At 42.8% G+C, this 230,686-nt stretch carries 194 protein-coding genes, 4 tRNA genes, 1 other RNA gene, 6 pseudogenes, 2 riboswitches and 1 other annotated feature (1 of these 208 only partly in view); of the genes and pseudogenes, 169 read left to right on the top strand and 36 right to left on the bottom strand.

Annotated elements, in window-relative coordinates; translation table 11 throughout:
- Positions 1-175: 175 nt before the first annotated feature.
- Positions 176-1,081, bottom strand: a complete 906-nt coding sequence (locus STRCR_RS09120) for a LysR family transcriptional regulator (protein WP_004225516.1) — start codon at positions 1,079-1,081, stop codon at positions 176-178.
- Between the two features lie 190 nt (positions 1,082-1,271).
- Between STRCR_RS09120 and rfbA the strand changes: the two genes are divergently transcribed.
- From rfbA to STRCR_RS09090, 6 genes are all read left to right on the top strand, one after another.
- The gene (rfbA, locus tag STRCR_RS09115) at positions 1,272-2,141 is read left to right on the top strand and encodes a glucose-1-phosphate thymidylyltransferase RfbA (protein WP_004229242.1); all 870 of its coding nucleotides are present in this window, start codon (positions 1,272-1,274) and stop codon (positions 2,139-2,141) included.
- The gene (locus tag STRCR_RS09110; RefSeq protein ID WP_004227768.1) at positions 2,141-2,734 is read left to right on the top strand and encodes a dTDP-4-dehydrorhamnose 3,5-epimerase family protein; all 594 of its coding nucleotides are present in this window, start codon (positions 2,141-2,143) and stop codon (positions 2,732-2,734) included. Before rfbA ends, STRCR_RS09110 begins: the two co-directional genes overlap by 1 nt.
- A 336-nt stretch (positions 2,735-3,070) precedes the next feature.
- Positions 3,071-4,117, top strand: a complete 1,047-nt coding sequence (gene rfbB / locus STRCR_RS09105; protein ID WP_040804621.1) for a dTDP-glucose 4,6-dehydratase — start codon at positions 3,071-3,073, stop codon at positions 4,115-4,117.
- A 112-nt stretch (positions 4,118-4,229) separates the two neighbouring features.
- Complete coding sequence (locus STRCR_RS09100; protein WP_004227605.1) at positions 4,230-4,700, top strand: hypothetical protein; 471 nt, start codon at positions 4,230-4,232, stop codon at positions 4,698-4,700.
- A gap of 131 nt (positions 4,701-4,831) precedes the next feature.
- Positions 4,832-5,626: a dihydroorotate dehydrogenase electron transfer subunit gene (locus STRCR_RS09095; protein ID WP_004226157.1), complete on the top strand. Its 795-nt coding sequence runs from the start codon at positions 4,832-4,834 to the stop codon at positions 5,624-5,626.
- A gap of 9 nt (positions 5,627-5,635) precedes the next feature.
- Positions 5,636-6,577, top strand: a complete 942-nt coding sequence (locus STRCR_RS09090; protein WP_004229818.1) for a dihydroorotate dehydrogenase — start codon at positions 5,636-5,638, stop codon at positions 6,575-6,577.
- Between the two features lie 256 nt (positions 6,578-6,833).
- On the opposite strand, the gene STRCR_RS09085 is transcribed toward STRCR_RS09090, so the two are convergent.
- On the bottom strand, positions 6,834-7,373 hold the full coding sequence (locus STRCR_RS09085; protein ID WP_004226166.1) for a PadR family transcriptional regulator: 540 nt from the start codon (positions 7,371-7,373) through the stop codon (positions 6,834-6,836).
- A 181-nt stretch (positions 7,374-7,554) separates the two neighbouring features.
- On the opposite strand from STRCR_RS09085, the gene STRCR_RS09080 reads away from it, so the two are divergent.
- The 8 genes and pseudogenes from STRCR_RS09080 to STRCR_RS09045 all read left to right on the top strand — a co-directional run.
- Positions 7,555-8,916 carry an MATE family efflux transporter gene (locus tag STRCR_RS09080; protein ID WP_004227939.1) on the top strand — a complete coding sequence of 454 codons (1,362 nt, stop codon included), beginning with the start codon at positions 7,555-7,557 and terminating at the stop codon, positions 8,914-8,916.
- Positions 8,917-9,412: 496 nt separating this feature from the next.
- Positions 9,413-10,111 carry an orotidine-5'-phosphate decarboxylase gene (pyrF, locus tag STRCR_RS09075; protein WP_004227934.1) on the top strand — a complete coding sequence of 233 codons (699 nt, stop codon included), beginning with the start codon at positions 9,413-9,415 and terminating at the stop codon, positions 10,109-10,111.
- A 45-nt stretch (positions 10,112-10,156) separates the two neighbouring features.
- The gene (gene pyrE / locus STRCR_RS09070; RefSeq protein WP_004228975.1) at positions 10,157-10,786 is read left to right on the top strand and encodes an orotate phosphoribosyltransferase; all 630 of its coding nucleotides are present in this window, start codon (positions 10,157-10,159) and stop codon (positions 10,784-10,786) included.
- Positions 10,787-10,827: 41 nt separating this feature from the next.
- A complete protein-coding gene (locus STRCR_RS09065) occupies positions 10,828-11,175 on the top strand; it encodes an MmcQ/YjbR family DNA-binding protein (RefSeq protein ID WP_004225595.1) in 348 nt (115 codons plus the stop codon).
- A 10-nt stretch (positions 11,176-11,185) separates the two neighbouring features.
- The gene (locus tag STRCR_RS09060) at positions 11,186-11,686 is read left to right on the top strand and encodes a YbhB/YbcL family Raf kinase inhibitor-like protein (protein WP_004226726.1); all 501 of its coding nucleotides are present in this window, start codon (positions 11,186-11,188) and stop codon (positions 11,684-11,686) included.
- Between the two features lie 26 nt (positions 11,687-11,712).
- A complete protein-coding gene (locus STRCR_RS09055; protein ID WP_040804618.1) occupies positions 11,713-12,366 on the top strand; it encodes a uracil-DNA glycosylase in 654 nt (217 codons plus the stop codon).
- 17 nt (positions 12,367-12,383) lie between these two features.
- Positions 12,384-13,652: a dihydroorotase gene (locus STRCR_RS09050; protein WP_004225912.1), complete on the top strand. Its 1,269-nt coding sequence runs from the start codon at positions 12,384-12,386 to the stop codon at positions 13,650-13,652.
- A 137-nt stretch (positions 13,653-13,789) separates the two neighbouring features.
- A pseudogene (locus STRCR_RS09045) lies at positions 13,790-15,730 on the top strand (5'-nucleotidase C-terminal domain-containing protein); the annotation flags it as partial.
- A gap of 654 nt (positions 15,731-16,384) precedes the next feature.
- Here STRCR_RS09045 and plsY read toward each other — a convergent pair.
- Positions 16,385-17,026, bottom strand: a complete 642-nt coding sequence (plsY, locus tag STRCR_RS09040) for a glycerol-3-phosphate 1-O-acyltransferase PlsY (protein ID WP_004225444.1) — start codon at positions 17,024-17,026, stop codon at positions 16,385-16,387.
- A gap of 151 nt (positions 17,027-17,177) precedes the next feature.
- On the opposite strand from plsY, the gene parE reads away from it, so the two are divergent.
- The 11 genes from parE (at position 17,178) to STRCR_RS08980 (ending at position 27,620) form a co-directional block, all read left to right on the top strand.
- Positions 17,178-19,121 (top strand): DNA topoisomerase IV subunit B, encoded by a 1,944-nt coding sequence (gene parE, locus STRCR_RS09035; RefSeq protein ID WP_004226938.1) that lies wholly within the window; start codon positions 17,178-17,180, stop codon positions 19,119-19,121.
- A gap of 25 nt (positions 19,122-19,146) precedes the next feature.
- Positions 19,147-19,752: a protein adenylyltransferase Fic gene (fic, locus tag STRCR_RS09030; protein ID WP_004226915.1), complete on the top strand. Its 606-nt coding sequence runs from the start codon at positions 19,147-19,149 to the stop codon at positions 19,750-19,752.
- A 30-nt stretch (positions 19,753-19,782) separates the two neighbouring features.
- A complete protein-coding gene (locus tag STRCR_RS09025; RefSeq protein ID WP_004229597.1) occupies positions 19,783-20,046 on the top strand; it encodes a hypothetical protein in 264 nt (87 codons plus the stop codon).
- A gap of 65 nt (positions 20,047-20,111) precedes the next feature.
- On the top strand, positions 20,112-20,654 hold the full coding sequence (locus STRCR_RS11395; protein ID WP_004225882.1) for a hypothetical protein: 543 nt from the start codon (positions 20,112-20,114) through the stop codon (positions 20,652-20,654).
- A gap of 578 nt (positions 20,655-21,232) precedes the next feature.
- Positions 21,233-23,692, top strand: coding sequence for a DNA topoisomerase IV subunit A (gene parC, locus STRCR_RS09010; protein WP_081478756.1), 2,460 nt, complete (start codon positions 21,233-21,235; stop codon positions 23,690-23,692).
- Between the two features lie 419 nt (positions 23,693-24,111).
- Complete coding sequence (locus STRCR_RS09005) at positions 24,112-25,134, top strand: branched-chain amino acid aminotransferase (protein ID WP_004227632.1); 1,023 nt, start codon at positions 24,112-24,114, stop codon at positions 25,132-25,134.
- 172 nt (positions 25,135-25,306) lie between these two features.
- Positions 25,307-25,537 carry a DUF2969 domain-containing protein gene (locus tag STRCR_RS09000; RefSeq protein ID WP_004229151.1) on the top strand — a complete coding sequence of 77 codons (231 nt, stop codon included), beginning with the start codon at positions 25,307-25,309 and terminating at the stop codon, positions 25,535-25,537.
- Positions 25,538-25,588: 51 nt separating this feature from the next.
- A tRNA-Tyr gene (locus STRCR_RS08995) sits at positions 25,589-25,669 on the top strand.
- 160 nt (positions 25,670-25,829) lie between these two features.
- Positions 25,830-25,901: transfer RNA gene (locus tag STRCR_RS08990), tRNA-Gln, on the top strand.
- Between the two features lie 115 nt (positions 25,902-26,016).
- Positions 26,017-27,213 (top strand): 30S ribosomal protein S1, encoded by a 1,197-nt coding sequence (gene rpsA / locus STRCR_RS08985; RefSeq protein ID WP_004225457.1) that lies wholly within the window; start codon positions 26,017-26,019, stop codon positions 27,211-27,213.
- 335 nt (positions 27,214-27,548) lie between these two features.
- A tRNA-Arg gene (locus STRCR_RS08980) sits at positions 27,549-27,620 on the top strand.
- Between the two features lie 213 nt (positions 27,621-27,833).
- On the opposite strand, the gene STRCR_RS08975 is transcribed toward STRCR_RS08980, so the two are convergent.
- Positions 27,834-28,436 carry a TVP38/TMEM64 family protein gene (locus STRCR_RS08975; protein WP_004230129.1) on the bottom strand — a complete coding sequence of 201 codons (603 nt, stop codon included), beginning with the start codon at positions 28,434-28,436 and terminating at the stop codon, positions 27,834-27,836.
- 75 nt (positions 28,437-28,511) lie between these two features.
- Between STRCR_RS08975 and ssrA the strand changes: the two genes are divergently transcribed.
- Positions 28,512-28,860, top strand: a transfer-messenger RNA (tmRNA) gene (gene ssrA / locus STRCR_RS11815).
- Between the two features lie 39 nt (positions 28,861-28,899).
- Complete coding sequence (locus tag STRCR_RS08970) at positions 28,900-29,538, top strand: DUF3862 domain-containing protein (protein ID WP_004225854.1); 639 nt, start codon at positions 28,900-28,902, stop codon at positions 29,536-29,538.
- 40 nt (positions 29,539-29,578) lie between these two features.
- On the opposite strand, the gene STRCR_RS08965 is transcribed toward STRCR_RS08970, so the two are convergent.
- From STRCR_RS08965 to STRCR_RS08955, 3 genes are read right to left on the bottom strand one after another with little or no spacing between them, the layout of a single operon-like run.
- Positions 29,579-30,364, bottom strand: coding sequence for a hypothetical protein (locus STRCR_RS08965; RefSeq protein ID WP_004228393.1), 786 nt, complete (start codon positions 30,362-30,364; stop codon positions 29,579-29,581).
- Positions 30,365-30,373: 9 nt separating this feature from the next.
- A complete protein-coding gene (locus tag STRCR_RS08960) occupies positions 30,374-31,072 on the bottom strand; it encodes an ABC transporter ATP-binding protein (RefSeq protein WP_004229739.1) in 699 nt (232 codons plus the stop codon).
- Between the two features lie 15 nt (positions 31,073-31,087).
- Positions 31,088-31,462 (bottom strand): GntR family transcriptional regulator, encoded by a 375-nt coding sequence (locus STRCR_RS08955; protein ID WP_004225702.1) that lies wholly within the window; start codon positions 31,460-31,462, stop codon positions 31,088-31,090.
- 180 nt (positions 31,463-31,642) lie between these two features.
- Here STRCR_RS08955 and STRCR_RS08950 point away from each other — a divergent pair, with 180 nt between their 5' ends.
- From STRCR_RS08950 to STRCR_RS08890, 13 genes are all read left to right on the top strand, one after another.
- Positions 31,643-34,747, top strand: a complete 3,105-nt coding sequence (locus tag STRCR_RS08950; RefSeq protein WP_004226363.1) for a DNA polymerase III subunit alpha — start codon at positions 31,643-31,645, stop codon at positions 34,745-34,747.
- An 81-nt stretch (positions 34,748-34,828) separates the two neighbouring features.
- A complete protein-coding gene (pfkA, locus tag STRCR_RS08945) occupies positions 34,829-35,842 on the top strand; it encodes a 6-phosphofructokinase (protein WP_004226611.1) in 1,014 nt (337 codons plus the stop codon).
- 74 nt (positions 35,843-35,916) lie between these two features.
- Positions 35,917-37,419, top strand: coding sequence for a pyruvate kinase (gene pyk, locus STRCR_RS08940; protein WP_004227309.1), 1,503 nt, complete (start codon positions 35,917-35,919; stop codon positions 37,417-37,419).
- A 479-nt stretch (positions 37,420-37,898) separates the two neighbouring features.
- Positions 37,899-38,459, top strand: a complete 561-nt coding sequence (gene lepB, locus STRCR_RS08935) for a signal peptidase I (protein WP_004228944.1) — start codon at positions 37,899-37,901, stop codon at positions 38,457-38,459.
- A gap of 321 nt (positions 38,460-38,780) precedes the next feature.
- Positions 38,781-40,592: a glutamine--fructose-6-phosphate transaminase (isomerizing) gene (gene glmS, locus STRCR_RS08930; RefSeq protein ID WP_004227967.1), complete on the top strand. Its 1,812-nt coding sequence runs from the start codon at positions 38,781-38,783 to the stop codon at positions 40,590-40,592.
- Positions 40,593-41,064: 472 nt separating this feature from the next.
- Positions 41,065-42,843 (top strand): PTS mannitol transporter subunit IIBC, encoded by a 1,779-nt coding sequence (locus tag STRCR_RS08925; RefSeq protein ID WP_004226380.1) that lies wholly within the window; start codon positions 41,065-41,067, stop codon positions 42,841-42,843.
- 43 nt (positions 42,844-42,886) lie between these two features.
- Positions 42,887-44,839 carry a BglG family transcription antiterminator gene (locus STRCR_RS08920; protein ID WP_004225226.1) on the top strand — a complete coding sequence of 651 codons (1,953 nt, stop codon included), beginning with the start codon at positions 42,887-42,889 and terminating at the stop codon, positions 44,837-44,839.
- 2 nt (positions 44,840-44,841) lie between these two features.
- Positions 44,842-45,279: a PTS mannitol transporter subunit IIA gene (locus tag STRCR_RS08915; protein WP_004225935.1), complete on the top strand. Its 438-nt coding sequence runs from the start codon at positions 44,842-44,844 to the stop codon at positions 45,277-45,279.
- Positions 45,280-45,300: 21 nt separating this feature from the next.
- Complete coding sequence (locus tag STRCR_RS08910; protein ID WP_040804616.1) at positions 45,301-46,446, top strand: mannitol-1-phosphate 5-dehydrogenase; 1,146 nt, start codon at positions 45,301-45,303, stop codon at positions 46,444-46,446.
- A gap of 710 nt (positions 46,447-47,156) precedes the next feature.
- Positions 47,157-48,539, top strand: a complete 1,383-nt coding sequence (locus STRCR_RS08905; protein ID WP_040805038.1) for an McrB family protein — start codon at positions 47,157-47,159, stop codon at positions 48,537-48,539.
- The gene (locus STRCR_RS08900) at positions 48,523-49,833 is read left to right on the top strand and encodes a 5-methylcytosine restriction system specificity protein McrC (protein WP_004227141.1); all 1,311 of its coding nucleotides are present in this window, start codon (positions 48,523-48,525) and stop codon (positions 49,831-49,833) included. The genes STRCR_RS08905 and STRCR_RS08900 overlap by 17 nt, the downstream gene beginning before the upstream one ends.
- A 794-nt stretch (positions 49,834-50,627) precedes the next feature.
- On the top strand, positions 50,628-50,828 hold the full coding sequence (locus STRCR_RS08895) for a hypothetical protein (RefSeq protein WP_004226016.1): 201 nt from the start codon (positions 50,628-50,630) through the stop codon (positions 50,826-50,828).
- 664 nt (positions 50,829-51,492) lie between these two features.
- Positions 51,493-51,825, top strand: coding sequence for a zinc ribbon domain-containing protein YjdM (locus tag STRCR_RS08890; RefSeq protein WP_004229989.1), 333 nt, complete (start codon positions 51,493-51,495; stop codon positions 51,823-51,825).
- Between the two features lie 81 nt (positions 51,826-51,906).
- Here STRCR_RS08890 and STRCR_RS08885 read toward each other — a convergent pair whose 3' ends face one another.
- Positions 51,907-52,932, bottom strand: a complete 1,026-nt coding sequence (locus STRCR_RS08885) for a S66 family peptidase (RefSeq protein ID WP_004230090.1) — start codon at positions 52,930-52,932, stop codon at positions 51,907-51,909.
- Between the two features lie 230 nt (positions 52,933-53,162).
- Between STRCR_RS08885 and STRCR_RS08880 the strand changes: the two genes are divergently transcribed.
- From STRCR_RS08880 to STRCR_RS08870, 3 genes are read left to right on the top strand one after another with little or no spacing between them, the layout of a single operon-like run.
- Positions 53,163-53,804, top strand: coding sequence for an amino acid ABC transporter permease (locus STRCR_RS08880; protein WP_004228788.1), 642 nt, complete (start codon positions 53,163-53,165; stop codon positions 53,802-53,804).
- Between the two features lie 9 nt (positions 53,805-53,813).
- On the top strand, positions 53,814-54,446 hold the full coding sequence (locus STRCR_RS08875; protein WP_004228737.1) for an amino acid ABC transporter ATP-binding protein: 633 nt from the start codon (positions 53,814-53,816) through the stop codon (positions 54,444-54,446).
- Positions 54,447-54,460: 14 nt separating this feature from the next.
- The gene (locus STRCR_RS08870; protein WP_040804614.1) at positions 54,461-55,312 is read left to right on the top strand and encodes an amino acid ABC transporter substrate-binding protein; all 852 of its coding nucleotides are present in this window, start codon (positions 54,461-54,463) and stop codon (positions 55,310-55,312) included.
- A 633-nt stretch (positions 55,313-55,945) separates the two neighbouring features.
- On the opposite strand, the gene STRCR_RS08865 is transcribed toward STRCR_RS08870, so the two are convergent.
- The 4 genes and pseudogenes from STRCR_RS08865 to STRCR_RS11810 all read right to left on the bottom strand — a co-directional run.
- A complete protein-coding gene (locus STRCR_RS08865; protein WP_004229890.1) occupies positions 55,946-57,142 on the bottom strand; it encodes a cation diffusion facilitator family transporter in 1,197 nt (398 codons plus the stop codon).
- Between the two features lie 110 nt (positions 57,143-57,252).
- Complete coding sequence (locus STRCR_RS08860; protein ID WP_004228102.1) at positions 57,253-58,596, bottom strand: alanine/glycine:cation symporter family protein; 1,344 nt, start codon at positions 58,594-58,596, stop codon at positions 57,253-57,255.
- Between the two features lie 128 nt (positions 58,597-58,724).
- Complete coding sequence (locus tag STRCR_RS08855) at positions 58,725-60,086, bottom strand: alanine/glycine:cation symporter family protein (RefSeq protein WP_004226403.1); 1,362 nt, start codon at positions 60,084-60,086, stop codon at positions 58,725-58,727.
- A 129-nt stretch (positions 60,087-60,215) separates the two neighbouring features.
- Positions 60,216-60,337, bottom strand: a riboswitch (glycine riboswitch).
- A 281-nt stretch (positions 60,338-60,618) separates the two neighbouring features.
- Positions 60,619-60,795, bottom strand: a pseudogene (locus STRCR_RS11810) (sugar ABC transporter ATP-binding protein); the annotation flags it as partial.
- Between the two features lie 151 nt (positions 60,796-60,946).
- Between STRCR_RS11810 and STRCR_RS08845 the strand changes: the two are divergent.
- The 12 genes from STRCR_RS08845 (at position 60,947) to STRCR_RS08795 (ending at position 72,824) form a co-directional block, all read left to right on the top strand.
- Positions 60,947-61,387 carry a DUF7679 family protein gene (locus tag STRCR_RS08845; RefSeq protein ID WP_004229725.1) on the top strand — a complete coding sequence of 147 codons (441 nt, stop codon included), beginning with the start codon at positions 60,947-60,949 and terminating at the stop codon, positions 61,385-61,387.
- Between the two features lie 327 nt (positions 61,388-61,714).
- A complete protein-coding gene (pcrA, locus tag STRCR_RS08840) occupies positions 61,715-64,009 on the top strand; it encodes a DNA helicase PcrA (RefSeq protein ID WP_004229651.1) in 2,295 nt (764 codons plus the stop codon).
- A 526-nt stretch (positions 64,010-64,535) separates the two neighbouring features.
- Positions 64,536-64,655, top strand: a complete 120-nt coding sequence (locus tag STRCR_RS12575; protein ID WP_100208004.1) for a DNA alkylation repair protein — start codon at positions 64,536-64,538, stop codon at positions 64,653-64,655.
- Positions 64,656-64,828: 173 nt separating this feature from the next.
- Positions 64,829-66,109, top strand: a complete 1,281-nt coding sequence (locus STRCR_RS08835) for an O-acetylhomoserine aminocarboxypropyltransferase/cysteine synthase family protein (protein ID WP_004225586.1) — start codon at positions 64,829-64,831, stop codon at positions 66,107-66,109.
- A 15-nt stretch (positions 66,110-66,124) separates the two neighbouring features.
- Positions 66,125-66,862, top strand: coding sequence for a cyclase family protein (locus tag STRCR_RS08830; RefSeq protein WP_004229079.1), 738 nt, complete (start codon positions 66,125-66,127; stop codon positions 66,860-66,862).
- Between the two features lie 171 nt (positions 66,863-67,033).
- Positions 67,034-67,552 (top strand): adenine phosphoribosyltransferase, encoded by a 519-nt coding sequence (locus STRCR_RS08825; protein WP_004227881.1) that lies wholly within the window; start codon positions 67,034-67,036, stop codon positions 67,550-67,552.
- Between the two features lie 105 nt (positions 67,553-67,657).
- The gene (gene metA / locus STRCR_RS08820; RefSeq protein ID WP_004227062.1) at positions 67,658-68,602 is read left to right on the top strand and encodes a homoserine O-acetyltransferase MetA; all 945 of its coding nucleotides are present in this window, start codon (positions 67,658-67,660) and stop codon (positions 68,600-68,602) included.
- 9 nt (positions 68,603-68,611) lie between these two features.
- A complete protein-coding gene (locus STRCR_RS08815; RefSeq protein WP_004226070.1) occupies positions 68,612-69,304 on the top strand; it encodes a DnaD domain-containing protein in 693 nt (230 codons plus the stop codon).
- 115 nt (positions 69,305-69,419) lie between these two features.
- Complete coding sequence (locus STRCR_RS08810) at positions 69,420-70,097, top strand: tRNA (adenine(22)-N(1))-methyltransferase (protein ID WP_040805036.1); 678 nt, start codon at positions 69,420-69,422, stop codon at positions 70,095-70,097.
- Positions 70,094-70,882 carry a Nif3-like dinuclear metal center hexameric protein gene (locus STRCR_RS08805; protein WP_004228802.1) on the top strand — a complete coding sequence of 263 codons (789 nt, stop codon included), beginning with the start codon at positions 70,094-70,096 and terminating at the stop codon, positions 70,880-70,882. The genes STRCR_RS08810 and STRCR_RS08805 overlap by 4 nt, the downstream gene beginning before the upstream one ends.
- Before the next feature lie 9 nt (positions 70,883-70,891).
- A complete protein-coding gene (locus STRCR_RS08800) occupies positions 70,892-71,716 on the top strand; it encodes a ZIP family metal transporter (protein ID WP_004227904.1) in 825 nt (274 codons plus the stop codon).
- Between the two features lie 7 nt (positions 71,717-71,723).
- Entirely contained in the window at positions 71,724-72,824 is a 1,101-nt protein-coding gene (locus STRCR_RS08795) for an NAD(P)/FAD-dependent oxidoreductase (RefSeq protein ID WP_004227304.1), read from the top strand.
- A 300-nt stretch (positions 72,825-73,124) separates the two neighbouring features.
- Here STRCR_RS08795 and STRCR_RS08790 read toward each other — a convergent pair whose 3' ends face one another.
- Positions 73,125-73,316 carry a hypothetical protein gene (locus tag STRCR_RS08790; RefSeq protein ID WP_004228235.1) on the bottom strand — a complete coding sequence of 64 codons (192 nt, stop codon included), beginning with the start codon at positions 73,314-73,316 and terminating at the stop codon, positions 73,125-73,127.
- 152 nt (positions 73,317-73,468) lie between these two features.
- Between STRCR_RS08790 and STRCR_RS08785 the strand changes: the two genes are divergently transcribed.
- On the top strand, positions 73,469-74,332 hold the full coding sequence (locus tag STRCR_RS08785; RefSeq protein ID WP_004226747.1) for an IS982-like element ISScr1 family transposase: 864 nt from the start codon (positions 73,469-73,471) through the stop codon (positions 74,330-74,332).
- Positions 74,333-74,356: 24 nt separating this feature from the next.
- Here STRCR_RS08785 and STRCR_RS08780 read toward each other — a convergent pair whose 3' ends face one another.
- Together STRCR_RS08780 and STRCR_RS08775 are read right to left on the bottom strand one after the other, a co-directional pair.
- Positions 74,357-75,169 (bottom strand): sugar phosphate isomerase/epimerase, encoded by an 813-nt coding sequence (locus STRCR_RS08780; RefSeq protein ID WP_004229832.1) that lies wholly within the window; start codon positions 75,167-75,169, stop codon positions 74,357-74,359.
- Between the two features lie 68 nt (positions 75,170-75,237).
- Complete coding sequence (locus tag STRCR_RS08775; RefSeq protein WP_004228308.1) at positions 75,238-76,254, bottom strand: lactonase family protein; 1,017 nt, start codon at positions 76,252-76,254, stop codon at positions 75,238-75,240.
- A 139-nt stretch (positions 76,255-76,393) separates the two neighbouring features.
- Between STRCR_RS08775 and STRCR_RS08770 the strand changes: the two genes are divergently transcribed.
- The 6 genes from STRCR_RS08770 to budA all read left to right on the top strand — a co-directional run bounded on the left by STRCR_RS08770 (position 76,394) and on the right by budA (position 85,323).
- Complete coding sequence (locus STRCR_RS08770) at positions 76,394-76,876, top strand: NUDIX hydrolase (RefSeq protein ID WP_004227076.1); 483 nt, start codon at positions 76,394-76,396, stop codon at positions 76,874-76,876.
- Positions 76,877-76,884: 8 nt separating this feature from the next.
- Entirely contained in the window at positions 76,885-78,054 is a 1,170-nt protein-coding gene (locus STRCR_RS08765; protein ID WP_004225463.1) for an AI-2E family transporter, read from the top strand.
- The gene (locus STRCR_RS08760) at positions 78,044-79,270 is read left to right on the top strand and encodes a tetratricopeptide repeat protein (protein ID WP_040804609.1); all 1,227 of its coding nucleotides are present in this window, start codon (positions 78,044-78,046) and stop codon (positions 79,268-79,270) included. The genes STRCR_RS08765 and STRCR_RS08760 overlap by 11 nt, the downstream gene beginning before the upstream one ends.
- A gap of 174 nt (positions 79,271-79,444) precedes the next feature.
- Positions 79,445-82,444, top strand: coding sequence for an LD-carboxypeptidase LdcB/DacB (gene ldcB, locus STRCR_RS08755; RefSeq protein WP_004227612.1), 3,000 nt, complete (start codon positions 79,445-79,447; stop codon positions 82,442-82,444).
- A 411-nt stretch (positions 82,445-82,855) separates the two neighbouring features.
- On the top strand, positions 82,856-84,529 hold the full coding sequence (alsS, locus tag STRCR_RS08750; protein WP_040805033.1) for an acetolactate synthase AlsS: 1,674 nt from the start codon (positions 82,856-82,858) through the stop codon (positions 84,527-84,529).
- 74 nt (positions 84,530-84,603) lie between these two features.
- Positions 84,604-85,323, top strand: coding sequence for an acetolactate decarboxylase (gene budA, locus STRCR_RS08745; protein ID WP_004228964.1), 720 nt, complete (start codon positions 84,604-84,606; stop codon positions 85,321-85,323).
- A 44-nt stretch (positions 85,324-85,367) separates the two neighbouring features.
- Here the strand turns inward: budA and STRCR_RS08740 are convergent, their stop codons facing one another.
- On the bottom strand, positions 85,368-85,820 hold the full coding sequence (locus STRCR_RS08740) for a GtrA family protein (RefSeq protein WP_004226596.1): 453 nt from the start codon (positions 85,818-85,820) through the stop codon (positions 85,368-85,370).
- 79 nt (positions 85,821-85,899) lie between these two features.
- Between STRCR_RS08740 and STRCR_RS08735 the strand changes: the two genes are divergently transcribed.
- From STRCR_RS08735 to STRCR_RS08630, 22 genes and pseudogenes are all read left to right on the top strand, one after another.
- The gene (locus tag STRCR_RS08735) at positions 85,900-86,295 is read left to right on the top strand and encodes a hypothetical protein (protein ID WP_040804606.1); all 396 of its coding nucleotides are present in this window, start codon (positions 85,900-85,902) and stop codon (positions 86,293-86,295) included.
- A gap of 77 nt (positions 86,296-86,372) precedes the next feature.
- A riboswitch (PreQ1 riboswitch) is annotated at positions 86,373-86,468 on the top strand.
- A gap of 2 nt (positions 86,469-86,470) precedes the next feature.
- Complete coding sequence (locus tag STRCR_RS08730; protein WP_004229695.1) at positions 86,471-86,971, top strand: QueT transporter family protein; 501 nt, start codon at positions 86,471-86,473, stop codon at positions 86,969-86,971.
- A 67-nt stretch (positions 86,972-87,038) separates the two neighbouring features.
- On the top strand, positions 87,039-88,997 hold the full coding sequence (gene ligA / locus STRCR_RS08725; RefSeq protein WP_040804604.1) for an NAD-dependent DNA ligase LigA: 1,959 nt from the start codon (positions 87,039-87,041) through the stop codon (positions 88,995-88,997).
- Positions 88,998-89,006: 9 nt separating this feature from the next.
- The gene (locus tag STRCR_RS08720; RefSeq protein ID WP_004228599.1) at positions 89,007-90,020 is read left to right on the top strand and encodes a diacylglycerol kinase family lipid kinase; all 1,014 of its coding nucleotides are present in this window, start codon (positions 89,007-89,009) and stop codon (positions 90,018-90,020) included.
- Positions 90,021-90,256: 236 nt separating this feature from the next.
- Positions 90,257-90,454 (top strand): F0F1 ATP synthase subunit C, encoded by a 198-nt coding sequence (locus STRCR_RS08715; protein ID WP_004229660.1) that lies wholly within the window; start codon positions 90,257-90,259, stop codon positions 90,452-90,454.
- Between the two features lie 37 nt (positions 90,455-90,491).
- Positions 90,492-91,196, top strand: coding sequence for a F0F1 ATP synthase subunit A (atpB, locus tag STRCR_RS08710; protein ID WP_004226239.1), 705 nt, complete (start codon positions 90,492-90,494; stop codon positions 91,194-91,196).
- A 20-nt stretch (positions 91,197-91,216) separates the two neighbouring features.
- On the top strand, positions 91,217-91,714 hold the full coding sequence (gene atpF, locus STRCR_RS08705; protein WP_004227416.1) for a F0F1 ATP synthase subunit B: 498 nt from the start codon (positions 91,217-91,219) through the stop codon (positions 91,712-91,714).
- Entirely contained in the window at positions 91,714-92,250 is a 537-nt protein-coding gene (locus STRCR_RS08700) for a F0F1 ATP synthase subunit delta (protein WP_004226793.1), read from the top strand. The genes atpF and STRCR_RS08700 overlap by 1 nt, the downstream gene beginning before the upstream one ends.
- Positions 92,251-92,265: 15 nt before the next feature.
- Positions 92,266-93,771, top strand: coding sequence for a F0F1 ATP synthase subunit alpha (gene atpA, locus STRCR_RS08695; RefSeq protein ID WP_004227609.1), 1,506 nt, complete (start codon positions 92,266-92,268; stop codon positions 93,769-93,771).
- Positions 93,772-93,782: 11 nt separating this feature from the next.
- A complete protein-coding gene (locus STRCR_RS08690; RefSeq protein ID WP_004229837.1) occupies positions 93,783-94,661 on the top strand; it encodes a F0F1 ATP synthase subunit gamma in 879 nt (292 codons plus the stop codon).
- 192 nt (positions 94,662-94,853) lie between these two features.
- Complete coding sequence (atpD, locus tag STRCR_RS08685) at positions 94,854-96,260, top strand: F0F1 ATP synthase subunit beta (RefSeq protein WP_004229327.1); 1,407 nt, start codon at positions 94,854-94,856, stop codon at positions 96,258-96,260.
- Between the two features lie 12 nt (positions 96,261-96,272).
- The gene (locus STRCR_RS08680; RefSeq protein ID WP_004225669.1) at positions 96,273-96,692 is read left to right on the top strand and encodes a F0F1 ATP synthase subunit epsilon; all 420 of its coding nucleotides are present in this window, start codon (positions 96,273-96,275) and stop codon (positions 96,690-96,692) included.
- A gap of 963 nt (positions 96,693-97,655) precedes the next feature.
- Complete coding sequence (locus STRCR_RS08675) at positions 97,656-97,892, top strand: DUF1146 family protein (RefSeq protein ID WP_004227798.1); 237 nt, start codon at positions 97,656-97,658, stop codon at positions 97,890-97,892.
- A gap of 60 nt (positions 97,893-97,952) precedes the next feature.
- On the top strand, positions 97,953-99,221 hold the full coding sequence (murA, locus tag STRCR_RS08670; RefSeq protein WP_004229029.1) for a UDP-N-acetylglucosamine 1-carboxyvinyltransferase: 1,269 nt from the start codon (positions 97,953-97,955) through the stop codon (positions 99,219-99,221).
- The gene (locus STRCR_RS08665; RefSeq protein WP_004226291.1) at positions 99,221-99,412 is read left to right on the top strand and encodes a DNA-directed RNA polymerase subunit beta; all 192 of its coding nucleotides are present in this window, start codon (positions 99,221-99,223) and stop codon (positions 99,410-99,412) included. The genes murA and STRCR_RS08665 overlap by 1 nt, the downstream gene beginning before the upstream one ends.
- 54 nt (positions 99,413-99,466) lie before the next feature.
- The gene (locus STRCR_RS08660; protein WP_040804600.1) at positions 99,467-100,336 is read left to right on the top strand and encodes a DNA/RNA non-specific endonuclease; all 870 of its coding nucleotides are present in this window, start codon (positions 99,467-99,469) and stop codon (positions 100,334-100,336) included.
- Between the two features lie 316 nt (positions 100,337-100,652).
- Entirely contained in the window at positions 100,653-101,696 is a 1,044-nt protein-coding gene (gene pheS / locus STRCR_RS08655) for a phenylalanine--tRNA ligase subunit alpha (RefSeq protein ID WP_040805026.1), read from the top strand.
- A 20-nt stretch (positions 101,697-101,716) separates the two neighbouring features.
- Positions 101,717-102,238: a GNAT family N-acetyltransferase gene (locus STRCR_RS08650; protein ID WP_004227752.1), complete on the top strand. Its 522-nt coding sequence runs from the start codon at positions 101,717-101,719 to the stop codon at positions 102,236-102,238.
- A gap of 56 nt (positions 102,239-102,294) precedes the next feature.
- The gene (pheT, locus tag STRCR_RS08645) at positions 102,295-104,700 is read left to right on the top strand and encodes a phenylalanine--tRNA ligase subunit beta (protein WP_004228638.1); all 2,406 of its coding nucleotides are present in this window, start codon (positions 102,295-102,297) and stop codon (positions 104,698-104,700) included.
- A 359-nt stretch (positions 104,701-105,059) separates the two neighbouring features.
- Complete coding sequence (locus STRCR_RS08640; RefSeq protein WP_004230137.1) at positions 105,060-108,341, top strand: GbpC/Spa domain-containing protein; 3,282 nt, start codon at positions 105,060-105,062, stop codon at positions 108,339-108,341.
- Positions 108,342-108,697: 356 nt separating this feature from the next.
- Positions 108,698-113,851: a GbpC/Spa domain-containing protein gene (locus STRCR_RS08635; RefSeq protein WP_004225845.1), complete on the top strand. Its 5,154-nt coding sequence runs from the start codon at positions 108,698-108,700 to the stop codon at positions 113,849-113,851.
- A 319-nt stretch (positions 113,852-114,170) separates the two neighbouring features.
- Positions 114,171-116,966, top strand: a pseudogene (locus tag STRCR_RS08630) (cation-translocating P-type ATPase).
- 212 nt (positions 116,967-117,178) lie between these two features.
- Here the strand turns inward: STRCR_RS08630 and STRCR_RS11390 are convergent.
- Positions 117,179-119,599 carry a KxYKxGKxW signal peptide domain-containing protein gene (locus tag STRCR_RS11390; protein WP_004226453.1) on the bottom strand — a complete coding sequence of 807 codons (2,421 nt, stop codon included), beginning with the start codon at positions 119,597-119,599 and terminating at the stop codon, positions 117,179-117,181.
- A gap of 810 nt (positions 119,600-120,409) precedes the next feature.
- Here STRCR_RS11390 and hisC point away from each other — a divergent pair.
- The 12 genes from hisC to hisE all read left to right on the top strand — a co-directional run bounded on the left by hisC (position 120,410) and on the right by hisE (position 129,117).
- Entirely contained in the window at positions 120,410-121,456 is a 1,047-nt protein-coding gene (hisC, locus tag STRCR_RS08620; RefSeq protein WP_004228861.1) for a histidinol-phosphate transaminase, read from the top strand.
- Positions 121,453-122,427 carry an ATP phosphoribosyltransferase regulatory subunit gene (locus tag STRCR_RS08615; protein ID WP_004229863.1) on the top strand — a complete coding sequence of 325 codons (975 nt, stop codon included), beginning with the start codon at positions 121,453-121,455 and terminating at the stop codon, positions 122,425-122,427. The genes hisC and STRCR_RS08615 overlap by 4 nt, the downstream gene beginning before the upstream one ends.
- Complete coding sequence (gene hisG / locus STRCR_RS08610) at positions 122,424-123,071, top strand: ATP phosphoribosyltransferase (RefSeq protein WP_004228183.1); 648 nt, start codon at positions 122,424-122,426, stop codon at positions 123,069-123,071. The genes STRCR_RS08615 and hisG overlap by 4 nt, the downstream gene beginning before the upstream one ends.
- On the top strand, positions 123,068-124,351 hold the full coding sequence (gene hisD, locus STRCR_RS08605; protein WP_004226396.1) for a histidinol dehydrogenase: 1,284 nt from the start codon (positions 123,068-123,070) through the stop codon (positions 124,349-124,351). Before hisG ends, hisD begins: the two co-directional genes overlap by 4 nt.
- Entirely contained in the window at positions 124,338-124,982 is a 645-nt protein-coding gene (gene serB / locus STRCR_RS08600; protein WP_004226382.1) for a phosphoserine phosphatase SerB, read from the top strand. Before hisD ends, serB begins: the two co-directional genes overlap by 14 nt.
- Positions 124,982-125,611 carry an RpiB/LacA/LacB family sugar-phosphate isomerase gene (locus STRCR_RS12035; RefSeq protein WP_004225236.1) on the top strand — a complete coding sequence of 210 codons (630 nt, stop codon included), beginning with the start codon at positions 124,982-124,984 and terminating at the stop codon, positions 125,609-125,611. Before serB ends, STRCR_RS12035 begins: the two co-directional genes overlap by 1 nt.
- 9 nt (positions 125,612-125,620) lie before the next feature.
- On the top strand, positions 125,621-126,205 hold the full coding sequence (hisB, locus tag STRCR_RS12030) for an imidazoleglycerol-phosphate dehydratase HisB (RefSeq protein WP_004228733.1): 585 nt from the start codon (positions 125,621-125,623) through the stop codon (positions 126,203-126,205).
- Between the two features lies 1 nt (position 126,206).
- Positions 126,207-126,815 (top strand): imidazole glycerol phosphate synthase subunit HisH, encoded by a 609-nt coding sequence (gene hisH / locus STRCR_RS08585; RefSeq protein WP_004227536.1) that lies wholly within the window; start codon positions 126,207-126,209, stop codon positions 126,813-126,815.
- Between the two features lie 167 nt (positions 126,816-126,982).
- Positions 126,983-127,702 carry a 1-(5-phosphoribosyl)-5-[(5-phosphoribosylamino)methylideneamino]imidazole-4-carboxamide isomerase gene (gene hisA / locus STRCR_RS08580; protein ID WP_004229820.1) on the top strand — a complete coding sequence of 240 codons (720 nt, stop codon included), beginning with the start codon at positions 126,983-126,985 and terminating at the stop codon, positions 127,700-127,702.
- A gap of 1 nt (position 127,703) precedes the next feature.
- Complete coding sequence (gene hisF, locus STRCR_RS08575; protein ID WP_004228826.1) at positions 127,704-128,462, top strand: imidazole glycerol phosphate synthase subunit HisF; 759 nt, start codon at positions 127,704-127,706, stop codon at positions 128,460-128,462.
- Positions 128,459-128,788 carry a phosphoribosyl-AMP cyclohydrolase gene (gene hisI, locus STRCR_RS08570; protein ID WP_004227281.1) on the top strand — a complete coding sequence of 110 codons (330 nt, stop codon included), beginning with the start codon at positions 128,459-128,461 and terminating at the stop codon, positions 128,786-128,788. The genes hisF and hisI overlap by 4 nt, the downstream gene beginning before the upstream one ends.
- A 14-nt stretch (positions 128,789-128,802) precedes the next feature.
- Positions 128,803-129,117: a phosphoribosyl-ATP diphosphatase gene (gene hisE, locus STRCR_RS08565; RefSeq protein WP_004226557.1), complete on the top strand. Its 315-nt coding sequence runs from the start codon at positions 128,803-128,805 to the stop codon at positions 129,115-129,117.
- 357 nt (positions 129,118-129,474) lie between these two features.
- Here hisE and STRCR_RS08560 read toward each other — a convergent pair whose 3' ends face one another.
- Positions 129,475-131,637 carry an LTA synthase family protein gene (locus STRCR_RS08560; protein ID WP_004228792.1) on the bottom strand — a complete coding sequence of 721 codons (2,163 nt, stop codon included), beginning with the start codon at positions 131,635-131,637 and terminating at the stop codon, positions 129,475-129,477.
- 116 nt (positions 131,638-131,753) lie between these two features.
- On the opposite strand from STRCR_RS08560, the gene STRCR_RS08555 reads away from it, so the two are divergent.
- From STRCR_RS08555 to STRCR_RS08525, 7 genes are all read left to right on the top strand, one after another.
- Positions 131,754-132,914, top strand: a complete 1,161-nt coding sequence (locus tag STRCR_RS08555) for a class I SAM-dependent rRNA methyltransferase (protein WP_004228355.1) — start codon at positions 131,754-131,756, stop codon at positions 132,912-132,914.
- A 7-nt stretch (positions 132,915-132,921) separates the two neighbouring features.
- The gene (gene aroD / locus STRCR_RS08550; RefSeq protein ID WP_004229706.1) at positions 132,922-133,599 is read left to right on the top strand and encodes a type I 3-dehydroquinate dehydratase; all 678 of its coding nucleotides are present in this window, start codon (positions 132,922-132,924) and stop codon (positions 133,597-133,599) included.
- Complete coding sequence (locus tag STRCR_RS08545; RefSeq protein WP_004226081.1) at positions 133,589-134,455, top strand: shikimate dehydrogenase; 867 nt, start codon at positions 133,589-133,591, stop codon at positions 134,453-134,455. The genes aroD and STRCR_RS08545 overlap by 11 nt, the downstream gene beginning before the upstream one ends.
- Positions 134,456-134,493: 38 nt before the next feature.
- Complete coding sequence (gene aroB, locus STRCR_RS08540) at positions 134,494-135,561, top strand: 3-dehydroquinate synthase (protein ID WP_003048890.1); 1,068 nt, start codon at positions 134,494-134,496, stop codon at positions 135,559-135,561.
- Positions 135,562-136,728 (top strand): chorismate synthase, encoded by a 1,167-nt coding sequence (gene aroC / locus STRCR_RS08535; protein WP_004227744.1) that lies wholly within the window; start codon positions 135,562-135,564, stop codon positions 136,726-136,728.
- A gap of 98 nt (positions 136,729-136,826) precedes the next feature.
- Positions 136,827-137,960: a prephenate dehydrogenase gene (locus tag STRCR_RS08530; protein WP_420805019.1), complete on the top strand. Its 1,134-nt coding sequence runs from the start codon at positions 136,827-136,829 to the stop codon at positions 137,958-137,960.
- A 12-nt stretch (positions 137,961-137,972) separates the two neighbouring features.
- On the top strand, positions 137,973-138,314 hold the full coding sequence (locus tag STRCR_RS08525; protein ID WP_004225626.1) for a YlbF/YmcA family competence regulator: 342 nt from the start codon (positions 137,973-137,975) through the stop codon (positions 138,312-138,314).
- Between the two features lie 69 nt (positions 138,315-138,383).
- Here STRCR_RS08525 and STRCR_RS08520 read toward each other — a convergent pair whose 3' ends face one another.
- Complete coding sequence (locus STRCR_RS08520) at positions 138,384-139,466, bottom strand: DEAD/DEAH box helicase (RefSeq protein WP_004227014.1); 1,083 nt, start codon at positions 139,464-139,466, stop codon at positions 138,384-138,386.
- Positions 139,467-139,603: 137 nt separating this feature from the next.
- Between STRCR_RS08520 and udk the strand changes: the two genes are divergently transcribed.
- The 14 genes from udk (at position 139,604) to STRCR_RS08450 (ending at position 152,880) form a co-directional block, all read left to right on the top strand.
- Positions 139,604-140,230 carry a uridine kinase gene (gene udk / locus STRCR_RS08515; RefSeq protein ID WP_004227307.1) on the top strand — a complete coding sequence of 209 codons (627 nt, stop codon included), beginning with the start codon at positions 139,604-139,606 and terminating at the stop codon, positions 140,228-140,230.
- 22 nt (positions 140,231-140,252) lie between these two features.
- A complete protein-coding gene (locus tag STRCR_RS12345) occupies positions 140,253-141,017 on the top strand; it encodes a hypothetical protein (protein ID WP_004227788.1) in 765 nt (254 codons plus the stop codon).
- Between the two features lie 753 nt (positions 141,018-141,770).
- A complete protein-coding gene (locus STRCR_RS08500) occupies positions 141,771-143,324 on the top strand; it encodes a 2-isopropylmalate synthase (protein ID WP_004225302.1) in 1,554 nt (517 codons plus the stop codon).
- Between the two features lie 50 nt (positions 143,325-143,374).
- A complete protein-coding gene (leuB, locus tag STRCR_RS08495) occupies positions 143,375-144,412 on the top strand; it encodes a 3-isopropylmalate dehydrogenase (RefSeq protein WP_004226348.1) in 1,038 nt (345 codons plus the stop codon).
- 1 nt (position 144,413) lies between these two features.
- The gene (locus STRCR_RS08490) at positions 144,414-144,704 is read left to right on the top strand and encodes a DUF1294 domain-containing protein (protein WP_004228928.1); all 291 of its coding nucleotides are present in this window, start codon (positions 144,414-144,416) and stop codon (positions 144,702-144,704) included.
- A complete protein-coding gene (gene leuC / locus STRCR_RS08485) occupies positions 144,682-146,070 on the top strand; it encodes a 3-isopropylmalate dehydratase large subunit (protein WP_004229905.1) in 1,389 nt (462 codons plus the stop codon). Before STRCR_RS08490 ends, leuC begins: the two co-directional genes overlap by 23 nt.
- A gap of 15 nt (positions 146,071-146,085) precedes the next feature.
- Positions 146,086-146,679 carry a 3-isopropylmalate dehydratase small subunit gene (leuD, locus tag STRCR_RS08480; protein ID WP_004229909.1) on the top strand — a complete coding sequence of 198 codons (594 nt, stop codon included), beginning with the start codon at positions 146,086-146,088 and terminating at the stop codon, positions 146,677-146,679.
- A gap of 106 nt (positions 146,680-146,785) precedes the next feature.
- The gene (locus STRCR_RS08475; RefSeq protein ID WP_004225794.1) at positions 146,786-147,571 is read left to right on the top strand and encodes an L-threonylcarbamoyladenylate synthase; all 786 of its coding nucleotides are present in this window, start codon (positions 146,786-146,788) and stop codon (positions 147,569-147,571) included.
- Positions 147,572-148,163: 592 nt separating this feature from the next.
- Positions 148,164-148,967, top strand: coding sequence for an alpha/beta fold hydrolase (locus STRCR_RS08470; protein WP_004226978.1), 804 nt, complete (start codon positions 148,164-148,166; stop codon positions 148,965-148,967).
- Between the two features lie 32 nt (positions 148,968-148,999).
- Positions 149,000-149,128: a methyltransferase domain-containing protein gene (locus tag STRCR_RS12570; RefSeq protein WP_420805018.1), complete on the top strand. Its 129-nt coding sequence runs from the start codon at positions 149,000-149,002 to the stop codon at positions 149,126-149,128.
- 347 nt (positions 149,129-149,475) lie between these two features.
- The gene (locus tag STRCR_RS08465; RefSeq protein WP_004229413.1) at positions 149,476-150,150 is read left to right on the top strand and encodes an MIP/aquaporin family protein; all 675 of its coding nucleotides are present in this window, start codon (positions 149,476-149,478) and stop codon (positions 150,148-150,150) included.
- 186 nt (positions 150,151-150,336) lie between these two features.
- Positions 150,337-150,834, top strand: a complete 498-nt coding sequence (locus tag STRCR_RS08460; RefSeq protein ID WP_004229512.1) for a GAF domain-containing protein — start codon at positions 150,337-150,339, stop codon at positions 150,832-150,834.
- Complete coding sequence (gene dnaX / locus STRCR_RS08455; protein ID WP_004227976.1) at positions 150,834-152,525, top strand: DNA polymerase III subunit gamma/tau; 1,692 nt, start codon at positions 150,834-150,836, stop codon at positions 152,523-152,525. Before STRCR_RS08460 ends, dnaX begins: the two co-directional genes overlap by 1 nt.
- A 133-nt stretch (positions 152,526-152,658) precedes the next feature.
- Positions 152,659-152,880 carry a DUF3272 family protein gene (locus STRCR_RS08450; RefSeq protein WP_268739569.1) on the top strand — a complete coding sequence of 74 codons (222 nt, stop codon included), beginning with the start codon at positions 152,659-152,661 and terminating at the stop codon, positions 152,878-152,880.
- Here the strand turns inward: STRCR_RS08450 and birA are convergent.
- Entirely contained in the window at positions 152,855-153,796 is a 942-nt protein-coding gene (gene birA / locus STRCR_RS08445) for a bifunctional biotin--[acetyl-CoA-carboxylase] ligase/biotin operon repressor BirA (protein WP_004225979.1), read from the bottom strand. The genes STRCR_RS08450 and birA overlap by 26 nt on opposite strands.
- A 337-nt stretch (positions 153,797-154,133) precedes the next feature.
- On the opposite strand from birA, the gene STRCR_RS08440 reads away from it, so the two are divergent.
- From STRCR_RS08440 to STRCR_RS08425, 4 genes are all read left to right on the top strand, one after another.
- Positions 154,134-157,133: a type I restriction endonuclease subunit R gene (locus tag STRCR_RS08440; protein ID WP_004228930.1), complete on the top strand. Its 3,000-nt coding sequence runs from the start codon at positions 154,134-154,136 to the stop codon at positions 157,131-157,133.
- Between the two features lie 173 nt (positions 157,134-157,306).
- Positions 157,307-158,203 (top strand): Abi family protein, encoded by an 897-nt coding sequence (locus STRCR_RS08435; RefSeq protein ID WP_004229872.1) that lies wholly within the window; start codon positions 157,307-157,309, stop codon positions 158,201-158,203.
- A 405-nt stretch (positions 158,204-158,608) separates the two neighbouring features.
- Positions 158,609-159,025, top strand: a complete 417-nt coding sequence (locus STRCR_RS08430; protein ID WP_004225411.1) for a hypothetical protein — start codon at positions 158,609-158,611, stop codon at positions 159,023-159,025.
- Between the two features lie 19 nt (positions 159,026-159,044).
- Positions 159,045-159,554 (top strand): hypothetical protein, encoded by a 510-nt coding sequence (locus tag STRCR_RS08425; protein WP_040804599.1) that lies wholly within the window; start codon positions 159,045-159,047, stop codon positions 159,552-159,554.
- 79 nt (positions 159,555-159,633) lie between these two features.
- On the opposite strand, the gene STRCR_RS08420 is transcribed toward STRCR_RS08425, so the two are convergent.
- Complete coding sequence (locus STRCR_RS08420) at positions 159,634-160,200, bottom strand: hypothetical protein (protein WP_004228954.1); 567 nt, start codon at positions 160,198-160,200, stop codon at positions 159,634-159,636.
- On the bottom strand, positions 160,187-161,431 hold the full coding sequence (locus STRCR_RS08415; RefSeq protein WP_004229138.1) for a hypothetical protein: 1,245 nt from the start codon (positions 161,429-161,431) through the stop codon (positions 160,187-160,189). The genes STRCR_RS08420 and STRCR_RS08415 overlap by 14 nt, the downstream gene beginning before the upstream one ends.
- Positions 161,432-161,945: 514 nt before the next feature.
- On the opposite strand from STRCR_RS08415, the gene STRCR_RS08410 reads away from it, so the two are divergent.
- The 6 genes from STRCR_RS08410 to STRCR_RS08385 all read left to right on the top strand — a co-directional run bounded on the left by STRCR_RS08410 (position 161,946) and on the right by STRCR_RS08385 (position 168,819).
- On the top strand, positions 161,946-162,914 hold the full coding sequence (locus tag STRCR_RS08410; protein ID WP_004226000.1) for a hypothetical protein: 969 nt from the start codon (positions 161,946-161,948) through the stop codon (positions 162,912-162,914).
- Positions 162,907-164,196 carry a hypothetical protein gene (locus STRCR_RS11385; protein ID WP_004225803.1) on the top strand — a complete coding sequence of 430 codons (1,290 nt, stop codon included), beginning with the start codon at positions 162,907-162,909 and terminating at the stop codon, positions 164,194-164,196. The genes STRCR_RS08410 and STRCR_RS11385 overlap by 8 nt, the downstream gene beginning before the upstream one ends.
- Entirely contained in the window at positions 164,186-165,436 is a 1,251-nt protein-coding gene (locus STRCR_RS08400) for a restriction endonuclease subunit S (RefSeq protein ID WP_234944263.1), read from the top strand. Before STRCR_RS11385 ends, STRCR_RS08400 begins: the two co-directional genes overlap by 11 nt.
- A gap of 9 nt (positions 165,437-165,445) precedes the next feature.
- The gene (locus tag STRCR_RS08395; protein ID WP_004229673.1) at positions 165,446-167,260 is read left to right on the top strand and encodes a P-loop NTPase fold protein; all 1,815 of its coding nucleotides are present in this window, start codon (positions 165,446-165,448) and stop codon (positions 167,258-167,260) included.
- A 226-nt stretch (positions 167,261-167,486) separates the two neighbouring features.
- Positions 167,487-167,789 (top strand): helix-turn-helix domain-containing protein, encoded by a 303-nt coding sequence (locus STRCR_RS08390; protein ID WP_004225714.1) that lies wholly within the window; start codon positions 167,487-167,489, stop codon positions 167,787-167,789.
- 55 nt (positions 167,790-167,844) lie between these two features.
- Positions 167,845-168,819, top strand: coding sequence for a Fic family protein (locus STRCR_RS08385; RefSeq protein WP_004226805.1), 975 nt, complete (start codon positions 167,845-167,847; stop codon positions 168,817-168,819).
- 139 nt (positions 168,820-168,958) lie between these two features.
- On the opposite strand, the gene STRCR_RS08380 is transcribed toward STRCR_RS08385, so the two are convergent.
- Positions 168,959-169,300 (bottom strand): type II toxin-antitoxin system PemK/MazF family toxin, encoded by a 342-nt coding sequence (locus STRCR_RS08380; protein ID WP_004226889.1) that lies wholly within the window; start codon positions 169,298-169,300, stop codon positions 168,959-168,961.
- Complete coding sequence (mazE, locus tag STRCR_RS08375; RefSeq protein WP_004225402.1) at positions 169,290-169,505, bottom strand: type II toxin-antitoxin system PemI/MazE family antitoxin; 216 nt, start codon at positions 169,503-169,505, stop codon at positions 169,290-169,292. The genes STRCR_RS08380 and mazE overlap by 11 nt, the downstream gene beginning before the upstream one ends.
- 117 nt (positions 169,506-169,622) lie before the next feature.
- Here mazE and STRCR_RS08370 point away from each other — a divergent pair.
- From STRCR_RS08370 to STRCR_RS08340, 8 genes and pseudogenes are all read left to right on the top strand, one after another.
- A pseudogene (locus tag STRCR_RS08370) lies at positions 169,623-171,217 on the top strand (type I restriction-modification system subunit M).
- A 523-nt stretch (positions 171,218-171,740) separates the two neighbouring features.
- Positions 171,741-173,108 (top strand): FAD-dependent oxidoreductase, encoded by a 1,368-nt coding sequence (locus STRCR_RS08365; RefSeq protein WP_004229111.1) that lies wholly within the window; start codon positions 171,741-171,743, stop codon positions 173,106-173,108.
- A 707-nt stretch (positions 173,109-173,815) separates the two neighbouring features.
- Entirely contained in the window at positions 173,816-175,003 is a 1,188-nt protein-coding gene (gene metK / locus STRCR_RS08360; protein WP_004227152.1) for a methionine adenosyltransferase, read from the top strand.
- A 367-nt stretch (positions 175,004-175,370) separates the two neighbouring features.
- The gene (locus STRCR_RS08355; protein WP_004225790.1) at positions 175,371-176,630 is read left to right on the top strand and encodes a UDP-N-acetylglucosamine 1-carboxyvinyltransferase; all 1,260 of its coding nucleotides are present in this window, start codon (positions 175,371-175,373) and stop codon (positions 176,628-176,630) included.
- A gap of 455 nt (positions 176,631-177,085) precedes the next feature.
- Complete coding sequence (locus STRCR_RS08350; protein ID WP_004226414.1) at positions 177,086-177,721, top strand: SDR family oxidoreductase; 636 nt, start codon at positions 177,086-177,088, stop codon at positions 177,719-177,721.
- Positions 177,722-177,824: 103 nt separating this feature from the next.
- Positions 177,825-178,052, top strand: a pseudogene (locus tag STRCR_RS12465) (peptide-methionine (R)-S-oxide reductase); the annotation flags it as partial.
- Positions 178,053-178,148: 96 nt separating this feature from the next.
- Positions 178,149-178,775: a nitroreductase family protein gene (locus STRCR_RS08345; RefSeq protein ID WP_004225264.1), complete on the top strand. Its 627-nt coding sequence runs from the start codon at positions 178,149-178,151 to the stop codon at positions 178,773-178,775.
- Between the two features lie 189 nt (positions 178,776-178,964).
- A complete protein-coding gene (locus STRCR_RS08340) occupies positions 178,965-180,005 on the top strand; it encodes an LLM class flavin-dependent oxidoreductase (RefSeq protein ID WP_004229252.1) in 1,041 nt (346 codons plus the stop codon).
- A gap of 68 nt (positions 180,006-180,073) precedes the next feature.
- On the opposite strand, the gene STRCR_RS08335 is transcribed toward STRCR_RS08340, so the two are convergent.
- Positions 180,074-181,990, bottom strand: a complete 1,917-nt coding sequence (locus STRCR_RS08335; RefSeq protein WP_004228126.1) for a BglG family transcription antiterminator — start codon at positions 181,988-181,990, stop codon at positions 180,074-180,076.
- 219 nt (positions 181,991-182,209) lie between these two features.
- On the opposite strand from STRCR_RS08335, the gene STRCR_RS08330 reads away from it, so the two are divergent.
- The 4 genes from STRCR_RS08330 to STRCR_RS08315 all read left to right on the top strand — a co-directional run bounded on the left by STRCR_RS08330 (position 182,210) and on the right by STRCR_RS08315 (position 185,277).
- Positions 182,210-182,677, top strand: coding sequence for a PTS sugar transporter subunit IIA (locus STRCR_RS08330; protein ID WP_004225791.1), 468 nt, complete (start codon positions 182,210-182,212; stop codon positions 182,675-182,677).
- 256 nt (positions 182,678-182,933) lie between these two features.
- Positions 182,934-183,251, top strand: a complete 318-nt coding sequence (locus tag STRCR_RS08325) for a PTS fructose transporter subunit IIB (RefSeq protein ID WP_004229762.1) — start codon at positions 182,934-182,936, stop codon at positions 183,249-183,251.
- A gap of 12 nt (positions 183,252-183,263) precedes the next feature.
- The gene (locus STRCR_RS08320) at positions 183,264-184,355 is read left to right on the top strand and encodes a PTS fructose transporter subunit IIC (RefSeq protein ID WP_004228918.1); all 1,092 of its coding nucleotides are present in this window, start codon (positions 183,264-183,266) and stop codon (positions 184,353-184,355) included.
- A 28-nt stretch (positions 184,356-184,383) separates the two neighbouring features.
- Positions 184,384-185,277 (top strand): ketose-bisphosphate aldolase, encoded by an 894-nt coding sequence (locus STRCR_RS08315; protein WP_004227110.1) that lies wholly within the window; start codon positions 184,384-184,386, stop codon positions 185,275-185,277.
- Positions 185,278-185,425: 148 nt separating this feature from the next.
- On the opposite strand, the gene STRCR_RS08310 is transcribed toward STRCR_RS08315, so the two are convergent.
- The 4 genes from STRCR_RS08310 to STRCR_RS11380 all read right to left on the bottom strand — a co-directional run bounded on the left by STRCR_RS08310 (position 185,426) and on the right by STRCR_RS11380 (position 188,893).
- Positions 185,426-185,824 (bottom strand): hypothetical protein, encoded by a 399-nt coding sequence (locus STRCR_RS08310; RefSeq protein ID WP_004227719.1) that lies wholly within the window; start codon positions 185,822-185,824, stop codon positions 185,426-185,428.
- A 104-nt stretch (positions 185,825-185,928) separates the two neighbouring features.
- Complete coding sequence (locus STRCR_RS08305) at positions 185,929-186,306, bottom strand: hypothetical protein (RefSeq protein WP_004225775.1); 378 nt, start codon at positions 186,304-186,306, stop codon at positions 185,929-185,931.
- Positions 186,307-186,511: 205 nt separating this feature from the next.
- Complete coding sequence (fabF, locus tag STRCR_RS08300; RefSeq protein WP_004230038.1) at positions 186,512-187,747, bottom strand: beta-ketoacyl-ACP synthase II; 1,236 nt, start codon at positions 187,745-187,747, stop codon at positions 186,512-186,514.
- Positions 187,748-188,155: 408 nt separating this feature from the next.
- Positions 188,156-188,893 carry a DUF4064 domain-containing protein gene (locus STRCR_RS11380; protein WP_004227921.1) on the bottom strand — a complete coding sequence of 246 codons (738 nt, stop codon included), beginning with the start codon at positions 188,891-188,893 and terminating at the stop codon, positions 188,156-188,158.
- A 568-nt stretch (positions 188,894-189,461) separates the two neighbouring features.
- Between STRCR_RS11380 and STRCR_RS08290 the strand changes: the two genes are divergently transcribed.
- The 5 genes from STRCR_RS08290 to STRCR_RS08270 all read left to right on the top strand — a co-directional run bounded on the left by STRCR_RS08290 (position 189,462) and on the right by STRCR_RS08270 (position 194,729).
- Positions 189,462-189,893 carry a VOC family protein gene (locus tag STRCR_RS08290; RefSeq protein WP_004226461.1) on the top strand — a complete coding sequence of 144 codons (432 nt, stop codon included), beginning with the start codon at positions 189,462-189,464 and terminating at the stop codon, positions 189,891-189,893.
- Between the two features lie 87 nt (positions 189,894-189,980).
- The gene (locus STRCR_RS08285) at positions 189,981-190,349 is read left to right on the top strand and encodes a VOC family protein (RefSeq protein WP_004225134.1); all 369 of its coding nucleotides are present in this window, start codon (positions 189,981-189,983) and stop codon (positions 190,347-190,349) included.
- Positions 190,350-190,363: 14 nt separating this feature from the next.
- Entirely contained in the window at positions 190,364-190,831 is a 468-nt protein-coding gene (locus STRCR_RS08280) for a GNAT family N-acetyltransferase (protein ID WP_004229170.1), read from the top strand.
- A gap of 1,244 nt (positions 190,832-192,075) precedes the next feature.
- Positions 192,076-193,404, top strand: coding sequence for a sensor histidine kinase (locus STRCR_RS08275; RefSeq protein ID WP_004227300.1), 1,329 nt, complete (start codon positions 192,076-192,078; stop codon positions 193,402-193,404).
- Positions 193,401-194,729 carry a GHKL domain-containing protein gene (locus tag STRCR_RS08270; RefSeq protein ID WP_004226284.1) on the top strand — a complete coding sequence of 443 codons (1,329 nt, stop codon included), beginning with the start codon at positions 193,401-193,403 and terminating at the stop codon, positions 194,727-194,729. The genes STRCR_RS08275 and STRCR_RS08270 overlap by 4 nt, the downstream gene beginning before the upstream one ends.
- 712 nt (positions 194,730-195,441) lie before the next feature.
- On the opposite strand, the gene STRCR_RS08265 is transcribed toward STRCR_RS08270, so the two are convergent.
- Positions 195,442-196,065 carry a Pr6Pr family membrane protein gene (locus STRCR_RS08265; protein WP_003048821.1) on the bottom strand — a complete coding sequence of 208 codons (624 nt, stop codon included), beginning with the start codon at positions 196,063-196,065 and terminating at the stop codon, positions 195,442-195,444.
- Between the two features lie 134 nt (positions 196,066-196,199).
- Here STRCR_RS08265 and STRCR_RS08260 point away from each other — a divergent pair, with 134 nt between their 5' ends.
- From STRCR_RS08260 to STRCR_RS08240, 5 genes are all read left to right on the top strand, one after another.
- Entirely contained in the window at positions 196,200-197,351 is a 1,152-nt protein-coding gene (locus STRCR_RS08260; protein WP_004229315.1) for an Mbeg1-like protein, read from the top strand.
- Between the two features lie 77 nt (positions 197,352-197,428).
- Positions 197,429-197,821: a stress response transcriptional regulator NmlR gene (gene nmlR / locus STRCR_RS08255; RefSeq protein ID WP_004225982.1), complete on the top strand. Its 393-nt coding sequence runs from the start codon at positions 197,429-197,431 to the stop codon at positions 197,819-197,821.
- Positions 197,822-197,904: 83 nt separating this feature from the next.
- Positions 197,905-197,977, top strand: a tRNA-Thr gene (locus STRCR_RS08250).
- Positions 197,978-198,283: 306 nt separating this feature from the next.
- Complete coding sequence (locus STRCR_RS08245; RefSeq protein ID WP_004228828.1) at positions 198,284-198,847, top strand: hypothetical protein; 564 nt, start codon at positions 198,284-198,286, stop codon at positions 198,845-198,847.
- 47 nt (positions 198,848-198,894) lie between these two features.
- Positions 198,895-199,398: a hypothetical protein gene (locus tag STRCR_RS08240; protein WP_157769178.1), complete on the top strand. Its 504-nt coding sequence runs from the start codon at positions 198,895-198,897 to the stop codon at positions 199,396-199,398.
- Between the two features lie 208 nt (positions 199,399-199,606).
- Here STRCR_RS08240 and STRCR_RS08235 read toward each other — a convergent pair whose 3' ends face one another.
- Positions 199,607-200,494 carry a fumarylacetoacetate hydrolase family protein gene (locus tag STRCR_RS08235; RefSeq protein ID WP_004229055.1) on the bottom strand — a complete coding sequence of 296 codons (888 nt, stop codon included), beginning with the start codon at positions 200,492-200,494 and terminating at the stop codon, positions 199,607-199,609.
- A gap of 377 nt (positions 200,495-200,871) precedes the next feature.
- Here STRCR_RS08235 and STRCR_RS08230 point away from each other — a divergent pair, with 377 nt between their 5' ends.
- Together STRCR_RS08230 and STRCR_RS08225 are read left to right on the top strand one after the other, a co-directional pair.
- Positions 200,872-201,171, top strand: a complete 300-nt coding sequence (locus STRCR_RS08230; protein ID WP_004225320.1) for a rhodanese-like domain-containing protein — start codon at positions 200,872-200,874, stop codon at positions 201,169-201,171.
- Between the two features lie 588 nt (positions 201,172-201,759).
- Complete coding sequence (locus tag STRCR_RS08225) at positions 201,760-202,188, top strand: Rrf2 family transcriptional regulator (protein WP_004226179.1); 429 nt, start codon at positions 201,760-201,762, stop codon at positions 202,186-202,188.
- Positions 202,189-202,952: 764 nt separating this feature from the next.
- Here STRCR_RS08225 and STRCR_RS08220 read toward each other — a convergent pair.
- Positions 202,953-207,305 carry a GH32 C-terminal domain-containing protein gene (locus STRCR_RS08220; protein ID WP_004227500.1) on the bottom strand — a complete coding sequence of 1,451 codons (4,353 nt, stop codon included), beginning with the start codon at positions 207,303-207,305 and terminating at the stop codon, positions 202,953-202,955.
- A 213-nt stretch (positions 207,306-207,518) separates the two neighbouring features.
- On the opposite strand from STRCR_RS08220, the gene uvrC reads away from it, so the two are divergent.
- The 6 genes from uvrC (at position 207,519) to gorA (ending at position 212,505) form a co-directional block, all read left to right on the top strand.
- Complete coding sequence (gene uvrC / locus STRCR_RS08215; RefSeq protein ID WP_004229763.1) at positions 207,519-209,309, top strand: excinuclease ABC subunit UvrC; 1,791 nt, start codon at positions 207,519-207,521, stop codon at positions 209,307-209,309.
- A 15-nt stretch (positions 209,310-209,324) separates the two neighbouring features.
- Complete coding sequence (locus STRCR_RS08210) at positions 209,325-209,696, top strand: ACT domain-containing protein (RefSeq protein WP_040805009.1); 372 nt, start codon at positions 209,325-209,327, stop codon at positions 209,694-209,696.
- Positions 209,697-209,825: 129 nt separating this feature from the next.
- The gene (locus STRCR_RS08205) at positions 209,826-210,350 is read left to right on the top strand and encodes a DUF2975 domain-containing protein (protein WP_004228633.1); all 525 of its coding nucleotides are present in this window, start codon (positions 209,826-209,828) and stop codon (positions 210,348-210,350) included.
- 4 nt (positions 210,351-210,354) lie between these two features.
- A complete protein-coding gene (locus STRCR_RS08200; RefSeq protein WP_004230118.1) occupies positions 210,355-210,561 on the top strand; it encodes a helix-turn-helix domain-containing protein in 207 nt (68 codons plus the stop codon).
- Between the two features lie 10 nt (positions 210,562-210,571).
- Positions 210,572-210,781, top strand: coding sequence for a hypothetical protein (locus STRCR_RS08195; protein ID WP_003048819.1), 210 nt, complete (start codon positions 210,572-210,574; stop codon positions 210,779-210,781).
- Between the two features lie 371 nt (positions 210,782-211,152).
- Positions 211,153-212,505 (top strand): glutathione-disulfide reductase, encoded by a 1,353-nt coding sequence (gene gorA / locus STRCR_RS08185; RefSeq protein ID WP_004225338.1) that lies wholly within the window; start codon positions 211,153-211,155, stop codon positions 212,503-212,505.
- A gap of 78 nt (positions 212,506-212,583) precedes the next feature.
- Here gorA and STRCR_RS08180 read toward each other — a convergent pair whose 3' ends face one another.
- Both STRCR_RS08180 and STRCR_RS08175 read right to left on the bottom strand, forming a co-directional pair.
- Positions 212,584-213,831: a bifunctional folylpolyglutamate synthase/dihydrofolate synthase gene (locus STRCR_RS08180; RefSeq protein WP_004226480.1), complete on the bottom strand. Its 1,248-nt coding sequence runs from the start codon at positions 213,829-213,831 to the stop codon at positions 212,584-212,586.
- A complete protein-coding gene (locus STRCR_RS08175; protein WP_004228213.1) occupies positions 213,831-214,343 on the bottom strand; it encodes a DUF6556 family protein in 513 nt (170 codons plus the stop codon). Before STRCR_RS08175 ends, STRCR_RS08180 begins: the two co-directional genes overlap by 1 nt.
- A 181-nt stretch (positions 214,344-214,524) precedes the next feature.
- Here STRCR_RS08175 and STRCR_RS08170 point away from each other — a divergent pair, with 181 nt between their 5' ends.
- The 11 genes and pseudogenes from STRCR_RS08170 to STRCR_RS08120 all read left to right on the top strand — a co-directional run bounded on the left by STRCR_RS08170 (position 214,525) and on the right by STRCR_RS08120 (position 227,153).
- Positions 214,525-215,670: a cysteine desulfurase family protein gene (locus tag STRCR_RS08170; RefSeq protein WP_004229348.1), complete on the top strand. Its 1,146-nt coding sequence runs from the start codon at positions 214,525-214,527 to the stop codon at positions 215,668-215,670.
- A gap of 57 nt (positions 215,671-215,727) precedes the next feature.
- A complete protein-coding gene (gene thiI, locus STRCR_RS08165) occupies positions 215,728-216,942 on the top strand; it encodes a tRNA uracil 4-sulfurtransferase ThiI (protein WP_040804597.1) in 1,215 nt (404 codons plus the stop codon).
- 8 nt (positions 216,943-216,950) lie between these two features.
- Positions 216,951-217,562 (top strand): hypothetical protein, encoded by a 612-nt coding sequence (locus tag STRCR_RS08160; protein ID WP_004229722.1) that lies wholly within the window; start codon positions 216,951-216,953, stop codon positions 217,560-217,562.
- Complete coding sequence (locus STRCR_RS08155) at positions 217,563-218,090, top strand: GNAT family N-acetyltransferase (protein ID WP_004227564.1); 528 nt, start codon at positions 217,563-217,565, stop codon at positions 218,088-218,090.
- A 723-nt stretch (positions 218,091-218,813) separates the two neighbouring features.
- Positions 218,814-219,995: a CapA family protein gene (locus STRCR_RS08150; protein ID WP_004228745.1), complete on the top strand. Its 1,182-nt coding sequence runs from the start codon at positions 218,814-218,816 to the stop codon at positions 219,993-219,995.
- A gap of 30 nt (positions 219,996-220,025) precedes the next feature.
- A pseudogene (locus STRCR_RS08145) lies at positions 220,026-220,555 on the top strand (GNAT family N-acetyltransferase).
- 24 nt (positions 220,556-220,579) lie between these two features.
- Complete coding sequence (locus STRCR_RS08140) at positions 220,580-221,167, top strand: TMEM175 family protein (RefSeq protein WP_002264144.1); 588 nt, start codon at positions 220,580-220,582, stop codon at positions 221,165-221,167.
- 63 nt (positions 221,168-221,230) lie between these two features.
- Positions 221,231-221,306: a sequence feature (ribosomal protein L21 leader region), on the top strand.
- 40 nt (positions 221,307-221,346) lie between these two features.
- Positions 221,347-221,661 carry a 50S ribosomal protein L21 gene (gene rplU, locus STRCR_RS08135; protein ID WP_004225697.1) on the top strand — a complete coding sequence of 105 codons (315 nt, stop codon included), beginning with the start codon at positions 221,347-221,349 and terminating at the stop codon, positions 221,659-221,661.
- Positions 221,662-221,670: 9 nt separating this feature from the next.
- Positions 221,671-222,003: a ribosomal-processing cysteine protease Prp gene (locus STRCR_RS08130; RefSeq protein ID WP_004228332.1), complete on the top strand. Its 333-nt coding sequence runs from the start codon at positions 221,671-221,673 to the stop codon at positions 222,001-222,003.
- Between the two features lie 23 nt (positions 222,004-222,026).
- Positions 222,027-222,320, top strand: coding sequence for a 50S ribosomal protein L27 (gene rpmA / locus STRCR_RS08125; RefSeq protein ID WP_004229856.1), 294 nt, complete (start codon positions 222,027-222,029; stop codon positions 222,318-222,320).
- A 447-nt stretch (positions 222,321-222,767) separates the two neighbouring features.
- The gene (locus tag STRCR_RS08120; RefSeq protein ID WP_004226184.1) at positions 222,768-227,153 is read left to right on the top strand and encodes a glycoside hydrolase family 70 protein; all 4,386 of its coding nucleotides are present in this window, start codon (positions 222,768-222,770) and stop codon (positions 227,151-227,153) included.
- A gap of 89 nt (positions 227,154-227,242) precedes the next feature.
- On the opposite strand, the gene STRCR_RS08115 is transcribed toward STRCR_RS08120, so the two are convergent.
- Positions 227,243-228,205 (bottom strand): hypothetical protein, encoded by a 963-nt coding sequence (locus STRCR_RS08115; RefSeq protein WP_004228707.1) that lies wholly within the window; start codon positions 228,203-228,205, stop codon positions 227,243-227,245.
- Positions 228,206-228,605: 400 nt separating this feature from the next.
- Entirely contained in the window at positions 228,606-230,057 is a 1,452-nt protein-coding gene (locus STRCR_RS08110; protein WP_004229649.1) for a KxYKxGKxW signal peptide domain-containing protein, read from the bottom strand.
- A gap of 275 nt (positions 230,058-230,332) precedes the next feature.
- Here STRCR_RS08110 and STRCR_RS08105 point away from each other — a divergent pair, with 275 nt between their 5' ends.
- On the top strand, positions 230,333-230,686 hold the 5' portion of the coding sequence (locus tag STRCR_RS08105) for a YoaK family protein (RefSeq protein WP_040804593.1). It continues 336 nt past the right edge of the window; 354 of the gene's 690 nt are visible here — the first part of the coding sequence; the start codon lies at positions 230,333-230,335; the stop codon falls past the right edge of the window.

Raw genomic sequence — 230,686 nt, 5'->3', positions numbered from 1 at the left:
TGGTGTTAAAGCACCTAATGAACTGTGCAGGGGTAAGGATTCTTGGCCGAGCACAAGTCTTACTTCCAACCACTGCGTCAATCTGCTAAATCTAGAACACTACTAACGAGTCTGGTCTTTTGTCCCAGACTCGACTTTTTAAATTTTTCTTTGTGGTGCGCAACGACTCCGTATCTTAATCAAATTTCACTTCCTCGAGCAGATAGTCAATAAAACGTTCGCCCATTTTGGATAGGTTGGCCTTTTCATGTTTGAGGTAAACAATATCAATTTGATCATCAACTTCCAGTGGGATAGAGACAATATCATCACCGTTGAGGTTACTGTTAAGAATACCAGTCGCAATAGTATAGCCATCCAGACCAATCAGAAGATTAAAGAGAGTAGCTCGGTCAGAAACGACAATGGATTTTTTATGAGGAATCTGCGACATAATCTCTTCTGAGAAGTAGAAGGAGTTGTGCAACCCTTGTTCGTAGCTGAGGTAGGGGAAATCTTCAAGGTCACTGAGGCTGACCGATTTTTTGCCGGCTAAGGGATTGGACTTGCTGACAAAAATGTGAGGTTGAGCAACAAAGAGGTTGGTATAAGTCAGGTGATTGTCATCAAACATCTTGGTCAGAACATCGCGGTTGTAGCTGTTGAGAAAGAGTACTCCAATTTCCGAGCGAAAGTTCTTGACATCATCAATGATTTCATAAGTCCGAGTCTCTCGCAGAAAGAGTTCATACTGGCTCATATCTGCCCCTTTGAGCAGGGAGACGAAAGCATTGACGACAAAGGCATAGTGCTGGGCTGAGACACTAAAGAGTTCGCGATTATGATCCTTGCTCTTATAGCGTTCCTCCATGAGATTAGTTTGTTCCACAACCTGACGAGCGTAGGAGAGAAACTCCATACCGTCCTGAGTCAGGGTAATCCCTTTAGGATTGCGGTTAAAAATCTTAATGTTCATCTCCCTCTCCAAATCCCTCACAGCGTTTGAGAGGCTGGGTTGGGTGATGTAGAGCTGTTTAGCAGCTTCATTCATACTGCCGGTTTCGACGATTTTGATAATATAATGTAATTGTTGAATTCGCATAGACCTATTCTAACATAAAATAGCTATAGTTTCAGGCTATAGCTATGATATAGAATTTGTGGCCGATAGACACCAGATTCACTTAAGCCTAAGTCTAGGAATTGCCTTGTCCGGTCCCTTATTTTTACTGACATTTGAAAGGGCTTATGGTATAATTTTAACAGACAAATTGTGAAAGGAAGCTTTTCCGATGAAAGGTATTATTCTTGCAGGTGGGTCTGGGACTCGCCTCTATCCATTGACCCGTGCGGCTTCAAAACAGCTCATGCCTGTTTATGATAAACCCATGATTTATTACCCTCTCTCTACCTTGATGTTGGCGGGAATTAAGGACATCTTAATTATTTCGACACCGCAAGATTTGCCTCGTTTCAAGGAATTGCTCCAAGATGGTTCTGAATTTGGTATTAACTTATCCTATGCCGAACAGCCTAGTCCAGATGGTTTGGCACAAGCCTTTATCATCGGTGAAGAATTTATCGGTGATGACAATGTAGCCTTGATTTTGGGGGACAATATTTACTATGGCCCAGGTCTCAGTCGGATGTTGCAAAAGGCTGCCAGCAAGGAAAAGGGTGCAACCGTCTTCGGTTATCAAGTCAAAGATCCAGAACGCTTTGGGGTTGTTGAATTTGACGAGGATATGAATGCCGTTTCCATCGAAGAAAAGCCTGAGCATCCTAAGTCTCATTATGCTGTGACAGGTCTTTATTTCTATGATAATGATGTCATCGAGATCGCCAAAAATATTAAGCCAAGTCCTCGGGGGGAATTGGAAATTACCGATGTCAACAAAGCCTATCTCGATCGTGGCGACTTATCTGTTGAGGTTATGGAACGCGGTTTTGCTTGGTTGGATACTGGGACTCACGAAAGTTTGCTAGAGGCTGCCCAGTATATCGAAACCGTCCAACGGATGCAAAACCTACAGGTAGCTAACTTGGAAGAAATTGCCTATCGTATGGGTTATATCACCAGGGAGCAGGTACGTGAACTCGCACAACCTCTCAAGAAAAATGAATACGGACAATACTTGCTCCGTTTGATTGGAGAAGCTTAATGACAGAAGGATTTTTTGAAAAGAAACTGGCTGCTCGTAAGATTGATGCCATTCCTGGCATGATTGAATTTGATATCCCTGTTCATGGAGATAATCGCGGTTGGTTCAAGGAAAATTTTCAAAAAGAAAAGATGGTGCCGCTCGGTTTTCCAGAAAGTTTTTTTACGGAAGGAAAACTCCAAAACAATGTCTCTTTCTCTCGTAAGCATGTTCTGCGGGGGCTTCATGCCGAACCTTGGGATAAGTATATTTCAATAGCTGATGAAGGTAAAGTTTTGGGCTCTTGGGTTGATTTGCGGGAAGGCGATAGCTTCGGACATGTCTATCAAACAGTTATTGACGCCTCCAAAGGCATCTTTGTCCCCCGTGGCGTTGCCAATGGCTTTCAAGTCCTGTCTGACAAGGTTGCTTACAGCTACCTCGTCAACGATTATTGGGCATTAGAACTCAAACCTAAATACGCTTTTGTTAACTACGCTGATCCAAGCTTAGGTATTAAATGGGAAAACCTTGAAGAGGCAGAAGTCTCAGAGGCAGACAAAAATCATCCACTGCTCAAAGATGTTAAGCCATTGAAAGCAGAAGATTTGTAAGGAAGAGGCCTTATAATTTTCTCATGTGGCAAATGGTGCCCCTCTTGAGATCAAAGGGAAATCACACCGAGCAAGCAAGTTACATACTTCTCGCTAAGGGACATAGGGCGAACAAAGTGAGCCACTAATCGACAGTTTCTGTCGTGGTGAAAATATGGGCAATCCTGAAACCTTGGATTCAGAATTGAGTCAATGAAATCCAGTCTTTAGACTGACTTAAAAGTCCTTGGCAGCAGAGTTGGCAAGGCAGACTTTCATAGGCACTTTTAGACTGAGTTCATGACGACTCCACTCCTAAGGAAACTGTCAAAAAAGAAAAAGCAAAAAGGAAAAATCATGTCTGAATACAAAAATATTATCGTAACCGGTGGCGCTGGTTTCATCGGTTCAAACTTCGTTCACTACGTTTACAACAATCATCCAGATGTTCATGTGACTGTCCTTGACAAACTCACTTACGCTGGTAACCGCGCTAATCTTGAAGAAATTCTTGGCGATCGTGTTGAGTTGGTTGTTGGAGATATTGCTGACGCGGAATTGGTTGACAAATTAGCAGCCAAAGCGGATGCTATTGTTCACTATGCGGCTGAAAGCCATAATGATAATTCACTTAAAGATCCATCACCATTTATTTACACTAATTTTGTTGGGACCTATACGCTTTTAGAAGCTGTCCGCAAGTACGACATTCGCTTCCACCACGTTTCAACAGACGAAGTTTACGGCGATCTTCCACTTCGTGAAGACTTACCAGGTCACGGTGAAGGTCCAGGGGAAAAATTCACACCGGATACTAAGTACAATCCTTCATCCCCTTATTCATCAACCAAGGCTGCCTCTGACTTGATTGTCAAGGCCTGGGTGCGGTCTTTCGGTGTCAAGGCCACTATTTCCAACTGCTCAAACAACTATGGTCCTTACCAGCACATCGAAAAATTCATTCCACGCCAAATTACCAATATCCTATCTGGTATCAAGCCAAAACTTTATGGAGAAGGTAAAAATGTTCGTGACTGGATCCACACCAACGACCACTCAAGCGGAGTTTGGGCAATTTTGACCAAGGGCCGTATCGGTGAAACCTACCTGATTGGTGCTGACGGTGAAAAGAATAACAAGGAAGTACTTGAACTGATCCTTGAGAAAATGGGACAGCCAAAAGATGCCTATGATCACGTTACAGACCGTGCAGGTCATGATCTGCGTTATGCTATTGACGCAACTAAGCTTCGTCAAGAATTGGGCTGGACACCTGAGTTCACCAATTTTGAGGCAGGCCTAGAGGATACCATTAAGTGGTACACTGAGCATAAAGATTGGTGGAAGTCTGAAAAAGAAGCGGTCGAGGCCAATTACGCTAAGACACAAAAAGTTTTGAAATAAGGGAAACGGGCTCGCAAGCCTGTTTTTTAATAGCCTCACTGAGGACCTGAGGCTTAATTTTACTAGCATTTTATGGTAGAATAGAAAAAAATAAGAAGTAAGGGAAGTAATTATGGAGCAAATCCTGCAAGATTATCAACAACTATTGCATAAACTAGCCGTCACTCGGCATTACCTACATTTGTTTGAAACCGAATTGAGTATGATTCAGCATGAACCATCACTGTTGGAATTCTCGGTTGAAACAGTTTTGATTAAGCCAGAAATCGACAAGATTTTGGAAGCCTGCCGGCCACTTAAGCGTCAAGAGGAAAAGGTTCAGGCCCTGTCTTGGTATGACGAGCCATCTTTTCGCTTAATGAATAGTTCGTTGGATGTCGTGGGAGACTGGCTGTCACAGCTGGCCTTCTTAGAAGAAGTAGCTGTTGCTCAACCATTTTTCTATAACCTTTTAGATCAGGACCGAGCTAAGTCTTTTGGTATTTTAGTTGACCTCTTTGGCAGTTTGCAGGTTGCTAGTGCAGCTCTCAAGGAAGAGTATGAACGCCCTTATGAAGTTTTGACAGATCACTCTAAAAAGTAAAATTTATGACCTTTAAAACAGTCCAGAGAGGCTAAAAAGGGAACCGATAAAGGCTGGAAACTGTGGTTTTCTGTCCCTATTTGCGCGACCTTGCCCTCTGGGTGAGGTCTTTTTGTTAGAAAGGACAGCTTATGCAAGCACAAAAAAAGCCAGCTATTCTCAAGGAAAACCTCAGAGTAGTCAGTCAGACTGAGATTGCTCCTAGGATTTTTAAGATGGTCCTAACTGGTCAGATGGTCCAAGAGATGAAGGAAGGCCAATTTCTTCATCTGCGCGTGCCCGATCCCAGCAAGCTTTTACGGCGACCAATTTCTATCTGCGATATTGACCGAGAAACTCAGCAAGTCAGTATAATTTATCGGGTTCAGGGCATGGGGACAGAACTCTTGTCCCAGTTAAAATCTGATGATTTTGTAGACACTATGGGGCCTCAGGGAAATGGTTTTGACCTATCAGTGGTTAATCAGGGTGATAAAGTCCTCCTTATTGGCGGTGGTATCGGTGTTCCGCCGCTTTATGCGACTGCTAAGGCTCTGGCACAAAAAGGGGTAGAAGTGACAGCTGTTTTAGGCTTTGCCCATAAAGCGGCAGTGATTTTAGAAGAAGAAATGCAGCGAGTCGCCAAGGTAGTGATTACTACGGATGATGGCTCTTATGGGATTCAGGGCTACGTCTCAACGGTCGTTGATAAAATGACCGACGATTTTGCAGCTATCTATTCCTGTGGGGCACCGGGGATGCTCAAATATGTTGATAAGAAATTTGCTAATCACCCTCATGCTTACATGTCTTTGGAAGAAAGGATGACTTGCGGAATGGGAGCTTGCTATGCCTGTGTCGTTCATCTCAAAGACAGATCCGAAGCTGCCAATAAACGAGTTTGTGAGGATGGGCCTGTCTTTAAAACAGGTAGTGTCGTACTCTAGGAGGTTACTATGACTGAAAATCGTTTAGCTGTTTCTTTGCCAGGTTTAAAATTGAAAAATCCTATTATCCCGGCTTCTGGCTGCTTTGGCTTTGGTCAGGAATACGCCAAGTATTACGATCTTGACAAGTTGGGCTCCATTATGATTAAGGCAACGACGAAGGAAGCACGCTTTGGCAACCCAACTCCGCGTGTTGCTGAAACACCGTCTGGCATGCTCAATGCCATTGGACTTCAAAATCCCGGTGTTGATACTGTTTTAGCAGAGAAACTTTCTTGGCTGCAGGAGCATTATCCTGATTTACCCATTATCGCTAATGTTGCTGGTTTTTCTAATGAGGAATATGCCTATGTTGCTGGAAGGATTTCACAGGCGCCAAATGTTAAAGCAATTGAGCTTAATATCTCTTGTCCCAATGTCGACCACGGGAATGCCGGCCTTCTGATTGGTCAGGTTCCTGAATTGGCTTATGCCGCTACCAAGGCAGCTGTTGAGACTTCCCAAGTTCCTGTTTATGTTAAATTAACACCTAGTGTCGCTGATATTACGCAAGTAGCCAAAGCGGTAGAAGATGCTGGTGCCACCGGTTTTACCATGATTAACACCCTAGTGGGCATGCGCTTTGACTTACAAAGCCGAAAACCTATCATTGCCAACGGAACAGGCGGCATGAGCGGTCCAGCAGTCTTCCCCGTTGCCTTAAAATTGATTCGTCAGGTTGCCCAGAACTCCAGTCTTCCTATTATTGGCATGGGCGGGGTTGACAGTGCTGAAGCAGCTATTGAAATGATGATAGCCGGAGCCTCAGCAATCGGTGTTGGTACAGCTAATTTTACCGACCCCTTTGCCTGCCCTAATATTATTGCTGACCTACCCAAGGTTATGGATAAGTATGGCATTGAGAGTTTAGAAGAGCTGAGAAAAGAAGTTCGGAAAAGCTTACAATGCTAATATTATTAATTTAAACCAAAACTGGTTTCATTGAACCATCTGAGTGGAGAATTGTTACAGTTTTGTCACTCAGATGGATATTTTTAATGGATAAAAGCCAGTTTTCTCTAAAAGAAAAAAGTCAAAACCACCCGTTTTGGACTGACTTCCAAAAGTTAGGTTTTAAAAACCTAGCGACTGGAGGTACAGGTTATTTATGGGTGGTTTTGACTTTTTTAAATACTGTTTCAAAGCTAATTAGGAATTAGAAAAGTATTCACATTTCATTACCAAATTTTTTAATTGATAGAGTTGCCAACCATTTCTCAATAGCTTCTATAAGTATAAGTTGCTGTTGCAAAACAGCAATTCCTGTTTCTGGTATCTCATGTAACTTGCTTTTCTCTTTAAGATTTTCTTCAAGGTAGGCTTTAAGAGCTGCTACATTCGTGGAGATGGCTTCAATACAGTGTTTTTGATTTGTTGGAGATAAACTATCTAAATTAACTATAACAGCGTTGAAATCTAAGAAAATTCTTATGGGATTGGACGCAATACTAAACATAAGGTTTTCAAATTCTTTCTCTCCCGCTTCTGTTAAAGAATAAACTGTTTTTGGAGGCATTTTTCCTTCTCGTGACGTTGTTGCTTTTATTAATCCCTTTTTCTCCAATTGCAGTGTTTTTTTATAAATAGAAGGTGTACTAATTTTTACCCATTTAGATATATTGCGGTATTCTACTAATTTTTGAATATCATAGGCCCCCCTAGATTCTTGCTTTAGCATTCCTAGTACAATCAAATCAATTGTTGACATAAAAGAACCTCACTAACTTCAAATAGTAATACACTTCATAATATTTGAATTTGCAAATAATGTCAAGGGATATGAAATCATAAAAGTTGTATTATTTGTTGACACATAGTATAAATTATAGTATTATTTATTCAGTTATACTATAAAGTATACTACTATAAAATATATTCAGGAGGTTGAGATGGAACAATCAAACAAAAAGTTGGCACTATTAAGTTCTACGCCAATACCGAAAGCACTTATGGCATTAGGAATACCTATTATGATCGGGATGCTTATCAATGCTTTCTACAATTTGGTAGATGCTTATTTTGTCAGTGGTCTAGGAGATACTTCAATGGGGGCCATCTCGATTGTTTTTCCACTTGGTCAAGTCATTGTTGGCTTGGGTCTAATGTTTGGTAATGGAGCGGCTTCATATTTATCAAGATTACTAGGAAAAAATGATAGAAAAACTGCTAATGAAGTAGCTAGTACAGCTCTATATAGCAGCCTTTTCTTAGGAGCTATTATTATTATTTTAATTACCTTATTTTTACGACCAATATTAGGAATGCTTGGAGCAACAACCTCGATTATGCCTTATGCTATGTCATACGCTAGAATTTTTGTTGTTTCTTGTATTTTTAATGTTTTTAATGTCAGTATGAATAATATCGCAGCTAGTGAAGGTGCTGCCAAGACAGCTATGAGTGCTCTGCTGTTAGGAGCTGTCCTTAATATTATTTTGGCTCCGATTTTTATTTATACACTTGGCATGAAAGTTGCAGGTGCAGCCATTGCGACAACAATCGCTCAATGTGCTTCTACTTTGCTTTATTTGAGATATATTTTGCAAAAGAAAAGTAGTTTTGGATTTAAGTTAACCGATTTTAGATGGTCGAAACAACTGTATTCAGAGATTTTAAAAATCGGAATTCCAACATTAGTCTTTCAAGTTTTAACAAGCCTTTCTATTGCTTTAATCAACCGTTCGGCAAAGCAATATGGGGATGCTGTTATTGCGGCTATGGGGGCTGTCACAAGAGTGACTACCATGGGGACTCTTGTAGTTTTTGGATTCTTAAAAGGTTTTCAACCCATTGCAGGCTTTAGTTATGGGGCGAAAAATTTTAATCGATTAAGAGAAGCTATTAAAACGTCTATTTACTGGTCTACAATTTTTTGTGTAGTTACAGGGTTACTCATGGCCTTGTTGTCTAAACAGATTATTGTACAGTTTGCTAATGGAAATACAGATATGATCTTAGCAGGGGAGAAATCGTTTGTAGCTAATGGTTTTTCATTTTTCCTTTTTGGATTTTATACAGTTTATTCATCACTATTTTTGGCCTTAGGGAAGGGCACTGCGGGCTTTATTCTAGGGGCATGTCGACAAGGTATTTGTTTTATTCCTGTGATTTTTATTCTACCTTCATTGTGGGGTATAAATGGTGTCTTATATGCACAACCAATTGCTGATGTCTTGACTGCCTTGGTCACGGTTATCATGGCAAGACAACTGCATAAAGCTCTTTCTTTATCTGAAGCAGATATCCAATGATAAGTATAATGGAAAGGTAATGCTAAAGTAAATTTGAATCAATCCTGTTATTGTTTATTCTGTTTGTCTCAAATGATTTATCTTTGACTAACCTTTTGAAAATATTTAAACGTTACAATAGAGTTAAGCCTATACCTATTAAAGTTCACAAATGGAATTACCCCTTACAGCATTTGATTGACAGTTGAGCACCTGTAAGTTACAATAGAACCAATAATAAACCTTTAAGTTCAGTCCAGAGAGGCTAGCAAGGGAACCATGATATAGGGGTGGGGATTGCCCTGATTTTTGTCATACCTTGCCTCTTTGGCAAGGTTTTTTCTATGACTCGGCCCTTAGTGAGATAAATTGAACTTAGGTCTTGCCTTGATTCAGTTTGAACGAAAGTGAAAATGAGTTAGTTAAGACAAGATGGTTGGCGCTTATCAAAAACAGAAATTTGCTGCCAAACAAGTCTTCTATTTATCTGCCAATAGAAAGGATATTTAAAACAGTTATGAGAGAATCACGCCCTATCGTCGCTCTAGATTTTCCTTCCTTTGAAGCGGTCAAAGAATTTTTAGACCGTTTCCCTCAGGAAGAAAAGCTCTATGTCAAGATTGGTATGGAACTTTACTACGGGGCAGGCCCTGAGATTGTTTCTTATGTCAAATCACTGGGACATTCCGTCTTTTTGGATTTGAAATTGCATGATATTCCCAATACGGTCAAGTCTGCCATGGCAGTTTTAGCTAAGCTTGGTGTGGATATGACTAATGTCCATGCAGCTGGTGGTGTTGAAATGATGAAAGCTGCCAGAGAAGGTTTAGGAAAGGGTCCTAAATTGATTGCTGTGACTCAGCTGACGTCTACATCTGAGGAGCAGATGAGAGACTTCCAAAATATTCAGACCAGTCTGGAAGAGTCGGTCTTGCATTATGCCCAGAAGACGCAAGAAGCTGGTTTAGACGGCGTGGTCTGCTCAGCTCATGAAGTGGCTAAAATTAAGGCAGTAACCTCTGAAGACTTTATCTGCTTGACCCCGGGCATCAGGCCCGCTGGTTCAAGTGTCGGTGATCAAAAGCGGGTGATGACCCCAGCTGATGCCTACAGAATTGGTTCTGACTACATCGTGGTTGGACGGCCTATTACTCAAGCTGAGGAGCCTGTCGCAGCCTATCAAGCTATTAAAGCTGAGTGGAATGCTCAAGCCTAAAACTGACAAGCTAACCTAATCCCCAATTTAGAACGGAGAAACTTTATGACATTAGCATCACAAATTGCATCAGATTTACTAGATATCAAGGCGGTTTACCTCAAGCCTGAGGAGCCATTCACTTGGGCTTCAGGCATTAAATCCCCAATCTATACAGACAACCGTATCACTCTCTCCTATCCTGAAACCCGCACTTTGATTGAAAATGGCTTTGTTGAAAAAATCAAGGAAGCTTTTCCAGAGGTTGAAGTGATCGCCGGAACAGCGACAGCTGGGATTCCTCACGGAGCTATTATTGCGGACAAGATGAATCTGCCTTTTGCTTATATCCGCAGCAAACCCAAAGACCATGGTGCGGGAAACCAAATCGAAGGTCGGGTTGCCAAGGGTGAAAAGATGGTCATTATTGAGGATCTGATTTCAACTGGTGGCTCTGTATTAGAAGCTGTCGCAGCTGCTGAGCGCGAAGGAGCCGATGTTCTTGGTGTAGCAGCCATTTTCACCTATGAGTTGCTCAAGGCTGATAAAAACTTTGCTGATGCAGGAGTTAAATTGGTAACCCTGTCCAACTATTCTGAACTCATCAAGGTAGCCAAGGTTCAAAGCTATATCAATGCCGATGGTCTACAACTGCTGAAAAAATTCAAAGAGAATCAAGAAACCTGGCAGGATTGATTCTGTCGCTGTAAGAAAGAGAAAAGTAATAGGAGGTTTCAATGGCTTTTGGCAATTTCACCAAGCGGGAACTGCTGGATTGGCTGGTCGATCTGACTGGAGCCGAAGAGGCTTATCCCTTTACACGTGAGAAAAGTAAGGATACACCGGTCATTCGGCATCGCCGCAATCAAAAAATGTTGGCGCTGGTGACACAAAAAGACGGAAAACTGCTGCTCAACCTCAAACTCCAACCCGAACAGGTAGAGATGATGATGGATACCAAGGGCGTTATCCCAGCTTATCACATGAATAAAAAGCACTGGCTCAGCGTTTTAGTCAATGAAACTGAGCTGAGCGAACCTGAACTTGAGGCTATGGTACTGGAAAGCAGCCGTTTAACACGTTAGGAGGTTAATGATGAAAATTACAGTTCCTTTTGAAAATAAAATTATCCCAGATCGTTATAGCAAGCACACTAATGAACTTGAATTGGGAAATGCTGTCGTATCCTTCCCTTTTTCCATAGAAGATGTACCCGCAGGGACTAAGACCTTTGCTTGGTCTTTTGTCGATTATGATTCCATTCCAGTCTGCGGTTTTGCCTATATTCATTGGACAGTTGCTAATGTTCCTGCTGCTAAGACTGTGATTGAGGCAGATTTTTCCCGAACAGACAGCCAGCACCTTCATGGCAAAAACAGTCTTGTCAGCAAATTTTTATCAACAGATTTTTCGGCTATTGAAGATAATTACATCGGGCCTTACCCGCCAGATAAAGATCACCTTTATACGCTAAAAGTTTATGCTCTGGATACTGAGCTTGCACTTGAGCGTGGGTTCTACCTTAACGAGCTTATGCATGTCGTTGAAGGTCATATCTTGGCCGAAGCTGAGATTGATTTGGTCGGTAAAGTCTGATTTTGAGCTAAGAAAGGATGCTACCTATGGAACATTCAAGCTGGCATGAGCTGATTAAAGCTCAGTTACCCGAACATTATTTTGGAAAAATCAATGCCTTTATGGATCAGGTTTACGCTCAAGGTGTCGTCTATCCGCCGCGGGAAAAAGTTTTTAATGCCATTCAAACGACACCTTTGGAAAAGGTTAAAGTGGTTATTATTGGTCAGGATCCCTACCATGGTCCCAAGCAGGCTCAGGGTCTATCGTTTTCAGTTCCTGAGGACATCCCAGCCCCACCGTCTCTGCAGAATATTCTCAAAGAGTTAGCACAGGATGTTGGTTTGCGTGACCATCACGATTTGACGCCTTGGGCTAAGCAGGGTGTACTCTTGCTCAATGCTTGCTTGACAGTACCAGCTGGTCAAGCTAACGGTCACCAAGGCCGGATTTGGGAACCCTTTACAGATGCGATTATCAAGGTTGTCAACGAACAGAACAATCCAGTTGTCTTTATCCTCTGGGGTGGTTTTGCCCGCAAGAAGAAGGCTTTGATTAGCAATCCCATTCATCATATTATCGAGTCTCCTCATCCTAGCCCGCTGTCGGCTAATCGTGGTTTCTTTGGCTCGCAGCCGTTTTCTAGAGCTAATGAGTTTTTGAAGGCAGATGGAATTGAACCGGTAGACTGGCTTCGATGAAAGGGAGGACGTAAAGCATGTTATTAGTTAAAAATGGCCGAGTGATGGATCCCAAAACGCAATTCGATAAGATTTGTGATATCTTGGTGGATGGTGATAAAATTGTCAAAATAGCTGAAGCTATTGATGTAGCAGATGCACAGGTTATTGATGCGACTGGTCTAGTGGTGGCCCCAGGGCTAGTTGATATTCACGTCCATTTCCGCGAACCCGGTCAAACTCACAAAGAAGATATTCATACTGGAGCTCTAGCTGCAGCAGCAGGAGGGGTAACGACGGTGGTTATGATGGCCAATACCAATCCAACCATTTCGGATCTTCCTACCCTCAAGGAAGTTTTGACCAGTGCGGCTAAGGAGAACATCCATATCTACACCAACGCTACGATTACCAAAAGTTTTGACGGGCAGAATCTGACGGACTTTAAAGCTCTTTTAGAGGCAGGAGCTGTTTCCTTCTCGGATGATGGGATTCCTCTGAAAAGTAGCAAGGTGGTCAAAGAAGCCCTAGAATTGGCCAAGGAGAATAACACTTTCATTGCCCTGCATGAAGAAGATCCAGAACTCAATGGTATTCTTGGTTTCAACGAAACTATCGCCCGTGAGAAGTTTGGTTTCTGCGGAGCAACAGGTGTGGCTGAATATAGCATGATTGCGCGTGATGTTATGATTGCTCATGCAACAAAAGCGCCTCTTCATATCCAGCACTTATCAAAAGCTGAATCTGTCCAAGTTGTTAAATTTGCCCAAGAACTGGGGGCTCCTGTAACAGCAGAAGCAGCTCCCCAGCACTTCTCTAAGACAGAAGACCTCCTTTTAGTCAAGGGAGCCAATGCCAAGATGAACCCGCCTTTGCGGACGGAAAGCGATCGCCTAGCTGTGATTGACGGACTCAAATCGGGAGTGATTTCAGTCATTGCGACTGATCATGCCCCTCATCATAAGGACGAAAAAAACGTTGAAGATATAACCAAGGCGCCCTCAGGCATGACTGGGCTGGAAACCTCGCTTTCGCTGGGATTAACGAACTTAGTAGAGACTGGTGATTTGAGTCTTATGGACCTTTTGGCCAAGATGACCAGCAATCCAGCAGCTATGTATGATTTTAATGCTGGCTATCTGGCTGAAAATGGTCCAGCCGACATTCTGATATTTGCGGATAAGGAAGATCGTCTGATTTCGGATCAGTTCGCTTCCAAGGCCTCAAATTCGCCCTTCATCGGAGAGACTCTCAAAGGTGTGGTTAAGTATACTATCTGCGATGGTCAAATTATTTATCAAGCATAATCGTGAAAAGACTAGGAGTTATCAGCATCATCTAGTCTTTTTCTAACTTAAAAAGTTATTTTTTCTGAACAGTCTCATTTAAATTTATCACTATTTATTGTATAATGAGTAGTAATAAATTTATTTTGGAGTTCTTCATGCGCAAGCAAACAATCTTAATCCCAACCTTATCTGCCCTCTTATTCTCGACAGCAATTTTATCCAATAAAGTATATGCTGACGAGGCAAATGCTGCTAAGCAGGCAGATGCTCAGGCGGACTCTATCCAGTTAGCAAATTCGGGGCAAGCAACAGGCATTGAAGAACCTGCAGCCGGACCGGAGGCAACCTCTGAAAAGACGATTGCGGCCAAGTCGAATGAAAAAAATCTAACGACTGAGCTCCTAGCTTCTGAGGCGAACACTCAAAATAAACAAGAACAAGAAACTCCAATCACCCCCAAAGCTAGCGCTACAGAAATAGCTGTTGAAACTGCGTCAAAGTCTGATTCGGACATCACGATTATTCATACCAATGATGTCCACGGACGACTGGTCGAAGATGATAAGAATGGTGTTATTGGCGATGCCAAGCTAGCCAATATTGTAAAAAAATCTCGCCAGCAGGGTGAAACACTTGTTTTTGATGCAGGAGATGCCTTCCAAGGCTTACCAATTTCTAACAGCAGTCAGGGAGAGGCTATGGCTGATGTCATGAACACTATCGGCTATGATGCCATGACTGTGGGTAATCATGAGTTTGATTTTGGCCTCTACCAATTGAAACGTCTCAAGGAGAAGTTGCAGTTTCCTATCATCAGTTCCAATATCTATGTTAATGGCGCTCGACTCTTTGCACCGTCAACGATTATTGATAAAACTCCAAATCAAGATGGCGATGAATTCGTTGTTATTGGAGTTACGACGCCTGAGACAGCTACCAAAACTCATCCCAATAACATTAAAGGGGTAACTTTTGCTGATCCAATCACGGAAGTTAATAATGTTATTGCTCAAACTGAGGCTCAGGCCCGGGCAGAAGGAAAACAGTACCACAATTATGTGATTTTAAGTCACCTTGGCGTTGATGCAACAACCAAGAAAGAATGGCGAGGCGATAGCTTAGCTCACGCCTTAGCTAACAATAAATTGTTAAAAGGTAAAAATGTCATCTTAATTGATGGGCACTCTCACACGGTCTTGCACTTAAATGATGGGAATGTTACTTACAATCAAACTGGCAGTTATCTCAACAACGTTGGACATATTACGCTGAATTCTGAGCGTGTCCTGTCTGCAGGGGTCATCACAGCTGAGCAAGCGATGACTGTTACACCCGATCCAGCTGTTGCCGGTCTGCTTGAAAGAATTCAGGCTAAATACTTGGCAGAAAGTTCAAAGGTTGTTAGAGCAAACAGCCCTGTTGAGTTAAATGGCGACCGTATGAATGTTCGAGTGCGGCAAACTAATCTTGGCGATGCTGTTGCTGACTCGCTTCTAGCCTACGGTCAAACAGGTTTTAAGCATAAGTCTAACTTAGCAGCTACTAACGGAGGAGGACTGCGGGAGACCATTAAGCAAGATCAGCCAATTACCAAAGGGGATATCACAGCTGTCTTGCCTTTTGGCAACAGTGTAGCTCAAATTAAAGTGACTGGTCAGAATATCCTTGATATGTTCAAGACTTCGCTTGGTTCAATTACTCAGCTCGATTCGTCAGGTCAGCCAATCTTAGATGAAGCCGATAATCCTCTTTTAGAGCCCAGTGGCGGATTCTTACAAGTAGCAGGTGCTCGTGTCTATTACGATACTAACTTAGCAGCTGATCAACGCATCCTAGGTATCCAAATCTGGGATCCAGAGAGCGACAGCTATCTGGCATTGGACTTGTCAAAAACCTATTATTTAGCTACTAATGATTTCTTAGCAGCTGGCGGAGATGATTACAGCATGCTGGGCGGCCCTCGCGAAGAAGGACCATCTATGGATCAAGTCTTTACGGATTATCTCAAATCAGATGTAGATTTGTCACAGTATAAGGAAGTTACTCCCAATGATCGAGTAATTTCCATTTCTGCAACTCATTACTATGACAAGGATTGGATTAAGCGGCACATTAGACAGCCTCACCGTATTCCAAAGCTATCCCCTCTGAAACCTAAGCCTGCCCCCGCACCAAATCGCGGTTCAAACGGGAAGCCTGATCCAAGCAATCAACTTTCCATTCCAAAAAAGGACGAAACAGCAGATTTAGCAGGATTGCCTGATAAAAATAAGACCGATAAAGACCTTGTTCAGTCTAAAGCTGATTCTATTTCCGATACCATCAAAGAAATGGACAAACAGCTAGAGATCAACAAGACTCTTGATGACTTAAAAAAGGCTAAGGATGACCCAAAGTCGCAATCAGATAACGCTGCTATAGAGGGCAATAAACCAGCTTCTGGTAAGGTTGATCTGCCAGATGTTAGTTCTCCGGCTGCTGGCAATGCTGGTGGTTCCGGTTCAAATTCTGGTGGACAATCAGGAACTGGCCCAGCCGATTCCAACCTAGAGGCCAGTTCACGTCCTAGTGGAACAAGGACTGATGTTGCTACGAATAATCGCTTTAACGAAATTTTGGTCAGTGTTGTTGGTGTGACCATCATTGCAGCTGGCGCCGTTGCAGACCACTTGCGAGTCCGTAGACGTAAATAAGTAGAATAAATAAAAAGGACATCCTTGCTGGATGCCCTTTTTGCGCTAATACTAGACTTATTTTTTAGGGTGTTGGTGGGTCAGATTTAATCCGAAGGGAACTAAACTTTCTTCCTTATTTCTAATGCGCACCATATTATCCTTGTGTCGTGTAATAATGATCAAGGCCAAACAAGAGACGACCAGAGTAAAGAGCCAGTCGTAGCTCGGCAGGATGAAGTGGATAGCAGGAAAAGTGAAGAGAGTCACCAGTCCGAGTAAAGAAACGGCGATACTCGAAAAAGAAATCATACTGGTTAAGAAGAGGATTGTGAAGAAGATGGCCAGTAGGAAGAGACAGTAAAGGGGGCTGAAGCCCAAGAGAACACCGGCACTGGTGGCGACTGCCTTGCCTCCCTTGAAGCTGGCAAAGATAGGAAAAGTATGCCCTATAACGGCGAAGAAACCAATGATGAGGGGAGAAATAGTAGCTGCCCCGCACCAGATAGGCAGAAGGACAGCCAAGGTACCCTTGAGCATATCAATCAAAAAGGTAACTGTTCCAGCTGTTTTTCCCAATACACGGAAGGTATTGGTCGTCCCAGTATTTCCGCTGCCATATTCGCGAATATTTTTGTGGTAGAAAATCTTACCAATCCAAAGCCCCGAGGGAATAGAGCCCATGAGGTAGGCAATGACGATAAAAATAATAGATTCCATGCTATCATTATATCAAAAATTAAGACCTGATGACAGCTTTCTTGGAAGAAAGCCTACCAAAAAGCGTAATTAGAGCCTTGCGGCTAAATTTTTTTGCAAATTCCCTCAAAAACTTGTAATATAAGAGGGATGAATAATTGGGAGGTCAACGTTGACTAAAAAAGAAATTTCAATTACTAATTATAATGATGATGCCATTCAGGTACTAGAAGGGTTGGATGCAGTCCGCAAACGTCCTGGGATGTATATCGGCTCGACCGATGGAACGGGCCTCCACCACCTAGTTTGGGAGATTGTCGATAATGCTGTCGATGAAGCCCTGTCTGGTTTTGGGGATCGCATTGAAGTGATCCTTCATCAAGACGGTTCGGTCAGCGTGACCGATAGTGGTCGGGGGATGCCGACTGGCATGCATGCTACAGGCAAGCCTACAGTCGAGGTCATTTTTACCGTGCTCCATGCCGGGGGTAAATTCGGCCAAGGCGGGTACAAGACTTCTGGCGGTCTGCACGGGGTCGGATCTTCTGTTGTCAATGCCCTGTCCAGCTGGCTGGAAGTTGAGATTACCCGTGACGGAGCTGTTTACAAGCAACGCTTTGAAAATGGGGGCAAACCCGTTACTACCTTAGAAAAAATCGGAACGGCACCGAAGTCCAAGTCAGGCACCAAGGTCACCTTTAAGCCTGATGATACCATTTTTTCAACAACTGATTTCAAATTTAATACCATTTCTGAGCGGCTCAAGGAATCAGCCTTCCTACTCAAGGAAGTGACTCTGGTCCTCAAGGACGAACGCACAGATGAAGCAGCTGAATTTCATTATGAAAATGGCGTACAGGATTTTGTTTCCTATCTCAATGAAGATAAGGAAACCCTGACCCCCGTTATCTATTTTGAAGGAGAAGACCAAGGCTTCCAAGTTCAGGTCGCCATGCAGTACAACGATGGCTTTTCAGATAATATTTTATCTTTTGTTAATAATGTCCGCACCAAGGACGGAGGAACTCATGAGACAGGACTAAAAACAGCCATCACAAAGGCCATGAATGATTATGCCAGAAAGACAGGCCTGCTCAAGGATAAGGACAAAAATCTGGAAGGTTCAGATTACCGCGAAGGCCTCTCTGCCGTCTTATCTATTCTGGTTCCTGAGGAACATCTGCAGTTTGAAGGGCAAACCAAGGACAAGCTGGGCAGTCCTCTGGCTCGCCCTGTTGTTGATAGCTTGGTTTCAGATCAGTTAACCTTCTTCCTTATGGAAAATGGTGAGCTGGCCTCCAGTTTGGTTCGTAAGGCAATCAAAGCGCGTGACGCCCGTGAAGCAGCTCGCAAGGCCCGAGATGAAAGCCGTAATGGTAAGAAAAATAAAAAGGATAAGGGGCTTCTTTCAGGAAAACTGACCCCTGCTCAATCTAGAAATTCTAAGAAAAATGAACTCTACCTAGTCGAAGGAGATTCAGCCGGCGGATCAGCTAAGCAGGGACGTGACCGCAAGTTCCAAGCTATTCTACCACTGAGGGGGAAGGTGCTTAATACAGAAAAAGCCAAGATGCCCGATATCCTCAAGAATGAGGAGATCAATACCATGATTTACACGATTGGTGCTGGCGTTGGACCGGACTTCAATCTTAATGACATCAACTATGATAAGATTATCATCATGACTGATGCGGATACCGATGGTGCCCATATCCAAACCTTGCTTTTGACCTTTTTCTACCGTTACATGCGTCCTCTAGTCGAAGCAGGGCATGTCTATATTGCTCTGCCGCCCCTCTATAAAATGTCCAAGGGCAAGGGTAAGAAGGAGCAGGTAGCATACGCCTGGACGGATGGTGAGCTGGAGGAGCTCCGTCAGAAATTTGGTAAAGGCTCAGTTCTTCAGCGCTACAAGGGGCTGGGCGAGATGAATGCTGACCAGCTCTGGGAAACAACCATGGATCCTGACAATCGCACCCTGATTCGTGTAACTATCGAAGACCTAGCCCGTGCCGAACGCCGTGTCTCCGTCCTCATGGGAGACAAACCTGCCCCACGCCGCCAATGGATTGAGGATAATGTCAAGTTTACCTTGGAAGAAAGTACGGTGTTTTAACTCTTGATGTCTCGGAGGAAATTCTATGGTTTTAGAGAATAAATTAGGCCTGACAGATTCTCTTGAGCTTTCAAAAGCTGAGGAAAAAATCAGTAAAGAGAAGGCAAAACGCCTATTTGAAGAAGAATTATTGGCTGATAAGAAGGCGGGAACTTACAAAACCTTAGCCTTTATTCATAAATTTTTATTTGAAGATCTTTATGGTTTTGCAGGGAAATTACGTGCTGTTGACTTGGCTAAAGGCGGTTTTCGATTTGCCCCCTTGTTACATTTGAAGGGATCGCTTGAAACGATTGAGAAAATGCCACAAGATAGTTTTGATCATATTGTTGAAAAATACGTTGAGATGAACATCGCCCACCCTTTCCGAGAAGGAAATGGGCGGAGCATGCGTCTTTGGCTGGACCATTTGTTGAAACATGAACTTGGTTATGTTATCGATTGGTCAAAAGTGGATAAAGAAGATTATTTATTGGGAATGGAGCGAAGCCCAATCCGAGATATTGAAATCAAGTATGTCTTAAAACAAGCTCTGGCTGGTGACATCAATAACCGTGAATTGTACATGAAAGGTGTTGACCACAGTTATGATTACGAAGGCTATCGCCTTTATCGAACAGAGGAATTGTGAGTTTTTCTAGGATAATTTATAGGAGGCAGAATGAAGCACGAATGGATTATAGAACTTACAAAGGCTATAGACTCAACTGATTGGATTTCAAATGTAATTCAAATTTTGTTAGGGGTAATTTCTATTATTGCCCCAATGATTTTTGCTTATTGGGTTTCAAAAAAAGATACTAAAGAAATCGATGAGCGTCAGAAAAGACTTGAGGACAATATAAAATTATTATCAGAATATCAAGGGAAGAACAGACGGTGTTTTAATCTAACACTTTTCATTAGTAAAAAAGTTCTTCAATGAAAAGGTAGAAGTCATCGTAGGTGTTTTTGCTCGAAATTATTTCATTTATGATAGAAAGTGAAAATATGAATGATAATATAACAAGTGGTTTAATAGGGGCGGTAGTCGTAGGTTTCTTAACGTTAATTGTTGCCTACACTGACTATAGACGCTCTTTGGATGGTGATTCTAAATGGCGTTCAAAATTGTTTGACGCTGCTTCTGCTCCGGAGATTACACTTAAAGAAGTTCAGACTCTAAGAACAGCCTTGCGTTATGATCCAATTAAAGGTATGCAAAAAAACACTTTTGACTGGATATCCAATATCATGATTTATTATTGTGATTATCTTGGATTGAAATATTTCAAGAGAAAAGCTTCCTTGTCATATCAGGAACAAGAAATTGTGAGAGTTTTTATTAGGTGTTTACTGAAAAATCATTGGGAATTTAATGCTTCGATGATATCCTCATTAAGGATATTCAAAAATCATAATAATCGGTCTAAACAACGGGATTTTATTCGTGAAACTTATGAGAAGGTGGATAGAATATGTAAGACCGTGGAAAGTAATGATGAAAAGGATCTAATTGAAAAACTTAATGAACAAATGATGGGAAAAAATTAATATGAAATTAGAGGTTACTATCTTAAAAGAGAATGATAAAGGAAGTGGAACAAACAATTTTTCAGTAGATAAAAAAATATGTACAACCTAATGAGAAAAGTGAGGAAAATAACGCCATGACAATAGGAACAAAATTAATAAATGGCTGTATTGTGATTCTTGCTATGAGTATGGTTGCAGTTAACCTTTATAGTGATATCGATCAAAAATTTAATATATCGTTCCAAACTAATGTTTTAGCAGTTTTGTTAGTGATATTCCTTGTCATAATCGGATTATTTTGGAATAAAGATAAGTAGCTAATAGTAGTCTTTGAGACCCAGTTCTCAAAGATTTATAATGGAAGTGTACTGACACCTTTTCGCTTGCATTTTCGAAGACTAAGAAAAATAATATTTAATAAGCCACTCCGGCTAGGAGAAGAAACCAAAGAAACAAAGAAAGGAATGTTCAGCTAGTAGAAGCAACTGAACACGCCCTAAAGACTGTGTCAAAGAGATAAATCGTCTAGAAAATCTTGATTTTCTGCCGATTTCCTATTTTGACTTTGTCTTTTTTACGGGCTTTGTATCTTAATTATGTCAAACATTCAAAACATGTCCCTTGAGGACATCATGGGAGAGCGCTTTGGGCGCTACTCTAAATACATTATTCAAGAGCGGGCTCTGCCTGATATTCGCGATGGTTTGAAGCCAGTACAGCGCCGTATCCTTTATTCTATGAACAAGGATGGCAATACCCATGACAAGGGTTACCGTAAGTCTGCCAAGTCGGTCGGTAATATCATGGGGAACTTTCACCCGCACGGGGATTCATCCATTTATGATGCCATGGTGCGCATGTCTCAAGACTGGAAGAACCGTGAGATCTTGGTAGAAATGCACGGGAACAATGGTTCCATGGATGGTGACCCGCCGGCCGCTATGCGGTATACGGAGGCTCGCCTGTCAGAGATTGCCGGCTACCTCCTTCAAGACATCGACAAGGATACCGTGCCTTGGGCATGGAACTTTGACGATACAGAGAAAGAACCGACAGTCCTGCCGGCTGCCTTTCCTAACCTTTTGGTCAATGGAGCAACCGGTATTTCGGCTGGTTATGCGACGGATATTCCCCCCCACAATCTAGCTGAGGTCATTGATGCAGTTATCTATATGATTGACCATCCTAAGGCTACGGTTGATAAACTCATGGAATTCATGCCTGGACCAGATCTGCCGACTGGGGCCATTATCCAAGGAGCTGACGAAATTCGTAAAGCTTATGAAACTGGTAAAGGGCGTGTGGTTGTGCGTTCGCGTACAGAGATTGAACCTCTCAAGGGTGGCAAAGAGCAAATTATTGTTACCGAGATTCCTTATGATGTCAACAAGGCCCTGCTGGTTAAGAAGATTGACGATGTTCGTATCAACAATAAAGTACCTGGCATCGCCGAAGTGCGGGACGAATCTGACCGCGATGGTTTACGTATTGCCATTGAGCTTAAGAAGGATGCGGATAGTCAAGCGATTCTTAACTACCTGCTCAAATATACCGACCTGCAAATTAATTATAACTTTAACATGGTGGCTATTGACAATTTCACGCCAAGACAAGTTGGGATTATTCCAATTCTGACTAGTTATATTGCCCACCGGCGAGATATTATCGTAGCCCGCTCTAAATTCGATAAGCAGAAGGCTGAAAAGCGTCTCCATATTGTAGAAGGACTGATTAGGGTTCTCTCTATTCTGGATGAAGTGATTGCCTTGATTCGGGCTTCGGAAAATAAGGCGGATGCTAAGGAAAACCTTAAGGTCTCTTATGACTTTACCGAGGAGCAAGCTGAAGCTATTGTAACCTTGCAACTCTATCGTCTGACCAATACTGACATCGTCACTTTGGAAGAGGAAGATGCAGCTCTGCGGGAGCAAATTGCCACCCTTAAGGCGATCATCGGTGACGAACGGACCATGTATAATCTCATGAAACGTGAACTCCGTGAGGTTAAAAAGAAATTTGGCAACCCTCGTCGTTCAGAACTGCAGGCCCAAGCACAAGCGATTGAAATTGATACAGCCAGCCTAATTGTCGAAGAAGATACCTATGTCAGCTTAACTCGCAGCGGCTATGTCAAACGAACCAGCCCGCGTTCCTACAATGCGTCTACACCTGAAGAACTAGGCAAGCGGGATGACGATCGAGTCGTTATCATTGCGCCGGCCAAGACAACCCAGCACCTGCTGATTTTTACCAATCTTGGCAATGTCATTTACCGACCGATTCATGAACTGACTGATATTCGCTGGAAAGATATCGGTGAGCACCTCTCACAAACGGTAACAAATTTTACGACCGATGAAGAGGTACTCTACGCCGAAATCATTGATGACTTCATCCCTGAGACCTACTTTGCAGTGACTAAGCAAGGGCAAATCAAGCGAGTGGATCGGACTGAGTTCCAGCCATGGCGGAGCTATAAAACCAAATCAGTTAAATATGCCAAACTCAAAGGTGAAGAAGATCAGGTTGTTACCATTGCCCCAATCAAGCTGGATCAGGTCATGATAATCACTGAAAAAGGCTATGCCCTGCACTTCTCTATTGAAGAAGTCCCTGTTGTTGGTGCTAAAGCAGCAGGAGTCAAGGCTATCAACCTTAAAGATGGTGATACCGTTAAGGCAGCATTTATTGCCAATACTAAATCCTTCTTTATTCTGACTCAACGCGGCAGTCTCAAGCGGATGGCTCTGGATGACATTCCGCTAGCCAAGCGGGCAGGGCGTGGTCTGCAAGTTCTCAGAGAACTCAAGTCCAAACCTCACCGTATCTTCCTAGCGGGGCCAGTCCTGTCAGATGCCAATACCCAAGACCTTGACCTCTTCAGCACAGAAGTCCAAGAATCTAATGACCAACAGATTTTGGAAGTTATGTCTAAGACCGGTAAGATTGAACAAGTTAACTTGGTTGACCTAGGTCTATCTGAGCGTACTAGCAACGGCAGTTTCATTTCAGATACCATCTCAGATGAAGGAGTCTATAGAGCAGAAGTGAAATAGACATTCTATGAAGTTAGATAAGCCCATTATCTAGCTTTTTTTTTATTGGGCTCATTGCCAACTATAATAAGTAACTGATACTAAGCAGAAAAGATTAGTGATTATGATTGCTTGATACAAACTATAGATAAATCGCCAAATTTACAAAAAACTTTTGAAAATCTTATGAGGTTATTATCGTTAGGCTAGCCCCCCAAAAAAGCATTGGAAGAGTTAGTTCATCACTATCAGATTTTCCAAAGCAGTAGGCACAGAATCAGGAGAGTTTGTCAGTAACCAATAACAAAAAGGAATTGCTTGAAAATGAGTAGCTCTTCCTATTAACCAAATTTTCTGAATTTTTCCACAAAAGCCTTGAAAAAGCAACTAAAAAGGACTACAATAGAATCACATTACCTGTTAGAAAGAGGGATTGATTTATGACAGTTGATTTAGATTGGGAAAACTTGGGTTTCGAGTATCACAAACTTCCTTATCGCTACCTTTCTTATTACAAGGATGGTAAATGGGATGAAGGTAAACTGACGGAAGATGCCACGCTGCATATTTCTGAAAGCTCTCCGGCTTTGCATTATGGTCAACAAGCTTTTGAAGGATTGAAGGCTTATCGCACCAAAGATGGTTCCGTTCAACTTTTTCGTCCTGACCAAAATGCGGCCCGCCTGCAACGAACAGCTGACCGTCTCTTGATGCCACAAGTACCGACTGATAAGTTTATTGATGCTTGTAAGCAAGTTGTTAAGGCTAATGAAGACTATGTACCGCCTTACGGCACAGGAGCCACCCTTTATCTGCGTCCTCTTTTGATTGGGGTCGGCGATGTTATCGGGGTACACCCAGCTGATGAATATATTTTTACAGTATTTGCTATGCCGGTTGGTAACTATTTCAAAGGTGGCTTACAGCCAACTAACTTCTTGATTCAAGACGACTATGACCGAGCTGCTCCTCATGGTACAGGCGCTGCTAAGGTTGGTGGTAATTATGCAGCCAGTCTTATGCCTGGTGACATTGCTCACAATACAGGCTTTTCAGATGTTATCTATCTGGACCCCGCTACCCACACGAAGATTGAAGAAGTGGGGTCAGCAAACTTCTTCGGTATCAGCAAGGATGATGAATTTGTAACGCCGCTCAGTCCATCTATCCTGCCATCTATCACTAAATACTCCTTGCTTTATTTGGCAGAACATAATCTTGGTCTCAAGCCCGTTCAAGGTGATGTCTTTATTGATGATTTGGATCGCTTCAAAGAAGCCGGTGCTTGCGGTACCGCGGCAGTTATCTCCCCAATCGGTGGTGTTCAACACGGTGATAATTTCCATGTCTTTTACAGCGAAACAGAAGTAGGACCTATCACTCGTAAGCTTTACGACCTCTTGACTGGTATTCAATTTGGTGATGTCGAAGGCCCAGAAGGCTGGATTTATAAGGTCGATTAAAAGCTTATATACCTAATCAACTTCCTGAAAGTTTTAGTCTTGCAGGGAGTTTTCTTTTGGCTAAGATGCAATGAAAAACTACTAGTTAAAAATAAATAGCATTTCACCTTGCATGCCATCACGATTTTTTGTAAAATGAAAAGGAAATTTAATCAAAATAAGGAAGTAAACCATGGCAAAAAAAGATAAAAAAATTGAAATCCAGTTAGCGGATGCTCAAGTCCTTGTTTCAGGCAAGTGGTTGGCCGGCTACGAATTGACCATTGGGAAACGTACCGTCGGTCAAATCGTAGAAGTAGATGGTCAGTTTACGACTGTTGAAAAAGAAGGACTCAAAGATTCCTATAAAACCTTAGATCAGGCAATAGAATCAATCATCGAAAGTTACAACCTAAATCACTAAAAACTGTTGACATTAAGGGTTCCTTTATGTTAGAATGAACCCTAGTTGCACGGAAGGGTAGCGAAGAGGCTAAACGCGGCGGACTGTAAATCCGCTCCTTCGGGTTCGGGGGTTCGAATCCCTCCCCTTCCATCCATATTCAGGATACAAAGACAGTTTAAAAATCCGTATGAAATTAGAAAACTGACGAAGCGTTAGATATAACGCTAGGAAATTTATCTTTTTCACTAGGATTTTAAGTCGTGTTCAGCTTAGTTCTCTAGCTTGTCCTGAGTATTAAGTTATTTGCTTTTGGGGTATAGCCAAGCGGTAAGGCAAGGGACTTTGACTCCCTCATGCGTTGGTTCGAATCCAGCTACCCCAGTCTGAGGTTACGAGGTTAGTCCTTAAACCGCCAAGATGTCCTTGCGGGTTGCCTTAAGAAAATATAGTGTTGTCAAGGACTGGTTAGATCAGTTCTTGCTGGAGGTTTTTTTAGAATGAATGAATTTGAAGATTTGCTAAACAGTGTTAGCGAAGTTAACCCTGGTGACGTTGTCACTGCTGAAGTTTTGACAGTTGATAATGGTCAAGCAAACGTAATTATAGAAGGTACTGGTATCGAAGGTGTTTTAACTCTTCGTGAATTGACTAACGACCGTGAAGCTGACATTAACGACTTTGTTAAATCTGGTGATAAAATTGAAGTTCTTGTCCTTCGTCAAGTTGTTGGCAAAGACACAGATACCGTTACCTATCTTGTCTCTAAAAAACGCTTGGAAGCACGTAAAGCTTGGGATAAACTTGTCGGTCGTGAAGGTGAAGTCGTAACGGTTAAAGGAACTCGTGCTGTTAAAGGTGGACTGTCAGTAGAATTTGAAGGACTTCGTGGATTTATCCCGGCTTCAATGCTTGATACTCGTTTTGTTCGTAATACTGAACAATTTGTTGGTCAAGATATTGAAGCTAAAATCAAAGAAGTTGATCCAGCTGAAAATCGCTTCATTCTTTCACGTCGTGAAGTTGTGGAAGAAAAGAATGCAGCGGCTCGTCAAGAAATCTTCTCTAAGCTTGAAGTTGGTTCAGTTGTAAAAGGTAAAGTAGCTCGTTTAACTAGCTTTGGTGCTTTTGTCGACCTTGGCGGTGTTGATGGACTTGTTCACGTGACTGAGTTGTCTCATGAACGTAATGTATCACCTAAGTCAGTTGTTTCTGTTGGTGATGAAATTGATGTTAAAGTTCTTGCTATTGATGAAGAAGCAGGGCGTATCTCACTTTCATTGAAAGCTACAACCCCTGGACCATGGGATGGTGTTGAACAAAAATTAGCTGCTGGGGATGTTATCGACGGTAAAGTAAAACGTTTGACTGATTTCGGTGCTTTTGTTGAAGTTCTCCCTGGTATTGATGGACTTGTTCACATTTCACAAATTTCTCACAAACGTGTTGAAAATCCAAAAGATGTCCTTTCAGTAGGTCAAGAAGTTCAAGTGAAAGTTTTGTCAGTTGATGCTGATGCCGAGCGTGTATCATTGTCAATCAAAGCTCTTCAGGAACGTCCTGCTGATGCTGAAGGCCAAGGAGAAAAACGTCAATCACGTCCACGTCGTCAAAAACGTGAAAAACGCGATTACGAATTGCCAGAAACTCAAACAGGTTTCTCAATGGCAGATCTCTTTGGAGATATCGAATTGTAAGAAAAAACAGCCTACGGGCTGTTTTTTTGTGGCTACAAACGATGATAGATATTATCCAAAATCTTGTTTTGAACAGACAGCGATTTTTACATCAGAAATAGTCGAATCTTTTTCATATTTCAAAGAGCCTGATAGACTCACCGAATTCTTAGAGTGAGTCCTGTTCCACAAGTAGTGGAAATTGTTAGTAGGAAAGAATTAGCTAGGAAAACATCTCGGGCTAATTGCCCAGATTGTACGGCTGCCTAGAACTTACTTTGAGAATTAACACTATCTAAAATCTTATTATTTCCTATAGCAAAATCTCATCGAACATGATATAATACTATCTGTTGCCACTCTTAGTGTAATGGATATCACGTAAGATTCCGGTTCTTGAGATGGGGGTTCGATTCCCTCAGAGTGGAGAGAAAGAGGCTGAGACAAAAGTTCTCAGCCTTATTTATTTGGTCGATTTTATTTGCTAGACGCAGTGGTTGGGAGAAAGACTTGTTGGCTCTGCCAACAAGTCTTTCTCCTGCACAGTTCATTGGTGATTGGTGCTAAAGCACCTGATGAGCTGCGCTAAGAGTTTGTTCCAAAACAGGAAAACTGGCCGAATTTTTGTCCAGTCTCTGTGACTATTTCTTAGTAAAGCCAAAAAGGTAATAGGCCCATTTACCGCCAAGCTCCCAAATCAGGTTGTAGCCGATAACGGAAATGGGCTTGGTCCAGATCATGATCATGGTGAATTTTTTCAAGGACATATTGGTCAGGCCAGTGACCATGACCATGAGGTCAGCTGGAGAGACAGGGGAAATCATACAGAAGATAAAAAAGCGTTCGTATCCGGGACTTTCCAGCTTAGCTTCGTACTTCTTAAAAGTCTCCTCTTTAACGAAAAGAAGAATAAATTTACGGCCAAAACTTTGAACCAAATCAAAGAGGATAATACTACCGATGATAATACCGATAGAATTGTAAAGAAGGCCCTGCCAGAAACCAAAGACAGCAAAACCAACAATAGTTGTGACCCCACCGGGAATGATGGGTAAAACCACTTGAATAATTTGAATAAGTGTAAAAATCAAGGGGGAGAGTATCTTGTATTGAGCAACCCAGGTTTTAAAACGCTCAAAATCACTCAGTGTTCCATCTTTAAAGAGCCAGATAACTAGAATAGCACTGACAATTAAGACTAACCAGCCCAGCCATTTAATGGCTTTCTTGAAAAATTCATACATGGCTTGATTATACCCTAATTCACTTATTTTTGCTATTTTTAACTGGATTTGTTATAATGTCCCAAGTAATGTTTAGGGGTCGTTACGGATTCGACAGGCATTATGAGGCTTGTTTTGCAACCCATCGGCAGATGTCAAAATGCCAGTTAAATATAACTGCAAAAAATACAAATTCTTACGCAGTAGCTGCCTAAACACCAGCCTGTGTGACTAATAGCAGATTGCTTGTGTTTGCCTATTAGTCTTAAAATCAGCAAGCTACATTAGGTTGCAGTCAGGTCAGCCTAAAAGAGATTTACTGACTCGCAAGATTTGGGCTTGAGTTATGTGTCGAGGTCTTGTTAAACCAATACATAACCTATGGTTGTAGACGAATAAGTTAGCAGGTGTTTGGACGTGGGTTCGACTCCCACCGGCTCCATAGGAAATTTCTATTTTCGGATAAAGGGAAGGATTTTTTACGATGAAAAAAGTCATCACAGGTCTCATGAGTCTTCTGGCGATTATGGTTTTAGTGGCTTGCCACAAGTCAAGTAATGATGATAAACCAACATCGTCGTCCTTATCTCTGTCATCTTCTACGTTGCAGAGCTCTGATAATCATGATAGTGTTCGGAAGAACTTTGATAAGGTAAGCTTGGGCAAAGCTGATAATGACTTTACCGGAGGCACGAATTTAGCTCAGTTGAAACAGTATTTCGGTGAGCCTAAGGCTCATAAGCAAGAAAAACCTTCATCAGGGAATATCACTCTAGATGTCTATACTTGGAATATTGGCAGTATTACTGTTGAAGTCAAGCTCTTTAACGATAGTACGCTGGTTCGTTCGATTAAAGGCTATTCTTACCATCGTTCTGCCAACTTTTCAGCTAAAGATTATCAAAATCTGAAGACTGGCTATGCCTATTCGGATATGGTAGCGAAATATGGGGCCCCCGACAGCCTATCAGAAGCAGCGTCTTCAGATAAGACTGAGTTGCAGGCAGTCTGGTCCAGTAATCTCAAGCTCGCTAAAGGGCAAAAAGATGGTCAAATGATTCTGAACTTTACTAATGGTAAATTGACCGACAAGGAACAAACTGGTCTAGGTACAGCTAAATAAGTTATAAAAAAGGCCTCTGCGAGGCCTTTTTACTGTGGAGTTATTGGATATCCACTTTATTTTTAATAATGTAATGGCTGGTTAGATACCAAACAAGAGCGAGAGCAGCATCAATGATACTACCAACAATCAGCCGCGTATTGTAATCTGTAAGAATATCTTTACTACCAGTTGCGAGTTGAAGAAAACTACTGATAAACGTCAAGACACCCTCAATGACAAAGTAGCAAACAAAGGCCATCAAAACTCGATGGTTGCGGAAGAGCTGACCAATAGTGATAGACGCATATATCAAGAGGATATTAGAGGTCCAATTGATGATAGCGCTGACTAAGGAGAGTAGAACACCACTTCTGATAGTTGCAACGGTGACATTTGGAGAGATTGATTTAAAAAATCTATAAAAAGCCGAAGTATCCTGATGATTAACAAAACTGTAGATCAGCCCTAGGGAAAGAGCAATCACTATACAATTCCCAATGGTTAGAGTTATGGCAACCAAGAGTTTTGAAGAAATCAGCTGACTTTCCTTAACTGGTAAGGTCAAACTGAGATATCCCTCCCGACCAAAGAGATTACTGTAGAAGCGTCTAATAATTAAAATCAGGGTTGCAATTAATTGACCGACAATCAAGCTGATGAAGGCTAAGATAACCAAAATAAAGATTAGAGCCAGAAAACCGCCACTTTCAAAAAGAGCGTAGTGGTGGCTAATATAGGAAGCATAGAAGCTCAAGACCAAACTGGCAAGCAAAATCAAGCCATTTAGGGCTAGGTACCAGTGACCGATAGCCTTAAATTCATATTTAACTAATTTACCAAACATGGGAACCTCCTAACTCTGAAACATTTCTCTAAAGAGAGCGTCGATAGATTTTCCGTGTTCAAAGCGAATGTCATCACTATTGCCTTCCAGAAGAACCTTACCGTCTTTTAGGAAGATCACATCATCCAGTATTTGTTCAACATCGGTAATCAAGTGGGTGGAAATGATTACTGATGCCTCCTCTGAATAATTGTTGATAATAGTACGCAGAATATAGTCGCGCGCTGCAGGGTCAACACCGCCGATTGGTTCATCCAGCACATAAAGTTTAGCCTGACGACTCATGACCAAGATGAGTTGAACCTTTTCTTTAGTCCCCTTAGATAAGTTTTTGATTCTTTCTTTGGCATCAATGTGTAAATCGTTGAGCAGAGCCTGAGCCTTATCAGTATCAAAGTCTTGATAGAAGTCTTGAAAAAGATTCAAAGCTTGATTTACGGTCATAGTTTCATTGAGGTAGCTGGTGTCTGGCAGATAAGAAACAATTCTTTTACTGCTGATGGATGGATGAAAACCATCTACGACAATTTCACCGCTGGACTGTTTTAAAAGGCCATTGATGAGTTTAATTAGAGTTGTTTTACCAGATCCATTAGGACCAAGCAGACCAACGATTTTCCCACTGGAAATTGTTAAACTCACGTCGTCTAAGGCTGCTTGCTTGCCATAAGATTTTGAAACATGATGGACTTGTAATAATTTCTCCATGCTTACGCTCTCTTTCTAATTTACTGAGTTCTGTTTAAGATAACTATCGATTTCCGCCAAAATTTCTCGATCAGAAAAACCGATATTTTCCATATTTAACATGAAATTAGCAATCTCATCCTGAGCTAATTCTGCGCGCTTTTCTTCAATTAAATCGGCGTCTTCAGTTACAAAACGTCCCGCAGTTCGCCGTGAGAAGACTATTCCTTCTCGCTCTAATTCGGTAAAAGCTCGTTGCATGGTGTTGGGATTGACCCCAGCTTCTTGGGCATAGTCACGAACAGTTGGCAATTGCTCGCCCTGTTTCATTTCCTGGCTAACGATTTTGATTTTAATATTTTTTGCAATTTGCAAATAGATTGGTGATTTTTCGTCAAAGGTCCAAGCCATAGTATCCCCCTTCTAAATTTAATAATTGTCATAGGTAAATGATACAGTATTTCTGTTAAAAATTCAAGCTGAAAGCTCTTTTAACAGCCTATAATTAGCCGTTTTTAGGGCTTTAAGTAGGATAAATGATGCATTTCATAGTATAATAGTAGCAAGTTAAAACGAAAGAAAGGACTACAGATGTTTGCCCCTTTAGATACTAAGACAGTATATAGTTTTATGGATAGTCTGATTGATCTCAAATCTTATGTGCAAAAGGCTAAAGACTTGGGTTATAGTCACCTTGGTATTGCGGACCAAGACAACCTCTATGCAGCCTATCACTTTGCTGTAGAGGCAAAAAAAGAGGGCTTACAGCCTGTTCTGGGAATTGAGCTAACCTTCCATCGGGATGACGAAAGCCTCAGTTTACTCCTTTTTGCTCTCAATACTCAAGGTTATAAAAATCTTCTCAAGCTTTCTACGCTAAAAATGAGTGATGGCCTAACCTTGGAAGATTTACCAAGTTATCAGCAAGGACTGGCTATTCTAGTTCCTTATTTTGCCGATCTTGAGGACCTGCAACTGCCATTTGATTACTATATTGGGGTTTCTTTGGACAGTCCTCAGCAGGCTTATTCCAAGCCCATTTTACCCTTGCAGACGGTTCGCTATTTTTCCGAAGAAGAACGAGAAAGCTTGCAGGTTCTCCATGCTATTTCAGACAATCTCCCTCTGAAGGAGGTTCAGCCGCCCAAGGCTCACCAGCAGCTTTATTCCCGCATCGAGATGGAGCAGCTTTTTCAAGAACGTTTTCCAGAGTCTTTGGAAAATTTAGAGAAAATTTTAAATTCGGTTTCTTATCAGTTTGATCATGAGCTAAAATTACCCCGTTTTAATCGCGATAAAGAGGCTGTAGTCGAGTTGCGAGAGCGAGCAGAAGCAGGACTAAAAGAGAAAGGGCTATTTGGTACGGCTTATCAAGAGCGTCTGGATAAGGAATTAGGGATTATCCATAAGATGGGCTTTGATGATTATTTTCTGATTGTTTGGGATCTTTTGCGTTTTGGCCGTTCTCGTCACTACTATATGGGAATGGGCCGAGGTTCCGCTGCAGGAAGCTTGGTAGCCTTTGCTCTTGATATTACAGGCATTGATCCTATTAAAAACAATCTGCTCTTTGAACGTTTTCTTAATGAAGAACGTTATTCCATGCCGGATATTGATATCGACCTTCCTGATGTTTATCGGACGGAATTTCTCCGCTATGTCAGAGATCGCTATGGTAGCCGTCATTCAGCTCAGATCGTAACCTTTTCAACCTTTGGTGCTAAACAGGCTATTCGGGATGTTTTCAAGCGTTTCGGAGCAGCTGAATATGAATTGACCAACATCACTCGTAAGATTAGTTTCCGCGATGATCTGAATTCTGCTTACGAAAATAATCTGTCTTTCCGGCAGATTATTAACAGCAAGCTGGAGTATCAAAAAGCTTTCACCATCGCTAAGAGAATTGAGGGGCTGCCTCGTCAGACCTCCATTCATGCAGCTGGAATTGTCATGAGTGATGATGACTTGACCGACCATATTCCGCTCAAGGCCGGCGAAGACATGATGATTACCCAGTACGATGCGGGAGCAGTTGAAGCTAATGGCCTTTTGAAAATGGACTTCCTAGGTCTGCGCAATCTGACCTTCGTTCAACGAATGGCCGAAAAGTTAGCAGAAGAACAAGGGATGCAGTTGGATATCAAGAGCATTGATTTAGAAGATCCTGATACCCTAGCCCTTTTTGCTGCTGGCAAGACCAAGGGAATCTTTCAGTTTGAACAAGCTGGAGCTATCAATCTCTTGAAGCGAATTAAACCAGCTAAATTTGAAGAGATCGTTGCTACGACCAGCCTTAATCGACCAGGAGCCAGTGATTACACCGAGAACTTTATCAACCGTAAATACGGTAAAGAAGCGGTTGATCTGATAGATCCCTTGGTCGCTCCTATTTTAGAAGGGACTTACGGTATTATGCTCTATCAGGAGCAGGTCATGCAGATTGCTCAAGTGTTTGCTGGCTTCACATTGGGAAAGGCTGACCTTTTACGGCGAGCCATGTCCAAGAAAAACCAAGCAGAAATGCAGAAGATGGAAGCAGACTTCCTGCAAGGGGCTAAGGATTTGGGACGCAATCCGTCCACTGCCAAGGAGCTCTTTGAACGGATGGCTAAGTTTGCTGGCTATGGTTTTAATCGCAGCCACGCCTTTGCTTATTCGGCCCTAGCTTTTCAATTAGCCTATTTCAAAGCGCATTATCCTTCCATTTTTTACGATGTCATGCTCAACTATTCCAGCGCTGACTACATCACAGATGCTCTGCAAACCGATTTCACAGTTGGTAACCTGTCCATCAATACGGTTCCTTACAGAGATAAGATTTCAGATGGCATCATCTACATGGGCTTAAAGAATCTCAAGGGCTTTCCTAGAGAGCTAGCCTATTGGATTATTGAGCAGCGTCCCTTTAATTCGATCGAAGATTTCTTGACCCGCTTGCCAGAAAACTATCAGAAAGTAGACTACATTACCCCCCTAATTCAGATCGGTCTCTTTGACCAATTCGAGCCCAACCGTCGTAAAGTAGAGGAAAATCTAGAATCCCTCTTCACCTTTGTTCATGAGTTGGGGAGTCTTTTTGCGGAATCTTCTTATAATTGGGTTCAGGTTGAAGATTATACAGCCAGTCAAAAGTACAATTTAGAAGTCGCTCTTTTAGGCGTTGGTATTAGTCCCCATCCGCTAGTCTCCTTAGCGAAAAAGTTGAAGGGAAGCTACAGACCGTTTGAAGAGTTGATTGCTAATAGTCAAGTCAAGGTTTTGGGACAAATTGAATCAGTGCGCGTAATTCGCACAAAATCCAAAGGGGAGCAGATGGCCTTTGTCAGCTTAACAGATACCAAGCAAAAACTGGACGTGACTGTTTTCCCTGAGGCTTATAGACAGTGGAAGGCCTATCTCAAAGAAGGAGAAATCTATTATATGACTGGACGGGTTCAAGAGCGGGACGACCATTTACAGTTGGTTCTCCAGTCTTTGGAACCGGTGAGCCAAGAAAAGTTTTGGATTCAGTTGGCTGATCATGCCTACGACCAAGAAATAGCCCGGATTTTACAAGCCTACCCAGGATCTGTTCCAGTCGTCCTCCACTATCAGGATACGAACCAAACCATGCAGAGTCAGCAGCTCTTTGTAGCTAGGTCGGAAAAACTTCAAAAAGAGCTGACAAACTTTGTCATGAAAACGATTTATCACTAAAAAAATTCCGAAAAAAGAGCATTTTAAAAACGAATGTGCTATAATTAAAGGGTTAAAAATAATAAAGGAGTAACAGGTATAATGAAACGTATTGCTGTTTTAACCAGTGGTGGTGACGCCCCTGGAATGAACGCAGCCATTCGTGCGGTCGTTCGTAAAGCAATTGCCGAAGATATGGAAGTTTTCGGAATTAACCGTGGTTATGCTGGTATGGTTGAAGGAGACATCTTCCAATTTGATAGTCAGGCTGTCTCAAATGTCATCAACCGTGGCGGTACCTTCCTTCAGTCAGCTCGCTACCCAGAATTTGCCACTCTTGAAGGGCAACTGAAAGGTATTGAGCAACTTAAGAAACACGGCATTGAAGGTGTTGTTGTTGTCGGTGGTGATGGTTCTTATCATGGTGCCATGCGTTTAACAGAACACGGCTTCCCAGCAGTTGGTCTTCCAGGTACTATCGATAATGATATTGTCGGTACTGATTACACAATTGGTTTTGACACAGCGGTCACAACAGCGACAGAAGCTTTAGATAAACTTCGCGATACTGCCTATAGCCATGGGCGAACATTTGTCGTAGAAGTAATGGGGCGTAATGCTGGTGATATTGCCCTTTGGTCTGGTATTGCAGCAGGTGCTGATCAAATTATTGTTCCAGAAGAAGACTACGATATCAAGGATGTTGTTGCCAAGGTTAAATCCGGCTACGAAAAAGGTAAAAAACGCCACATTATCGTTCTAGCCGAAGGTGTTATGAGTGCTCAAGAGTTTGCTGCTAAGATGAAAGAAGCAGGAGATACTAGTGATCTTCGTGCAACGAGTCTTGGACATGTCGTTCGCGGTGGCGCTCCAACAGCACGTGACCGTGTCCTTGCTTCTTGGATGGGCGCTCATGCTGTTGAATTGCTTAAAGAGGGTCGCGGCGGACTTGCCGTTGGTATCCACAATGAGGAATTGGTAGAAAGTCCAATCCTTGGAACAGCAGAAGAAGGGGCTTTATTTAGCTTGGCTGAAGATGGTAAAATCATCGTCAACAATCCGCACAAAGCTCGTCTTGATTTCGCTGATTTGGCCCGCGACTTGACGACCTACTAATCAGGCCAACATTTATTAAATCTAGTTAATCCTATCCCAAAAGGGATGTAAAATAGAGGGAGTTCATATTTATCATGAATAAACGCGTAAAAATCGTTGCAACACTTGGTCCTGCGGTAGAGATCCGTGGTGGTAAGAAATTTGGTGATGATGGCTATTGGGGTGAAAGCCTTGACCATGAAGCATCAGCAAAAAACATCGCTGGTTTAATCGAAGAAGGTGCTAATGTTTTCCGCTTCAACTTCTCACATGGTGACCACGCAGAACAAGGGGAACGTATGGAAGTTGTCCGTAAGGCAGAAGAAATCGCTGGTCAAAAAGTTGGTTTCTTGTTGGATACAAAAGGACCTGAAATCCGTACAGAATTGTTTGCAGATGACGCTAAAGAATACTCTTATAAAACTGGTGACAAGATTCGTGTCGCAACGAAACAAGGGATTCAATCTACAAAAGATGTGATTGCCTTGAATGTTGCCGGCGCACTTGATATCTTTGATGATGTTGAAGTTGGTAAACAAATCCTTGTTGACGATGGTAAACTTGGTCTCCGTGTTGTCGGTAAAGATGCTGCGACTCGTGAGTTTGAAGTTGAAGTTGAAAATGATGGTATCATTGCTAAACAAAAAGGCGTGAATATCCCTTACACTAAGATTCCTTTCCCAGCTTTGGCTGAACGTGATAACGCTGATATTCGCTTTGGTTTGGAACAAGGCCTTAACTTCATCGCCATTTCATTTGTTCGTACAGCTAAAGATGTTAATGAAGTTCGAGCTATTTGTGAAGAAACAGGTAACGGACACGTTAAGCTGTTAGCTAAAATCGAAAATCAGCAAGGAATTGATAATATCGATGAAATTATTGATGCTGCTGACGGTATCATGATTGCGCGTGGTGATATGGGTATCGAAGTTCCATTTGAAATGGTTCCAGTTTACCAAAAAATGATTATTACTAAAGTTAACGCTGCTGGTAAAATTGCTATCACAGCCACAAACATGCTTGAAACAATGACCGATAAGCCACGTGCAACTCGTTCAGAAGTATCTGACGTCTTCAATGCCGTTATCGATGGTACTGATGGTACAATGTTGTCCGGTGAGTCTGCAAATGGTAAGTACCCACGCGAATCAGTTCGTACCATGGCTACTGTTGATAAGAACGCTCAAACGCTTCTCAGTGAATACGGCCGGTTAGATTCTTCTAAATTTGAACGTTCAACTAAAACAGAAGTGGTGGCCTCAGCTGTTAAAGATGCTACTAACTCTATGAACATCAAGCTGGTTGTAACTATTACAGAATCTGGAAATACGGCTCGTCTGATTTCTAAGTATCGTCCGGAAGCTGATATTTTGGCTGTTACTTTTGATGAGATTACTCAAAAATCACTTATGCTTAACTGGGGTGTCATCCCAGTTGTAACTGATAAACCTGCATCTACTGATGACATGTTTGAAGTTGCTGAACGTGAAGCAGTGAAATCTGGCTTGGTTGAATCAGGTGATGACATCGTTATTGTTGCTGGTGTTCCTGTTGGTTCAGGTGGTACCAACACGATGCGTGTTCGCACTGTAAAATAAGCTGATTAAAAAGCTCTATGAAGCTATCACAGAAATGTGGTGGCTTTTTCTTGTTGGCGTCTGTTTGGACAAGGGACAAGATCCAGATTTGCTGCCTTATTTTTCTGAAAAACGGATAACATTTCCAACTTAGAAAAGATGTATGCCCTACTTTGAAAGAAAAGAGTGATGTCCTAAGGCAGAAACCTCTGTATAAGCCATTGGCGGTCAGATCTATATAGTGGTAATTCCAAGATATCCTGCCCGAGTCAGTGTCTTATCAGTCTTGAGATATTACCTCTATTGATAAATTTGGGAATACAATTCCTACGCAGTGATGCTAGCCATTAAGAAAAAGGTATACAGCTAATATCTATTTAAACTCTAAGTGAAGGTATCCTGTCATGTTTCTGTTGCTTTCTGATAGGGATTTGTTAAGTCGCTGACCTTTTCTAATCACTAAAGAAATGTTATAATGTAGGTCACTGGAAGGAGTTTCTATGGTTAGACGTGATCTTATAAGAAACATTATTATTTTTTTAGTCTTCATATTAGCACTTATCTTGCTGCGTATCTTTTTGTTTTCAACGGTTAAGATAACAGCCGATACGGAAAATCATTATCTTAAAAAGGGTGATTTAGTAACAGTCGTTCATAAGCGCACCCCTGTAGATAAAGATTTCGTCGTCTATAAGGTTCATGGTAAGGAATATATTGGTCGGATTGTTGCCGAATCTAGTCAAACAGTAACTTCCATGGATGATGTTCTCTATGTTGACAATAAGGTAAAAAATGAAACCTACCTCAAAAAAGAAAAAGGCGCCTTCCTCAAGAAGGCTCAACCAGGCCAATACTTTACAGAAGATTTTACAGCTCAGACGATTGGTAAGAGTGACAAGATCACTAAGGTTCCAAAAAATTCCTATATGATTCTAAATGACGAGCGTCAGAATAAAAATGATAGCCGTCGCTTTGGTTTCATCCATAAAAAGCAGATTAAGGGAGTCATTTCCTTCAGACTTTGGCCTCTAAATAAATTCGGTTTTGTAACTGTGGAGTAGCTTAGCTACTCTTTTTTTGTTATCACAGATAGATCGTTTCGAGCAATCCTTCCCTAGCCAGCAAGGAAATGCCATTCTTAAATATTATCTTGCTTGGGAAGAGAAGGTGAATCCCCATTAGCAAGAAACTGAGCTAGAGGCTGTGACTTTTTAGGCAGTAAGTTGAGAGGCTTAGGACTAATTGAACTATACCAATTTTTCTCTTGACAAAGTAAAAACATTTAAATATACTGTATTTATCGTGATTGGTTTTGAAAATAGACTATACCAATTTAAGCGAAATAGAAAAAGGAGAGGTAGTTTAGCTACCGATTAAAAAGTATGTGTGGAATTGTCGGTGTTGTCGGAAATCCAGAGGCAACTGATATTTTAATTCAAGGTTTGGAAAAATTGGAATACCGTGGCTATGATTCAGCTGGTATCTATGTAACGGATGGTCAATCAAGTCATCTAATTAAGGCTGTTGGTCGGATTGCTGAATTGGCAGCTAAAGTTGGTGATATAAAAGGGACTGCTGGTATTGGTCATACGCGCTGGGCAACCCATGGACCGGCTAGTGAAGTCAATGCTCACCCCCATCAATCACAAACAGGACGTTTCACCTTGGTGCATAACGGTGTGATTGAAAACTATCTTGATATTAAAAATACCTATCTTGCTGACCATGATTTCAAGGGGCAGACAGATACAGAAATTGCGGTGCATCTGATTGGTAAATTTGTCGAAGAAGATGGCCTCGATGTTCTATCTGCCTTCAAGAAAGCTCTCTCTATTATTGAAGGATCTTATGCCTTCGCCTTCATGGATGCTAATGATAGTGAAACAATTTATGTAGCTAAGAATAAATCACCGCTTTTGATCGGCTTAGGTGATGGCTACAATATGGTCTGTTCCGATGCCATGGCCATGATTCGTGAAACCAATCAGTTCATGGAAATCCATGATAAGGAATTGGTTGTGGTTAAAGCTGACACTGTTCAGGTGCAGGACTATGATGGTAATGTACAAGAACGCTCTAGCTACACTGCAGAGCTAGACTTATCCGATATTGGGAAGGGTACCTATCCATTCTATATGCTCAAAGAGATTGATGAGCAGCCAACCGTTATGCGCAAGCTTATCAATACCTACGCTGATAGCCAAGGTAAAATGACGGTTGATCCTGCCATTGTTAAATCGGTTCAGGAGGCTGATCGTATTTATATCTTGGCAGCCGGAACCTCTTATAACGCCGGTTTTGCTGCCAAGTCAATGTTCGAACAGTTGACGGACACTCCTGTAGAACTTGGCGTTGCTTCTGAATGGGGCTATAATATGCCCCTCCTGAGCAAGAAACCTATGTTCGTTCTCCTCAGTCAATCTGGTGAAACGGCTGACAGCCGTCAGGTCTTGGTTAAGGCCAATACCATGGGAATTCCAAGCTTGACCGTAACGAATGTTCCTGGATCTACCTTGTCGCGTGAAGCAACTTATACCATGCTCCTTCATGCTGGTCCAGAAATTGCTGTTGCTTCTACTAAAGCCTACACTGCTCAAATTGCAGCTCTTGCCTTCTTGGCTAAGGCTGTCGGTGAAGCCAATGGTAAGCAAGAAGCTCTTGACTTTGATTTAGTCCATGAATTATCCATCGTAGCTCAATCCATCGAATCAACCTTATCTGAAAAAGATGTCATCGCTAAGAAGGTTGAAAAGCTCTTGCCAACTAGCCGCAATGCTTTCTACATCGGCCGCGGTACCGATTATTTCGTGGCCATGGAAGCTTCCCTCAAACTCAAAGAAATCTCTTATATTCAATGTGAAGGCTTTGCTGCTGGTGAGCTTAAACACGGGACAATTTCCTTGATTGAAGAAGGAGTACCAGTTCTGGCCCTTATCTCTTCCAGTCCAACAGTAGCTGCCCATACTCGTGGTAATATTCAAGAAGTGGCAGCTCGTGGTGCCAGCGTCTTGACCGTTGTCGAAGAAGACCTAGCAACAGATACTGATGATATTATTGTCAACAAGGTCCATCCTTACCTAGCTCCAATCTCTATGGTCATTCCAACCCAGCTGATTGCCTACTTTGCCTCCCTGCAACGTGGCTTGGACGTTGATAAACCGCGTAACTTGGCCAAGGCTGTTACGGTGGAATAGTAAGAGACAAAGGGCGATAATAAAAAGACCGGGTGGCTAGGAACAGGCCTAAGTGACGGTTTCCAGCACCCCTCCTATTTGACTGCCTAGGCTTTCTGATTATATTGAGCAGCGAAGAGAGCATAAAGCTTTTGTTACTGATGCTTAAAGGAAAAAGCTCATGTGACAGCTTCGACAGTTGGCTCGTCTATACTTATTTTAAAAATCAAGCTTAAGAAGTTTTTCTTAGGCTTTTTGAATGACCTGAGTTGATGTCTGCTATAAATCAAGCAACTTTGTCAAAAATTTGCCCTTGTGGCAAAGATTTTTTGCCAAAGTTTGAGTGTTCTGGCAAAAAGAAAAGTTCTATAATAAAATCGTAGAAAATTGAAGGGAAACGCATAAGTTCTGAGGGATGAAGGTTTCATCTCACTGAGGTTTGAATGTAGTTTCCAGTTTTCAATCATCCCATTTTAAAAAGGAGGATATCTTAATGTCTAACGGGAATTCATTGAAAGTCAGAATCCAGAAACTGGGGACTGCACTTTCAAATATGGTTATGCCAAATATTGGGGCCTTCATTGCCTGGGGGGTAGCAGCTTCGCTCTTCATTGCGACTGGTTACCTACCTAATAAGGATCTCGATGCCAACGTTGTCGGCCCTATGCTAAAATACGTCCTGCCACTTTTGATTGGTTATACAGGTGGTTATAATGTCCATAAGCAGCGCGGTGGCGTTATCGGGGCTATTGCTTCTTTCGGTGCCATTGCCGGTTCAACCGTTACGATGTTCATCGGTGCCATGATTATGGGGCCTTTGTCCGCCTGGGTATTAAAGAAATTTGATGAAAAGGTTCAGCCAAAAATCAAAACTGGTTTTGAAATGCTGGTGAATAACTTCTCACTGGGTTTAATTGGTTTCGCCTTCATGGTTCTGTCTTTCTTCATCATTGGCCCAATCGTAGCGCAATTGACCGAATGGGTTGGTATTGGTGTAGAAGCTATTGTCAAGGTTCACCTCCTGCCGATTGCTAACTTGATTATTGAACCAGCTAAGATTCTTTTCCTTAATAATGCTCTTAACCACGGTATCTTTACCCCGCTTGGTACAGAACAGGTGGCCAAGGTTGGTAAGTCGGTTCTCTTCTTGCTGGAAGCGAACCCTGGACCAGGTCTTGGTGTGCTGATTGCCTATGCTGTTTTCGGTAAAGGCTCAGCGAAATCCTCTTCTTGGGGAGCTATGATTATCCACTTCTTCGGTGGTATCCATGAAATTTACTTCCCTTACGTCATGATGAAACCAGCTATGTTCTTAGCTGTTATTGCCGGTGGTTTGGCCGGAACCTTTACCTTCCAAACACTGGGGGCTGGATTGACAGCGCCTGCTTCGCCTGGTTCCATTATCGCTATTATGGGTATGGCGCCTAAAGGCTGGGGACCTCACTTGGTCGTTCTAGCCGGTATCTTTGCAGCAGCCATAGTATCTTTCCTAGTGGCTTCCGTTATCTTAAAATCTGATAAGTCTGATGATGATTCCCTAGAAGCTGCTCAAGCTGCTACCCAAGCGGCTAAGGCAGAATCTAAAGGGGCGGCTGCTCAGCCAATGGCTAATTCAGGCGACATTACTGCAGACAATATCCAACAAATTATCTTTGCCTGTGACGCTGGTATGGGAAGTTCAGCTATGGGAGCTTCAATCCTGCGTGATAAGGTGAAGAAATCCGGCTTAGATATTCCGGTAACCAACATGGCCATCTCTAACCTGACAGATAAAGATCATACCTTGATTGTGACTCAAGAAGAGTTGGCAGATCGGGCGGCTGAACGAACTCCTAGCAGTGTCCATGTTACTGTTGATAATTTCTTGGCAACACCTAAATATGATGACATTGTTGGCCTTCTAGCTGGCGAAGCGACAGCTAATCAAACGGCAGCAGCTCCTCAAACAGAAGCAGAAGGACACGTTACTGATGACTTAGATTTGAACTACATTGACGAAGTTGTTTTTGCCCACGGTAAGGCGGAAGGTTCAGCCACGATGGGACAAGCTACTCTGGAACTCATCTTTAAAAATCATGGTATTGGTATCCCAGTTTCTAAGGCAAGTAATGAAAATCTTGGGAACTTTAACGCTAAGAATATCCTAGTGGTGACGACCATTGCCAATCAATCGGCTGCTCAGACTCATGCACCGCATGCGCAATACTTAGTTGTAGACAGTCTAGTAACGACACCGGAATATGATAAGATGGTTGCTCGGATGCATAAATAAGTCAAGATTTTTAAAGGCTAGTTAAAAGTAGTACAATGGGCTTATGATATTTACAAAACGTGAAGAAAAGCTAGTTAAGGCTTTCCTCGATGCAGGAAGGCTTTCCATAGGTGATATTCAAAAGGTTTTGAATGTGTCTCAAAGGACAGCCTATCGGACTATTTCAGACTTAACGAATAGCCTAGAGGCAGTGGGAATCCAGTTGAAGAAGGAGCAAAAAAAGTTTGCCCTATCAGGGGATCTTTCCAAATTAAGCTCTCTCTATAGCCAAGAAGATTATAGCCGCAGTGAACGCCTTAATCTGATTTGCTTGGCTCTGTTGCGAGCTGATAAACCTTTGACCAACGCCTATTTCCAAGAAGAACTTATGGTCAGCAATGTCACTGTTATTCAAGATATCACTGATGTTGAAAATCGTCTCGCCGAATTCGATGTTCAGATGGAACGAAAGCAAGGCTACTTTTTGAAGCTAACAGTAGAGCAGCACCGCTATCTATTGGCTGTGCTCCTGACCCATCTGATCAGATCAGCCGATTTCAAAGCAGGCCAATTTGGGCAGTGGGCTAATAATTTAGAGGAACCGCTCAAAAGGGCTAAACAGGCTTTCCGTGAGGCTCAAGCCTTTATGCCGGAAATGGATCCTAAGTTACTGCAGTTTTTCACGATCCTTCTGGCTCTTTCCAAGTATTTTGGGCAACCTCAGGCTGTAACGCATGTCAGCAAGCAGTCTTTGGAACTAGCCCAGAAACTTTTTGCCACATATTCGAAATTGACAGCTCAGGCTTATGCTATTAATGACATCGTTTATTGGGCAGGCCGGTTTGATGAACTTTATATCAAACGTCAAGAAAATCCTCTCTATGTAGAAAATTTTGATAGTCAATATTTTTATAATGTGACTAATCTGATTGATAAGGTCTCCTCTTTTACCAAGATTAACTTTGTTAAGGATAAGACCCTCTTTCACTTTCTCTTCCATCACCTGCGCTTGAGTTTGGCTATTCCTCAACTTTTTCCTGATCAGTCAGTCTCGTCAACAGCACATCTGGTGGCTTATCAAAATGAGTTTCTCCACCGAATCATTCGGCTGGTGGTGAAAGATCTTTTCCCTGCCTATCTGCAAAATGAGGCTGAATATGAGTTGATAACACTCCACTTTGCTTCTAGCATTAGACGGAGCCCAGATATCTATCCGATTCAGGTTTTGCTGCTGACCAATCAGCGGCCTTTGGCAGTCGAACTTCTGGTTACCAGAATAAAGTCGATTGCTCCTTTCGTTCAGTCGGTTCAAGTCAAGCGCCTTGAGGAATTTGATGAATCCTATTTGGAAACTTACGACTATGTTCTAGCAACCAGTCCCAATGAGTACGAGGGAGTCGATGTTATTTCGACCTATCCTAGTACAGCAGAGATCTTGCGCCTGCAAGATCGTTTGCAGGCTGTTCAATTAGATCGCAATCAGCAAAGGGAACGCAATATTGAGCTGGTTGGCAAAACTGACTTGCAGCTTTATTTAGAGGCTAATAGGGATCTCTTGGATCGTTTTCAGCTCAGAGCATTGAACAATACGCCTTCTTTTGAGGAAACAGTAGCGGAAATTATCCAAGATTTGCCTTTCGTTTCGGATCGAGACTATTTGACCGCAAAACTGCTTAAGCGTTTTGCCTTGAGTCCTTTTGCCATTCCCGAAACTGGTTTGGCCTTACTGCATACACAATCCCATGCGGTGGAAAAAAGTCAGTTCATGGTTTATCAATTGAGACAAGGCGTTGCGGCCCTGTCCATGAACCATGAGAAGGAAGAGGTCAGCCGGATTTTAGTCATGCTGACAAAGGAAAAGAGTCAAGATGAAGTTAAAAAGCTGATGTCGGCTATCGGCCAGTCCATCATTGAAAACCATCTCTACACAGAAATTTATAAAACTGGCAATCAGGAGATTATCTACCAACTATTAAATAAAATTTTTACAGAAACAATCAAAGATTTGGAGACTTAACTATGGAATTTGAAAAAACACTGATTAAACTTAATCAGCAATTTGCCAATAAGGAAGAAGCTATCCGTTACTGCGGTCAGCTTTTGACCGACGGCGGCTATGTTAATCCTGACTATATCGATGCTATGGTGCGTCGTGATCAGGAATTATCGGTCTATATGGGAAATTTCATCGCCATTCCGCACGGAACAGAGGATGCCAAAAAGGAAGTTCTCAAGTCTGGTATCACAGTCGTTCAAGTGCCCAAAGGTGTTAATTTTGGCACAGAAGATGATAAGCAGGTGGCCACAGTCTTATTTGGAATTGCTGGTATTGGTGATGAGCACTTAGAGATGATCCAAAAAATTTCCATCTTCTGCGCGGATGTTGACAATGTCGTCAAATTAGCCGATGCTCAGTCTGAGGAAGAAGTTATTCGCTTATTAAACAGTGTTGCCTAGGTAAAAGAAAAGAGGTTTATGATGAAAAAAGCAGTACATTTTGGTGCTGGCAATATTGGCCGCGGCTTTATTGGTGAAATTTTGTTTGAAAATAATTTTGATATCACCTTTGTTGATGTTAATGAAGCCATTATCAATGCTCTCAATGAGCGCCACAGTTATGAGATTGAAATTGCTGAGGATGGACAGCGCCATATCGCTGTTTCAGGCGTCAGCGGCATTAATAATGCTCAAGATCCAGAAGCTGTTGTGGCAGCTATTACACAGGCAGATATTATTACCACTGCGATTGGTCCTAATATCCTGCCCCTTATCGCTGAACTGGTAGCCAAGGGGATCGAAGCTCGCCAAGCTGCTGGTCAGCAGCAGGCTATTGATGTCTTGGCTTGTGAAAATATGATTGGCGGATCCGAGTTCCTCTGGTCCGAAGTGCAGAAGTACCTGTCTGAATCAGGCTTAGCCTATGCTAAGGAATATGTCGGCTTTCCTAATGCTGCTGTCGACCGTATTGTTCCGGCGCAAAGCCATGAGGATCCTCTCTTTGTTGTGGTTGAACCTTTCAAGGAGTGGGTTGTTGAAACAGGCCGCATGAAAAATAAGGCGTTGAAACTGGACGGTGTGCATTATGAAGAAGAATTGACACCTTTCATTGAGCGCAAGCTCTTCTCCGTCAACTCTGGTCATGCCACATCTGCCTATACAGGTGCCTTCTATGGTGCCAAAACGATCCTCGAAGCGCTTAAAAACGAAACTGTTAAAGCTAATGTCGAAGCAGTTTTGGGAGAAATCCGCAGTCTCTTGATAGCTAAATGGGGCTTTGATGAAGCAGCCTTGGTTGATTATCATAAGGTCATCATCTCTCGTTTTGAAAATCCTTATATTGTCGATGATGTGACCCGTGTTGCCCGCACACCAATTCGCAAACTAGGCTTTGATGAACGCTTTATCCGCCCTATTCGTGAATTGAAAGAGCGCGGACTTTCCTATGATAATCTTTTAAAAACCGTTGCCTTTGTCTTCAAATACAATGATCCTGAAGACCCGCAATCTGTTGAATTACAAGACCTCTTGGCTAGCAAACTGCTGACAGAGGTTATCGCCCAAGTCACAGACCTTAAAGACCAGGATCTCATTAAAGAGATTGAAGCCACAGTTACTTCGATCTAGAGACAGATAGCAGTCATGTCAAAAGCAAGCTAAATTGGTAGCTTGCTTTTTTGTGGCGTTTTTTATAGCTCTGAAGATTAATTATTAAATTTTCTGAAATTGGTGTATAATTAAAGAAGAGCTGCTAAAATGAGTTATATTAACTTACCAGTAAGATAGAAACTTTCAATGCAGCAGCAAAATTTGCTAGAAGAAAGCCAGAGGGAATATTTGATATGTCCAATAGTTATATGGAATTTAAACAGTTACTTAAGAGATTTGTAGAACAGGCAAACAAAAAGATGAAAAGCGGAAAGGGAACCAATACAAAATTAGGAAATCATGGATTTGAAAATAATAATTACAAGAATTATCAACAAAGTGAAGAAATAACGATTGATAATGTTTTGTATAAAATTCAGATGTCTAGCTCAGGTCATTGGGGTCCTGAGAGTGGAAATGGAAGCCAAAAACTACCTTACTTTGGTTATAAGCTTGATTCGGAAAAAAATATTTGGATAAATGTACGTGCAGAGTTTCAAGACTACAAAGTAAAATCATTGAAAATTGTAAAATGGAATTCACAAGGTTTAAGTGAAGATAAAGATACAGGATATTCTTATGTTGTCGGTGAGTTAGATTTATATTCAGATTTAAAAGCAAATGAAAAATTAAAAGCATTTTATAATCAATTTGTGGGGTTTAAGAAAGATAATAATGTAGGAGAGAATATGATGGAAGAAAATAGAAAGTATTTTTTTGTCGGTACAAAATTTGGAGAAGTTGACAACCTTGAACGTTATAAGCAAGAAGGAAAATGGGAGTTGGGTTGGTATGATAATGAAGAAAACTCGCAGTATCAAAAGATGTTTAAATTGTTCAATACAATAAAACCTGGAGATATTTTATTAGCCAAGACTTCATATACCAAAAAACACGAGTTACCTTTTGAAAAAAAGAATGACAAGGCAGTTTCGGTAATGAAAATTCATGGTATGGCTACTGTTAAAAAAATTTTAGGAGATGGTCATACAGTAATCGTTGATTGGAAGGAAAATTATTCAGAGCGAGAATGGTATTTTTTCACAGGGCAAGAGACTATTTGGGTACCATCTAACATTAAAAATCGAGAAAAGGAAACATCGCAATTAATTGATTTTGCAATAAGTGAAGTAATAAAGGAACAAGATTACGATTATTTCTTAAATCATTCATATTGGAATAAATATAAAATTAAAGCAGAAGAGAATCCTAAATTGCAAAATTATAAAGACATATTAGAAATTTCCAAAAACCTCATCCTCCGCGGTGCACCGGGGACTGGGAAAACCTACCTTGCCAAGCAGATTGCTAAGGAACTGACTGGGGGAAATGATGACCAAATCGGTTTTGTTCAATTTCACCCATCCTATGATTATACGGATTTTGTGGAAGGGCTGCGTCCTGTCTCAAGTGCTGATGGTCAGATTGGTTTTGAATTGCAGGATGGCATTTTTAAAAAGTTTTGTACGAAAGCTAAAGAAGACTCAGATAAAACCTTCGTCTTCATCATTGATGAAATCAACCGTGGAGAGATTTCCAAGATTTTTGGAGAGTTATTCTTCTCCATTGATCCGAGTTACCGCGGGGAGAAGGGTGCAGTTTCAACACAATATGCTAATTTACATGAAACGGATGAGAAATTTTATATTCCTGAGAATGTCTATATCATTGGTACCATGAATGATATTGACCGGTCGGTAGATACTTTTGATTTTGCTATGCGCCGTCGTTTTAGGTTTGTTGAAATTAAGGCAGCGGATACCATGGGAATGTGGGAGAATAGTGACGAATTTGATAACGATAAAATTGAAAAAGCTAGAATTTGTTTGACAAACTTAAATAAGGCTATTTCTGACATTGAGGGTCTTAACAGTCATTACCATATTGGGCCAAGCTACTTCCTTAAACTGCCTAGTGTGAATTACGATTATGACGTTCTTTGGTTCGATTATTTGCAGCCGCTTTTAGAGGACTATCTGCGTGGTTCCTATGATGAGGTAGAAAAGCTGAAAGAACTAGAAAATGCTTACAACTTAATAGAAAAGGAAGAGTCAGATGAGACTGACGGATAATGATTCAGTAGCTAGGTCTGAATTTGAAGCTTCTTATCCTCAGCTGTCAGAAAAATTGCTGGATAGAACGTTGGAAAGTCTTTCCAAAGAGGACAATCTCTTTATTTTCCCGCATGATTTGCTGGATTCTCTCGATTTGGAAAAAGATGGCAAGGTGCTGGAGACAGTCAATGACCAGATTAAAACGCAGAACATCATCGGTTTTCTAGGCTGTGGGGAGGAGCGCTTGAGCATTCATTCTCGTTTTGCCAATGGAGATGATGATTACTTTCTGCATTACATGCTGCAAAAGGTACTGCAGCTCAATCTGACTAGTCTTGATATCGGCCTGTCTCGAGAAGAAAGCTGGTACCATCTTTTAATCTATCTTTTTCCCAAATATCTTGAGGCAGCCTTGCGTAAGGGGCTTTATAAGGAATACCAGCGCTTTTTCTACAATGACAGTCATGTCAAAGGGACAATAGAAGTTGCCCGACATATTAAGCAGAACACACCTTTTACAGGAAAAATAGCTTATTCAACTAGGGAATTTTCCTTTGATAATGTCCTCATGCAGCTGGTTAGCCACACTATTGCCTTTATTCAGCATACTGTTCCCAATGGCAGAGCGCTTTTGTCTAGCTCATCTTCAGTTAAGGAAAATATAGCTGAAATTGTACGGGTAACACCTAGTTATCGATTGTCAGATAGGACTAAGATTATCAGAGAAAATCAAAATAAACCTATCCGTCATACTTACTATCATGAGTATCGGACTTTGCAGCGGCTTTGCCTGATAATTTTGAGTCAAGAAAAGCATGGGCTGGATCAATCCAATCAAAAAATCCACGGTCTTCTCTTTGATGTTGCCTGGCTTTGGGAAGAATATCTAGCGACCTTGCTGCCTGAATTTGAACATCCTCAAAATAAGAACAGGACAGGCGGCTATTCCTTATTTCAAAATGGAAATGGAAGAATTTATCCAGACTTTCTCTCCTTATCAGGTTCACCAGTTGTTGCGGATGCTAAATATAAGCCTATGGATAATATCAATGGACGAGATTATTTGCAGGTAGTAGCCTATATGTATCGCTTTGACGCCAAAGTAGGATTTTATCTCTTTCCAGATAAGAAAAAATCAGAACCGACCGAATATCAACTCTTACAGGGCAGAAAAGAAAAACGAGAATATTCAGTAAATGTCGAAAAACTCGGCCTCGCCATTCCCCAAGGCTGCACTAGCTATCAGGATTTCATTAGCGCCATGAAGGAAGCAGAAGAGGCCTTTCGAAGTCATTTATATTGTAATCGGTAAGAAATTTTAGAATAGTCATACATTAACCTTGATGAGATTAGAGGATAGAGTAAAATCTGTTCTCTTTTTTGCTGTCCTTTAATTTTAATCCTATGTATGGGACTTTTACTCAAAAAGCTCCATAATTTTTAACAAAGGGAGTTAGCCACTAATAATCATCCCAGAGTTTGGCTAGGTTGCTAAACTATATTTTGCTGGATATCTTTTGACTGAGAGACCGATGCAAACCACTTATTGACGGGTAGTTAAATTAGTTTGGGACTTAATAGAATTGTAATTTAGCTCAATTTAAAAAATGCTATAATCAACGTGACTGCTAACTGATAAAAAAAGACATGGAGTAAGGATCAAAGATAAAAATGCTGGTAAGGCCTTTGACACTAGTAAAACAGATTAAGTTCGTCTGAAAGAATCCGTGCCAAACTGGGTGTGACCCTGAGCCAGATATGAGTTGCTGCTGGATTTGCCGTCTGTTTTTTTGTTTATATGGTTTGCTCTGTTGAAGGTGGCTTCTATTTTGCAAAAAAGAATTTAAGCGGGAAATGGGAAAGAGCCTCACCACTGTTCCTATCAAAATTGGGTAGATTTAAACTAGAGCACAAGCTTAATGGTTGACTATCTCTGGAATGATAGCGATGGCTATTACGAGCAGGAGTTGTAATTTAACAAGTACAAAGACGGGCAATACTATCTAGGGCTAAAGAGAAAGTCCTTAAGTAGGATAGAAAAATATTGTCGCAGTCTGATAGCAAAGGTCAGCAAATAGATATCCATTAAAGAGAAAGGTAGCAAGCATGGAAGAAAATAATGAATTTGAATCAGCTTTTTCGACAGGCAAGGAAAATAATTCTCCGATCTTTTCAGGCCGAGATACAAAGCCAGTGCCTGAAAAGAAAGACGCCAAAAGCTTTAAAAAAGGGCTCATACTAGCCTTTGGTGGAGTTATTGGGTTCACATTTTTAATCGTGTTAGTTGTTTTTATAATGAATAGATAGTTTTGGTCTGACTGCACAATTTCAGTATGGCCTAACTAAAGGAGCAAGAGTCTATACTTGGACTTATCAGGAACTTCAGAGTTTGAAAGGGAGTAGTTCTTATAGACAGAGGACTTCAATAAAAGGAACGGATATTGATAAGACTGTTAATCAATAGGGAAAAGAAGGTATCACATTCCCATAATAGCCTGAGCTTGAGTTACTACCCTAATCCAGACAATTTGGCTAAAACTATCTACCTGAGCTTTAATCATTAAGTAACTGGGGAAACTCCGAAAGGAAGCTGAGGGCTCTTTCTAGAAAACCAAGTATATAACCTTAAAGCTGGGATAGTAAAACGCTCAAGGAGAAGAGAGTTATCACTCTGTCATTATGAAATTGGAATATCCATACGAAAATAACTTTCCCCAGCCCGATGGTCTTGGACTAGAGTAGACGATAACCTATACAAACGGCTATGACAGCAAAGACTATTATCAAGTAACTATAAACTCTGCACAAAACAATGGCAGACAGTAGACGTTAAAGAAAAGAACTATTCTAAAGAGCAGCAGCCCCTTACCTGAGGATTTCTGGCAGTTACCCATAGTTCAAAACGAGCTTGCCCAGCTATCAGAATTAGGGTAAAATAGCTTAGTAAGTATTTTTAGAAAAGGAAAAATCTATGTCTTTACCAAATTGCCCCAAATGTAACTCGGAGTATGTTTACGAGGACGGTATCCTCTTGGTCTGTCCAGAATGTGCTTATGAGTGGGATCCGAACGCTGTTGAAGAAGAGGAAGGGCTTGTTGTTCTCGACAGCAACGGTACGCGTCTATCTGATGGCGACAGCATTACGATCGTTAAAAATCTCAAGGTCAAGGGAGCTCCAAAGGATCTCAAGCAAGGCACTCGTGTAAAAAATATCCGGCTGGTCGAAGGCGATCACAATATCGACTGTAAGATTGATGGTTTTGGAGCCATGAAGCTCAAGTCAGAGTTTGTTAAAAAAATATAAATACTCTCAAAGTTCAAGGCAAAGGCCTTGGGCTTTTTAACTGAAAAGACGAGAGCGAATTTATGTCGCTCTCGTCTTCTACTATGATTGAAAGCTGATGACAGATGCGGCCGCATCTACTTTGGCTGGGACACCCAAAGGAATGATAGCCCTAGGGGTAGCGTGCCCGACATTGACATTGTAGAGAATAGAAATATCCGTATCAATCACTTCTAGCAGGATTTGTTTATAGTCATCATAGTAGGTCTCATCCATGGGCTTACCGACAATCACACCGCTTAGGACCTCAAAAATACCAGTAGCTTTTAATGTTTCCAGCATGGTACGATAAAGGGCAGGTTCAGGTTTTTCTTCACTAGATTCCAGCAGGAGAATTTTTTCCTGCCAATCACTCAGATTAGGAAAGAGCTGATAATGCTGACAGAGGGCACTGCTGTCTTCATAACGCGATGAATCAAAAATTTGATAGAGGGATTCCAAACATCCGCCTAGGATGGCTCCTTCAAATTGGGGATTTCCCTTCAATAACTCAAAACCTTCATTTTTATGCATAATTCGACTGGTTCCTAAGGCTTTGGGACTAAAATCTGTCCGCTCCTCATACCAAGTAGCACTGGGTCTGATTTCTGAGATACGACCTGTCTCGATCAGCTCTTTAAAGTAATGAAAGGAGTAGGGCAGCATCTCGTGGTCCAATTCGCAGATATCTGGCAAAAAAGCCTGACCGTAGAAAGTTTTGAGTCCCAGCTTATGCAACATCAAGTGATTCATGGTGGTGTCGGAAAAGCCTAAAAAGATTTTCTGCTGGAGCACTTGCTGCAGTTCGTTATGGTCAAATAAATAAGGCAGGAGACGGTGGGTATCATCACCGCCAATAGCGCATAAAATCATATCAATGGCGGGGTCTTTAAAAGCAGTGAGCAGATCTTGAGCTCTAGCTTGAGGATTCTCCCGTAGATAGTCAATACCTTTGAGAGCATGGTCTAAAAACACGACCTCCAGCCCCAGCTGCTCCAAGCGTTTGACTCCTAAGTCCGCTTCAAACTTAATAAAGTCCTCTCCGAGGATACCGCTGGACAGACTGACAATCCCAATTCTTTTTAACATAAAGGGCGCCTCCTTTTTTTGAAAATTACCAGCATTATAGCATACTAAACCTTGCTAGGAAAGGATGAAAATGGCTGTGGATGTGTTTTGCCGATAAGTGATTTTGGAAATTCCAAAGAGAAGCAGATAAATGTATTTTTTTCACTTTTAGATGAATAAAAATAAATTAAGCTTTCAAACTGTCTGAAAATTTGGTATAATAAGGCATATCTTCACGTTAGGAGCCAGCTATGTCGTATGTATTAGAAATTCTTCCTGCACTCTTGAATGGAGCCCTCGTCACCTTACAGGTTTTCTGTATCGTTATCGTCTTATCCATTCCCTTAGGGATAGTCCTTGCCTTCTTGATGCAGATAAAGTTCAAGCCCTTAAACTGGCTTCTAACACTCTATGTCTGGGTTATGCGCGGGACTCCGCTTCTCTTGCAGCTCATCTTTTTCTATTATGTTCTGCCAAGTGTTGGCATTGTCTTTGATCGGCTGCCGGCCGCTATTCTGGCTTTCACCCTCAACTATGCGGCCTATTTTGCGGAAATTTTCCGCGGCGGTATTGCTGCCATCCCTAAAGGGCAGTACGAAGCAGCCAAGGTCTTGAAATTCACCCAGTTACAAACCATTCGCTATATTATCTTGCCGCAAGTGGTTAAAATTGTTCTGCCGAGCGTCTTTAATGAAGTCATCAATTTGGTTAAGGATTCCTCACTGGTCTATGTACTGGGAGTCGGCGATCTTCTCTTGGAGAGCCGAACAGCTTCCAATCGTGACGCCAGTCTGGCCCCTATGTTTGTTGCTGGTGCCATCTATCTGCTCTTAGTAGGCGTGGTGACTCTAGCTTCTAAACGTATTGAAAAGAAATTTAATTTTTATAAGTAGGAGGGGTCTATGTTATTAGAATTAAAAAATATTTCCAAGCAGTTCGGCCACAAGCAGATTTTTAAAGCGTTTAATCTTAATGTTGAGGAAGGAAAGATTCTAGCCATTGTCGGTCCTTCCGGCGGCGGAAAAACGACCCTTCTGAGGATGCTGGCCGGCCTAGAAACAATCGATTCTGGTCAAGTCATTTATCAGGGCGCAGAGGTTCCCTTGAATCACTTAGAATCCGAAAACATTTTGGGGTTTGTATTCCAAGATTTTCAGCTTTTTCCTCATTTGACAGTACTGGAAAACCTGACCCTCTCTCCAACCAAAACGATGGGGGTTACTAAGGAAGAGGCATTGAAAAAAGCCAAGGATTTACTGGCCAAATTAGGCCTTGAAGAGCACGGACAGGCCTATCCTTTTTCTCTTTCCGGCGGTCAGAAACAGCGGGTCGCTTTTGCGCGTGCTATGATGATTGATCCCAAAATCATTGGCTATGATGAGCCAACTTCGGCCTTAGATCCCGCTTTGCGCCAGGAGGTTGAAAAGTTGATTTTGCAAAACCGTGAAATGGGCATTACCCAGATTGTTATTACGCATGATATGGATTTTGCCAAAAATGTTGCGGACGATATTTTGACGATTAACCCTAAATAGATAAAGGATAGACGATGAAAAAACTAATAAGAAGTCTCTCCATGGGATTGATGCTCCTTCTGGCAGCCTTGGTCTTAGTAGCCTGCAGCTCTCGGTCTAACTTCGCGACCGAGACGGATCAGTGGTCAACCTACAGTAAGGAAAAAACGATTAAAATTGGTTTTGATGCTACCTTTGTACCCATGGGCTTTGAAGAAAAAAATGGTAAGTACACCGGTTTCGATGTGGACTTAGCCAATGCTGTGTTTAAAAAGTATGGTATCAAGGTAGAGTGGCAGGCTATCGACTGGGACATGAAAGAAACCGAGCTCAAGAATGGGACCATCGATCTGATTTGGAACGGTTATTCTGTGACCGATGAGCGCAAGAAAGAACTTACCTTCACCGATCCTTACATGGTTAACCAGCAGGTGGTCGTGACCAAGAAGTCCTCCAATATTTCCAGCATCGATATGATGTCTGGAAAGAGATTAGGAGCCCAAGCTGGCTCCTCAGGCTATGATGCCTTTGAAAGTCAGCCTAACCTGCTCAAGAATAAGGTCAAGGATAAGAAGGCAATCCAATATTCGACCTTTACTCAGGCTCTGATTGACCTGAAGGCGGGCCGAATTGACGGCCTCTTGATCGACCGTGTTTATGCCAATTATTACCTCGAACAAGAAGGAGAGCTGGACAGCTACAATATTATACCAGCTGGCTATGAAGCTGAGAGCTTTGCTGTCGGCGCCCGTAAGTCTGATAAGACCTTGGTGAAAAAAATCAACCAAGCCTTCAAAGAACTTTACCAAGACGGCCAATTCCAGAAGATTTCCAAGAACTGGTTTGGTGAAGATGTGGCAACCAAGCAAGTTAAGAATACAAATTAGAGAGTGGGACAGACAGCCATGATGGCTTAGCCTTCGCCCACAAAATATTGTAATCTCCGGAGGTTACGGATAAAAAAGATTTTCATTTTAGAAATTCTTTATCATCAACTCCGATTTCACAAAACATAAAATATCAAACGAACAATGATGAATTTCAGATGATTAAAATTCTATCGTTGTTCGTTTTTTGACAGGACAGCTGACTTTTATTTCATGTTTCTTTCGTACCAATAGACAGAGCCTAACAGAAAAGAGAGTGGCTAGAAATCGTCATAAAATGGTGATTTCTAGCCACTCTCTCACATTTTAAGGTTCAGGCCTTTGCCACTTTCCTATTCTTAGGCGGCAGGCCTTGGCAGTTTATCTCCAGACTGCTTAAGAAGGTGCCTGAAAATGGGATTGCACTACAAGATGATAACCAACCAGCAGTGGTTCATTGGTGCTAAAGTACCTAATGAACTGTGCAGGGGAAAGACTTCTTGGCAGAGCCAACAAGCCTTTATCCCAACCACTGCACCTAGCAAATATAATTGACTAAATAAACAAGGCTGAGAACTTTTGTCTCAGCCTCTAACCACTGTGCCAAACTGCTTATCCAAAGCTGATAGGAGGAAGAACTTTTGTCCTATCCTCTTATGCTCTCTGTTCTGGGGTGATTTGGTGAAATACTAGTTTCCAAGTTTCATGGCGTCGCCAGATGCTGACATGCTGCTGATTTTCCAGACGATAGGTAATCAGCTTAGTCTTCTGACTGATAGAGGTCATTTTGAAGTACTGAAAATTGCTGGAGTAGTAGGGGGCCAGCTCAAGAAAACGATGCTGAGTCAAGACCTGACCATGCTCATTGACTAGCATAAAATCCTCGGCAATATAAGTCTCATAGTCAGGGATCTTGGCTAAAACTAGCTTTTCAAATTTGTAGAGCTTATTGTAAACATTATCGGAAATTTCATCCTCAGGAATGGGAGCCGGCTCGACGTGGATGTCCACATCGTAGACTTGAAAGTCATCGTGGAGCAGCTGCTCCACTTGTTCGGTAATGGCATGGCTTTCATAGACAGACAGGTCGGGATTCATTTCTAGAACGAGATCGAGGAAGATATTAGAACCATAGGTTCGGCCACGCTGAGACTTGACGGCTGTAATCTTGGGAATTTGTAGGATGGCCTTTTCATACTCAGCCAGTTGTTTATCGTCAAATCCGTCTGATAAGCTAAAGGTTGCCTGAATAAAAATGTCGTAAGCCGTCTTGAGAATGAAGCAGCAGATAATGACGGCAGCAATCCGATCAATGATGGCTAAGTTCATAGAACTAGCAACGATAGCAACCGAAGTTCCCAGCGAAGTCACCGCATCTGACAGATTATCCTTGGAGGCCGCCAGAAGCGCTGATGACTTAACCTTCTTAGAGAGATGGCGGTTGTAGAAGTAGACACCGTACATGACCAAAGCTGAAATCAGACCGACCGAGGCACCCAGAGGGTCAATGGCCGTTTGACTATTACTGAGGAGCTTTTTAATGGTTTCCATGAGGACCTGAAAACCAACCAGAAACATGATAAAAGAGGTCAAGAGACTGGCAAGATCCTCAATCTTCCAGTGGCCAAAGCGGTGGTCCTCATCGGCCGGTCGACTAGCCAAATAGAGGCCAACTAAAAGGATAAGATTACTCATGATATCCGATAGATTATTAAACCCATCGGCTGTCAGCGATGAGGAATGGAGTATGTAGCCAGAGAGGAGTTTGCCTAGAGCGAGGACCAGATAGGCAAAAATAGAGACAATGGGCCCCCGTCTAGCAAATTTAATCGATTCTTCCGCAGTCACCATAGGTCCTCCTAAATAATTATAATGGCTTTATTATAGCAGAATTGCTGGCGTCAAGCCAATCAAGTTACTGTCAAAAAATCCCCTAGATTTGCCTAAGGGATATCTTTTTATTATTTGCTCAAATCTAGCTCAGATTTAGCAAAATATTTTTTGGTTTCCGCAAGGATGATTGGAGAAAGTCCCAGCAGGGCTACCAGATTGGGGAAGGCCATCAGGCCATTGACAATATCAGCGATGGCCCAGATGGTTTCCAGCTTGATAAAGCCCCCGATAGCTACCATAGCCACGAAAAATGCCCGATAAACTGGAATGGACTTAGCTCCAAAGAGAAATTCAAAACAGCGTTCTCCATAGTAAGACCAACCTAAGATAGTTGTAAAGGCGAAGAGGACAAGACTGACAGTCAAAGCTAAAATTCCCCAATTGCCAAAGACAGACGCAAAGGCTGATTGGGTCAGGATGGCTCCGTCTAAGTTTGAGGACCAGCCGCCTGTAACAATGATAGCCATCCCCGTCAGAGTACAGATGATGATAGTATCAATAAAGGTTCCTGTCATAGAAATCAGCCCCTGCTCAACGGGTTCTTCAGTTTTGGCAGCAGCAGCGGCGATAGGAGCAGAACCAAGCCCAGACTCATTGGAGAAGACCCCACGAGCAACCCCTTTTTGCAGGGCGACCATGACCGTTGCTCCCATAAAACCGCCAGCAGCAGCGTGGCCAGTAAAGGAAGAAGAGAAGACTAGTCCGATACTGGGCAGAAGTTTGTCATAGTTAACTGCCAGAATAGTGAGGCCGGCTAGAACATAGATAACAGCCATAAATGGGACTACCAAGGTGGAGACACGTGAGATGGATTGAATACCACCGAAGATAATAATAGCAACGAGAATAGCTAGGACAATACTGACGTAACGGGGGTCCCAGCCAATACTGTTTTTGATGGAATCGGTGATAGAGTTAACTTGGGTGAAGGTCCCCGATCCTAAGAGGGCTGTCATGGTTCCAAAGATAGCAAAGAGAATCGCCAGCCATTTCCAATTTCTACCCAGACCATTGACGATGTAGTACATAGGCCCGCCAGCAATTTCACCATTTTCATCTTTTTCGCGGAATCTAATAGCCAAGAGTCCTTCGGAGTACTTGGTTGCCATCCCGAAGAAGGCCGCCATCCACATCCAAAAGAGAGCTCCGGGGCCACCTGCCTTGATAGATGTAGCCACTCCAACAATGTTTCCTGTTCCGACCGTAGCGGCCAGAGCCGTACATAGGGCAGCGAAGCTGGAGACGTCTCCATGACCTTCGCTATCAGCGAAAATCAAGCGAAGAGCCTTGGGAAGTTTAACAATCTGCAGCAATCCCAAACGAATACTGAGATAGATCCCAGTCCCAACTAAAAGGATAAGAAGGGGCGGGCCCCAGATGAAGGTGTCAATCTTATTGAAAAAATCTAGCATAGTATTTCCTATCTTTTTCTTTTGTATGGCAGGAAAAAGGGGCTAGTTGTCTAGCCCCGCCTGACACATTTTAAAAATATATACCTTCGTATTATATAAAAATGTGACTGGAATTTCAAATTATACTTTTAACTGTCAAAGGACTTGCCAGCCTTGCGCTTGAAGTATGCTCGCGTTTCCTCAATGATAATGGGTGACAAGACCAAAAGGGCAATCAAGTTTGGCAGAGCCATGAGGCCATTAACGATATCTGCAATTTTCCAAATGACCTGCAGCTGCAGATAGCCGCCAAGTGCTACCATGAGGACAAAGATGCAGCGGTAAATGGTGATACCCTTAGTCCCAAAGACAAATTCAACACAGCGTTCTCCGTAGTAAGACCAACCCAAGATCGTTGTAAAGGCGAAAAGAGCCAAAGACAAGGTCAGTACCAAACTACCAATATGGCCAAAGACAGACGCAAAGGCCGATTGAGTAACGGCAGCTCCTTCTAAGTCCTTGACCGACCATTGACCAGTAATCAAGATGGAAAGTCCCGTCAGGGTACAGATGATGATCGTGTCGATAAAGGTTCCTGTCATAGAAATCAACCCCTGCTCAACAGGTTCTTCAGTTTTGGCAGCAGCAGCAGCGATGGGAGCAGATCCCAGCCCAGATTCATTAGAGAAGACTCCACGAGCAACCCCTAGACGAATGGCCTGCATGACTGTTGCTCCTGTGAATCCGCCGACAGCAGCTGTCGGTGTGAAGGCTGATTTAAAGACGGCCGCAAGAGTCGGGATTAGGTTGTGAAAGTTGATAGCGATGATGGCTACAGTTGCCAGAATATAGAGGGCGGCCATAAAAGGGACCACTTTTTCTGAGACCTTGGAGATGGACTGAATACCGCCAAAAACGATAATCGCTACCAAGATTGCAATGACAACGCTAACCACTTTAGGAGACCAAGCAAAAGTATTTTGCAGGGAGCCCGTAATAGAATTAACCTGAGAGAAAGTCCCAATACCAAGTAGAGCAACTAAAATTCCCGCCAAGGCAAAGAAGTAAGCGAGGGGCTTAGCTATGACTTTTAGGCGACCGGTAATCCCATTGGTAATGTAGTACATAGGTCCGCCGGACACTTGGCCATTATCATCCTGGGTCCGATACTTGATAGCCAGAAGGCCTTCGGCATACTTTGTGGCCATCCCAAAGAAGGCTGCCATCCACATCCAAAAGAGGGCCCCTGGTCCGCCAGTCCCAATAGCTGTGGCGACCCCAACGATATTTCCCGTTCCAACGGTAGCGGCTAGGGCAGTTGCCAAAGCTGCGAAACTGGAGATATCTCCTTCACCTTGGTCTTCCGCAAAGATGAGTTTGAAAGCCTTAGGTAAGCGGAGCACTTGCAAGAGTCCCAAGCGAACGGTTAAATAAATCCCCGTCCCAACTAAGAGTACTAGCAGGGGCGGCCCCCAAACAACATCATCAATTTTCGTAAAAAAGTCCAGCATGACTATTCCTCCAAAGTTCTAAGATTATCAAGCACCTACACAGGATTAGTCCAAGCAAAAAAGTCCAGACTAATCTGATTCTGGACTTGGAGGTACTAACAGCACGCCCAAAAAAGCCTTGACCTTTTGGGCTGAATTTCTGTCCTTTTGCCTGAGAGTTTGAGTAAAGCGAATTTACCTTGCCCCTTCGGCGTTTTCTAGCTATTGGGCTACCTGTCCCTTCAGTAGAAAATCTCTCCAGAAGTCCGTCCATCATCAGTCCCATTCTATGACTAGAAACCTGAGAGCATTACTCCTTCGGCGAAAGGTCTAACCTTTTCTCTCCTGATGATTTCAATCGGTTATTTGATAAATATGTTACTAGTTTAGCTAAATATCCGAATGCTGTCAAGACGAATTTAAGAAATTACCCATTAAAGACGAATAATCTTGGAGAGAATTGCCACAAAGGGCTCTAAGTTTATTCGTATTGTTATAAGATATGGAAAAACTCCAAGAGCTAGGAACTCTTGGAGTTTGTAATGATAATCCGTTAAGCGTCAATGCGTTTAGTCGTTGCCTTATCAAAGAAATGTCCTTTAGCGACATTGAAGGCCACATTGAAGTGTTCACCTGGGGCTAAGTAATCGCGGGCATTGACCCGAGAGGCAAATTCTTGATTACCGACCTTACAGTAGAGCACGGAGTCGCTACCCAATAATTCGGAGATTTCGATGCTAGGTTTTGGTTCCCTTTAGCTTGAAGAAGCGGGAAAGTGTGCGTGATGTCAGAGAATCAAGAGATGAAAATTCTTGAGCTAACTAGGAACGCTTATTTGGGAGCTTATGCTATAATAACTCTAACTGTAAGGGGGAGAGGTTATGGCCAAGCGTAAGAAAATTTTCTATGTCCAAGTGGAATTTTTAAATGGTAAGCGCTGGCACTATCAGCTGCCCCGCGACCTGCAAAAGCCTATGCGGATGCATTTCCATGAGCATCCTGATGATTGGAAAAACCTGCTTTTCGGAGCTTTGATAAATGTCCCGACGGACGTTTACAAAGAGTCCAATAATTACCAACCCCTCATACACTTGGCTCGGGTTCGTAAGCTTTACTATCGTTACGAGGAGCAGTACTGGCGAACTAGAGGCCAATTTTTAACCAGAGAGAATTGGCAGACAGCCGGTTTGAAACATTTTAGGGAGAGCGTTCGCTTTCTGCGACATGATTTCAGATGGCGAAACAAGCTGATTATCACTTTAGATTATTGCCGTTGGCGCTATCGCTACCGAAATTTTTTGAAAAAAGCAGGAAATATCTGATTTCTTTAGTCTGATTTAAGCAAAACCAGCTATACTATAACCATCCTAAATAAACTTTTCTTTTTCATAATCTCCGAGGAAGTGCCTAGCCGTTTGGTTAGGTTCTTTCTATTTCTATTTATATTTTTTTTAAATAGGGTGCCTTTCCTAGGGACTACATCACCTGCGTTCAGATTTCTAATTTTTTGCGAAAACTAAATTCTCAGGCTAATTTTCAGATTTTACAGCTGCATAGAACTTAAGCATTTTCTGCGAAGTACTTAACAGCTTAGTATCTTTTTCATATTTGTGTTATAATTTTAGGGCGAAATTGAAAGGGAGAAAAGCATGAATCCTTTACTGAATGGAATGAATGACAAACAAGCAGAAGCGGTCAAAACAACGCAAGGACCGCTTTTGATTATGGCTGGAGCAGGCTCTGGTAAGACCAGAGTTTTGACTCACCGAATTGCTTATTTAATTGACGAAAAGATGGTTAATCCGTGGAATATTCTGGCTATCACTTTTACCAATAAGGCAGCTAGAGAAATGCGGGAGCGGGCCATGCTGCTCAATCCAGCTACCGAAGAGACCTTGATTGCGACCTTCCACTCCATGTGCGTACGGATTTTACGGCGGGACGCTGATCATATTGGCTATGACCGTAATTTCACCATCGTTGACCCTGGCGAACAGCGTACCCTTATGAAGCGAATCATCAAGAATCTCAATCTGGATTCGAAAAAATGGAATGAGCGAGCTATTTTGGGAACGATTTCTAATGCTAAGAATGACTTGATTGATGAAATTGCTTATGAGAGTCAAGCTGGTGATATGTATACGCAGATTGTTGCCAAGTGCTACAAAGCTTATCAGGAAGAATTGCGCCGCAGCGAGGCCATGGACTTTGATGATTTGATTATGCTGACGCTTCGCCTCTTCGACAGTCACCCCGATGTTTTGGCTTATTATCAGCAGCGTTATCAGTATATCCATGTCGATGAGTATCAAGATACCAATCATGCCCAGTATCAGCTGGTTAAGCTCTTGGCATCTCGCTTTAAAAATATCTGCGTAGTCGGGGATGCTGACCAATCCATCTACGGCTGGCGCGGTGCTGATATGCAGAATATCCTAGATTTTGAAAAGGATTATCCTGAGGCCGCAGTTGTTCTCTTGGAAGAAAATTATCGCTCCACCAAGAAAATCCTTCAAGCTGCCAATGATGTGATCAATCATAATCGTAATCGGCGTCCTAAAAAACTTTGGACACAGAATGCGGACGGTGAAGAAATCACGTATTACCGTGCCAATGATGAAAGGGATGAGGCCGTTTTTGTCGCCTCAACGATTGACCGAGAAGTGCGCGACAATGGACGTGATTTCAAGGACTTCGCTGTCCTCTACCGTACCAATGCTCAGTCACGGACTATTGAAGAAGCCCTGCTCAAATCCAACATTCCCTACACTATGGTTGGCGGTACCAAGTTCTACAGCCGCAAGGAAATCCGTGATGTCATTTCTTATCTCAATGTTATTGCCAATACCCATGACAATATCAGCTATGAGCGAATTATTAACGAGCCCAAGCGAGGTGTGGGACCTGGCACATTGGAGAAAATACGGACCTTTGCCCTTGGACAGAATCTCAGTCTATTGGAAGCCTCTGAGCAAATCATGCTCTCGCCTATAAAGGGGAAGGCAGCACAGGCCGTTTGGGATTTAGCTAACATGCTATTGACGCTGCGATCAGACTTAGATAAATACAGTCTTACCGAGTTAGTAGAAGAAGTACTAGACAATACTGGTTATTTGGAAGCCTTGCAGCTGCAAAACACCTTAGAAAGTCAGGCTCGGATTGAAAATATTGAAGAATTCTTGACCGTTACTAAAAACTTTGATGACAATAAGGAGGATGCTCCTGAAGATGAAACTGGTCTGGATAGGCTCAGCCGTTTCCTTAACGACTTGGCTCTGATTGCAGATACTGATGATGGTGATGCCGAATCAGCTGAGGTGACCCTCATGACCCTGCATGCGGCCAAGGGATTAGAGTTTCCTGTCGTCTTTCTCATCGGTATGGAAGAAAATGTTTTTCCTTTGAGTCGGGCAGCCGAAGATCAAGATGAGTTAGAAGAGGAACGCCGTCTGGCCTATGTTGGGATTACCCGAGCGGAAGAAGTCCTCTACCTAACCAATGCCAATAGTCGCACCCTCTTTGGGAAATCCAGCTACAATCGGCCAACACGTTTTATCAAGGAAATTTCCGATGATCTGCTGAATTACCAGGGTCTGGCTCGGCCTGTCAATACGTCCTTTGTGGCTAGTTATAGTGACAGCAGCGAAACGAAGTTTGGTCAAGGTATGAGTTTAGCTCAGGCTCTGCAAGCCAGAAAATCCCAAGCAGCTCCTAAATCCTTTGCACCCGCCCGCCCCGCAGGGGCTCAAGCTCAGTCAGCAGGTTCTGATAAGCCGGCTGTCGATTGGCAAATCGGTGACATCGCTCACCACCGTAAATGGGGGGATGGTACAGTACTAGAAGTCTCCGGATCCGGCAAGACACAGGAACTCAAAATCAATTTCCCAGAAGTCGGTCTAAAAAAAGTTTTGGCCAGTGTGGCGCCGATTGAAAAAGGAAACTAAAAATGCCCCTTCGCTAACCGCTTTATTTGAAAGAGCAGCCAATCGAGATAAGGCAGGCAGCATGGAGGTCTACCTGCGCCCTCATTTCCCTTCTATGGGATTCAGACTTCTCAAAGACAGACCTTGTATCAGGATTTTCTAAAAAAATGAGAAAAAGCCAAAACAGATTGACTAGAAACTTTTAGAGGCTTGCTGGCAGGCGAACCAGTGTGACTACCAATATTACCTGAGAGCCTTTCAAAAAGTGCTGATCCTTGAGGATATTCCGAGAATAGAGCGTTTTGCAAGGAGCAAGCAGCGGTCGAATATGATTGATTTTCTGGACAGGATTAGCGGTGAAATTGGCCTCATTGATAAATGTGTTAATGATGTGATGCCGGCCTGAGCAAATGATGATAATGATTTTTGGATGAAACGGCTGGCTTATTGACCATCAGCTGGGAAGAAAGACAGCTACCGATACAGTACTGCTTGAGCAAATTTTAGCAGCCAACCTTGGAAACGATGAGTTTTTCATCAATAAGGAATCAGTTGGGTTCTGCGAGATTGCTCAAAAATAGGTCCTGACTGGGTACAATATTTTCTCAAAGAATATGGGCACCTCATGTCCTCCTTGTTTATCAAGGAAAGCAGCAAGCATTTATAACCTCAGTGAGCCAAGTCTAAATGTGGATAGATTTTAGACGAATCAGTCTGATATTTTTACCATAAACGCATGAGATATAGCTTTCGGCTATATCTTTTTTATTTAGATAACTATTAGTCAAGAAAAAGTTTTAGGTGTAAAATAAGCCTAATGATATCTATGGAGGAATGATTATGACAACAGACTATTCATTTGAAACCCTACAGCTGCACGCCGGTCAAACAGTCGATCCAACGACTAAATCACGTGCCCTGCCGATTTACCAAACCACATCCTATGTTTTTAATGATTCGCAGGATGCTGAGGATTCTTTTGCTCTGCGGACAGAAGGAAATATCTATACGCGGATTACCAATCCAACGACTGCCGTTTTTGAAGAGCGGATGGCAGCGTTAGAAGGCGGTGTCGGTGCTTTGGCGACGGCTTCTGGCATGGCAGCCATTACTTATACGGCTCTTGCTTTAGCGCATGCTGGGGACCACATTGTATCAGCAACGACAGTATACGGCGGTACCTTTAACTTACTCAAAGAAACCCTGCCGCGCTATGGGATTACAACCAGTTTTGTGGACGTGGCTGATTTTGCCGCTATCGAAGCCGCTGTTAAGGACAACACCAAGTTTATTTTAGCTGAGACGCTGGGAAATCCCTTGGGGAATGTTGCTGATCTTGAAAAACTCGCAGAGATTGCCCATCGTCATAGTATTCCTTTGGTTGTTGACAATACCTTTGCCACCCCTTATCTCATCAATGTTTTCTCATACGGTGTTGATATTGCCGTGCATTCGGCCACTAAATTTATCGGCGGTCACGGTACCTCTATCGGTGGTGTAATTGTGGACTCGGGCCAATTTGACTGGGAAAAATCCGGGAAATTCCCGCAGTTTGTCGATGAAGACCCGTCTTACCATAATCTCAGCTATACCCGTGATATCGGGGCAGCAGCCTTTATTACAGCGGTTCGCACACAATTGCTGCGCGATACCGGTGCCTGCCTCTCGCCCTTCAATGCCTTTCTTCTGACACAAGGACTGGAGACTTTGTCTCTGCGGGTTGAACGCCATGTTGAAAATGCCAAGAAAATCGCAGAATATCTGGAAAATCATCCTAAAGTGACTAAGGTCAACTATGCCAGTCTGCCATCAAGTCCTTACTACGAATTGGCACAAAAATATCTGCCTAAGGGTGCCAGCTCCATCTTTACCTTCAATGTCGCAGGAGGAGCAGAAGCTGCTCGTAAGGTGATTGACAGCTTAGCCATTTTTTCAGATCTTGCCAATGTCGCTGATGCTAAGTCTCTTGTGGTGCATCCGGCCACCACAACTCACGGTCAGATGAGTCCGGAGGATCTCCTTGCCTGCGGTATTGAACCTAACCAAATCCGTATTTCTATCGGTTTGGAAAATGTCAATGATTTGATTAGTGATTTGGATCAAGCTTTAAAACAGATATAATTTGGGAGGTTTTTTATGGTAAGTCTGAAAGAAGCCTTTGCCATCTTTAAACAGGCAAAATTAGTTGATTTAACCCATCAAATTTCAGAGACCAGTCCCCATTTTCCTGCCTTACCAGCTCTTGAAAAAAAGGACATTTTTACCCTTGAAGATGGTTTTCATGTCCAACAATTCAAAGTGGTCGGTCAATACGGCACACATATTGATGCCCCTGTTCATTTTGTGGAAGGCGGTAAATGGCTGGATGAACTCCCCCTAGAAGACCTTTTCTTGCCTCTTTATGTTTTGGACTTATCCAAAGAGGTTGCTGAAAATCCCAATTATGAAGTGCGGGTAGAGGATATTTTAGATTTTGAAAAGAAACATGGCAGGATAGAAGCAGCTGCCTTTGTCGCTTTTCGGAGTGACTGGTCTAAAAGATGGCCCAACCAAGACGCTATCAGGAATCTCAACACTCAAGGTGTGCAAGAAACGCCGGGCTGGAGTCGGGAAGCTCTGGAGTTCCTCATCAAAGAGAGAAAGGTTAAGGCTCTCGGACATGAAACCTTAGATACCGATAGTGGTCAGACGGCTGCTAAAAATGGAGCTCTCCTTAATGAATATTATCTTCTGGAACAAGGCATTTACCAGCTGGAAGTCATGGCTAATTTGGATCAAGTTCCAGCAACTGGCAGCTTTATTGCTATTAGTTATCCCCATTGGGAAAAAGCCACCGGTTCCCCTGTTAGAGCCTTTGCCTATGTTGAACAATGAGAAATTTGGTAGTCAATTTGGCTACCAAATTTTTCGTCCTTATTTCAGGCTGAGGTCTTCTTGATGAGGACTGAGCCCTATGCTTCAAAATAATTTTTAAATCTTTTATGCCAATTTATGCTATAATGAAATGTAAAACATTTTTGGCTGAGAGCCGATAGAAAGAGCGTTATGGATTTAACAAAGTATATTGCATCAATTAAAGATTACCCTCAAAAAGGCATTACCTTCCGTGATATTTCTCCTTTAATGGCTGATGGCAATGCCTACAGCTATGCTGTTCGTGAGATTGTCCAGTACGCTACAGACAAAAAGATTGATATGATTGTTGGACCTGAAGCGCGCGGTTTCATCGTTGGTTGTCCAGTTGCCTATGAATTGGGAATCGGCTTTGCACCAGTGCGTAAGCCTGGTAAATTGCCCCGCGAGGTTATCTCTGCTGACTATCAAAAAGAATATGGGATGGATACCTTGACCATGCATGCTGATTCTATTAAACCAGGTCAACGGGTCCTAATCGTGGATGACTTGCTGGCGACAGGCGGAACAGTTAAGGCCACCATTGAGATGGTAGAACGTCTTGGGGGGATTGTTGCTGGCTGTGCCTTCCTGATTGAGCTGGATGGCCTTAATGGCCGTCAGGCTATCGAGGGTTACGATACTAAAATTTTGATGAACTTCCCCGGCTGAGAGTTATAGACAGGACTTATAGCCTAACCTAACAAGGTTCTATTTGAAAAGCCTATCCCCATGTTTTATAATAGAAGTAGTCTATTATAGAATGGGGATATTTTCATGCCAATTACGCTCAATAAGAAATTGCCAGCCGTTGATATTTTAAAAAATGAGAATATCTTCGTTATGGATGATGCCCGGGCGAGAGGACAGGATATCCGGCCTATCAAGGTTTTGATTCTCAATCTCATGCCAACCAAGGAAGCGACGGAAACTCAGCTCTTACGCTATCTGTCCAATACGCCCCTGCAAGTCAAGCTGGACTTCCTTTATATGACCAGTCACCAACCTAAAAATACCAAGCCTGAACATCTGGAGACCTTCTACAAAACCTTTGCGGATATTAAGGCTGACTATTTTGATGGCCTGATTATCACAGGGGCACCGGTTGAAACCCTGCCTTTTGAGGCAGTAGACTATTGGCAGGAGCTCTGCCAAATTTTTGACTGGGCTAGGCGCCATGTCTACTCGACCTTGCACCTCTGTTGGGGAGCTCAAGCCGGCCTTTATTATAGGTATGGGGTTGATAAGGCTTTGATGGATCATAAGCTATCTGGTATCTACTCTCAGGATGTGGTTGAGCATTTTTCTCCCCTTATGCGGGGTTTTGATGATAGTTTCCTATCTCCCCATTCTAGGCATACCCAAGTGACGGAAGCAGATGTACGTGCCAAGACCAATCTGCAAATTCTAGCCAAAGGGGAGGAAGTTGGCCTGTCCATTTTAGCCAGCCGCGATTTGCGGGAGGTTTATAGCTTTGGGCATCTGGAGTATGACCGCGATACTCTTAAGCGAGAGTATCAGAGAGATATGAGGGCCCATAAGGGGCCTAGTCTGCCGGTCAATTATTTTCCCCAAGGCCAACCAAGCCAGCAACCGCCCCTCCGCTGGAGTTTAGCAGCTTCAACCTTCTTCACCAACTGGCTCAATTATGCTGTCTACCAAGAAACGCCTTACCGCTTGGAGGATTTGGAAAAAACAGGCAGCCTCTACGGTTATTTATAAAGAGGAACTATGACATTTTTAGAGAATTATCAAAACGGCAATCTGGTTCTGCCCAGCAGCCTACTCTTTCATTTTAAAGACATTTTTTCAAGCGCCGATGATTATTTGGTCTGGCAGTTCTTCTATCTGCAAAATACGACCAAGGTGGACGAAATGCCTTCCAGCCGAGTCGCAGATGCCTTGGGCAAAACGGTGGCAGAAATTAATCAAGCCATCTCCAATCTGACCAATCAAGAACTCTTGGTCATGAAGACTATTGAATTGGATGGTGAGACTGATATTATCTTTGATGCCAGTCCAGTTCTCAAGCGCTTGGATGACTTGCTTGGCAGTTTAGCTCAAGGCAGTCCAGCCCAACTAGATCCTCTTGATAATGCCAATGACTTGCAGGCCCTTATCAATGATTTTGAAAAGTCAGGCTGGATGCTGACGCCCTTTGAATTGGAGGACCTGCAAAAATATATCCGAGAAGACGGTCTCAGTCCGGACTTAATCCGTGAGGCCCTCAAAGAGAGCATTTTCAATAGCAAACGCAATTGGAAATACCTGACAGCTATTCTGCGACGCTGGACCCGTGATGGAATTACGACGGTTTGGCAAATTGAGGAGCGCCGTCAAGAGCGGGATCAAGCAAATCCTACTAAGGTTCAGGTATCGGATGATTTCCTCAATGCCATGAATCTTTGGAATGAGCAGGATTGACGGAATAAGGCGATAATGATCGTTAAAGAGGCTGAGACATAAATGGTCTTGGCCTTTTGCCGTTCTGACCGAAGATAAGGAGGCAAGAAGGCGTTTTTCTGCTATAATAATGATTATGGAAACAAATATTTCACAGCGTCTGCTGGATGTGGCAGATTTTATTCCCGGAGGGGCTAAATTGTTGGATGTGGGTAGCGATCACGCCTATCTCCCTATCTATCTTTTACAGGAAGGGCTGATCAACTCGGCCATTGCCAGCGAGGTTGCACAGGGGCCTTGCAGGTCGGCTCTGGCTAATGTAGCGGCAGCTGGCTTAAACCAGCAAATAGAGGTCCGTCTAGCTGACGGCCTAGATGCCTTTGATCCTGCTGATGGCGTGACGACTATTGCTATCTGTGGCATGGGGGGGCGACTGATTGCGGATATTTTGACAGCTGGTCAGGAAAAGTTAACAGATTTAGATCGTCTGGTTCTCCAGCCTAATAATCGCGAGGATGATGTCCGAGCCTGGCTGTCAGACCATAATTTTCACATTATTGCCGAAAAGGTCATGGCCGAAAAGGAAAAATTCTACGAAATCATTGTGGCCCAACCCGGACAGGAAGGGCTCAGTCCATTCGAGCAGCGCTTTGGTCCGCGGCACCTAGAAGAAAGATCAGCAGGCTTTCTAGCCAAATGGCGCAGAGAATTGGGAAAATTAGAGTTGGCCCTGAACAGGATTCCAGAAGCGAATCAAGGAGATCGACAGGCCATCAAACAAAGAATAGAAGCTATCAAGGAGGCGATTAAGTGAAGGCTACAGAATTTATTGACAAATATGAAAGCTACTGTCCGCAAGAACTTTCAATGGAGGGGGATATATCAGGTCTCCAAGTAGGAAACCTAGATAAGGATATTAAGCGGGTCATGGTGACCTTGGATGTCCGAGAAAATACAGTGGCAGAAGCTATCGAAAAAAAGATTGACTTGATTATTACCAAGCACGCTCCCATTTTTCGCCCTCTCAAGGATCTGACTAGCAGTCCACGCAATGACATCCTTTTAGACCTAGTCAAGCACGATATTGCTGTCTATGTCAGCCATACCAATATTGATATCGTTCCCGATGGTCTCAATGACTGGTTCTGTGACCTCTTGGATATCCAAGAAAGAGAGTACTTGACCCCTACAGCCGATGGTTATGGTATTGGCCGAGTGGGAAATATCCACCCACAACGCTTGGAAGACTTAGCCTTTAAAGTCAAATCTGTCTTTGACTTGGACAGTGTACGGCTGGTTCGTTATGATGGCGCCAATCCGACTGTCAGTCGGATAGCCATCTGCGGTGGCAGCGGTCAGAGTTTTTACCAAGATGCCCTAGCTAAGGGGGCTCAGGTATTTATCACGGGCGACATTTATTACCACACTGCCCAGGATATGATCACAGATGGCCTTTTGGCCATAGACCCTGGTCACCACATTGAAGTACTCTTTATTGAAAAATTACTGGTGAAGCTGACAGCTTGGAAAGAAGCGGCAGGTTGGGACCTAGACATTCTACCAAGTCAGTCTTCCACCAATCCTTTTAGTCATCTTTAGGAGGCAGGTATGGATTGGATTTTATCACAAAATGTTGTTTTATTAGCCCTCCTAGCAGGTCTCTTTACTTGGGGTTGTACTATTGTTGGAGCAGCTATTGTTTTCTTTTTTAAGGCCATCAGTCGACGGCTTTTAGACACCATGATGGGGTTTGCGGCGGGCGTTATGATTGCTGCTTCGTTTTGGTCTCTCCTAGAGCCCTCCATTAGCTACGCTGAGGCTGACTATGGTAGTTGGTCTTGGATTCCAGCAGCGGTTGGCTTTTTGGTGGGGGGACTAGCCCTTCGCTTGATTGATGCCCTAGTTCCCCACCTTCACTTGGATAAGGCTGATGTCAGTCAGGCCGAAGGTCTTCAACCCCCTAAGAAATTGTCCAAGACAGCCCTGCTTTTCTTGGCTATTACTATCCACAATTTTCCAGAAGGTTTGGCTGTCGGGGTCACTTTTGGGGCATTAGCTGGTGGTCATCCTAGTCAAGCGGCCCTCTTAGGCGCTATTGGATTGGCAATTGGAATTGGCCTGCAGAATGTCCCTGAAGGAGCAGCCTTATCCATTCCGATTCGGGCCGATGGTAAGTCACGCCTGCGAGCTTTTTATCTAGGTTCTATGTCAGCAATTGTAGAGCCTATCGGAGCGGTTCTAGGAGCAGGTCTAGTCATGCTGATGATGCCCATTCTTCCCTATGCTCTTTCCTTTGCCGCCGGTGCTATGATTTTTGTCGTGGTTGAAGAATTGATCCCAGAATCTCAGACTAATGGCAATACCGATATTGCGACTTTAGGTTTGATGCTTGGTTTTGTGATCATGATGGTCATGGATGTGGCCTTAGGATAGGAGGACTATGAAAGTTGCAGTAGTCGGGGCAGGTATTGTTGGAGCAACGGCTGCCTATTATCTCTCAAAAGAAAAAGACTGTCAGCTGACGGTCTTTGATTATGGTCAAGGACAGGCAACTAAGGCAGCGGCTGGCATTATCAGTCCTTGGTTTTCCAAGCGGCGCAATAAGGCTTGGTATAAAATGGCTCGTCTGGGAGCTGATTTCTATATAAACTTGATAGCCGACTTGCAGACTGATGGTTGGGATACTAGTTTCTATAAGCAGACGGGTGTCTGCCTGCTCAAGCGTGATGAGACTAAGTTGACAGAGCTAAAAGCGTTGGCCAGCAATCGGCGAGAAGAATCCCCGCTGATTGGCCAACTTGCCATCTTAAGTCAAAAAGAGGTGAGCGCGAGGTTTCCAAATTTGCAAGGTTTTGACCAGCTGCTCTACGCCTCTGGCGGCGCTCGGGTAGAAGGAGCGAGTCTGACTGAGACTCTTTTGGCAGCCAGCGGCTGCCAGGTCATTCAGGACAAGGTCAGTTTGAAAACCTTGGCAGACGGGACCTATCAGCTCGCAGGTCAGACCTTTGATCAGGTTTTGTTAGCAACAGGGGCTTGGTTGCCGGAAATCCTTGAACCGCTCGGTTATGAAGTAGATATACGTCCCCAAAAGGGCCAGTTGCGGGATTATTTCTTTACGGATTTTAGGACTGACAACCTGCCTGTTGTCATGCCAGAAGGAGAGCTGGATATTATTCCCTTTAAAGCAGGACAAGTTTCGGTAGGAGCCAGCCACGAAAATGATCAAGGCTATGATTTGATACCAGATGCTCAGATTTTACAGGAGCTAGAAAGTCAAGCTAGGGTCTATTTACCTATCCTTTCTCGAGCTAAACGTCATCAAGAACGGGTGGGAACCCGAGCCTATACCAGTGACTTTGCTCCTTTATATGGGCAAGTTCCTGAACTGACGGGGGTCTTTGCAGCCTCAGGCCTAGGATCATCAGGCTTAACCACAGGCCCTCTGATTGCCAAAGAGTTAGTCAATCTCTTGGTAGGGAAGTCTGGTCAGTTGGATAAGGAAGATTATCCCATCGAGCGCTATATATGCAAGAAAAGTTGAGTGTGAACTTCAACTTTTTTGTTTCCAAAGTATTGCCGTTTAATCTCAGTAAAATATCCCGCCGGACAGACTAATGAGCTAATGAGCAGTTACATTTGGGAAAAGATATGAGGGCTGAGTTTCAAACACCCGTTTGACAGATGATTTGAACTAAAGCTATAATCCCATAAAGCCAGCTGGTGAAAGATATTAGCTTTTACTAAAGTCTCATAAATAAAAAACACAACCGAAATCTTTTGACACTTTAGTGATGGAAGAGTTAGTTGTGTTTTTTGCTGAGAGCTAACATTTTCTCAATTATTATTTACCAAAAAGGCCCTTAACCTTGTCTAGGACGCCATCAGCACCCTTGACGCCTGCCAAGAGATCCTTGGCTTGATTAAAATAGTCACCCAAATCATCTTTGTGCTGTTCTATAAAAGCTTGAGCAGCTGAGAAATCCTTCTTCTCAATCAGTTCCTTAACTTGGTTAAATAGTTCGCTTGGATTCATTGTTTCTCTCCTTTATTTTATGGTCGTAAGACCGAGATTATTCTTTTATTAAAGCATAACCCTTACCCGTGGTGCTAGTTAATTTCAAAATACAATAAAAAGCCCAAAAGGACTATACTGTAAGTGCCTAAACAAACAGGAGGTTAGTCCAAATGAGCCACTTACAGTATACTGCTAAATCTCATCACTTACAATGGAATTTGAAGCAATTATCAAAAATATGCCATCAGCTCTATAGGGATTATTGTCCTTACTCTTTCAAACATCGTCATAATATCAGTTTATCTAAGGTTTCAGATCAATCGCTATTGGTTTTGCTTATTTTACAAGCTGAGCTAGGTATTAAATCACAACGACACTTCTATCGTCTCTGTCACTTATTTCCTTGCGGCCAACTTCTTGAAAGAAGTCGTTTTAACCGACGAGCAAGACAGTTGGTTTGGTTAGTTCAAGTCATTAGACAAGCCATGAATACTCAAATTTCTCCTGATACTATCGCTATTATAGATAGCTTTCCCTTACCACTTTGTCAACCTGTCCGTAACTGTAGAACACGTATTTTTAATGATTTGGCAGACATTGGTTACAATGCTTCTAAACATCTTTGGTTCTATGGATTCAAAGTACATATGCTGGTCACTTTATCAGGCTATATTCTGAATTACGTTGTGACCCCTGCCTCAGTACACGATATTAGGACGGTTGATGACTTACTAGAAAATTGCCGACAACCTTATATTTTAGCAGACCTAGGCTATCTTAGCAGGGAACTTAAAGACCATCTAGTTCAAAAAGGCTATCATCTATGGACTCCTTTGCGTCAAAACATGGCAGGAGCTAAACAACATAATCATTGGAAATTGATGGCTATGAGACGAACCATTGAGACACGCTTCTCCGAGCTTTGCGCTCTTTTTGACGTAGAACACACACTGACTAGAGGTTTAGCAGGACTGCAGTTAAGACTTGAGCAAATTATACTTACTCACAACCTGAGATACTTTGAGATTAACTAGCACCACGAGTAACCCTTTTAAATATCAAACTAGATTGCTTAAAAACGCATGGCTGGCTAATTGTTCTTGCGGATCATTGATATTCTTGACGACAATTTCATAGATGGCACTGGCTTGTGGATTAAGTCGCTCTAAAACGCCTGACCAATCGGTAATGCCTTGTCCTAAAGGAAGACTATCATGGCTCTTCCCCATGGTGTCTACTAAGTGGTAGTGATGACTATTGGCTTTTAACTTTTCCAGAGAGTCTAATAAAGCTTGGTTATCTCCTCTGGCCTTAATCAAGGCATGAGAAGTATCGAAAGCTAAGCGATACCCTCTTGCTAAAATCTCTTGGTCATAGCTAGGGTCTCCAAAGAAAAAAATCGGTGAAATACCATTTTCAAAGAGAATGTGTTGCCCACCCAGCTGACTAAACTGGTCCAAGCGCTCAAATGATGTTTGTTTGGCATTTTCAAGACTGCCATAATAATCTAGTACTTGAGGATTTTTAAGCTCATAAGAACCATGGATCAAAACTTGACAATCATGGTCGAAGGCCAGCTCCAGTAAATCATTAGTTGACTTTTCTAGAAAGTAGTAGGTCTCAGGCAAGAGAATCTGCGGGATAATCATTTCTAGAAATTCCCCCTGATACTTCATGGGCTGATGCAGCACAATCCGTCTAGTCGCCTGATTCTGAACCTGCAAAATAGCCTCTTCTAACCGTTTGAGTCCTTCCTTAGAAAAATCCTCCTGGCTGGTGTAAAATTCAAAAACCTCCGGCTTATAACGAAGACGGCTGGCTAATTGTTGAGGGTCAGCAGATGCCTTGAGCCCTAAGACAGGTTTGAACATGAGAATATCTCCTGTAAATGATCTAGCTTTATAATCACATTGATGTACCTTATCAGCCCTCAATCGTTTTAGGACCTAGGCCGATTAACCAGACAAACGGCTTCAGGAACATAGAAATCATGGTTGACCTCTGTCAGTTTCCCAGTTTCTGGATGGCGTTGGAAGACAGTGATATTGTCCGAATCTTGATGGGCAACTAAAAGATACTTTTCGTCAGCAGTCAGACAGATATCTCGTGGTGTTTTCCCATGACTGGGTACAATATCAATCAAGTGAATATAACCGTCCAGAATAAATTGGTAGCAGGCGATGGAATTGTGGCCGCGGTTGGATACGTAGAGGAACCAACCATCACTGGTTACTTCAACAGCAGCAGGAGCATTGAAACCAGAGTAGTCATCTGGCAGGGTGGTGATGGATTGATAAGTCTCGAAATTTCCACACCCCTGATAAATCAAATTATGAACCGTTGAATCGAGTTCACAGACCACAAAGGCGTGTTTAAAAATAGGGTGGAAGGCTAGGTGACGGGGGCCACTGCCAGCGGGGAAGTGGTAATTATCAATAGGCTGTACCCTGCCAGACTCACTCAAGGCGTAGCTGGTTAAATCATCAGTTCCCAAATCACAGGTCAATAAGTAGCGATCGGGGCTGATATCAGCAAAATGAATTCTAGCATGATCTTGATGGGCATGAGGACCAGTACCCTGATGGATAATCCGATTGACCAATTTTAAATGGCCATCATCCTGACGCTTGTAAATCAGAGCCTGCCCTGTGTGGTAATTAGCTGAGAAAACCAAATCTCGCTTGCCATCTAAACCTAGATAACAAGGAGCCGCTCCGTCTTCAACCACCTGATTAAGAGGCTGAAAATCAGGAGAGTAACTTGCGACCCCTCCTTGATTCTTATCACTAGCGATACTATAGAGACAGTCATCAGCACTGAAAGCCAGATAGGTTGGATTTTGCTGGCTGGCTACTAACTGGAGATTGGACAGTTGCCCAGTCTCATTGTCAAAATCAGCCTTATAAATTCCCTGAGACTGACGCTTAGTATAGGTGCCAAAATAGATTTCTTCCATATTAACCTCTCTGTCTAAAGGCTGGACATTTTATCCGTTACCAGCCGAATCGTAAGCCGTAAAGCCTTTTCTATGAAGAAATTATAGCATTTTTTTGTTAAAATAAATATACTGATTATAAGTAATGAAAGAAGACCCTATGACCAAACTAGCCACCATCTGCTATATTGATAATGGGAAAGAGCTGCTTCTTATGCTCCGCAATAAAAAGCCTAATGATGTTCATGAAGGCAAGTGGATTTCTGTCGGAGGTAAGCTTGAAGCAGGTGAGACACCTGAGGAATGTGCCCAAAGGGAAATTTTCGAAGAAACCCATCTGACCGTTAAGAAAATGGATTTTAAAGGCCTGATTACCTTTCCTGAATTCACACCGGGACATGACTGGTACACCTATGTTTTTAAGGTAACGGATTTTGAAGGCGATTTGATTTCTGATGAAGAGTCACGCGAAGGCACACTGGAATGGGTTCCCTATGACCAAGTTCTGTCCAAGCCAACTTGGGAAGGGGACTATGAAATTTTTAAGTGGATCTTGCAGGATACCCCTTTTTTCTCAGCTAAGTTTACCTACGACCAATCGGGAAACTTGGTTGAAAAAACCGTTCAATTTTATGATAACTAAGGAATAACATGGATAAGAAAAACGAAAAATTTTACGAGAGTTGGTTTTATAAATGGGTCCTTGATAATCGCTTCGTCAGCAGTCTGGTTGTAATCATCCTGACTTTTCTGGCTCTTTATCTCTTGACCCAAGTCAGTTTTATTTTTACAGCTCTGGCTAGCTTTGTTACCGTAGTGATGTTACCGATTGTTATTTCGGTTTTGATTTATTATCTGCTTAAACCTCCGGTTCAATTTGTCGAACGCCATCTGCATGTCAGGCGAACATGGGCCATTAGTCTGGTTTATGTGCTGATTGTCGGTCTCTTGGTTTGGGGCGGTTCCAGTCTATTTCCTATGTTGCAGGATCAAATCCTGTCTTTCATCAATAATTTGCCTCATTACATCAAGTCTGTTGAACATCAGATCAACCAAATCCTAGCCGATCGCCGTTTTGAAATGATCCGCCCTCAACTGGAAGATTGGGTGAACAATTATAGCAGCAAGGCCGTTGACTATGCTGAGAACTTTTCTAAAAATATTGTCAGCTGGGCTGGCGACTTTGCCTCGGCTGTAACTAGGGTAGCTATTGCTATCGTAATGATGCCCTTTATTGTTTTCTACCTGCTGCGCGATAGTGACAAGCTCAAGGAAAATATTCTTAAAACCATCCCAGTCAACTGGCGCAAACCCATTTCCCGGATTCTCAGTGATGTCAACTCTCAATGGCAGGGCTATGTGCAAGGCCAAGTAACCGTAGCTATTATTGTCGGGATTATGTTCTCCATTCTCTTTTCAATCATCGGTCTGCGTTACGCTGTAGCGCTGGGCATTTCAGCGGGCTTTCTCAATATGATTCCCTACTTAGGTTCCTTCTTAGCCTTGATTCCTGCTATGATTTTAGGGCTTGTTGAAGGGCCTTGGATGCTGATTAAGGTCCTGATTGCCTTTGCCATTGAGCAAACCATTGAGGGACGTTTCGTTTCACCTCTGGTCTTGGGAACAAAACTCAGCATTCACCCGATTATGATTCTTTTCATCCTTTTGGCCTCTGGTTCTGTCTTTGGTATCTGGGGGGTGCTTTTAGGAATCCCAGTCTACTCGGCCCTGAAAGTTGTTGTCAAGGAAATCTTTGACTGGTATCGCGACTTCAGCGGCCTTTACAATGAAGAAAGTGAGCAAGACGACCGTGTTAAATAGTGAAAAAATGATTGCCTCTCTGGATCAGGGAGATTTGGAGCACGCTAACAAATATTTCCAGAGAGCCTTGGTCCAAGACGATGCCGAGACGCTTTTATCCTTGGCCCAATATCTCGAAAGTATCGGTTTTTTACCGCAGGCTAAGGAAATCTATCTGCAAGAGTTGGCTGCCTATCCCGAAGTAGCCATCAATCTAGCCCAGATTGCTGCAGAAGATGGCGATATTGAAGAAGCCTTTGGCTATCTGGATACTATAGATCCAGAGGATCCTAATTACCTGTCTGCCCTCATGGTTATGGCAGATCTCTATGATATGGAAGGATTGACCGATGTGGCGCGTGAGAAGATGCTGGAGGCTTCACAAATCAGCGATGAGCCCTTGGTTACCTTTGGTTTAGCTGAGCTGGATTATCAGCTGGGAAATTTTGACCAAGCGATTAAAGCATACGCCCAATTGGATAACCGCGAGATTCTGGAAATGACAGGCGTATCAACCTATCAGCGTATCGGCCGTGCCTATGCCAGCTTAGGAAAATTTGAAGCAGCCGTGGAATTTTTGGAAAAAGCAGTTCAAATCGAATATGAGGATGCGACTGTTTTTGAACTGGCTACTATCCTCTATGATCAAGAGGAGTATCAGAAGGCCAACCTTTACTTCAAACAGCTGGACACCATGAACCCTGATTTCGAGGGTTACGAATACATCTACGCCCTCTCCCTGAACGAAGAGCATAAGATAGAAGAAGCCCTTAAATTAGTCCAGCAAGGGCTGTCCAAAAATGAGTTTGATAGCCAGCTCTTGCTTCTGGCCTCCCAGCTGTCCTATGAAAACCACGACAGCAAGGCAGCAGAAAACTATCTCTTATCAGCTAAGGATTTGGCAGAGGACCTAGAGGATGTTCTGATGCGACTGTCGAATCTTTATCTGGAAGAGGAGCGCTATCAGGAAGTCCTTGCCCTTGAGCAAGAAGATATTGACAGCGTTCTGACCAAGTGGAACATAGCTAAGGCCTATCAAGCCCTCGATCAGGAAGAAGAAGCGTTGGAGCATTTTCAAGCCATCGCTGATGATCTTAAGGACAATCCGGAATTTCTGCAGGACTATGCCTACATTTTACGGGAATTCGGCTATCGCGATCAGGCCCGCCAAATGGCCCAGCGCTACCTAGAATTGGTCCCCGATGATATGAATATGGCCGAATTTCTGGAGGAATAAGTAAAAATTGGTAATTGGAGGCTTGGCCTTCTTTTTTTATAGAACAATATTTCAAAAATATGACAAAAGTTACAATTATATATTGAAATCGTTTTCTTTTATTGTTATAATAATCCTAGATATTGATCTACAATGTTATTGACGAGATATCTTAGTAAGAAAGGAGATTAATTCATGAAAAGAGCTCCTATTTGGAATGAAAGACAACGTTTTTCCATTCGTAAATATTCCTTTGGTGCGGCCTCAGTCCTAATCGGTGCTAGTTTATTCTTCGGCGGTCAAGTACTGGCTGATGAACAAGCAGTGCCAGCGGGTCAGCCTCAAGACCAAACAGTTCAAACCGTTGCTGACCAGCCCGTTCAAAATGGGAATAGCTTAACTTCTCAGACAGAAGACAGTAACACTGCAGTCCTTTCAGACAAGGCATCTGTGTCTCAACAAGTTAGTCAGGATTCAGCTCAGGCCACGGCAGAAACGTCTGCTCCCACAGACGCTGTGACAAGTACTGCAGCAGCAACGCCAGCTAGGGTGGACACTGCCACCCAGACGGATGTTATGCCCGCTCAGGTTGAGGCACAATCAGCAGTTCAAACGGTTAGTGTCACCTCACAGCAGAACGAAAGTCTGGCACCGACTCAAGCCAAGCTAGCTGTGACGAGAGCGTCTGTGGCGACAACGGTTCAAGCGGTTGGCAAAGATATCCCAAGTTCAGGCTATTATACCTATCCAGAGCGTACAGAAGTCAAGAATAGTCCCTCTGCCAGTGCGCCCCTCGCCTTTTACGCCAATGCCGGTGACCGTGTTTACTATGACCAAGTGCTCACTCAAGATGGCTATCAATGGCTGAGCTACAAGTCTTACAGCGGCATTCGCCGTTATGCCAATATTGCTAAGCTAGAGGTTAAGGAAGTTCCGGCACCCTCAGTCCCTAAAACTCAGTCCGGAACCGGTGGCAAAGATATCCCAAGTTCAGGCTATTATACCTATCCAGAGCGTACAGAAGTCAAGAATAGTCCGTCTGCCAGTGCCCCCCTCGCCTTTTACGCCAATGCTGGTGACCGTGTTTACTATGACCAAGTGCTCACTCAAGATGGCTATCAATGGCTGAGCTACAAGTCTTACAGCGGCATTCGCCGTTATGCCAATATTGCAAAGCTAGAAGTTAAGGAAGTTCCAGCACCTAAGACAGACGATCAGTCAGCAGGAGACAGCGAAACTACTTTTCCAACCCTGCAGCGTTACACCTTCGATCGGGAAGTCGCGGTTAAAAACGAAGCTAGGGCAGCCGCTAAGACAGAGTTCACCTTTACCAAAGGAGAAGGGGTTAACTATGATAAGGAACTCAAGGCCGATGGCTACAAGTGGATTTCCTATGTCTCCTACAGCGGTATCCGCCGCTATGTCATGCTGGACAAACTGTCTAATTCTCAGCCATCAGAATCCAAACTGACCGGGCAAATCAGTGTTGAGAACCAAACTAACCAAGGCTTTGATGTCAGGATTTCCAATGTTTCAGACAGCAAGGGTATCCTAGCCGTCAAGGTACCTATCTGGACGGACCGAAATGACCAAGATGATATCATCTGGTATGACGGCGTTAAGCAGGGAGATGGCACTTACAAGGTAGCGGTCAAACTGTCTGACCATAAGAATGAAACCGGCACCTACAATATCCACCTGTATTATGTTGAAACTGACGGAGCTATGAAAGGGGTTGCCGCTCAACAGGTTAAGGTGGCTGAACCTCAAGTTACCAGAACTGGAACCCTCTCCTTTAGTAACAAGGATAACGGCGATTTCGATGTCATCGTTTCGACTGTCACCGACAGCCAAGGACTTAAGGCGGTTAAGGTGCCCGTCTGGACAGATAGGAACGACCAAGACGATATCATCTGGTATGATGGCGTTAAACAAGCTGATGGGACCTACAAGGTCACCGTCAGAGTATCTGACCATAAGAATGAAACAGGCCTCTATAATGTCCATCTCTATTACCTAGAAAATGATGGCAAGCTGGTTGGTATAACAGGTCAGCAGCATCGCTCAGAAGCTAAGAAGATGGATAAACGGGTGACCGGAACTCTTGCTATTCAAAATCAGACTTCCGATGGTTTTGATGTCCTGATTACCAATGTGTCGAACAGCAACGGTATTGTAGCGGTCAAGGTTCCTGTTTGGACCAGCAATCGTGACCAAGATGATATTATCTGGTATGATGCTAATAAACAAGCTGATGGTGATTATAAAGTAACAGTTAAAATCAGTGACCACAAAGGCCAACGCGGTGTCTATAATATCCATCTGTACTATGTTGAAAATGATAATAAGCTGGTTGGGGTAGCTGCTACCCAGACAACGGTTCCTGAACCAACACCAGGAGAAAAGAAGAGCCCTTCTTATAATGGTTCTTACTATTATGTTGCAGGTAAGCATGGACCAATCCTGATTGTCAATAAAAAATATGCTCTGTCCAGTTCATACAATCCGGGTGAAAACGCCGTTGCCAAAGATGCTTTTGTTCGGTTGCGTAATGACATGATTAATCAGGGATACAATGTTGGTTATGCCTATAGTGGATTTAGAACGTATGACTATCAAAAGAATTTTTATCAATCTTACGTCAATCAAGACGGTCAAGCAGCAGCTGATCGTTATTCCGCAAGGCCGGGCTATAGTGAGCACCAAACTGGTCTAACTTTTGATTTAACCGATAGATCTGGTAACTTGCTCGAAGATCAAGCAGCAGCTCAGTGGTTAAGAGACAATGCCCATCGTTACGGCTTTATCGTTCGCTATCAACTTGGTAAGGAAAGCATTACGGGCTTTATGCAAGAGCCTTGGCATATCCGCTATATTGGTCAAGAAGCCCAAGATATCCACGAGTCTGGTTTGAGTTTAGAAGAATACCTAGGTGTTGAAGGCGGTGACTACGGCAGTCCAGCTAATTCGCCATTACAAAGTCACGCCCAAGCAAATGCTATTCCTTCTAGTGGCCGCTATACCTTTACCAGAGAATCTTATGTGAGGTCTGCTCCTAGCCAATCAAGTCCAGCTCTGGCAACCTATACTGTAGGTCAAAGTGTCAATTATGATAGTGTCAGAAATGCAGAGGGCAAAACATGGATTTCTTACATAGCCTACAGTGGCAACCGCCGTTATATCGCAATTGATTAGTTTAACGGTCTCAATAGGAAATATAAGAGAGTGGGACAGAAGTCGATTTTTTACATAAATTGACTTCGTTGTCCCACCTCCGCACAAGTTGATTAGGATGGCCGCTAACACTTGCGGAGTAGTTAAACAGTCCAGTGGACTGTTTAAGGGGGGCTTGAAAATGGAACTGCACCCCAAGATAAGGACCTCCCAACCACTGCGCTAAACTGTTATTACTGCAAAAATAGGAGGATGGAATACTTTTTTTCCAGCCTCTTTTAATGCTCATTATTTCACAAACTTTCTAACTAGAAAATGTTAAAAAACGTGCTATAATTGATATACATTATGTAAAAAGTTAAGGGAAACTTTGTGAAATTTTTTAAATATCACAGGGGCTTCCTTTTTATTGTTAGAAAGTTAGGTAAGGATATGACAGAAGAACAGAACTACGGAGCTGACCTAGTAGTAGATAGTCTCATCAACCACGATGTCAAGTATGTCTTTGGTATTCCTGGTGCCAAAATTGACCGAGTTTTTGATACCCTTGAGGATAAGGGGCCTGAGTTGATTGTAGCCCGCCATGAACAAAATGCGGTCTTTATGGCGCAAGGGGTTGGACGGATTACAGGTGAGCCGGGAGTCGTTATTGCAACCTCAGGTCCGGGGGTGTCCAATATGGCTACAGGGCTAGTAACAGCTACCGATGAAGGGGATCCTGTTCTGGCTATCGGTGGTCAAGTTAAACGGGCTGACCTGCTCAAACGTGCCCATCAGTCCATGAACAATGTGGCCATGATGGCGCCGATTACCAAGTATGCCGCAGAAGTTCAGGAGCCTGATACGATTTCTGAAACTCTAGCTAATGCCTACCGCTATGCTAAGCTAGGAAAGCCGGGAGCAAGCTTCATTTCTATTCCGCAGGATGTGACTGACAGTCAGGTTTCGGTCAAGGCGATCAAACCCCTGACTGATCCTAAGATGGGGTCGGCCTCAGTTGATGACATTAACTACTTGGCCCAAGCCATTCGCAATGCTGCTCTGCCTGTTCTCCTTTTGGGAAACGGCGCTTCAACCAGACGTGTAACGGCAGCTTTACGCCGTCTTCTCCAAGCTGTTAAGCTGCCTGTCGTGGAAACCTTCCAAGGGGCTGGTATTGTTTCTCGTGATTTAGAAGAAGAGACCTTCTTCGGCCGGGTTGGCCTTTTCCGCAATCAACCAGGGGATATGCTGCTTAAACGCTCTGACTTGGTTATCGCAATTGGTTATGACCCCATTGAATACGAAGCTCGCAACTGGAATGCTGAAATCTCTGCCCGCATTGTCGTGATTGATACTGATACGGCAGAAATTGATACTTATTTTCAGCCTGAGCGGGAATTGATCGGTAATATTGCAGAAACCATTGATCTGCTGTTACCAGCTATTTCTGGTTATAGCTTGCCGGAAGGTTCAGTTGAGTACTTGCAAAATCTCAAAAAAGAAGTCGTGCAAGACCTCAAGTTTGATACGAAGTCTGAAGCCGGCCTCATCCATCCTCTGGATGTCATCGAGGTTTTGCAAGATAATGTTGCTGATGATATGACTGTTACTGTTGATGTTGGCAGTCACTATATCTGGATGGCCCGTTATTTTAAGTCTTATGAAGCCCGCCATCTACTTTTCTCAAACGGAATGCAGACCCTAGGTGTTTCTTTGCCTTGGGCAATCTCAGCAGCCCTCTTGCGACCAAATACCAAGGTGGTCTCTATCTCTGGTGATGGCGGTTTCCTCTTTTCAGCTCAGGAATTGGAAACAGCTGTCCGTCTCAAACTGCCAATTGTTCATCTTATTTGGAATGATGGTAAATATGACATGGTTAAATTCCAAGAAGAGAAGAAGTATGGCCGTTCCTCAGGGGTTGACTTTGGCTCGGTTGATTTTGTAAAATATGCAGAGAGTTTCGGAGCTAAGGGCTACCGCGTAGATAGTAAGGAAAACTTCCAAGCTACCCTCAAACAAGCCCTAGTTGATGCTGATCAGGGACCTGTTTTGATTGATATCCCAATTGACTATAAGGACAATACCGCCTTGGCTGAAACTATTTTGCCGGAAGAGTTTTATTAATATTTGTAGTTAGATTGACGCTTGTAAGCAGTTATAATGACGGGTTCTTAAAAAGAAAGAAGGATATAAACGACATGGCAGATGTCATTAAATTATTTCAGTATAATACCTTGAATGCCCTCTTCGCAGGTCTCTACGATGGTTCCATGACCATCGGAGAATTGCTTAAGCATGGCGACTTGGGTATTGGTACACTTGATTCCATTGATGGAGAACTGGTTATTCTCGATGGCAAGGCTTATCAAACCACTAGCAAAAATGGCAACCTTAAAGTTGTTGAAGTGAAGCCAGATACCAAGGTTCCCTATGCTGCGGTGGTTCCCCACCATGCAGAGGTGGTCTTTAAACAGCGCTATGAAACAACGGATAAGGAGCTGGAAGATCGGATTGAATCCTATTACGATGGAGCAAACCTTTTTCGTTCCATTAAAATTAAGGGGCATTTCAAACACATGCATGTTCGTATGATTCCAAGAGCTCAAAGTGGGGAAAAATTTGCGGAAGTTGCTACCCGTCAGCCTGAGTACACGGCTGAGGATCTTTCAGGAACCATTGTTGGGTTTTGGACACCTGAAATGTTCCATGGGGTCAGTGTAGCTGGCTATCACCTCCACTTTATTTCTGATGACTTAGTTTTTGGCGGTCATGTTATGGATTATGTCATGACTGATGGGACAGTAGAGATTGGTCCAGTCGATCAATTGGATCAACGCTTCCCAGTTCAGGATCGCAATTATCTCTTCGCTAAATTTAATTTGGACGAATTGAAGGAAGATATCAATAAATCTGAATAACAGAAAAAATCTGGCCTGATAAAGCCAGATTTTTTAGGTATTATTTAGTCTACTTTTTTATTATCAAAGATGAAAAGTTTGCTCAAAATATAATTGATTAGGATGATTAAGATCTGACTGATGGCTCCGACAATTCCGTTAACCATAGCAAGATTATCATTGACAAACTGGCCGACTAGATGTGGAAAGCTATTGACGAAGATGAAGGTCATACCAAAATCAAGTCCCAGAGTGAGCAGCCGGGCAGTGACAAATTTGATAAAGCGGCCGAACCAACCAGATCGGTCCTGATTGAAAACCCAAATATCATTAGTCACAAAGGCGAAGATAATAGCGATAGCATTGGCCGCAACCGTCGTTGTCAGGGGCATGTGCAAGAGAGCAAAGAGGCCAATCCGGCTAATCATATAGACGATGGTGGTCAATCCGCCGAAAAAAAGATACTTCATGGCTTCATTATTCCAAGCCCAGATAATGAGAGATTTAATTTTTTTCATATCATTACTTTAGCATAAAAGCGATGGATATGCTAGAATGGGCAGTAGAATTTAAAATTAAAATAAAAGGAAAATTCTTATGAAACGTTGGCAGACTCCTTTGGTTATAGTATGGCTGATTGCATTAATCATTATCTTTCCAGGGAACTGGGTGCTTTCGTTATATGGCCTAGCTTGGGAAACGAAGGTTATGCATATCGGTTTGATTTTGCTGATTTCCAGTCCAAGTTTGGCCTTGCTATTGCTCGGTAAACTAACTTGGTGGAGAAGCTTTCTTCTTGCCGCAGTTCCAACTTTGATTGCCTTTATTCTGGTGACGACTTTGGGGATTTCTCCTTTTTCCAACTATCGTGATCAAGGAGACTATCTCATTAGTGAAGAAGGACACTTTAAGCGAACTCACGATGACTATCACCTTAAGCGGAAGCATTTTATTATGGAAAAAAAGGTCGTCAAGAAGGTTAATCTGGATTAGGGTAACTAAGGTTCCTCTAACAGAAATATAATGTTGAAGGTTAAGCGAGTCGAGCTGCCTTCTTTTTTTATTCGACTTGTGCTATACTAGAAAAGCTGGTTTTCAGCCCTTGGTGCTTAACTCTTTTCACCAAGCATATTTGAAGCGGTGATCCCGCTAAAGGAGAATCAATAAGATGAAATTTTCAGTCCGTGATTTGGTGCAAATCGCCTTAGTGGCCGCCCTCTATTTTATTTTTACGGCCATGCCCCCCTTTAATGCTATCAGCTACGGCGCTTATCAGTTCCGCTTATCTGAAATGCTCAATTTTTTAGCATTTTACAAATCAAAATATATTATCGCCCTAACTCTAGGCTGTGCTATTTCCAATTTTTATAGCTTTGGTCCTATTGATGTTCTTGTCGGCAGTGCACAAACCCTGCTGGTTGTCAGCCTAGGTGTCTATCTTTTCAGGAAATTTGTGGATCAAACTGTTTTGGGTTACAATCTGGCCTTTTTCTACTTCAATCTGCTCTTTTCATCTAGCATGTTCATCATTGCTGCAGAATTGAATATTGTCAGCCATGTCCCATTTTTCTTGACTTGGTTGACAACAGCAGTAGGGGAGTTTGCTTCCCTGTTAGTTGGCGGCTACCTCATCAGCCTACTGGCCAAACGTATTGATTTAACAAAATGACAAAAAGCCTTCTCAGAGGGCTTTTTGTCTTAATTCCCTTCTTATTTCATGATATAATAAAGATACTATGGAAAATCGTATGAAAGAGCTGGTTGCCCAGCTGAATCGTTATGCTCGTGAATATTACACTGAAGATAGGCCGTCTGTTTCAGATGCTCAGTACGATAAACTTTATCGAGAATTAGTTGACTTAGAGCAGGCTCACCCGGAGCTCGTTCAGCCTGATAGCCCCACCCACCGAGTTGGCGGTTTGGTGCTAGAAGGCTTTGAGAAATACACTCATGAGTATCCGCTCTTTTCCCTGCAGGATGCTTTTTCGCGCGAAGAGCTGGACGATTTCGACCGTCGAGTTAAGTCGGAGTTCCCTTCGGCTTCCTACTTGGCTGAGTTGAAGATTGACGGTCTGTCCATCTCTCTTACCTATATTGATGGCCAGCTGCAAATCGGGGCTACCAGAGGGGACGGAACGGTTGGAGAAAATATTACTGAAAATCTCAAGCGAATTCCGGACATCCCCTTAAGCCTGTCTGGTGGTGAAACCATTACGGTGCGTGGTGAAGCCTATCTGCCAAGAGCTTCCTTTGAAGCCATCAATGCCAAAAGACGAGAAGAAGGTCAGGATGAATTTGCCAATCCGAGAAATGCAGCCGCCGGCACCTTGCGTCAGTTAGATACCTCGGTTGTTGCTGAAAGAAAACTAGCTACCTTCATCTACCAAGAAGCTGGTGAAACCAGTTTTCCCACTCAGGAAGCCGTCTTAGAAGGCTTTGCCAAATTGGGCTTTGTCGTCAATCCCCGTCGGATTGTTACCAGCTCCATGGATGAGATATGGGACTTCATTCAAGCCGTTCAAGCAGACCGTGAACACTTAGCCTATGATATCGACGGTATTGTTATCAAGGTTAATAGTCTGGCTATGCAGGAAGAATTGGGCTTTACGGTCAAGGCTCCTCGCTGGGCTATTGCCTACAAGTTTCCTGCCGAAGAAAAAGAGGCTAAAATCCTCTCGGTTGACTGGACTGTCGGTCGAACAGGCGTTGTTACGCCAACGGCTAATCTGACTCCCGTTCAATTAGCGGGTACAACAGTCAGTCGGGCTACCCTCCACAATGTTGATTATATTGCCGATAAGGACATTCGTCTGGATGATACGGTTCTGGTCTACAAGGCTGGTGATATCATTCCAGCTGTTCTCAATGTTGTCATGGAGAAGCGGCAGGATCAAGTGCCCATGGCGATTCCGCAAATCTGTCCATCTTGCCAGAGCCAGCTCGTGCATTATGAAGATGAGGTGGCTCTACGCTGTGTGAATCCTCGCTGTCCGGCCCAGCTCAAGGAAAAATTGATTCACTTCGCCAGCCGCGATGCCATGAATATCACGGGCTTAGGGCCTTCAATGATTGAGAAGGTGTATCAGGCCGATTTGGTTCAGGATGTGGCTGACCTCTATCAGCTGACAGCTGAGAACTTGCTGACTTTGGATGGGGTGAAAGAGAAGTCAGCTGATAAGCTCTTCCAAGCCATTTCAGCTTCTAAGGAAAATTCGGCCGAGAAGTTGCTCTTTGGCTTGGGGATTCGCCATGTTGGTGCTAAGGCCAGCAAACTGCTTTTAGAAAAATTCGGCTCTTTAAACGCTCTCATGGTGGCTGAATTTGATGCTATTGCTGAGATTGATGGACTGGGAGGCGTCATTGCTCAGTCGCTCCAAGATTATTTTGCGACCGCCGGAGCCAAACAGCTGATGGCTGAATTAGAGGCAGCAGGACTTAATTTTGACTATCTAGGTAAGCGAGTTGCCGAGGATGCAACCTTGTCAGGAAAGACCGTCGTTCTGACTGGTAAGTTGGTCAGTCTCAAACGCAGTCAAGCTAAAGAAAAATTAGAAAACCTAGGCGCCAAGGTCACTGGCTCAGTATCTAAGAATACGGATATTGTAGTAGCAGGAACAGATGCTGGCTCTAAGCTGACCAAGGCTCAGGAATTAGGCATTACCATTCGCGATGAAGAATGGTTGGCTAATCTATAGGAGGAGAAAATGCGACGAAAACGTGCTCGCCTGATTTATAATCCAACATCAGGCCAGGAAATCATGAAAAAAAACGTAGCCGAGGTCCTTAATATTTTAGAAGGCTTTGGTTATGAAACCTCAGCTTTTCAGACAACCCCCGAACCTGACTCGGCTAAGAACGAAGCAACTCGGGCAGCTAAAGCCGGCTTTTCTTTGGTTATTGCAGCTGGGGGAGATGGGACCATCAATGAGGTGGTCAATGGCTTAGCGCCACTGGCTAAGCGGCCCAAAGTAGCCTTAATTCCAACAGGGACAACTAATGATCTGGCTCGGGCTCTCAAAATTCCTCGCGGTAATCCTGTTGAAGCAGCCAAGATTATCGGTAAAAACCAACTGATTCATTTGGATGTTGGCCGAGCTCATGGCGATACCTATTTTGTCAATATCGCAGCCGCAGGAACCTTGACTGAATTGACCTACAGTGTACCAAGCCAGCTCAAGACCATGATTGGCTATCTAGCTTATCTGGTTAAAGGAGTCGAGCTTCTGCCTCGGGTTAAAACAGCTCGGGTGAAGATTACTCATGACCAAGGTGTCTATGATGGTGAAGCTTCAATGATCTTTGCAGCCATTACTAATTCAGTTGGTGGCTTTGAAACCATTGCTCCCGATGCAAAATTAGATGATGGACAATTTACCTTGATTATTGTTAAAACAGCCAATCTAATTGATATTGCCCGTCTAGTGCGAAAACTGCTTCAGGGCGGCAAACATATCGGCGATAAGCGGATTGAATATATCAAGACCAGTAAAATCGTCATTGAACCTCAGACTGATGACCGGATGATGATTAATCTGGATGGTGAATACGGCGGTGATGCCCCAATTACCTTGGAAAATCTCAAGAATCATCTGGATTTCTTCGCAGATACCGACGAGATTTCTGACGATGCCTTCGATTTAGATACTGAGGAATTAGCCCTTGAAGCCATCGCCCAAAAATTCTCTCACGAAGTTGATGAGCTTGGGGATGATGATTAATAAAAAAGCAGGCGTAGACCTGTTTTTTTTTCTATTGACAGAGGTGTCTACATAGCCCTTTTTTAGAAGGCTGCCAAAGTCTTGGAATTCCCAATAACCCCCAAAAGATGGCCACAAAATTTCAGGCTTAAACAAAAGAGTCATGAGTAAGCCTTTACAAATTCGTGAAATCATTGACTTTCCCACTAAATAGGACTAAAATAACTAGGTAAAAAATTTTAAAGGAGAATTCTATCATGAATTTAACGATCTTAGGTCTCGGACTTGCTGTTATGGGAGTGTCTATTGGTGAGGGTATCTTGGTTGCCAATATTGCTAAGGCAGCCGCTCGCCAGCCAGAAATGTTCAGTAAACTGCAAACCTTGATGTTTACTGGTGTTGCTTTTATCGAAGGTACCTTCTTCGTTCTCTTTGCGCTTAGCTACATTGTGTAAACCTAGCCAAATTTTAGAGAAGAAGGAGGGATAAGGATTGGAATCTACAACTAATCCAAGTGTATCTTTTTTAGGTATCACATTTGATCTGACCATTTTAGGTATGTCTCTCTTGACGGTTTTGGTGATTTTTTTCATGGTTTTCTGGGCCACTCGCAAGATGTCCCTTAAACCTAAGGGAAAGCAAAATATCCTTGAGTTTTTGTATGAATTCGTCAATGATACGATTTCGCAGAATCTAGGTGGTTATACTAAAAATTATAGTTTGCTCCTCTTTGTCATCTTTACTTTTGTTTTCACAGCTAATAATATTGGCTTGATTACAGCTATTAGGACAGGGAAACTTAACTTTTGGACATCACCAACTTCTAATTTTGGTGTTACCATTACTCTTTCTTTGTTGATTGCGCTTGTCTGCCATGTTGAAGGGGTGCGTAAAAAGGGCGTTACAGGCTACCTCAAGGGGTTCCTTGCTCCTTACCCAGCTATGTTGCCCATGAATATTTTGGAACAGTTTACAAACATTGCGTCTCTGGCTCTGCGACTTTTTGGAAATATCTTTTCTGGTGAAGTTGTGACTGGTCTAATTTTGAAGTTAGCTATGGTCTCCATTTTTACAGGACCTCTGGCCTTTGTACTCAATTTGTTCTGGGTTGCCTTTTCAGCCTTTATTGGCTTCATTCAAGCCTATGTCTTTATCATCCTTAGTTCCAACTATATCGGTGGTAAAGTTAATGATTAATAGAGAAAGTGAGGAGAAATATGTCTATACTGATTAATAGTACAACCCTTGGTAATATCATTATTACAACCGGCTCTGTTCTTCTCCTGCTTGTCTTGATTCGTAAGTTTGCTTGGAAGCAGCTTACTGGAATCTTTAAAGCACGTGAGGAAAAGATTGCTAAGGATATTGATGATGCTGAGAATGCCCGTCAACAAGCCGAAAGCTATGTCCAAAAACGCCGAGCTGAACTGAATGCTGCGAAAGATGATGCCGCTAAAATCATTGATGATGCTAAAGAAACGGGTCAAGCTCAGGGAAGTAAAATTGTCGCAGATGCGCGTGCAGATGCTGAGCGCCTGAAGGAAAAAGCTAACCAAGATATCGCTCAAAATAAGGCAGAAGCCCTTTCAAGTGTGAAGGGAGATGTGGCTGATTTGACTGTCTTGTTGGCTGAAAAAGTCATGGCCAAAAATTTGGACAGGTCAGCTCAATCTGATTTGATTGACCAATATCTTGACCAGCTAGGAGATGCCTAATGGATCGTAAAACACAAGCTCTTGTTGAGCAATATGCCGACAGCCTGAGTCAAGTGGCCCTTGAGAAAGGTCTTGTGTCTGAGATTCAAGAAGAACTCTCAACCTATTTGACAGTTTTCAAAGAGACCCAGCTCTCTGCCTATCTGTCAAGTCTTGCACTTGCTCGCGAGGACAAAGTTAGTTTAGTGAGAAATCTTGAAGAGTTTTCGTCACATTATTTGAAAAATTTCTTTGAAGTCATCTTGCTTAACGAACGTGAACGTCTGATTGAGCCAATCTTTCAAGCTGTTTCGGACAAACTGGTTCAAGCAACCCGTGAATTTCCTGTGACGGTGACAACTACTGTCCCTCTGACACAAGAGCAGAAGGAACGGATTCTCAAGCTCAGTCACCAAAAATTCGAAATTAATGCCCAAGACATTATTGAAGATTTTGATGACTCAATCATCGGTGGCTTTGTCCTCAAGGCCAATAATAAAATAATTGATACTAGTATTCGCAGTCAATTACAACAACTAAAAAACAATCTTAAATAGAAAGTGGTGTGACTTTTGGCCATTAATGCTCAAGAAATTAGTGCTTTAATTAAAAAGCAAATTGAAAACTTCCAGCCAAATTTTGACGTCACTGAAACTGGTGTAGTAACTTACGTTGGTGATGGGATTGCCCGAGCTCGCGGCTTGGATAATGCCATGGCCGGTGAGCTGCTCGAATTCCAAAATGGTGCTTATGGTATGGCTCAAAACCTTGAGTCCAATGATGTTGGTATCATCATCCTAGGAGATTTCTCAGAGATCACTGAAGGAGATACCGTTAAACGTACCGGTAAAATCATGGAAGTCCCAGTTGGTCCGGAACTGATTGGCCGGGTGGTCAACCCGCTTGGTCAACCTGTTGATGGACTTGGTGATATTAACACAAATGCAACCCGTCCGGTTGAAACACCTGCACCGGGTGTTATGCAGCGTAAGAGTGTTTCAGAACCTCTGCAAACAGGGCTCAAAGCCATTGATGCCTTGGTACCAATTGGTCGTGGACAACGGGAATTGGTTATCGGCGACCGTCAAACGGGTAAAACCTCAGTTGCCATTGATGCTATCTTGAACCAAAAAGATCAAGATATGATTTGTATCTATGTCGCCATCGGTCAAAAGGAATCGACGGTTCGTAACCAAGTAGAAACCCTGCGTAAGTACGGTGCTCTTGACTATACTATCGTTGTGACAGCTTCGGCTTCACAGCCCTCACCTTTGGTTTACATCGCACCCTATGCCGGTGTTGCCATGGCGGAAGAGTTCATGTATAATGGCAAGCATGTTTTGATCGTTTACGATGATTTATCAAAACAAGCTGTCGCCTATCGTGAACTTTCCCTTCTGCTCCGTCGTCCACCAGGACGTGAAGCCTATCCGGGAGATGTATTCTATCTTCACAGCCGTTTGTTGGAACGGTCAGCCAAGGTTTCTGATGAATTGGGTGGCGGTTCAATTACAGCTTTACCATTTATTGAAACGCAAGCAGGTGATATTTCAGCCTACATTGCAACCAATGTCATTTCTATTACCGATGGACAAATCTTCTTACAAGAAAACCTCTTTAATTCAGGTATTCGCCCAGCTATCGATGCAGGGTCATCTGTATCACGGGTTGGGGGTTCTGCCCAAATTAAGGCCATGAAGAAGGTTGCCGGTACCCTGCGTTTGGATTTAGCTTCTTATCGTGAGTTGGAAGCCTTCACCCAATTCGGTTCTGATTTGGATGAAGCAACTCAAGCCAAATTGAATCGTGGCCGCCGGACAGTAGAAGTCCTCAAACAACCAGTTCATCAGCCGCTTCCAGTTGAAAAACAAGTATTGATTCTTTATGCTTTAACCCATGGTTTCTTGGACAGTGTTCCAGTTAACGATATCTTGACCTTTGAACAAGCGATGTATGAGTACTTTGAGGTACATCATGCTGATATCTTTGAAACGATTCGGACCACTAAAGACCTTCCTGAAGAAGCCGTCTTGGATGCTGCCATTCAAGACTTTAAAGATCAGTCTTCATTTGAATAAGGGGGCGACTTATGGCAGGTTCTCTGAGTGAAATCAAAACAAGAATTGTTTCAACCGAAAAAACAAGTAAAATTACGAGTGCCATGCAAATGGTATCTGCCGCTAAATTGACGAAGTCTGAACAAGCTGCTAAGGACTTTCAAGTCTATGCAGCCAAGATTCGTCAAATCACAACAGACTTGCTGCACGCTGAGTTGACCAACGGTTCCGACAATCCCATGTTGGCCGCTCGTCCCGTTAAACGGACCGGCTATATTGTCATTACTTCCGACAAGGGTCTGGTCGGTGGCTATAATGCTAAAATCCTCAAGGCGGTCATGGACCTGATTGAGGAGTATCACAGTGAAAAAAATGATTACGCCATTATCTCTATCGGAGGTACTGGTTCGGACTTCTTTAAAGCTCGTGGGATTGATCTAGCCTTTGAACTGCGCGGTCTGGAAGATCAACCAGCTTTTGATCAAGTCTCGCAAATCATTTCACAGTCTGTTGAAATGTATAAAGAAGAGCTCTTTGATGAGCTTTATGTCTGCTACAACCACCATATCAATAGCTTGACCAGTCAGGTGCGGGTTGAACAGATGTTGCCCATCGTTGACCTTGATGCTAACGAATCCGAAAAGGAGGCTTCCAATGCTTTTGAATTGGAACCTGATCGGGAAGCCATCTTGGAACAACTCTTACCTCAATATACGGAGAGTTTGATTTATGGAGCTATTGTCGATGCCAAAACAGCTGAACATGCGGCTGGTATGACAGCTATGCAGACAGCGACAGACAACTCGAAGAATGTCATTAATGACTTGACCATTCAATATAACCGGGCTCGCCAAGCAGCGATTACGCAAGAAATTACTGAAATTGTTGCCGGCGCCAACGCCTTGGAGTAATTAATCGGTCAAGAAGCAATCGTTCTTATAGAACGAGGCTTCAACTGCTGAGCTAAGACTCTGTAGTCTTAGTCCTATGATTGGAATAGAGAGTTATTCTGTAAGAGAAAAGGGACTTAGGTTCCCCACCCTTTAGGAAAATCTTCAGCAGATGAAATAGTTCTTTATATCATAAATTGAAAGGAATTTAGCATGAGCTCAGGCAAAATTGCTCAGGTTGTTGGACCCGTTGTTGACGTTAAGTTTGCAACAGGCGATAAGCTTCCTGAGATTAATAATGCATTGGTCGTTTATAAAAATAACGATAAAAAAGAAAAAATCGTGCTCGAAGTTGCCCTTGAATTGGGTGACGGTCTTGTGCGTACCATTGCTATGGAATCGACTGATGGGCTTACACGTGGACTAGAAGTTCTCGATACTGGTCGTGCCATTAGTGTACCAGTTGGTAAAGAAACACTAGGACGTGTCTTCAACGTGCTTGGTGAGACCATTGATTTGGATGAGCCATTTGCAGAAGATGCAGAGCGTGAGCCTATTCACAAAAAAGCTCCTAGCTTTGATGAATTATCAACCTCATCAGAAATCTTGGAAACAGGTATTAAGGTTATTGACCTTTTGGCTCCTTACCTCAAGGGTGGTAAGGTTGGCCTCTTTGGTGGTGCCGGTGTTGGTAAAACCGTCCTGATTCAAGAGCTGATCCACAATATTGCCCAAGAACACGGGGGAATTTCCGTCTTTACAGGTGTCGGTGAACGGACTCGTGAAGGAAATGACCTTTATTGGGAAATGAAAGAATCCGGTGTTATTGAAAAGACCGCCATGGTCTTTGGTCAGATGAATGAACCGCCTGGTGCGCGTATGCGGGTGGCACTGACAGGTTTGACCTTGGCTGAATACTTCCGTGATGTAGAAGGCCAAGATGTTTTGCTCTTTATTGACAATATCTTCCGCTTTACCCAAGCCGGTTCGGAAGTGTCGGCCCTGCTCGGTCGGATGCCATCAGCCGTTGGTTACCAACCAACACTGGCTACCGAAATGGGGCAATTGCAAGAACGGATTACATCAACTAAGAAGGGTTCTGTAACCTCAATTCAAGCTATCTATGTACCAGCCGATGACTATACTGACCCAGCGCCAGCGACAGCTTTCGCTCATTTGGATTCAACCACCAACTTGGAACGTAAGCTAACTCAAATGGGGATTTACCCTGCGGTAGATCCTTTGGCTTCAAGCTCTCGTGCTTTGGCGCCAGAAATTGTCGGTGAAGAACACTACCAAGTAGCAACAGAAGTGCAACGTGTTCTGCAACGTTATAATGAATTGCAGGATATCATCGCCATCTTGGGTATGGATGAATTGTCAGATGATGAAAAAGTCTTGGTTGGCCGTGCCCGCCGTATTCAATTCTTCCTGTCACAAAACTTTAACGTGGCGGAACAATTTACGGGACAGCCAGGTTCCTATGTACCAGTTGCTGAAACAGTTCGCGGCTTCAAGGAAATCCTTGACGGGAAATATGACGATCTACCAGAAGATGCTTTCCGCAGTGTTGGTCCAATCGAGGATGTTGTTGAAAAAGCTAAGAAAATGGGCTTTTAATGAGGTGATGCTATGACTGATCATATGACAGTACAGATTGTAACACCTGATGGGGTTCGTTATGATCACCATGCTACCTATATTTCAGTGACCACAACCGATGGTGAGATGGGGATTTTAGCTAATCACGTCAACACCATTGCCCCTTTGACAGTCCATGAGATGAAAATCCGTCGTATTGACGATGATAATCACGTCGATTGGGTCGCTGTCAATGGTGGTATCCTTGAAATTAAGGATAATACGGTGACGATTGTAGCGGATTCGGCCGAGCGGTCGCGTGATATTGATATTTCACGGGCTGAGCGGGCTAAACAAAGAGCTGAGCGTAAGTTGCACGAAGCGGAAGCCAGTCATCAAATTGATGATGTTCGCCGTGCTCAAGTCGCTCTGCGCCGTGCCCTCAATCGCATCAGCGTTGGAAATAAATGAGAGTGGGACTCAATCAGTAAACCGTGATAAAATCACGATTTTGATTTTCCTTGCTCTCTTATTTACAGAAAAAGCCAATCAGCAGTGGTTCATCGGTGCTAAAGCATCTAATGAACTGTGCAGGGGTAAGACTTCTTTCTTGGCCTAGCAACAAGTCTTACTCCCAACTGCGTCAATCTAGTAAATCCAGAACAATGCTAACGAGTTTGGACTTTTTATACGTAATCTTCAAAGATTACATGTGGGTGAGAGCGAAGCCGTCATGTCTGTTTGTCCCAGACTCATCCCGAGCCTTAAAACTGAAAAGCGAGGCCGCTTCTATGACTTTTAGGTTTAAGAAATTGTATTTACAAGTTTAAATTCTTAGCGTCAGCTGGAAAAAGTCTGGGAAAAAGTATTCCAGCCTTCTATTTTTGCAGTAATAATAGTTTGACGCAGTGGTTGATTGGAAGGTCTTGATCTGGGACGCTGTCTTATTTTTAGGCACCCCCTTAAACAGTCCACTGGACTGTTTAACTGCTCCGCAAGTGTTAGCGGCCATCCTAATCAACTGTGCGGAGGTGGGACAATGAAGTCAATTTATATAAAAAATCGACTTCTGTCCCACTCTCAAAACAGACAGTTGCCGCCGTGGTAAAAAGACGATTGCCCCTATTTAAGTCAATCGTCGAAGGAATTTTCAAGACCCTAGGCTTGGCTTGAAAATGATCAATGGCACTCCGTTAGGAGGTCGCTTGCGCCCCTGCCACATAAGGTGAATTGTCAAAAAATGTGAATACAAGTTCTAAGAAAGCTCCCATTTGGGCGCTTTTTTTAATCTTTTCTACTAGTTTCCTACGTATTAGATGCTGAAAATGACTGTTAGCAATGCAGCCAAGACAGCAGTATACCAAGGAAGAGTAAAAGTGAGACTGACTGGTTTTCTTCTTGGTTTATCGTGTGTATTCATGATAAAATAAGGTCATGGAAATTTTACAATCACTTATTACTATCATCTGCCATCTCTTTTTTATTCTCATGAGTTTTCAGCTCTTAACCCGTCTGGTTAATTGGGAAAAAATTTTACGCCTTAATCCCGATAATTTCAGACAGATTAATCTTTTAGTCATGTTTCTGGCTATTGGCCTAGGTTTTTTGGTTAGCTCTTTCTTTTTATCTGTTATATCCCTTGCCATGACAATTTTCACTACAGTTCACTAGAAGGGTTTTTTCCTAATCTTATGATATAATAAGGAAAACACTTGTGAAATTGGAGAAAAAATGGATAGAATTATTGTTAAGGGTGGTCAAACACGCTTACAAGGTGAAGTGACGATTGAAGGAGCTAAGAATGCGGTCCTTCCTCTCTTAGCGGCGACAATTTTGCCCGCTCAAGGCCAGACTGTACTGAGCAACGTTCCGATTTTATCGGATGTCTTTACCATGAATAATGTGGTTCGGGGTCTGAATGTTGAAGTTGATTTTGATCAAGAACAAAATCAGGTTACCGTAGATGCTACTGGGCAGCTTTTGGATGAGGCACCTTATGAATATGTCAGTCAAATGCGGGCTTCTATAGTTGTTCTAGGACCTATTTTGGCTCGTAATGGGCATGCCAAGGTTTCTATGCCGGGTGGCTGTACTATCGGCAGCCGTCCTATTGACCTTCATCTCAAAGGTTTGGAGGCCATGGGAGCCAAGATTAGCCAAGTGGGTGGGGATATCACTGCAACAGCTGATTGTCTGAAGGGAACGAATATCTATATGGATTTTCCTTCAGTAGGAGCAACGCAAAACCTCATGATGGCAGCTACTTTGGCTCAAGGGACAACCATTATTGAAAATGCAGCTCGGGAGCCAGAAATTGTTGATCTAGCTATCCTTCTCAATAAAATGGGAGCCAATGTCCGCGGAGCTGGGACAGAAACCTTGACCATCAAGGGTGTGGATCAGCTGCACGGTGCGGAACACGATGTCGTTCAAGACAGAATAGAAGCCGGCACCTTTATGGTAGCTGCAGCTATGACCTCTGGTGATGTTCTGGTTAAGTCAGCTGTTTGGGAACACAATCGCCCCTTAATTTCCAAGCTTTTGGAAATGGGAGTAGAAGTCACAGAGGAAGACGAGGGTATCCGTGTCAAATCAGATGTCAGCAAGTTGAAACCAGTGACTGTGAAGACACTGCCCCATCCAGGATTCCCCACGGATATGCAGGCTCAATTCACAGCCCTGATGGCCGTTGTAAGAGGTGAATCGACCATGATTGAAACTGTCTTTGAGAACCGTTTCCAGCATTTAGAAGAAATGCGTCGGATGGGATTAAACTCAGAAATCATGCGAGATACGGCCATTATCCACGGCGGTCAAGACTTACAAGGGGCTCAGGTTATGTCAACAGATCTGCGAGCTAGCGCAGCCTTGATTTTGATCGGGATGGTAGCCCAAGGGACGACAACAGTTGGGAAATTAACCCATTTGGATCGTGGCTACTATAAATTCCACGAGAAGTTGGCAGCGTTAGGAGCAGATATTGAGAGGGTGAATGACTAATGGCGAAATCAGGTTGGGCCTATATTAGACATCAGTTAGCTTTAATTCTACTGGTTACTTTTCTTTGCCTAGTCTTTTTTGCGGTTGGCTTGATGCTTGGTTATGCTGTCCTCGGCCAAGGTCACAATCCCTTGACTATCCTATCACCGGATAAGTGGCAATCCTTGATTGATAAATTTACTGGAAAATAAGTTAAAATCCCGATAAGCAAGCAGGCTAATCGGGATTTTTCGAGAGAGATTATTATAGTGAAAAAATCAAAATCAACGATGAAACGGGAGCAAAAAGCCCTGCTTTCGCTGGTCAGTTTAGTTGTCTTTTTAATACTGGGTTTGCTGGCAACTACTGATCAATTATCCGATCAAAATCCAATCAAGCAAGTAGCTCAGCAGCTAACGGGAGAGCAGCAGAAAAGGTCTAAGTTTAGTGATGAGGCTCCGAGTCGAGACTTAGCCGATAGTGTGCTGACTCAAGAAGTTAGAAACCAACTCCCGGCTGAAATTAGCTGGAATGGCTCAGGAGCTTATATTCTCAATGGGAATAAAACCAATTTGGATGCTCAGGTGGCTAGTACTCCCTATGTCAACAATCAGACAAAAGTCGTCCAAGGTCAGACGGTCCCAAGTCTCGCCAATGCCCTCCTGACCAAATCTACCCGTCAGTATCGTAACCGTCAGGAAACAGGTAACGGCTCAACAGACTGGACACCAGCAGGCTGGCATCAGCGAACGGGTCTTTCTGGTGCCTATGATCATGCCATAGATCGTGGCCATTTGATTGCTTATTCCTTAGCGGGCAGTCTACGAGGTTTCGATGCTTCAACAAGCAATCCGGCCAATGTCGCAGTCCAGACAGCCTGGGCTAATGAAGCCAGCAGTGAGGATTCGACGGGACAGAATTACTATGAAACCCAGATCCGCAAGGCCCTGGATAAGCGCAAGCGGGTTCGCTACCGAGTGACCTTAATTTATCAAGGCGACAACTTAATTGCCTCAGGCAGCCATCTGGAAGCCAAGTCATCCGATGGCAGTCTGGAATTTAATGTCTTTATTCCTAACGTGCAACGGGATTTGATACTGGATTACTACACAGGACAGGTGAAGCTTGAGTCCTGAGAAATTCTAGGAAAAGAGCTTAAGAATCTTGCCAGCCGAACAAAATTTTGTTAGAATAAAAACAATTGAATAGAGAGTCTGTGAGACTAGTAGCTAGGTCATACTTGAAAAGGGAATGTGAATCATCGACTGGAAGTTCACTCGAGGAAAGCCTTGTGAATTCACTCATATTAAGGACTTAACAAATTAAGGTCTAGTTAGCTAGATGAAAACGGATGGTACCGCGTGTCAACGCTCCGAATTTATGGAGTTTTGGCAAGCGGTTTTTCTTGTTCCTGCAGCTCTGACCTTAGTGATGATGAAAGGAAATCTCAAGATGGATTTACAGAAACAGTTAGAAGAGCTAAAAGTCTCAACCAAGGCTAAGCTCAAAGAAATGAATGGCAATCATAGTAAAGAATTGCAAGACCTGAGGGTTGCTGTTTTAGGTAAGAAGGGATCATTGACAGAACTGCTCAAGGGGCTCAAAGACCTATCAAGTGAGATGCGCCCAGTTATTGGTAAACAAGTTAACGAGGTGCGTGATGTTCTGACACAGGCTTTTGAAGAGCAGGCTAAAATTGTTGAAGCTGCTAAGATTCGAGCCCAATTAGAATCAGAAACACTGGATGTGACACTGCCAGGCCGCAAGGTTAATCTTGGAAACCGGCATATCTTGACGCAAACATCCGAAGAAATTGAAGATATTTTTCTTGGTATGGGCTTTCAAGTCGTTGATGGATTTGAAGTTGAGAGTGACTATTACAACTTTGAACGAATGAATCTGCCTAAGAATCACCCAGCTCGGGATATGCAGGATACCTTCTATATCACTGAAGACATCTTGCTCAGAACTCATACCAGCCCTGTCCAAGCTCGCACTCTGGATCAACATGATTTCTCTGAGGGACCGCTCAAGATGATTTCACCGGGACGTGTATTTCGTCGCGATACTGATGATGCTACCCATTCTCACCAGTTCCATCAAATTGAAGGTCTGGTTGTCGGCGAAAATATTTCCATGGGGGATCTCAAGGGCACCCTGCAAATGATCAGCCAGAAAATGTTCGGAGCAGACCGCAAGATTCGCCTGCGTCCATCCTATTTTCCATTCACCGAGCCATCTGTTGAGGTTGATGTCTCTTGCTTCAAGTGCGGCGGTCAAGGCTGTAACGTCTGCAAGAAGACCGGTTGGATTGAGATCCTTGGTGCCGGAATGGTTCACCCAAGTGTCTTAGAGATGTCTGGCGTCGACTCTGAAAAATATTCAGGCTTTGCCTTTGGTCTTGGTCAAGAACGGATTGCCATGCTGCGTTACGGTATCAATGATATTCGCGGCTTTTATCAAGGTGATGTTCGCTTCTCAGCCCAATTCAAATAAAGATGCTTAGGGAGGTTCCTATGACCCTCAAACTTAGAGAAATTAAGCAGGCTGACTTACCGGCTCTGCAAACTTTGGCAATTGAAACTTTTCGCCAGACCTTTGCCCATGACAATAGTCCCCAGCAGTTGTCAGAGTATTTTGCCCAAGTTTATTCGCTGGAGACCTTAAAACAAGAACTGGCCAATCCAGAATCCCTGCATATTTTGGCAGAAGTGGATGGTCAGCCCGCCGGCTTTCTCAAGACTAATTGGGGAGCTGCCCAGACAGAAAATGAATTGGATGCGGCCTATGAAATTCAAAGGCTCTATGTCCTGCAGGAATTTCAAGGGCAAGGTATTGGCAAGAGGCTCTTTGAGTACGCCCTTGAGCAAGCTCAGCAGTCTGGTTTTGAGTGGGCCTGGTTAGGGGTCTGGGAAAAGAATGTCAAGGCACAAAAGTTTTATGCCAAGTACGGCTTTGAGCGCTTTAGCCAACATGCCTTCTCCGTTTCTGAGGATAAGGTTGATGTGGATTGGCTTTTAAAGAAGAAACTGAAATAATAGGAGGGAAGCACAAAATGGGTCATTAGGATTGACCTATAAATGCTAACGAAATTATGCTTGTATCATATAAATGGTTAAAAGAGCTGGTTGACGTGGATGTCACAACAGCCGAGCTCGCTGAAAAAATGTCAACGACAGGGATTGAGGTTGAAGGTGTGGAAAGGCCAGCTGAAGGTCTGTCTAAACTCGTTGTGGGAGATGTTTTATCTTGTGAAGATGTTCCAGATACCCATCTCCATCTCTGTCAAGTTGATACTGGCGACGAAGAGCCGCGTCAGATTGTTTGCGGTGCTCCAAACATCGCTGCTGGTCAAAAAGTTATCGTCGCTTTGCCAGGTGCCCGCATAGCTGATAATTACAAGATTAAAAAAGGAAAAATCCGCGGCATGGAATCGCTGGGAATGATTTGTTCCCTACAAGAACTGGGCCTGTCTGAATCCATTGTTCCCAAAGAATTTTCCGATGGGATTCAAATACTACCTAAAGCGGCAGTGCCTGGGGAAAGTGTCTTCCCCTACTTGGATTTAGATGATGAGATTATTGAATTGGCCATCACCCCTAACCGAGCGGATGCTCTGTCTATGCGTGGGGTTGCTTACGAAGTTGCAGCCATCTATGGTAAGTCCGTACATTTTTCTGAAAAAGATGTGCACGAAGTTGCTCAAAAGGCAGCTGAGAAGATTGCTGTTGCCATTGAGTCTAATAAAGCTCTGACTTATAAAGCTCGGGTAGTTGAAAATGTAACCGTTGCATCAAGTCCCCAATGGCTGCAGAACCTGCTCATGAATGCTGGTATTCGTCCGATTAATAATGTGGTCGATGTGACCAATTATGTCCTTCTCTATTTTGGACAACCAATGCATGCTTTTGACTATGACAAATTTGCTGACAAGACCATTGTTGCCCGCGATGCCCGCCCCGGTGAAAAATTGGTTACCCTTGATGGTGAAGAACGCGAATTGACTGCTGATGATTTGGTTATCAGCGTAGCAGATCAGGCGGTAGCCTTAGCTGGTGTTATGGGCGGTCAGTCAACTGAAATTGATTCTGCTAGTCAGACCGTTGTCCTCGAAGCTGCTGTCTTTGATGGTCAATCCATCCGTAAGACCAGCTCTCGTCTCAACCTGCGTTCTGAAAGTTCTTCCCGCTTTGAAAAAGGTATTAACTATGACACAGTTGGTCAAGCTCTCGATTATGCAGCGGCCATGCTGGACGAATTGGCCGGTGGTCAAACCCTAGCTGGTCAAGTGGAAGCAGGCAGCTTGCCAACAGAACCCGTCCAAGTTTCAACCAGTTTGGATTATGTCAATGTTCGCTTGGGAACCCAACTGACCATGGCTGACATCCAAGATATCTTTGCCAAACTGGATTTCCCAGTAGCCGGCAATGAAGAACGCTTCACCGTTACTGTCCCTCGTCGCCGTTGGGATATTGCTATTCAGGCTGATTTGGTTGAAGAAATCGCTCGGATCTACGGTTACGATAAATTACCAACTACCCTGCCTGAAGCTGCAGGAACAGCGGGAGAATTAACCAGCACTCAAAAACTTCGGCGCAGGGTGCGGACTATTGCCGAAGGTGCAGGTCTCTCTGAAATCATTTCCTACGCTTTAACAACACCGGAAAAAGCCGTTCAATTCACACAAAATCCTACCAATGTGACCGAACTCATGTGGCCGATGTCCATTGAACGTTCAGCTTTACGGCAAAACATTGTAGCTGGTATGTTGGATACCATTGCCTACAATGTTGCCCGTAAGAATAAGGATATAGCTATCTATGAAATTGGAAAGGTCTTTGAACAGAAGGGCAATCCAAAAGCAGACCTCCCGACCGAGTTGGATACCTTTGCCCTAGCAGTGACGGGTCTGGTGGCAGAAAAGGATTTCCAGACAGAGGCTCAGCCAGTCGATTTCTTCTATGTCAAGGGAATCTTAGAAACTCTCTTTGCTAAATTGGATTTATCGGTTGAGTTTGTAGCAGAATCAGGCTTAGCTGCCATGCACCCTGGCCGAACTGCCAGCCTCATCTTAGATGGTCAGCCCCTTGGTTTTGTTGGCCAAATCCACCCAGAAGTAGCGAAAGACTACGGTATTCCTGAAACCTATGTGGCAGAAATCAATTTGACAGCTGTCCAGAATAAATTACAACCGGCTTCTGCCTTTGTGGAAATTCCCAAATTCCCAAGTGTTTCCCGTGATATAGCACTTTTGGTCGATCAAGCTGTCAGCCACCAAGCCATCCTCGATGCTATTCAAGGAGCTGGCGTCAAACGGCTGATTAAGATCAAACTCTTTGATGTCTATGCTGGCCACAACATTGCGCATGGTAAGAAGTCTATGGCCTACAGCCTGACCTTCCAAAATCCAAGCGATAACTTGACTGACGAAGAAGTGGCTAAGTATATGGAAAAAATTACTAAGGCCCTGACTGAAAAAGTTTCAGCAGAAGTGCGTTAAGAGAACCTAAAAAAAATCTAGCTAAGATAGTTTTGTTATCAAGGCTAGATTTTTTCTATTTCTAAATTTTCAAATGCTAATGAGAAAATTCTGAATAAGGACACAAGAAAAACATGAAAGTTTTCAGAAAACAGACAAAAATCCAGCAACCCTGGTTTTTATAAAAAGAAATTTTTAAGCTAGGAAAATAACTCAAAGCCCTATTCTACTGGGTTTTGAGTAACATAAAGTTTTCCGAAAAATAATTTGAATAGCAGAATAGTTTGGCTCATTGTAATTTTTTTGTTATAATACTAATTAGTATTTAAAGGTTCTAATCTATTAAATACAGGGAAAGAATTTCTGGGAGGAAAGATTACATGGAAAAACATTCTCAACGCTATTCCATCCGCAAGTATAGCTTTGGAGCAGCGTCTGTTTTGCTGGGAACCGCAGCCTTTGCCCTTTCGGCAACGACTGCCCTGGCAGACGAAAATTCGACTGTCCCAGCCGCTGATAACGCTGGTTCTTCTGCGGAAGTAGCAGCGAATCAAGCTGGTCCGCAAACTAAGGTGATTAATCAGACGACTGTTGGTGATACCACTACAACGACTAAAGAAGTAACATCACCTGAATTGGAAACGGCTAAGGAAAATGCACAAAAGGCTAATGTCCCTGCTGAGGAAACTGAGGCGAAGGTCCAACCTTCTGTTGAAGCTGCTGATGCTGATAACAAGGCGCAAGCAGAGGCAATCAACAAGTCGGTAACTGACTATCAAACTCAACAAGCTGCTTATGAAAAAGCCAAAGCTGAGTATGATAGCAAATCAGCTGAAAAAGCGGCAGCCGATAAGTTAAATGCCCAAGCTAAAGGTGCCTACGATGCGGCTATGATTCAGTACAATCAAGATAAGGCTGCTTACGATGCTGCCCTTGCTCAGTACAATATTGACAAAGCAACGTACGCTCAACAAAAGATTCAATACGAAGTGAGTCTGGCAGAAAAAGAAGCGGCTGATAAGGCCAATGCTGCTGCCAAGCTCAAGTATGACCAAGAAATGCAAGCTTACAATGCTGCTAAGGCCGACTATGATTCAGCGCTTGCTCAATATAATGCGGACAAGAAAAAATATGATTCCGCCAAGGCTACTTATGACAGTAAACTAGCTGAAAAAGCAGCAGCTGATAAGGCTAATGCAGCTGCCAAGGCTAAGTATGACCAAGAAAAAGCGGTTTATGATCAAGCTAAGGCCAAGTACGATCAAGACTTGGCTAAGTACCAGCAAGATAAGGCTAAGTACGATTCCGCCAAGTCGACCTACGACAGTAAACTAGCTGAAAAAGCAGCAGCTGATAAGGCTAATGCAGCTGCCAAGGCTAAGTATGACCAAGAAAAAGCGGTTTATGATCAAGCTAAGGCCAAGTACGATCAAGACTTGGCTAAGTACCAGCAAGATAAGGCTAAGTACGATTCCGCCAAGTCGACCTACGACAGCAAGTTAGCTGAGAAAGCAGCAGCGGAAAAGATCAATGCTGAAAATGAAGCAAAATACAATCAGGCTAAGGAAGCTTATAATCAAGCCAGGGCCCAATATGAGCATCAATTGGCTGAATACCAAACCAAATATGAACATTGGAAAAACTCTAAGGATGCTTACGATAAATTCCTAGCTGACCACAATCTGACAGAAACTCAAGCCGCTCAAGAATTGATTTTTGAGCGTGAAAAAGATGCGGTTCACACCATTGAAGGTATCAATACTTACCTGACACCTGAAGCACAAAAACGCATTGGAACAAGCGCTGTTAATCAATACCGTTCAAATGAAATTAAAGAAGGCGATGTTGTTACTAATAGTCCTTATGGTAATAAGGACAACGAATGGCTGCAAGTCAAAGAAGGTGATAAGTTTACTGTCACTTACGATGGCCTGTCTCAATCCAAGATGATTATCGAAGGTGTTCCGCAGGACATTAATAAGGTTATCTATCACTATAGTATTGATGAATTGCCATCATTTAACAAGGCAGGTATTGCTAAAGTAAGCAACGACCCAACTGTTACCTTGACTGTTGGTGCTTCAACTGATGATCCTGATAAAGCCGTTAAGGTTACCGTTGATATTGAGTTCTATGACAAGAATGGTCAAAAATATGATTTGACCAAGCGTAAAGCTATTGTGGCCCTCAATTCACTTAACCACTGGACTGGTGCAGCCTATGTATCTGGGGAAGATAATCCGCGTGCCTTGACAGTTGAAGCTCGGGATACCGAAGGCAATACCGTCCGCGGTACTTGGAATCCTTATGCCGATGGCAGTCACCCAGATATCAAGAATGGTGAAGTCCAAACGAAGTCCGGCTATGCTGACTTCGGTGGCAAGACTGTCATTATTTCTGCCAATAACCCACTCAAAATTGTGACTCAAAGCTATTCTGTTGCTCCAAACAGCCTCGAAACTCTCTTAAATGAGGCCGTCACTGATGAAAGTTCTGTTAAAGCATCCGGCGGCGCTAATGCCCACTCAATCGGAAGTCAAAACTATTCCTATGAGGATGAAGGTGTTCAAAAAGATGACGTTATCGGTAGTTACTATGTAGATGCTGAAACTGGTCTGATTACCTTCGTACCTAAGAAAAAATTCCAAAATGTTGAACACCAAGAGTTTGTTAATATTGGGGATAACCAATATATTGCTATTCCAAACTCAAGTGTTACTTATGATCCTAATACCCATGAAGTAACCTCTCAAGCTGATAATCAATACATTGAGCATGGTGCGGTCTTTAATGGGGAATCGACTTCCACACTTCCAGGCTGGGATAATGAAGACTCACCTTACCTCTATTACGGTGGTGCTGGTATGCGGATGACAAATGGTCACCTTGTCTTTACGGCTAAAGGTGCCAATGCCGTGGGTGCGCCAACGATCTACTGGTTTGCCATTAACTCCACTGTTGGTTATCCTAAGAATCCAGGAGAAGAGCCACCAAAACCTAAGGCGCCGACTCCGCCAACTCCACCAAAGAAGGTTATCGTCGAAGTTCCAGGTGAACCACATGAGCCAACCCCACCAACCTCACCGGTAGCTCCAGAACCACCTAAGATGACAATAATTGAAGTCCCAGGTGAACCACATGAGCCAACTGCCCCAACGCCGCCAGTAGCTCCAGAACCACCTAAGATGACAACAATTGAGGTCCCAGGTGAGCCACATAAGCCAACCCCACCGACTGCCCCAGTACCGCCAACAAAACCTAAGACCATAACAGTGGTTGTTCCTAAGAAGCCAAACGAGCCAAAAGCTCCGACCCTTCCTAATCCTCCTCAGCCACCTAAGACGATTTCTGTTGAGGTTCCAAATGAGCCAACCCCGCCAACAAAACCTTCAGTGAAATGGCATAAGAACATCATTGTTGAAAGCGTGAAGACTCCTAAACCAGGAGTTCCAACCCCTCCAACAGTTCCAAACACCCCACCAAAATCTGTACAACCGGTCAAGTCAGAAAATCCAAAACCTGCTCAGCCGCAACCGGCTGCAGAAAAAGCTCTGCCTCAGACTGGTGATAGCAACAGCTATGGTGTGACCGTCTTCGGTGCCGGTATTATTGCCTTCTCCATCATAACGATGCTTGGTGCGATGAAGCGCAAAGAAAACTAAACCATCAGTTCCAACCTAATTTGTCAATTATTTATCTAGATCGAACTCAGCCCACCCTTCCTGAGTTCATATCATGATAAATTTGAGGGAAGATCTTCGGATCTTCTCTTTTTTTATTGGATAGGCACCAAGCAATAAATCAAACTTCATCACGGATAGCATTTGATAATATTTCTGAATATTAAAGTAGAAAAGTTATTTTCTTATAAGCGCTTTCATTTCTTTTCAATACAGTATTTTTTAAGTCAAATTAATTTGTAGTAACAAATTACTGTGTTATAATCTAAATTGCGTGTTTAAATTTTCTAAAACTTTAAGTGCGAGAGAGATGAATAATTTTGGAGGAAAATTTTCAAATGGAAAAAAATGCACAACGTTTTTCTATCAGAAAATACAGTTTTGGTGCGGCGTCTGTCTTACTTGGGACAGCTGTCTTTGTCCTTAGTGCCCCTACTGTATTGGCTGATGAAACGGCAGGTAATTCTGGATCTGGTACAAGCCAGCCGACTAGCAGTACGGCCGACATGGGAGTAAGTTCGGCGGCTGCTGATCAGGAAACGACTAGCGTAGTTTCTGTAGAAAAGGAAGATGATACGACAACTGTGACGAGTCAAGTGACCTCATCTGCCTTAGAGGATGCCAAAACCAAGGCTGAACAAGCGGGTGTTCAGGTGGAAGAGACTGAGCCCCAAGTTCAACCGTCTGCTGAAGCAGCTGCAGCTGACAATCAAGCGCAGGTTCAAGAAGTGAAGACAGCTACTGAAGCCCAAAAAGCTGCAGATGCTGACTATGCTCAAAAACAGGCTGAGTATGAAGCAGCTGTAAAAGCAAACGAAGCAGCGATAGCAACAAATACTCAAATCCAAGCAGATAACGCCGCCGCGCAATCCGCCTATGAGCAAGCGAAAGCTCAGTATGATAGCGATCTTGCTCAATATGAAATGGCTAAGGCATCGTATGACACTGCTAAAGCAACTTACGAAGCAGCAGTTGCTGAAAAAGCCAAAGCTGATGCTCGCAATGCTGACGCTAAAGCAGCTTATGAATCAGCTCTTCAAGTTTACAACGACGAACAAACTAAATATGAAGCTGCGAAATCATTTTATGAATCTACCAAAGCAGCACATGATCAGGCTGTAGCAACCAACCAACAAATTCAATCGGATAATGCAGCCGCTCAAGCCGCCTATGAGCAAGCGCAAACTGCTTACCAAGCCGCTCAAGCCAAGTACGAGCAAGACAAGGCGGCTTACGATAAGGCGGTAGCCGCTAAGACAGCCGCGGAAGCGCAAAACACGCAAACGCAGGCAGATAACGCTGCAGCGCAATCCGCTTACGAACAAGCACAAACTGCTTACCAAACAGCACAAGCCAAGTACGAGCAAGACAAGGCTGCCTATGATCAGGCGGTAGCGGATAAAGCCGCCGCGGAAGTACAAAACCGCCAAATCCAAACGGATAACGCTGCAGCTCAGACTGCTTATGAGCAAGCGCAAGCTGCTTACCAAGCAGCTCAAGCTCGGTACGAGCAAGATAAGGCTGCCTATGATCAGGCGGTGGCGGATAAAGCCGCCGCGGAAGCACAAAACCGCCAAGTTCAATCAGACAACGCCGCCGCGCAATCTGCCTACGAACAAGCACAGGCTGCTTACCAAGCAGCTCAAGCCAAGTACGAACAAGACAAGGCTGCTTATAATAAGGCCGTGGCGGACAAGGCCGCCGCAGAAGCGCACAATCACCAAATCCAAACGGATAATGCAGCGGCTCAAAGAGCTTACGAACAAGCGCAGGCCGCCTACCAAGCAGCTCAAGCCAAGTACGAACAAGACAAGGCTGCCTATGATAAGGCGGTAGCTGCTAAGGCAGCTGCGGAAGTGCACAACCGCCAAATCCAAACGGATAACGCTGCCGCACAGGCTGCTTATGAACAAGCGCAAACAGCTTATCAAGCCGCGCAGGCTCAGTATGAACAAGACAAGGCGGCTTATGATAAAGCGGTAGCGGATAAGACCGCCGCGGAAGTGCACAACCGCCAAGTTCAATCAGACAACGCCGCCGCGCAATCCGCCTATGAGCAAGCGCAAACAGCTTATCAAGCCGCGCAGGCTCAATATGAACAAGACAAAGCGGCTTATGATAAGGCTGTAGCAGACAAGGCAGCCGCGGAAGTGCACAACCGCCAAGTCCAAACGGACAACGCCGCCGCGCAATCCGCCTATGAACAAGCGCAAACAGCTTATCAAGCCGCGCAGGCTCAATATGAACAAGACAAAGCGGCTTACGATAAGGCAGTAGCTGCTAAGGCAGCTGCAGAATCGCACAACCGCCAAATCCAAGCTGATAATACCGCAGCGCAAACTGCCTACGAACAAGCGCAAACAGCTTATCAAGCCGCGCAGGCTCAGTATGAACAAGACAAAGCGGCTTATGATAAGGCTGTAGCAGACAAGGCAGCCGCAGAAGCACAAAACCAACAGATTCAATCCGATAACGCCGCCGCGCAATCCGCCTATGAAAAGGCTGTTTCTGCCTATGAGGCTACTAAAGCGCAGTATCAAAAAGATCTTGCGGCTTATAATCAAGCGCTTGCTGCTAAAGCCGCTGCAGAAGCAACGAATGCTCAAATCACAGCAGAAAATCAGGCAGCAAGGGATGCCTATAATACAGCTAAAGCGGAGTATGATGTTAAAAAGGCCGAGTATGATCAGGCTAAAGCTAAGTATGATGCTGATAAGGCTGAATTTGATGCTAAAACAGCTGAAAAAGCGGCAGCGGACAAGGCTAATGTTGAAGCTGAAGCCAAATATAATACTGACAAGGCTCAGTTTGAAAAGGACACTATTGATTATAATACCAAGCTTTTAGAGTATGAGACTGCTTTGAAACAGTATGAGAATGCTAAAGAAGCTTACGATAAGTTTTTAGCTGATACTGGCCTAACTCAAGTTCAAGCGACTCAAGAGCTGACCTTCTTACGTGAGCCTAGTGCCACTCATAAAATTGATGGTATTAGTGCCTATGTGACTCGGGATGCCCAACAGCGCTTGGCTAATGATGGTGGAGTTAAACAGTACGAATCTAACAAACTTCAAGCAGGTGACGTTGTTAGTACAAGTCCTTATGCCAATAACGAAGCTGAATGGTTAAACATTAAAGTTGGGGATAAGTTCTCTGTCACCTACGATGGTCTCTCTAAGTCTAAGATGATTGTTGATGGTGTCGAGCGTGACATCAGTCGCGTCATCTATCGCTATGAAATTCTCAACCTGCCATCATACGATGGCAAAGGAATTGCTAAAGTGGATGCTGATCCGACCATTACTCTAACAGTCGGAGCGTCAACCGATAAGCCAGGAGAGTCGATTAAGGTTGCAGTAGATATTGAGTTCTACGATAACAATGGTCAGATGTATGATCTCTCTCAGCGCAAGGCTATCGTTGCATTGAACTCTCTCAACCACTGGAAGGGAGCTGCTTATGCCAATGGCTCTGATAAACCGCGTGAACTCGTTGTAGAAGCCAAGGATGTTGATGGCAATACGGTTCGCGGCACCTGGAATCCTTATGCGGATGGCAGTTCACCAAATCTTAATAATGGTGCCCCAGTTATCAAGTCAGGTTATGCTGATTTTGGCGGCAAGACGGTTAATATTTCAGAGTCTAATCCACTTAAGATTATTGCCCAGAAAGCTGGCTGGAATGGACAAGGCTGGGCTGTCGAAAAAGAAACGACTGTATTTGGAAATTCTGTCTATGCTTCAGGTGGCGGAAATGGCCATTCAACAGGTCTTGAGGAATACAAATTTGGGGATCAGGATGACATTCTTGGGACCTACGTGGTTGATCAGGCGACAGGATTGATTAGCTTTACCCCTAAGAAGAAATTCCAAACGATCGAGCATCAAGAGTTTGTTAATATTGGAAATAAAGAATTTATCGCTATTCCAAACTCAAGTGTTACCTATAATCCTGCCACTAAGGAAGTAACATCAGAAAAAGATAACCAGTATATTGAAAATGGTGCTGTCTTTAATGGTGAAACGACACCTACCTTACGTGGTTGGGACGATGCAGATTCGCCTTACCTCTACTATGGTGGTGCAGGAGTTAAGATGACTGATGGTCATCTGGTCTTTACAGCAGCAGGCGCCAATGCAGAAGCTCAACCGACCGTTTACTGGTTCGCGATTAACTCAAATGTCGGTTTCCCTAAGGATCCAGGAGAAGAGCCAAAGGCACCAGAAAAACCAACGCCCCCAGCTCCGCCAACGCCAAAAATAGTTGATGTACCGACGCCACCGACAGAGCCAACAGCGCCAACGCCGCCGGCGGAACCAAGGGATAAACCAACTGTTACAGTTCCCGATGTGCCGACGCCTCCAGTAGAGCCGACCCCACCAACACCAGTGATTCCAACACCGAAGTTGGATCTTCCACCAGTGCCAGACGAGCCGACTCCACCGACTCCACCGAGTGCACCAGACGTGAAGCCAATGGTAGATGTGCCATCAGTGCCAGACGAGCCCACGCCGCCGACGCCCCCGGCAGCACCAGACGTGAAGCCAATGGTAGATGTGCCATCAGTGCCAGACGAACCAACCCCGCCGACCCCGCCAACAGCACCAGACGTGAAGCCGATGGTAGATGTGCCATCAGTACCGGATGAGCCCACACCACCGACGCCCCCGGCAGCACCAGACGTGAAGCCGATGGTAGATGTGCCATCAGTGCCAGACGAACCAACTGCACCGACTCCACCAAGCGCGCCAGACGTGAAGCCAGAGGTAGACGTTCCGTCTGTCCCAGATGAACCCACGCCACCGACGCCACCAGCAGCACCAGACGTGAAGCCGATGGTAGATGTGCCATCAGTGCCAGACGAACCAACTGCACCGACGCCACCAAGCGCACCAGACGTGAAGCCAGAGGTAGACGTTCCGTCTGTCCCAGATAATCCCATGCCACCGACGCCCCCAACGGCGCCAGATGTGAAGCCGATGGTAGACGTTCCGTCTGTGCCAGACGAGCCGACGCCACCGACGCCGCCGAGCGCACCAGAAATGAAGCCGATGGTAGATGTGCCATCAGTGCCAGACGAGCCGACGCCGCCGACCCCGCCAACGCCACCAAAATACGACATTGTAGAAGTACCGGCTGATCCAGGTTCAGAGCCCACCCCTCCAACCCCACCAGCAGAACCAAACTACAAACCAACTGTAGACATTCCAGAAATACCAGAGTCTCCGGAACGCAAACAAATTTCTGTGAAATGGCACAAAAATTTGATAGTTGAAACATTCAAGGATCCTAAACCAGAAAAACCGGCGCCTAAGGAACCTGTCATTCCTGTAAAAGCGGCTGATCCGGCCCCAGCATCTGTGACATCTGAAAAGACGCTGCCACAGACTGGTGATAGCAATAGCTATGGACTGGCTGTCTTTGGTATAGGTATGACAGCCTTTGCGGCTGCAACCCTGCTTGGTTCATTGAAAAAGCGTGAGGAAGATTAAGCCTGAACAAATTTTAGATAAGATTTTCCAATAGACTTGTTCGGTAACCCAAAATGGTATGCTAGTGTCATGAAAACTGGATACGAAAAGTCCTGAAATTTTACTCAGAACATTTAAAATGGTTAAACTGAGCTGAATGGTGGCCTTATCAATTATAAAATGCCTTAGTTTTTGAACAAGTCTAATAAAAAACGATAAAAGAGAGGGTTGAAGTCCTCTCTTTTACAATAGATGAAAGCATTAATTTCTTTTCAGGTTTTTCTTCCATTTTTTCCAAATAGTGCTAAAATGTAGGTGTAATTAGAAAGAAGGCGGTTACATGAGTGACCAATCGTATAACTATCAAAGTCTCTCGACGGAAGAGCTTTACCAAAGCTTAGCGACCCGGCAAACAGGACTTTATAATGAAGAGGTCAGCCAAAGGCAAAGCCAATACGGCAAAAACCTTTTGGCCAGCGGCAAGCAGGAATCCAAGCTGCTTAAGTTTCTCAAGAATTTCACCAGTCTAATGGCCATCCTCCTCTGGGTGGGCGGTCTGGTGGCCATTCTCTCAGGAACCTTTGAGCTGGGAATTGCTATTTGGTTAGTCAATGTTATCAATGGTGTCTTTAGTTTCATCCAAGAAAATCGAGCTCAAAAAGCAACTGAAGCTCTGAAAAATATGCTGCCTTCCTATGCTCGAGTTGTCCGTGATGGGATTGAGCAAAAGATTCTGGCTGAGGATCTGGTGCCAGGTGACATTCTCCTAATTGAAGAAGGGGATAAGATTTCGGCCGATGCTCGAATCATCCTCTCAACTGATCTGCAGGTCAACCAGTCAGCCCTGACAGGGGAATCCAATCCCGTCCGCAAGAATGCCAAGGTTGTTACCGATAGTGATGTCACAGCTCTAGAAGCTGACAATCTAGTTTTTGCAGGAACGACAGTTGCCAATGGTTCGGCCCGAGTTGCGGTCACCAAGATTGCCATGCAGACGGAATTTGGTAAAATTGCTGACTTGACCCAGACAGTGGCTGATGAAAAGAGCCCTCTGTAAAAGGAAGTGGATCGTCTGACCAAACAGATTTCCCTCATTGCCATGAGTGTTGGTATTTTCTTCTTTATCGCCTCTGTCTTCTTTGTCAAAGAGCCTATGGCTAAAGCCTTTATCTTCTCTTTGGGCATGATTGTCGCCTTCATTCCGGAAGGCCTCTTGCCCACTATTACCTTATCCTTAGCTATGGCCGTACAAAGAATGGCTAAGCAGAATGCCCTGGTCAAGAAGCTCTCATCTGTTGAAACACTGGGAGAAACCTCGGTCATCTGTTCAGATAAGACGGGGACTTTAACCAAAAATGAAATGACTGTCCACAACCTCTGGACCCTTAAGAAAGAGTATAAATTAACAGGTCTGGGCTATGCGCCCGTTGGTCAGGTTCTCCTTCATGGTCAAGAGGTTAGAGCAGCACAAGACACCGACCTCAATTGGCTCCTGCGAGGCGCAACTCTCTGCAGTAATGCTAAAATCAGCAACCCCAATGCTGATAATCCTAACTATACGGTTCTGGGGGATCCAACGGAAGCCTGCTTGGAAGTGGCTGCTCAAAAGGCTGGGATTGATTTATCGGACAATGAATCCGAAAATTATCGGATTAAGGAACTCCCTTTTGATTCAGATCGCAAGCGGATGACCACCTTTAACCATCTTGCAGAGGCTATTGATGGCAAGGCGACAGCCTCCTTTACCAAGGGGGCGCCAAAAGAAATCTTAGAACTCAGTCCCTATGTGCGTGAAAATGGTCAGATTAGAGTGTTGGGCCAGCGGGAAAAATCAACCATCCTGAGAGCCAACGATGCCTATGCGCAAAAAGGTCTGAGGGTCTTGGCCCTAGCCTGTCGGCTTTATGATGACGAATCAAGCATTGCAGCTGCCACCATCGACACTACTGAAAAAGATATGATTTTCATGGGGCTCTTGGTCATGCAAGACCCTCCTCGTGAAGGCGTCAAAGAAGCTGTTGCCAAATGTCATGCGGCCGATATTCGGATTATCATGATGACAGGTGACTACGACCTGACCGCTGTCAGCATTGCTAAGAGCATCGGTATCGTTAAAACTGAACAACCGCGGGTTATCAGCGGTCGGATTTTAGCGGATATGTCCGATGCTGATCTGCAAGAAGCGCTCAAGGACGAAGTGATCTTTGCTCGGATTGCTCCGGAACAAAAATTCCGCATTGTCACTAACTTGCAAGCGCTGGGCCATGTTGTCGCCGTCACAGGAGACGGGGTCAATGATGCCCCTGCACTCAAAAAGGCTGATATCGGTGTAGCTATGGGGATTACCGGTACCGATGTGGCCAAGGAATCGGCGGATATGATTCTGACGGATGACCACTTCACCTCCATCGTTAGAGCCATTGAAGAAGGTCGAGCCATTTATAGTAACTTGCGCAAATTCCTCAGCTATATCTTTAATAGTAACACTTCTGAAGCGGTGCCATCGGCGGTCTTTCTCTTTTCTAAAGGTCTTGTCCCTCTGCCTTTGAGCGTTATGCAAATTCTAGCTATAGACCTAGGGAGTGATATGATGCCTGCCTTGGGATTGGGCGTTGAACAGCCGGAAGAAGGTATTATGAACCAGCCGCCCCGAGCCAAGACTGATCGCCTCATCAATCCTAAGATGCTAGTAAAATCCTTTCTCTGGTATGGTGGTATGGAGGCCCTAGTAGCGATGCTTGCCTTCTTTGCGGTTTTTGCCCTGCACGGTCAAAGTTTAACGGACCTGCCTGCAAGCGGAGAGCTCTACCGGGAAGCAACCACTATGACTCTGGGCGCTATCATCTTTTGCCAAATTGGTCAGGTGATGAACTGTCGGACCCAGAGTCAGTCCATTTTTAAGCGAGGTTTCTTTACTAACCGTACCATCAACTTGGGTCTGGCCCTCGAAATCCTCCTCTTTAGCCTTTTGGCTTATATTCCTTTCCTCAATGGTCTCTTTAACACTGCGCCAATCTCCAGCTTAGAATGGGGTATCCTCATACTCTGTCCAATTCCAATCTTCCTGATTGAAGAAATCAGAAAAGCTTGGCTGCGTCAAAGATACAGCACTCATTCTCAAAGAAAATCAAAATGAAACTAGGAGTAGGAGAAAAGCCGCAGGTAGTCTGTGGAAAATAAGTCAAGCCTAGTTTGTATCCTAAAGTGGAGCATGGCGAAGCCAACAGTGTAGCATTTTGAGTTTCAAAGGTGTTCATAAAGGCTTGTCCATAAAAAACGGCCCCGACTCCATCTGGAATCGGGGCTTCTTTAGTATCTATCTAAAGCGGAAGAAGGAACTAATCAGAATTAGTCTATGCGACTGGGATTGCCATCGGCATCGAAGTGATAGAGGGTACCATCAATAGTATAGTCTCCATTTTTAGCCTGCACGCCGTCTTTATCAAAATAGCGCTGGGTATTATCAATGGTTTGCCAGCCAGTCAGTGCTTGACCAGTTTCCCTGTCAAAGTAATACCAGTTGCCCCCTATTTCTTTATATTGGCTGGTGATAGGGTTACCGTCTTCATTAAAGTAGTAGGTCTTACCATCAATAGTCTGGCTGCTGTTGGTAATGGCAAAACCGTCCTGACCGAAGTAGTAGGTCTTACCATCGACTGTCACCAGTTTCTCTCTAATGGCATAACCCTCTTGGTCAAAATAGAGGTAACCGGTCTTAATATCGCCAAGGTGGGGCCGCAGTGGATGATAGTTAATGGAACCCCAATAAAGTTTGTTGCGCGCCAGCGTATGGTCATCATTGATTAAGATAGGATCAACATTAGCTGAAACATCGTCTAATTTAAGACCAGGGGTCAGCAATTCTCCCCGATAATCATAGGCCTTACCATCTTTGCCAATTTTAACGAGGAAATTATTATAATAAAGTCTTGAAAAATGGTATTCCTCGCCGTTGATATACTGAACGCCGCTGACCTTTTGGCCAGTTTTATCATCAATAAAGACGTGACCGTAACCATTGCTGGACATTTCAAAATGACCGGTGATGCTAGGGTGTTCTTCATTTTGCTTACCAGATGATGGATTGCCATCGGCATCGAAGTGATAGAGGGTACCATCAATAGTGTAATCGCCATTTTTGGCCTGTACGCCGTCTTTATCAAAATAGCGCTGGGTATTATCAATGATCTGCCAGCCGGTTAACATGTGACCTTCTTTGTTAAAATAGTACCAATTGCCCCCTATTTCTTTATATTGGCTGGTGATGGGATTACCGTCTTCATTAAAGTAGTAGGTCTTACCATCAATAGTCTGGCTGCTGTTGGTAATGGCAAAACCGTCTTGACTGAAGTAGTAGGTCTTACCGTCAACGGTTATTAACTTGTCTCTAACGGCATACCCCTCTTGGTCAAAATAGAGGTAGCCTGTTTTAATATCGCCAAGGTGGGGCCGCAGTGGATGATAGTTAATAGAACCCCAATAAAGTTTGTTGCGCGCCAGCGTATGGTCATCATTGATTAAGATAGGATCAACATAGCCTGAAACATCATCTAATGTAAGACCAGGGGTCAGCAATTCTCCTCGATAATCATAGGCTTTGCCATCTTTGCCAATTTTAACAAGGAAATTATTATAATAGATTTTTGAAAAATGATATTCCTCACCGTTGATATACTGAATACCGCTGACCTTCTGGCCAGTTTTATCATCAATAAAGACGTGACCGTAGCCATTGTCAGACCTTTCAAAATGGCCAGTGATGCTAGGGTGTTCTTCATTTTGGTTACCCGATGGATTGCCGTTATCGTCAAAATGATAGAGCAGGCCGTCGATTGTCTTATCAATGTTCTTAGCTTGGACACCATTATCGTCAAAGTAACGTTTGGTACCATCGATGGTTTGCCAAGATTTTAACGGCTGACCGTTATCTTTATCAAGATAGTACCAATTTCCATCGACTTCGGCATAAGCTCCCTTGACCTGAGAACCATCTGGCCTAAAGAAGTAGGTATTCCCTTGAAAAGTTCTCAATCCTGTCAGAAGTTGGCCAGTTTCATCAGCACAGTACCAAGTTGATCCATGGTCAGGTGTGAAGAATTGGTTTTCAACCAGTTGTCCATTATCTTGGAAATAATAGAGAAGACCATCAATCGTTTGGAAGCCGATTAGGTTTTGACCGTTGCTGTCACTGTAAAATTTACCGCTATCCCCTTTGTACCAGCCAGCGGCAGCAGGTGCTGTGATGGCCGTGTTCTCAGTATCCATTCGAGCGTTTTGGTCGAATGGAGAGTTCTCATTAACTGTTTCAGAACTGTTCTGATCTTTCTGATGTTTAGACAAGTCAGCGTCAGAATTGGCTTCTGAAATTTCTGAACTGTTAGAGTCTGAAACAGCTGCCGCCCCGGTATTAGCATCAACTGTAGAGCTTTCAGCGCTCTTGTCGGTAACTTCTTGTTGCTCTCCCTCGGCAGAAGCAGACTGAGCACCTTCTGGAACAGTATTTTCAATACCTCCTTGCACCTGAGACTTAGCCTCAGGTGCTGCTGTCGTTTCAGCAGTTTTACCATCAGTGATGGAACTAGTTTCAGTCGCTTCAGCAAGATTTTCGTCTCTCGCTTGATTGCTTGGAACAGAATTGCTTACAGGAGCTGTCGCTTGATCTGCACTGACTCTCACAGCTCCCAGACCAGTCAGCATCACTACCATCGTTGCGATGGCTACCCAGTGTTTTTTGACCTTGTGCATTTTTACACGTCGTTTGATTTCCATAGTTAGCCTCCTTCTAATGGCTGAAGAGAAAAGCTCTAACAGCATGTCTTATGTCCAACCAAGCTATCAGCAGCTTGGTTTATAAACATTAAAGCTTTCTCAAAATTATTATATCACTAGATGGAAACGTTTACAATAACAGTTAATAAGTTTTAGGCAGGACTGGTCCGTCTTCAAATTTGGGGACTGATGATAAAGAAAATTTTAACAAAAATAGTAGGAACTCATGTTTGAATAGGTGCTGGGAGGCATAGCCTCCTTTAGGCGAGGCTATACCATACAGTAACCTAACGTTTTTCTGCAATATAAGTTGCCATACTATCTGCAATGTACGCATTTTGTACTATTGAATCTTCCCGATTGTCCTTATTTTTATGGGACCCACCCTCGATCATCAGGTCACTGGTGTTGCTATTTTATCAAGGGGTGAAGAGTGGCGGCAATAAATACTCAGTAAATTGTCAGAAAACTATTTTTGCTGTTGAAATTGTCAGAATTTTTTGCTATACTAACCTATAATACGAAAAACGATGAGAGAACAAGCGCTAAATCAACTGACAGAGAGTGCCGTTGCTGAGAAAGGCATCTGGATTTGGCCACACAGTCTTGAGCGCAGGTGCGAACGCTAACAGTAGTGCCTGACGGGTGGTTCCGTTAAAAGCCAGAAGTCTTTGACTTCACGAGGGAAGACAGGTGACTGTTTTTCGAATTAAGGTGGAACCACGTTGCGACGTCCTTGCAAAATTTTTTTTGCGAGGGCTTTTTATTAATCCAAAATTGAATGAGTCCCATTAACATAAGGAGGTTTTTATGATCAGAGGTCTGAGAGAGATTGAACCCTATGTGGCTGGCAGTCAGCCTCAAGGCAAACGAATCATTAAGCTGAATACCAATGAAAATGCCTACCCACCTAGTCCTAAGGTGGCGGATGCTTTGAAGGCATTTGACAGCGCCGATTTGCGCAAATATTCCACACTCACTCAAGAAGAACTGCGTCAGTCCTTGTCTGCTCATTTAGGAGTGGCAGCTGATCAAATTATCCTCGGTAACGGTTCCGATGATATCCTTTCCATGGCTTTTTTGGCTTTCTTTAACAATGATGAACCAATTTTATTTCCAGATTTAACATACGGTTTTTATAAGGTTTGGGCCAACTTATATGATATTGCCTATCGTGAGGTGCCGCTGACCAGTCAATTTGAAATAGCCCCATCAGATTACCAGACATTAAACGGCGGTCTTGTTGTCGCTAATCCAAATGCCCCCACAGGTATTTATAAGCCTTTGGATGAACTGGAAAAGATCATTCAGGCAAATCAGGATGTCGTTGTTATTATTGACGAGGCCTACATTAACTTCGGTGGTAAGACCGCCCTGCCTCTGCTGGAAAAATACAAAAACGTTTTTATCACGCGCACCTTTTCTAAAGATGCTTCTCTGGCAGGTTTGCGCGTGGGCTATGGTGTTGGCAGCCCAGAGTTGATTAAAGTCATTGAAGCTGTCAAAAACTCTCTCAACCCTTATGCCGTTGACAGCATAGCAGAAAAATTAGCTTTGGCAGCTGTCGATGACTGGGATTACTACAGCAATAACTGTCAAAAAATTATGGAGATCCGTGACTGGTTTACCAAAGAACTCGCGGCCATAGGTTTTGAGGTCTTACCGAGCTCGGCCAACTTTGTCTTGGTCAAACCGACTCTAGCAGCTCAGGAACTCTTTCAGTATTTACAGACTAAGAATATCTATGTCCGTTATTTCCCTAGAGTAGAAAGAATTAAGGATTATCTACGTATCTCGATTGGCCGACAGGAAGAAATGGAGAAAGTCATAATGATCATTCAAGAGGTAGTTTCATGAAAAAAACAACATTACCAGTAGGCATGCATGACAAATTATTCAAGAAGGCTGCGACTATGTATCGCTTAGAACGTGATATTAGTGATTTATTGATAGAGCGACAGTTCAGGCGCATTGAAACGCCGACCTTGGAGCACACAGAAGTGTTTGGCGATGAGCTGAAAAAGACTCATTATCATCTCTTCGATAAGTCGGGAGATTTACTTAGCCTGCGGCCGGATATTACCAGCCAAATTGGCCGAGTTATAGCCTCGACTCAAGTAGAGACACCGATTAAATTTTCTTATTCCGGAAAGGTCTTTCACTATAATGAAGAGCTGCGCGGCCTGCTCAATGAGCACACTCAGGCTGGTGTGGAAATTGTTGGCTATCCGGCCGATAAGGCGCTCAAAGAAGCGGTCTTATCAGCTAAGTCAGCTTTGGACGTAGCTGGGGTTAAGGTCTATCAGTTCGAGTTTTCCCATGCAGCTATCTTGCAAACCATCTATGATGAGTTGGACTTGGATGACATCAGTCAGCATCAATTGGAAGGAGCCATTATTGATAAAAATATCACAGCTCTCCATACCTTTACTGAAAAACATCCTAGTAAATTTGACACCTTTATTGAGGCTCTGCCTTTCTTATTTGGTGAAAGTCATGATGTGCTGACTCAAGCTCGGGCTTTGGTTAAAGACAGAAGAATTTTAAAAGCTCTTGATAATTTAGAAGACCTGCTGGGAGACATCTATCGCTTTTTGCCTCAGACAACAATTGACCTTGCACAGGTTCCTTCCCTGCCTTACTATACCGGTATGATGTTCAAGGTTTTTGGTGAAAATGTTCCAGATGCCTTTGTATCAGGTGGCCGTTATGACAAATTATTTGAACGTTTTGGAGCAACAGAGCTGACAGCTGTTGGCTGGGCAGTCGATTTAGACAGTATCTATCAGGCCATCCATGATAACTTGGAAAGGGGTACTCTACGATGACAGAACAATTAACAATAGCGCTTACGAAGGGGCGAATTGAAAAAGGTACGGTTAACCTTTTGGAACAGGCAGGCTTTGACATGACATTTATGGCTGATAAGGGGCGCAGTCTCATTTTTGAAAGTCCTGATAAAGGTTTTCGCTTCCTATTAGTCAAGGCACCGGATGTCACTACTTACGTTCACCATGGTGTTGCTGATATTGGAGTAGTGGGCAAGGATGTACTTATGGAGCATCCGACAGGCTATCTGGAAATGTTGGATTTGAATATTGGCCTCTGTAAATTTGCTGTGGCTTCCATTCCTAGCTTTAATCCAAGAGACCATAAGCGTAAGCGTATTGCAACGAAGTATCCTACAGTTGCCACTAATTTTTATAATCAAAAAGGAGAGGATGTTGAAATCATCTCCATTCAAGGAAGTGTTGAAATTGCTCCTGTCATCGGTTTAGCTGATGCCATTGTTGATATTGTCGAAACGGGCAACACCTTAAAGGCCAATGGCTTAGAAGTATTTGAAGATATCTGTCGTATCTCAGCCAGAATGATTGTCAACAAGGCTGCCCTTAAAAATAATCCCCAAATACTGCCTTTCATTAAAAAAATTGAAGCGATTGTTGGAGACGAGGAGGTACCTTTTCAATGAAACGTCTAACAGGAACTAACGAAGCCATATCTAAGATTCTCTATCAAGAACAGTTGGAGCTGAGTCAGCAAAACCTCGATGTTGAGGAAACTGTCCGCGCTATTATTGAGGATGTGAAAAATCGCGGTGATGAAGCATTGCGTGAGTATTCTGCAACCTTTGATAAGATTGAACTCACCGACTTCGAAGTCAAGCAGGAGCTGATTGAGCAGGCTTTTGCAGAGGTTGATAAGGATGTTCTGACAGCTCTTGAAAATGCCAAGTCTAATATTGAATCTTACCACCGCCAGCAGCTGGAGACGGGCTTTGAAGACCAGCCATCAAGCGGTGTCCTTCGCGGCCAGATTATCCGTCCGATTGAGCGTGTGGGCGTCTATGTACCGGGAGGGACAGCAGCCTATCCGTCCTCAGTCCTCATGAATGTCATTCCGGCTAAAATCGCTGGTGTCAAGGAAATCATTATGATCACGCCGCCGCAAGAGCACTTTGTTCCAGCAATCCTAGTAGCGGCTAAATTGGCCGGAGTTGATAAAATTTATCAAATCGGCGGTGCCCAAGGCGTTGCTGCCCTGGCTTACGGCACTCAAACCATTCCAAAAGTGGATAAGGTTACAGGTCCTGGTAATATCTTTGTGGCAACGGCTAAGAAACAGGTTTACGGTATTGTCGGAATTGATATGATTGCTGGTCCTTCAGAAATTGGTGTTATCGCTGACAGTACAGCTAACCCAGCTTACGTAGCGGCAGACTTGCTCTCACAGGCCGAACACGATGTTCGAGCGCGGGCGATTTTGGTAACGGATTCTGAAGAACTGGCTGATGCGGTTGAAGCAGAAATTGAAGCGCAGCTGAAGCGGTTACCCCGCGAGGCCATTGCCCGTCCGTCTATCGAAAATAATGGACGCATTATCATCGCAGCCAATACTGCGGATATGTTTGACCTTATGAACAAGGTGGCGCCTGAGCACTTGGAAATTGCTATGGAGAATGCCTATGACTACCTAGATCAGGTCGAAAATGCTGGTTCTGTCTTTTTAGGACACTATACGAGCGAACCGATTGGTGATTATTATGCTGGTGCTAATCATATCCTACCGACCACAGCAACCAGCCGCTTCTCATCTGCTCTGGGAGTGCATGACTTCGTCAAACGCATCCAGTATACCCAGTACAGTAAGGCAGCGGTCAACAGCGCAGAAAAAGATATTACAACTTTGGCCTATGCTGAAGGCCTGCAAGCCCATGCCAGAGCCATCGAGGTGAGAAATGACCAAAATTAAAGGACTGTTAGTCATGGACGTGGATTCAACCCTCGTTCAGGAAGAAGTGATTGATTTGCTGGGAGAAGAAGCAGGTGTTGGCGCCCAAGTTGCGGAGATCACCGAGCGCGCTATGAGAGGAGAACTTGATTTCAAGCAGGCGTTGCAAGAGCGGGTGACTGCACTAAAAGGTTTGCCAGAGACCATTTTTGACCAAGTCTATCAGCGTATTCACTTTAATAAGGGAGCTAGGGAATTGGTAGCTGAACTTCATGCGCGTGGCTATAAGGTCGGTTTGGTATCCGGTGGCTTCCATGAAACAGTTGATCGTTTAGCTACAGAAGTTGGTATTGACTATGTCAAAGCTAACCATTTGGAGGTGGCAGACGGTATCCTGACGGGTCGAACCTATGGCGAGATTGTCACCAAAGATATTAAGTTCCAAAAACTCTGCGACTGGGCGGCTGAAAATAATCTTGAACTCAGCCAAACTATTGCCATGGGAGATGGTGCCAATGACCTCCCCATGATACAGGCAGCGGGTATAGGTATCGCTTTTTGTGCCAAACCAATTGTACGCGAGCAAGCACCTTACCAAATCAATGAAGCTGATTTGTACAAGGTGATTGAGATACTGGATGAGGTACAGTAATGAAAATAGCTATTATTCAAGGCTCTACACAAGTTGATAAAAATAAGACTCTGGTTAGAATTACCAAAAAGGTTGTGGTACCCTTGGGGCACGAAGTCATCAATTTTGGTGTTTTTGAAGAGGAAGAGAATTATTCATACACAGAGGTTGCCTTACTGATTTCTCTGTTGCTGTCAAGCCGAGCAGTGGATTTTGTGATAACGGGGTGCTCGTCTGGACAGGGGATGGCTCTGGCTTGTAATACCTTACCAAACGTACTCTGTGGCTTTGTTCAGAACCCGCAAGATGCTTTCCTATTTGGCCGCATCAATGATGGCAATGCCGTTTCCTTTTCCTTAGGACTTGGTTATGGCTGGCTGGGAGAATTAAACTTAGAATACTGCATGGAAAAATTATTTGATGGGGGCTTTGGCATCGGGTATCCACCAGAAGTTGCTGAGCGCAAAATTACAGAAACCAAGCGGGTCAAGCTCTTTAATGAACGCGCTAAGAAAAGCATGGGAGAGTTACTGGAGTCTTTAGATGAGGTATTTTTGGCCAAGGTTCTTTCTAAACAAGACCTTATTGATTATATTTTTGAAAATGGTCAAGACCAATCCTTGAATCAAACACTTAAACAGTTACATTAGGAGAATAACATGAGACAAGCAAGCATCGAACGCAATACCTTTGAAACAAAAATCAAACTCAGTTTGAATTTGGATGCGCAGGAGCCCGTTGACATTGATACGGGTGTAGGATTTTTCGACCACATGCTGACGCTTTTTGCCCGTCATGGACGGATGTCCTTGGTGGTCAAGGCGGATGGCGACCTCCATGTGGACAGTCATCACACAGTTGAAGATGTGGGGATCGTCCTTGGTCAAGCCCTTAAAGAAGCACTGGGTGATAAGGCTGGTATCAATCGTTATGGGACCAGCTTTGTGCCTATGGATGAAACACTAGGCATGGCCAGTCTTGACTTGTCAGGACGCAGCTACTTGGTTTTTGATTGTAGTTTTGATAATCCAAGACTGGGAAATTTTGATACCGAATTGGTCGAGGAATTCTTTCAAGCTTTAGCTTTTAATGTTCAGATGAACCTACACCTTAAGATTTTACACGGAAAGAATACTCACCACAAGGCAGAAAGTCTTTTCAAAGCAACAGGACGGGCGCTGCGTGAGGCCATTACGCTCAATCCTGAAATTAAGGGTGTCAACTCAACTAAAGGACTCTTGTGATATGAAAATTATTGTTATTGATTACGATGCCGGTAATACAGCTAATGTCTTGCGGGCCCTGTCTAAAATTGGTGTCGAAGCTGAGCTATCGGCCAATCCGGTCAAGATTTTAGCAGCAGACGGCCTGATTTTACCGGGAGTTGGAGCCTACCCTGCAGCAATGACAGAGCTGGAAAAACGGGGCTTAGTCACTGCTATCAAGGAAACTGTTGCCAAGGGCACCCCGTTATTGGGCATTTGTCTGGGTATGCAATTACTGACCGAAACAGGCGTGGAGCATACCGAGACAGCTGGTTTAGGCTTTATTCCAGGAATCTGTCGAGCGATTCCTGCTCAGGCGGGATTCCCAGTTCCTCATATAGGCTGGAATGATTTACAGGTTCGGCAAGAGTCACCACTGACAGTCGGTTTACAAGACCAAGCGGTCTATTTTGTACACAGCTATTTCACTGATGTGCCTAAAGAGTACGTTGATGTGACAGCTGATTATAGTATTGCAATACCAGCTATGATTCACAAAGATAATATCTACGGCGCTCAATTCCATCCTGAAAAATCGGGTGCTGTAGGACTTGGTATTCTCAAACGATTTGCAGAATTGTGTGAGTAGCGACCAACTAAAGAAGGAAAGGAAGGTTCAGTGAGAAAGCAAGTCAGTTTTTTTGAACTGAACCCGAGCTAAAAGCGTCGGAAAAAAGATAAACTGCTTTATGTGCAAGCACATAGCGTTGGTTTCTTATTTTTCTCTAGCTTTCTTAATGCTCTTGGTATTTTATAATGCAAATATTACCTGCTATTGATATTAAAGATGGACAAGCCGTTCGCCTGTTTAAGGGGGACTTTAACCAGAAAACAGTGGTCAACCCCGATGTGTTGGGGCAGGCACGGATTTTTGCAGATGCGGGCATCCAGTTTGTCCATGTGGTGGACCTAGATGGCGCTCTGGACGGTCGTGCCACTAACCGCGATTTGATTGCGGCGCTTAAGGTTGCGACAGGCCTAGGCGTTGAGGTCGGCGGCGGCATTCGCACGCTGGAGCAGATTGCGGACTACCTTGCAGTGGGGATTGATCGTGTTATCATCGGTTCTATGGCAGTCAAAAATCCTGACTTCGTCAAAGCTGCGCTGGAGCAATTTGGAGCGGATAGGATTGTGGTTGGCATTGATGCTAAAAATGGCTATGTGGCGACCGAAGGCTGGCTCGAGACCAGCACCGTGGACTACATCAGCTTGGCTAAGGAAATGGAAAAAATGGGTGTCAAGCTCTTTGTTTACACGGATGTTGACCGCGATGGCACGCTGACGGGTCCTAATTTTGGCCATTATCGGCAATTAGTAACCCAACTGACGACCGCTCAGGTCATTGCTTCCGGCGGCATCGCTGAGCTATCGGATTTGACTAAACTAAAAGAGCTGGGGGTGGCAGGCATTATTGTTGGCAAGGCCTACTATAGCGGCAATATCAGCTTGGAGGAACTCAAAGAATTGGAGGAGTGAGATGCTGAAAAAACGGATTATTCCTTGTTTGGATGTCAAGGACGGACGTGTTGTTAAAGGGATTAATTTTGTCAATCTGACGGATGTCGGCGATCCTGTTGACTCGGCGCGTGCTTACTATGAGGCAGGCTGTGATGAACTGGTCTTTCTGGACATTACGGCGACCCATGAGGAGCGCGATACAACCGTTGACATGGTGCGCCGTGTCGCCGATCAGGTCTTTATCCCCTTTACAGTCGGCGGCGGTATCCGCACCAGCGATGACATGAACAAAATGCTCAAAGCAGGTGCGGACAAGGTTGCTGTCAATTCATCTGCTCTGGCTAATCCCCAGCTCATCAGGGAATGTGCTGAAAAATTTGGCAGTCAGTGTGTCGTGGCAGCCGTTGACGCCCGTAAAGAAGCCGACGGGACCTGGCATGTTTATGTGGCCGGTGGTCGCAAAGATACCGGCAGGGATTTGATTGACTGGGTCAAAGAAGCGGTTAGTTTGGGGGCGGGTGAAATTCTCCTCACCTCGATGGATAAGGATGGCACAAAATCTGGTTTTGATTTAGACATGCTCAATGCTGCGGCTAGCGTCGTCGATGTCCCTATTATCGCCTCAGGCGGTGCAGGCAGCAGTGACCACATAATAGAAGTCTTCCAAAAGACCTCAGCAACTGGCGCTTTAGCGGCTTCGATTTTCCATTATGGAGAAGTAGCTATCGTCGACACAAAAAAAGCCATGGCAAACGCGGGAATTGAGGTGCGCTTATGACGGATATCAAACTTGATTTTGCTAAGCAAGATGGGCTGATCCCTGTCATTGTTACAGATTATCAGACAAAGGAAGTGCTCATGCTGGCTTATATGAATGAAGAATCCTATCAATTGACCTTGAAAACCAATCAAATGCATTATTGGAGCCGCTCGAGACAGGAACTATGGCACAAGGGGGCAACTTCTGGGCACTACCAGTATGTCAAATCCATTGCAACCGATTGTGACCGCGATACCCTGCTCATCGCAGTTGAGCAAGTCGGTGCTGCCTGTCACACCGGAGCTTATTCTTGTTTTTTTAATGAAATTTATTCTGAAGATTAGAGAGGAACTATAATATGCTAGAAACACTGTACAAAGAAGCACTAGATCGTAAGCAAAACCCTAAAGAAGGCTCTTACACCAATTATCTTTTTGATAAGGGGTTGGACAAGATTCTCAAAAAAGTCGGTGAAGAAGCGACAGAAGTTGTTATTGCTGCCAAAAATGCAGATAAGGACGAAATCGCCAACGAAACAGCAGATGTCCTCTACCATTTAGCTGTTATGCTGGTCGAAAGCGGTGTTACCCCAGAGGATATCGAAACTGTTCTCAAATCCCGCCAAGGCAAACAAAGCAGAATCCATGACCGCAGAGAAGTAACAGACTATTAAAAGAGAGTAGGCTTGTTCAGTAATCAAAACTGGTATGCTAAACTCATTAAAACCGTATACGAAAGGCCCTAAAACTTGACTCAGAATATTTAAAATAGTTAAACTGAGTTGATTTGTGACATTATCAATTATGAATGCCTTAGTTTTCGAACAAGTCTAGTAGTCAATGGGATTTCCAAGAATTAGATACTTGTCTTTAGTTCTGCAATATTTTTAATGAATTATTGTGCTTGCCTTTTCTGTGTGTGAGGTTAACAGATTATTCAATCAAATAGAACGTAATCTATCTATATGTAAACTTAAGATAAAAAAGTAGTCGAGTTTCCAAACTCGACTACTTTTACTTTATGCTTTAACTTATTTAGAATCTGAAGAGCTGGAGCCGCTAGAACTGTCAGTTCCATGAATTTCTGCATAGGACTTAGCCTCATAGAGATCTTCTGATGTTTCGTTACCGCGTTGATGGAAGAGACTGGTTGACTTGTCCCCCTTCTTCTCATTAATCTTTTTGAGCTGGGTCATTGATTTTGTGTAGGAATAGTCACTGGCATCTGCTGGTTTTAGACCAGGAATATCAGCAAAGCGTAGCAGATCCCCAGTTTGTACCTTATCACTGTAGGATAGCTGATCGGCAGCAGCGTCACGATATTTTTCGAGCTCAGCTTTGGTCTGCTCGTTTGGTTCAGTGATTTCTTGTCCATTTTGTGTGTAGTAGGTCTTGCCCCCATAGCTGGTGTAGGTTGGGGTAAGGTAATAACCTGATGTCCGCAGGGGAACGAAATTATCATTCTTAGGTGACAGTAGGTCTTGTCCCATTTGAACGTAATCTTTAGTATCGATTCCTAGCAGATGGAGCAGGGTCGGAAGAGAGTCAATCTCACCGCCGTAGGTATCGCTGATAAAGCCATCGGTATAACCCGGAATGTTGATAATATAAGGAACCTTTTGCATCATGGCATTGTCATAATCAGACCAGGTTTCAGAATCCTTACCCAGCAGCGGAGCTAAACTGGTATTGCGATCGTTGGAAATACCATAGTGATCCCCATAGAGGAGAATGATAGACTTATCATAAAGGCCGCTAGCCTTGAGATAATCAAAGAAAGACTTGATGGCTGAATCCAAATAGTTAGCCGTTGAAAAATAGCCGTTGACCGTGTCATCCCCAGTATCAGCTAATGGGAAACCTAATTCATTCTTATCACCGTTGAGACTGGTGTAAGGATAGTGGTTTGATACAGTGATGAACTTGGTGTAGAAGGGTTGCTGCATTTGTTCCAGATATTTGATGGAGTCCTTAAAAAGATACTTATCATTGAGTCCATACTGGAAGGAGTTAGAATTATCCTGCTTTTCAAAATAGGTAGAATCGAAGAAGTAATTGTATCCCCATTGTTTATAGGTGTTATTACGATTCCAAAAACTTCCAGTATTACCGTGGAAGACAGCGCTGGAGTAACCGCCTTTTTGAGCTAGGATTGAAGGAGTAGCATAGGCAGTATTATCACCGCCATAGTTAACCATATAAGAACCGTTATTAAGACCATAGAGAGAGGTTTCCATCATGGTCTCAGCATCAGAAGTTTTACCGTTTTTAACTTGATTAAAGAAATTGGAGAAGGAAATCGAAGATTTGGAGTGGTAGAGAGAATTAAGGAATGGCGTAACTTCATATTCTTTATCGTCTGCCTTGAGCTTGTAGTCAATCAAAAATTGTTGGAAGCTTTCCAAGTGAATAACAATGACATTGCGTCCCTTGGCAATGCCGAAGTATTTGCTATCAGGGGCAGCATAATTTTTCTTGGCATAGTCTTGCACCTCTTTAAGGTCACCAGCTGTTGCAGCGCTTCTTTCCTTTTGTGCTTGGTAGGTTTGGTTGGCGCTGTAAGTCATAAAGGCTGGCAGGCCAATACCACGCACGACATAGTAGTTGGAGAAACCACGGGTCAGAAGCTGAGGCCGGATGGTTTCAGCAGCGAAGAGATTGGCTGAGAAGAAAAGGACCGACAGAGCAGTGACAGCAAAACTGGCCCGCTTATTGAAAAATCGTTTATCCGATTTGATTTTCTTAAAAGCTATCAAGAGAGCAAAGAAAACCACATCAACCAAGTAGAAGAGATCGGTTACTTCAAAGAGATTGGCAGCAGAGTCCCCCAAACCAGCAGCGGCCTTAGAACTGGCCAGCAAGGTATTCACGGTAATAAAATCGGTGAACTCTCTAAAATAGACAGAGTTCCCAATAATAAGGATATTTAAAACCAAATAGAGCAGGATTTCCAAGCTATAGAAAACCTTACTATTCTTGAAATAGAGGGGAAGTCCTAAGACCAAGAGCCCCAAGGGTAGTGGATTAAAAATCGCTACAATAGTCTGGGCAGTATCCTCCAGTTCCAGATTAAAATCAACACTATAGGCCCAGAGTGATTTTATCCAATAAAAAAAGAGAAGGACTAACACAAAACCGAGTCGTGTATTAATAATATTGCCCAAATTTTTTAAGGGACTTAAATACTTTTTCATTCCATATCCTCATTAATTTTAATTTCAAAAAAATCCAGTTTACATTATACCACAATTTAATTTTTAGGCAGGAAACGAGGTAGAAAGTTTCCTGAAATTTTGATACAATACTTAGTATGAATAAGCTTATTGTGGATGCCTTGGTTGAAAAGAAAATTAATCGTGGAATTCAGCTCCTTCAAGAACAGGATTTTAATGATTTTTCTATGACCGACCAAGTCCTTGGTCTTTATAATGCCAAGCAAAAATTTCTGGGAACGGCCTACCTTTCCAAACAAAATAAGGGAATTGGCTGGTTGGTCTCGCGAAAGAGCGTCCAATTAGATAAGACTTTCTTTGTCGACCTTTTTGAAAAAGCCCGAGCAAAACGGCAGATTTATGAAAATGATGACCTGACTACAGCTTACCGCCTCTTCAATCAGGACGGCGATAACTTTGGTGGAATCAGCATTGATCGCTATGGGGATTATGCCCTCTTCTCTTGGTATAACGCTTACCTTTATAGCTTAAAAGATAGTGTTGTGGCGGCCTTTCAAGAAGTCTATCCAGAGCTTGTTGGTGCTTACGAAAAGATTCGCTTTCAGGGGTTGGATTACCAGTCTGCCCACCTTTACGGTCAGGAGGCTCCTGATCGTTTGACTATTTTAGAAAATGGCGTTAGCTACAGCGTTTTTCTCAACGATGGTTTAATGACAGGGATTTTTCTGGACCAACGTGAAGTCAGAGCCAGTCTCACCAACGGTTTGGCCTTGGGGAAGACGGTTCTCAATACCTTTTCCTACACAGCTGCTTTTTCGGTAGCTGCTGCCATGGGAGGCGCAGTAGAAACAACCTCGGTTGACTTGGCCAAGCGGTCTCGCGAACTGTCGCAGGCGCATTTCCTAGCCAATGGTCTAGCTATGGATCAGCACAAGTTGGTTGTCATGGATATCTTTGACTATTATCGTTATGCCAAACGTAAGGGCTTGACTTATGATCTCATCGTCATCGATCCCCCCAGTTTTTCTCGCCATAAAAAACAGACTTTTTCGGTGGCAAAGGACTATCACAAGTTGATTTCCCAAGCTTTAGAAATTATCAAACCCGGCGGAATTCTTATCGCTTCTACCAATGCTTCCAACCTGTCGGTTGGACAATTCAAAAAGCAGTTGGAAAAAGGTTTTGCAGGTCACAAACACCATTATCTCAATTTAAAGCAGTTGCCCGCTGATTTTGCGGTCAATCAAGCTGATCAAACAAGTAATTATTTAAAAGTATACACAATAAAGGTAGAGTAGTAAAAATATGAAAATAGTAGTTCCCGTAATGCCTCGTTCCCTAGACGAGGTCAATCAGCTTGATGCTGCCAAATACGACCACGCCGATATCATCGAATGGCGGGCCGATTTCTTGCCTAAGGATGATATTATCAAGGTAGCCCCAGCCATTTTTGAAAAATTTCCCGGTCGAGAAATCATCTTTACCTTGCGAACTCAAGCAGAGGGCGGCCAGATTTCTTTGCCTGATGAAGAGTATGTCAGCTTGATTAAGGAAGTATCGTCCCTTTATCATCCTGACTATATCGACTTTGAATATTATTCTCATCAGGACATCTTCTCACAAATGTTGGAATTTCCAAATCTGATTTTGTCCTATCATAATTTCGAAGAAACACCAGATAATCTGATGAGTATTCTGTCTGAGCTGACGACCCTGACCCCTCGAGTGGTCAAGGTTGCTGTCATGCCCCAGACTGAGCAAGATGTCTTGGATTTGATGAATTTCACCAGAGGTTTCAAGGTGCTCAATCCTGAACAGGATTATGTCACCATGGCTATGGGCAAGCTCGGTCAGGTTTCTCGCCTCGCTAGCGATTTGATGGGATCATCTTGGACCTTTGCTAGTGTTGACGAAGCGAGTGCACCAGGCCAAATCGGCTTGGCTGATATGTTTAAAGTAAGGGAGATTCTTGATGCAGATTGATGGATATACGCGGATGGCTGCAGTCGTCGCGCGGCCGATTAAGCATTCTATTTCGCCTTTTATTCATAACTATGCCTTCGATATTACGGGCGTTAATGGTGTCTATGTAGCTTGGGACATTCCAGAAGAAGACTTGCAGGAGTCTGTCCAAAATGTCCGCCGTTATGACATGTTTGGGATTAACATTTCTATGCCCTATAAGCAGGTGGTAATCCCTTTTTTGGATGAATTAGATCAGGCGGCCCAGCTGATTGGCGCTGTCAATACAGTTGTCAACCGTCAGGGACACTTGGTTGGCTACAATACCGATGGCTACGGTTTTTTCAAGGCATTAGAAAAAGACGATGGTCTTACTATCAAAGATAAGACCATGACCATCCTTGGCGGCGGTGGAGCTGCAACCTCTATCATTGTGCAGGCAGCTCTCAATGGCGCAAAGAGAATCAACATCTTTAACCAGACTCAATTTTTGGAAGAAACTAAGGCCAAGGCTGAAAAATATGCAGCAGCAACAGATGTCCAGTTGGACGTCTTCCCAGTTGAAGACCAAACCTTGATTCAGGAAAAAATCTTGGAAAGTGACCTTCTGGTCAATGCTACTAGCGTTGGCATGGATGGTAAATCTATGGTCCTTGCTGACGACACTGATTTGCCAGCCGGTCTAAGAGTGGCTGATACCATCTACCAACCCTTTGAGACTCCCTTTCTAAAATACGCCAGAAGCAAGGGCCTCAAGGCCAGTAATGGTCTAGGTATGTTGCTCTATCAAGCCGCTAAAGCTTTTGAACTGTGGACTGAACAAGTCATGCCAACAGATGAAATTTGGCGGGAACTAGAAAAGCGCTACGATGTTTAAAAATAGATCCTAATAAGCATAGATTAAAGGGAGGCAGTATGAAGTTACGTGTCGATTTGAGTCACAGTCCCTACGACTTAGTTGTTGAAAAGGGATGCCTGAGTCAGGTAGGAGACTGGGTGGCTGGCCTCTGGGGCAAGCAAAAGATTACCATTATTACTGATAACCATGTCGGTGGCCTCTATGCTGAAAAGGTCAAATTAAGGCTGGAAGCAGCGGGTTTTGAGGCCCATGTTTTTGACTTTCTTGAAGGTGAAGCCAGTAAGACCTTGACTACAGCCAATAAAGCCTATGAATTTCTGATTAAAGCCGGTATGACCCGAAGTGACGGAATTATTGCTTTAGGTGGCGGTGTTGTTGGCGATCTGGCAGGTTTCGTGGCTTCAACCTATATGCGGGGCATTCACTTCCTGCAGATTCCTACCAGCCTGACAGCTCAAGTTGATTCGTCTATCGGAGGTAAAACGGGTGTCAATACTCCTTGGGCTAAAAATATTGTCGGCACCTTTGCCCAGCCCGATGGGGTTTTGATTGATCCTGATACCTTAAAAACTTTAGGCAAGCGTGAATTAATTGAAGGCATGGGTGAGGTCGTTAAATACGGTTTGATTGATGACTTAGAACTCTGGCAGGAATTGCAGACCATGTCTGGTTCAAAAGAGTCTATTCTAGAACACGCTGAATCCATTATTTACCATTCCTGCAATGTCAAACGTAAGATTGTTGTGGAAGATGAATTTGAAGGCGGTGTTCGCATGTACCTAAACTTCGGTCACACGATCGGCCATGCTATTGAGCAAACAGCTGGCTATGGCAAGGTTATGCACGGTGAAGCTGTGGCTATCGGTATGGTACAGATTGCTAAGGTGGCTGAAAAGAAAGGTCTTATGCTTCAGGGAATTTCGCAAGAAATTGCCAATATGTGTACTAAATTTGGCTTGCCAACAGATTTTGAACCTTGGGATGTGGACAAACTCTACCAAGCTCTCAGTCACGATAAAAAGGCTCGCGGTAAGGATATTAAAATCGTACTGGTTCCTGAAATTGGTCAAGCCAGCATCACTCAAATTCCCCTGACAGAAATGAAAGATTATTTGGTGAAGTAGATGAGATATTTAACAGCTGGTGAGTCGCACGGCCCCCGTCTGACTGCCATTATTGAAGGGGTTCCTGCTGGCCTTCCGCTGACAGCTGAGGACATCAACGGTGACTTGAAACGCCGTCAGGGCGGTTATGGCCGCGGTGGCCGTATGAAAATTGAAAGCGACTACATTGTCTTTACTTCTGGTGTCCGTCACGGTAAGACAACTGGTGCCCCCATTACGATGGATGTGGTTAATCGGGACCACCAGAAATGGTTGGATATCATGTCCGCAGAGGATATTGAGGAACGTCTAAAGAGCAAGCGCAAGATCACCCATCCCAGGCCTGGTCATGCTGACCTAGTCGGTGGCATGAAATACCGCTTTGAAGATTTACGCAATTCCTTGGAACGCTCATCTGCTCGTGAAACCACTATGCGAGTAGCTATCGGAGCCGTGGCCAAGCGGATTCTTGCCGAGCTTGATATCGAAATTGCCAACCATGTTGTTGTCTTCGGCGGCAAGGAAATTGATGTGCCAGATGGTCTTTCCGTTGCTCAAATTAAGGACTTAGCCGCTAAGTCAGATGTTTCCATTGTTAACCAAGAGCGGGAGCAGGAAATTAAAGACTACGTTGACCAAGTTAAAAAAGATGGCGACACTATCGGTGGTGTTGTGGAAACGGTTGTCGGCGGTGTACCGGCAGGTCTGGGCTCTTATGTTCAGTGGGACAGAAAGCTGGACGCTAAGTTGGCACAAGCTGTCGTCTCTATCAATGCTTTTAAAGGGGTTGAATTTGGTCTCGGTTTTAAAGATGGTTATCTGCCTGGCAGTCAGGTCATGGATGAAATTCTCTGGAACCCAGAAGACGGCTACACTCGTAAAACTAATAATCTAGGTGGCTTTGAAGGTGGCATGACCAATGGACAGCCTCTGGTTATCCGCGGGGTTATGAAACCTATTCCGACTCTCTATAAACCGCTCATGTCCGTTGATATTGAAACGCATGAGCCATATAAGGCCACCGTTGAGCGATCCGATCCGACAGCCCTGCCAGCAGCAGGTGTGGTTATGGAAGCCGTTGTTGCTACGGTCCTAGCTAATGAAATTCTTGAAACCTTCACCTCTGACAATCTTGAAGAATTAAAAGAAGCCGTCGATCGCCATCGAGACTATATCAAGAATTTTTGAATAAATAAAAAAGTTTGGGATAAAAGTAAGCTTCTTATTTCCCAAACTTTAGCATCAGAGAGTAAGCTCATTGATTGGTATTGAGCCTACCGATTGGGATTCAGTCCCCTAGAAGCTTAGGAGCGCTTATGAAAACAAAAACGATCTATATTGCAGGTCTAGGACTCATTGGTGGCTCCTTGGCCTTGGGCATCAAGCGAGATCACCCAAACTATGAGGTGATAGGTTACAATCGCTCTGATAAATCTCGCAATATCGCCTTGGAACGGGGGCTCGTTGATCAGGCAACTGCCAATTTTGCAGAGTTTGCTCCCAGAGCAGATGTCATTATTCTAGCGGTTCCTATCAAACAGACTATTGATTTTATCAAGGCCTTGGCGGATATGCCATTAAAAGATAATGTCCTTATTACTGATGCTGGTTCAACCAAGGCTGAGATTGTGATAGCGGCGGAAAAATATCTGGATCCGTCCAAGGTCCAATTTGTTGGTTCCCATCCTATGGCTGGTTCTCATAAGTCAGGAGCCATTGCTGCGGATGTCAATCTCTTTGAAAATGCCTACTATATTTTTACCCCGACCAATTTAACTAGAGAAACGACTATTCCTGAAATGAAGGATCTCCTGACAGGTCTCCATGCTCGCTTTGTTCAAATTGAAGCCGCTGAGCACGACCGAGTGACGGGGCAGGTTTCCCATTTTCCTCATGTCTTAGCTGCCAGCCTCATGGAACAGGCGGGTGATTACGCTAAGGACCACGAACTAACCAATCATTTTGCGGCTGGTGGTTTTCGAGATATGACACGGATTGCTGAGAGTGAGCCTGGCATGTGGACTTCAATTCTTTTGAGCAATCAGGAAGCTGTCTTGGGTCGAATTGCTGATTTTAAGACTCATTTGGACAATGTGGCCCAACTGATTTCAGCTGGGGATGCTGATGGAATTTGGAATTTCTTTAATCAAGCTCGCCTGACCAGAAAAGCTATGGAAATTCATAAAAAGGGCGGTGTTGACAGTGGCTTTGATCTCTATGTCACTATTCCCGACGAAGAAGACAGTATTCTCAAGGTCCTAGAAGTCCTGCGGGGTATCTCCGTCATGAATATTCGTATTAACGAGGAGAACAGAGAAGATATCAATGGGATTCTCCAAATTACCTTTAAAAACCAGAAAGACCAAGCTAAGGCTATGGCTCTGCTTGGCAAACATGAAGACTATAATGTAACCCTCTAAAAGGAGACAGAAATGACAACTAATATTTATGATTTAGCAAATGAATTGGAGCGTGGCATCCGCGCCTTGCCAGAATACCATACCTTGGCTGAGCAAAAGGCTAAGATTGATGGGGATGAGGAAGCTAAGCAACTGTTCACTGAATTCACCAGCTTCCAAGAAGGCATCTATAACGCCATGCAATCAGGTCAAATGCCCAGTCAAGATGATCAAAAGAAGATGCAGGAGATGGGGCAAAAAATTGAGGCCAATCCGATCCTTAAGGCTTACATTGAAGCCCAGCAAGCCCTGTCCGTCTATCTCAACGATATCGAGAAGATCGTTTTTAAGCCCTTGGCTGATTTAAATAAGTGATGAATGAAGGTCGAAGGCCTCACAGTAGTACAAGAAAAGCCACTCTGCTAGGAGTGGTTTTTCATATCTCTATTTCTCATAAAACGCTTGATTCTTGAGCACAATTTCTCGCACGTGAGCGAATTTTTTGAGTTTTTTCAAATCTGCAGGATGGCTGATCAAGGTGACAACAGCTCCATTCTTGCCCATGCGGCCGGTTCGACCAGCTCGGTGAGTATAGGCTTCCTTATCACGAGGGACTTCGTAATTGACGACCGTTTCCAGATTTTCAATATCAATCCCTCTAGCAACAAGATCAGTCGCCAGCAACAAGGCTAACTCATGATTTTTAAATTTTTCTAGGATAACTTTACGGAATTTGACATTAACATCACTAGCTAGAGAAACAGCAGACGCGCCATTGTATTGCAAGCGTTCCTCAGCAGCTCCCAAGTCGGAAAGGCTGTTAAAAAAGACCAGACCGCGAAAATCAGGAATATTTGAAAGCTTGCGTAATAGTTCTAGCCTATGGCGCTTGTCGACTTGAAGGTAGTAGTGGCTGATATTGTCCAGTTTTTGGCCGCTCAGGTCAATTTCCAGTGTCCCCTCAGCTAATTGGCTGCGGTCAATCTTAGCTGTAGCACTCATGTAAATCAGCTGATGATCCCGCGGAACATGGTGGCAGATCTTGCTGACAAACTGGTACTGAGAATCACCCAATAATTCATCAAACTCATCCAAGACGATGGTATCGACATTCATCATCTTGACTTTTTTGAGTTTAATCAGCTCAAAGACACGACCGGGGGTTCCGATTAAAATCTGCGGACCTTTTTTCAAGCGTTCAATCTGCCGTTTTTGGCTGGAACCTGAAAGCAGGACTTGGGCTGTATAGCCAAGTGGTTCTGCCCAATCCTTGGTCACCTCAAAAATTTGACCAGCTAATTCGGTATTGGGAGCTAGGATTAAAATTTGCTGGGCCTTTTTACTGGTCAATTTGCTCAGGAGCGGTAAGAGATAGGCCAGTGTTTTTCCGGTCCCGGTTGGACTGATACCTAAAACAGTCTGGCCAGATAAGATTGGCTCGAAGGCTTGCTCTTGGATTGGTGTCAGCTCCTGAATGCCGGCCGATTTTAAGCGTTCTGCTAACAGTGATGGTAATTGCATAGACATAGTTGTTTCCTTAATTCTAGTTTGGGGCTTCTTAAGCAAGATCTCAGAGCCCTTGCCCCTTTAATAGTGACTTTAATTATATCATCTTTTAGGGTATAATAGGGGATGATTTTAGATTAGATATGAGTAAGGTTCTTATGCAGAAAAAAACGATTATTATTGGCGTAACAGGTGGTTCTGGTGGTGGTAAAACCAGTGTATCTCGGGAAATTCTCAATCATTTTCCTAATTCAAAGATTGCGATGATTGAACATGATTCCTACTATAAGGATCAATCCCATCTGACCTTTGAGGAGCGAATATCAACCAATTATGACCACCCTCTGGCTTTCGATACGGATCTCATGATTGAGCATATCAAGGAGCTGCAGGCTGGCCGTCCCGTTGATATCCCCATCTATGATTATACCCAGCATACCAGAAGCAGTGAAACTTATCGGCAGGAGCCTCAAGATGTCTTTATTGTTGAAGGCATTTTGGTGTTGGAAGACGAGCGCCTGAGGGACTTGATGGATATCAAACTTTTTGTTGATACCGATGATGATATTCGGATTATTCGACGGATCAAAAGGGATATGCTGGAGCGGGGCCGCAGTCTAGATAGTATTATCGAGCAATACACCAGCGTGGTTAAACCTATGTATCATCAGTTCATTGAGCCAACCAAACGCTATGCTGATATCGTTATCCCAGAAGGCGTTTCCAATACCGTAGCTATTGATCTCATCAATACTAAGATCGCTTCTATTTTAGATGATAAATAGGTTTGTAAGTGGAGAAAGTATCATGAAGAAAATCTTTCTGAGTATGACTCTTGGTTTGGCTGTAATCAGTTTGACAGCCTGTGTTCCTTTTTCATTTAATGAATTTCAACATAAGGAGAGTCCTGCGTCATCATCTAGCAACGATCAAAAAATTGAAGTTATTAACGAGAGTGACTTTAAGAAATTGGCTCAAGTAGAAGAAAAGGCTGTTCAAGATAATGAGCCTGCCGACCCTAAGCAAAAGTCCCATCAGCTGGCCTCAGCTTCAAATGGATTTTCAAAGACCGATGGTTCAGGTAAGGCGCTAATCGATTGGCGGTATTATGATATTCCTAATACTTGGATTCTTGATTCTTCTAGAACTAAGGATGGCCGACGTGATGTCACTTATGAAGCCAGTTCTGAGAATCCTCAGATCTATGCCTTGCTCTATACCCTGAATGCCTACGATAAGTCTCCATTTGATGGTGGAAAGCATTATGCCGATAACGATTTAGATACTATTCTCGAGCAGGACCAGCAGAAATTTACTTATAAGACGACAGTGACTATCAGGGATAAAATCTGGCATGTTGGCTTGACCAACAGTAAGAAGGATAAGTCTGCCCAACTCACATTTTATTATATGGAAAATACAGGTAGTTTTTCGGATTCGATTCTGGTTGGCTCGCTTGTTTTTCCCTTAAATTCTGATGCTAGTGATTTTGATGAGAAGCTAAACACTAATATTGGTTATCTCAAGAATATACTGGAGCAGGTTACGCACAAGGTTGAGGCCCAACAGTAACTAATAAGAGGCTGGAAAAAAAGTATTCCAGCCTTCTATTTTTGCAGTAATAGCAGTTTGACGCAGTGGCTGGGAGTAAGACTCGTTGGCTAAGGCAAGAAGTCTTCCCCCCTGCAGAGTTCAGTAGGTGCTTTAGTATCAATGAACCACTGCTGATTGGAGGTCCTAAACCCTTCTCTGCAATTGTTAGCGGCCAATCTAATCAACTGTGCGGAGGTGGGACAACAAAATCAAAACCGTGATTTTATCACGGTTTACTGATTTTTGTCCCACTCTCACTTTCTTTCTAATAGCTGAGTGAGAGAATTTTCTATCTCAAATTATGCGATTTTTCAGAAAATTTCTAAAAAAGCCTTGACATTGATTTGCAAATACGTTAGGATAATAAGCAAGAAAACATCGAAAGGAAAAAGTCAAATGGTGACACGTTCTATGACAGTCTTGTTGTTGAGGTGTGAGGGCTAATGCAAAAGCATTAGTCCTGTTTGGCTTACCAAGCGGGATTTACAAAACATCTCGCTTGGCGGGATGTTTTTTTAGTGAAATGTCAAGGCATGTTTTACAGAATAAACATTTCCTTAGAAAATAAAAAACTGATGCTGTGCCTATATACACGAGGAAGTTTGTCTTTTTCTAGGAAATTAGTGTCTTGCACGGTTCTCTGGCTAAGTTTGTAACTAAGGTTTTGACACAGCCTTAAGGCCAGTACTTGCTCACTTGCAATCAATCATTATCCAGAAGAAAGAGGTCGTTATGCGTAAAGTAGAATTTCTTGATACCAGTCTTCGCGATGGGGAACAAACCCCCGGTGTTAATTTTTCTGTCAAAGAAAAGGTTGCCATTGCCAAACAGTTGGAAAAATGGGGCATCTCTGCTATTGAAGCGGGTTTCCCAGCCGCCAGTCCCGATTCTTTTGAAGCGGTCAAACAGATTGCTGCTGCCATGACTAAGACAGCTGTCACAGGTCTGGCCCGTTCGGTTAAGTCTGACATTGATGCTTGTTATCAGGCCCTCAAGGATGCTAAGTATCCCCAATGTCATGTCTTTATTGCGACTAGTCCTATCCATCGGGAATTTAAACTTAAAAAATCAAAGGAAGAAATTCTGGATGTCATTAAAGAGCATGTTTCCTATGCGCGTCAGTATTTCGATGTCGTTGAGTTTTCACCAGAAGATGCCACTCGGACCGAGCTTGACTATCTTCTGGAAGTGGTTCAGACAGCTGTTGATGCAGGAGCAACCTACATCAATATTCCGGATACGGTCGGTTTCACGACACCGAGTGAATTCGGCCATATCTTTGAGTACCTGATTGAAAATATCAAATCTGATCGTGATATCATTTTCAGTCCTCATTGTCATGATGATCTGGGAATGGCGACAGCCAATACGCTGGCGGCTATCAAGAATGGTGCCGGCCGTATTGAAGGAACAATTAATGGTATCGGTGAGCGGGCTGGTAATGTTGCCTTGGAAGAGGTGGCCGTCGCCCTCAAGATTCGGGAAGATTATTTCAATGCTACAAGTGACATTGTTCTAAATGAAACCACCAATACTTCAGCTATAGTTTCACGCTTCTCAGGTATTCCAGTGCCTAAAAATAAGGCTGTTGTCGGCGGCAATGCCTTCTCGCACGAATCAGGTATTCACCAAGATGGTGTTCTCAAAAATCCACTCACCTACGAAATCATTACTCCCGAACTGGTTGGCGTCAAGCAAAATTCTCTGCCGCTGGGCAAACTGTCTGGCCGCCATGCCTTTGTCGAAAAGCTCAAGGAATTGAATTTGGACTTTGCCGAGGATGAAATTAAGGAGCTCTTTGCCAAGTTCAAGAAGTTGGCTGACAAGAAACATGATATCAGAGATGCTGATATCATCGCCTTGGTCGAAGGTACTGATATTGAAAACCCAGAAGGCTTCCACTTTGCCGATCTGAAACTGATCTCTAATCAGGACGAAACCGTTACAGCAGTAATTTCCATGGCCAATAAGGATGCTGAAGCTGTAGATACAGTGGCTAATGGCAAGGGCTCTGTTGAAGCGGCCTTCAATGCCATTGATAAATTCTTCAATCAAACGGTTCGCCTGCTCAGTTACAGTATTGATGCGATTACCGATGGTATTGATGCCCAAGCCCGAGTAGCCGTATCTGTTGAGAATGTTGATACAGGAACCATTTTCAATGCTACAGGTGTCGATTTTGACGTCATGAAGGCCAGTGCCATTGCCTATATTAATGCTAATGTCTTGGTGCAAAAGGAAAACGACGGTCAAATCGGTCGCAGAGTATCAGAAAAAGACTTCTAAGCAGAACGACTAATGAGTCGTTGAATAAAAAATTTAAAAAGGAAAGCGTAATGACCAAAAAAATTGTAACCTTAGCAGGGGACGGAATTGGCCCCGAGATTATGGCGGCGGGTCTGGAAGTGCTGGAAGCTGTCGCTAAGAAGATTGGTTTTGACTATGAGCTGGATGCCCAGCCTTTTGGCGGTGCAGGTATTGACCAAGCCGGTCATCCCCTACCAGACGCGACCCTGACAGCAGCCCGTTCAGCTGATGCCATTCTCTTGGCTGCTATCGGCAGCCCCCAATACGATACAGCTCCAGTTAGACCTGAGCAGGGCCTCTTAGCTCTGCGCAAGGAACTCAATCTTTTTGCCAATATTCGTCCGGTCAAAATTTTCGAGGCGCTCAAACATCTGTCCCCCCTCAAGCCTGAGCGGATTGCTGGTGTCGATTTTGTCGTAGTACGGGAACTGACCGGCGGAATCTATTTTGGTCAGCATGAGCTTAAAGAAACAGCTGCGCGTGACATCAATGATTATTCAGCTGAAGAAATTCGCCGAATTATCCGCAAAGCCTTTACCAATGCTCAAGGACGAGGCAAAAAGGTAACTAGCATTGATAAACAAAATGTCCTAGCTACTTCCAAACTCTGGCGCAAGGTTGCGGAACAAGTGGCTCAGGAATTTCCTGATGTGACATTGGAGCACCAGTTAGTCGACAGTGCTGCCATGCTGATGATTACTGACCCAGCCCGTTTCGATGTCGTCGTGACGGAAAATCTTTTCGGGGATATCCTGTCTGATGAATCATCAGTTTTACCTGGCACCCTTGGAGTCATGCCCTCAGCCAGCCATTCACAAGACGGTCCTAGTCTTTATGAACCCATCCATGGCTCGGCCCCGGATATTGCTGGTCAAGGGATTGCCAACCCTATCAGCATGATTCTTTCAGTTGCTATGATGCTGCGAGATTCCTTTGACGAGCAAGCAGGAGCATCTATGATTGAGCAAGCTGTCGATACGACCCTTAAGCAGGGTGTCCTAACCCGTGACCTAGGTGGTCAGGCAACAACGGCTCAGATGACAGCAGCGATTATTACTAACCTTTAAGATGCGGCTAATTTTAAGTTTAGGGCTTATTCTTTGGAATCTGTTCGCCTTTGCTGCCTATGGTCTGGATAAAAGACGGGCTATCAAGGGAGCTTGGCGTATGTCTGAAAAGTTCTTAATTTTGCTGAGTTTGGCAGGAGCAGGCCTGGGATCTGTGCTAGCTGGTCATCTGTTTCATCATAAAACTCGCAAATGGTATTTTAGATTTTCTTGGCTTCTTGGCCTGCTAATCGACTTACTCTTAATCTATTGTTTATGGAGATTTAAAAATGAGTGGACAATCAATTTTTGATAAGGTATGGGACCGCCATGTCATTACTGGTAAGGAAGGCGAACCTCAGCTGATGTATGTGGATCAGCACTACATCCATGAAGTGACCAGTCCTCAGGCCTTCGATGGCTTGAGAGAAGCAGGTCGCAAAGTGCGTAGGCCTGACTTGACCTTCGGGACCTTTGACCACAATGTGCCAACCGTTAATATCTACGATATTCGTGATGTTATTTCCAAGGCTCAGATGGATGCTTTGGCTCGCAATCTTAAGGAATTTGATATTCCCCATGCAGCTCACGGTTCTGCCAGTCAGGGTATTGTCCACATGGTTGGTCCTGAAACGGGCCGGACTCAGCCCGGTAAATTCATTGTCTGCGGTGACAGCCACACAGCAACCCACGGTGCTTTTGGGGCTATCGGATTTGGTATTGGGACAACGGAAGTTGAACATGTCTTTGCCACCCAAACCATTTGGCAGGTCAAACCCAAGAAGCTCTTGGTTAAATTTGTCGGACAGCCGCACAAGGGTGTCTATGCCAAGGATTATGTCCTAGCCCTTATTGCCCAATACGGGGTATCTGTCGGGGTCGGTTATGTGGTTGAATACACGGGAGAAGCTGTCCAAGCCCTTTCCATGGAAGAACGCATGACTATCTGCAATATGTCTATCGAATTCGGCTCCAAAATAGGTATCATGAATCCAGACCAGACCACTTTTGACTATATCAAAGGGCGGGAACAGGCTCCTAAGGGAGAAAAGTTTGATCAGGCGGTTGCCGATTGGAAGACATTGGTCTCAGACTCAGATGCCCACTATGACAAGGTCATCGAGCTTGATGTTTCTGAGCTGGCTCCCATGGTCACTTGGGGAACCAATCCTTCTATGGGCGTGGCTTTTGACCAACCCTTCCCAGAAATTCGTGATATGAACGATGAACGGGCTTATCATTACATGGACACCAAGCCCGGCCAAAAGGTTGAAGACTTAGACATTGGTTACGTCTTCCTTGGCTCCTGTACTAATGCCAGACTGAGTGACCTTAAATTGGCAGCTAAATTTGTGGAAGGTAAGCACATTGCTCCAAATCTGACGGCCATTGTAGTACCTGGCTCCAGACCAGTCAAGACAGCTGCGGAAAAGCTAGGTTTGGATAAAATCTTTACCGATGCTGGATTTGAATGGCGGGATCCTGGGTGCTCTATGTGTCTGGGTATGAATCCAGACAAGGTTCCTGCCGGTGTTCACTGTGCGTCAACCAGCAATCGTAACTTTGAAGACCGTCAAGGCGTCGGGGCTAGAACCCATCTCTGCAGTCCGGCCATGGCAGCAGCGGCAGCAATTGCCGGCCACTTTGTCGATGTTCGTCAATTACCAGAAGCTCAGTAAGGGGGGAACTTTAAAATGGAAAAATTTACCGTTTATACAGGGACCACCGTGCCTTTGATGAATGATAACATCGATACCGACCAGATCCTTCCCAAACAGTTTCTTAAGCTGATTGATAAGAAGGGTTTTGGCAAGTATCTCATGTACGAGTGGCGGTATTTAGATGACAAATATACTGAAAATCCTGATTTTATCTTCAATACCGCTCCCTACCGCAAGGCAACCATCCTGATTACCGGAGATAATTTTGGTGCCGGTTCCTCGAGGGAACACGCAGCGTGGGCCTTGGCTGATTATGGTTTCAAGGTGATCATCGCTGGCTCTTTCGGTGATATTCACTACAATAATGACCTCAATAATGGCATCCTGCCCATTGTTCAGCCCCTAGAGGTTCGTCAAAAGTTAGCCCAATTGTCACCGACAGATCAGGTCACCGTTGATTTACCACAGCAAAAGATTATCTCACCAGTCGGTGACTTTGATTTTGAGATTGATGGTGATTGGAAACACAAGCTCCTCAATGGTTTAGATGACATCGGTATCACCCTCCAGTACGAAGACTTGATCAGCGACTATGAGAAGCATCGTCCGCGTTATTGGCAGGATTAGGCCGAGTAAGGGGAAAATAGTTTTTGAAAATTCTGAAAACATCTTGAAAATACTAGCTTTTCATGATAAAATAAGCAAAATAATTGATTAAAAATTGGAGAAAAATATGACAAAACACATTCAATGGGACGGAAATCTTTCACAAGAAGGACTTGAGATTGTAAAGGGTGAAGGCGGCTGTATCGTCTGCCCAACCAAGGTTGGCTACATCATTATGACTAGCGACAAGGCTGGTTTAGAACGCAAGTTCGCTGCTAAAAATCGCAACCGCAACAAACCAGGTGTGGTGCTCTGCGGTAGCATGGATGAATTGCGGGCTCTGGCTCAGTTAACGCCGGAAATCGACAGCTTCTACCAAAAACATTGGGATCAAGATATCCTGCTAGGCTGTATCCTCCCTTGGAAAGAAGAAGCCTATGCTAAACTTCAGGCCTTCGGTGACGGCCGCGAAGAGCTGATGACCGATAGTCGCAGAACCTCGTGCTTTGTCATCAAATTTGGTGTAGCTGGTGAACAGATTGCCAAGGAAATGTGGGAAAAAGAAGGTAAGATGGTCTATGCTTCATCTGCTAACCCATCTGGTAAAGGTAACCGCGGTAAGGTTGAAGGCATTGGCCAACGCATCGAAGAAGCCGTTGACTTGGTTATCGAAGCAGATGACTATGTTGCTTCTATCCAACCGGATAAGAATGTTGAAACTCGCTATGAACAAGGCGTAATGGTTTCTATGGTTGACAAGGACGGTAAGCTCATCCCTGAACAAGGTAAGAACAGCCGCTCCATTGATAACTGCCCAGTCGTTATTCGCAAAGGTTTGGATATTGACAAGATTATGATGAACCTATCAGATACCTTCAATTCTTGGAATTACCGCCAAGGTGAATACTATTAAGTCAAAAGAAGAGGCTGGGCAAAACTTGTCCAGTCTTCTTATTTTAGAATAAACTCTTAGCGCAGTGGTTAGCCGCTATCATTTGCATGGTAGTGAAACAGTCCAGTGGACTGTTTTAGGTGGCCGCTTAAAAACTAAGAAGCTCCAGTTACAGAAAAAAGCCAATCAGCAGTGGTTCATTGGTGCTAAAGCCCCTAATGAATTATGCAGGAGTAAAACTTCTTGGCATAGCCAACAAGTCTTACTCCCAACCACTGCGTCAATCTGGTAGATCTAAAACATGCTAACGAGTCTGGACTTTTTATACGTAATCTTCAAAGATTACATTGTTTTGTGGGTGAGAGCGAAGCCATCATGGCTGTTTGTCCTAGACTCCGCTGTCCACTGCTGGCTGTTTTTCCTTTTGCCACAAGGCCAAAGCGGACAATCCTAAACGACTGTGATGACCATCGTTCATCTTATTTCCAACCTCAAAAGGTCGTCTCCCAGAACTTTGAGCTGTGCAGGGGTGGGATATGCACCAAAATTTTCAATTTTTGGTCTTTCTCACTCTTTTTTTGCTACGATAACTGCTAATCCGAGGAGAGTTGCAATGTATAAAGCTAAAAACGCCTTATTTAAGAGAGATGATTTAGAGGTTGATTACCTCACTTTTGGCTTGGGACAGCAGCCACTGGTTTTGATTTCGGGATTGAGCCTGTCACGTCTGCGTGGGAAGGCCTGGCAGATGTCCTTCATGTATCGTCTCTTTGCCAAAGATTATAAGGTTTATATGTTTGACCGCAGAAATCATATCCCGGTGGGCTATCAAGTATCAGATATGGCAGATGATTTAGCCCTAGTGATGACAGCGTTGGGTCTTAAAAATGCGGATGTCGTAGGAATATCACAGGGCGGTATGATTGCCCAAAGTCTAGCCATTAACCATCCAGAATTAGTTAGCCGCTTGGTTCTGGGAGTGACCTTGTCGCGGCAAAATGCTCTTGTTCAGTCAACCATTGGCGGTTGGATTGCCTTGGCGCAGAAGCAGGACTGGGAAAATTTAATCAAGGACATGTTTGCCAAAAATTATTCTGAAACCTATGTGCGAAAGCATAGATGGCTGATCACACTGCTAGCCAAATGTTTAAAGCCAAAGGAAGTTGAGCGCTTTCTGATTTTGGCAGAAGCCTGTCTGACCTTTGAGGTCTATGAAGAGCTACAGGCTATCACCTGCCCGACGCTTGTTCTTGGCGGTGCGAAAGATTTGGTGGTATCTGGTCAAGCCAGTCTAGAGCTGGCAGATAAACTGGGCTGTCCTTTCTACCTTTATGAGAATTTGGGACACTCGGCCTACAGTGAAGCTAAAGATTTTAATCAAAGAGTCTTTGATTTTTTGCAAAAGGAAAATGGCTAGGAGAAATCATAGTGAGAAAACCCTGACAGCAGATACATTTCACTGTCTCAGCCCTTGAGCAGACCGATTCTCTAGCTGGGAGTTTTGACTTGGTTTGTAGCTTTCAAATACATTTCCACTGGGATGACTTGAGCACCGTTCTAAGAGAAATTTACCGCTGACGAAAGAGAAGAGGCCGTTATTACTAGCTCGTGAACAGGGCAAATTGAATTGTTTCCCTGCTCAGTTGAAAAGTGCTGAAAACTTTCAAGGCTTTATCAACCTTTTGGCTATCCATAGCTGGCTTCTTATCGAAGGGCCATGGATAACTAATTTTTTCGAAAAATATAGAACAGAAGGACCTCCGCGGTCTTTTTTGCTTGCAAAAGAAAAAATGTTTTCTGAAAATAGTCAAATTAAATACATTACAAAAACATTGCAGTTTCGAGTCATATCATTTGATTGTTCAAGGGTGCCAAGCTATAATATGCTCTGTACTAAAAACAAATAATTTTTTTGGGAGGGAAAAATGAAGAAATTTTTCGCAGAATTAATTGGAACCTTTATCCTCGTTTTCGTTGGTACGGGAACGGTTGCCTTTGGCAATGGTATGGAGGGGATCGGCCATGTCGGTATCGCTCTTGCCTTCGGCTTGTCAATTGTAGCAGCGGCCTACTCAATCGGAACGGTGTCAGGTGCTCACCTCAACCCAGCGGTTTCTATCGCTATGTTTGTCAACAAGCGTCTTAGCGCCAAAGGCCTAGCAAACTATATCGTTGCTCAAGTTATTGGTGCCCTCTTGGCGTCAGCATTCCTCAACTTCTTGGTAAGTAACTCAGGGCTGTCAGTTGATAAAGTTGGTCTTGGTCAAAATGCCTTGGCTGACGGTGTAACTGCTCTGGGCGGCTTCCTTTTCGAAGCTGTTGCCAGCTTTATCTTTATCTTGGTCATCGTAACTGTAACATCTGAAACCAAAGGAAACGGCCAAATTGCTGGTATCGTTATCGGTTTGACTCTAGCCTTGATGATTCTTGTGGGGCTGAATATCACAGGACTTTCTGTCAACCCAGCACGTAGCTTGGCGCCAGCCCTCTTTATCGGAGGTTCTGCCCTCGGGCAAGTTTGGATCTTCATCGTAGCTCCAATCGTAGGTGGTGTCTTGGCTGCTATCGTTGGTGATAAATTGCTGGGAACTGAAGACTAAGTCATTTTAATAACACTTTCAAAGAGACTAGACCTATGAACTTTATGGTCCGGTCTTTTTTCTTAATTTTCCCAGCTTTTGAGAGTCCGCTCGCAGTCAGGAAAAAGACAAAAAGTAAATATTGAAATTAATTCATCCTTAACGTATCAACTCGCCTAGATAGCTAATTTTTGCTATAATAGCCTTATGACAATGACGCAAAAAAAATCAATGTATGACCTGCTTCTAGCGCAATTGGAAGCTCTTTTAGAAGGGGAGACTAATGCCCTTGCCAATCTGGCCAATGCTTCGGCCTTGATTAAAGAAGCTCTGCCAAATTCGGTATTTGTCGGTTTTTACCTGTTTGATGGACAAGAGCTTATTCTCGGTCCTTTCCAAGGCAAGGTTTCCTGTGTTCATATTGCCCTTGGCAAGGGTGTCTGCGGCGAGTCCGCCCAGAAAAATCAGACTTTGATTGTTGACGATGTGACCCAGCACGCCAATTATATTTCCTGTGATTCAGCAGCCATGTCTGAAATTGTCGTCCCCATTTATCGAGATGACCAGCTGCTGGGGGTCCTAGATTTGGATTCGAGTCTGACTGGTGATTACGATGAGACTGATCGCGTTTATCTAGAAAGATTTGTAGCCATTCTGCTTGAGAAAACAGACTGGAATTTTGCTATGTTTGGAGTTAAGAACTAATGTATCAAGCTCTTTATCGAAAATACCGAAGTCAAACGTTTGAGGAATTAGTCGGTCAAGAAGTGGTAGCCACTACCCTCAGGCAGGCTGTGGCTTCTGGTAAAATCAGTCATGCTTATCTCTTCTCGGGACCGCGGGGGACTGGGAAGACCAGTGTGGCTAAAATCTTTGCCAAGGCTATGAACTGTCCTCATCAGGTGGACGGTGAGCCCTGCAATCAGTGTGATATCTGCCATGATATTACCGAAGGCAGCCTAGAGGACGTGATCGAAATTGACGCTGCTTCTAACAATGGGGTAGACGAAATCCGCGAAATCCGCGACAAATCAACCTATGCACCCAGTCGAGCCACCTATAAGGTCTATATCATTGACGAAGTTCACATGCTTTCAACGGGGGCCTTCAATGCCTTGCTTAAGACCTTGGAAGAACCGACGGAGAATGTCGTTTTTATCCTAGCAACGACTGAATTGCATAAGATTCCGGCCACCATTCTCTCGCGGGTCCAGCGTTTTGAATTCAAGGCTATCAAGCAAGCGGCTATTCGCCAGCACATGGCTGAAATTTTGGACAAGGAAAGTATCGCTTATGAGGATGAGGCTCTCAACCTGATTGCCCGTCAGGCCGAAGGCGGGATGCGGGATGCCCTGTCCATCTTAGATCAAGCTCTGAGCCTGTCAGCTGACAATCAAGTTACAGCAGCTATTGCTGAGGAGATTACTGGCTCGGTCGGTCAGGCTGCTTTGGATGATTATTTGGCCCATCTCATCCAGAAAGATAGCCTAGCGGCCTTGACCGATCTTAATACGATCTTTGATAGCGGTAAGAGTATGAGTCGTTTTGCGACTGATCTCTTGGATTATCTACGGGATATTCTCATGGTACAGGCTGGCGGTCAGGCCAGTCGGACTAGTCAGGCCTTTCAGGATAATTTGAATCTGGAGCAAGGGCGGCTCTTTGCCATGATTGATAGGATTACTCAGGCTATGCCTGAGCTCAAAAACGGTACTCAGCCAAAAATCTATGCTGAGATGATGACCATTCAACTAGCTGAATCTCAGCAGGTAACAGAACCAGCCCAGCCCGATGCCTCAAAGAATCTGGAAAAAGAAATCCAAGTCCTCAAACGTGAAGTGGCTCAGCTCAAGGCCCAGGTGGAAACAGGCAACTTTGCCAACCCAGCTCCAGTTACTAAACCTAAGGCTTCCACCAACTTTAAATTCAAGGTTGATAAGGCTAAGATTTTGACCATTATGGAAGAAACAGTGGCTGACAGCGAAAAGTCCCGCCAGTATCTGGATGCACTCAAAAGCTCTTGGAATGAAATCTTGGATTCTATCGGTCCTCAGGATAGGGCCTTGCTTCTGGGTTCTGAACCAGTCCTAGCCAACAGTGAAAATGCCATTCTGGCCTTTCAGGCAGCCTTCAACGCTGAGCAGGCTATGAAACGCACCGACCTCAATACCATGTTTGGCAATATCATGAGTCAAGCGGCCGGATTCTCACCGCAAATCATGGCAGTGCCTAAGGCCGACTTTGAGAAAATCCGAACGGAATTCGCTCAAAAGATGCGCGATCAAAGGGGAGCCGACACTTCAGCCGATCAAACAGCAACAGAAGATGAGCCGAACAATCTGATTCCAGATGGTTTTGAATTTCTCTCTGACAAACTAAAAGTAGAAGAAGACTAGAAGAGAACCTTCTGTTCTGGTATTGTGCAGCTGATCCGCTAGAACAATTCACTTACCACTGAATAGTGATAATTCTTCTTGAGCAGACAAAAAATCCACCATTGCGGTGGATTTTCTGCTATAATTAGCTTATATGAATAGATTACAGTTTATCAGCATGGCTCTCTGGTGTGCTTTAGAAAGCTACTTCTTCAGCGAGGCCTTGCTTACAGGACATTTTTGGTTAGCAGTTTTTTGGGCCTTCCTGATTTTGCGAAATTTGCAAAAAGCTTATCTGGCAGACCGTCTGCTCAAGGCCTTGCTCAAATCTCTGCCACATGGACAGGGACCTAAGACTCCCAAGAAGAGAGACTAATCTCACCGGAGTTGAGGCATTTTTCCTGACCATCATCGAGCTGCACAACTAGCTGACCGCTGTCAGTGATGTCGGTCGCTAAGCCTGCATAAGATAATTTATTTTCCACGAAAGTCACTCGTTTATCCAGAACGAGTGATTTTTCTTTGTAAACCTTTATCAAATCACGTTCAGGCGTCTTTAGGAAAATATTCCAGATTTCCGAAATCAGCTGATTGCGTGTGATCGGAGTCTGACTGGTAAAGAGACTGGTAGCCTTGTCGCGCAGATCCCTAGGAAACTCTGGTACGAGAAAATTGAGCCCAACCCCAATGATGACATCGGTAATCAGCCCCGTCTCAATAGATGAAATGGCTTCAGTCAGAATGCCAGCTAATTTCTTATGTCCTAGATAGATATCATTGACCCACTTGATCTGGCAGTCAATTCCTGTTAAACGAGAGATAGCCTTGATAATGCTGGAAGCGACCATGAGGGTATAGGCTGGAGTCTGATCATGGGGCAGATTGGGCTGTAAATGAAGAGACATATAGATGCCGCCCGATTCAGGTGAGAAGAAGGGACGGGCGAAGCGCCCCCGAGCAGTCTTTTGATTAGGAGCTAGGTAGAGAGCAGGGCTAGCATGGCCTAGTTCGATACCCTCCTTGGCATCTAGCTGAGTGGAGGCAGACGTCTCATTGAAATAGACTTTAAGACCAGTGTCTTGGCTAATTTCTTCTGGCAGAAGCAGATCTCCCAGAGCCAGGCGGTAGCCCCGATTTTTGATGGACTCGATAACTAACCCCTTGCTTTCAAGAGTTTTCATAGATTTCCAAATAGCTGTCCGTGAAACCTCTAGCTGTTCAGCCAAATCCTGTCCGCTGACAAAACCGTTGGCTTTCTGTAAAATTTTATAGATTTTTTTATAGGTTTTCATAAATTTTCCTCATTCTTCTGTCTTTATTGTAGCATAAAAGTCAGATAGACAGTCGCAGAACCTAAAAGCTTATGGCAATTTCCGTCGGAAACTATGGGACAAGGACTGTACTTTTTGAATTTCTATACCAGCAGAAAGGACAGGCAGTGATGAGATTTCTCCCTCACACCACCCAAAATAACTGTAATCTCTGGAACTTAGGTATAAAAATCCTAGGCCCCTTATAGAGAGTGGAGTTGACAAACTTGTTAGAAACTCTTTCTGCCAAATCGGGCGTAAAAACCTGCGACTTTCTGCTATAATAAAACTATCAATTTTAATTTAGAAAGTCATCAATATGCAAACGACTAGAGAAGTTGAATTGGAAAATCAGCTTATTGAACGATTGATTACAGGCGAAAGTCAGTGGAGCCTGCGCGATGATCTGCGCACAGAAGAAGACCTCTGGGGTAATTTCTTTGCCAAGTTGGAGCAAAATAATACCGCGGCTCTCAACGGACACCCCCTGACCGATCAGGAAAAAGAGCAGATCAAGGGACAGCTGGACTTCACCAGCTACTACGAGGCGGCTAAATGGCTGGTTGGTGAAAACGGCATTGCCAAGGTCGACCTCCAGCGTGAGGACGCTTCTTTGGACAATGCCCGCCTCTCGGTTATCTGGCGTGACAATGTCGCAGGCGGTAAATCCTCTTATGAGGTGGTCCATCAGGTTATTCGCAATCGCTCAAAAGAGCTTGAGCGTGACCGCAGGACAGATGTCAGCTTGCTGATCAATGGCCTGCCCCTCATCCATATCGAGCTCAAGAGTGCCAGTCATTCGACAGATGAGGCCTTCAACCAAATCCAGAAATACGACCGTGAAGGTAAGTTTCGCGGGCTCTACTCCAGCATCCAGATGTTTGTCATCTCCAATAAGACCAACACACGCTATATTGCAGCTGCTAAGGCCGACAAGCTCAACAGAAAATTTCTCACCAAGTGGGTGGACAAAAAGAACCAGCCCGTCGAAGATCTCTTTGCCTTCGCCCAGCAGGTGCTCTCGATTCCCCGTGCCCACCAGATGGTCATGCAGTATTCGGTTATTGATGATGATAAGAAGGCTTTAATCTTGCTGCGTCCTTATCAGATTCATGCCATTGAAGCAGTTCAGGAGGCCAGCAAGAAGCAGGAATCGGGTTATGTCTGGCATACCACAGGTTCTGGTAAGACCCTGACCTCCTACAAGGTAGCTCGCAACCTCCTACAGATTCCCGCCATCAAAAAGACCATCTTTGTCGTGGATCGCCGCGACCTAGATCAGCAGACGACCTCTAGCTTCATGTCCTATGCCACCAATGATGTCATCGATATCGACGAGACCGACAGCACCCACGATCTGGTCAAGCGCCTGATGGCTAATGACAAGCGTGTGGTCGTAACCACTATTCAAAAGCTCTCCACCCTCATGCGCAAGATTGGCGAAGGTCGCTACAGCAAGGACGCTCAGAAAATCAAGCAGCTAAAAGTCGCTTTCGTGGTCGATGAGTGTCACCGTGCGGTGACTCCGCAGGCTCATCAGGCTATCTCGCAATTCTTTGTCAATGCCCTCTGGTACGGCTTTACAGGGACACCTATCTTTGGTGAGAATAAGCGTCAGCAGCTGGGTAATCTGGCGCAAACCACCGAAGAACTCTACGGGCGCAAGCTCCACGAGTATACGGTCAAAGAGGCCATCCATGACGGTGCCGTTCTGGGCTTCAAAGTTGATTACAAAAGTACCCTCGTGCTTGATGACGGACCTGATGAGAAGACTATCGCAGATGAGGCCTATGAGCATGAAGAGCACATGCTGCAGGTACTTGATACCATTATCAATCACTCCAAGGGTCCCCTCGGTTTCAAAAATGGGGTCGGCAAGACCTACAATGCCATCCTGACCGTCAAATCCATCGCTATGGCGCAGAAATACTACGACCTCCTCAAGCGCATCAAGAAGGGCCAGGCTTCTATCAAGATCAATGAGTCCATTAAGCGTGTGCTCCCTGATTTTCCCAAGGTCGCCATCACCTACTCAGTCACCGAAAATGAAGAAGATTCCCACTCAAATCAAGAGAAGATGCAAGCAGCACTAGCTGATTACAATGCTGAGTTTGGCACCCACTTTACAACAGCTGACTTGCGCAGTTACAACACCGACGTCAACAACCGCCTAGCTCGCAAGAAGGACAAGTACCTCTTTCGAGCCGAGCAGCTGGATCTGGTCATCGTGGTCAATCGTCTTCTGACCGGCTTTGATGCGCCCTGTCTGTCCACCCTCTTTATCGACCGCAAGCCTATGCAGCCTCAGGATCTCATTCAGGCCTTTAGCCGTACCAATCGGATCTTTGACAGGAACAAACTCCACGGCCAGATCATCACCTTTCAAGCACCAAATAGCTTTAAAGCAGCCGTCGATAATGCCCTCCAGCTCTACTCAAATGGCGGTCAGACCAGCGTCCTAGCCCCAGACTGGCAGGAGGAGAAGGACAACTTTGAGGTTAAGCTAGCAGCCTTTCGCAGCCATGTCAGCGATGAGCCCAGTCTGGGAATCACACCAGAAGGTGCTACAACCCAAGAGCTCAAGGTCTTTGCTAAGGCCTTTCAGGAATTTGACAAGACATTCGCCTCTATCCAAGTCTACCAAGAGTACGACGAGGAGACCCTCTATGCCGAGTACGGTCTCAGCACCGATCAACTCGAGTCCTACATGGGCGTCTACCAAAATGTCCTCGCCGAGCTCAAGCGCCGACGAGAAGAAGAAGGTGCAGACGACGAGGAGCCCATAAATTATCTCTACGAGATCGAGTCCGTTCATGTCGATGAGATCAACTACGAGTATATCCTCTCGCTTATCCAAGCCCTGATTCCGCAGGAGGGCCAAGAAGCCGCCGACCTCTCAGACAAGGACTTAGCCGCTATCGATGACTATATCGCCAATCTTGCTAAAACCAACAGCAGCCTAGCCAGCGTCATGTCCACCCTCTGGAACCAGATTCAGATGGATCCTGAAAGCTACCGCGGTCATTCCCTGACAGCAGTCTTAGACGACATGGTCGCAGAGGTTATCTACGGCCATGTCGCAGATCTAGCTAAGAAGTGGTATATTGGCGAAGATGAGCTCAGCTACCTAGTCACCCACTACCAAAAGGGCCGTAAAAAGCAAGAAGGTGAAAGCCAGCTCAAGGCCAGCCAGCGCTATCCAGACTACAAAAACCAAGTCGCAGAACCCCTCAATCCCCTCCTCTACAAAAAAGGCATCAAAAAAGCCTACATCGACCTAGTCGAAAACATCATCGAACCCCTACGACTGAGACGGTAGTTGTCAACAAACTCAATATTTTGTGCTAAAATATGGTGGATAATGCTTATGCTTATACACTATAAACGAGTAAATTTTGGTCTAATCAAAAGGCTCTAAACTCATTATATTGTAGGAAGTATTTTGTTAGAACGATCCTAATGAGGAATAATTTTTAGATAAAGGAGTATTAATTGAAACCTAAGCTATCTTTTGCTGATTTAGTGAATAAATTCCATGAGAGAAATATTTCTAATGGTAGCTATACAGATAACCAAATTATTGAGTATCTACAGACCAGAAGTTATTATTATAAAATTGCTAGCTATAGAAAAAATTATCCGAAAAATCCTCAAGGCAAAGGATACTCTCATTTGACATTTGATCATCTTATAGAGACAGCAAAGCTAGATGTACGATTAAGAGAATACTTATTGGGTTTATGTTTGGATGTTGAGCATGCAACAAAGACAAAGTTAATGACAATACTTACAGATGATGAAGGTGAGGATGGCTATAGTATTGTTGAAAGTTTTCGAGACGAAAATTCTGATAAATTTGAAGAAATACTTAGGCATTTTAGAAACAATCACTATAAGAAAGATATGTTTCAAAAAAGAGATCAAATTTCTGTTTGGGTTTTAATGGAAATTATAGATTATGGGACTTTAATCCGTTTTCTAGAGTTTTATAAGGGATATAAGTTAGAAGATAGTAAAAATCTATACGCCATTCAGCATAAGTTTATAAAAAATATTAGAAATGCTTGTGCGCATAATGACGTTTATTTAATCAATATTTTTGATGCTAACTCTTCAGTCCACAGACCTCAGCCTGCTATTAGATCTTTTGCAGATAGCATGGGAGTTAATACACACTTGATTCGATATCAGAAAACATTAGATATCGTAGCACTGTTTTATATCCACGCTAAGCTTTGCTCAGATGAGCTAAATAATAGAAGATACGCTGAGGGGAAAGAGATCCTAAAAAGATATCAAGATAGTGCATTAGTAAAAGATTCAGGTGCAATAAAAAAATTATTCGACTCGATTTTAAGTAAAACTATTGACTTTTTAGAAGTAACATAATAGAATATTGGTTGAGGAAACAAGGTTCGCCCTTGGCTCGCATATCGGGTTATGGAAAAAAGTCAGCGACGATGCTGGCTTTTTTCTATTGAGTTGAGTTTCTATCGATTTCTATATCAAATACCATTAATACCACCTATCCTATCTGCTAATTTTCACGATTTTTAAAAGATAGGAAGTGAGGTTTAGATAGTATTTTCCAACTTTAGCCAAAATTAGGAGATAAGTTTAGAAATTTGTCATCCTATCTCTCGATTTTGGCTATTTTTGATAGATAGGAAAAGGCATATAAGTTATAATCCCTTAAAAGTCACCGATATAGAAATTCTGATAATAGTAGTAAAAGAGAACGGCTGAATAGGCAGATACTTAGCTAGAAAGCTAGATATCTACTCAGGTCTCGTCATGTCCCAGAGCATCATCAAAGAGAAGAAGAAATACTACGATGCCTTTAAGATAACAGGTGATGCCGACAACAAGGCAGAAGGCACTTTCTTTGTCCTTGCTCTCATGGAAATCTTAAAGGCCGGTCAAGAGGACATCATCCATACTTTGGAAGAAAAAAGAAGCATCTTAGAAGACTATTCCAAAGAGCTAGAGCAGTCCGCTTACACCGATCTCCAAAAAAGCATTCTCTTTCTCCTCTATCAATCTAAAGTCTTTGTTGATGACCCCGGCGACAGCCTATCAGACAATGATATCATGGCTATCCTAGCGCATGACTATCCCAAACTAGCCATCAAAAAAGCCATCGACCACCTAGAAAAGATCGACGTCCTAAAACTGATCGCCCAAAGACCTAAAAAGCATCTGCTATTGTAAATCTGTAAAGTGAGAATACATGAGAATAATTTTTACAAATTTAATAACAACTGTCATTGGCGCTTTTATTGGTGGATTGTTTTCTCTATGGATTGTGAAAATTCAATTACAAGCCAAAGAGAATGAAAAGAAAGCTGAACAAGCAAATAAAATTGCTGCATGGATAGACATAGAAAGCCTTGTTTCGGAAAATGCTCAACATTTAGTTTTAAGAAATGCATCTGATCTACCTGTGTATGATGTTTTAATACTAGTTGTTAATAATAGAACACCTAAGGATTATAAAGAGATTCAGCCTAAAGATTTTATATCTTTTAAAATATATTCACTACTAGAACCTGCCGAAAAGACTGATGGAGTAAGAACTGGAGGAAAAGCCTCAGGAGGTCAACGTCCAATGGTGGCAATATTATTTACAGATTCATTGATGCAGCATTGGTACCGAAACCAGTTTGGGAAGTTGATGCTACTAAGTGATGCAGAATATAACGCTCTAATTAAAAATTTAGGATTCAGACCACCTTTGTAATAAGGTTCTATATCAACATTAAAAAAGCAATTCTTAACAAAAGAACTGCTTTTTAATATATTTATATCCAAAAAATTTATTAATCTAACTTTTCTGCATCATTGATAAAGAACGATAGAAGTGTATTTTCTTGGACTTTCTTTACTCCTAAATCTTTTCTCATTTCATTCATAACTTGTTCAGAAATTTTTAGCAGCTGTTCTCCATTATTTCCTTCCTGACTAGCAACGGTTCTGAATTCTGCCCATTTTTGAACGACTTTTTTAGATCCCCAGAGTGTCAGCTCTTTATTAAATTTAGTGGTATCTTCTAACATTTCTTCTTGTTTATATGGTTTTTCATCTGTTGCTGTAACGATTTTATAAATCATTTCAATGAACTGAGTATAAGAAGCTTCTCGTTTTTTTGTTAAATACTGTAATCTGTTTTGACGAAAATCAAAGAACATTTTAACTGAGGTGGTTATAATAGAAATCAATCCTGTAATAATCGCTACAAGAATAACACCATCTAAAGTCTTTACAATCTTCAATAAGTCAAATATCCATCGGATGGCAATTTTCATTCCCCAAATGACAAGAAATGATAAAGGGATTAATAAAATAATACCTAAAATAGTTTGAAATTTGTTGCTAGTCTTCTCCATCTAAATCATCCCTTTCAGATTTTCTGTTGCTGTTATTTGCTATAAGTTTAAGTATCTCTGAAATTGAATTAGTATAAGCTCTTGTAGAAAATTGTTCCAAATATTTACTTGTTATTTGGCTAATAGCTGACTTGTACAATTGTTGTGACAACTCAGGATGTTCATTAATTTGTGAAAGAGGAGTCGTTATAGATTGAGCTGCTTTTACTAAAGCAGATTTGGTTATTGGTGAAAATGATTGGAAATTTTTAGTCAATTGTTGAGATAACATACTTAAATTACCTAATCCAGAAGACAAGTCATTAGCAAATTCTCTCATTGTTGTAATCTCCCAATTATTATAGATTTCCTCTTCAATTAAACTAAGCTCAGAATTAGCTTGCTCAATTGTATCCTTCATTTTTTTAAATTGTTCTGAATGAATTATATGGAAATGCATAACCTCATTTCGATATTTTTTTATACGCGTGTAATTATTTTCAAGAGATAGTGACTGATTTTTGATATATTTTGAAAAATATTTTGACCAGATAGTTGTTACTTTACCTTTATCAATTAAGTCTAATATTTTTTCTTTTGTTAAGTCTTCGACTCCTTCAAAGTAGGTATCGTCATAGTAATTAACAGAATTAGGATTGATTTCAAATATTAATTGATGCAATTCATTAATCCCTAATTCTCCTAAGTCGTTCCCTGATAGTCTAGTGTTAGACCCTAACTTTGGTTTGAAAACTTCCTGATAAAGATCATAAAAATTACCTTTTGTTGTTGGGGATATAGCTAAGACAAGCAGTTTTCTTAAACCATTTTCATAACGTTGAAATTTTGGGAACAGTCTCTGTAGGTAATAATCAGAAACAGAGTTATGTATGGTAATATAACGAATATCATACTTATTCAGAATTGCATTAAATTTTTCTAGTATATGAGAAACATATTCAGCTTCTTTAAGCTTTTTAGAAGAATCATAATGGTATGATAAAGTCGCTTCTAAAGTGTTATTTTTTAAATTTTTGATAGATAAATCCACCATTTTATCATATCCAACAAGCGAAAGATGAAATTGTTTTAGCATTTCGGATTCTTGGGATTTTCTAGTTTTACCATTAATTTTGATAGTAACTATAGGAATTGATGTAACATTTAATATCTTTGTCTCCGAAAGTAATTTATCTCGTAAAGATGAGATATCAGTGTGTTGGATAATTTCTGTAATTGTGAATTCTGTCATTGTTTTCCTTGCTAAATTTAAAAATAGATGTATATATATTGGTATTATAGCATTTTTAGAACTAGTATTTGGAGCAATGCATATTTTTAAAGCCTAATGTAACGGGGAATATAGCTTTAAATATTCAAATTTTCGCCCCAAGAAAAAGACCCTCAAACTTCTCTGAGGGGCTAAAGAACAGCCATTCTAAAAAAGATAACCCTAGGCGCGTGTGAATTCTCGTCCGTTGACTTACTCCCATTCGGGAACACAGCGGTAATCCTTCGAAAGTTATCTCTATCAGGTTCATTCTAACATATAAAATGGATACTGCCAAAGGCTAAATAAATTTTGCCAATGGTTAAACACCTTGTTTGAAGATCAGCCATTTCCAGTCTGATCTTTTTCTTTTGGTAAAATAGCAGAGCTAAAGATAGTAAGAATTGTTTGAAAATTAAGGAGCCATCCTTTGAGAGGGACAGAAGTGGTGGTATAATAGTACGTATATAATAATATTAAGAGAAAAAGGTAACGAATGGAAAAGTCAATTGCTGTATATGAAATTAATGAAACGATTAAAGAAGTAGAGCTTAATCAGGAAAAAATTATTAATATAGCTGATATTTTTAATACCATTATTGGTGTTTCAGATGAGAAAACAAGTCATAAAGCTATCATTGCCGAAATTAAAGATGATGATAGTATTTTAAAAAAGTATTATATGGACAAAAAGAATTGTAAAATAAATTCTTTTGCAGAAAAGCTATTAACAGCTGAAAAAGGAAATAATTCGAATCGTAAGAAGAGCATTAGGGAAGGTTTTTTATTTATAAGAGAAACCAATCAGGATTTAACACTTTTAAAACTTGAAAAGACTTCTGTTGCAGATACCGAGACCTTTAAACTAATCGGGCAATTAGGAACAGAAAAAAATTATTATAAGGCTTGTATTTTCACTAATGATCTTCATAATATTGCTATTATTGATAAAAGTAATAAAATTGCTACTTATTGGCTTGATGGTTTCTTAGGTTTACAAGAAGTTAGGAATAGTAAAATAAATTCTACCGATCTAATTGAGTTGGTTGAAAGTAAACAATTGTTTTCCAGTTCAATTAAGGAAAAAGAAAACTTTGAAGATATTTTATCTGAAACAAAATCATATATCTTTGATAACAGTCAATTTGATAAGTCTCAATTAATTGATTTTTTAAATGCAAAAGATTTAATTGATATAGCAACAAATGAAAAAAATTATGAGAGTCAATTTTATTCAGAGGAATCTCTAGAAATTGATGCTAATTTTAAGATTGACTCTAAAGTTTTACGAGATAAATATAAACGTGAAATAAAAATTTCGAATGAGACAACAATAAAAACAGATAATTTTGAAAAATTAGTATTAAACGAAGAAATAGAATTCACTGATAATGTTTTAACTCTAACCGTTTCAGATGAATTCATTTCCAAAGTTGAAGAGATATTAGGTAGCAGAAATGGATAACTGTACTTGGAGAGGAACAACTTGCGAGTTTTTTGATAATGAAAGCACTCAATCTTCTATAAATTTTTTTAATGTACATAAAATTGGTAACTTAGAGAAAGATGCTAAAAAATATATTGTACCGAAAGATCATTTAAGAATATTTAATATAGATAATTATATTGAAAGTAAAACTTTTTTTAGAGATATCGTTACGTATTTTCAAGATATTAAATTTGATGAAGAACTTCAATTGATTTCATACAATCAAGAGTGGAATATTAGCCAAATTAATTATTCTCGTGAAGTTGAAAAATTTAAGATAATTATTGGTAATAATAGAATTAGTACTAATCAAAATCGTACTAACAGACAAATTGGAAACTTCTCACTTAATCTATTAAAGGGATTAAAAAATCAGTCGAGCAAAAATCTTATACTAAGAAAACTTTATATTCTCTTGATGTTATCAACTAGTACCGAAATACAGTCAAATCAATTTACTTTTAAGGTTGAGTATGATGAAACAGTTGTTTCTAAAGTTTGTAATTATGCTGATTGTGATACAGGAGATATAGATTGTTTAGATAAAATTTACGATTGGATAATCAATGAAGAAGGCTCCGAAAATTCTTTTAATGAAAAAGTTAAGGTCGTTAGAAGTATTATTTCTCGAAATAATCGTTTCGAAATAAGTGAGTCAATTTTAGATTCAGCACGAAGCATTTTTCAAAGAATTATTAATAAGGAAACTGAAAAGTATTTTGAGCAGGTTAATCAGCTAAAAGATGATTTTTTAACTATTGCCGAAAGGGAGAATAGTATCTATCAGTCCTTGCATTTTAAACTATTAGGTTGGTTTTCAGCAGTAGCTTTGACTATATTTGATAAAATTAAAGATTATAATGGAACTAACATTATAGAGAGAGTGCTGGCTTCAAGTTCGCAAAAGACAACACTGATATTGATGATGCTTATTATGGCCTTAATAATAATTTTTCTAATGTATTGTTTAGAAACAAGAAAAAATCAGGAGGAATTTTGGAAGTTGAAAGAATTTTATACTGGCAGTCTGATGTTTAATAATGATGATTTTCAAAATAAAATTGAATTTCCTAGAATAAATCAGAATTATCTTTTTGGTGTAATTGTATTTATATTTTTACTCCTTCTTAGACTTATTTTCACTAGTGTTTATTATATTATTGCAGTGATGTTATTTGGAATATTAGTTACCATATTTTATAAAAAAGGAGTTATGGAAATTTTAAGTAGTAAGATTGATAAAAAAGATGAAAAATAAAATGAAAATACAAAATATCCCCCCTCTCAGATTCAAACATTTTGATGATGAGTGGGAAAGTACAAAATTAGGTAAAGTAGGAAAAACTCAGTCCGGTGTTGGTTTTTCAGATTCAGAACAAGGTGGTAATTCTGGTATACCATTTTATAAAGTATCTGATATGAATAACTCAGGAAATGAGTATCAAATGTCCAATGCAAATAATTATGTAACTGATGAACAGGTTAATCGAAGAAAATGGAAAGTCATAGATCAATTACCTGCTGTTATTTTTGCAAAAGTTGGGGCAGCGATTATGCTTGACAGAAAACGCCTAGTAAATTCGCCGTTTCTCATTGATAATAATACGATGGCCTACATTTTTGGTAAGCACTGGAACGCACAATTTGGTAAAACATTATTCGATACTTTAAAATTATCTAATTTTGCTCAAACAGGAGCATTACCATCTTTTAACGGATCAGATATTGAAGCGATTAAGGTTTCTATCCCTCCCCTCCCCGAACAATCCGCGATCGGGTCGCTTTTCCAGACGCTTGACGAGCTCTTGTCTGCCTATAAGGATAATTTGGCCAACTATCAAGCCTTTAAGGCGTCCATGCTGTCCAAGATGTTTCCAAAGGCAGGACAGACCACCCCTGAAATCCGCTTAGATGGATTTGATGGTGAGTGGGAGGAGAAGAAGTTGGGAGAAGTGACTGAAAGAGTTCAGGGTAATGATGGAAGAATGGATTTACCGACTCTGACGATCTCAGCAGCAAACGGATGGATGAATCAGGAAGATAGATTCTCCCAAAATATTGCTGGTAAAGAGCAAAAGAACTATACACTTTTGAAAAAAGGTGAACTATCGTATAATCATGGCAATTCTAAACTTGCTAAATATGGTGTAGTATTTGAACTAGGATCCTATGAAGAAGCCCTAGTCCCTCGTGTCTACCATAGTTTTAGAGTTAAAGACGGATTGTCTGATGCAAAATTTCTTGAAACCATGTTTACGACTAAGAGACCTGATAGAGAACTTGGGAAATTAATTTCTTCTGGAGCACGAATGGATGGTCTTTTAAATATCAACTACGATGAATTTATGGGGATTAAAATTACTATTCCTAAAATTGATGAGCAAAAGGCGATCGGTGGATTTTTCTCTAACTTAGGTAACCTCATCTCATTTTATCAAGAGAAGATTGAGGAATTAGAAACCTTGAAGAAAAAGCTTTTGCAGGATATGTTTGTTTAGGAGGTAGTGGTGGACAGTAAGCAAATTACATTAGTAAAAATTGACACCAAAACAGCTGCAAAAAATATTGCAAATCTGCTTAATGATAAAGATGATAAAGAAAGTAAGACATACTTCTTAAACGGAGCATGGGGTTCTGGTAAAAGTACTTTTTTAAGGGAAGTTAAGAAGGTATCCGATAATAAATTTATCGAAATTGACTTATGGAGATTAAATGACAATAGATCACTAATTGAAGTGGCTTTTTCTAACTTATACCCTTGTAAATATAGATGCTATAAGTTACGGTTAATTTTTTTAGTTGCACTATCGATTCTGTTCACTTTACAATTTAACTTAGGGATCGAGAGATTTTTTAGTACTATATTCAAGAATTTCACACCACCCGTTACTTTTTTAGCTGGCTTGATTGCCTTATGCGGTGCTGTATATCAATTTTTTAAACCTAAATCAGATGTCTATTATTCAAATAAACTCGAAAAATATGTCATACATGATAAAATTTTATTAATTGATGATTTTGATAGATTAACTAAAGAACAACAAAACGAGGCTTATAAGTTATTTTCACTTTTAAAAGGTAAACTACCAATAGTATTTGTAGGTGATATTGAAAAAGTTTACCAAAAAACGTCAGATAACTTTCTTTCAAAAATAATCGATAGAAGGCTTGATTTACCATTCGATTTACATCCTTCGAACATTTGGAATGAGTACTTTAAAGAATTAGAATCTAATTATGACGTAGCCTTGTCTAATAATTTCAAACAACAGTTTATCATTGAAAGACGTAACTTAAGAGACAGAGTACATTTTAATGATTATGTGACTAAAGAGCTAATTGATGGAAATAAATATGGTCGTGTACAAATTGAGCAGATGCTTGTCGTTATATATATTTATCTTTTCTATCCTGATGGCTACAATAAACTATTTAATGATGAAATACCCATTCTTTTATCTGATGAAGTACTAAATGATGAAGATATACCGAGAATATTCAAGCAAATTCTAGCTAGAGAGATTCAACAAACACCTAGAGATTTCTTGAGAAGTAAGAGAGATTATTATATTTTTGAAGCGCCAAGAAATTTGTCAAATAAAGAACTATATCAAATCTTCAAAGATGAGAATAAATTAAAAGATAATATTCTAACTGCAGACATTAATAGCGACTTTTATGTTTATTTACAATCTAAATATGATTCGTTAACAGAGGATGAAAAAGACTTTTTATTAACATACTGTCTTCAAGTTCTTACCCCTATGGAGGACACTAGTTCTTCTTTATCTTTTATCTTTGATAGAATGACACAGCAAGCCATAGAGGAAGTAACAACCCCATATGATATTCCTGACGCAGATGATTATCTCAGTATAGTATATAATTTTTGGAAAGTAAAATTTGAAGAACTAAATAATGATGACCTCAGCTTAATATTATATTTACTTGTCACATATGTACCCCAGTTTGGTATGGGGTTCCCTTTATGGTCTACAGAAGATTTATTTAAGCTATCGTCTGCGAAATTTAAAAATTATCGTTTTAAACTTCTTTATCTAAACTATTATTTGACTTATAACAAACTCAAAATTTTAGATGATTGTGAGCTATTAGGCGATGAATTTTGGGAATCTGTAAAGTCCTTGGAAAATGATGATTTTATTGACCTGATGATTAAACAAAGAATTTTTACCCCAATCGATAAAAACTTTTATCAATTTAACCCTGAAGGTAAGATAGGAGAAAAAATATATCAACTAACCCAAGATAAGATAAACGAACTCACAAAAAATGGTTATTTAATTATTAGCTACTCATAATGATCTAAAAAACTTCACGCCTTAAATTCTCAAACATTTCATGCTAATCCGCTTAAAATCCGCTCATTTTTGTGAGCGGATTGCGGGCTATCGGTAATAAAGCTGTTCGTGACGAAGGTGCTTTAATAACTTTAAAGTATTTACGATTAATAACTTTTAAGTTATAATGTATAAGAAAGAACTTGCCCAGTACACGATGATAAGTAAAGAAAAGAGGCCTAGAAGAATGATTAAGAACAATCCAGCTATTGGTAGTCATTGGGAGGATGTTCAAGCGGAGCTCTTTACGCCAGAGGAGATTCGTGAGAGTGATTTAAGGGTGGCGGTTATGCTTGAGCTTATTAAAGCTAGGCAGGAAAAAGGCATCAGTCAGAAGAAATTGGAACAGCTCAGTGGTGTTAGTCAGCCTGTCATTGCTCGGATGGAGTCTGGAAAAACCAGTCCACAGCTTGATACCGTTTTGAAGGTGCTAGCCAGTCTTGGAAAGACCTTAGCTGTTGTTCCCTTGGAACAAAAAGAGAGTCATTAGTAGCACTGAGACTAGAAAGAGCTGTCTCCAAACTAGTTTTTAGAAAGGAGCGCCTATGCAGCCTTCATACCGTATTACTGAAAAGATCTTGAACCAGGTTCAGCGGATTTCGGAGCTGACGACCCAGCTGACCTTGGAGCGGCGGGAGTTGCACCTGCGTAAGGAAAATCGGGTTCGCTCGATCCAGTCCTCCCTAGCCATTGAAAATAATAGTCTGAGTTTGGAACAGGTGACGGCTGTGATTGACGGTAAGCGCGTGCTTGGTCCACCCAAGGATATTCATGAGGTGGAAAATGCCTATGAAGCTTATGAACGTGCTTTTAGACTAGATCCTTACCGTCTGGAGGATTTCTTAGAAGCGCACAGACTGCTGACCAAGGATTTAGTTAAGCATGCTGGTCAGTTTCGCACAGGTGATGTTGGTGTCTATGACAGTACCGATCATGTGGTGCATGTTGGCGCCCGTCCTCAGTTTGTACCCGCTTTAGTTGAGGATTTATTTGCATGGGCCAAAGCTAGTAGCGTGTCGGATTTTGTCAAATCCTGTGTGGTCCACTTTGAGTTGGAAATTATTCATCCTTTCGAGGATGGTAACGGACGCATGGGACGTCTCTGGCAGAGTTTGATTCTCAGTCAGTCCAACCCCATCTTTGAGTGGCTGCCTGTTGAGTCGGTGATTTACCATCATCAGCAAGGCTATTACGATGCCCTCACCCTCAGCAATCAAGCAAATGACTCAACTGTCTTCATCGAGTTCATGCTGGATGCTATTTTAGAGACCTTGCAGGAATACCAGACAGCCCAGCCTACCAGCTCCGTAACGTTAAAACCTAAAGAAGAAGCCGTCTGGCAAAAAATCAGAACCTACCTCCTTGAACATGGTGTCATTACCACTTCCTTGGCACAAGACTTGATTGGCTTGAGTGAAGCCAGTACCCGTCGCTATTTATCTTTGTTCGTTCAAAAGGATTTACTGACACTAGAAGGATCGACACGTGACAGGCATTATAAGCTGCCATCACCCCACTAAAAAATCCGCTCATAATCCGCTTAAAATCCGCTCATTTTTGTGAGCGGATTGCGAGATATTTCTATAGTGACACGGCTATGATGATACCTCAAGCCATAAAAAATACTGGACGAATCCATGTCCAGTCTTGTAAAGCGCCTTAAAAGATAAACTGGATCAGTTGCTTGACGATGGCAAATTCTTGATCATCCAGTTCAGCAATCTTTTCAATGTGTCTGGCTTTGAAGTTAAACGTATGCAGCTGAAAGGGATTGACAGCACCGTCCACCTTTTTTGAATGAACAGGAACTAACAATCCTTTTTCTCTTAACCTAGCTTGGCCGTGTGTAATGGGACAGACAGCCACGAATCCTGTACGCCTACTGTAGTTTTCACTGGAAACGACCAGGGCTGATCGGCGTTTTTGAATGTCTTTACCAGCAGAAGGATCAAAGTTAATCCAGACAATATCTTGCCTTTGGGGAATGTAACTAGCATTCATTATCAAGTAACCTCAGATCCGCAAAGTCATCTTCCATCCGCAAACCATCATTGCCATCAAAGGGATTCTTAATTTTTGGAGCTAGGAGAATAACGCCATTTCTCCCTTTTTCAATGATGAATTCCTGACCAGCCTCAACGTGCAATTCTTTAGGAAGCGTTACAGTTACGGAATTTCCTACTTTTCTTGCTTTTATGGTAGCCATGTGAGCACCTCCAGATGTTTTTATATTATACACAAGTATATCGTGCTCCCTTAGCTTTTTCAAATATGGCTGACCTATATTAATACGAAAATTATTTTTAGAAAGTGAAAAACACTGATGTCAGAAACACCTACCTCACAAGCCCTCTATCAGGCACTTTGGAATTCAGCGGATATCCTCCGCTCTAAGATGGATGCCAATGAGTACAAGTCCTATCTCTTGGGCTTGGTCTTTTACAAGTATCTCTCAGACAAGATGCTTTTTGAAGTCGCTAAGATCATGGAGGAGCCGACGGATGATTTGGAGCAGGCGCTTGAACTTTACCGCAGGTATTATACGGACGAGGAGACCCATGAGGACTTGATCGATGTCATCATGGATCAGATGTCCTATAGCATTGAGCCCGACCTGACCTTTACGGCTCTTATCGCTACGATCAATGACGGGACCTTCCAGCTGGAGTCCTTAGCTCAGGGCTTTCGCGATATTGAGCGTAGTGATGATCTCTTTGAAAATCTCTTTGAGGATATCGATCTCTACTCCAAAAAGCTGGGAGCAACGCCTCAGAAGCAGAACCAGACCATTGCCAGTGTCATGAAGGAGTTAGCCGGTTTGGATATTGCGGGTCACGCTGGCGATATGCTGGGTGATGCCTATGAGTATCTGATCGGCCAGTTCGCCTCGGACTCGGGTAAGAAAGCCGGAGAGTTCTATACGCCCCAGCCTGTGGCCAAGCTCATGACCCGCATTGCCCTGCAGGGGCGTGAGGACCAGAAGGGCTTTAGCCTCTATGACCCGACCATGGGTTCTGGCTCACTGCTGCTCAATGCCAAGAAGTACAGTCACCAGCCGGGTACGGTCAGGAGCTCAATACCTCGACTTACAACCTCGCTCGCATGAACATGATCCTGCACGATGTCCCTGTTGAGAACCAGCACCTCAACAACGGCGACACCTTGGACGCTGACTGGCCTGATGAGGAACCGACCAATTTCGACGGTGTCCTCATGAATCCGCCTTATTCAGCCAAGTGGTCTGCGGACTCTGGTTTCCTAGAGGATCCTCGCTTTTCACCCTACGGCAAGCTAGCACCCAAGTCCAAGGCTGACTTTGCCTTCCTCTTGCACGGTTATTATCATCTCAAGCAGGACGGCGGGGTTATGGCTATCGTCTTACCTCATGGGGTTCTTTTCCGTGGCAACTCCGAAGGCCAGATCCGTCAGCACCTCCTCGAAGAAGGAGCTATTGACACCGTGATCGGCTTGCCAGCCAATATCTTCTTTAACACCAGCATTCCGACGACGGTCATCATTCTCAAAAAGAACCGTGACGCCTCTGACCGCAGTGTCTACTTTATCGACGCTTCCAAGGAGTTTGACAAGGGCAAGAACCAGAACACCATGACGGACGCCCACATCGAGAAGATCCTGGACGCTTATACCCAGCGCCGCGATGTGGATAAGTTTGCCCATCTGGCTAGTTTTGAGGAGATTGTCGAAAACGACTACAACCTCAACATTCCCCGCTATATCGATACCTTCGAGGAAGAAGAAGTGGCCCCACTTCCAGACATCATGGCCGATATAACCAAGACCAACCAAACCATCAAGGAAAAATCCGCACATCTGGAAAGCCTCCTCAAGGACCTACACGGCACCACCCCAGAAGCACAAGCCGAGCTGGATGAGTTTTTGAAAGGATTGAAACTATAACCTCAGTATTTTATTGATCGCCAAGCGTCTGACCGAATTTTTTAGCCTACAAAATAACGATCATCGTTAAAAAAACTTACTAAACTATCAAAATCTGGTATTATAGTAGTAATGATAGAGACCTAGCATCGCCTCTTACTTTCGTAATGCGTACCAGCGCTAGGTCGTTTTTTTATGAGATGATTACCGACCATATTAGCCTTGTCGGTTGACCATCGTAGGGATATTTACTAATTGATGAGCATGGAGCCTTTGGAAAGAGTCATTAGAGCAATACTAAGCACCCGTATCCAATGCTAGTGCTTTTTCTCTTTTGCTATTGTCTGATGATAATCTGACTGGATAAGCAAATTTCTTCAAATTTATAATCCAATTGTTTGAAATCCCATACTAGGAGCAGTAGAATGGGGGCATAGTGGGAAGCGGTTACTTTTCACTGCGCTATATCAGAAATCTGACGGGTGAGGTCAGTTATCGTCTCACCTCGTCCTAATATATTTATAGCTTATCGGGAGGTCTATCTATGAGTAAGCAGAAAGTTATCATTGTCGGAGCATCGCACGGTGGTCATGAATCCGCCATTGAATTGCTGGATCAGTATCAGAATCTGGATGTCACCATCTATGAGGCAGGGGATTTTGTCTCCTTTATGTCCTGTGGGATGGAACTCTACCTCAAGGATGAGGTGACAGCCAAGGATGATGTTCGCAATTTTGCGCCGGCTGATTTGGAAGCAAAAGGCGGCAAGATTTTTAACAATCACCAAGTCACCGCCATTCATCCAGAGCAAAAGACTGTGACGGTCAAGGATACGCACTCAGGTCAGTCCGAGGAAGTGGACTATGATAAGCTGATTTTGAGCTCTGGTGTCCGTCCAGTCAGTCTGCCGGTTGAAGGAGCTGACCTTGATTATATCTATCTTATGCGCGGTTATGATTGGGCGACTAAAATCAAGGAAGCTCTAGAATCACCCGCTATTCAAGATGTTGTCGTTATCGGTGCTGGCTACATCGGCCTAGAAGCTGTCGATGTTTTTGCCAGTCGAGGCAAGCGGGTTAGCTTGGTTGATGTGATTGACCGCCCGCTAGGAACCTACCTCAATCCTGAATTAGCTGATCTGGTAGCAGAAGAGCTTAAGCATCACGATGTTGACCTCTATATGAATGCCAAGGTCGAGCGCTTCCAAGGCGCCGACAAGGTTCAAACAGTCGTCACTGACAAGGGAGAAATCAAAGCTGATCTGGTGATCGTCGCAGCAGGAGTTCAGCCTAACACCGACTGGCTGCAAGGAACGGTTGATTTAGAGCCAGGCGGTTTTATCAAGGTTGATGAATATTTCCGCACCAATCTGTCTGATGTCTATGCCATTGGGGATGCTGTTCTGCCTCTGTCAATCCCAGCTGGTAAGCCTCTGCCGATCGCTCTTGCAACAACAGCTCGGCGTGAGGCTCAGTATCTGGTCAAACATCTCTTTGAAGCTAAACCGAGTCAAGCCTTTGCGGGAGTTGTTGGATCCTCTGCTCTCAGTGTCTTTGACTATCATTTTGCAACTAGTGGCCTCAATGCCTTTACGGCTGAAAAAGCAGGGGTCTCTTACAGGACCAGTTTCTACCACGACCGCCTGCGTCCGGCCTATATTCCTGACGACCATAATCCCGAGGTTTATGTCAGCCTGACTTACAATCCTCTGACCCATCAGATCTTGGGCGGAGCTGTGCTGTCCTCCTATGATGTCACAGCTCAGGGCAATGTTCTAGCTCTGGCTGTCGGTCACAAGATGACCTTGGAAGATCTGGCTCAGGCTGATTTCTTCTTCCAACCAGGATTTGACCGCCAGTGGAGCCTGCTCAATCTGGCAGCTCAGCATGCTTTGGATTTAGCACCGTTTTAAATCTAATACTAATTTCAGAATTCTACCAAGCATTTTTAATAAGAAAATTAGTACAAATTCAGAAATTCTGTAAAAATTCTGTGCAGGGATTTGGAAGGTTGGCCACGCCAGCCATCAATATGATTAATGGGGGAAGTCTTTCTAAATCTTAGGAACTTCCCTTTTTTTATGTTAGAATAATGGTGTTAATGAGTCCCGAAAAGGCGGTTTGACTGGCTAAAGCCTTCGGTGGGTGGCTCGCGGATTCGTTTGGTCTGTTTCTAAGCACAGCCAGAGGTTCCCTTGTCTATCCACTGAACCCTTTAGCTCGGTCAAACTCAGTATCTTACTGAGAAACCGGTTCTTTGTAACTCTACCCAAATGTCGGGCACTAAAGTGTCTCGTCATTTGACGCCGGGCCGCTGTCAGGCAGTCTGGCTAGTCGACTTACTCGTTTTTTGAAGTGCTTTAATGCGAAGCGCTTCAAGGACGTCGTAACTCATCACCAAGGAGGGCGTATCTCGCCTTCCTTGTAGCCAACTTACTAAATTTTTTGGTTACTCGAAGTAACAGAAAAAAGACCCGTCGTAACTCGGCAAAAAGCCTGACACCAAGTATTTGGTCATTTGGCGTTAGTTCTATAAGCCAAGCCGAATTGGCCAGTCAGCATATTTGTCCTTGGAGCGACCTCAGTTGGCACATTTTATTTTTTAAGGGGGGACATTTTTATGTCAGAACGTAAACTTTTCACGTCTGAGTCAGTTTCGGAAGGGCATCCTGATAAGATTGCCGACCAAATTTCAGACGCCGTTTTAGATGCGATTTTGGAGCAGGATCCAGACGCTCATGTAGCAGCGGAAACAGCTGTTTATACAGGTTCGGTCCATGTCTTTGGTGAAATCTCCACAACCGCCTATGTCGATATCAACCGCGTGGTACGCGATACTATTGCTGATATTGGGTACACGGATGCTAATTACGGTTTTGCAGCCGATTCGGTGGGGGTACACCCGTCATTGATTGAGCAGTCGCCAGATATCGCTCAAGGAGTTAACAATGCCTTGGAAGCACGTGAGGGTCACGATGATGAACTGAGTTTGATTGGAGCAGGAGACCAAGGGCTGATGTTTGGCTTTGCTGTCAATGAAACGCCCGAACTGATGCCGCTGCCTATCTCCTTATCCCACAAGTTAGTCAAAAAATTGGCTGATTTGCGAAAGTCAGGGGCTATCAGCTACCTGCGACCTGATGCCAAGTCTCAGGTAACGGTTGAGTACGATGAGAATGACAAACCTGTCCGTGTGGATACGGTAGTCATCTCTACGCAACATGACCCTGATGTCACTCAAGAACAAATTCATGCGGATGTTATTGAGCAGGTTATCAAGGCTGTTATTCCGGCTCAGTATTTGGATGATAAGACCAAGTTTTATATCAATCCAACTGGCCGCTTTGTTATCGGCGGCCCTCAAGGGGACTCTGGTTTGACCGGCCGTAAGATTATTGTGGATACTTACGGTGGATACGCCCGCCACGGCGGCGGTGCCTTCTCAGGTAAGGATGCCACTAAGGTTGACCGGTCGGCCTCTTATGCCGCTCGTTATATCGCCAAAAATATTGTCGCTGCCGGTTTGGCTGACAAGGCTGAGGTTCAGTTGGCCTATGCCATCGGTGTGGCCCATCCGGTTTCTGTTCGGGTGGATACCTTTGGAACTGGTCAAGTTTCTGAAAGCAAGCTAGAAGCAGCAGTAAGAGAAAACTTCGATTTGCGACCAGCTGGTATTATCAAAATGCTGGATCTCAAACGGCCCATCTATCGCCAAACGGCAGCTTACGGCCACATGGGCCGAACCGATATCGACCTGCCATGGGAAAAATTGGACAAGGTGGATGCCCTCAAAGCAGCTGTCAACTAAGCAAACGAACTACACTCCTGAACGGGTGTAGTTTTTTTGTGTCAAGAAATAGTCCCACTCAGATTCCTAAAAAGCAGTACGATCCTGCCACTCCACCGTTAAGATTGGGCAACCATTAATTTGAGTAAAGCTAGATTCCCAGATTAGGTTCCAGACATTTTAGAACAGAAAATTTGGGTTGAGAAAGGCAGATAAACTCAGACAGCATTAAGTCTCAGCCTAATGTAATCTTCGGTCTCTCTCTGAGGATTGGAACTTATGCTGAGAACTATCCTATTTTTATGAGATATTTGCCACTCGTTGTCAAATTCCTTAATCTCTGCTATAATGAAAAGGTTGAATTCAAGTGATAGAAAGAAAATAAGGTATGCGAAAAATTATTATCAATGGAGGTAGGCCGCTTTCAGGTGAAGTGGCTGTATCAGGTGCGAAAAATTCTGTTGTTGCTCTGATTCCCGCCATTATTCTAGCAGATGATCCCGTGACTCTGGATGGAGTGCCTGCCATCAGTGATGTAGACAGTCTGGTAGAAATCATGGAGATCATGGGAGCTAAGGTCAAGCGTGATGGTGAAACGCTTGAAATTGACCCGCGCGGTGTCAAAGATATGCCCATGCCATTCGGTAAAATCAATAGTCTGCGAGCTTCTTATTACTTTTATGGAAGTCTCCTAGGTCGCTTTGGTCAGGCTGTCGTCGGTCTGCCTGGTGGTTGTGATTTGGGCCCACGTCCGATTGACCTACACCTTAAGGCTTTTGAAGCCATGGGAGCCAGTATTTCCTATGAAGCAGAAGCTATGCGTTTGGCGACTGGTGGTAAGCCCATGCAAGGGGCTCATATCTATATGGATACAGTCAGCGTTGGTGCGACGATCAATACTATGCTGGCAGCGGTCAAGGCCCAAGGCCGAACCGTGATTGAAAATGCTGCCAGAGAGCCTGAAATCATTGATGTAGCGACCTTACTTAATAATATGGGAGCGCATGTTCGTGGAGCTGGAACCAATATCATTACCATTGATGGCGTTGAACGTCTAGGCGGGACCCGTCACCAAGTCATTCCAGACCGAATTGAGGCTGGTACCTATATCGCCATGGCGGCGGCTATTGGTGAGGGTGTCCGTATTACCAATGTCCTCTACGAACACTTGGATAGCTTTATTTCCAAACTGGAGGAAATGGGCGTTCGGATGACCGTTGACGAAGATGCAATCTATGTTGAAAAGCAGGAGAACCTCAAGGCCATTTCTGTTCGGACCTCACCTTATCCGGGCTTTGCGACTGATTTGCAACAGCCGATTACTCCGCTCTTATTGACAGCCCACGGTCGAGGAACTATCCTTGATACTATCTATGAAAAACGTATTAATCATGTGCCAGAACTGGCTCGCATGGGGGCTGATATCACAGTTCTAGGAGGTAAAATCGTCTACAATGGCCCAAGTCAATTGACTGGAGCAGCAGTTAAGGCAACCGACCTGCGGGCTGGAGCTGCCTTGGTAACGGCTGGATTAATGGCTAAGGGACAGACTGAGATCACCAATATTGAATTTATCCTGCGAGGCTATGCCAATATTATTGAAAAATTGACAGCCTTGGGAGCAGATATTAAATTGGTGGAAGAATAAGCAAAGATGAGGCTGGGCAAAAAAATCGTCCAGTCTTCTTGTTTTGGAATAAACTTTTGGCGCAGTGGTTGGCAGTGAGACTAGCTCTGCTAGCCTTATCTACAATCTTCAACTGTCTCCCAGACAGTTGACCTCCATTTTTCCACAAGGCCAAAGCGGAAAACCTAGTCAACTGTGTGGGGGTGGGTTAAAAAGGTCTGGGAGACCTTTTTAATCGGGAATAAAACTTGCAAAGCAAGTGTCAAAACGGTCTGGAAAGCGACCGTTTCAGGTCATCATCTTAAAATCATGGAGTGGAGAGAACCAAAATTTTCAATTTTTGGGTTGATCCTACTCCCGTTTTTTTGTTTACCTCCTTCCGGTAGCAATTTTTGGACAGAACTTTAATAAAACGATAGAATAAATCCATCTAGCCTTTGGTGATTACTAAAGCAAATATTCTAAGGAGAATTACAATGAAAATTTTTATTATTGGAGCCAACGGCCGAGTCGCAAGTGAACTGTCTGAACGTCTGGTCTCGGCTGGTCATACGGTTTACGCGGGCGTTAGAGATTTATCCAAGGTCGAGGAAACTGAAAAGGTCAAGCCTATCTCCTTCAATCTCCATGATTCTGTAGCGGATTTGGCTAAGAGCCTGCGCGGTATGGATGTCATTTATTTCTTAGCGGGTTCACGAGGTAAGGATCTCTTGCAAACTGATGCTTTCGGCGCTGTCAAATCAATGCAAGCAGCTCAATTAGCCGGCATCAAACGCTATATCATGCTCAGTTCTCTCTTTGCGACAGAGCCAGAAAAGTGGAACCAAGCGGGCTTAGACCAATTGACGGACTATAATATTGCTAAGTTTTTTGCCGATAATTACCTGGTACATCAGACAGACCTAGACTATACAATCCTGCAGCCAGGCGGCTTAGCGGAAGAAGCAGGAACTGGGCTGGTAACCTTTGCTCCTGAAAAGGTTGGCCGCAATCCTATTCCTGATGTGGCAGAAGTGTTGGCCAAAATCATCCAGTATCCAAATACTAAGGGAAAGATCATTCAAATGCTGTCAGGTACTGAAAGTATTGATGCTGGTATGGCAAAACTATAGGAAGCTCTTGCGGCAGAAGAAAATCTGTGCGATGCACTATGCGCTGGAAAGCCAGGTTGCGAAGTCATGTAATATGCCACGTTAGGATGCTTCTTAAACAGCCTATGATAATTTGTTTGAAAAGAGAATCTCTATTATGAGTGGAGAGCCTCTTTTTTCATCGCTGATAAATATCAGTCTAGCTGCCGATGGCCAGTTTTCACCGAACAGATTGAAAGCCGTATAGTTTCAATCATGCGGATACCTCTTATGGCATGAAACGGGTCGAAGTTCGGAGTCGACAGGCCAATCCCATTTGGAACACATTTTTTATGATAGCTCGCTCGATAAAAGCACTTAGCCGCTGCATCAATGTGGTGGGGGCATGCTGTGATCTTATGTGAGAATGGCGGCGACTGGATGAAGATTTTTAAGAAAGAATAAAAAAATGAAAACCAATAATTTTGATGCTATTATTTTTGGCCGTCGCTCAATTCGTCTCTATGATGACACGGTTAAGATTCCCCGCGAAGAAATGCTGGCGATGATTGATGAGGCGGTGACCGCTCCGTCTTCTGTCAATATGCAGCCTTGGCGTTTCGTTGTAGTGGATAGTCCGGAAGGAAAGGAAAAATTGGCTCCTCTTGTCGGCAGCAACCAGACTCAAAATGATACATCTTCCGCTATGATACTGATTTTTGGAGATTTGCAATGCTATGAATACGGTCAGACTATCTATGATACAGCTGTTGATCAAGGAAAGATGTCAGCCGATGTGCGGGAGCGGCAGCTGTCAGTTATTATCCCTATGTATCAGTCTTTGACTAAGGAAGCCATGACCAGTATCGTTAAGGTTGATGCCAGCCTAGCTGCTATGCAGCTGATGCTGATTGCTCGTGCTCATGGTTATGACACCAATCCAATTGGTGGCTTTGCCGCTGAACATCTGGCGGAGACCTTTGATTTGGACAAGGAGCGCTATGTGCCGGTTATGATTCTTTCCATTGGTCAGGCTAAAGAGACCGGTCATGACTCTGTTCGACTTAGAGCTGAAACGATTACCAGTTTTATGTAAGATAGATTAGATTTGTTTGATAACCAAAGTGAGTACGGTCAAACTCATGACACCTGCATGCGAAAAGCCCTAAAACTTTAATCAGAATATTTAAAATGGTTAAGCTGAGTGGGTTTGTAGTATTAGCAATTCTGAAATGCTTTAGTTTTCGAACAAGTCTATTATTCTAAAATTTAGAAAGTAGTAATAATGAAAGTTTCCGTTTTAAATCTCCTGCCGCTGCGGCAAGGACAAGACTACCAAGCAGCTATGACAGATATGGTGACTCTGGCGCAAGAACTTGAGGAACTGAACTATCATCGTCTGTGGATTGCTGAGCATCACAATATGAAAAGTGTGGCTTCTAGTGCTACAGTCCTTCTCATGCAGCACGCCCTAGCTAATACAAATCATATACGTATCGGCTCTGGTGGTATTATGCTTCCCAACCACAGTCCTTATATAGTAGCTGAGCAGTTTGGGACCTTGGAGACCTTGTATCCTAATCGCGTTGATCTAGGTCTGGGCAGAGCACCAGGGACAGATATGGTGACCGCTCGAGCTCTCCGCCGGACAGATGATCTCAATCCCCATTTTGCGGAAGATCTGGCTGAGCTAGCTGGTTACTTTTATGACAGCAATCCTGTTCACGCCTACCCGGCAGCAGGACTCGCACTGCCATTTTATATCTTGGGTTCCAGCACGGACAGTGCTTATCTGGCAGCCAAGTTAGGTCTTCCCTATGCCTTCGCCTCCCATTTTGCACCAGCTATGATGGAAGAAGCGATAGCTATTTATCGGAGAAATTTCCAAGCATCTGACTCTTTGGATCAGCCTTACGTTATCTTGGGAGCCAATGCCATTCTTGCTGATAGCAATCAAGAAGCGCAGCGTTTGGCAACGACTCAACTGCAGTCTTTTCTAGGAATAGTGACAGGTCAGCCAAATGGTTTACAGCCGCCACTGGATAGTGAAGAGCAGGTTTGGCAATCTTATGTGGAAGCGACTAAGGTTCCGCATTTTGGCCCGATTGCCTTTCAGCGCGAAGATATTATCCATCGGGAAAAAATGATTGTCAAGCAGATGTCGCAGGTTTCCTTGATAGGTGATTCAACGACAGTGAGCCAGCAAATTCAGGAATTAAAAGACAGGGTTGAATTTGATGAACTCATTGTTAACAGTTATATCTATGACCAAGCTGCACAGATACATTCCTTTGCCCTGCTTAAAGCAGCAGTAGATCGATTTTAAGAATCATAAAAGAGACCGCTCAGAATAATCTGGGCGGTCTTTTAGCGCTCAAAGGCATTGCAGTTGGTTTATTCAGTGTTAAAAATTTTACCGAGTGTTTTCATATCCTTATTCCTTAATAGGTCTTCTTGCAGAGCTTTTGATGTTGTAAAGTCTAAAAGTTTTTCATAAATATACTCTAGGGATTTGATATCCTCTGGTCTGATAGCCAGTAAAAAGACGAATTTAATATGACTCTGGTTCCAGTAAATACCTTTGGGAATAATGGCCACTGAGATAACACTTTTCTTGACACTATGGTTAATAGGATGAGGAATAGCTACGATATTGTCTAAGACAGTGTTCGAAATCTCCTCCCTTTTAAACACATCTTGCGCAAAAGACTCGGTAACATAGCCTTTTTGAAGCAATTCATTGGCTAGAGTTTTTATAAGGTCTGTCTTTGTAATTTTATCAGGAAAAGTTTTTATAAATAAAGGATTAAAAAGTTGCAAAGTTGTTCGCTTGGAACGGATAATTTTTTCCAAATCCTTAAAGTTTTGTTCAAAATTACTAATATCGAAATAATAAATCTTATCACTTACCTTAATTGGAATAGTCGTTACAAAGAGATCGTAAGCACTTTTGTCAGTGCTGTCAAATTCCTTCAGTGACAAGTTATCAATACTGTCAATTAAATTGGGGAAATAACGTTCCAGCCTTGTTTGAATAATGGAACTCAAAATTTTTCCGGTACCGCAGATGATGGCTATTTTGATTTTATCGCGGGATGAATTTTTGTATTTTTCAATAGCATTAGCAAAATATAAGGCGATGTAAGCTATTTCATCTTCGGAGAAAGTTAACTGAAAAATATTTTCTATCCTAGACATTTCGCTAGCGGCCAAATCAAAAGCGTAAGGAAAATTATTTTTGATATGCTGGCTAATCGGGTTGGTTCGGTTACCTTTGATCACAAGGACATTTAAAGCACGGATAATATGGTTAGTGAGATTGCTTTTGAGATTATTATCATAAATCCAAGCATCTGAAATTTTTTGGTCAAGGTGATTGAGTAGTGATTGGACAATATCGTGTGCTAATTGAATATTATCTTCGCTAAGGTTGAGCCGTTCAATGATATTTGGATAGTTTTCGGAAAGAATGAAAAGGATGTAAGACTGTTCATAAGCTGATAGCTTAATCTGAAAAGTCTCATTTAACGCCGAGATAAACTCATTAAATTCACTCTGATACGGAGGAGATAATTTGAGCTCTGGCTTAAATGCTGTATGTAACTGATGTCCATATTTAATACGGCTGAGGGTTAAAAGAATCGCAGAAAAACTATTTCTTTCAAAAAAATCGGTACTATTTAATTTAATGCCATCTATGAAATTATAGAAGATTGTCGAAAAGGTCTTATAGTCAATATTATTACAGATATCCCTGACTGACTTATTTTTCCCAGAGATGAAGTCATAGAGATTATCTCGAAAAATTAAATTTAGAATGGCGGAGCGAATATCGCTCTCCTCAGCTGAAATGTAGTAACCGACATTGCTCTTATTAATAATCTGAATGTGGTAGGGGGCTAGGAGCTGCTTCAGGCTTCTAAAATCATTATAGAGAGTGTTTTGGCTGATATAGAAGGTATTTAAAAGATAGTCTTGACGAACATAATTATCGGTAGTCAGAAAAACTCTCAATAAGAAATCAATTCTATTTTTAGCTGATGTAAATAAGAACGTCCCTTGGTCATCATGATGCCAAAAGTATTCAAATTTCTCCTTATCGGTATAGTTAAGCAGATAGCCCTTTCGCCGAACTAGTTCAATTTCAGCACCATTATCGCTAATATAGTCGTTAATCATCTTAATATCATGTCTTAAGGTTCTGCTGGAAATATTCAGCTCTTTGCAAAGAATATCCTGAGAGACTGGAAGATGCTTGGTTATGAGGTAGTTTAAGATATTATCTAATCTTGCGTAATCTAATTTGGACATAATGTAATCCTCCAATCTAACCTTATTTCTATTATAAATATAACACAAAAGCAACAGAGTCCTTTTTACATAATTTCCTACAAAAATGGTGATAAGCGTGAAAATATTTTACACATAAAAGTACATATCTAATGGAAAAACGAGTTAGTGACAGCAAACCATTGAAGATGTAGGATTATAGGTAAAGAAAATAAGCGCGATAGAAAGGAGAAGTGGGGAATGAGCTCTAATAAAATAGATATGGATATATCAACAATAGTGACTCCCGACTTAATTTCACTTGATTTAAAATCAAGAACAAAGTTAGGGGTTATTGAGGAACTGACTGATTTATTGTATAAGCATCAGGATGTTAGTGATAAGCAGGCTTTTATCAGAGATGTCCTTTTTCGAGAGACAGAAGGGCTAACTGGAATCGGTCAAGGTGTCGCCATTCCACACGGGAAATCTCCTGCCGTTAGCCATACAACGATTGCCATCGGTTTATCAAAATTTCCCATTGAATGGGAGAGCCTTGATAGTGAGCCCGTGACAGCAGTCATCCTTTTTGCAGTAAGGGACAGGGATTCAAATACGCTTCACTTAAAATTGCTGCAAAAGGTTGCAATGTTACTGGCTGACGATGGCTTTATTGATAGGCTTCATAAGGTCTCATCGAAAGAAGAACTCATTGAGCTCTTGAAATAAAATTGAGTCTACCACTTGCGATGCTGCGATATTAGACAGGCCTTCCTAGAATCTTACTGATTCTTCGTTAGGTCCCTAAAATTCTTTGAGTCGCTTAACGGCTTTGTATCTTAGGAATTGAACACGGGACTAATTCCCTTGGAAAAAAGACAGCTTGTCTCGGAAATCAGGATTTCCGGCCAATCTTCTATTTTTCTGTCGGGAATTTTCGCTAAAGCGAACCGTCCCTTTGTATCTTAATGAAGGAGGTATCAAAATGAAAATTGTAGCTGTAGCTGCTTGCACATCAGGGATTGCCCATACCTATATTGCTAAGCAAAAACTTATTCGTGCTGCTGAATCTTTAGGGCATACAATCCATGTTGAAACGCAAGGAACAATCGGTGTGGAAGATGAACTGAGCACTGAAGATATTAAAAATGCCGATGTCGCTATCTTAGCTGTTGATATCCAAACAACAGGTAATGATCGTTTTAAAGGCCTGCCAACCATTAAAGTACCTACCTCTGTTGTTGTTAAGGCTCCAAAACAATTGTTGGAAGAGGTAGAAGCAAAATTGCAAGCTAAAAAATAAGGAGGAGTTAAGATGAAGAAAGTTGGTCAAGAAATAAAGCGCCACTTGATGACGGCCATATCCTATATGCTTCCATTGGTTGTCGCTTCGGGACTTTTAATTGCCATCGGAAATTTGATGGGAGGTCAGAATGTTGATAGTTTAAAATCCATGTCTATTCCTGATGCGATGACAACATTGGGGGTATTTGGGATGGGTCTCTTGCCATCCTTTATTGGTGGGTATATCTCCTATTCCATCGCAGACAGGCCTGGTATTGCACCTGGATTTTTAATGGGTCAGATTGCATCTTTTTTAGGCGCTGGTTTCCTAGGAGGAATCATCGGTGGCTTTATTTCGGGTTACATTGCACTCTTAGTCAAGAGGTATTTGAAAGTACCGAATTGGGCTCAAGCACTCATGCCTATGATGATCATTCCAACCCTATCCGCTATTATCGGTGGTCTGATTATGTTTTTTGTACTTGGAGCTCCTCTGACAGTCGCAACGGCTGCTTTAACAGGATTTATTAAGGGATTAGATCAGTCTCAGAAAGCGCTGTACGGTTTTATTATCGGTTTTATCGGCTGTCTTGATTACGGTGGTGCCATTTCGAAGGTTCCAAATCTTATCTGTGATGGCTTGTTACTAGATGGGATTACAGGTCCTGAAGGAATTAAGGTACTGGCTGCCATGGTACCCCCGATTGGTGTCACTTTCGCTTACCTCTTATCCAGAATTGTCAAAAAACCAATTTATTCCAAACAAGAAATCAATGCCATTAAGGTAGCCTTCCCAATGGGATTGTGCATGATTTCAGAAGGCGTCATTCCTATTGCGATGAATGATTTAATTCGTACAGTTATTGCGACCTCTTTAGGCTGTGGTGTCACGGGAGCCATTAGTTACGCTTTTGATAATGGTAGCCCTGTTCCATCAGGAGGTGTATTTGTTATTCCTGCCATGTCGAGACCTCTAGTAGCCATCCTTGCTCTCTTAATCGGTTCCTGCGTGACAGCAGTGCTCTTAGTTATTTTAAAGAAAGCTAGAGCTGAAGATGAAGAAGATCTTGATTTGGATGACAGCGAGGAAGAAGTTGATTTGTCGGGATTGACCTTTGAGTAAACTAGAGAAAAATTTGGAGGAAATGATTATGTTAATCAATATGGAACAAATGTTAGCTATTGCTCAGGAAAATAAATTTGCTGTTGGGGCCTATAATATTTCAAATTTAGAATTGGCTAGAATTGTGATTGAACAATGTGAGGCAGATAATGCTCCGGCCATTATTGAGGTTCATCCTACGGAAGTCTTTTACTGCAAAGATGATTTCTTTGCCTACATTCTGCAACGGATTAAAAACAGTCAAATTCCCTTTGTTCTTCACCTAGATCATGGTGATAATTTAGATAGCGTTGCAAGGGCAATTCATAATGGCTTTAGCTCAGTGATGATAGATGGTTCTCTCTTATCTTGGGATGAGAATGTTGATATCACAAGAAAAACTGTTGAGATGTGTCATAGAGTGGGCGTTAGTGTTGAAGGAGAACTGGGGACCATCGGTCAGACAGGACGCGCAGTTGAAGATGGCCTAAAGAATGGTATTTATACTAAGCCGGATGATGCCAAGCAATTTGTTGAAGAAACAGGTGTCGATACGCTAGCCGTCGGAATTGGTACGGCTCATGGTATTTATCCTAAAAATGTCACCCCTGAAATTCGGATTGATATTTTAAAGGATATTGTTAGTCAGGTCGAGGTCCCCTTAGTACTGCATGGCGGTTCATCAAACCCTGATGGACAAATTGCAGAAGCTGTTAAAAATGGTATTTCCAAGGTTAATATTTCCTCTGATTTCAAACATGCCTTTTTTAACAAAGTCAGAGAAGTCTTAGCTAATGATGAAGGCTGGGATCCCAACAATTTATTCCCGGTTTGCATTGAAGAAGGCAAGAAAGTAGTTCACCATAAGAATCAATTATTCGACGCCCTTGGTAAAGCGCCACTCTATAAGAAACTGTCACCTTGGAGAGCAGAATTTTTGTAAAAAGCATGTCGTGGCTCATAGTGTAATTGTCAGATAAACTATAAAAGACCATTTGAGACAACAATCTCAAGTGGCCTTTTTATACTTATAACCTACCTATAAACCCATCTATAAAAAATCACCTAGCTGGGTGCTAAGTGATACTAGTTTATTGAAAATTTTGGTTTGGCATTTGTGAATTTTGAATTTGATCAAATTTCTTAAGTGAAGTGAGGTAGAGAATACCACCAATTAAGGCACAAATCTCTCCGATAGGGGGAAACATGAGAGCAACAGCACCTCCAACAATAAGCAAAATATGTGCAGCTTTAGAAACGACTCTATCATCTTTGAATTTTAAGAGTGCTACAATTCCCATTACTAATATTGCAATTCTAAAAATAAGTGCTAAATATCCCAAAACTCCAAAACTTACTGGAAGAACTCCGGATAATACTAATACTGAGATGATAAAAATGATAAAATCAAGTGGTGCTCCGATAACAGCAAGCAAACCATTTGCTTTAGCTAACTTCTTCAAGCCAGCAATATTGGTGTTGTTATTCATAAAAAACTCCTTTTTATTTTGATACCCTACTAGTTTAACAGATATAGTTATCATTGATTGTTACAAAATGACAACAATTTTAAGCAGGCTTTAAGTGCATACAGTTATCCCTCGAAATCTTTAAGACCTTGCTTGTAGAAATGACCGCCTATGATACAGCTAATATCTGCGATAAAGCCAAAGAAGATATTAACGGGGAGAGCAATGATAAAGAGGGTATGAGCTGCCGATGGAATGTTATTTTGTCCAGAATATTTTCTCATAGCCAGAAGGCCATAGATAAAGGTGACAATTTTTATCATGAGACTGATAAGAGCAAACACTAGATAGATGAGTCCTGCTAGGGCTTCATCATCGGAAGTCGTTGACCGAAAGGCCATATAGGAAAAGGTCCCCCACTTTAACAGTCTTAGAACTAGAGCCAATCCCCCTCCATATAAACCTAATTTAGCATTAATGCTGGCTAAGTTATTCGATTTCATATCTTTCTCCTTAGATACTTATGCTTGCTTGATTCAGTCTATCAGAGAGAAGCAGTTAATGCAAATTAAGTTGCGATGACAAAAGTTAAGCTGAAGTAGAATGGATCACCAGCATTTGAGCGTTGACAATTTAATGGTTTGTACCTAATTGAGACGAAAAAAGCACCAGGCGGGCTTATCCTGATGTGATAGTCTATAAACGGCCTTAATTTTCCCATTTTTTAAAGACCAGAACAGCATTGGATCCCCCAAAACCAAAGGTGTTGGAGAGGGCGAACTTGATTTTGGTCCTGTAGCCTTGCTTGATAATGATATTGGCCTCAATATCATCACCTAGATCCCGAGTTCCTGCTGTCATGGGAACAAAATTGTGGTTAATCGCTTGGATTGTGGCTATCGCCTCAACTCCCCCTGTTGCTCCTTGAAGATGGCCGGTAAAAGATTTCGTAGAAGAAACAGGGACTTCTTTGCCCAAGACACTTACGATAGCCTGACTTTCAGCGAGATCATTTGCGGGAGTTGACGTTCCGTGGGCATTGACATAGTCAACTTGGTCTGGCTGTATCTGGGCGTCATTTAGGGCCAAGCGAATAGCTTTCGCTGCACCTAGACCGCCGGGAGACGGGCTGGTCACGTGGTAGGCGTCACAGTTATTACCATAACCGATAACCTCAGCTAGAATTGTGGCTCCTCTAGCCTGAGCGTGCTCTAGGCTCTCCAGTACTAAAACACCGGCCCCTTCGCCGATGACAAAACCATTTCTGTCCTTATCGAAAGGAATTGAGGCACGGTTGGGATCCTGCGTTCTAGAAACTGCGGTCAGGGCATCGAAACCGCCGACACCGATTTCAGTAATTGGAGCTTCAGCACCGCCTGCAAGAATGATATCATGACTACCTCGTTTGATTTCACGAAAAGCTTGTCCTATCGCATCGTTGGATGAGGAGCAAGCGGTAGAAATGGATTTGCAGCTGCCTTTAGCCCCAATACTGATAGCAACATTGGCTGCGGGCATATTATAGAAGGCCTTGGAAACAAAATCTGGACTGATTGCTGTCATCCCTAAATCATTCATGGCGATAATCTGTTCCTGAAATTCCTGCAGGCCTCCAACTGTTGATGATATCATGACGCCAATTCTATCATAATCAAGCCCAGTCTGATCAGTCAGTCCAGCTGCTTCAAACGCCTCTTGTGCAGCATAGATTGCATACAGACCGCTCAAATCTTTCTTGTCTAAGTCCTCTTGGCCGAAATACTTATCAAAAGGGAAATTCTGAACCTGACCGGCATTAACAACCTGACTGGAACTGGTATCAAAACGGGTGATTGGCCCAATACCAATTTTGCCACTTTCTAGACTAGTCCAAAATTCTTGAGGATTATTGCCGATAGCGGAAGTGATACCATAGCCTGTAATCACAACACGATTTTTATTCATATAGTAGTCTCATTTCTCCATAAAGTTTTTAACTGATTAAATAGTACTACATATTATTTATTTTGACCAGAGCTCACAGTAAAAGGAAGTGGGATCAACCCAAAAATTGAAAATTTCGGATTGATCCCACTCCCGCACAACGTACAGCTCAGGAACCTTTCGAGGTTGGCAATAAGATTCATCACATTCGTTTAGGTTTTCTGCATTGGCCTTATGGCAAAAAGGAAAACCAGCAGAGGAGCCTGAGAAGAGGAGACTGAGACAAAAGTCCAAACTCGTTAGTATGTTCTAGATTAACCAGATTGACGTAACCAACAAGTCTTGCTCCCAGTCACTGTGCTAAGAGTTTATTCCAAAATAGGGAGACTGGGGGAGTTTTTGGCCAGCATCTGGACTTTGTTCGTTTTCTTAGGCCTCTGGCGAATCAGAACTTGCTGGCACCTCTGTAGACATTGGCGTTTGGTACGACTCCGCTGTTGCAAAAGACTTTTGTGAATTTGAGGACTGTGCTTGAAGGCTAGCCTGAGTTTGATCCGACACTTGTGGGTCAGAAAAAGCTTGCGCCATCTGCGAACCAGCATTTTGCGCATTGGTTTGGACGCTGGTGTTGGACTGTGCAGGCAGTCCTTGGTCTTGATGGTAAGTGCCCATCCAGACTGGCTCTTGCTGGAAATGAGTAGTAGTATTTCCTTGATTTTGGTAGTAGCTTTGTTGATTGGGAAATCCATTATAGGGGTAAGGATTCTGAGGGATAAAAGGCTGATCCAGCTTTGGCAGTGCAACAAGGAAAAGAATTCCTCCGGTGATAGATAGGATATCCGCAGCGAATCCGCCCAATAAGGGAAAGATATTAATTCCGAAAGCCACAATCAACAAGATTGGTGCTGCAACACTTACTCTTGGATCTTTGGAAAATTTAACGACTCCTAAAATCCCAAACACAAGAATAGCAATACGAATCATTAAAATGAATATAGTAAATATTAGCGCAGTTGCGAAAAAGGATCCAGTTGCATCGCTGTCAAAACTTGCGGCCGAGAAAGCACCAATATCGATGACTGTCTTAATAATCCTCAATATAAGGGTGAGAATCCCTCCAATTAAGCCAACGAAACCGGCAGCTTTAGCTAAAGTTTTCTGGTTCATAACGTTTCCCTCCATCTGAATTTTCTACTAGCCTACCAGATAGTGGTTAGAAAATCAAGGCAGATTTGTTAGACTTCATTTTTTGTTTGTAGCCAATATAAGCAGATACTCAAAAAACTAGCTAAGCAAGAGCCAGAAGAAACGGAAACCAGACGGATGAGATCCATTCATCGTCCTTAAGCCCGATAAAGGAATCCGTGAGAGGAGCAGTGAAGCGGATAACAAAGATAAGCAAGTGTTAAAGCTTGGTCGCTATAGCACATTAACGCTAGCAGAACCCAAAAGGCAAAAGAGAAGTTTTCCGCCAATTAAACCGATTTATCTAGCCGTTTTAATTTTTAATATAGAATTGATTTGGCATGACTATTTTTTTCCTTTATGACCTTATTAGTAGTATTATAAAACTATACAGATTAAGTCTAAAGTGCTGGAGAAAATACATTTATCTTAGTTTTGTTTGGGCAATGTATAAGGCTCCATAGACATTAGACGATGTTTCAAACTGTTTGATTGACCAAACTATCTCTATGTAGTACTATATAAAAGCAAAAAAGAATTGAGGGAAGAAATGATTAAAGCTATTGAACTTTATTTAGTAACGGACAAAGACGGCCAGGCGGCTGTCGATTTTTATGAGCAGGTCTTTGGTGCTAAAATTTTAGCCAAGACTACTTTTGGTCAAGCCATTCCTGACTGTCCAGAAGAAAACAAGAATCTGCTTTTAAATGCGCAGCTGGATATCGGTGGGATTCGCCTGCAGATTTCTGATAATAACCCAGAAGCTGACTACATTTTGGGGAATAATATCTCAGCCTGTCTTCAGCTTGATGATGCAGATCAGGCACGTGAACTATATGATCAATTAGCCCAAGAAGCCCGTCATATCGAGTTAGAGCTGCAGGAGATGCCTTGGAGTCCCGCTTACGGAATCATTGTTGATAAATTCGGCATGACGTGGCAAATTAATACGACTATTGAGGGCTTTGTGCCTGAGATGTAAAGGTCTAAAATAATTTTTAATCAATTAAAGATGCGCTAGGCAAGTGTTTCCATTTGCTGAGAAAAAGACTATAATGTGAGGTAAACAATGTTAAATAAAGAAGTAGGAATTATGCTTTACGTGGATGATGTGGATTCTGAGAGGGATTTTTGGCAGACTATCGGTTGTAAAATTGAGTCGGAAACAGAAACCATGGGGTACCCAAGTTTTAATATGCGGCCGACAGCTGACAGCTCAGCTCTCTTTACTGTTTATGCCAAAGATTTTATCCGTCAGGTTTCCCCCGAGGTTGTAGACAACCAGCCCAGTCTCTTGTTTGAGAGCGAAGAGCTGTTGATGCTCCATGCCAAAATTTCAGCTGTGACTGACAAAGTTAGTCCCATTCAGACTGAGCCTTTCCCAAGCTTTAATTTCGCTAGCCCAAGCGGTCATTATTACGTTGTTAAAGGTGTTTAAATGGAGGTAACGATATGGCAATTCGGCGTGCAAAAGTAGCGGATATTCCCGCATTAGAGAAACTTTTGGAAGATATCCTCTTGGTTCACCATCGCGTCCGGCCTGACCTCTTTAAGGAGGAAGGTAAAAAATTTACCCGTCAGGAGTTGGAGAAACTGGTGCTTGATGAGTCCAAGCCGGTTTTTGTTTATGAAGATGACTGGGGAAATATCCTAGGCCACCTCTTTACTGTTATTGAAAAGCATGAAGGACATACGGACCAGCCTCGCAAGACCCTCTTTATTGATGACCTTTGCGTGGCAGAAGAAGCGCGTGGTCAGCATATTGGCCAGAAACTCTTCGATTTTGCTCGTGCCTACGCCAAGGAACTTGGCTGCTATAATTTGACTCTCCACGTTTGGAATGCCAACGAAGGCGCTTTGCGTTTTTACAAGCGTCAAGGTCTGCAAGAACAGTTTACTTCAATGGAAGAAATTCTGTAAATCACGGCGAAGCTCAGCAGGCACTCTGAGACTATTCATTTGAAATTGCATGGCTTTGTAAGAGTTTTTACAAGGCCTTTTATATTCCGCATAAAAATCTCCACAATGTTTGGCTACGGTAATCTGACGGCGATCAGCAAGACGATTACCCTTTTTACATCTAGTTAGAAACTGTATTCACAAGTTTAAATTCTTAGCGTCAGCTGGAAAAAGCCTGGGGAAAAAGTATTCCAGCCTTCTATTTTTGCAGTACTAACAGTTTGACGCAGTGGTTGGGAGAAGGACTTGTTGGCTAGGCCAAGAAGTCTCACCCCCTGCACAGTTCATTAGGCGCTTTAGCACCAATGAACCACTGTTGATTAGAGGTCCTTATCTTGGGCGCAGTCTCATTTTCGGGCACCCTCTTAAACAGTCCACTGGACTGTTTAACTGCTACGCAAGTGTTAGCGGCCATCCTAATCAACTGTGCAGAGGTGGGACAACGAAGTCAATTTATACAAAAAATCGACTTCTGTCCCACTCTCAAAACAGACAGTTGCTGCCGTGGGGAAAAGACGATTGACCTTATTTAGTCAATCGTCGAGGGGATTTTCAAGACCCTAGGCATGAAAATGAGCAATGGCACTCCGTTAGAAGGTTGCTTGCGTCCCTACCACATAAGGCTAAGTGTCAAAAAAATGTGAATACAAGTTCTTAAAATTAAAGTTAGCATTTTGAGGGCCAATTCGCTCGGCGAAAATTTCTAACAGAGAAATAGAGAGTAAGATAGAAATCGGTATGATGAAACAATCGACTTTGTCGTCTTACTTTCTCAAAGATGAGATGATTAGGATGGACGCTGTCGATAGTCGATAAGTACCTCCAAACATCAACTGCGTCAGACTGACCACTACTGAATGCACCGACCATAATGGCTTTTTCTCCGAAGAAATTAGGCCTGTGTTCAACTACTAAGATACAAAGGGCGTCCGTGGACACAGCTAAAATAGGAGAATCGACGCAGAGTACTAAAGACCTTAGGAGGAACTGTCTTTTTAGTCAAGTACACAGCCCGTGTTCAATTGCATAAGATAACCTATTAAAATGAGCAAACGAAGGGATAATGAGGATGGTGCACTAGCATTTAAAATGAGATTGTGTGGATATTTCTAATGATTTCTCATTTTTCTTGCTTTTCCTAGTTTCCCTAGGGTGTGGATTATGTTAAAATAACTTTATATTAACACTTTACGGAAAGGACGCACATGTCCCTAGCACTATTATCAGTAGCCACCACCCAGCAGTTTATGCTCAAGCTGATCCTTTGTGCAGCCGAATGGTCATTATTTACGTATGTGACGGGAATCAGGCCTAGATTTTATAAGGTCGGTTTTTTGATTGGACTGCACATGGTTCTGTCTTTTTTTCTAACACCTTATATTGGCGAAGTTACGGTTGGTCTTTTACTTTATTTTGCGATTATTAGCTATAAGATGCCTAAGAGCCGTCTTGTGGAAAATTTTTTCTTTGCCCTCTACCCACCAGTTCTTTTTTCTATTCTCTGGAACTTTATGGCAAGAATTGTTTTTCCTTTCCTTTTTAATCACCCCTTGAGTTATTTTCTGGACAGTTTTGTCTGGAGTATGACGATTTTAATTGCTGTAACTATATTTGAACGATTTCTACGGGAGTTCTACCAGATTGACTATATCTCCATGAAGAACAGCGTCTGGTTGGATAAGCGAACTCAAAGTAATTTTTGGGTTACCCTATCGGAAATGCTGAGTTATTTTATTCTGTATTATTTCCTTGTGTTCATGCAGCGGCTGCATGTTGGAAAGTTGCTGGGAATTCCTGTTTCCGTACTCATAATCGTCGTTACAGTTGTTTATTTAGCTGTTTTGATGAAGGTCCTAATCCTGATTGACTATTATTCCAGGGAATACCTAAAGGATTTGAGGCGTACTGAACAAAAGCACTATCTGGAAAATCTAGAAAGTTATAGCCAGCAAATCGAAGAACTCTATCAGTCGGTTCGCTCTTTCCGGCATGATTACAACAATATTTTACTCAGTTTGAAGGGGAGTATTGAAAGTGGTGACCTCAATCTGGTTACTCGAGTTTTCGATGAGATTTTTCAGGAAAATATTGCTGGTTTGGATTCAAGGGATCGTCAGGCCAAATTGATCAATATCATGATGCCCGAGATTAAGTCCTTCCTCTTTATCAAAATAGGAGAATTTGAAAGCCAGAATTATAAACTGGTCTTGAATATTCCTGATATTATCATGGACTGCGGTGTTTCAAGTTCTGCAGGGCTAACTATTTTTTCGGAAATGTTTGACAGAGTTATGCCTTGGTTGGAAGAAAATCCTGCGGCCTTGGTTAATGTGAGAATTATTGAAGAAAATGGTGTTCAATCCTTTAGTCTAGAATTTACACCTTATCAGCAGACAGACTTGAATCAATTAGCCGACTTGTCGATCGAGAGTCGAAGGAATCTCAATCACTATCGTAAATTGACCTTTGCGCAAGGAGTACATGATCAAACCTTCTATCAAGAATTACGTGTTAGGAGGGAGCCAGACCGATGATAGTTTTAAAACAGTTATTATTTTCTTGGACAATTTTCTGGTCTGGCTGGTATGTCTTCAACTGGATCAGTAAACTCAATTTGCCTCTGAAAAAACTGCTTCCGGTTTCAGTTCTTTCAGCCATTATCATCTTTTTCAGTTCCAAAACAGGCACAGTGGTAGATGTTATCCATCTCTTATTAATTGAATTTATCTTCTTTAAGTTTCAGCCTAAGCGCGAACTCCTTTTCTATGCTTTCTATACGGCTATTGGACTCGAATTTCTCCTCAGCCTGTCTTACTATATTGTCTTTGGCATGGATCCTAACCAGATCGATTTAGCGGCTTACCCGCTGATCAAGCTGATTCTTGCTAATCTTTTGGTTATCCCTGAATACTGGGTTGTCCATACTATCTTTAACCTCAATTTCAAATCAATAACGGAAAGCGAAAGCAGTAGAGTTAAGAAATTCTTGGTTGAAATCACAGTAGCTCTCTTTGTCTCTTATGTTGTTTTACACGCTGTTTATCTTCTGCGTTACATCAACAATCCCACCATTGATTGGATTTCTGATAATCGCAATAAGGTCATTTTAATTGGAGTAACAGTATTCTGCTGGTTTCTCTTCGGTTTCAACCGCTGGATTAGACGGACTTTGAAAGAGGACATTGAAACTGACCGGGAAATGCACATCGCTAACCTAGAATCCTACAATCATCGAGTCGAGTCGCTTTATGCCGAATTGAGCAGTTTTAAGAAAAACTATCAAGCGGCCTTAGAAAAGTTAGCCAAGAGCATCGCTAGCCGAGATATGACTAAGATTGAATCAACTTACAAGGAGATTATGGGCGATGCAGCCCAAGCTCAGCAGTTGCTTCAATCGAAAAGCCTTGACATCGGCAAACTTTCATCCATCCATATTTCACCGATTAAAAGCATGCTGTCGGCTAAGATTTTGTTGGCTCAGGAAGAAGGGTTAGAAGTTACCATTGAAGCGCCTGATGAAATTGAGCAGATTCCGATGAAGATTATTGATTTAGTCACTATTATTGGTATTTTGAGCGATAATGCTATTGAAGCTGCCAAAGAATCCAAAGATAAAGCTGTTAATATAGCCTATTTCAAGGTTGATAACCAACAATTCTTTGTGATTGAAAACTCGACCAAGGAGGCGCAAGTAGCGATCAGTCCTATTTTTGAAAATGGCTACTCTTCAAAAGGGGAAGATCGCGGAATCGGTTTAGCCAATGTGGAGCGAATTATTTCTCAGTATGCTAATGTCAGTCTTTCGACACGGTCGGCAGATTATTGTTTCCGACAAACCCTGTCAATGACAGAGAACTAGTAATAAGCCAAGGCTTTTGGAAAAGTCCCAAAAGCCTTTTATCTTGTAAAAAGAGGCTCATTGTCAAGTGTAGTGGGTGGACTTAAAAAGAGCCCTGCTCATAATCGAGCAAGAGCTCTTTTTAAATTGAACACGAGCCTAATTTCTTCGGAAAAAGAAGGAGCTTCTTGTGTGTCAAGCACACAGCGTTACTCCCCAATTTTCCTATCGGAAATTTTCGCTAAGTGAATCGGCTCTTTGTATCTTAATAATCGAACACGCCTACGAGACTCTGTGAAATTAGACTCGCTTTCCTAGAATCTTTAGGGATTCTTCGTCAAGCTCCCTAAATTTCTTTGGGTCGCTTAACAGCTTAGTATCTTGTATTAGTCATCTCCTTTGAAAATTAAGGAGATAATAATGACTGTTTTTATACGGATTTTTTGAAGTCTGAAAAATCTTCCATTCTTGTACAGGTAGCTAGACTTTCCGTCTTCGGTTTTGTGGCAAGAGGAAAGTCAGTTAGACACTGCCGTCAATGCCTTTTGAATAAATGAATGGAGAGCCCTAGCTCATATAACAACACCCAGCAACAGCGGAATTATCTAAGGCCTTGCGATGCGATCCGAAACAATAGTGCGACAAGTGAAGCCATCATGGCTGTTTGTCCCAGACTTTTAACTAAGGACTTGGCTATTTTTGATTTTCTTTGAGTACTAGTTCCCTTAACTGGCTACCGCTTTTTCCCAAGCATTTTCTTGATGAAAAAGAGTATATAACCGATGATGATGTAAAAGACAGCTAAAACTAGAATATAAGTCAAGACATAACCCCAGCCCTCTTTGGTAACATTAAGAAAGAAGTAGGGAAAGGGGCTGTCTAAGCTACCGGGAATTGGCCATTTCAAGATAAGACCATTGAAGAGAGCCCAGATACAATAGAGAATAGGCATAAGAGTCCAAATTAGGGGATCCAATGCTTTATAAATATTTTTACGATCAAAGATAAGGGTGTCGCCAATCATGCCGAGCGGCGCGATATAGTGAACTAAGAAGTTGCGGCTATTCCAGTAGTCAGCTGGAGCTACCTTAGGCGCTAGCATAAAGTGATAAACTAAGAAGGTCAAAGTAATGACCAGAGTTGTGCTTCCCTTAATCCGCAATAAAGTAGGATACTGATTGATGGAGCCTCCTTTAGCTTCTAGGTAGACATGGTAAAAGTGACTGGCAAAAACAAGGATATTGGACAGAACAGTATAGTAAAGTACCATTCTAGGTCCATCTTTGGCAATCTGCATCGAGACTCCGATAAGACCGCAGACACCAAAAATGAGACGATAGATTTGTGTTAAAGACATCAGTATAACTCTCCCAAATTGTTTAATCTGTTTACTATACTACCATAGTTGAAGGCTTTCGACTAGCTGCTTAGAATGATTTTCAGATATCTTTAAAATTATGCTATACTGGTGCTAGTAGAGGGGGAGATTTCATGCCAAATATTTTAGACTATATCAAAAACCATGGTCAAAAGACCTTTTCAGACTTGGCGCTCAACAGCATTGATATAGCTATTATCAACGAAATGGGCTACCTACCTTTGGGAGAGCATTTACATTTGACGCAGCCAGTTACCTTTCAGGCGCTGAAAGAAGATTTTCAAGCTAGCGGTAAGAAAGTTCACTATTCCTTTACTGTAACCAAGCTGCGTGTGGAGCTTTTGGAAGCTGTCCTTGCTGCCCCGCGCTATCAAGGTTTGACTTTAGTCTCTTATATTAATGATATTGATCCGCAATTTGAAAAGCAATTTGCTGCGATGGTTCTCAGTCTGCCGAATATTGACTATTATCAGATTATTTTCCGAGGAACTGATGAAACGCTGATTGGTTGGAAGGAAGATTTTAAGATGACTTATGCCAGCGAGATTCCTGCACAACGGCAGGCCTTAGCCTACCTGATCAAGGTTTTGGAGACTAGTGACTGCCGCTATACTGTGACAGGCCACTCCAAGGGCGGCAACCTAGCCCTCTACGCCGCAGCCTATTTACCAGAAGATTTGCAAGCAAGGATTGACCAGTTACTTATCTTTGATGCACCGGGACTGCATAATCGTGTTTTACAAAGTCAGGGCTATCAGGTCATTCGGGATAAGGTTCTCTGCTTGAGACCCAAGGATTCCATTGTTGGCAGTATGTTAAAACATGATCTTGCTAGCCATTTTATTGAGAGTAAAGCCATCGGAACTTTCCAACATGATGTGGCTACTTGGGAAGTGGATGGTACGCAATGGCAATTTGCTTCCGGCCAATCTGAGCTCAGTCAGGCTTTAGAAGTGACCTTCAGTCAGTGGACACAAGAGCTTTCTAAGCAAGAACTCAAAATTCTCTTTGATACAGTCTTCGATCTTTTTTTAGAGAATGATGTGGCCACGCTGGATGACTTTCAGTCTGATATTCTTAAGAGTGCCAAAACAATTATGACAGCCTTTTCCCAGCTTCCGGCTGACAGGCGACAATTGCTCAATAAATCAGCGATCAGTCTTTTGAGTATCTTTGTGAAATCACGTTTTGAGCAACTCAATTTTCCGAGTTACAAACAGCTATCGGAAAAATGGCGGAACTTGTTAGGACAGAGGGAGGACTGACAAAGGCTATCTCTTGACTTGGAGTTAACTCCAAGGCTTACAATGTCTGGGATTAACAAGTGGAAGGACACATACTGATGAATATTAAGAAAGTGAGTGAGTTAACAGGGATTTCAGCAGATACCATTCGCTACTACGAAAGGATTGGTTTGATTCCACATGTGGCTCGCAATCAAGCTGGTGTTCGTGATTTTACAGAACATGATATTTCCGTTTTGCAATTTATTCGCTGTTTTAAAAGGGCTGGTCTGAGTATCGAGGCCCTGAAAGCCTACACTGCTCTCTTGCTGGCTGGTGATGAGAATATTCAGGTTCGCCTGACTATTCTCAAAGAGCAGCGTGAAGGTCTACAGAAGCGCATTGGCGATTTAAATGAAGCCTTGAAGCGGCTGGATTATAAGATCGACAACTATGAGAATAAGATTGCTCTCAAAGAAAGGAGACTTTTTCATGATAATAAAGACAGCTGATGGAGCTAGCTAGAAATTTAAGAAAAAAATAAGCAAAAAATCTTGACAGATCGAAAACAAATTGGTAAACTATAATAGTAGTTGCCGATTTAGCTCAGTCGGTAGAGCAACGCACTCGTAACGCGTAGGTCGTAGGTTCAATTCCTGCAATCGGCATTCTTTATAGACCACTAGTGGCATTGCTTAGCAGTGTCGCTTTTTTTGAAGAAAAGAGAAGTTTATAAAGAGTAGTCAAAAAATTAATCGGCTATCTTATAGATATGGGTGTAGGCGCAGCACCTTGAAGTCTATTCAGCTCTTTGACCTGAGAGATTGTATTGTAGTGATGGTAACACGCTGGTTCCGATTGGATAGTTTTGCAATGTTGCTGCTAGAGCAGGTAAGGAAATTTCTGCTGACCGAAAAAACTGCAATGACCTGTGTATCCTTAAGTGAGCTGAGTTATTAGTTAGGAGAATAATTGTGATCAAGACACCATCACGAAAACTTGTTGGTTGGGCTATGGGCCTGCAGCTTACCGCTTCCTTAGTCATAATACCAACTCTTATTTTTATCATTATTTTTGTACTTTCCGCAGGTTTTAGAGAATATGTTTTGTCTTTCTTGACGCATTCACTAGGGCTAGAAAATAGTGAAGATGACTTTGCCACAGCTATTCTTAGAGTCATCTGGTTTATGTATTCACTTTATGCTTACTTCCTTTTTCTATTGATTTTAAATCTTGTCACCAATATTCTGAGTATTATCGCCGCCAGCTTTTGGTCTCGGCATCTTGGCTTTTTGATTAGCTTTCTTTTAGCATGGGGGCTTGAGTTTATCTTTGTTGCCGTAGCTTGGTCATCAATTTATGCAAGTCAGGAAAACATCAGCCAGATATTTATAACCGGCCTGATTGGCTTAGGACTTGCAAAAGTTGTCCAAGTCTGTGTGACAATTAGCCAATTTATCTTAGCAGGGAAAGAAATCAAGGCTAATCAGCAGGGACATCAGATAGTTTACCAGCAAGGGTTGAATGGTTATCAATAAAAAGGATAAGCAGAAACACTGTTTAGTAGCACTATAAAATATCAATTGTGATGAAAAAAATTAGAAATTTTGACCGTGGGGGCTCTGCGGATAACCAAGTGCAAAACGATGAGTGGCAGTTGAAAATAAGAAAAGTCAAGATAGCAAGAAATTTCCAACTCATTTCAGCAGGATTGTTAACGATGTGGTTTTTTAAGCAAAACGGCTTAATAGGTCATACAAGCGATCCTGCCGAGGAGATGGTTGGTTGGATAACAACATTGGCGATTGTTCCTCCAATTGGCCTAGGCGCTATGATACTGATTTTAGTCCCTACCATTATTGCTGTCATTTTTGGTTTTGGTGTGACAAAAGGGTTAACGTTTAGAATCCTAATCACTTTGCTTGGATTTTTAGAATTTGTGTGTTTTGGCTTAGCAGTTGCATTCTTTTGCATGTTCCAACCCAAGCCCTTTCTCTTATTTACCGCCATGGAGATCGTCTTGAAATTACTCGCAAGTTTCGCACTTAATAACCGCTTGTTAAAGACAGTGGGGGTGTGTGAAAAATAAAAGTCAGTAAATTAATATAAAACATAAAAGCAGGCAGATTTATACCCAAAGTAGGGAAAATCTGCCTGCTTCTTTTCTTCTAATCAGGAATATACTCAATGATGTCTTCAACAGGTGCCTCAAGAGCTAAGCATAAATTTCAGGTGATTAAAATTTTACCTTTGTTCGTTTTTTCTGTGTTCGTAACTAGAGTTTGGGTATCAAACTCTTATTTTTCATATCTAATGGTATTTTCTAAGGTTCCGATTCCGCTGATGGAGACAGTGACAGTGTCACCTTGAGTTAGCCACTCTAGCTGATTAGGATTGTGCCCCATAATGACACCCGAGGGCGTACCAGTAAAGATTAAGTCACCAGGCTTAAGTGTCATATATTGCGAGAGGTAGCGAACAATCTCTTGAGGACTGTAGAGCATGTCAGTCAGCGGAGCTTCTTGAACTATTTGGCCATTAACCTTGGTCGTTAGGCGGGCTTGGCCTAGATCCATTTGATCCTTAGTAAGCAGACTTGGTCCGACAGGAGCAAAGCCATCTAGTGACTTGCCTATCAACCATTGGCTGGTTTGAAATTGAAGCTGACGCGCTGTAACGTCATTACCGACAGTGTAGCCAAAGATCGCTCGATCAACCTCGTCGGATGCAAGATTTTTAGCTTCTTTGCCGATGACGATAACCAATTCACCTTCGTAATCGTATTCCCAATCATTATTAGGAAGAAAGATGGGGGAATTATGACTGTTGAGGCTAGTCGTTAGCTTATTGAAAATTTCTGGGACCTGAGGTTTGTCCATCTTTACCTCAGCAATATGGTTTTTGTAGTTTAGGCCAACAGCCAAGATTTTTCCGGGCTGGCTGACGACAGGATAGAAGGCACAGTCATCAATTGTATCCAGCCAGTAGCGGCTATCAATTTGGCTCAAATCAGATTCTAAAAGAAATTGCAGTCCCTTGTAGACTTTGCTGTCAAAGAGATTTTCCATAGTAAAATTGGGGACCTCTTCAACTTGGTCAAAGTAGGAGGTTAGCTTAAGCCAGCCAGTTGCTGTTTGGACGACCAGTTCAGGTTCATGGTTAATTTCGATCACACTGAGTTTCATGGAAAGCTCCTTTCTACAAGATACCAAACCGTTAAGTGACTCACAAAATTTTAGGAAAATGGACGACGAAGTGTTAAAGCTTCTAGAACATTTTGGCTAAATTCGCAGAGTCGTAGACGTGTTCAATGACAATATTTTTGAAAGCGTTTGAATTTTTCTGCTTTTATTATAGCAAAATAGGACTGGCTTGACTGGAAATAAAGGATACCTGTCGTGTCAGAAAACTGACAGTCTTTGTAGTGGTATGATATGATAAAGCCAGTTATAAGAAAAGCGACCAGAACAGGTGAGAGTCAGTCTTCGGTCATTGTATTGGTAAGAGTAGGAAATGGCTGGACTATTTATTGTCGCTTGCTTTTTGCGTTTGGAGGTTAATCATGATTAAAGAAATTCATGTATCGGACTTGGCTGGAAAATTACTCAAGGATGATTTGAACGTGATCGATGTGAGAGAAGCAGATGAATATCAGACAGGACATCTACCTGGAGCCCTCAATCTTCCTCTGAGTCAACTGGCCAATCGTTATCGAGAATTGGATAAGAAAGACTGCTACCATATTATTTGCCAAAAGGGAGGCCGTTCAGCTCAAGCCTGTGCCTTCTTAGATAGTAAGGGTTATACTGTCACCAACGTTGCTGGCGGTACCAAAGCTTGGTCGGATCGCTTGGAAATGTAACGGACTAGAAGTTGATGGCAATCATGAAGCGAGAAAATCTGCATTTGATTCAGGTGCAGAGTTTTTAATTTTTATCAGAAATTGGGAAACTAGATTAGCTAGACTAGCAGGAAAGCATTATCTAGGATTAGCTTATACTTTTTGAAATCTAAATGATAGGTCATTGGTGTCTCCTTAACACTCTACTTGGCCGATCCAGCTGATTTTTCTGCAGCAGTGCAATTGCAAGCAGCCAAAAAGCTAGACTTGTTAAGGACTTTAACACAAGCTTTGGAACAACTTTAGTAACAGCTAGTGTAGCAGGAGAGTATTCAAGAGTTGCTCGCTTTGACTCTGACCACAAGGATGCTAAGAATGTCGTAAGAATAGCGGTGTTCAAGCAATCGATGCTGGCAACTTTAAGTGTGCACGCGAATTGGAAGTCTGGCCTTCTTGCAATTAGCCTGGCTACCTAGGAAACAATTGCTTGGAGTGGAGAATTTGCTATCTTTAAATAAGGAGAGGCAGAAGCTAAACTTTTCAAATTTGCCATTTATCCTTGGATAAGCTATAGTAATAACGAACAATGGATTAAATGGAGTGATGAAAATGAAACAATCTCATAAGATGAGCGATGCCCTTCACATTTTAAGTTATATTGCCCTCAATCAAGAGCATCTGACTAATATTTCCAGTCAAATCCTTGCTGATTCGGTCGGTACCAATCCCGGCTTGGTTAGGCGGCTGATGTCTAGTCTCAGTAAGGCAGGTCTTTTGCTGACCAGAGTTGGGGCTGCTAATCCGAAACTGGCTAAAGAACCAAAAGATATTTCTTTTTATCAGGTCTTTGAAGCGGTCGAAACAGATGGTTTACTCAAGATTGATGAGGGGACTAATCCCGATTGTCCAATTGGGAGTCAAATTCCGCGGGTTTTACCAGCTTTTTATCAGCGGATAACCGAGGCAGCTTATCAGGAAATGAAAGTTATTAGCCTGCAAGATATGATAGATAAGATGTCAGTCGAAACGGAAGAATAACTAGGGTTATCAATGAATTACAGAAAAAAATCATAATCATAACCACCCATCATATTGCTCCATCATATTGACGAGTGGTTATGATTTGTCTCGCGCCTTCAGAGCGAAACGGACTAAAAGTCACATAATAATAAGAGGTCAGAACGTGAGTCTGACCTCTTATTTAGCAGGCAAAATTGCTGATGAGAAATCTTCTTTATTGTAAGGCATAAGGTCCTGTTAAACACCCCAGAGAAAAATAGAGAGCCGTACAGATTCAAGGCACATAAGCCTTTTTTCACTGGAGTGTAGGCGTGTCCAATCATAAGCCAAAATAGTATGAAGAAAGAATCTATGCACGGTTACCAACCAGTAATACAATTAAGGTAAACCAATCGGTCTTAGATATAGTAATTCAGATCTATGAACAGGACTTTCCCGACAGGTTTTAAAGTTTGTGAATTTAGGGTAGCCAGAGCTAGCCGATTAGGTATTAAAGGCAGCAAGCTGAATCCATTGTCACTGTGCTTAGAAAAAGTGCCAGTAAGTGAAGTTGAGATCCAAGAATTTCAAGGATTGAAGAGAATTCAGCCCAGCTGTCCTAGTGATTGAAGACTTAGTCAGCAATTAATTCTCGCTAGTGTTGCAAGTCTAGGGGCTGTCATCGTGAAGATGAGAATGGCCTGAAATAACTTTTTTAGACGTCATCGTATGAATGACAGGATTTTGTGAGCAAGGGACGCAGCTCTGATACCTGTTTCCAACTGTTTACCCTAGCTGAAGATTTATTTTATTTGACGGCCGTCTTGGTCAAAGTAACAGATTTCGCCATTGATGACCTGTCTGCCAGTCACTCTGAGACCGTTATCTTTATCAAGATAATACCATGTTTTGCCACCATCGGGAGTAACAAAACGGCCCTTGATTTGTTTGCCTGTTTCATCAAAAGTATAACGTTTGCCCTTGATAGTTTGCCCGCCTGTCAGGACTTGCCCATTGTCCTTGTCAAGGTAATACCACGTTTGCCCTCCGTCAGGAGAGGCGAAGTCGCCCTTGACTTGGGAACCGTCGGCATTGAAGTAGTAAGTTTTACCTTGTATCGTTTGCAGTCCTGTTAGAACGTGCCCATTATCTTTATCAAGATAATACCATGTTTGCCCTCCGTCAGGAGAGGCGAAGTCGCCCTTGACTTGGGAACCGTCGGCATTGAAGTAGTAAGTTTTACCTTGTATCGTTTGCAGTCCTGTTAGAACGTGCCCATTATCTTTATCAAGATAATACCATGTTTGCCCGCCGTCAGGAGAAGCGAAGTCGCCCTTGACTTGGGAACCATCGGCATTGAAGTAGTAAGTTTTACCTTGTATCGTTTGCAGTCCTGTTAGAACGTATCCGTTGTCCTTGTCAAGGTAATACCACGTTTTGCCACCGTCAGGAGAAGCGAAGTCGCCCTTGACTTGGGAACCGTCGGCGTTGAAGTAATGGGTTTTGCCATCAATGCTCGTTAAACCAGTTGCCAATTGCCCATCGGCCTTACGATAATACCAGTGTTGATTAGCTGTGAACCAACCTTGAGGCTTAGCGTCCTGATTGAGCGGGGTCAGATAGACATTTTGGAAGGCTACAGCACCATCCCACAGCCCTAAGCCAACATAGGCCTGATTGAAATAGTCTTTGACAGATGCAAATTTGTGGCTCATGACTTCTTGACCATCAATACTCAGGCTGACACTGTCCTTGGTCTTGTTGATAAGCAAATGGTGGTAGTGATTATCGTTGAGTGCTGTGTTCAGCGGTTGTTCAGCGATAGTATCTCCTTGGAAGTAGTACAGTCTGACACTAGCTTGATCGCCCAGTTGGAAGGCATAGGCGTTGGCTGGATCGGTTGCCGGAGAGGCAAAAAAGATGTTAACCAAGCCTTTTTGATATTTGACGTCAGCTTCCAGTTTGTATTCAGAGTAAGGGAGGCGCTCGGTCGACATGATGGCGTCGTTAGCACTGGTATTGCTGTCAAGCAGCTCTTTATCATCAACAATCCACTGACCAGAGATGACTTTGAGATCTTTCAAATTGGTCTTGAAATTATTCTCAAAGATACTAATCTTATAGGTTTTAGTTAAATTAAGATTTTCTTTAGAGCTTGCTGTCAGAGTTAAAGTACCTGCCTTTTTAGCAGTCAGGGTTACCTTGCTGCCTGATTGGCTAAAATCAACAAGATCAGGTTTATCCAATTGCCAGCTGATATCTTGCTTAGCTTGGGCGGGAGCTAGATAGGCATCGAAACTGGTTGATTGGCCAAGATTTAAACGTGTTTCAGTTTGACCGGTTCCGACAAGCTTGAAAGGTTTGTCGGCTGCAACCTTATCAGTCCAGATGGATTTGAGGGGATAGAAATTAATATCAGCCTTGGCATCGCCTCCTTCTGCGAAGACACTGGCTCCCAGACTGTCTGGTGCTGGGAAAATTTGGTTAGCGCCGGTAACAGTATCCCCCTTGGCGAAAACTTCTAAACTTGCTCGATCAACAAAAATATGGAGAGAAATACTGCCGTCAGCATTGGTCGTCACCTTTTGCTTGTTGACCTCGGCAAATTTATCGTTAAGAATGACTCCAGACTTGGTTCGGTCAATGGAGAGCTCTTCTTGCTTCAAATCATAGACCACCAGTGTCTCTTGGTCTTTGGATTGGCGGAGTTTAAAGCCGACCTTAGTCGTCGTCGCACTTGACCTAAAGGTTGCAACAATTTCATAACTATCAGATTTGACAGCCTTGAGTAGATCATTTTGAGCTGTAACGGTAACGTCTTGATAGCTGATGGCTTTAGCAGTATCCCGAAGTGTTTTGTAGGTTTCAAGTGGCGTTTGTGTCAGAACGTAAGTGCCATTTTCCTTGACCAAGCCTAACTGGAGATTGAGATTGTAGGTGCCGTTGAAATCTTGGTCAACTGTCTTAGCGACCAAGTTACAGTAGTCCCACGTATTCATCCAATTCAGTTCCGTCAATTTCGGAATAGTTGGATTGGCCTCGGTACCAAAGTCCTGAACATAGTAAGTCATAGCGGCATAAGAATCTTTGCCAAAGTTCATCACACCGTCAGAATCTTTATAAGCTTGATCTGGGCTGAAGGTCCACTTGCCATCAATCTGCTTGAAGTCGCCTACCTTATAGTAACGGCCGCCGCGAGAAAGCACCCATTTGACTGTTCCATCCTCGGTTTGGATTGGATAGAAGTCGGGACACTCAGTGTGGATGTCAGGGTAAGTCGATTCAACTGACCAATCTCTCAGATTATCAGAGGAATAGATGCGCAAAGGACCACCAGCCAGAACCATGAACCACTTGTTGTTCCAGTGGAAGACTTTAGGGTCACGAAAATCCTTGCTTTGCAGTGGATCATCGGACCAATCCGCCGCCACTTGGTCAACCTTGGTCCACGTTTGACCTTCATCAGGGCTATATGCCAATTTAATCCGTTGCCCGTTACCATCGGCAGTGACCAAAGCTACTAAGCCGCCTTGACCATCCTTGAAGAAGCCAGAACTATTGTGTTCATCAACCACAATACAGCCCGAGAACATAGTACCGTTGGTGTCGGGGTAGAGAGCTATAGGTTGTTCTTCCCAATGAATCAGGTCTGTACTGGTAGCATGAGCCCAGTGCATTGGTCCCCATACCTGATCATCATAGAATTGGTAGAAGAGGTGGTACTTGCCCTTGTAATAGACTAAGCCATTAGGGTCATTTCCCCAGCCATCCTTGACAGAGTAGTGATACTGGTCACGGAAGAGTTCATTGTAATAGACTTCCTTGGCTTGCCGCCGATGGACATTGATCCGATAGGTAAGACTGGCTTGATTAGCATCGGTAGTGACAGTGCTGGTTACGGTCAAGTAATTAGCACTGACTGCCAGCGGGATAGTGTCGCCTAACTGATATTCTTTACCAGTGCTATCGCTAATCGTGATCTGAGACTTATCGTTCTTTGGTTTAATGGCCAATTTAATACTGGATGCTGCATTATCAACATATTGGATGCTGACGGGGGCATTGGAAAGGAACTGGCCTTTCTTTTCAACCTGCCCTTTGTCGGACATGATGGTAATATCAGCTAGTTCAGGATTTAGATTATCAGTGATTGGAGTATAGTAGGTATTTTGGAAGATGGCTTCACCGTTCCAGTTAAGCAGGCCCAGATACCCCTCTTTAATGACAGTCCTTTGACCCTTGTCATCTTTTTGCAGGGTGTAGTCACCTGTAGAGCCAACTAATTGTCCATTGATGTAGAAGGAGAGCCAGGAATCAATAGCAACAACTCGGAGAAAATAACTGCCGTCGGCACTAGGCTCGATTTGCTTTTCATCAATCAGCTGCTGGTCCTCTCCTCTATCCCAACGCCAGAATTTGCTCTTCTTTGTGCCCCCATCAATATTAATGGCATAACTATTTTGGACATTATTAGGATCTGTGCTTCGGAAAATCAGACCGACAGCCCCTTGTTCTTTCAGAAATTTGATATCTGTTGAATAGACAAAATTATCAGCCTTGATGTCAGAAATATTCCAGCTGTCTCCCTTGTCTAGAGCATTGCTATAGAGACCGTCATCTCGAACTTCCCAAGTTCCATTTGTTGGCTTGAGGTTGGTCAAATTAGTTTGATAGCCCTTTTCAGCTACCTGAGCCACATCTGCTTTTTCGACAGTGATACCAGCATCAGCTTTTTCAACTATTGGCGTTGAATCGCTGGGAAGAGAGGCTTCCGTTTGACTTGCTTCTAAATTGGCAGTTGATCCGCCTTCGTCAGCCGATTGTGATGCCCTCTCTACTGGTTGAGAGGGCTGAGACGGATTGGTAGCTCCGCTCATTTCCGCACTGTCATCTTTACTCTCGATGACAGCTTGGCTATCAGCTGGGATTGTTGATGCCTCTTCTGACGTTTCCTCAACTTTGGCGGTATCGGCCGCCTGCGCCTGTGTATTGGGAGTGCTGGTAGCTGGTGACGTTTCCTCAGCAAGGACAGGACTGCTTAGAGCCAGTCCTGCAACCAGCAGAGTGATCAAACTGCAGCCATAAACCCAATGTTTGCCACGCTTGTGCATGTACCAGCCATGCGTTTTTGTTTCCTTTGACGGACTATTCTTCATGATAGATTTCCTCCTTTTTGCGTCTTACATCTATTATAAAACTCTTATAAGCGCTTTACAATACGCAAATATCAATTTCTTTATTGACAAAAATCATATTAAGAAATAATAAGAATATTATTGCAGGTTTAGCTATCCTTTTGGAAGAAAATCTGTCCTCATCCAATCGTATCAATTACTGTCCCTAAGAAGGAGATTTGTTATAATAATTCTATGAATGAATTGATTAAGCACAAGTTGGAGTTACTGCCAACTAGTCCTGGTTGCTATATCCACAAGGATAAAAATGGCACGATTATCTATGTGGGAAAGGCCAAGAATTTAAAAAATCGGGTGCGGTCCTATTTTCACGGCAGTCATGATACGAAGACAGAGATGTTGGTCTCAGAAATTGCTGATTTTGAGTATATTGTGACAGGCTCTAACACTGAGGCGCTGCTCTTGGAAATTAATCTGATCCAAGAAAATATGCCCAAATACAATATCCGTCTCAAGGACGACAAGTCCTATCCTTATATCAAGATTACCAATGAGCTCTATCCCCGGCTCATGATTACCCGTCAGGTTCACCGTAAAGATGGGATTTATTTTGGTCCCTATCCTGATTCGGGAGCGGCGACCGAGATCAAACGCCTGCTGGATCGGATTTTTCCCTTCAAGAAATGTACCAATCCAGCGAATAAGGTTTGCTTTTACTACCATCTCGGCCAGTGCAATGCCCATACGATTTGCCATACTGATCAGGCTTACTGGGACGGTCTCAAAGAGGATGTTAAAAATTTCCTCAATGGCAAGGATAATAAGATTGTCGATCAAATCCGCGATAAAATGCTTAAAGCTTCGGAACTCATGGAGTTTGAGCGAGCTGCCGAGTACCGTGATCTTTTGGAAGCGATCAGTACCTTACGCACGAAGCAGCGGATTATGAATCAAGATATGATTGATCGCGATATTTTTGGTTACTACGTTGACAAGGGCTGGATGTGTGTACAGGTCTTTTTCGTCCGTCAAGGCAAGCTCATCCAGCGCGATGTCAATATGTTTCCCTACTATAATGAGCCTGAAGAGGATTTTCTCACCTATGTAGGACAATTCTATCGTGAGAGCAAGCACTTTTTGCCTAAGGAAGTTTTTATTCCACAGGATATTGATGCTGAGCTCGTCAAGGCAGTTGTAGGTACTAAAGTTATTAAACCGCAGCGCGGCGAGAAGAAGCAGTTAGTCAACCTAGCAACCAAGAATGCTAGAATCAGCCTGCAGCAAAAGTTTGACCTTTTGGAAAAGGATATCAAAAAGACCAAGGGGGCTATTGAAAATCTCGGTGAGCTGCTCAATATTCCAGCCCCTCGCCGTATCGAGGCTTTTGATAATTCCAATATCCAAGGGACCAGCCCGGTTGCCGCTATGGTTGTCTTTGTTGATGGGAAACCCAGTAAGAAGGACTACCGTAAGTTCAAAATCAAGACCGTTGTCGGACCTGATGATTATGCCAGCATGCGCGAAGTTATCTATCGGCGCTACAGTCGGGTCATGAGAGATGATTTGACTCCACCCGATTTAATTGTTATTGATGGTGGACAAGGTCAGGTCAATATTGCCAGAGAGGTCATCCAAGACCGTCTGGGGCTGGATATTCCTATTGCTGGTCTGCAAAAAAATGACAAGCACCAGACCCATGAGTTGCTTTTTGGTGAGCCTCTGGAAGTTGTTAATCTGCCACGAAACTCCGAGGAATTCTTTCTCCTTCAGCGCGTGCAAGATGAGGTCCACCGCTTTGCTATCACCTTTCACCGTCAGGTTCGCAGCAAGAACAGTTTCAGCTCCAAACTGGATGGCATTTCTGGTCTTGGACCTAAACGCAAGCAGCTCCTGCTCAAGCATTACAAGAGTCTGACCAAGATCCAGGAAGCAGATGTGGACGATATCGTCAACTGTGGCATACCGCGGCCTGTCGCAGAGGCCATCAAGGAAACATTGATACCAGAAGCAGTTGCTAAGAAATAGAAAGGATGTTATATGCTGACTCTCAAGCCACTGAAACAAAGTTTTTCTATCTGCCAAGTAAGGGATTACTCGCAGGTTAACTGGGATAGCCCTTATATTTTCCTGAGTAAGACTGATCAGGAAAATTCTTTGGTTTGCTCCAGTCAGGATGTCCCTGATAATGCTATTGAGGTAGATAATGGCTGGTCAGCCTTTCGCATTGAAGGTGTGCTAGATTTTTCACTCATCGGCATTCTATCAAAACTTTCAGCCATCTTAGCTGACAACGAAATTGGCATCTTCGCCGTCTCTACCTACAATACGGACTATATCCTGACTAAGACGACCGACTTTGACAGAGCCATGAAGGTTTTAGAAGAAAAGGGATATAAAATTGAAAAGATTTGAAAAGCGGCCGCCTATAGTGGTTGCTTTTTAGTATTTAGAAAAATGTTTATATTGTTATTTTAAATTATTGTGATACAATAATTTAAAAGGGAATATTATCGTCTGACAATAATATTTAGGGGGATCTGTATGAAAATAAATATTTTTAAATGGTTAAGATTGATCTTGTATTTATTCCAATTTCTAGTTGTCGCTTTGACTGTTTTACTAATGGTAGGGATTTTGGGGGTAATATTCAGTGAGGAAAACCACCAGGGCATCATATTTTTTGATTATGGTTCTTCAACGATTACAATGTCAGTTATCATTCCTGCTTTAGTTCTCACTATTTTATTAATTATGACTGTCATTTTGTCAGTAATTCTTTATTATTTGAGGAACTTATTATTAAACTTTCAATTCAATAAATATTTTTACCAATCTAATTTAAAGATTTTAAAAGTTGTTTTTAAATTAGGAATAATCTTTACAATTTTACAAATAGGGGTTCATATTATTCTTAATAGCAGTAATATTGATAGGATTAGTAGCTTCTATACTTTTACCATAAAGGACTATTATATCAATATTATATTTTTAGTAATTAATTTAATTTTTATAATGATATTCCAAAAAGGAATTGCTTTAAGACAAGAAAATGAGGAGATAATCTGATGAAATGGAAGGAATAAAAATAAATTTAGATGAGGTTATTAAGTCAAGAAACATAACGTCTAAAGAACTCGCTAAAAGAATCAACATAACAGAAGCTAATTTATCGATTTTAAAAACTGGTAAAGCAAAAGGAATTCGTTTTGAGACATTGATGAATATTTGTAGAGAATTAGATTGTCAGCCAGGTGATATTTTAGAATACAGAAAATAAGGAGATGTTTATGAAAAAATTACTTGTTACATTATTATTTATTAGTACCCTCTTCTTTTTTGTTGGTTGTTCATTGTGGACTAATGACACATCAATTGAAATAAAGAGCGAACTTCAAAATGATTTATCAAAGGAAGACCTCAAAGATTTGAAAATTCAACAATTAGTAGAATTAAAAACGGGTGACACTTTTGAGTTAAAACAGCCTTTTACGGGCTAAATATATGTGATGGCGAGTCGAGATGAGATTGAGAAAGTATCAGATTTGAATCTTAAAATAGGAGAAAGTGAGTTTGAAAAAGTAAGTAAAAATACTAGTCAAGATTTCAATTTTAGAAAGCAAGGCAAAACATATTTCTCTATCAAAAGAATCAGAGTAAAAAATATCAGTTCCGTAAAAATAATTTCAGACAGTGAAGCTAAGTTATTAATAGCTTTTAGGAAAGACTAAATTTTAAGGTACCAGTAACTAGTCATTTTTAAAGTAATCTATTTTATCCGACAGTTGCCTTTTATAGTCGTATCAGAAAATTGCCTGCCTTCCCTATTTATGATACTCTAAGTCTACTGAAACGATAGAAAGGGATTCTTATGGTAAAAGAATACGATTATATTGTCCTTGGCGGTGGTTCTGGGGGGATTGCTTCGGCTAACCGAGCTGCTATGCATGGCGCAAAAGTGCTCTTGATTGAGGCAGCGGAGACTGGCGGGACCTGTGTCAACCGTGGTTGTGTTCCTAAAAAGGTCATGTGGTATGGGGCTCAGGTTGCTGAAGCGATTCATAAGTATGCTGGTGAATACGGTTTTACAGTGGGAGATACAACTTTTGATTTTACGACCCTGAAAAATAATCGTGAAGCCTACATTGACCGTATCCATGGCTCCTATGAACGAGGATTTGCGGCAAATGGTGTAGAGGTACTGAATGCTTATGCCACCTTTATCGATGCCCACACGCTGGAAGCTAATGGTGAAACCTATACAGCGCCCCATATTCTCATTGCGACAGGTGGACATGCTCTCATTCCTGACATTCCAGGAGCGGAGTATGGGATCACTTCCGATGGCTTTTTTGAGTTGGATGAAGTCCCTAAGCGCGTGGCTATTGTAGGAGCTGGCTATATCGGTGTTGAGATTGCTGGTCTCCTTCATACCCTAGGCAGTGATGCCCACCTCTTTGTTCGTAAGGATCGCCCTCTTCGCAACTGGGACAATTACCTAACGGACGCTCTCATGGAAGAAATGGAAAAAGACGGTCCAACCCTGCATAAACATTGTGTACCAAAAGCAGTGGTCAAGAATGCTGATGGTTCCTTAACCCTCATCTTTGAAAATGGTGAGGAGCATACCACTGATGTCATTATCTGGGCTATTGGGCGTGTCGCTAACACGAAGGGCTACGGACTGGAAAACACCGGTGTGGCGCTTAACGAGCGTGGCTTTATCCAAGCTGATGAATACGAAAATACCAATGTATCAGGTGTTTACGCTATCGGTGATGTCAACGGTAAGATCGAGTTAACCCCAGTTGCCATCAAGGCGGGCCGTCAACTGTCAGAGCGTCTCTTCAACGGTCAAACAACAGCTAAGATGGATTATACCAATGTCCCAACCGTAGTCTTTAGCCACCCAGCCATGGGTAAGGTTGGCTTGACGGAAGAACAAGCTATTAAGCAGTATGGGAAAGATCAAATCAAAGTCTATACCTCATCCTTTACTTCTATGTATACAGCCTTGGCTGACAATCGCCAAGTGGCTCGCATGAAATTAGTTGTTCAAGGCGAAGATGAAAGAGTTGTCGGCCTCCACGGTATCGGCTATGGTGTTGACGAAATGATCCAAGGGTTCGCGGTTGCGATTAAGATGGGAGCTACCAAAGCTGATCTTGACAACACTGTCGCTATCCACCCGACAGGTGCGGAAGAATTTGTTACGATGAGATAAGGCTAATAGATCTGCATCAAACGGAGGATAAGATAAAAGACAAAAAATCCCAAATCATGAATTGATTTGGGATTTTAGCTAGTTCTTTTGATCCAAAAGATAACGGCGCACTTCTGCAATAAAGTAGAGAGAGCCTGTCACGATAAAGAGATCATCAGAATCCTTGGCCTTATCCAGCCATTCTCGAAAATCAGCAACCTTTGAGTGGGTTTCAGGATAGTCTGCTAAATCGGCTGCTTCTGGGAAAGCAAAAGTGGTGACGCTGAGCTCCAGACCCTCTAGCAGCGCTAACATTTCAGAAAGATTTTTTCGCTTCAAGCCTGCAAAAAGCAACTGTTTAGAGCGGTTTGGAAAATCTGTTTTTAAAAGATTGATTAGGGCCTGAATACCTTGAGGATTATGGGCTCCGTCCAGCAGAATATTAGGTTTGATTAGTTCACCACGACCGGGCCAAAAAGCAGACTGTAAACCAGTCCTAATCGCAGCCTCATCGATCTTGGGGAAATTCTTTTGAAGGAGCAGACTGGTCTCAATGGCCAAGGCTGCATTGTTTTTCTGGTGAGATCCGAGAAGGCTCAGGCTTAAATGCTGCAAGCTGCCCAACGGACCTTTGAAATCAAAGCCATTGCTGGTATCCTCAATCCAAAAGTCCCGACCTGCTTGATAGAGGGGAGCTTGTAACCGTTTGGCTTCATTTTCAAAAACGATCTGAGCTTGCTGAGGGACTGGTCCAAGAATTATCGGCCGTCCAGATTTGATGGCCCCTGCCTTATGCCAGGCTATGTCTTCCAGACGATTGCCCAAAGTATCCAAATGATCATAGCCAATAGAAGTGCAGATGGCTGCTAAAGGGATGATGATATTAGTTGAATCAAAACGCCCGCCGACACCGGCTTCGATGATGGCCATATCAACTGGCTGTATACACTCAAAATACAGAAAAGCAAGAACAGTGACTAATTCAAATTCTGTCAAAGTCCCCAGTTCTGTCTCAGCAAGTTTCACTAACCAAGGACGGACTAAATCGAAAGTTTTTACTAGATCTTGGTCACTGATAGGCTGACCATCAACAGCTATTCTTTCATTAAAACGAGTGATAAAGGGCGAGGTAAAGGTTCCAGTCTTGTAACCTGCTTGGCTAAAGACAGCTTGGAGCAGAGCAGTGGTTGAGCCTTTGCCATTAGTCCCGACAATATGAAGACTGGGAAAGCCTGCTTGGGGCCTTCCCAGTTTATCTAATATCCAATTTAATCGCCTGAAATCAGGCCGTCGTCCATAAGCCTTGTGGCTGTGGATGGCTTGTAAGGTTTCTTGATAGTTTAACATTATTGCTGAGGTGTTTGGCCAGCGTCTCCACCAGTTTGGCCTTGGTTAGCATCCGGAACTTGTTGAGTGCCAGCGTCTCCGCCATTTCCTTGATCTTGGGCGCCTTGAGATTGATCCTGATTAGGATCTTGAGTTTGGTCTTGACTTTGGCTTTGATCCTCTGTTTGCTGACCATCTTGCGTTTGGCCGCTGTTGGCATCACTAGAACTTGCCTGACTGTTGCTATCCTCTTTTTCTTTGATGACCGTTGTCGTAGAGGTGTCAGATGATTTGTCGTTATTAGAATTATTGCGGGAAATAGCAAAATAACCCAGTGCCCCCAAAATAGTAACCAGCCCTGCCGCGATAGCCACGATTTTTTGCAGTGCTGAGAAACCTTTCTTGGCACCTCGGGCAATTTTCTTAGTGGCTCTTGCCTTAGGGATACGTCTTTCTGTTTCTTGGCGGATAGGAGTGTGACTAAGTTCCGTATTTTCTTTCTTTCTGCGTTGCGAACGTGAGTATTGAGACATGGTGAATTTTCTCCTTAAAAAAGTTTTCTAGCTACTAGTGTACCAAAATCTGAAAAAAAATTCTTAAATAAAGTGGTATGGTCATTGCTATTTCTGTCCGAGTCTTAAATTAGTTTTCTGCCCGCCTCATGCCTATTAAATTATGCTATAATAAAGCCAATTGACTGTTAAAGGAACGACTATGATTTATTTTGATAATTCAGCTACAACCCAGCCCTATCCTGAAGCCCTTCGCAGCTATCAGGAGGTGGCGACTAAGATTTTCGGTAATCCTTCCAGCCTTCATGGCCTTGGCGACCAAGCAACCCGCTTGCTCGAGGCTTCTCGCAAGCAAATTGCCCAGCTATTAGGCAAGTCAGCTGAGGAAATTTTTTTCACGTCTGGCGGGACTGAGAGCGATAACTGGGCCATCAAGGGACTGGCTTTTGAAAAAGCCCCCTACGGTAAACACATTATTGTGTCAGATATCGAACATCCAGCTGTCAAAGAATCTGCTAAATGGTTGGCTACTCAAGGATTTGAGGTTTCTTATGCCCCTGTTGACAGTCGCGGCTTTGTAGATGTGAAACAGTTAGCTGGCCTCCTGCGGCCGGATACTATCTTGGTTTCAGTCATGGCTGTCAATAATGAAATTGGTTCTGTTCAGCCCATCCAAGCCATTTCAAAAATTTTGGCTAATCGGCCGACCATCTCTTTTCATGTAGATGCTGTTCAGGCTATCGGAAAAATTCCGACTGCCAGCTATTTGACTGACCGAGTTGACTTTGCTTCTTTCTCAGGACACAAGTTTCACGCCGTCCGTGGTGTCGGCTTTCTCTATAAGAAGGTCAGCAAGCGTATCAGCCCTCTTTTGACGGGTGGCGGTCAAGAAAAATCCCTGCGCTCAACGACCGAGAACCTAGCCGGTATTGCCGCTATGGCTAAGGCCCTGCGTTTGACCTTGGATAAGGAAGAGCTGGCCCTGCCTCGGATAGCGGCGATGAAAGCTGTAATTTACGATGAATTGAGTAAATATCCCGATATCAGGGTCTTTTCTGAAATTGGTCAAGACTTTGCTCCTAATATTTTAACTTTTGGCATCAAGGGGGTAAGGGGAGAAGTAGTGGTGCATGCCTTTGAAGAGCATCAGATTTATATCTCCACTACCAGTGCCTGTTCCTCTAAGGCTGGTAAACCAGCCGGTACACTGATTTCGATGGGGGTACCGACCAAGGAAGCGCAAACAGCCGTCCGAATCAGCTTAGATGATGACAATGATATGAGTCAGGTTGAGCAGTTCCTGACCATCTTCAAACAAGTTTACGAAAAAACGAAAAAAGTCCGCTAAGGATAAAAATTAAGAAAGGACGTCCGGCAGTTGATTGTCGGACTTTTGAAAGATTATATGCAGTATTCTGAAATTATGATTCGCTACGGTGAGCTTTCTACCAAGGGCAAAAATCGCATGCGTTTCATCAATAAACTTAGGCACAACATCCAAGATGTCCTCTCTATCTACCCAGAGATCACGGTAACAGCCGACCGCGATCGCGGTCACGTTTTCCTCAATGGGGCTGACTACCGTCCTGTTGCTGAAAGTCTCAAGCAGATTTTTGGTATCCAGGCCTTTTCACCAGTATATAAATTGGAAAAAGATATGCCAACCCTGCGGAAGGCTGTGCAAGACATCATGACAAGCCTTTATCATGATGGACTGACCTTCAAGGTTTCCAGCAAACGCAGCGATCACAAATTTGCCTTAGACAGTCGTGAGCTCAATCAAGATCTTGGCGGAGCTGTCTTTGATATCCTCCCTAATATCAAAGCCCAGATGAAAAAGCCTGATATTACCCTCAAGGTAGAAATTCGTGATGAAGCGGCCTACATTTCTTATGAAGAACTTAAGGGAGCTGGTGGTCTGCCAGTTGGCACAGCTGGTAAGGGTATGCTCATGCTCTCAGGTGGCATTGATTCACCTGTAGCAGGCTATTTGGCTCTTAAGCGAGGAGTAGACATTGAAGCGGTCCATTTTGCTAGCCCTCCTTATACTAGTCCGGGTGCTTTGAAAAAGGCGCAAGATTTAACACGTAAATTGACAAAATTTGGCGGTAATATCCAGTTTATCGAAGTTCCCTTTACAGAAATTCAAGAGGAAATTAAGGCAAAAGCACCCGAAGCCTACCTCATGACCCTGACACGCCGCTTTATGATGCGGATTACTGATCGGATTCGTGAGCAGCGCCATGGTTTGGTCATCATAAACGGTGAAAGTCTTGGCCAGGTTGCTAGTCAGACACTAGAATCCATGCAAGCCATTAATGCGGTAACAGCAACACCAGTCATCCGTCCAGTGGTCACTATGGATAAACTGGAAATCATTGATATCGCTGAAAAAATTGATACTTTTGAGATTTCTATCCAACCTTTTGAAGATTGCTGTACCATTTTTGCACCTGACCGTCCCAAAACCAATCCTAAAATCAAAAATGTCGAGCAGTACGAAGCTCGCTTGGATGTTGAGGGCTTGATTGAGCGTGCTGTTAAAGGTATTATGATTTCTGAAATCACACCGGAAGGTCAAAATGACGCTGTAGATGATATGATTAAGGAGTTGTTGTAGGATAATTTATGGATAATTTTTTTGATGGTTTCCTTCATGCTTGGTCATGGGATAGTTCAAAAGTGAATGTACTCGTGGGCACTGAACCTAATATAGGCTATATATTTGGTATAGTAATAAACTGGTTTTTTATTGTACTTGGGGTTTACTGGTCGTGGAGATTGAACAAACGTACTAATCGTGACACTGGAACTAAATTTTTTCATCGTTTTAGAAAAAATATAAGCAACATGTCTATTATACAGTCACTACTAGCAATTTTTATAGGTATTCCAATTATCTTTGCTGGTCTATCCTATTTCCTTATTCTTCGCCCTTATAATGGTATTTCAAGATATGTTTATTTTGCTCAAAATCGTGTTGATATAGTAAGATTTAAGCATATGAAACGTATGGTCGTGACAGATATGGACTTATCGGTTGGAAGTAGTCGTAGTTCTTATTCTAATATCGATTTAGCCATAAAATCTAATGATGGTAAGGCTTATCAGGTCCATGTTGTTAATTCATCAAAAACAATGGTTAGCTATCTTCGTGAACAAAGAAAAGGTGTGGAACTGTTTGTTTGGATGGGTGAGAATGATCAACCTAGAACCATATATTTTTTAAAAGATGAGTAAATGAAAGCATTGAATGTCTTAGAGTCTAAAAATTATTTGGATGAAATTTCAAGTCTTTACCTCTCAGCCTTTCCCCCTGAAGAGCGTTTAGACTGGCAGTGGTCGCTTGAGAAATCCGAATCTGGTCAGGCGGATTTTAGGGCTTATTTTGATGGCCCGATTTTCTGCGGTTTTACCTACAGTCTTAGATCAGACTCAGTCTATTATCTGCTCTTTTTAGCAGTAGTGGAAGACAAGCGTTCCCAAGGTTATGGATCGGCTATCTTAGCCAAGGTAGCCCGACAAGCAAGCAGTCGGACAAGAGTTTTAGTTATTGAGCCCTTAGATCAGGCCGCTAGCAATTACGGTCAGCGGCTCCGCCGTCTGGCTTTTTACCAATCGAATGGTTATCATTTAACTCCCCACTATTACTATGAAGGTCCAGAAGCCCATCAAGTCATGGTTAGTCAGACAACACTTCCCCTTGAAGACTTCACGAATTTGGCTACCTTGGTTGAACAAGCAGGAGTTAAGGTTAGCGTGGATTAGGGGATACAGCTATTCATGACAGGAGCTTTGGCTATTTCTGACAATGTTAATCGTATCGTCTTTAAACGCTGACTTTCGCAATAAAATCCTTAAAAACTATATGAGGGTAAGCTTTTTTTAGCCAGCCTTTTCGGTAGTTGTTGCTTCTTGTTTGAGTTTAGTTTCGTGAGAGTGGGACAAACAGCCATGATGGCTTTGCTCTCACCCACAAAACATTGTAATCTTTGAGGATTACGTATAAAAAATCAGTAAATCATGATAAAATCACGATTTTGATTTTCTCCGCTCTCCCCTTTTAAGGCTCAGGACTCTGCCACTTTCCTATTTTAGGTGGCAGTCTATCCCCAGACTGCCAAAGTCCACTGGAGCATTTCAATCCCACCTCTGCACAGTTGATCTTGGTTTTCTTAAACAGTTCAGCGAACTGTTCAAGGGGGGCCTGACAAATGGGACTGCACCCCAAGATTAAGGACCGCCAATCAGCAGGGAATCATTGGTGCTAAAGTACCTAGTGAATTGTGCAGGGGTAATACTTCTTGGGTTAGCCAACAAGTATTACTCCCAACCACTGCGTCAATCTGGTAAAGCTAGAACATGCTAACGAGTCTGGACTTTTGTCCCAGGCCCTTGATTTTTAATTGGGATAATTTTTCTAATAGTACCTTTTTGAAAGCGGAAATATGCTATAATACTGTATACATAGTAAACAAAAGGGGAATGTCTATGAAAAAGTTGCCACTCTCAAGAGTTAGCCTTATCTGTGTGACCTTGGTTCTGGCCATTCTTGTGGTGGCCGCGTTTTACGATGCGAGCGGCTTGGCGGCTAAGAAGTCTGAAACAAAGTCCGGTCAGGTACAAACTGCTAGAGTTGTAGCCAATGGTGATATCCTGATACACGATATTCTCTACATGAGCGCTAGACAGTCGGATGGCAGCTATGATTTCAATCCCTACTTCAAGTATGCCAAAAATTGGATTTCAGATGCTGATTTAGCCCTTGGAGATTATGAGGGAACGATTAGCAGTGATTACCCTCTTGCAGGTTACCCTCTTTTCAATGCTCCTAGCTCTATTGCCACGACTTTAAAAGAGACGGGCTATGATGTTATTGACTTGGCCCACAATCATATTTTGGATTCCGGTCTGTCTGGTGCTCTGGAAACTGCTCAAACTTTCAATAAGCTTGGGTTAGATACTATAGGTATCTATCAGAGAAATCGCCGCAAGGAGACCTTTCTTATAAAAAAGGTTAATGGGATTAAAATTGCTATCCTAGGATATTCCTATGGCTATAACGGCATGGAGTCCAATCTAAGTAAGAGCGAGTACAAAAAGCATTTATCCGACTTGAATGAAAAGCAAATGAAAGCCGAACTCGCCCAAGCTGAAAAGCAGGCGGATATCACTGTTGTCATGCCACAGATGGGAGTGGAATACCAAAAGGATCCGACCAATGAACAAGTCCAGCTCTATCATAAGATGATCGACTGGGGAGCTGATGTCATTTTCGGCGGTCACCCCCATGTGGTGGAACCAGCAGAGACCTTGCATAAGGATGGACAAAAGAAATTTATCATCTATTCTATAGGAAATTTTATCTCCAACCAAAATCAAGAAACAGTTGATGATATTTGGACCGAACGTGGTTTGCTGATGGATGTGACTTTTGAAAAGGCGGGTCAAAAGACTGTTATCAAAACCGTCAAAGCTCATCCAACCATGGTTTGGCGGCAGCCTACCGGCCAAACAGTTGATGAAGGTTATGATGCCTATAATTATCAAACGTTGGTTCTGGAGGATTTCATCAAAGGCGGCAAATACCGTCATAAATTAGATAGTGCCATGAAAGAGAAGATTGATACAGCTTATAAAGAAATGAAGGAATTGGTGAATTTAAAATGGTAGCAAAGATATGGTTGATAAGAAAGGAAATCGATGACTTTAGCTCAGCAAAAAGTGAAGTTTTTTAGTAAAGCTTATCATGATGTTAAAAGATTATATCTTTCAGCTTTTCCACCTCGTGAGCGCTTTCCTTATTTTTGCTTGCTGCTAAATAGCTTGCGCTCTGTGGCGACTTGCTATGCCTATTATAATAAGGAACGCTTTGTTGGTTTTGCTTATATTATTGAATCTAAGGAGCAGGTGTTTATCCTTTTTTTAGCTGTTAATGGGTCAGTTCGCTCCAAAGGATATGGCAGTATGATATTAGCACAGATTCGTGAATATGCTGGAAGAAAACCGCTTATTTTAACGATAGAGCCTGTCGAGAAAGGCCAAATAGTGAACAAAGAAGACAGCGGCTGTCCTTTTATGAGCGCAATGGATACCAACTGACATCTCATTACTATTACGAGGGGCAGGAGCGCTATCAGATATTGACTACGGAACAGAGTATGGATTTAGAACGTTTTCAAAAATTAGTCAAAAGAGCGGTTCTGGGCTTCGTGCCAATAACAGTACAGTAGGAAACATAATGAGAGAGGTTTACAATGACAAAGGAACGTTTAGCTGCGTTTACAGATGCTATACTGGCTATTATCATGACAATCTTAGTTTTAGAATTAAAGAAACCAAACCCTATTTCTTGGGAAAATCTATGGCAGTTACGAATGAATTTCTTTGCCTATACTATTTCCTTCTTTTGGTTAGGGGCCATGTGGGTTTTATTGCATCGTAATTGGCATGATATTAAAAGTATTTCCAATAAAACAGTTTGGCAGTCTTTATTAATGCTGTTTTTCTCTTCTTTTTTTCCTTATGCCACTAATCTGGTTGCAAGTGATTTCAATAATTCAGCTGCTCAGTCCTTTTATGGTATTATTGTGATAGCAATATCTTGTTCAAATTTGTGGATGCAGAGTGATCTTTCGCATATTAAGGAAAACCAAAAGGCAGAAGCCATCCAAACTTTCTCTGTCAAAAAGAGTCGATGGCTAAAACTTGATATGTTTTTGAAAACTTTAGGATTGTTTTTAAGTTTGACCATTTGGCCATCGGCTATGATGTATACTGTTCTATTTGTTTCTTTGGCTATTGTTTTTCCTAATTCGATTACTGAAGAGAAAAAAGCTAAATAAATTAACTGTACTCCTTGAAATACCTAAGTGACTATGCTATACTATAAAAGTTGACTATATGCACATCCTGTGCAACCGCACGAAAATCGCTTTTAAGCAGCTTTCGTAGCTCACGATTTAGGCGAGTCTTCACAAGAAGGATTTTATCCTTCGTCCAAAAATCTTATAGGAGGTGCATCATGAGCACATACGCAATCATCAAAACTGGTGGAAAACAAGTTAAAGTTGAAGTCGATCAAGCAATCTATGTTGAAAAACTTGATGTTGAAGCTGGAGCAGAAGTAACCTTTGATCAAGTTGTTCTTGTCGGTGGTGACAAAACTGTTGTTGGTACTCCAATTGTTCAAGGAGCTACTGTTGTTGGAACTGTTGAAAAACAAGGAAAACAAAAGAAGGTTGTATCATACAAATATAAACCTAAAAAAGGTAGCCACCGTAAACAAGGTCACCGTCAACCATACACCAAGGTTGTTATCAACGCGATTAACGCTTAATTTCTAATCATGATTGAAGCAACATTTACCAAAGACGCAAAAGGTTGGTCTGGGATGCAAATTACAGGTCATGCCGGCAGTGGTGAGTATGGCTTTGATGTGATTTGTGCTTCGGTTTCTATGCTGGCCCTTAACTTCATCAATTCGGTAGAGGTTTTGACCGGTAAGTCGCCGAAAATGGAATTAGCAGATGAAGGAGGTTTCCTCAAGGTTGAAAAACCTCAAGAACTAGCTCCTCATCAAGAGCAGGTTTGGCAGACGCTATTTGCTTCGGTCGTTATCGGCTTGGAAAATTTAGCGGAAAATTCATCTCAGTATGTCGCCCGGCCTGTCATAAAATAAGCTTTCAACGAAAGGAAAATATTATGATTAAACTTAATCTTTCTAACTTGCAATACTTCGCTCACAAAAAAGGTGGAGGTTCTACATCAAACGGACGTGACTCAGAAAGCAAGCGCCTTGGTGCTAAAGCTGCTGACGGTCAAACCGTAACTGGTGGTTCAATTCTTTACCGTCAACGCGGAACTCATATCTATCCAGGTGCCAATGTTGGCCGCGGAGGAGACGATACCCTCTTCGCTAAGGTTGAAGGTGTTGTTCGCTTTGAACGTAAAGGACGCGATAGGAAGCAAGTATCTGTTTACCCAATCGCAAAATAAGCACAAGCAGGCTTCGGGCCTGTTTTTTTGTTGCCTTCATCACCAACTAAAGAGAAGAGTAAACAAATAGTTGGCGAACGAGAGCTGTTATGGGACAATCCTCGTTTTCTGACTAATTTTATAGTCCACCGAATTGAAAATAGTATTTGCTAGCTAATCGTTCTGGTCCTAACGAAACGACTTTGTATTATTGTATTATTGAGTAAGAAGAATGATGATTTATGACAAGTTATGACATAAATTTTTAAAAAGGAAGTCATTTGGCAACGGTTACAGGAGATTTTTTTAGAAATTTTCCTTTTAAAATCAACAAGAAAACGTTTAACATAATTGTCAATAACTAGAAATAATTTTAAAATTATGTTAGAATAGCTTGACGATTAAAATAGTTTAACTATTAAAAAAGTTAGACATCGTTACTTTTTTCAAATTAGGAGGACTCCCTTGATGGAGAAGAATGTACATTACAAGATGCACAAGGTCAAAAAGAGATGGGTAACTATTTCTGTTGCATCTGCCACTATGCTTGCATCAGCACTAGGTGCTTCAGTAGCCAGTGCTGATACGGACGCTGCAGCAGCTGATGCGAACAATGCTGCGAATGCTGCGGTAGCAGGAGATCAGGCGGCCAGTAGCCAAGATAATCAGGCTGCACCCCTTCCTGCTACTGCGACATCAGAAGATACTGGTTCAACTGAGGAAGTAGCAGTTAACCAAGACGCTCAAGTCGCGAACACTGATACGCAAGAAGCTAAATGGGTTCCTAACACAGATAACAACTCAGAAATCTCTGATGCTGCTGTAGCTGCAGCTGATGTCCAATCTGTTCCCCAAGCCTTGACAAATCTGTCAAACGTCAAACAGGTTGATGGAAAGTATTATTATTACGATGCTGATGGAAATGTGAAAAAGAATTTCGCTATCAGTGTTGGTGATGCTATTTTTTACTTTGATGAAACCGGCGCTTACAAAGATACATCAAAAGTAGGTGCTGACAAGACTTCGTCTTCAGCTAATCAGACAACCGCAACATTTGCGGCTAATAACCGTGCTTACAGCACAGCAGCAGAAAACTTTGAAGCTATTGATAACTATCTGACAGCTGATTCATGGTATCGTCCAAAATCCATTTTGAAAGATGGCAAAACTTGGACAGAATCGACCAAAGATGACTTCCGTCCGCTTTTGATGGCTTGGTGGCCTGATACCGAAACAAAACGCAACTATGTCAACTACATGAACAAAGTTGTCGGTATCGACAAAACTTATACAGCCGAAACTAGCCAAGCTGATTTGACAGCAGCAGCAGAATTAGTTCAAGCACGTATTGAGCAAAGAATCACAAGCGAAAAGAATACTAAATGGCTTCGCGAGGCAATTTCTGCCTTTGTTAAGACCCAACCGCAATGGAATGGCGAAAGTGAAAAGCCTTATGATGACCACTTGCAAAACGGTGCTCTCAAGTTCGACAATGAAACATCTTTGACACCTGATACTCAATCTGGTTACCGTATTCTTAACCGCACGCCGACCAACCAAACGGGTTCTTTGGATCCTCGTTTTACCTTCAACCAAAATGATCCACTTGGGGGCTACGAGTATCTCTTGGCTAACGATGTGGACAACTCAAACCCAGTTGTACAAGCTGAAAGTTTGAACTGGCTGCACTACCTTCTTAACTTCGGTAGTATTTATGCTAATGATCCAGAAGCCAACTTTGATTCTATCCGTGTCGATGCGGTGGATAATGTTGATGCCGATCTATTGCAAATCTCTAGCGACTACCTTAAGTCTGCTTATAAGATTGATAAAAATAACAAAAATGCCAACGACCATGTTTCTATCGTAGAAGCGTGGAGTGATAATGATACACCTTATCTTCACGATGAAGGTGACAACCTCATGAATATGGATAACAAGTTCCGTTTGTCAATGCTCTGGTCATTGGCTAAGCCACTTGATAAACGTTCTGGCCTGAATCCATTGATTCACAACAGTGTGGTCGATCGTGAAGTTGATGATCGTGAAGTGGAAAAAATTCCAAGTTACAGCTTTGCTCGTGCTCACGATAGTGAAGTGCAAGACTTGATTCGTGATATCATCAAGGCAGAAATTAATCCAAATTCATTTGGCTATTCATTCACCCAAGAAGAAATTGATCAGGCCTTCAAGATCTACAACGAAGATTTGAAGAAGACCAACAAGAAATATACGCACTACAATGTGCCGTTGTCTTACACCCTGCTTCTAACAAACAAGGGCTCTATCCCACGTATTTACTACGGAGATATGTTTACTGACGATGGCCAATACATGGCTAACAAGACCGTGAACTACAATGCCATTGAGTCCCTTTTGAAGGCACGGATGAAGTATGTTTCAGGTGGCCAAGCCATGCAGAACTACCAAATTGGTAATGGTGAAATCTTGACATCTGTCCGTTACGGTAAGGGTGCTCTTAAACAAAGCGATAAGGGTGATGCAACAACTCGTACATCAGGTATTGGTATTGTTATGGGGAACCAGCCAAACTTTAGTTTGGAAGGTAAAGTAGTAGCCCTCAATATGGGTGCTGCCCATGCGAACCAAGAGTACCGTGCTCTTATGGTATCAACTAAAGACGGTGTCGCTACCTATGCTACAGATGCTGATGCTAGCAAGGCTGGTATGACTAAACGTACGGATGAAAATGGTTATTTGTACTTCTTGAATGACGACCTTAAAGGTGTGGCTAACCCACAAATTTCTGGTTTCCTTCAAGTCTGGGTACCAGTCGGTGCACCAGCTGATCAAGATATCCGTGTCGCAGCTACTAATGCAGCAAGTACAGACGGCAAATCCCTTCACCAAGATGCTGCTATGGACTCACGCGTCATGTTTGAAGGTTTCTCAAACTTCCAAGCTTTCGCTACCAAGGAAGACGAATATGCTAACGTTGTCATTGCTAAAAACGTTGACAAATTCGTTTCATGGGGTATCACAGACTTCGAAATGGCACCTCAGTACACATCTTCAGATGATGGTCAATTCCTCGATTCTGTTATCCAAAATGGTTATGCCTTTACCGACCGCTATGACCTTGGTATGTCTAAGGCAAATAAATATGGTACCGCAGAACATCTCGTTAAAGCTATTAAAGCACTTCATAAGGCTGGATTAAAAGTTATGGCAGACTGGGTTCCAGACCAAATGTACACCTTCCCTAAAAAAGAAGTGGTTACCGTTACTCGAACAGATAAATTTGGTAAACCAGTTGCTGGCAGTCAAATCAACCATACTCTTTATGTAACAGATACTAAAGGCTCTGGTGATGACTACCAAGCTAAATACGGCGGTGCCTTCCTTGATGAATTGAAGGAAAAATATCCTGAACTCTTCACCAAGAAACAAATTTCTACCGGTCAGGCAATAGATCCATCTGTTAAGATTAAGCAATGGTCTGCCAAATACTTCAATGGAAGCAATATCCTTGGACGCGGTGCTAACTATGTCCTCAGCGACCAAGCAAGCAACAAGTATTTCAACGTTGCAGAAGGTAAGGTCTTCTTGCCAGGTGCTATGCTTGGAAAAGTTGTTGAGTCAGGTATTCGCTTCGATGGTAAGGGATATATCTACAACTCCAGCACAACTGGTGAGCAAGTGAAAGATAGCTTCATCACTGAAGCGGGTAATCTTTATTACTTTGGTAAAGACGGATACATGGTCATGGGTGCTCAAAACATTCAAGGAGCTAATTATTACTTCCTTGCTAATGGGGCTGCCCTTCGCAATAGTATCCTCACTGATCAAGATGGTAAGAGCCATTACTACGCTAATGATGGTAAACGTTACGAAAATGGTTACTATCAATTCGGCAATGACAGCTGGCGCTACTTTGAAAACGGTGTAATGGCTGTTGGTGTAACACGAGTTGCCGGACATGACCAATACTTCGATAAGGATGGTATCCAAGCTAAGAACAAGATTATCGTTACGCGTGATGGTAAGGTTCGTTACTTCGATGAGCATAATGGTAATGCGGTAACCAATACCTTCATTTCAGACCAAGCTGGTCACTGGTACTACCTTGGTAAAGATGGCGTTGCGGTTACCGGCGCGCAAACTGTTGGCAAACAACATCTCTACTTTGAGGCTAACGGCCAACAAGTCAAGGGTGATTTTGTAACAGCTAAAGATGGTAAATTGTACTTCTTTGATGGTGACTCTGGTGACATGTGGACTGATACCTTTGTCCAAGATAAGACTGGTCACTGGTTCTATCTTGGTAAGGATGGTGCAGCTGTCACTGGCGCACAAACTGTTCGTGGTCAAAAACTTTACTTCAAGGCTAATGGTCAACAAGTTAAAGGGGACATCGTCAAGGGCGCTGATGGTAAGATTCGTTACTATGATGCTAACTCAGGCGACCAAGTTTATAACCGCACTGTTAAGGGTTCAGATGGTAAGACTTATATCATCGGTAAAGATGGTGTAGCTATCACCCAAACCATTGCTAAAGGTCAGACCATCAAAGATGGATCAGTTCTCCGTTTCTACAGTATGGAAGGCCAATTGGTGACTGGCAGCGGCTGGTACTCAAACGCTAAAGGTCAATGGCTGTACGTTAAAAACGGCCAAGTCTTGACTGGTTTGCAAACAGTTGGTAGCCAGCGTGTCTACTTTGACGCAAACGGTATCCAAGCCAAAGGCAAAGCCGTAAGAACTTCTGATGGAAAACTTCGTTATTTCGATGCTAACTCAGGCAGCATGATTACGAATCAATGGAAAGAAGTTAACGGTCAGTATTATTATTTCGATAATAATGGCGTTGCTATCTACCGTGGTTGGAACTAAATAAGAGTTCTCAAATCACAGCTATTAAAAAGACTTCCTCACACTTGGGGAAGCCTTTTTATTTGGTAGGGTAGTTTTGAACAAGGTCGTTAAGCTTTAGTCGCAATACCATTGGCGTCGATATTATATTTTTGACTGCCATCGTAGATGCTTGTATTACGCAGCATATCACCTGTATTGAGGTCGAAGTAGCGGTAATTGTTACCGTCTGTATTGACTAGCTTTCCTTTAACTTGTTGATGGTTATAGGTATTAAACATGAGGGTACGACCATCAGGAGTGGTTGTCAATCCGGACGCTACAGAACCATCAGCTTGGTAATAGAGCCAAGCAATACCTACCTTAGCACCTGGTGCAACACCGCGGTAGTCCTGAGTATCAATTTGGCGGAAGCGATCTTTCCACATATCACCTGTGTCTTGGTCGAAGTAGTATTCTTTTCCATCAATCTTCACAGTGTCGCCTTTTACTTGTTTACCCGTTGTGGTATCGAAATAGAGCGTTTGACCATTGATGCTTTGCAAACCTTTGGCCAAGCTGCCATCTTCATTAGCGTAATACCATGCATTATCGCCAGTTGTATAGAAACCAGTCTGCTTATCTTGATCAACCACATTGGCATCATCTTTGCTGATAATGGCGTGACTATCTCTGATTTTAGGACTAGCTTGCTCTTGCTGAGCATCATTCGTTTGAGCATCTTGACTGGCTGCCTGAGCTTGATTAACAGCAGCAGCTACCTGTTCAGGTTGGCTAGACTGATCAACGGCTTGCCATTTTTGCTCAGTATCCGTTTGAACCTGTTCAGTCCCAGAAACTGTTTCTTGGTCTGTTGCTGGCTGATTCTCTGCCTGAATATTTTGACCCTGTTGGCTCTCGGCGGGTTTAGTCACAACAGCAGCGCTATCACCACGTACTACGGTAGAGTCTTGCTGGTCGGCTTTGACTGAACCAGAAGCCAGCAAAGCAGCCGACAGGACAGTAGCAGTACCAGCAATGGTTACCCAACGCTTTTTCACTTTGTGCATCGTATAAGTTCTCTTTCCTTGCATAAAATTTACCTCCTTATGCCCCTGTATTGTACCATACTGTGGAAAGCCTGTCGGCATCGTCTTTAAAACGATTACAGATTGTAACCTCGATGTGATAAATCTCATTTTTTAGCAAGAAAATTAATCTTCAAGAAAACTTAAATTGTAGTCGAGTTATCCCGGATCAGACTAGTCGACGAGTCACAGACATCCTTAACTATTCAGCGAATAATTAGGTGTCTAGATAAAGTCAGCGATAGACTATAACACTGAAGATTGGCAAGGCTAGGTCAATAAATAGCATTTTGATTTTTAAAGAGTAGTAAATTCTAGAAAAGGGGCTCATGATTTTATGGAAAGAGAAAAAGCAGACCCGAACGCGGTCTGCCGCTAAGATTTGGAGAAATTAAGTGTTAAATGATTAGTTTGTTTTCACCCAATTCCACTTGCCCTTGGCATCTTTTTTGTAAACAGATACGCTGCCATCATAATTTCGGCGATAGCCATCATCAGCAGTTCCGTCAGCGCTTAGATGAATCCAACCATCGTATTCTGGTTGGTAACCTAAATACCTTAAGGTATTGCCACGGTTAATTTCAATGGTTTGATTGGTAACCATTTCACCACTCTCACCAAAATAGTAAGTGTTGTCATTGCTCCGGGCAAATTTATTTATAGCTTGTTCGCCATCAGAGAAGAAGAATAGTTTTTTACCATTGATGGTCTGCCAGCCAGTTACTGGTAAGCCATCTTGGCTGATGTAGACCCAACCATCGTAGTGAACAGAATACTGACCAATGTAGAAGTCTTTTTGTTCAAAATGGCCGCCCTTTTGTGTATCCTCTGGATGATCGGGTGTTTTTTTGGTAGCAACACCATTTTCATCAAGATGATAGGTAATACCGTTGAGGGTTACATCAGTATTTGTCCAAATACCGCCATTGTCTTGGTCAAAATAATAGTCGTGCCCGTTAATAGTTTGAAGACGCCCTTTAACTTGAGCTCCTTCATAGCGATTGAAATGTTGGGTATCTTTGGCTTCATCTGCAGTTATGAAGTACATCTTTCTGCCATCGATAGTTTGCCAACCGGTGAGCATCCTGCCGTCTGCCCCGAAATAATACCAATCTGGATATCTCGAATTATCGTTATAATTATATCGTGTTCTTTGAGCAAAGCGATTGGTCCACATTTCACCGGTATCTGGATCGAAATAATAGGTGTCTCCATCAAGCGTGACAGCAACTCCTTTAGCTTGAGAACCATTCTTGTGGAAGTAAAGTTTTTTACCATTGATGGTCTGCCAGCCAGTCACCTTTTGTTTATTGGCATCGAGGAAGTACCATGATACACCGTTTTGATTGAATGAATTAGCAGCTTGGCTGTTGTTGGGCGCTTGGATGGTTAACTCAGCAGGCTGAGCTGGAGTTGCTGGTTGAGCTGCCTGATTGTTGGCTGGTGCCTCTTGTTTTTGGTTTGCTTGGTCATTTTGAGCAGCGGCTTGATCAGCTGCTTGCTTTTCAGGAGCTGGCTTATCTTGGTCAGGGGATTGCTGAGCTTCTTCGGCTTGTCCTTGATTACCACCTGATCCATCTTGGTCAGGGGCTACTTCAGGAGTGCCTTGAACTGGTTTTTGTTCGGCAGCTGGAACTTCTTGCTGCACAACAGGTGCCTGTTCTGCTTTTTGATCACCAGCCTGATTGGCTGGGGTATTTTGCTGAGCAGCTGCCTGTTCTTGAGGAGCTGGGGTCACTTGGTCAGCACTGGCTTGACTGCCAGCTGCAAAAAGTGCTGTAGCAGCTGTTGCGGTTACCGCGATGGTCACCCAGTGCTTTTTAACTTTATGCAGTTTGTAATGTGTCTTCTCTTGCATAATTTTCCTCCTTAATATTAGGTGCAAGTAAAATTGTTCGAATAAATGGGGAGAGATTCCAAACAATTTAGACAATTAACGTGTTTTTGTCTGATTACTCAGACACTTGTATTTTAACATAGAAACAAGCTTACTTTAAGTTAGATTCCGGTAAATCAGGGAAATGATAGGAAAATGTAACTTTTGAAATAATTATCTCAATTGAGAATAAATTGTAAATTTCAATGAAAAGGGGTAAAATGAGCTTATAACAATTGGAGTAGGGATAAATCGAAATGGCAAAGAAACTTTCGGTAATGCCTCAAGACACGCGCCTGATGGCCTTTTTCTTAGGATCGGTTGGTGGTTGCCTTGATGTTTTTTCAAATATGCAATTCGGTACTTTGATTGCCACGCAAACAGGGAACATGCTTCTCTTAATTGCTGACTGGGGTCAAGGCCATCCTGAGCGAACAATTGCCAGCATTTTATCTCTGGTCTGCTTTACTGTGGGATTTTTATTGGGAATTCTAGTTAAGGAGCACGCTAAGAACGCTCATTGGCGGAGTCTGAGTGTCCTGCCCTTAGCCATAACCAGTTTTCTATACCCATTTTTTCCAAGAGACGAATTTTTCTGGATTCCGCTTTTA

This window comes from Streptococcus criceti HS-6 (genome assembly GCF_000187975.2).
Lineage (GTDB): Bacteria > Bacillota > Bacilli > Lactobacillales > Streptococcaceae > Streptococcus > Streptococcus criceti.
Note: the sequence above shows the minus strand (reverse complement) of the source record. Positions and strands in the feature narration are given on the sequence as shown.

Coding starts and splice junctions, on each gene's coding strand:
- STRCR_RS09120 (WP_004225516.1), bottom strand. CDS start 1,081: ATGCGAATTCAACAATTACATTATATTATCAAAATCGTCGAAACCGGC.
- rfbA (WP_004229242.1), top strand. CDS start 1,272: ATGAAAGGTATTATTCTTGCAGGTGGGTCTGGGACTCGCCTCTATCCA.
- STRCR_RS09110 (WP_004227768.1), top strand. CDS start 2,141: ATGACAGAAGGATTTTTTGAAAAGAAACTGGCTGCTCGTAAGATTGAT.
- rfbB (WP_040804621.1), top strand. CDS start 3,071: ATGTCTGAATACAAAAATATTATCGTAACCGGTGGCGCTGGTTTCATC.
- STRCR_RS09100 (WP_004227605.1), top strand. CDS start 4,230: ATGGAGCAAATCCTGCAAGATTATCAACAACTATTGCATAAACTAGCC.
- STRCR_RS09095 (WP_004226157.1), top strand. CDS start 4,832: ATGCAAGCACAAAAAAAGCCAGCTATTCTCAAGGAAAACCTCAGAGTA.
- STRCR_RS09090 (WP_004229818.1), top strand. CDS start 5,636: ATGACTGAAAATCGTTTAGCTGTTTCTTTGCCAGGTTTAAAATTGAAA.
- STRCR_RS09085 (WP_004226166.1), bottom strand. CDS start 7,373: ATGTCAACAATTGATTTGATTGTACTAGGAATGCTAAAGCAAGAATCT.
- STRCR_RS09080 (WP_004227939.1), top strand. CDS start 7,555: ATGGAACAATCAAACAAAAAGTTGGCACTATTAAGTTCTACGCCAATA.
- pyrF (WP_004227934.1), top strand. CDS start 9,413: ATGAGAGAATCACGCCCTATCGTCGCTCTAGATTTTCCTTCCTTTGAA.
- pyrE (WP_004228975.1), top strand. CDS start 10,157: ATGACATTAGCATCACAAATTGCATCAGATTTACTAGATATCAAGGCG.
- STRCR_RS09065 (WP_004225595.1), top strand. CDS start 10,828: ATGGCTTTTGGCAATTTCACCAAGCGGGAACTGCTGGATTGGCTGGTC.
- STRCR_RS09060 (WP_004226726.1), top strand. CDS start 11,186: ATGAAAATTACAGTTCCTTTTGAAAATAAAATTATCCCAGATCGTTAT.
- STRCR_RS09055 (WP_040804618.1), top strand. CDS start 11,713: ATGGAACATTCAAGCTGGCATGAGCTGATTAAAGCTCAGTTACCCGAA.
- STRCR_RS09050 (WP_004225912.1), top strand. CDS start 12,384: ATGTTATTAGTTAAAAATGGCCGAGTGATGGATCCCAAAACGCAATTC.
- plsY (WP_004225444.1), bottom strand. CDS start 17,026: ATGGAATCTATTATTTTTATCGTCATTGCCTACCTCATGGGCTCTATT.
- fic (WP_004226915.1), top strand. CDS start 19,147: ATGGTTTTAGAGAATAAATTAGGCCTGACAGATTCTCTTGAGCTTTCA.
- STRCR_RS09025 (WP_004229597.1), top strand. CDS start 19,783: ATGAAGCACGAATGGATTATAGAACTTACAAAGGCTATAGACTCAACT.
- STRCR_RS11395 (WP_004225882.1), top strand. CDS start 20,112: ATGAATGATAATATAACAAGTGGTTTAATAGGGGCGGTAGTCGTAGGT.
- parC (WP_081478756.1), top strand. CDS start 21,233: ATGTCAAACATTCAAAACATGTCCCTTGAGGACATCATGGGAGAGCGC.
- STRCR_RS09005 (WP_004227632.1), top strand. CDS start 24,112: ATGACAGTTGATTTAGATTGGGAAAACTTGGGTTTCGAGTATCACAAA.
- STRCR_RS09000 (WP_004229151.1), top strand. CDS start 25,307: ATGGCAAAAAAAGATAAAAAAATTGAAATCCAGTTAGCGGATGCTCAA.
- rpsA (WP_004225457.1), top strand. CDS start 26,017: ATGAATGAATTTGAAGATTTGCTAAACAGTGTTAGCGAAGTTAACCCT.
- STRCR_RS08975 (WP_004230129.1), bottom strand. CDS start 28,436: ATGTATGAATTTTTCAAGAAAGCCATTAAATGGCTGGGCTGGTTAGTC.
- STRCR_RS08970 (WP_004225854.1), top strand. CDS start 28,900: ATGAAAAAAGTCATCACAGGTCTCATGAGTCTTCTGGCGATTATGGTT.
- STRCR_RS08965 (WP_004228393.1), bottom strand. CDS start 30,364: ATGTTTGGTAAATTAGTTAAATATGAATTTAAGGCTATCGGTCACTGG.
- STRCR_RS08960 (WP_004229739.1), bottom strand. CDS start 31,072: ATGGAGAAATTATTACAAGTCCATCATGTTTCAAAATCTTATGGCAAG.
- STRCR_RS08955 (WP_004225702.1), bottom strand. CDS start 31,462: ATGGCTTGGACCTTTGACGAAAAATCACCAATCTATTTGCAAATTGCA.
- STRCR_RS08950 (WP_004226363.1), top strand. CDS start 31,643: ATGTTTGCCCCTTTAGATACTAAGACAGTATATAGTTTTATGGATAGT.
- pfkA (WP_004226611.1), top strand. CDS start 34,829: ATGAAACGTATTGCTGTTTTAACCAGTGGTGGTGACGCCCCTGGAATG.
- pyk (WP_004227309.1), top strand. CDS start 35,917: ATGAATAAACGCGTAAAAATCGTTGCAACACTTGGTCCTGCGGTAGAG.
- lepB (WP_004228944.1), top strand. CDS start 37,899: ATGGTTAGACGTGATCTTATAAGAAACATTATTATTTTTTTAGTCTTC.
- glmS (WP_004227967.1), top strand. CDS start 38,781: ATGTGTGGAATTGTCGGTGTTGTCGGAAATCCAGAGGCAACTGATATT.
- STRCR_RS08925 (WP_004226380.1), top strand. CDS start 41,065: ATGTCTAACGGGAATTCATTGAAAGTCAGAATCCAGAAACTGGGGACT.
- STRCR_RS08920 (WP_004225226.1), top strand. CDS start 42,887: ATGATATTTACAAAACGTGAAGAAAAGCTAGTTAAGGCTTTCCTCGAT.
- STRCR_RS08915 (WP_004225935.1), top strand. CDS start 44,842: ATGGAATTTGAAAAAACACTGATTAAACTTAATCAGCAATTTGCCAAT.
- STRCR_RS08910 (WP_040804616.1), top strand. CDS start 45,301: ATGAAAAAAGCAGTACATTTTGGTGCTGGCAATATTGGCCGCGGCTTT.
- STRCR_RS08905 (WP_040805038.1), top strand. CDS start 47,157: ATGATGGAAGAAAATAGAAAGTATTTTTTTGTCGGTACAAAATTTGGA.
- STRCR_RS08900 (WP_004227141.1), top strand. CDS start 48,523: ATGAGACTGACGGATAATGATTCAGTAGCTAGGTCTGAATTTGAAGCT.
- STRCR_RS08895 (WP_004226016.1), top strand. CDS start 50,628: ATGGAAGAAAATAATGAATTTGAATCAGCTTTTTCGACAGGCAAGGAA.
- STRCR_RS08890 (WP_004229989.1), top strand. CDS start 51,493: ATGTCTTTACCAAATTGCCCCAAATGTAACTCGGAGTATGTTTACGAG.
- STRCR_RS08885 (WP_004230090.1), bottom strand. CDS start 52,932: ATGTTAAAAAGAATTGGGATTGTCAGTCTGTCCAGCGGTATCCTCGGA.
- STRCR_RS08880 (WP_004228788.1), top strand. CDS start 53,163: ATGTCGTATGTATTAGAAATTCTTCCTGCACTCTTGAATGGAGCCCTC.
- STRCR_RS08875 (WP_004228737.1), top strand. CDS start 53,814: ATGTTATTAGAATTAAAAAATATTTCCAAGCAGTTCGGCCACAAGCAG.
- STRCR_RS08870 (WP_040804614.1), top strand. CDS start 54,461: ATGAAAAAACTAATAAGAAGTCTCTCCATGGGATTGATGCTCCTTCTG.
- STRCR_RS08865 (WP_004229890.1), bottom strand. CDS start 57,142: ATGGTGACTGCGGAAGAATCGATTAAATTTGCTAGACGGGGGCCCATT.
- STRCR_RS08860 (WP_004228102.1), bottom strand. CDS start 58,596: ATGCTAGATTTTTTCAATAAGATTGACACCTTCATCTGGGGCCCGCCC.
- STRCR_RS08855 (WP_004226403.1), bottom strand. CDS start 60,086: ATGCTGGACTTTTTTACGAAAATTGATGATGTTGTTTGGGGGCCGCCC.
- STRCR_RS08845 (WP_004229725.1), top strand. CDS start 60,947: ATGGCCAAGCGTAAGAAAATTTTCTATGTCCAAGTGGAATTTTTAAAT.
- pcrA (WP_004229651.1), top strand. CDS start 61,715: ATGAATCCTTTACTGAATGGAATGAATGACAAACAAGCAGAAGCGGTC.
- STRCR_RS08835 (WP_004225586.1), top strand. CDS start 64,829: ATGACAACAGACTATTCATTTGAAACCCTACAGCTGCACGCCGGTCAA.
- STRCR_RS08830 (WP_004229079.1), top strand. CDS start 66,125: ATGGTAAGTCTGAAAGAAGCCTTTGCCATCTTTAAACAGGCAAAATTA.
- STRCR_RS08825 (WP_004227881.1), top strand. CDS start 67,034: ATGGATTTAACAAAGTATATTGCATCAATTAAAGATTACCCTCAAAAA.
- metA (WP_004227062.1), top strand. CDS start 67,658: ATGCCAATTACGCTCAATAAGAAATTGCCAGCCGTTGATATTTTAAAA.
- STRCR_RS08815 (WP_004226070.1), top strand. CDS start 68,612: ATGACATTTTTAGAGAATTATCAAAACGGCAATCTGGTTCTGCCCAGC.
- STRCR_RS08810 (WP_040805036.1), top strand. CDS start 69,420: ATGGAAACAAATATTTCACAGCGTCTGCTGGATGTGGCAGATTTTATT.
- STRCR_RS08800 (WP_004227904.1), top strand. CDS start 70,892: ATGGATTGGATTTTATCACAAAATGTTGTTTTATTAGCCCTCCTAGCA.
- STRCR_RS08795 (WP_004227304.1), top strand. CDS start 71,724: ATGAAAGTTGCAGTAGTCGGGGCAGGTATTGTTGGAGCAACGGCTGCC.
- STRCR_RS08790 (WP_004228235.1), bottom strand. CDS start 73,316: ATGAATCCAAGCGAACTATTTAACCAAGTTAAGGAACTGATTGAGAAG.
- STRCR_RS08785 (WP_004226747.1), top strand. CDS start 73,469: ATGAGCCACTTACAGTATACTGCTAAATCTCATCACTTACAATGGAAT.
- STRCR_RS08780 (WP_004229832.1), bottom strand. CDS start 75,169: ATGTTCAAACCTGTCTTAGGGCTCAAGGCATCTGCTGACCCTCAACAA.
- STRCR_RS08775 (WP_004228308.1), bottom strand. CDS start 76,254: ATGGAAGAAATCTATTTTGGCACCTATACTAAGCGTCAGTCTCAGGGA.
- STRCR_RS08770 (WP_004227076.1), top strand. CDS start 76,394: ATGACCAAACTAGCCACCATCTGCTATATTGATAATGGGAAAGAGCTG.
- STRCR_RS08765 (WP_004225463.1), top strand. CDS start 76,885: ATGGATAAGAAAAACGAAAAATTTTACGAGAGTTGGTTTTATAAATGG.
- ldcB (WP_004227612.1), top strand. CDS start 79,445: ATGAAAAGAGCTCCTATTTGGAATGAAAGACAACGTTTTTCCATTCGT.
- alsS (WP_040805033.1), top strand. CDS start 82,856: ATGACAGAAGAACAGAACTACGGAGCTGACCTAGTAGTAGATAGTCTC.
- budA (WP_004228964.1), top strand. CDS start 84,604: ATGGCAGATGTCATTAAATTATTTCAGTATAATACCTTGAATGCCCTC.
- STRCR_RS08740 (WP_004226596.1), bottom strand. CDS start 85,820: ATGAAAAAAATTAAATCTCTCATTATCTGGGCTTGGAATAATGAAGCC.
- STRCR_RS08735 (WP_040804606.1), top strand. CDS start 85,900: ATGAAACGTTGGCAGACTCCTTTGGTTATAGTATGGCTGATTGCATTA.
- STRCR_RS08730 (WP_004229695.1), top strand. CDS start 86,471: ATGAAATTTTCAGTCCGTGATTTGGTGCAAATCGCCTTAGTGGCCGCC.
- ligA (WP_040804604.1), top strand. CDS start 87,039: ATGGAAAATCGTATGAAAGAGCTGGTTGCCCAGCTGAATCGTTATGCT.
- STRCR_RS08720 (WP_004228599.1), top strand. CDS start 89,007: ATGCGACGAAAACGTGCTCGCCTGATTTATAATCCAACATCAGGCCAG.
- STRCR_RS08715 (WP_004229660.1), top strand. CDS start 90,257: ATGAATTTAACGATCTTAGGTCTCGGACTTGCTGTTATGGGAGTGTCT.
- atpF (WP_004227416.1), top strand. CDS start 91,217: ATGTCTATACTGATTAATAGTACAACCCTTGGTAATATCATTATTACA.
- STRCR_RS08700 (WP_004226793.1), top strand. CDS start 91,714: ATGGATCGTAAAACACAAGCTCTTGTTGAGCAATATGCCGACAGCCTG.
- STRCR_RS08690 (WP_004229837.1), top strand. CDS start 93,783: ATGGCAGGTTCTCTGAGTGAAATCAAAACAAGAATTGTTTCAACCGAA.
- atpD (WP_004229327.1), top strand. CDS start 94,854: ATGAGCTCAGGCAAAATTGCTCAGGTTGTTGGACCCGTTGTTGACGTT.
- STRCR_RS08680 (WP_004225669.1), top strand. CDS start 96,273: ATGACTGATCATATGACAGTACAGATTGTAACACCTGATGGGGTTCGT.
- STRCR_RS08675 (WP_004227798.1), top strand. CDS start 97,656: ATGGAAATTTTACAATCACTTATTACTATCATCTGCCATCTCTTTTTT.
- murA (WP_004229029.1), top strand. CDS start 97,953: ATGGATAGAATTATTGTTAAGGGTGGTCAAACACGCTTACAAGGTGAA.
- STRCR_RS08665 (WP_004226291.1), top strand. CDS start 99,221: ATGGCGAAATCAGGTTGGGCCTATATTAGACATCAGTTAGCTTTAATT.
- pheS (WP_040805026.1), top strand. CDS start 100,653: ATGGATTTACAGAAACAGTTAGAAGAGCTAAAAGTCTCAACCAAGGCT.
- STRCR_RS08650 (WP_004227752.1), top strand. CDS start 101,717: ATGACCCTCAAACTTAGAGAAATTAAGCAGGCTGACTTACCGGCTCTG.
- pheT (WP_004228638.1), top strand. CDS start 102,295: ATGCTTGTATCATATAAATGGTTAAAAGAGCTGGTTGACGTGGATGTC.
- STRCR_RS08640 (WP_004230137.1), top strand. CDS start 105,060: ATGGAAAAACATTCTCAACGCTATTCCATCCGCAAGTATAGCTTTGGA.
- STRCR_RS08635 (WP_004225845.1), top strand. CDS start 108,698: ATGGAAAAAAATGCACAACGTTTTTCTATCAGAAAATACAGTTTTGGT.
- STRCR_RS11390 (WP_004226453.1), bottom strand. CDS start 119,599: ATGGAAATCAAACGACGTGTAAAAATGCACAAGGTCAAAAAACACTGG.
- hisC (WP_004228861.1), top strand. CDS start 120,410: ATGATCAGAGGTCTGAGAGAGATTGAACCCTATGTGGCTGGCAGTCAG.
- STRCR_RS08615 (WP_004229863.1), top strand. CDS start 121,453: ATGAAAAAAACAACATTACCAGTAGGCATGCATGACAAATTATTCAAG.
- hisG (WP_004228183.1), top strand. CDS start 122,424: ATGACAGAACAATTAACAATAGCGCTTACGAAGGGGCGAATTGAAAAA.
- hisD (WP_004226396.1), top strand. CDS start 123,068: ATGAAACGTCTAACAGGAACTAACGAAGCCATATCTAAGATTCTCTAT.
- serB (WP_004226382.1), top strand. CDS start 124,338: ATGACCAAAATTAAAGGACTGTTAGTCATGGACGTGGATTCAACCCTC.
- STRCR_RS12035 (WP_004225236.1), top strand. CDS start 124,982: ATGAAAATAGCTATTATTCAAGGCTCTACACAAGTTGATAAAAATAAG.
- hisB (WP_004228733.1), top strand. CDS start 125,621: ATGAGACAAGCAAGCATCGAACGCAATACCTTTGAAACAAAAATCAAA.
- hisH (WP_004227536.1), top strand. CDS start 126,207: ATGAAAATTATTGTTATTGATTACGATGCCGGTAATACAGCTAATGTC.
- hisA (WP_004229820.1), top strand. CDS start 126,983: ATGCAAATATTACCTGCTATTGATATTAAAGATGGACAAGCCGTTCGC.
- hisF (WP_004228826.1), top strand. CDS start 127,704: ATGCTGAAAAAACGGATTATTCCTTGTTTGGATGTCAAGGACGGACGT.
- hisI (WP_004227281.1), top strand. CDS start 128,459: ATGACGGATATCAAACTTGATTTTGCTAAGCAAGATGGGCTGATCCCT.
- hisE (WP_004226557.1), top strand. CDS start 128,803: ATGCTAGAAACACTGTACAAAGAAGCACTAGATCGTAAGCAAAACCCT.
- STRCR_RS08560 (WP_004228792.1), bottom strand. CDS start 131,637: ATGAAAAAGTATTTAAGTCCCTTAAAAAATTTGGGCAATATTATTAAT.
- STRCR_RS08555 (WP_004228355.1), top strand. CDS start 131,754: ATGAATAAGCTTATTGTGGATGCCTTGGTTGAAAAGAAAATTAATCGT.
- aroD (WP_004229706.1), top strand. CDS start 132,922: ATGAAAATAGTAGTTCCCGTAATGCCTCGTTCCCTAGACGAGGTCAAT.
- STRCR_RS08545 (WP_004226081.1), top strand. CDS start 133,589: ATGCAGATTGATGGATATACGCGGATGGCTGCAGTCGTCGCGCGGCCG.
- aroB (WP_003048890.1), top strand. CDS start 134,494: ATGAAGTTACGTGTCGATTTGAGTCACAGTCCCTACGACTTAGTTGTT.
- aroC (WP_004227744.1), top strand. CDS start 135,562: ATGAGATATTTAACAGCTGGTGAGTCGCACGGCCCCCGTCTGACTGCC.
- STRCR_RS08525 (WP_004225626.1), top strand. CDS start 137,973: ATGACAACTAATATTTATGATTTAGCAAATGAATTGGAGCGTGGCATC.
- STRCR_RS08520 (WP_004227014.1), bottom strand. CDS start 139,466: ATGTCTATGCAATTACCATCACTGTTAGCAGAACGCTTAAAATCGGCC.
- udk (WP_004227307.1), top strand. CDS start 139,604: ATGCAGAAAAAAACGATTATTATTGGCGTAACAGGTGGTTCTGGTGGT.
- STRCR_RS12345 (WP_004227788.1), top strand. CDS start 140,253: ATGAAGAAAATCTTTCTGAGTATGACTCTTGGTTTGGCTGTAATCAGT.
- STRCR_RS08500 (WP_004225302.1), top strand. CDS start 141,771: ATGCGTAAAGTAGAATTTCTTGATACCAGTCTTCGCGATGGGGAACAA.
- leuB (WP_004226348.1), top strand. CDS start 143,375: ATGACCAAAAAAATTGTAACCTTAGCAGGGGACGGAATTGGCCCCGAG.
- STRCR_RS08490 (WP_004228928.1), top strand. CDS start 144,414: ATGCGGCTAATTTTAAGTTTAGGGCTTATTCTTTGGAATCTGTTCGCC.
- leuC (WP_004229905.1), top strand. CDS start 144,682: ATGAGTGGACAATCAATTTTTGATAAGGTATGGGACCGCCATGTCATT.
- leuD (WP_004229909.1), top strand. CDS start 146,086: ATGGAAAAATTTACCGTTTATACAGGGACCACCGTGCCTTTGATGAAT.
- STRCR_RS08475 (WP_004225794.1), top strand. CDS start 146,786: ATGACAAAACACATTCAATGGGACGGAAATCTTTCACAAGAAGGACTT.
- STRCR_RS08470 (WP_004226978.1), top strand. CDS start 148,164: ATGTATAAAGCTAAAAACGCCTTATTTAAGAGAGATGATTTAGAGGTT.
- STRCR_RS08465 (WP_004229413.1), top strand. CDS start 149,476: ATGAAGAAATTTTTCGCAGAATTAATTGGAACCTTTATCCTCGTTTTC.
- STRCR_RS08460 (WP_004229512.1), top strand. CDS start 150,337: ATGACAATGACGCAAAAAAAATCAATGTATGACCTGCTTCTAGCGCAA.
- dnaX (WP_004227976.1), top strand. CDS start 150,834: ATGTATCAAGCTCTTTATCGAAAATACCGAAGTCAAACGTTTGAGGAA.
- STRCR_RS08450 (WP_268739569.1), top strand. CDS start 152,659: ATGAATAGATTACAGTTTATCAGCATGGCTCTCTGGTGTGCTTTAGAA.
- birA (WP_004225979.1), bottom strand. CDS start 153,796: ATGAAAACCTATAAAAAAATCTATAAAATTTTACAGAAAGCCAACGGT.
- STRCR_RS08440 (WP_004228930.1), top strand. CDS start 154,134: ATGCAAACGACTAGAGAAGTTGAATTGGAAAATCAGCTTATTGAACGA.
- STRCR_RS08430 (WP_004225411.1), top strand. CDS start 158,609: ATGTCCCAGAGCATCATCAAAGAGAAGAAGAAATACTACGATGCCTTT.
- STRCR_RS08425 (WP_040804599.1), top strand. CDS start 159,045: ATGAGAATAATTTTTACAAATTTAATAACAACTGTCATTGGCGCTTTT.
- STRCR_RS08420 (WP_004228954.1), bottom strand. CDS start 160,200: ATGGAGAAGACTAGCAACAAATTTCAAACTATTTTAGGTATTATTTTA.
- STRCR_RS08415 (WP_004229138.1), bottom strand. CDS start 161,431: ATGACAGAATTCACAATTACAGAAATTATCCAACACACTGATATCTCA.
- STRCR_RS08410 (WP_004226000.1), top strand. CDS start 161,946: ATGGAAAAGTCAATTGCTGTATATGAAATTAATGAAACGATTAAAGAA.
- STRCR_RS11385 (WP_004225803.1), top strand. CDS start 162,907: ATGGATAACTGTACTTGGAGAGGAACAACTTGCGAGTTTTTTGATAAT.
- STRCR_RS08400 (WP_234944263.1), top strand. CDS start 164,186: ATGAAAAATAAAATGAAAATACAAAATATCCCCCCTCTCAGATTCAAA.
- STRCR_RS08390 (WP_004225714.1), top strand. CDS start 167,487: ATGATTAAGAACAATCCAGCTATTGGTAGTCATTGGGAGGATGTTCAA.
- STRCR_RS08385 (WP_004226805.1), top strand. CDS start 167,845: ATGCAGCCTTCATACCGTATTACTGAAAAGATCTTGAACCAGGTTCAG.
- STRCR_RS08380 (WP_004226889.1), bottom strand. CDS start 169,300: ATGAATGCTAGTTACATTCCCCAAAGGCAAGATATTGTCTGGATTAAC.
- mazE (WP_004225402.1), bottom strand. CDS start 169,505: ATGGCTACCATAAAAGCAAGAAAAGTAGGAAATTCCGTAACTGTAACG.
- STRCR_RS08365 (WP_004229111.1), top strand. CDS start 171,741: ATGAGTAAGCAGAAAGTTATCATTGTCGGAGCATCGCACGGTGGTCAT.
- metK (WP_004227152.1), top strand. CDS start 173,816: ATGTCAGAACGTAAACTTTTCACGTCTGAGTCAGTTTCGGAAGGGCAT.
- STRCR_RS08355 (WP_004225790.1), top strand. CDS start 175,371: ATGCGAAAAATTATTATCAATGGAGGTAGGCCGCTTTCAGGTGAAGTG.
- STRCR_RS08350 (WP_004226414.1), top strand. CDS start 177,086: ATGAAAATTTTTATTATTGGAGCCAACGGCCGAGTCGCAAGTGAACTG.
- STRCR_RS08345 (WP_004225264.1), top strand. CDS start 178,149: ATGAAAACCAATAATTTTGATGCTATTATTTTTGGCCGTCGCTCAATT.
- STRCR_RS08340 (WP_004229252.1), top strand. CDS start 178,965: ATGAAAGTTTCCGTTTTAAATCTCCTGCCGCTGCGGCAAGGACAAGAC.
- STRCR_RS08335 (WP_004228126.1), bottom strand. CDS start 181,990: ATGTCCAAATTAGATTACGCAAGATTAGATAATATCTTAAACTACCTC.
- STRCR_RS08330 (WP_004225791.1), top strand. CDS start 182,210: ATGAGCTCTAATAAAATAGATATGGATATATCAACAATAGTGACTCCC.
- STRCR_RS08325 (WP_004229762.1), top strand. CDS start 182,934: ATGAAAATTGTAGCTGTAGCTGCTTGCACATCAGGGATTGCCCATACC.
- STRCR_RS08320 (WP_004228918.1), top strand. CDS start 183,264: ATGAAGAAAGTTGGTCAAGAAATAAAGCGCCACTTGATGACGGCCATA.
- STRCR_RS08315 (WP_004227110.1), top strand. CDS start 184,384: ATGTTAATCAATATGGAACAAATGTTAGCTATTGCTCAGGAAAATAAA.
- STRCR_RS08310 (WP_004227719.1), bottom strand. CDS start 185,824: ATGAATAACAACACCAATATTGCTGGCTTGAAGAAGTTAGCTAAAGCA.
- STRCR_RS08305 (WP_004225775.1), bottom strand. CDS start 186,306: ATGAAATCGAATAACTTAGCCAGCATTAATGCTAAATTAGGTTTATAT.
- fabF (WP_004230038.1), bottom strand. CDS start 187,747: ATGAATAAAAATCGTGTTGTGATTACAGGCTATGGTATCACTTCCGCT.
- STRCR_RS11380 (WP_004227921.1), bottom strand. CDS start 188,893: ATGAACCAGAAAACTTTAGCTAAAGCTGCCGGTTTCGTTGGCTTAATT.
- STRCR_RS08290 (WP_004226461.1), top strand. CDS start 189,462: ATGATTAAAGCTATTGAACTTTATTTAGTAACGGACAAAGACGGCCAG.
- STRCR_RS08285 (WP_004225134.1), top strand. CDS start 189,981: ATGTTAAATAAAGAAGTAGGAATTATGCTTTACGTGGATGATGTGGAT.
- STRCR_RS08280 (WP_004229170.1), top strand. CDS start 190,364: ATGGCAATTCGGCGTGCAAAAGTAGCGGATATTCCCGCATTAGAGAAA.
- STRCR_RS08275 (WP_004227300.1), top strand. CDS start 192,076: ATGTCCCTAGCACTATTATCAGTAGCCACCACCCAGCAGTTTATGCTC.
- STRCR_RS08270 (WP_004226284.1), top strand. CDS start 193,401: ATGATAGTTTTAAAACAGTTATTATTTTCTTGGACAATTTTCTGGTCT.
- STRCR_RS08265 (WP_003048821.1), bottom strand. CDS start 196,065: ATGTCTTTAACACAAATCTATCGTCTCATTTTTGGTGTCTGCGGTCTT.
- STRCR_RS08260 (WP_004229315.1), top strand. CDS start 196,200: ATGCCAAATATTTTAGACTATATCAAAAACCATGGTCAAAAGACCTTT.
- nmlR (WP_004225982.1), top strand. CDS start 197,429: ATGAATATTAAGAAAGTGAGTGAGTTAACAGGGATTTCAGCAGATACC.
- STRCR_RS08235 (WP_004229055.1), bottom strand. CDS start 200,494: ATGAAACTCAGTGTGATCGAAATTAACCATGAACCTGAACTGGTCGTC.
- STRCR_RS08230 (WP_004225320.1), top strand. CDS start 200,872: ATGATTAAAGAAATTCATGTATCGGACTTGGCTGGAAAATTACTCAAG.
- STRCR_RS08225 (WP_004226179.1), top strand. CDS start 201,760: ATGAAACAATCTCATAAGATGAGCGATGCCCTTCACATTTTAAGTTAT.
- STRCR_RS08220 (WP_004227500.1), bottom strand. CDS start 207,305: ATGAAGAATAGTCCGTCAAAGGAAACAAAAACGCATGGCTGGTACATG.
- uvrC (WP_004229763.1), top strand. CDS start 207,519: ATGAATGAATTGATTAAGCACAAGTTGGAGTTACTGCCAACTAGTCCT.
- STRCR_RS08205 (WP_004228633.1), top strand. CDS start 209,826: ATGAAAATAAATATTTTTAAATGGTTAAGATTGATCTTGTATTTATTC.
- STRCR_RS08200 (WP_004230118.1), top strand. CDS start 210,355: ATGGAAGGAATAAAAATAAATTTAGATGAGGTTATTAAGTCAAGAAAC.
- STRCR_RS08195 (WP_003048819.1), top strand. CDS start 210,572: ATGAAAAAATTACTTGTTACATTATTATTTATTAGTACCCTCTTCTTT.
- gorA (WP_004225338.1), top strand. CDS start 211,153: ATGGTAAAAGAATACGATTATATTGTCCTTGGCGGTGGTTCTGGGGGG.
- STRCR_RS08180 (WP_004226480.1), bottom strand. CDS start 213,831: ATGTTAAACTATCAAGAAACCTTACAAGCCATCCACAGCCACAAGGCT.
- STRCR_RS08175 (WP_004228213.1), bottom strand. CDS start 214,343: ATGTCTCAATACTCACGTTCGCAACGCAGAAAGAAAGAAAATACGGAA.
- STRCR_RS08170 (WP_004229348.1), top strand. CDS start 214,525: ATGATTTATTTTGATAATTCAGCTACAACCCAGCCCTATCCTGAAGCC.
- thiI (WP_040804597.1), top strand. CDS start 215,728: ATGCAGTATTCTGAAATTATGATTCGCTACGGTGAGCTTTCTACCAAG.
- STRCR_RS08160 (WP_004229722.1), top strand. CDS start 216,951: ATGGATAATTTTTTTGATGGTTTCCTTCATGCTTGGTCATGGGATAGT.
- STRCR_RS08155 (WP_004227564.1), top strand. CDS start 217,563: ATGAAAGCATTGAATGTCTTAGAGTCTAAAAATTATTTGGATGAAATT.
- STRCR_RS08150 (WP_004228745.1), top strand. CDS start 218,814: ATGAAAAAGTTGCCACTCTCAAGAGTTAGCCTTATCTGTGTGACCTTG.
- STRCR_RS08140 (WP_002264144.1), top strand. CDS start 220,580: ATGACAAAGGAACGTTTAGCTGCGTTTACAGATGCTATACTGGCTATT.
- rplU (WP_004225697.1), top strand. CDS start 221,347: ATGAGCACATACGCAATCATCAAAACTGGTGGAAAACAAGTTAAAGTT.
- STRCR_RS08130 (WP_004228332.1), top strand. CDS start 221,671: ATGATTGAAGCAACATTTACCAAAGACGCAAAAGGTTGGTCTGGGATG.
- rpmA (WP_004229856.1), top strand. CDS start 222,027: ATGATTAAACTTAATCTTTCTAACTTGCAATACTTCGCTCACAAAAAA.
- STRCR_RS08120 (WP_004226184.1), top strand. CDS start 222,768: ATGGAGAAGAATGTACATTACAAGATGCACAAGGTCAAAAAGAGATGG.
- STRCR_RS08115 (WP_004228707.1), bottom strand. CDS start 228,205: ATGCAAGGAAAGAGAACTTATACGATGCACAAAGTGAAAAAGCGTTGG.
- STRCR_RS08110 (WP_004229649.1), bottom strand. CDS start 230,057: ATGCAAGAGAAGACACATTACAAACTGCATAAAGTTAAAAAGCACTGG.